Annotated in this window: 171 protein-coding genes, 7 tRNA genes, 1 pseudogene and 2 riboswitches (2 of these 181 only partly in view); of the genes and pseudogenes, 61 read left to right on the top strand and 118 right to left on the bottom strand. The window is 71.7% G+C overall.

What is annotated here, in order from left to right; all coding sequences use genetic code 11:
- From ACFFJB_RS06950 to ACFFJB_RS06940, 3 genes are all read left to right on the top strand, one after another.
- On the top strand, positions 1-1,638 hold the 3' portion of the coding sequence (locus ACFFJB_RS06950) for an extracellular solute-binding protein (protein WP_376830523.1). Its footprint begins 438 nt before the window's first position; only the last 1,638 of its 2,076 coding nucleotides appear in the window; its start codon lies beyond the left edge, outside the window; it ends in the stop codon at positions 1,636-1,638.
- Complete coding sequence (locus ACFFJB_RS06945; RefSeq protein ID WP_376830522.1) at positions 1,596-2,306, top strand: DsbA family oxidoreductase; 711 nt, start codon at positions 1,596-1,598, stop codon at positions 2,304-2,306. Before ACFFJB_RS06950 ends, ACFFJB_RS06945 begins: the two co-directional genes overlap by 43 nt.
- Positions 2,307-2,411: 105 nt before the next feature.
- Positions 2,412-2,837, top strand: a complete 426-nt coding sequence (locus ACFFJB_RS06940) for an organic hydroperoxide resistance protein (protein ID WP_376830521.1) — start codon at positions 2,412-2,414, stop codon at positions 2,835-2,837.
- Between the two features lie 317 nt (positions 2,838-3,154).
- Here ACFFJB_RS06940 and mfd read toward each other — a convergent pair whose 3' ends face one another.
- Positions 3,155-6,679: a transcription-repair coupling factor gene (gene mfd / locus ACFFJB_RS06935; protein WP_376830520.1), complete on the bottom strand. Its 3,525-nt coding sequence runs from the start codon at positions 6,677-6,679 to the stop codon at positions 3,155-3,157.
- A 147-nt stretch (positions 6,680-6,826) separates the two neighbouring features.
- On the bottom strand, positions 6,827-7,123 hold the full coding sequence (locus ACFFJB_RS06930; RefSeq protein ID WP_376830519.1) for an FAD assembly factor SdhE: 297 nt from the start codon (positions 7,121-7,123) through the stop codon (positions 6,827-6,829).
- 189 nt (positions 7,124-7,312) lie between these two features.
- Between ACFFJB_RS06930 and recG the strand changes: the two genes are divergently transcribed.
- Entirely contained in the window at positions 7,313-9,424 is a 2,112-nt protein-coding gene (gene recG, locus ACFFJB_RS06925) for an ATP-dependent DNA helicase RecG (RefSeq protein WP_376830518.1), read from the top strand.
- A 90-nt stretch (positions 9,425-9,514) separates the two neighbouring features.
- On the opposite strand, the gene ACFFJB_RS06920 is transcribed toward recG, so the two are convergent.
- From ACFFJB_RS06920 to glmU, 3 genes are all read right to left on the bottom strand, one after another.
- Positions 9,515-10,384, bottom strand: a complete 870-nt coding sequence (locus ACFFJB_RS06920; protein ID WP_376830517.1) for a DUF502 domain-containing protein — start codon at positions 10,382-10,384, stop codon at positions 9,515-9,517.
- A gap of 52 nt (positions 10,385-10,436) precedes the next feature.
- A complete protein-coding gene (glmS, locus tag ACFFJB_RS06915; RefSeq protein ID WP_376830516.1) occupies positions 10,437-12,263 on the bottom strand; it encodes a glutamine--fructose-6-phosphate transaminase (isomerizing) in 1,827 nt (608 codons plus the stop codon).
- 294 nt (positions 12,264-12,557) lie between these two features.
- On the bottom strand, positions 12,558-13,946 hold the full coding sequence (glmU, locus tag ACFFJB_RS06910) for a bifunctional UDP-N-acetylglucosamine diphosphorylase/glucosamine-1-phosphate N-acetyltransferase GlmU (RefSeq protein ID WP_376830515.1): 1,389 nt from the start codon (positions 13,944-13,946) through the stop codon (positions 12,558-12,560).
- Positions 13,947-14,352: 406 nt separating this feature from the next.
- Here glmU and ACFFJB_RS06905 point away from each other — a divergent pair, with 406 nt between their 5' ends.
- Both ACFFJB_RS06905 and mdoH read left to right on the top strand, forming a co-directional pair.
- Positions 14,353-15,885, top strand: coding sequence for an OpgD/OpgG family glucan biosynthesis protein (locus ACFFJB_RS06905; RefSeq protein ID WP_376830514.1), 1,533 nt, complete (start codon positions 14,353-14,355; stop codon positions 15,883-15,885).
- Positions 15,886-15,932: 47 nt separating this feature from the next.
- Positions 15,933-18,056, top strand: coding sequence for a glucans biosynthesis glucosyltransferase MdoH (gene mdoH, locus ACFFJB_RS06900; RefSeq protein WP_376830513.1), 2,124 nt, complete (start codon positions 15,933-15,935; stop codon positions 18,054-18,056).
- A 553-nt stretch (positions 18,057-18,609) separates the two neighbouring features.
- On the opposite strand, the gene ACFFJB_RS06895 is transcribed toward mdoH, so the two are convergent.
- Together ACFFJB_RS06895 and ACFFJB_RS06890 are read right to left on the bottom strand one after the other, a co-directional pair.
- Positions 18,610-18,685, bottom strand: a tRNA-Lys gene (locus ACFFJB_RS06895).
- Positions 18,686-19,015: 330 nt separating this feature from the next.
- A complete protein-coding gene (locus tag ACFFJB_RS06890; protein ID WP_376830512.1) occupies positions 19,016-20,047 on the bottom strand; it encodes a lytic transglycosylase domain-containing protein in 1,032 nt (343 codons plus the stop codon).
- 291 nt (positions 20,048-20,338) lie between these two features.
- Here ACFFJB_RS06890 and xth point away from each other — a divergent pair, with 291 nt between their 5' ends.
- Positions 20,339-21,124, top strand: coding sequence for an exodeoxyribonuclease III (xth, locus tag ACFFJB_RS06885; RefSeq protein WP_376830511.1), 786 nt, complete (start codon positions 20,339-20,341; stop codon positions 21,122-21,124).
- A gap of 132 nt (positions 21,125-21,256) precedes the next feature.
- Here the strand turns inward: xth and ACFFJB_RS06880 are convergent, their stop codons facing one another.
- From ACFFJB_RS06880 to ACFFJB_RS06850, 7 genes are all read right to left on the bottom strand, one after another.
- Positions 21,257-22,243, bottom strand: a complete 987-nt coding sequence (locus ACFFJB_RS06880; RefSeq protein WP_376830510.1) for a tetratricopeptide repeat protein — start codon at positions 22,241-22,243, stop codon at positions 21,257-21,259.
- Positions 22,244-22,811: 568 nt separating this feature from the next.
- Positions 22,812-25,568, bottom strand: a complete 2,757-nt coding sequence (locus ACFFJB_RS06875) for a valine--tRNA ligase (RefSeq protein WP_376830509.1) — start codon at positions 25,566-25,568, stop codon at positions 22,812-22,814.
- Positions 25,569-25,825: 257 nt separating this feature from the next.
- The gene (locus tag ACFFJB_RS06870; RefSeq protein WP_376830508.1) at positions 25,826-26,677 is read right to left on the bottom strand and encodes a PopZ family protein; all 852 of its coding nucleotides are present in this window, start codon (positions 26,675-26,677) and stop codon (positions 25,826-25,828) included.
- Between the two features lie 202 nt (positions 26,678-26,879).
- Entirely contained in the window at positions 26,880-28,259 is a 1,380-nt protein-coding gene (locus tag ACFFJB_RS06865) for a TolC family outer membrane protein (RefSeq protein ID WP_376830507.1), read from the bottom strand.
- 540 nt (positions 28,260-28,799) lie between these two features.
- Entirely contained in the window at positions 28,800-29,453 is a 654-nt protein-coding gene (locus ACFFJB_RS06860; protein ID WP_376830506.1) for a protein-L-isoaspartate O-methyltransferase family protein, read from the bottom strand.
- Positions 29,454-29,767: 314 nt separating this feature from the next.
- A tRNA-Asn gene (locus ACFFJB_RS06855) sits at positions 29,768-29,842 on the bottom strand.
- A gap of 64 nt (positions 29,843-29,906) precedes the next feature.
- Positions 29,907-29,981 (bottom strand) — tRNA-Asn (locus ACFFJB_RS06850).
- A gap of 218 nt (positions 29,982-30,199) precedes the next feature.
- On the opposite strand from ACFFJB_RS06850, the gene ACFFJB_RS06845 reads away from it, so the two are divergent.
- A tRNA-Cys gene (locus tag ACFFJB_RS06845) sits at positions 30,200-30,273 on the top strand.
- A gap of 183 nt (positions 30,274-30,456) precedes the next feature.
- Here the strand turns inward: ACFFJB_RS06845 and ACFFJB_RS06840 are convergent.
- Entirely contained in the window at positions 30,457-31,164 is a 708-nt protein-coding gene (locus ACFFJB_RS06840; protein WP_376830505.1) for a TetR/AcrR family transcriptional regulator, read from the bottom strand.
- Positions 31,165-31,483: 319 nt separating this feature from the next.
- Between ACFFJB_RS06840 and ACFFJB_RS06835 the strand changes: the two genes are divergently transcribed.
- The 3 genes from ACFFJB_RS06835 (at position 31,484) to sseA (ending at position 34,294) form a co-directional block, all read left to right on the top strand.
- On the top strand, positions 31,484-32,254 hold the full coding sequence (locus ACFFJB_RS06835) for a VOC family protein (protein ID WP_376830504.1): 771 nt from the start codon (positions 31,484-31,486) through the stop codon (positions 32,252-32,254).
- 367 nt (positions 32,255-32,621) lie between these two features.
- Entirely contained in the window at positions 32,622-33,368 is a 747-nt protein-coding gene (locus ACFFJB_RS06830; RefSeq protein WP_376830503.1) for a type IIL restriction-modification enzyme MmeI, read from the top strand.
- 77 nt (positions 33,369-33,445) lie between these two features.
- Positions 33,446-34,294 carry a 3-mercaptopyruvate sulfurtransferase gene (sseA, locus tag ACFFJB_RS06825; RefSeq protein ID WP_376830502.1) on the top strand — a complete coding sequence of 283 codons (849 nt, stop codon included), beginning with the start codon at positions 33,446-33,448 and terminating at the stop codon, positions 34,292-34,294.
- Positions 34,295-34,469: 175 nt separating this feature from the next.
- Here sseA and ACFFJB_RS06820 read toward each other — a convergent pair whose 3' ends face one another.
- The 4 genes from ACFFJB_RS06820 to ACFFJB_RS06805 form a co-directional block, all read right to left on the bottom strand.
- Positions 34,470-35,189, bottom strand: a complete 720-nt coding sequence (locus ACFFJB_RS06820) for an amino acid ABC transporter ATP-binding protein (RefSeq protein ID WP_376832576.1) — start codon at positions 35,187-35,189, stop codon at positions 34,470-34,472.
- An 80-nt stretch (positions 35,190-35,269) separates the two neighbouring features.
- Positions 35,270-36,385 carry an amino acid ABC transporter permease gene (locus tag ACFFJB_RS06815; protein ID WP_376830501.1) on the bottom strand — a complete coding sequence of 372 codons (1,116 nt, stop codon included), beginning with the start codon at positions 36,383-36,385 and terminating at the stop codon, positions 35,270-35,272.
- A gap of 16 nt (positions 36,386-36,401) precedes the next feature.
- Complete coding sequence (locus tag ACFFJB_RS06810; RefSeq protein ID WP_376830500.1) at positions 36,402-37,553, bottom strand: amino acid ABC transporter permease; 1,152 nt, start codon at positions 37,551-37,553, stop codon at positions 36,402-36,404.
- 187 nt (positions 37,554-37,740) lie between these two features.
- Entirely contained in the window at positions 37,741-38,778 is a 1,038-nt protein-coding gene (locus ACFFJB_RS06805; protein WP_376830499.1) for an amino acid ABC transporter substrate-binding protein, read from the bottom strand.
- A gap of 275 nt (positions 38,779-39,053) precedes the next feature.
- Between ACFFJB_RS06805 and metC the strand changes: the two genes are divergently transcribed.
- Together metC and ACFFJB_RS06795 are read left to right on the top strand one after the other, a co-directional pair.
- Positions 39,054-40,247: a cystathionine beta-lyase gene (gene metC / locus ACFFJB_RS06800; protein WP_376830498.1), complete on the top strand. Its 1,194-nt coding sequence runs from the start codon at positions 39,054-39,056 to the stop codon at positions 40,245-40,247.
- A 33-nt stretch (positions 40,248-40,280) separates the two neighbouring features.
- Entirely contained in the window at positions 40,281-41,384 is a 1,104-nt protein-coding gene (locus ACFFJB_RS06795) for a DUF4424 family protein (protein ID WP_376830497.1), read from the top strand.
- 36 nt (positions 41,385-41,420) lie between these two features.
- Here the strand turns inward: ACFFJB_RS06795 and ACFFJB_RS06790 are convergent, their stop codons facing one another.
- The 3 genes from ACFFJB_RS06790 to ACFFJB_RS06780 all read right to left on the bottom strand — a co-directional run bounded on the left by ACFFJB_RS06790 (position 41,421) and on the right by ACFFJB_RS06780 (position 44,522).
- A complete protein-coding gene (locus ACFFJB_RS06790; RefSeq protein WP_376830496.1) occupies positions 41,421-41,753 on the bottom strand; it encodes a lipid-A-disaccharide synthase N-terminal domain-containing protein in 333 nt (110 codons plus the stop codon).
- Between the two features lie 13 nt (positions 41,754-41,766).
- Positions 41,767-42,531, bottom strand: coding sequence for a glycosyltransferase family 2 protein (locus tag ACFFJB_RS06785; RefSeq protein ID WP_376830495.1), 765 nt, complete (start codon positions 42,529-42,531; stop codon positions 41,767-41,769).
- A 215-nt stretch (positions 42,532-42,746) separates the two neighbouring features.
- A complete protein-coding gene (locus tag ACFFJB_RS06780) occupies positions 42,747-44,522 on the bottom strand; it encodes an ArnT family glycosyltransferase (protein WP_376830494.1) in 1,776 nt (591 codons plus the stop codon).
- Between the two features lie 202 nt (positions 44,523-44,724).
- On the opposite strand from ACFFJB_RS06780, the gene ACFFJB_RS06775 reads away from it, so the two are divergent.
- Entirely contained in the window at positions 44,725-45,201 is a 477-nt protein-coding gene (locus ACFFJB_RS06775; RefSeq protein ID WP_376830493.1) for a hypothetical protein, read from the top strand.
- Between the two features lie 429 nt (positions 45,202-45,630).
- Complete coding sequence (locus ACFFJB_RS06770) at positions 45,631-46,032, top strand: hypothetical protein (RefSeq protein WP_376830492.1); 402 nt, start codon at positions 45,631-45,633, stop codon at positions 46,030-46,032.
- 89 nt (positions 46,033-46,121) lie between these two features.
- Here the strand turns inward: ACFFJB_RS06770 and ACFFJB_RS06765 are convergent.
- Together ACFFJB_RS06765 and ACFFJB_RS06760 are read right to left on the bottom strand one after the other, a co-directional pair.
- Positions 46,122-46,198, bottom strand: a tRNA-Arg gene (locus ACFFJB_RS06765).
- A gap of 218 nt (positions 46,199-46,416) precedes the next feature.
- Complete coding sequence (locus ACFFJB_RS06760; protein ID WP_376830491.1) at positions 46,417-46,725, bottom strand: ETC complex I subunit; 309 nt, start codon at positions 46,723-46,725, stop codon at positions 46,417-46,419.
- A gap of 324 nt (positions 46,726-47,049) precedes the next feature.
- Here ACFFJB_RS06760 and ACFFJB_RS06755 point away from each other — a divergent pair, with 324 nt between their 5' ends.
- The 6 genes from ACFFJB_RS06755 to ACFFJB_RS06730 all read left to right on the top strand — a co-directional run bounded on the left by ACFFJB_RS06755 (position 47,050) and on the right by ACFFJB_RS06730 (position 56,545).
- On the top strand, positions 47,050-47,580 hold the full coding sequence (locus ACFFJB_RS06755; protein ID WP_376830490.1) for an invasion associated locus B family protein: 531 nt from the start codon (positions 47,050-47,052) through the stop codon (positions 47,578-47,580).
- A 172-nt stretch (positions 47,581-47,752) separates the two neighbouring features.
- Positions 47,753-47,829 (top strand) — tRNA-Pro (locus tag ACFFJB_RS06750).
- Between the two features lie 390 nt (positions 47,830-48,219).
- Entirely contained in the window at positions 48,220-48,627 is a 408-nt protein-coding gene (rnk, locus tag ACFFJB_RS06745; protein ID WP_376830489.1) for a nucleoside diphosphate kinase regulator, read from the top strand.
- Positions 48,628-49,354: 727 nt separating this feature from the next.
- On the top strand, positions 49,355-53,050 hold the full coding sequence (locus ACFFJB_RS06740; RefSeq protein WP_376830488.1) for a vitamin B12-dependent ribonucleotide reductase: 3,696 nt from the start codon (positions 49,355-49,357) through the stop codon (positions 53,048-53,050).
- Positions 53,051-53,824: 774 nt separating this feature from the next.
- Positions 53,825-55,483: an arylsulfatase gene (locus tag ACFFJB_RS06735; RefSeq protein ID WP_376830487.1), complete on the top strand. Its 1,659-nt coding sequence runs from the start codon at positions 53,825-53,827 to the stop codon at positions 55,481-55,483.
- A 63-nt stretch (positions 55,484-55,546) separates the two neighbouring features.
- Positions 55,547-56,545: a formylglycine-generating enzyme family protein gene (locus ACFFJB_RS06730; RefSeq protein ID WP_376830486.1), complete on the top strand. Its 999-nt coding sequence runs from the start codon at positions 55,547-55,549 to the stop codon at positions 56,543-56,545.
- Positions 56,546-57,356: 811 nt separating this feature from the next.
- On the opposite strand, the gene ACFFJB_RS06725 is transcribed toward ACFFJB_RS06730, so the two are convergent.
- On the bottom strand, positions 57,357-63,827 hold the full coding sequence (locus tag ACFFJB_RS06725) for an autotransporter outer membrane beta-barrel domain-containing protein (RefSeq protein WP_376830485.1): 6,471 nt from the start codon (positions 63,825-63,827) through the stop codon (positions 57,357-57,359).
- A gap of 1,244 nt (positions 63,828-65,071) precedes the next feature.
- Complete coding sequence (locus ACFFJB_RS06720; RefSeq protein ID WP_376830484.1) at positions 65,072-65,554, bottom strand: hypothetical protein; 483 nt, start codon at positions 65,552-65,554, stop codon at positions 65,072-65,074.
- Between the two features lie 146 nt (positions 65,555-65,700).
- Here ACFFJB_RS06720 and ACFFJB_RS06715 point away from each other — a divergent pair, with 146 nt between their 5' ends.
- Positions 65,701-66,897: an IS256 family transposase gene (locus tag ACFFJB_RS06715; RefSeq protein ID WP_376828581.1), complete on the top strand. Its 1,197-nt coding sequence runs from the start codon at positions 65,701-65,703 to the stop codon at positions 66,895-66,897.
- A 1,317-nt stretch (positions 66,898-68,214) separates the two neighbouring features.
- Here ACFFJB_RS06715 and ACFFJB_RS15005 read toward each other — a convergent pair.
- From ACFFJB_RS15005 to ACFFJB_RS06680, 6 genes and pseudogenes are all read right to left on the bottom strand, one after another.
- Positions 68,215-69,656, bottom strand: a pseudogene (locus tag ACFFJB_RS15005) (autotransporter outer membrane beta-barrel domain-containing protein); the annotation flags it as partial.
- Positions 69,571-70,611, bottom strand: coding sequence for a hypothetical protein (locus tag ACFFJB_RS06700; RefSeq protein ID WP_376830483.1), 1,041 nt, complete (start codon positions 70,609-70,611; stop codon positions 69,571-69,573). The pseudogene ACFFJB_RS15005 and the gene ACFFJB_RS06700, both read right to left, overlap by 86 nt.
- A gap of 30 nt (positions 70,612-70,641) precedes the next feature.
- Positions 70,642-71,379, bottom strand: a complete 738-nt coding sequence (locus tag ACFFJB_RS06695) for a hypothetical protein (protein ID WP_376830482.1) — start codon at positions 71,377-71,379, stop codon at positions 70,642-70,644.
- 425 nt (positions 71,380-71,804) lie between these two features.
- Positions 71,805-73,448: a choline dehydrogenase gene (locus ACFFJB_RS06690; protein ID WP_376830481.1), complete on the bottom strand. Its 1,644-nt coding sequence runs from the start codon at positions 73,446-73,448 to the stop codon at positions 71,805-71,807.
- 270 nt (positions 73,449-73,718) lie between these two features.
- Positions 73,719-75,209 carry an HlyD family type I secretion periplasmic adaptor subunit gene (locus ACFFJB_RS06685; RefSeq protein ID WP_376830480.1) on the bottom strand — a complete coding sequence of 497 codons (1,491 nt, stop codon included), beginning with the start codon at positions 75,207-75,209 and terminating at the stop codon, positions 73,719-73,721.
- Positions 75,206-77,368, bottom strand: a complete 2,163-nt coding sequence (locus ACFFJB_RS06680) for a type I secretion system permease/ATPase (protein WP_376830479.1) — start codon at positions 77,366-77,368, stop codon at positions 75,206-75,208. Before ACFFJB_RS06680 ends, ACFFJB_RS06685 begins: the two co-directional genes overlap by 4 nt.
- A gap of 2,097 nt (positions 77,369-79,465) precedes the next feature.
- Here ACFFJB_RS06680 and ACFFJB_RS06675 point away from each other — a divergent pair.
- The gene (locus ACFFJB_RS06675; protein WP_376830478.1) at positions 79,466-79,615 is read left to right on the top strand and encodes a hypothetical protein; all 150 of its coding nucleotides are present in this window, start codon (positions 79,466-79,468) and stop codon (positions 79,613-79,615) included.
- Between the two features lie 68 nt (positions 79,616-79,683).
- Here the strand turns inward: ACFFJB_RS06675 and ACFFJB_RS06670 are convergent, their stop codons facing one another.
- Positions 79,684-80,814, bottom strand: a complete 1,131-nt coding sequence (locus ACFFJB_RS06670) for a hypothetical protein (protein ID WP_376830477.1) — start codon at positions 80,812-80,814, stop codon at positions 79,684-79,686.
- A gap of 130 nt (positions 80,815-80,944) precedes the next feature.
- On the bottom strand, positions 80,945-81,979 hold the full coding sequence (locus tag ACFFJB_RS06665; protein ID WP_376830476.1) for a hypothetical protein: 1,035 nt from the start codon (positions 81,977-81,979) through the stop codon (positions 80,945-80,947).
- Between the two features lie 613 nt (positions 81,980-82,592).
- On the opposite strand from ACFFJB_RS06665, the gene nikR reads away from it, so the two are divergent.
- The 3 genes from nikR (at position 82,593) to ACFFJB_RS06650 (ending at position 85,097) form a co-directional block, all read left to right on the top strand.
- Complete coding sequence (gene nikR / locus ACFFJB_RS06660) at positions 82,593-83,078, top strand: nickel-responsive transcriptional regulator NikR (protein WP_376830475.1); 486 nt, start codon at positions 82,593-82,595, stop codon at positions 83,076-83,078.
- A 205-nt stretch (positions 83,079-83,283) separates the two neighbouring features.
- On the top strand, positions 83,284-84,024 hold the full coding sequence (locus ACFFJB_RS06655) for a hypothetical protein (RefSeq protein ID WP_376830474.1): 741 nt from the start codon (positions 83,284-83,286) through the stop codon (positions 84,022-84,024).
- A 311-nt stretch (positions 84,025-84,335) separates the two neighbouring features.
- Positions 84,336-85,097 carry a class I SAM-dependent methyltransferase gene (locus ACFFJB_RS06650; RefSeq protein WP_376830473.1) on the top strand — a complete coding sequence of 254 codons (762 nt, stop codon included), beginning with the start codon at positions 84,336-84,338 and terminating at the stop codon, positions 85,095-85,097.
- A gap of 12 nt (positions 85,098-85,109) precedes the next feature.
- Here the strand turns inward: ACFFJB_RS06650 and ACFFJB_RS06645 are convergent, their stop codons facing one another.
- Both ACFFJB_RS06645 and ACFFJB_RS06640 read right to left on the bottom strand, forming a co-directional pair.
- A complete protein-coding gene (locus ACFFJB_RS06645; protein ID WP_376830472.1) occupies positions 85,110-85,625 on the bottom strand; it encodes a DUF6790 family protein in 516 nt (171 codons plus the stop codon).
- A 132-nt stretch (positions 85,626-85,757) separates the two neighbouring features.
- The gene (locus tag ACFFJB_RS06640) at positions 85,758-87,569 is read right to left on the bottom strand and encodes an FUSC family protein (protein ID WP_376830471.1); all 1,812 of its coding nucleotides are present in this window, start codon (positions 87,567-87,569) and stop codon (positions 85,758-85,760) included.
- A gap of 463 nt (positions 87,570-88,032) precedes the next feature.
- On the opposite strand from ACFFJB_RS06640, the gene ACFFJB_RS06635 reads away from it, so the two are divergent.
- Positions 88,033-88,236, top strand: coding sequence for a CsbD family protein (locus ACFFJB_RS06635; protein WP_376830470.1), 204 nt, complete (start codon positions 88,033-88,035; stop codon positions 88,234-88,236).
- Positions 88,237-88,392: 156 nt separating this feature from the next.
- Here ACFFJB_RS06635 and ACFFJB_RS06630 read toward each other — a convergent pair whose 3' ends face one another.
- From ACFFJB_RS06630 to ACFFJB_RS06615, 4 genes are all read right to left on the bottom strand, one after another.
- Entirely contained in the window at positions 88,393-89,007 is a 615-nt protein-coding gene (locus ACFFJB_RS06630; protein WP_376830469.1) for a hypothetical protein, read from the bottom strand.
- Between the two features lie 117 nt (positions 89,008-89,124).
- Positions 89,125-89,586, bottom strand: a complete 462-nt coding sequence (locus tag ACFFJB_RS06625; RefSeq protein WP_376830468.1) for a hypothetical protein — start codon at positions 89,584-89,586, stop codon at positions 89,125-89,127.
- 306 nt (positions 89,587-89,892) lie between these two features.
- Positions 89,893-91,539, bottom strand: coding sequence for an AMP-binding protein (locus ACFFJB_RS06620; RefSeq protein WP_376830467.1), 1,647 nt, complete (start codon positions 91,537-91,539; stop codon positions 89,893-89,895).
- Between the two features lie 95 nt (positions 91,540-91,634).
- On the bottom strand, positions 91,635-92,861 hold the full coding sequence (locus ACFFJB_RS06615) for an ABC transporter substrate-binding protein (protein ID WP_376830466.1): 1,227 nt from the start codon (positions 92,859-92,861) through the stop codon (positions 91,635-91,637).
- Positions 92,862-93,099: 238 nt separating this feature from the next.
- On the opposite strand from ACFFJB_RS06615, the gene ACFFJB_RS06610 reads away from it, so the two are divergent.
- Positions 93,100-94,329 (top strand): serine hydrolase domain-containing protein, encoded by a 1,230-nt coding sequence (locus tag ACFFJB_RS06610; RefSeq protein WP_376830465.1) that lies wholly within the window; start codon positions 93,100-93,102, stop codon positions 94,327-94,329.
- Between the two features lie 45 nt (positions 94,330-94,374).
- Here ACFFJB_RS06610 and ACFFJB_RS06605 read toward each other — a convergent pair whose 3' ends face one another.
- The 9 genes from ACFFJB_RS06605 to ACFFJB_RS06565 form a co-directional block, all read right to left on the bottom strand.
- The gene (locus ACFFJB_RS06605) at positions 94,375-94,941 is read right to left on the bottom strand and encodes a biliverdin-producing heme oxygenase (protein ID WP_376830464.1); all 567 of its coding nucleotides are present in this window, start codon (positions 94,939-94,941) and stop codon (positions 94,375-94,377) included.
- Positions 94,934-97,063, bottom strand: a complete 2,130-nt coding sequence (locus ACFFJB_RS06600; RefSeq protein ID WP_376830463.1) for a histidine kinase dimerization/phosphoacceptor domain -containing protein — start codon at positions 97,061-97,063, stop codon at positions 94,934-94,936. Before ACFFJB_RS06600 ends, ACFFJB_RS06605 begins: the two co-directional genes overlap by 8 nt.
- A 443-nt stretch (positions 97,064-97,506) precedes the next feature.
- A complete protein-coding gene (locus ACFFJB_RS06595) occupies positions 97,507-99,747 on the bottom strand; it encodes a TonB-dependent receptor (RefSeq protein WP_376830462.1) in 2,241 nt (746 codons plus the stop codon).
- 102 nt (positions 99,748-99,849) lie between these two features.
- Complete coding sequence (locus ACFFJB_RS06590) at positions 99,850-100,200, bottom strand: hypothetical protein (RefSeq protein ID WP_376830461.1); 351 nt, start codon at positions 100,198-100,200, stop codon at positions 99,850-99,852.
- 116 nt (positions 100,201-100,316) lie between these two features.
- Entirely contained in the window at positions 100,317-101,057 is a 741-nt protein-coding gene (locus ACFFJB_RS06585) for a metallophosphoesterase family protein (RefSeq protein ID WP_376830460.1), read from the bottom strand.
- On the bottom strand, positions 101,054-101,887 hold the full coding sequence (locus ACFFJB_RS06580) for an ABC transporter ATP-binding protein (protein ID WP_376830459.1): 834 nt from the start codon (positions 101,885-101,887) through the stop codon (positions 101,054-101,056). The genes ACFFJB_RS06585 and ACFFJB_RS06580 overlap by 4 nt, the downstream gene beginning before the upstream one ends.
- Entirely contained in the window at positions 101,887-102,822 is a 936-nt protein-coding gene (locus tag ACFFJB_RS06575) for a FecCD family ABC transporter permease (protein ID WP_376832575.1), read from the bottom strand. Before ACFFJB_RS06575 ends, ACFFJB_RS06580 begins: the two co-directional genes overlap by 1 nt.
- 77 nt (positions 102,823-102,899) lie before the next feature.
- The gene (locus ACFFJB_RS06570) at positions 102,900-103,928 is read right to left on the bottom strand and encodes an ABC transporter substrate-binding protein (protein ID WP_376830458.1); all 1,029 of its coding nucleotides are present in this window, start codon (positions 103,926-103,928) and stop codon (positions 102,900-102,902) included.
- A 16-nt stretch (positions 103,929-103,944) separates the two neighbouring features.
- Complete coding sequence (locus ACFFJB_RS06565; RefSeq protein ID WP_376830457.1) at positions 103,945-105,894, bottom strand: TonB-dependent receptor plug domain-containing protein; 1,950 nt, start codon at positions 105,892-105,894, stop codon at positions 103,945-103,947.
- Between the two features lie 127 nt (positions 105,895-106,021).
- Positions 106,022-106,222: riboswitch (cobalamin riboswitch) on the bottom strand.
- Positions 106,223-106,521: 299 nt separating this feature from the next.
- On the opposite strand from ACFFJB_RS06565, the gene gltX reads away from it, so the two are divergent.
- Positions 106,522-107,943 carry a glutamate--tRNA ligase gene (gltX, locus tag ACFFJB_RS06560; protein WP_376830456.1) on the top strand — a complete coding sequence of 474 codons (1,422 nt, stop codon included), beginning with the start codon at positions 106,522-106,524 and terminating at the stop codon, positions 107,941-107,943.
- 236 nt (positions 107,944-108,179) lie between these two features.
- Complete coding sequence (gene gltA, locus ACFFJB_RS06555) at positions 108,180-109,469, top strand: citrate synthase (RefSeq protein ID WP_376830455.1); 1,290 nt, start codon at positions 108,180-108,182, stop codon at positions 109,467-109,469.
- A gap of 281 nt (positions 109,470-109,750) precedes the next feature.
- On the opposite strand, the gene lpxB is transcribed toward gltA, so the two are convergent.
- From lpxB to ACFFJB_RS06485, 14 genes are all read right to left on the bottom strand, one after another.
- Complete coding sequence (lpxB, locus tag ACFFJB_RS06550; RefSeq protein ID WP_376830454.1) at positions 109,751-110,920, bottom strand: lipid-A-disaccharide synthase; 1,170 nt, start codon at positions 110,918-110,920, stop codon at positions 109,751-109,753.
- The gene (locus tag ACFFJB_RS06545) at positions 110,917-111,786 is read right to left on the bottom strand and encodes an LpxI family protein (protein ID WP_376830453.1); all 870 of its coding nucleotides are present in this window, start codon (positions 111,784-111,786) and stop codon (positions 110,917-110,919) included. The genes lpxB and ACFFJB_RS06545 overlap by 4 nt, the downstream gene beginning before the upstream one ends.
- Before the next feature lie 2 nt (positions 111,787-111,788).
- Positions 111,789-112,589 (bottom strand): acyl-ACP--UDP-N-acetylglucosamine O-acyltransferase, encoded by an 801-nt coding sequence (lpxA, locus tag ACFFJB_RS06540; RefSeq protein ID WP_376830452.1) that lies wholly within the window; start codon positions 112,587-112,589, stop codon positions 111,789-111,791.
- A 2-nt stretch (positions 112,590-112,591) separates the two neighbouring features.
- Complete coding sequence (gene fabZ, locus ACFFJB_RS06535) at positions 112,592-113,056, bottom strand: 3-hydroxyacyl-ACP dehydratase FabZ (RefSeq protein ID WP_376830451.1); 465 nt, start codon at positions 113,054-113,056, stop codon at positions 112,592-112,594.
- Positions 113,057-113,117: 61 nt separating this feature from the next.
- The gene (gene lpxD, locus ACFFJB_RS06530; RefSeq protein ID WP_376830450.1) at positions 113,118-114,158 is read right to left on the bottom strand and encodes a UDP-3-O-(3-hydroxymyristoyl)glucosamine N-acyltransferase; all 1,041 of its coding nucleotides are present in this window, start codon (positions 114,156-114,158) and stop codon (positions 113,118-113,120) included.
- A gap of 94 nt (positions 114,159-114,252) precedes the next feature.
- The gene (bamA, locus tag ACFFJB_RS06525; protein ID WP_376830449.1) at positions 114,253-116,610 is read right to left on the bottom strand and encodes an outer membrane protein assembly factor BamA; all 2,358 of its coding nucleotides are present in this window, start codon (positions 116,608-116,610) and stop codon (positions 114,253-114,255) included.
- A 184-nt stretch (positions 116,611-116,794) separates the two neighbouring features.
- Positions 116,795-117,952, bottom strand: a complete 1,158-nt coding sequence (gene rseP, locus ACFFJB_RS06520; protein WP_376830448.1) for an RIP metalloprotease RseP — start codon at positions 117,950-117,952, stop codon at positions 116,795-116,797.
- A 91-nt stretch (positions 117,953-118,043) separates the two neighbouring features.
- Complete coding sequence (dxr, locus tag ACFFJB_RS06515) at positions 118,044-119,270, bottom strand: 1-deoxy-D-xylulose-5-phosphate reductoisomerase (protein WP_376830447.1); 1,227 nt, start codon at positions 119,268-119,270, stop codon at positions 118,044-118,046.
- A 56-nt stretch (positions 119,271-119,326) separates the two neighbouring features.
- Entirely contained in the window at positions 119,327-120,184 is an 858-nt protein-coding gene (locus ACFFJB_RS06510; RefSeq protein ID WP_376830446.1) for a phosphatidate cytidylyltransferase, read from the bottom strand.
- Entirely contained in the window at positions 120,181-120,963 is a 783-nt protein-coding gene (locus ACFFJB_RS06505) for an isoprenyl transferase (protein WP_376830445.1), read from the bottom strand. Before ACFFJB_RS06505 ends, ACFFJB_RS06510 begins: the two co-directional genes overlap by 4 nt.
- A gap of 87 nt (positions 120,964-121,050) precedes the next feature.
- Positions 121,051-121,614, bottom strand: coding sequence for a ribosome recycling factor (frr, locus tag ACFFJB_RS06500; RefSeq protein WP_376830444.1), 564 nt, complete (start codon positions 121,612-121,614; stop codon positions 121,051-121,053).
- 178 nt (positions 121,615-121,792) lie between these two features.
- Positions 121,793-122,503: a UMP kinase gene (gene pyrH, locus ACFFJB_RS06495; protein ID WP_376830443.1), complete on the bottom strand. Its 711-nt coding sequence runs from the start codon at positions 122,501-122,503 to the stop codon at positions 121,793-121,795.
- A gap of 237 nt (positions 122,504-122,740) precedes the next feature.
- A complete protein-coding gene (tsf, locus tag ACFFJB_RS06490) occupies positions 122,741-123,664 on the bottom strand; it encodes a translation elongation factor Ts (protein ID WP_376830442.1) in 924 nt (307 codons plus the stop codon).
- A gap of 138 nt (positions 123,665-123,802) precedes the next feature.
- Positions 123,803-124,813 carry a 30S ribosomal protein S2 gene (locus tag ACFFJB_RS06485; RefSeq protein WP_376830441.1) on the bottom strand — a complete coding sequence of 337 codons (1,011 nt, stop codon included), beginning with the start codon at positions 124,811-124,813 and terminating at the stop codon, positions 123,803-123,805.
- Between the two features lie 411 nt (positions 124,814-125,224).
- Between ACFFJB_RS06485 and ACFFJB_RS06480 the strand changes: the two genes are divergently transcribed.
- Positions 125,225-126,199, top strand: coding sequence for an ATP-binding protein (locus ACFFJB_RS06480; protein ID WP_376830440.1), 975 nt, complete (start codon positions 125,225-125,227; stop codon positions 126,197-126,199).
- A 235-nt stretch (positions 126,200-126,434) separates the two neighbouring features.
- On the opposite strand, the gene ACFFJB_RS06475 is transcribed toward ACFFJB_RS06480, so the two are convergent.
- The 11 genes from ACFFJB_RS06475 to ACFFJB_RS06425 all read right to left on the bottom strand — a co-directional run bounded on the left by ACFFJB_RS06475 (position 126,435) and on the right by ACFFJB_RS06425 (position 139,202).
- Positions 126,435-127,742 (bottom strand): peptidoglycan DD-metalloendopeptidase family protein, encoded by a 1,308-nt coding sequence (locus tag ACFFJB_RS06475; protein ID WP_376830439.1) that lies wholly within the window; start codon positions 127,740-127,742, stop codon positions 126,435-126,437.
- Positions 127,743-127,958: 216 nt separating this feature from the next.
- Positions 127,959-128,633 (bottom strand): protein-L-isoaspartate O-methyltransferase family protein, encoded by a 675-nt coding sequence (locus ACFFJB_RS06470; protein ID WP_376830438.1) that lies wholly within the window; start codon positions 128,631-128,633, stop codon positions 127,959-127,961.
- Between the two features lie 115 nt (positions 128,634-128,748).
- Positions 128,749-129,510, bottom strand: coding sequence for a 5'/3'-nucleotidase SurE (gene surE / locus ACFFJB_RS06465; RefSeq protein ID WP_376830437.1), 762 nt, complete (start codon positions 129,508-129,510; stop codon positions 128,749-128,751).
- Between the two features lie 112 nt (positions 129,511-129,622).
- On the bottom strand, positions 129,623-131,020 hold the full coding sequence (gene serS / locus ACFFJB_RS06460; protein ID WP_376830436.1) for a serine--tRNA ligase: 1,398 nt from the start codon (positions 131,018-131,020) through the stop codon (positions 129,623-129,625).
- Positions 131,021-131,198: 178 nt separating this feature from the next.
- Positions 131,199-132,020: a twin-arginine translocase subunit TatC gene (gene tatC / locus ACFFJB_RS06455; protein WP_376830435.1), complete on the bottom strand. Its 822-nt coding sequence runs from the start codon at positions 132,018-132,020 to the stop codon at positions 131,199-131,201.
- The gene (gene tatB / locus ACFFJB_RS06450; protein WP_376830434.1) at positions 132,017-132,715 is read right to left on the bottom strand and encodes a Sec-independent protein translocase protein TatB; all 699 of its coding nucleotides are present in this window, start codon (positions 132,713-132,715) and stop codon (positions 132,017-132,019) included. The genes tatC and tatB overlap by 4 nt, the downstream gene beginning before the upstream one ends.
- Before the next feature lie 174 nt (positions 132,716-132,889).
- Entirely contained in the window at positions 132,890-133,129 is a 240-nt protein-coding gene (locus ACFFJB_RS06445; RefSeq protein ID WP_376830433.1) for a twin-arginine translocase TatA/TatE family subunit, read from the bottom strand.
- 214 nt (positions 133,130-133,343) lie between these two features.
- Positions 133,344-134,357: a beta-N-acetylhexosaminidase gene (nagZ, locus tag ACFFJB_RS06440; protein WP_376830432.1), complete on the bottom strand. Its 1,014-nt coding sequence runs from the start codon at positions 134,355-134,357 to the stop codon at positions 133,344-133,346.
- Between the two features lie 206 nt (positions 134,358-134,563).
- Positions 134,564-135,970 (bottom strand): SPOR domain-containing protein, encoded by a 1,407-nt coding sequence (locus ACFFJB_RS06435; RefSeq protein WP_376830431.1) that lies wholly within the window; start codon positions 135,968-135,970, stop codon positions 134,564-134,566.
- Positions 135,971-136,042: 72 nt separating this feature from the next.
- A complete protein-coding gene (gene argS, locus ACFFJB_RS06430; RefSeq protein WP_376830430.1) occupies positions 136,043-137,803 on the bottom strand; it encodes an arginine--tRNA ligase in 1,761 nt (586 codons plus the stop codon).
- A 151-nt stretch (positions 137,804-137,954) separates the two neighbouring features.
- Entirely contained in the window at positions 137,955-139,202 is a 1,248-nt protein-coding gene (locus ACFFJB_RS06425; RefSeq protein WP_376830429.1) for a deoxyguanosinetriphosphate triphosphohydrolase, read from the bottom strand.
- Positions 139,203-139,377: 175 nt separating this feature from the next.
- Here ACFFJB_RS06425 and erpA point away from each other — a divergent pair, with 175 nt between their 5' ends.
- The 4 genes from erpA to metA all read left to right on the top strand — a co-directional run bounded on the left by erpA (position 139,378) and on the right by metA (position 144,034).
- Positions 139,378-139,704, top strand: coding sequence for an iron-sulfur cluster insertion protein ErpA (erpA, locus tag ACFFJB_RS06420; RefSeq protein WP_376830428.1), 327 nt, complete (start codon positions 139,378-139,380; stop codon positions 139,702-139,704).
- 271 nt (positions 139,705-139,975) lie between these two features.
- Positions 139,976-142,072 (top strand): aq_1923 C-terminal domain, encoded by a 2,097-nt coding sequence (locus ACFFJB_RS06415; protein ID WP_376830427.1) that lies wholly within the window; start codon positions 139,976-139,978, stop codon positions 142,070-142,072.
- A gap of 147 nt (positions 142,073-142,219) precedes the next feature.
- The gene (locus tag ACFFJB_RS06410; RefSeq protein WP_376830426.1) at positions 142,220-142,837 is read left to right on the top strand and encodes a CatB-related O-acetyltransferase; all 618 of its coding nucleotides are present in this window, start codon (positions 142,220-142,222) and stop codon (positions 142,835-142,837) included.
- A 72-nt stretch (positions 142,838-142,909) separates the two neighbouring features.
- A riboswitch (SAM-I-IV-variant riboswitch) is annotated at positions 142,910-143,021 on the top strand.
- An 86-nt stretch (positions 143,022-143,107) separates the two neighbouring features.
- A complete protein-coding gene (gene metA, locus ACFFJB_RS06405; protein ID WP_376830425.1) occupies positions 143,108-144,034 on the top strand; it encodes a homoserine O-acetyltransferase MetA in 927 nt (308 codons plus the stop codon).
- An 80-nt stretch (positions 144,035-144,114) separates the two neighbouring features.
- On the opposite strand, the gene ACFFJB_RS06400 is transcribed toward metA, so the two are convergent.
- From ACFFJB_RS06400 to aspS, 3 genes are all read right to left on the bottom strand, one after another.
- On the bottom strand, positions 144,115-145,284 hold the full coding sequence (locus ACFFJB_RS06400; protein WP_376830424.1) for an acyltransferase family protein: 1,170 nt from the start codon (positions 145,282-145,284) through the stop codon (positions 144,115-144,117).
- A gap of 75 nt (positions 145,285-145,359) precedes the next feature.
- Complete coding sequence (locus tag ACFFJB_RS06395; protein WP_376832573.1) at positions 145,360-146,274, bottom strand: glycosyltransferase family 2 protein; 915 nt, start codon at positions 146,272-146,274, stop codon at positions 145,360-145,362.
- A gap of 111 nt (positions 146,275-146,385) precedes the next feature.
- A complete protein-coding gene (aspS, locus tag ACFFJB_RS06390) occupies positions 146,386-148,176 on the bottom strand; it encodes an aspartate--tRNA ligase (RefSeq protein WP_376830423.1) in 1,791 nt (596 codons plus the stop codon).
- 222 nt (positions 148,177-148,398) lie between these two features.
- On the opposite strand from aspS, the gene rnd reads away from it, so the two are divergent.
- The gene (rnd, locus tag ACFFJB_RS06385; RefSeq protein WP_376830422.1) at positions 148,399-149,556 is read left to right on the top strand and encodes a ribonuclease D; all 1,158 of its coding nucleotides are present in this window, start codon (positions 148,399-148,401) and stop codon (positions 149,554-149,556) included.
- A 74-nt stretch (positions 149,557-149,630) separates the two neighbouring features.
- On the opposite strand, the gene ACFFJB_RS06380 is transcribed toward rnd, so the two are convergent.
- The 5 genes from ACFFJB_RS06380 to ACFFJB_RS06360 form a co-directional block, all read right to left on the bottom strand.
- Positions 149,631-151,097: a Ppx/GppA family phosphatase gene (locus ACFFJB_RS06380; RefSeq protein ID WP_376830421.1), complete on the bottom strand. Its 1,467-nt coding sequence runs from the start codon at positions 151,095-151,097 to the stop codon at positions 149,631-149,633.
- A 37-nt stretch (positions 151,098-151,134) separates the two neighbouring features.
- Complete coding sequence (locus ACFFJB_RS06375) at positions 151,135-153,312, bottom strand: RNA degradosome polyphosphate kinase (protein WP_376832571.1); 2,178 nt, start codon at positions 153,310-153,312, stop codon at positions 151,135-151,137.
- A 417-nt stretch (positions 153,313-153,729) separates the two neighbouring features.
- Positions 153,730-154,491, bottom strand: a complete 762-nt coding sequence (locus tag ACFFJB_RS06370) for a P-loop NTPase family protein (protein ID WP_376830420.1) — start codon at positions 154,489-154,491, stop codon at positions 153,730-153,732.
- A 204-nt stretch (positions 154,492-154,695) separates the two neighbouring features.
- On the bottom strand, positions 154,696-155,811 hold the full coding sequence (locus tag ACFFJB_RS06365) for an AI-2E family transporter (RefSeq protein WP_376830419.1): 1,116 nt from the start codon (positions 155,809-155,811) through the stop codon (positions 154,696-154,698).
- 109 nt (positions 155,812-155,920) lie between these two features.
- Positions 155,921-156,451: a CDP-alcohol phosphatidyltransferase family protein gene (locus ACFFJB_RS06360; protein ID WP_376830418.1), complete on the bottom strand. Its 531-nt coding sequence runs from the start codon at positions 156,449-156,451 to the stop codon at positions 155,921-155,923.
- Positions 156,452-156,649: 198 nt separating this feature from the next.
- On the opposite strand from ACFFJB_RS06360, the gene purM reads away from it, so the two are divergent.
- Both purM and purN read left to right on the top strand, forming a co-directional pair.
- On the top strand, positions 156,650-157,723 hold the full coding sequence (gene purM / locus ACFFJB_RS06355) for a phosphoribosylformylglycinamidine cyclo-ligase (RefSeq protein WP_376830417.1): 1,074 nt from the start codon (positions 156,650-156,652) through the stop codon (positions 157,721-157,723).
- A gap of 8 nt (positions 157,724-157,731) precedes the next feature.
- Positions 157,732-158,454, top strand: a complete 723-nt coding sequence (purN, locus tag ACFFJB_RS06350) for a phosphoribosylglycinamide formyltransferase (RefSeq protein WP_376830416.1) — start codon at positions 157,732-157,734, stop codon at positions 158,452-158,454.
- 280 nt (positions 158,455-158,734) lie between these two features.
- Here the strand turns inward: purN and ACFFJB_RS06345 are convergent, their stop codons facing one another.
- Positions 158,735-159,085, bottom strand: coding sequence for a hypothetical protein (locus tag ACFFJB_RS06345; protein ID WP_376830415.1), 351 nt, complete (start codon positions 159,083-159,085; stop codon positions 158,735-158,737).
- Between the two features lie 105 nt (positions 159,086-159,190).
- Entirely contained in the window at positions 159,191-159,613 is a 423-nt protein-coding gene (gene ndk / locus ACFFJB_RS06340) for a nucleoside-diphosphate kinase (RefSeq protein WP_376830414.1), read from the bottom strand.
- A gap of 295 nt (positions 159,614-159,908) precedes the next feature.
- On the opposite strand from ndk, the gene ACFFJB_RS06335 reads away from it, so the two are divergent.
- On the top strand, positions 159,909-160,328 hold the full coding sequence (locus ACFFJB_RS06335; RefSeq protein WP_376830413.1) for a DUF2147 domain-containing protein: 420 nt from the start codon (positions 159,909-159,911) through the stop codon (positions 160,326-160,328).
- Positions 160,329-160,596: 268 nt separating this feature from the next.
- On the opposite strand, the gene ACFFJB_RS06330 is transcribed toward ACFFJB_RS06335, so the two are convergent.
- The gene (locus ACFFJB_RS06330; protein WP_376830412.1) at positions 160,597-161,283 is read right to left on the bottom strand and encodes a Crp/Fnr family transcriptional regulator; all 687 of its coding nucleotides are present in this window, start codon (positions 161,281-161,283) and stop codon (positions 160,597-160,599) included.
- A gap of 99 nt (positions 161,284-161,382) precedes the next feature.
- The gene (locus ACFFJB_RS06325; protein ID WP_376830411.1) at positions 161,383-161,628 is read right to left on the bottom strand and encodes a hypothetical protein; all 246 of its coding nucleotides are present in this window, start codon (positions 161,626-161,628) and stop codon (positions 161,383-161,385) included.
- Between the two features lie 283 nt (positions 161,629-161,911).
- Here ACFFJB_RS06325 and ACFFJB_RS06320 point away from each other — a divergent pair, with 283 nt between their 5' ends.
- Complete coding sequence (locus tag ACFFJB_RS06320) at positions 161,912-163,789, top strand: ABC-F family ATP-binding cassette domain-containing protein (RefSeq protein ID WP_376830410.1); 1,878 nt, start codon at positions 161,912-161,914, stop codon at positions 163,787-163,789.
- A 190-nt stretch (positions 163,790-163,979) separates the two neighbouring features.
- Here ACFFJB_RS06320 and ACFFJB_RS06315 read toward each other — a convergent pair whose 3' ends face one another.
- The 4 genes from ACFFJB_RS06315 to ACFFJB_RS06300 form a co-directional block, all read right to left on the bottom strand.
- Positions 163,980-164,468, bottom strand: coding sequence for a hypothetical protein (locus ACFFJB_RS06315; protein ID WP_376830409.1), 489 nt, complete (start codon positions 164,466-164,468; stop codon positions 163,980-163,982).
- A gap of 101 nt (positions 164,469-164,569) precedes the next feature.
- Positions 164,570-166,246: a S10 family peptidase gene (locus tag ACFFJB_RS06310; RefSeq protein ID WP_376830408.1), complete on the bottom strand. Its 1,677-nt coding sequence runs from the start codon at positions 166,244-166,246 to the stop codon at positions 164,570-164,572.
- A gap of 145 nt (positions 166,247-166,391) precedes the next feature.
- Complete coding sequence (locus tag ACFFJB_RS06305) at positions 166,392-166,847, bottom strand: DNA polymerase III subunit chi (protein ID WP_376830407.1); 456 nt, start codon at positions 166,845-166,847, stop codon at positions 166,392-166,394.
- A 108-nt stretch (positions 166,848-166,955) separates the two neighbouring features.
- Complete coding sequence (locus ACFFJB_RS06300) at positions 166,956-168,560, bottom strand: leucyl aminopeptidase (RefSeq protein WP_376830406.1); 1,605 nt, start codon at positions 168,558-168,560, stop codon at positions 166,956-166,958.
- 339 nt (positions 168,561-168,899) lie between these two features.
- Between ACFFJB_RS06300 and lptF the strand changes: the two genes are divergently transcribed.
- The 5 genes from lptF to rsmA all read left to right on the top strand — a co-directional run bounded on the left by lptF (position 168,900) and on the right by rsmA (position 175,704).
- Positions 168,900-170,063: an LPS export ABC transporter permease LptF gene (gene lptF / locus ACFFJB_RS06295; RefSeq protein WP_376830405.1), complete on the top strand. Its 1,164-nt coding sequence runs from the start codon at positions 168,900-168,902 to the stop codon at positions 170,061-170,063.
- 16 nt (positions 170,064-170,079) lie between these two features.
- On the top strand, positions 170,080-171,168 hold the full coding sequence (gene lptG / locus ACFFJB_RS06290) for an LPS export ABC transporter permease LptG (protein ID WP_376830404.1): 1,089 nt from the start codon (positions 170,080-170,082) through the stop codon (positions 171,166-171,168).
- Positions 171,169-171,269: 101 nt separating this feature from the next.
- The gene (locus ACFFJB_RS06285) at positions 171,270-173,792 is read left to right on the top strand and encodes an LPS-assembly protein LptD (protein ID WP_376830403.1); all 2,523 of its coding nucleotides are present in this window, start codon (positions 171,270-171,272) and stop codon (positions 173,790-173,792) included.
- Positions 173,789-174,832, top strand: a complete 1,044-nt coding sequence (gene pdxA, locus ACFFJB_RS06280; protein ID WP_376830402.1) for a 4-hydroxythreonine-4-phosphate dehydrogenase PdxA — start codon at positions 173,789-173,791, stop codon at positions 174,830-174,832. The genes ACFFJB_RS06285 and pdxA overlap by 4 nt, the downstream gene beginning before the upstream one ends.
- Positions 174,829-175,704, top strand: a complete 876-nt coding sequence (gene rsmA / locus ACFFJB_RS06275) for a 16S rRNA (adenine(1518)-N(6)/adenine(1519)-N(6))-dimethyltransferase RsmA (protein WP_376830401.1) — start codon at positions 174,829-174,831, stop codon at positions 175,702-175,704. Before pdxA ends, rsmA begins: the two co-directional genes overlap by 4 nt.
- An 88-nt stretch (positions 175,705-175,792) precedes the next feature.
- On the opposite strand, the gene gmk is transcribed toward rsmA, so the two are convergent.
- The 7 genes from gmk to fabD all read right to left on the bottom strand — a co-directional run bounded on the left by gmk (position 175,793) and on the right by fabD (position 183,104).
- Positions 175,793-176,458: a guanylate kinase gene (gene gmk / locus ACFFJB_RS06270; RefSeq protein WP_376830400.1), complete on the bottom strand. Its 666-nt coding sequence runs from the start codon at positions 176,456-176,458 to the stop codon at positions 175,793-175,795.
- A gap of 4 nt (positions 176,459-176,462) precedes the next feature.
- A complete protein-coding gene (locus ACFFJB_RS06265) occupies positions 176,463-177,329 on the bottom strand; it encodes a YicC/YloC family endoribonuclease (protein ID WP_376830399.1) in 867 nt (288 codons plus the stop codon).
- A gap of 174 nt (positions 177,330-177,503) precedes the next feature.
- Positions 177,504-178,904, bottom strand: coding sequence for an endolytic transglycosylase MltG (gene mltG, locus ACFFJB_RS06260; protein WP_376830398.1), 1,401 nt, complete (start codon positions 178,902-178,904; stop codon positions 177,504-177,506).
- A gap of 373 nt (positions 178,905-179,277) precedes the next feature.
- Positions 179,278-180,540 carry a beta-ketoacyl-ACP synthase II gene (fabF, locus tag ACFFJB_RS06255; protein ID WP_376832569.1) on the bottom strand — a complete coding sequence of 421 codons (1,263 nt, stop codon included), beginning with the start codon at positions 180,538-180,540 and terminating at the stop codon, positions 179,278-179,280.
- Positions 180,541-180,681: 141 nt separating this feature from the next.
- Positions 180,682-180,918: an acyl carrier protein gene (locus ACFFJB_RS06250; RefSeq protein ID WP_376830397.1), complete on the bottom strand. Its 237-nt coding sequence runs from the start codon at positions 180,916-180,918 to the stop codon at positions 180,682-180,684.
- Positions 180,919-181,276: 358 nt separating this feature from the next.
- Positions 181,277-182,014 (bottom strand): 3-oxoacyl-[acyl-carrier-protein] reductase, encoded by a 738-nt coding sequence (fabG, locus tag ACFFJB_RS06245; protein ID WP_376830396.1) that lies wholly within the window; start codon positions 182,012-182,014, stop codon positions 181,277-181,279.
- A 142-nt stretch (positions 182,015-182,156) separates the two neighbouring features.
- Positions 182,157-183,104 carry an ACP S-malonyltransferase gene (fabD, locus tag ACFFJB_RS06240; RefSeq protein WP_376830395.1) on the bottom strand — a complete coding sequence of 316 codons (948 nt, stop codon included), beginning with the start codon at positions 183,102-183,104 and terminating at the stop codon, positions 182,157-182,159.
- Between the two features lie 316 nt (positions 183,105-183,420).
- Between fabD and rpoZ the strand changes: the two genes are divergently transcribed.
- From rpoZ to ACFFJB_RS06220, 4 genes are all read left to right on the top strand, one after another.
- On the top strand, positions 183,421-183,816 hold the full coding sequence (rpoZ, locus tag ACFFJB_RS06235; protein ID WP_376830394.1) for a DNA-directed RNA polymerase subunit omega: 396 nt from the start codon (positions 183,421-183,423) through the stop codon (positions 183,814-183,816).
- Positions 183,817-184,141: 325 nt separating this feature from the next.
- The gene (locus ACFFJB_RS06230) at positions 184,142-186,484 is read left to right on the top strand and encodes a RelA/SpoT family protein (RefSeq protein WP_376830393.1); all 2,343 of its coding nucleotides are present in this window, start codon (positions 184,142-184,144) and stop codon (positions 186,482-186,484) included.
- Between the two features lie 29 nt (positions 186,485-186,513).
- Complete coding sequence (gene pyrE / locus ACFFJB_RS06225; protein WP_376830392.1) at positions 186,514-187,098, top strand: orotate phosphoribosyltransferase; 585 nt, start codon at positions 186,514-186,516, stop codon at positions 187,096-187,098.
- A 261-nt stretch (positions 187,099-187,359) separates the two neighbouring features.
- Positions 187,360-188,013, top strand: a complete 654-nt coding sequence (locus tag ACFFJB_RS06220; RefSeq protein WP_376830391.1) for a LabA-like NYN domain-containing protein — start codon at positions 187,360-187,362, stop codon at positions 188,011-188,013.
- 168 nt (positions 188,014-188,181) lie between these two features.
- On the opposite strand, the gene smpB is transcribed toward ACFFJB_RS06220, so the two are convergent.
- Together smpB and dapA are read right to left on the bottom strand one after the other, a co-directional pair.
- On the bottom strand, positions 188,182-188,652 hold the full coding sequence (gene smpB / locus ACFFJB_RS06215) for an SsrA-binding protein SmpB (RefSeq protein ID WP_376830390.1): 471 nt from the start codon (positions 188,650-188,652) through the stop codon (positions 188,182-188,184).
- Position 188,653: 1 nt separating this feature from the next.
- Entirely contained in the window at positions 188,654-189,553 is a 900-nt protein-coding gene (gene dapA / locus ACFFJB_RS06210; protein ID WP_376830389.1) for a 4-hydroxy-tetrahydrodipicolinate synthase, read from the bottom strand.
- Positions 189,554-189,946: 393 nt separating this feature from the next.
- On the opposite strand from dapA, the gene ACFFJB_RS06205 reads away from it, so the two are divergent.
- Positions 189,947-192,313 (top strand): lytic transglycosylase domain-containing protein, encoded by a 2,367-nt coding sequence (locus tag ACFFJB_RS06205; protein ID WP_376830388.1) that lies wholly within the window; start codon positions 189,947-189,949, stop codon positions 192,311-192,313.
- A gap of 282 nt (positions 192,314-192,595) precedes the next feature.
- On the opposite strand, the gene ACFFJB_RS06200 is transcribed toward ACFFJB_RS06205, so the two are convergent.
- A complete protein-coding gene (locus ACFFJB_RS06200) occupies positions 192,596-194,191 on the bottom strand; it encodes a porin (protein ID WP_376830387.1) in 1,596 nt (531 codons plus the stop codon).
- 1,130 nt (positions 194,192-195,321) lie between these two features.
- On the opposite strand from ACFFJB_RS06200, the gene ACFFJB_RS06195 reads away from it, so the two are divergent.
- The 6 genes from ACFFJB_RS06195 to ACFFJB_RS06170 all read left to right on the top strand — a co-directional run bounded on the left by ACFFJB_RS06195 (position 195,322) and on the right by ACFFJB_RS06170 (position 203,255).
- A tRNA-Ser gene (locus ACFFJB_RS06195) sits at positions 195,322-195,413 on the top strand.
- Positions 195,414-196,891: 1,478 nt separating this feature from the next.
- Positions 196,892-197,482 carry a CDP-diacylglycerol--glycerol-3-phosphate 3-phosphatidyltransferase gene (pgsA, locus tag ACFFJB_RS06190; RefSeq protein ID WP_376830386.1) on the top strand — a complete coding sequence of 197 codons (591 nt, stop codon included), beginning with the start codon at positions 196,892-196,894 and terminating at the stop codon, positions 197,480-197,482.
- A 39-nt stretch (positions 197,483-197,521) separates the two neighbouring features.
- Entirely contained in the window at positions 197,522-199,852 is a 2,331-nt protein-coding gene (locus ACFFJB_RS06185; protein ID WP_512700183.1) for a sulfatase-like hydrolase/transferase, read from the top strand.
- Between the two features lie 22 nt (positions 199,853-199,874).
- A complete protein-coding gene (locus tag ACFFJB_RS06180; protein ID WP_376830384.1) occupies positions 199,875-200,246 on the top strand; it encodes a diacylglycerol kinase in 372 nt (123 codons plus the stop codon).
- 195 nt (positions 200,247-200,441) lie between these two features.
- Positions 200,442-201,143, top strand: coding sequence for a nitroreductase (locus ACFFJB_RS06175; protein ID WP_376830383.1), 702 nt, complete (start codon positions 200,442-200,444; stop codon positions 201,141-201,143).
- A 486-nt stretch (positions 201,144-201,629) separates the two neighbouring features.
- A complete protein-coding gene (locus ACFFJB_RS06170; RefSeq protein ID WP_376830382.1) occupies positions 201,630-203,255 on the top strand; it encodes a fatty acid--CoA ligase in 1,626 nt (541 codons plus the stop codon).
- Between the two features lie 496 nt (positions 203,256-203,751).
- Here the strand turns inward: ACFFJB_RS06170 and ACFFJB_RS06165 are convergent, their stop codons facing one another.
- The 3 genes from ACFFJB_RS06165 to ACFFJB_RS06155 form a co-directional block, all read right to left on the bottom strand.
- On the bottom strand, positions 203,752-204,366 hold the full coding sequence (locus ACFFJB_RS06165) for a hypothetical protein (protein WP_376830381.1): 615 nt from the start codon (positions 204,364-204,366) through the stop codon (positions 203,752-203,754).
- Between the two features lie 317 nt (positions 204,367-204,683).
- Entirely contained in the window at positions 204,684-205,766 is a 1,083-nt protein-coding gene (locus ACFFJB_RS06160) for a zinc-binding dehydrogenase (RefSeq protein ID WP_376830380.1), read from the bottom strand.
- A gap of 89 nt (positions 205,767-205,855) precedes the next feature.
- Positions 205,856-207,343, bottom strand: coding sequence for a flavin-containing monooxygenase (locus ACFFJB_RS06155; protein ID WP_376832567.1), 1,488 nt, complete (start codon positions 207,341-207,343; stop codon positions 205,856-205,858).
- 470 nt (positions 207,344-207,813) lie between these two features.
- Here ACFFJB_RS06155 and ACFFJB_RS06150 point away from each other — a divergent pair, with 470 nt between their 5' ends.
- Positions 207,814-207,987 carry a hypothetical protein gene (locus ACFFJB_RS06150; RefSeq protein ID WP_376830379.1) on the top strand — a complete coding sequence of 58 codons (174 nt, stop codon included), beginning with the start codon at positions 207,814-207,816 and terminating at the stop codon, positions 207,985-207,987.
- Between the two features lie 192 nt (positions 207,988-208,179).
- On the opposite strand, the gene ACFFJB_RS06145 is transcribed toward ACFFJB_RS06150, so the two are convergent.
- The 3 genes from ACFFJB_RS06145 to ACFFJB_RS06135 all read right to left on the bottom strand — a co-directional run bounded on the left by ACFFJB_RS06145 (position 208,180) and on the right by ACFFJB_RS06135 (position 211,548).
- Entirely contained in the window at positions 208,180-208,995 is an 816-nt protein-coding gene (locus ACFFJB_RS06145) for an SDR family NAD(P)-dependent oxidoreductase (protein ID WP_376830378.1), read from the bottom strand.
- 85 nt (positions 208,996-209,080) lie between these two features.
- Complete coding sequence (locus tag ACFFJB_RS06140) at positions 209,081-209,899, bottom strand: ABC transporter substrate-binding protein (protein WP_376830377.1); 819 nt, start codon at positions 209,897-209,899, stop codon at positions 209,081-209,083.
- A gap of 353 nt (positions 209,900-210,252) precedes the next feature.
- Positions 210,253-211,548, bottom strand: a complete 1,296-nt coding sequence (locus tag ACFFJB_RS06135) for an acyl-CoA dehydrogenase family protein (protein WP_376830376.1) — start codon at positions 211,546-211,548, stop codon at positions 210,253-210,255.
- 231 nt (positions 211,549-211,779) lie between these two features.
- On the opposite strand from ACFFJB_RS06135, the gene ACFFJB_RS06130 reads away from it, so the two are divergent.
- Positions 211,780-212,772, top strand: a complete 993-nt coding sequence (locus ACFFJB_RS06130; protein WP_376830375.1) for a LysR family transcriptional regulator — start codon at positions 211,780-211,782, stop codon at positions 212,770-212,772.
- A 125-nt stretch (positions 212,773-212,897) separates the two neighbouring features.
- Here the strand turns inward: ACFFJB_RS06130 and ACFFJB_RS06125 are convergent, their stop codons facing one another.
- From ACFFJB_RS06125 to ACFFJB_RS06105, 5 genes are all read right to left on the bottom strand, one after another.
- Positions 212,898-213,407, bottom strand: a complete 510-nt coding sequence (locus ACFFJB_RS06125; protein ID WP_376830374.1) for an OsmC family protein — start codon at positions 213,405-213,407, stop codon at positions 212,898-212,900.
- Positions 213,408-213,503: 96 nt separating this feature from the next.
- Positions 213,504-214,289, bottom strand: a complete 786-nt coding sequence (locus ACFFJB_RS06120; RefSeq protein ID WP_376830373.1) for an ABC transporter ATP-binding protein — start codon at positions 214,287-214,289, stop codon at positions 213,504-213,506.
- A gap of 1 nt (position 214,290) precedes the next feature.
- The gene (locus tag ACFFJB_RS06115; RefSeq protein ID WP_376830372.1) at positions 214,291-215,151 is read right to left on the bottom strand and encodes an ABC transporter permease; all 861 of its coding nucleotides are present in this window, start codon (positions 215,149-215,151) and stop codon (positions 214,291-214,293) included.
- A gap of 145 nt (positions 215,152-215,296) precedes the next feature.
- On the bottom strand, positions 215,297-216,289 hold the full coding sequence (locus ACFFJB_RS06110) for an aliphatic sulfonate ABC transporter substrate-binding protein (protein ID WP_376830371.1): 993 nt from the start codon (positions 216,287-216,289) through the stop codon (positions 215,297-215,299).
- Between the two features lie 187 nt (positions 216,290-216,476).
- Positions 216,477-217,052, bottom strand: coding sequence for a hypothetical protein (locus tag ACFFJB_RS06105; protein WP_376830370.1), 576 nt, complete (start codon positions 217,050-217,052; stop codon positions 216,477-216,479).
- A gap of 155 nt (positions 217,053-217,207) precedes the next feature.
- Here ACFFJB_RS06105 and ACFFJB_RS06100 point away from each other — a divergent pair, with 155 nt between their 5' ends.
- The 3 genes from ACFFJB_RS06100 (at position 217,208) to ACFFJB_RS06090 (ending at position 221,846) form a co-directional block, all read left to right on the top strand.
- Positions 217,208-218,491 (top strand): extensin-like domain-containing protein, encoded by a 1,284-nt coding sequence (locus ACFFJB_RS06100; protein WP_376830369.1) that lies wholly within the window; start codon positions 217,208-217,210, stop codon positions 218,489-218,491.
- Positions 218,492-218,670: 179 nt separating this feature from the next.
- Positions 218,671-219,834 (top strand): acyl-CoA dehydrogenase family protein, encoded by a 1,164-nt coding sequence (locus tag ACFFJB_RS06095; RefSeq protein WP_376830368.1) that lies wholly within the window; start codon positions 218,671-218,673, stop codon positions 219,832-219,834.
- 374 nt (positions 219,835-220,208) lie between these two features.
- Positions 220,209-221,846, top strand: coding sequence for a long-chain fatty acid--CoA ligase (locus tag ACFFJB_RS06090; RefSeq protein WP_376830367.1), 1,638 nt, complete (start codon positions 220,209-220,211; stop codon positions 221,844-221,846).
- Between the two features lie 340 nt (positions 221,847-222,186).
- On the opposite strand, the gene ACFFJB_RS06085 is transcribed toward ACFFJB_RS06090, so the two are convergent.
- The 7 genes from ACFFJB_RS06085 to ACFFJB_RS06055 form a co-directional block, all read right to left on the bottom strand.
- Positions 222,187-223,422, bottom strand: a complete 1,236-nt coding sequence (locus tag ACFFJB_RS06085; protein ID WP_376830366.1) for an acetyl-CoA C-acetyltransferase — start codon at positions 223,420-223,422, stop codon at positions 222,187-222,189.
- Between the two features lie 167 nt (positions 223,423-223,589).
- The gene (locus ACFFJB_RS06080; RefSeq protein ID WP_376830365.1) at positions 223,590-224,273 is read right to left on the bottom strand and encodes a glutathione S-transferase family protein; all 684 of its coding nucleotides are present in this window, start codon (positions 224,271-224,273) and stop codon (positions 223,590-223,592) included.
- A gap of 88 nt (positions 224,274-224,361) precedes the next feature.
- The gene (locus ACFFJB_RS06075; protein WP_376830364.1) at positions 224,362-226,182 is read right to left on the bottom strand and encodes an acyclic terpene utilization AtuA family protein; all 1,821 of its coding nucleotides are present in this window, start codon (positions 226,180-226,182) and stop codon (positions 224,362-224,364) included.
- Between the two features lie 55 nt (positions 226,183-226,237).
- On the bottom strand, positions 226,238-227,059 hold the full coding sequence (locus ACFFJB_RS06070; protein WP_376830363.1) for an enoyl-CoA hydratase/isomerase family protein: 822 nt from the start codon (positions 227,057-227,059) through the stop codon (positions 226,238-226,240).
- Between the two features lie 106 nt (positions 227,060-227,165).
- Positions 227,166-228,335 carry an acyl-CoA dehydrogenase family protein gene (locus ACFFJB_RS06065; RefSeq protein ID WP_376832565.1) on the bottom strand — a complete coding sequence of 390 codons (1,170 nt, stop codon included), beginning with the start codon at positions 228,333-228,335 and terminating at the stop codon, positions 227,166-227,168.
- An 81-nt stretch (positions 228,336-228,416) separates the two neighbouring features.
- Positions 228,417-230,417 (bottom strand): ATP-binding protein, encoded by a 2,001-nt coding sequence (locus tag ACFFJB_RS06060; RefSeq protein ID WP_376830362.1) that lies wholly within the window; start codon positions 230,415-230,417, stop codon positions 228,417-228,419.
- Between the two features lie 125 nt (positions 230,418-230,542).
- A protein-coding gene (locus tag ACFFJB_RS06055; protein WP_376830361.1) for an acyl-CoA carboxylase subunit beta crosses the window boundary here: on the bottom strand, positions 230,543-230,686 show its end. 1,470 nt of this gene lie beyond the right edge of the window; the window shows 144 of its 1,614 coding nt (coding positions 1,471-1,614); its start codon lies off the right edge, out of view; its stop codon occupies positions 230,543-230,545.

Below are 230,686 nucleotides of genomic sequence, written 5' to 3'. Positions count from 1 at the left end.
GATCCCCGCGCCCGTTTCAGCGACGGCCGGCCAGTGACGGCGCAGGACGTGACGTTCAGCTTCGCCCTGCTCGCCGTCCACGGGCGGCCCAACCACCGCAACGCCCTGCGCCGGATCACCGGCGTCTCCACGCCCGATCCGGGCCGCATCGCCATCGCCCTCGCCGGCAACCAGGACCGCGAGCTGCCGATGATCCTGGCCATGACGCCGGTGCTGCCCAGACACGCCACCCCCGCCGGCGAGGCCTTCGCCCGCACCGGCTTCACGCCGCTCACCGGCTCCGGCCCCTATGAGGTGGCCAGCGTGCGCCCCGGCGAGAGCGTCACCTTCCGCCGCGTGAAGAACTGGTGGGGCGACGCCGCGCCGTCCCTGCGCGACGCCTTCCGTTTCGACGAAATCCGCTACGACTACTATCGCGACGTCACGGCGCTGGCCAGCGCCTTCAGCGCCGGGCTCATCGACGTGCGCATCGAGACCGAGCCGCGGCGCTGGATGGCCGCCCGCCGCCTTCCGGCCGTCCGCGACGGCCGCATCCTGCTGGAGCACGCGCCCGTCGCCGCGCCAAAGGGCATGACCGGCTTCGTGTTCAACGAGCGCCGCCGGCCGTTCGGCGACGCGCGGGTGCGCGAGGCGCTGACCTGCGCCTTTGACTTCGAATGGGTGAACCGCGCCTACTATCACGGCCTCTACCGGAGGGCGGACAGCTATTTCGCCGGTTCCGAACTCTCCGCCGCCGGCCGCCCGGCCACGGAAAAGGAGCGCGCCCTGCTGGCCCCGTTCCCGGGGGCGGTGCGCGAGGACATCATGGAGGGGCGCTGGCGGCCGCCGGCCAGCGACGGCGCCGGCCGCGACCGGGCCGCCCTCGCCCGCGCCGTCGGCCTGCTGGCGGAGGCGGGCTACGCGCTGAAAGACGGCCGCATGCGCGACGGCGCCGGCCGGCCGCTGGCCTTCGAGGTGATGGTCACGGGCCGCGACGACGAGCGCCTCGCCCTGGCCCTGCAGGCGGGGCTGAAGCGCATCGGCGTCGCCGTGCGGGTGCGGGTGGTCGATTCCGTGCAGTATGAGCGCCGCCGCCAGACGTTCGACTACGACATGATCATCGCCGCCTGGCGGGCCTCGCCCTCGCCCGGAAACGAGCAGTATTTCCGCTGGGGCTCGCGGGCGGCGGACCAGCAGGCGTCGTTCAACTTCGCCGGGGTGAAATCGCCGGCGGCCGACGCCATGATCGCCGCCGTCACCGCCGCCGCCACCCGCGAGGATCACGTCGCCGCCGTGCGGGCGCTGGACCGGGTGCTGCTCTCCGGCTTTCACGTCATCCCGCTTTATTACGCGCCGCATGTGTGGCTGGCGCGCTGGAGGCATGTTGGCCGGCCCGACCCCCTGCCGCTCCTCGGGCCGGCGCCGGAAACCTGGTGGCGGACGGATCTTTCCGCCGCCTCGGGCGTTACCGGCGCAGACGCCGGCGGCGCGCCCGGCGAAGCCGGACGGACGCGCGTCCGCCAGAGCCTGCAGTTGCGCCGGCGCGACGGCGGCTGTTCAATGCCGCATGTCCCGGCCGCGGCCGGGCCCGCCATACGCCCCAGGGAGAAAACGTCATGCCAGCCGCCGGCCCGCGCCAGTCTTTCCACGTCGACGTGATTTCCGACGTGGTGTGCCCGTGGTGCTTCATCGGCAAGAGGCGCCTCGAGAAGGCCATCGCCATGGTTCCGGAGCTGCGTGTGACGGTGGCCTGGCGGCCGTACCAGCTTGATCCGCACGTGCCGCCAGGCGGCCTCGACCGGCGCGTCTACATGGAGCGCAAGTTTGGCTCGCGCGAGCGGCTGGAGGCCATTCACCAGCGCCTCGCCGCCGAGGGCGAAAAGGAAGGGCTCGCCTTCCGTTTCGACCTCATCCGCCGCACGCCCAACACGCTGGACGCCCACCGCCTGATCGGCTGGGCTGCGCCGCTGGGCCTGCAGGACGCCGTGGTGGAGGCGCTGTTCCGCGCCTTCTTCATGGAAGGGCGCGACGTGGGCGACCGCGCGGTTCTGGCGGACATCGCCGCCAGCTGCGGCATGGACGGCGCGGCGGCGCGGCTGGCCGGCGCCGACGACGCGACGCTGGTGTCGGCGGCGGTGGAGCAGGCCCGCGACATGGGCGTGTCCGGCGTGCCCTGCTTCATTCTGGCGGAGCGCCTGGCCCTGCCCGGCGCCCAGGACCCGGAGACCATTGCCCGCTACATGCGGCGCATGGCGCAAAAGCTGAAGCTGGAGGCCGTGGGGACCGGCCCTGCCGGCGCCTGCGCCGCGGACGGCGGCGCCTGCTGATCACCGGCGTTCGCGGCGCGCCGCGGCCGCCTCCCGTGGCTTCCGTCCCCGGCCTTCCGGCGGGCGGCGGAAGGCTCCCGAACCTGCGCAGCGGAGGAAACAGCGATGCCAGTTGACGTGAAATACACCGCGACGGCCACCGCCGCCGGCGGGCGCGACGGCGTTGCCCGTTCGGACGACGGGCGGCTGGAGGTGAAGCTCTCGATCCCGAAGGAGCTCGGCGGCGACGGCGGGCCGGGAACCAATCCGGAGCAGCTGTTCGCGGCCGGTTATTCCGCCTGTTTCATTGGCGCGATGAAGGCGGCGGCCCGACAGCTGAAAATCCGCGCGCCGGACGACGTGTGGGTCACGGCGAAGGTCGGCATCGGCCCGCGTTCCGGGGGAGGCTTCGGCATCACGGCGGCGCTGGCTGTTTCACTGCCGGGCCTGGACCGCGCCGAGGCGCAGCGGCTGGTGGAGGCGGCCCACCAGATCTGCCCCTACTCCAACGCCACCCGCGGCAATGTGGACGTGCAGCTGACCATCGTCTGACGCGCGCAATGGCGCTGGCTGGCGGGCGTTCCGCGGCGTGCGCGCGCCATGCGGCGGGACAGCCCCGGCGCGTGGCGTCGCTCCGCGCCAGCCGCCGGGCGCCCTGGCGTCCGGCGTGCGCTGCCTTGCGCCGGGGCGTCGCGCCAATGCCCCTGCCCTGTCCAAAGACGCGCAACGCCCGGCGTTGTCCGGGCCGGCCCCGCGTCACGCGTGGGCCGGCTCCCGACTCCGGTGACGCCAGCGCCGCCGCGGCGGCGCCAGAAGGTTTTCAGCCAAAGAACCGCGCAGCCGCGCGCGGCGACTGCCCCGGCCGCGTCTCAGGCCGCCTTTTTGCCGGCCACCTTCACCAGCTCGCGCATCAGGGCGCGGGCGCTTTTCAGGCGGCTCTCCGGCGTCGGCAGGTCGTCGTGGAAGAAAATGCTCATGTCGGGGCGCACCTTCGCCATGGAGCCCTGCTCCGCCAGCCACGCCGCCAGACCGGCGGGATTGGCGAACCTGCCGTCGCGGAACGCCACCACCAGCCCCTTGGGGCCGGCCTCGATCTTCGCCACATTGGCCCTCAGGCACAGCGCCTTGATCGACATCAGCTTCAGCAGCTGCTGCACCTCCTCGGGCATCGGCCCGAAGCGGTCGGTGAGCTCGGCGCCGAAGGCGTCGATCTGCTGGTCGTTCTCCAGCGTCGACAGGCGCTTGTAGAGCCCCAGCCGCAGCTGGATGTCCTCCACGTAGCTCTCGGGAATCATCACCGCCGCGCCCAGGGTGATGCTGGGCGACCACGCCTCCTCGCCCTCCTCCCCGTCGGTGACGCCGGCCTTGAGCTGGGCCACCGCTTCCTCCAGCATCTGCTGGTAGAGCTCGTAGCCCACCTCGCGGATGTGGCCGGACTGTTCGTCGCCCAGCAGGTTGCCGGCGCCGCGGATGTCGAGGTCGTGGCTGGCGAGCTGGAAACCGGCGCCGAGCGTGTCCAGGCCCTGCAGCACCTTGAGCCGCCGCTCGGCCGTGGCGGTGAGCGTGCGGTTGGCCGGCACCGTGAACAGCGCCCAGGCGCGGGTGCGCGACCGGCCGACGCGGCCGCGCAGCTGGTAGAGCTGGGCGAGGCCGAACATGTCCGCCCGGTGCACCACCAGGGTGTTGGCGTTGGGAATGTCGAGGCCCGACTCGACGATGGTCGTGGAGAGCAGCACGTCGAAGCGGCCCTCATAGAAGGCCGTCATCACGTCCTCGAGCTGGCCGGCGCTCATCTGGCCATGGGCCACCGCCACCTTCACCTCGGGCACGGAGCGGTCGAGGAAGGCCTTGACCTCGTCCAGATCCTCGATGCGCGGAACCACATAGAACGCCTGGCCGCCGCGATAGCGCTCGCGCAGCAGCGCCTCGCGGATGCTGAGCTCGTCGAAGGGCATGACGAAGGTGCGCACGGCCAGCCGGTCCACCGGGGGCGTGGCGATGATCGACAGCTCCCGCACCCCGGTGAGCGCCAGCTGCAGCGTGCGCGGAATCGGCGTGGCCGAGAGCGTCAGCACGTGCACCTGGGCGCGCAGGGTCTTCAGCCGCTCCTTGTGGGCGACGCCGAAATGCTGCTCCTCGTCCACCACCACGAGGCCGAGGTCGCGGAACCTGATGGTCTTGCCCAGCACGGCGTGGGTGCCGACGACGATGTCCACCGTGCCGTCGGCGAGGCCGGCCTTCACCTGCCTGGCCTCCGCCGCCGGGGTGAAGCGCGACAGCTGCGCCACCTTCAGCGGCAGGCCGCGGAAGCGCTCGCTGAAGCTGTGATAATGCTGGCGCGCCAGCAGCGTGGTGGGTGCGACCACCGCCACCTGCTGGCCGCTCATGGCCACGGCGAAGGCGGCGCGCATGGCCACCTCGGTCTTGCCGAAGCCCACGTCGCCGCAGATCAGCCGGTCCATGGGGCGGCCCGAGGCGAGATCCGCCATCACCGCCTCGATGGCGTTGAGCTGGTCCTCGGTCTCCTCATAGGGGAAGCGGGCGACGAATTCGTCATAGAGCCCCTGCGGCGGCGTGATCACCGGCGCCGACTTCAGCGCCCGGGCGGCGGCCACCTTGATCAGCTCGCCGGCCATCACCCGGATGCGCTGCTTCAGCTTCGCCTTGCGCGCCTGCCAGGCGCCGCCGCCCAGCCTGTCAAGGACGACCGAGGCGTCCTCCGAGCCATAGCGGGAGAGCAGCTCGATGTTCTCCACCGGCAGGAACAGCCTGTCGCCGCCGGCGTAATGCAGCTCCAGGCAGTCGTGCGGGGCGCCGCCGGCGGTGATGGTCTTCAGCCCGACGAAACGGCCGACGCCGTGGTCCACATGCACCACGATGTCGCCGGCGGTGAGGCTGCCCACCTCGGCGATGAAATCCTGGGCGCGCCGCGCCTTGCGCGCCTGGCGCACGAGCCGGTCGCCGAGAATGTCCTGCTCGGCCAGCACGCTGAGATGGGGCGCGTCGAAGCCCGCCTCCATGCCCCACACCGCCATGGCGATGTCGCCGCCCTTCACGGCGAGGGCGCGGGCGAGATCGGGAACATTGGCCAGCCCGCGCAGGCCGTGGTCGGCCAGCACATGGGCGAGGCGCTCGCGCGAGCCCTCCGACCAGGCCGCCACCACCACCCGCCGGCCGCCGGCGGCCAGGTCGCGCAGGTGCGCCGCCGCCGCCTCGAACACGTTGACGCCCTCGTCGGCGCGCTCGGGGGCGAAGCTGCGCGCCTGGCGCACGCCAAGGTCAATGACCCTGGCGGACGGCGTCTCCGGCCGGGCGAAGGCGGACACCTCCGCGTAATCCAGCTCGCCGATGCGCCGGCGCCATTCCTCGCGGGTGAGATACAGCGTCTCCGGCCGCACCGGCTTGTAGGGCGCGCCGGTTCCGGCCTTCAGCGCCGCAAGACGGGCCTCGTAATAGTCTTCGATCTGGCTGATGCGCTCGAAGGCTGCGTCCTCCAGCTGTTCGTCCAGCACGAAGGGCGCGCCGGCCAGATAGTCGAACAGCGTGTCCATGCCGCGGTGAAACAGCGGCAGCCAGTGCTCCATGCCCGGGTGGCGGCGCCCCTCGCTCACGGTTTCATAGAGCGCGTCGTCGCGGGTGGCCGCGCCGAAGGCGGCCACATAGGCCTGACGGAAGCGGGCGATGGTCTCGGTGGTGAGCTGCGCCTCGCTCATCGGCACCAGGTCCAGCGAGCGCAGCTGGCCGGTGGTGCGCTGGGTCTCGGGATCAAAGGCGCGGATCGACTCCAGCGTGTCGCCGAAGAAGTCGAGCCGGACCGGCGCCGCCGCGCCCGGCGCATAGAGATCGAGAATGCCGCCGCGCTGGGCGTATTCGCCGGTGTCGCGCACGGTTCCGGTGCGGGTGAAGCCGTTGATCTCCAGCCACTTCACCAGCAGGCTCATGTCGACGGCGTTGCCTGGCGCGGCCGAAAACGTTTCCCCGGCGATGCGCGCCCGCGGCGGCACGCGCTGCGTCAGGGCGTTGACCGTGGTGAGCACGATGCGCGGCCGCTCCCGCGTCGAGCGCGTGCGGGCCAGACGCGCCAGCACGGTCATGCGCCGCGCCGTCACCGCCGATGAGGGCGACACCCGGTCATAGGGCTGGCAGTCCCAGGAGGGGAAGGTCAGGACCTCGATGTCGGGCGCGACGAAGGCCAGTCCGGATTCAGCCAGCTGCAGGCGCCGGCCGTCGCGGGCGACATAAACCAGCGCCGCCGGCGCCTCGCGCTTCTGCGACACGGCGCGGGCGAGATCGGCCAGCAACAGGGGAATGAAGCTGTCCGGCGCGCTGGCCAGCACGGGCTTGCGGCCTTCCAGCAGCCAGGCGGCGGCGTTTTGCAGGGGGAGAGGGCTCATGGGCGGCGTTTCTGGGGCTGCGTTCCGGGACGGCGGGCGGAGAAACGGGCGTGCGGCGCGCGCCTGCGCCCCGGCGGCCGCGCGCGACGGCGCGGCCGGCCCCGGGCGCGTCGCGGCGGCGAAGCCACGCCGCCGGCGCGTGCGGCGCTAGATGAATATGGCGCCGGAATGACGGTGAAACTCGCGAATCTGGCGGAACACCGGCGTGTCATGTTCCGCCGGCAGCGCCGCCTCGCCGGTCAGCCAGCTGAACACGTCGCGGTCCGGGAGTTCCAGCAGGACCTCCAGATCGGCCAGGTCCTGGTCGGAGAGCTGGTCGATGCGGGCGTCGGCGAACTGGCCGAGCAGCAGGTCCATCTCGCGGATGCCGCGATGCCACGACCGGTAGAGGATCCTGCGGCGACGCACGTCAAGATCGGCGCTGCTGCGCGTGGTTCCGCTCATGTAATGCTCCATCCTGTCCGGGCGGCGACGGGCGTCCGCTCCGGCCGCGTCGCGTCCACCGGCCGGCCGGGCCGGCTCTCGCGGGCTGGCCGTCTCCGGGCTATATAGTCCCGGCGCCGCGGCCTGTCAGCCGCCGGCCCGTCCGCACGACGCATTTCATCCGCGGCCTTTCCGCCAACCGGGGCGCCCATGCGACCTTCCGCGCTTGATCCGCTGTTCGCGCCTGTCACCAGCCTGCCCGGCGTCGGGCCGCGCCTCGGGGCCCTGTTCGACCGGCTGCTGGGCGGGGCGGGACGCGGCGCGCGGGTGCTGGACCTGCTGTTTCACATGCCCTCCGGCGTCATCGACCGGCGCCGGCGCCCCCGGGTGGCCGAGGCGACGCCCGGCGAGATCGTCACCCTTGACGTGCGGGTGGCGTCCCATTCCTTCCCGCCGGCGCGCGGCTCCGCCCGCGCCCCGGCGCGGGTGGTGGTTGAGGACGACACCGGCGACGTCACCCTGGTGTTCTTTGGCGGGACGAAGAGCCGTCTGGAGGCGCAGCTGCCGGTGGGCGGGCGCCGCATCGTCTCGGGCCGGCTGGAGCTGTGGGAGGGCCGCCGGCAGATCGTCCATCCCGACCTTATCCTGCGCCCCGAGGAGCTGGAGCAGGTCAGCCTCATCCAGCCGGTGTATCCGCTTACCGAGGGGCTCGCTCCCCGGGCGGTGATGAAGGCCGTGGCGGCGGCGCTGGAGCGCGTGCCGCAGCTGCCGGAATGGCATGAGCGTTGCGGCGGCGCGCCGCTGCCGGGCTTCGCCGCGGCGCTGCGCCTGGTGCACCAGCCGCAGGAGGTTTTCGGCGACGGCGGCGACGGGCTGCTGGAGGATCCGGCGCGCCGGCGGCTTGGCCTCGACGAGGCCCTCGCCACCCAGCTGGCGCTGGCGCTGATGCGCGCCCGCCGGCGCAGGGGCCGCGGCCGCAGCCACGCCGGCGACGGCCGGCTGGTGCAGGCGCTGCTGGCGCAGTTGCCCTTCGCGCTCACCGGCGCGCAGCGGCGGGCGCTGGAGGAGATCTGGCGCGACCTCGCCGCCCCCGAGCGCATGCTGCGGCTGCTCCAGGGCGACGTCGGCTCCGGCAAGACGGTGGTGGCGCTGCTGGCCATGGCGCGGGTGGTCGAAGCCGGTCGCCAGGCCTGCCTGATGGCCCCCACCGAAATCCTCGCCCGCCAGCATTATGACCGCATCGCGCCGCTGGCGCAGGCCGTGGGCGTGCGCGTCGGCGTCTTCACCGGCCGCGACCGCGCCGCCGCCCGGCGCGAGATGCTGGAGCGCATGGCCGCCGGCGGGGTGGACATCGTCGTCGGCACCCACGCCCTGTTCCAGGAGGGGGTGCGGTTTCGCGATCTCGGCCTCGCCGTGGTCGACGAGCAGCACCGTTTCGGCGTGCAGCAACGGCTGGCGCTGGGCGAAAAGAGCCCGGACGCCGACATGCTGCTGATGACGGCGACGCCGATCCCGCGCACGCTGGTGCTGACCTGTTACGGCGACATGGACTCCTCACGGCTCGACGAGAAGCCGCCGGGCCGCACGCCGGTGGTGACCCGGGCCGCGCCCATGGAGCGGCTGGACGAGATCGTCGCCGCCGTGCGGCGGGCGACGGCGCGCGGCGCGCGCGTTTACTGGATCTGTCCGCTGGTGGAGGAATCCGAGGCGCTGGACGTGGCCGCCGCCGAGGAGCGCCACGCCTTCCTGCAGGAGCGGCTGGGGCCGCGCGTCGGCCTGCTGCACGGCAGGATGTCCGGCCGCGACAAGGAGGCCGCCATGGAGCGTTTCGCCAGCGGCGAGGACCAGGTGCTGGTGGCCACCACCGTGGTGGAGGTGGGCGTGGACGTGCCGGAGGCCACCATCATGATCATCGAGCACGCCGAACGCTTCGGCCTGGCCCAGCTGCACCAGCTGCGCGGCCGCGTCGGCCGCGGGGCCGGCGCCTCCAGCTGCGTGCTGCTCTATCGCGGCCCGCTTGGCCCGGTGGCGGGGGCGCGGCTGCGCATCATGCGCGAAACCGAGGACGGCTTCCGCATCGCCGAGGAAGACCTGAAGCTGCGCGGCCAGGGCGAGATCCTCGGCACGCGCCAGTCGGGCATGCCGGAATTCCGCTTCCTGCGTCCGGAGCGCGACGGCGACCTGATCGCCGCCGCCCGCGATGAGGCGAAGCTTGTTCTGGCGCGCGATCCGGACCTGACCGGCGAGCGCGGCCTCGCCCTGCGCTGCCTGCTCTACCTGTTCGGCCGCGACGAGGCCATCCGCCTGCTGCGCGCGGGATAATTCCGCAATTCCAGCGGCGTACGGCCGTGCGCTCAGGCGCCGCCTTGGCCCGCGCCGCCCGGATGGCGGCCCGGCCACGGGCGGCCGTTCTCAGGCGCCTGCGCCCCCCGCGCCGTTGCTCTCGTCGGCCCCGCCGCCGCTCTTTCCGTCGCTCGTGCGGGCGCCCTTGCCGTCGCCGCTGGCGGCGAGCGCGGCCATGCGGCGCCGATGCTCCTCCGGCTGGATCAGGCCGGCCGACATCACCAGCTTGGCCGCTTCATCCACAGTAATGGGAACCTCATATATGTCCTTGCGGGGCAAATAGAAAAAGAAGCCGGTGGTGGGGTTGGGCGAGCATGGCAGGAACACGCCGACATAATCCCCGGCGCCGCCGTCCGGCAGCGGCGCCGTCATCTCCGGAGGCGGCGGCGCCGAGACGAAGACGATCGACCAGGTTCCGGGCGTCGGGAACTGCACCAGCGCCACCTTGCGGAACGAGGTGCCGTCCGGCGAGAACGCCGTTTCGAACACCTGCTTGATGCCGCGGTACAGCCCGCGCACCACCGGCATGCGCTCGAGAATGGTCTCGCCTGAGCTGATCAGCGTGCGCCCCACCAGATTGGCGGTGAGAAAGCCGAGCAGCGTCAGCGACACGATGGCGATGATCACGCCGAATCCGGGCGCCGAGACGTTGAGATAGCTCTCGGGCCAGTAGCGCTGCGGGATCAGCGGCTTCACCCAGCCGTCGATGGCCCCGACGATCCACCAGGTGATGTAGATGGTCAGCGCCAGCGGCCCGGCGACGATCAGGCCGGTGAGGAAATAGTTGCGCAGCCGCGCCCGCAGCGAGAACAGCGGCCCGCGGCGCGGCGCCTGGACCAGGGCCGGACCGGCGGCGCCGGCGTCCGCCGCCCCCGTGTGCGCGCCGGTTTCGCCCGCCGGGGCGTCGCTGCGGGGCGCCTTCCGTTCGCTGTCGCTCATCCTGCGTCCGTTTCACCCGTTCGCGCGCCGCCGCGCCGGGCCGGGCGCGCGCTCACTCCACCGTGACAGATTTGGCCAGATTCCGCGGCTGGTCCACGTCTTTGCCCATGAATACGGCGACATGATAGGCGAGGAGCTGGACCGGGACTGCATAAATGATGGGCGCGACCAGCGGATCGACCTCGGGCATGACGATGGCGGCGATGTCCTCGAGCCCGGTCTGGCGCACCGCCTCGGCGTCGCCGATCAGGATGATGCGCCCGCCGCGCGCCGCCACTTCCTGGATGTTGGAGACGGTCTTGTCCATCAGCGCGTCGCGAGGGACGAGCACCACCACCGGCATGTCCTCGTCCACCAGGGCGATGGGACCGTGCTTCAGCTCGCCGGCGGCGTAGCCTTCGGCGTGGATATATGAGATTTCCTTCAGCTTGAGCGCGCCTTCGAGCGCCAGCGGCCATGCCGGGCCGCGGCCGAGATAGAGCACGTCGCGCGCCCGCGCGAGCCGCGCAGCCAGCTGCTCCACCTCCCGCTCGGCGCCGAGCGCCTCGCCCAGCAGGCCCGGCAGCGTCATCATCAGGTCGGCGACGCGCGCCTCCTCCGCCGCCGAAAGGGCGCCGCGGCGGCGCCCGGCGTAAACCGCCAGCGCCAGCAGCACCGCCAGCTGGCAGGTGAACGCCTTGGTGGAGGCCACGCCAATCTCCGGCCCGGCGAAGGTTTGCGCCACCGCGTGGCTCTCGCGGGCGATGGTCGAGGTGGGCACGTTGACGATGGAAAGGATGCGCTGGCCCTGGCTCCTGGCGTAGCGCAGCGACGCCAGGGTGTCGGCGGTCTCGCCGGACTGGGAGATGAACAGCGCCAGGCCGTTGTCCGGCATCGGCGCCTCGCGGTAGCGGAACTCCGAGGCGACGTCGAGATCCACCGGCAGCCGCGCCAGCCGCTCAAACCAGTAACGCGCCACATGGCCGGCGAGAAAGGCGGTGCCGCAGGCGCAGATGGTGAGCCGCGACAGGGCGGCGAAGTCGACCCCGGCGAGTTGCGGAAACAGGAAGCCGCCGTTCAGCGCGTCGAGATAATGGGAGACGGTGCGGCCCACCACTTCGGGCTGCTCCCAGATCTCCTTGTGCATGAAGTGGCGGTGGTTGCCCTTGTCGGCGAGAAAGGCGCCCGGCGCCAGCTTCTGGCGCGGGCGCTCGACGCGGAAGCCGCCGGCGTCATAGATCTCCGCTCCGGCGCGGGTCACGGCGACATGGTCGCCCTCGTCCAGATACAGCAGGTCGTCGGTGAAGGGGGCGAGCGCCAGCGCGTCCGAGCCGAGGAACATCTCGCCGTCGCCGAAGCCCAGCGCCAGCGGCGCGCCGTGGCGGGCGCCGATCATCAGGTCATCATGGCCGGCGAACAGGAAGCACAGGGCGAAGGCGCCGCGCAGCCGCGGCAGCACCCGCGCCACCGCCTCCAGCGGCGGGCGGCCTTCCGCCAGCTCCTGGTCCACCAGCTTCACCACCACTTCGGTGTCGGTTTCGGACTCGAAGGCGACGCCGCGCCCGGCCAGTCCGGCGCGCAGCTCCCGGAAATTCTCGATGATGCCGTTGTGCACCAGCGCCACCCGGCTGGTGGCGTGGGGATGGGCGTTGTCCTCGGTCGGCTTGCCATGGGTGGCCCAGCGGGTGTGCCCGATGCCGGCCGCGCCGGGCAGCGGATGCTCGCGCAGCGCCGCCTCCAGGTTGCGCAGCTTGCCGGCGGCGCGGCGGCGCTCGAGCACGCCGTCGCGCAGCGTCGCCACGCCGGCGGAATCATAGCCGCGGTATTCAAGCCGCTTGAGCGCGTCCACCAGGTCCGCTGCGACGTCGCCCTTGCCGAGAATGCCGATGATTCCGCACATGCTGTCCCAGTCCGTTGTTATTGCGCCGCCTGGCGCCGGCAGCCACATGCGCCGGCGAAGGCTGGCTGCAGGATGCCGGGCGCGCGTCCGCGGGCGCAGCGCGCGCCCCTGCGCGCCGTGATCCTGTTAGCCGCAGCGTCCGCAAGGAAACAAATCAAATAACCTGACGGATTGTGACGGCCGGGCCCGCGCTGCGGCGCGCCCCTCCGTCGCGGCGGCCGCCCGGCGCAAACCGGCGCCGCGCCTCGGCCTCCTGCGGCGGCGGCCGGTCGCTGGCCGCCGTCGCTGCCCCCGTCACGGGCGGCCGCGCTCCGCCGCCTGTTTCTTCTTGCGATGGGCGTTCTTCTCGCGGAACGCCGCCGCCCAGCCTGGCTTCGCGACCTGGCGGGCGCGGGCCAGCGCCAGCGCGTCGGGGGCGACGTCTTCGGTCACCACCGAGCCGGTGCCGACATAGGCGCCCTCGCCGACCGTCACCGGCGCCACCAGGGATGAGTTGGAGCCGATGAACGCCCCCGCCCCGACCGTGGTCTTCGCCTTGCCGAAACCGTCATAGTTACAGAAGATCGTGCCGGCGCCGATATTGGCCCCCGCGCCCACCTCGCCGTCGCCGAGATAGGCCAGATGGTTGGCCTTGGCGCCGGCGTCGACCCGGGTGTTCTTCACCTCGACGAAATTGCCGATCTTCGCCGCAACGCCAATGTCGGCGCCGGGACGCAGCCGGGCGAAGGGGCCGATCTCCGCGCCGCCGCGCACCACCGCGCCCTCCAGATGCGAGAAGGCGCGGATCACCGCCCCGTCCTCCACCGTGACGCCGGGGCCGAACACCACGTGCGGCTCCACCAGCACGTCGCGGCCAAGGCGGGTGTCGGCGCTGAAATAGACCGAATCCGGATCCTGCAGGGTGACGCCGCCGAGCATGGCGGCGCGGCGAAGCCGGCGCTGGATCTCCGCCTCCGCCGCCGCCAGCTGCGTGCGGTCATTGACGCCCATCACCTCGCCCTCCGCCGCCGTGGCCACGGCGGCGGCGAGGCCGAGTTCGCGGGCGATCGCCACGGCGTCGGTGAGATAGTGCTCGCCGCTGGCGTTGTTGGGCTGGATGCGCTCCAGAATCTGCAGCGCGCGGGCGCCGGAGAGCGCCATCAGCCCGGCGTTGCACAGCCGTACGGCGCGCTCGGCGGCGCTGGCGTCCTTTTCCTCACGGATGGCGACCAGCGCCTCGCCCTCCATCAGCAGGCGGCCGTAGCCGGCGGGATTGGCGGCTTCAAAGCCAAGGACAGCCACGGCGACGTCGCCGGCGATGAGGCCGCGCAGCCTGGCCAGCGTCGCCGGCGTGACCAGCGGCGTGTCGCCGAAGGCGACCAGCAGGTCGCCGTCGCCGGCGGCGATCCATTCACGCGCCGCCAGCACGGCGTGGGCGGTGCCGCGGCGCTCGCGCTGCTCGACGATGACGGCGCCTGGCGCGGTTTTCGCCGCTTCGGCGGCCACGTCGGCGCGGTCCGGCCCCACCACCACCGCGATATCCCGGGCGCCGGCGCCCTGCAGGGCTGCGAGCACGTGGGACACCATCGGCCGGCCGGCGATGCGGTGCAGCACCTTGGGCGTGGCCGACAGCATGCGCGTGCCCTCGCCCGCCGCCAGCACGATGGCGCGGAACGGCGCCGTCTGCGGAATGTCTGCGGTCATGAAACTCGTGCTCCCGCCCGGCCGGATACGGGTCGCCGGTCGTTCGCGCCGCCCGCCGGATCGCTGCTTGAACCGGGCCTGTATTAACCGATGATTCCTTTCAGGAGAATTGCGCGGCCGCCTCAGGCGCTGCTCCGTCCTGCGCGGCGCAAATATCCCTTCGCCTGCGCCGTTGGAGGACTTCCTTCCGGCGCATGGCTGTGACACTGCTGGAGCGCCAGATTTTCCGGAGGATTTCCCGGCTTCCAGTCTTGAAACCGCCGTTTTTGCCGCCAAGGTCCGCCGCAGGCGAACCGCCGGCCGGCGCCGCCGCCGGCCTGCATTGCAAGATGCTGTTGAAAGGCCATAATTCCCCGGAACGCCTGACCTTGGGCGCCGCCGCCCCTTTCGCTGGTTCCTGATGAAGATGATCAATCGCAGACAGCTGATGTGGTCCGGCGCCGTCGCGGCGCTGGCGGCGGGCGCCGGGCTGGCGCGGGCCGGGAGCCAGCCCGCGGCCGGGGGCGGCGAGGCGGCTGAAACGCCCTTTGCGCCCGAGATGGTGGTCGACATGGCCAGGCGGCTGGCGCAGCGCCCGTTCGCGCGGGCCGGCGGCGACCTGCCCGAGGAGCTCGCCGGCCTCACCTATGAGCAATATGTCGGCGTGCGCGCCCGGCCCGAGGCGCTGCTGTGGGACGGCGAGCGCCGCGGCTTCGTCATCGAGCCGCTGCCGCGCGGAGCGCTGTTTCGCGACCGCGTCGAGATTTACGTCGTGGCGGACGGCCGGGCCCGGCGGCTGACGTTCAACCCGGCCAGCCATGACTTCGGCGGACTGCCGCCCCCTCCGCCGGGCGACGCCGGCTTCTCCGGCTTCCGCATTTTCGCGGGGCTGGACCGGCCGGCGCAGATGGCGATTTTCCAGGGCGCGACCTTCTACCGGGCCATCGCCCGCGGCCAGAACATGGGGGCGACGGCCCGCACCCTGACCCTGCGCCCGGGCGAGATGCGCGGCGAAGAGATCCCGGCGTTCCGCGCCTTCTGGATCGAGCAGCCGCCGCCGGGCGCGGACGTGCTCACCCTTCACGCCCTGCTCGATTCCGAGAGCCTGGCCGCCGCGGCCCATTTCACCGTGCGTCCGGGCGACATGACCATCATCGACGTCGAGGTGACGCTGTTCACCCGCGCCGCCATCGATCACATCGGCTGGGGCGGCCACGCGGCCACCTATCTGTTCGGCGCCGCAGGCCGGCGCAACGTCGACGACGTGCGCGCCGCAGTGTTTGAGGTCAACGGCCTGCAGATGCGCAACGGCCGCGGCGAATGGCTGTGGCGGCCGGTGACCAATCCGCAGCAGCTGCAGATCTCCGCCTTCGTCGACTCCAGCCCCCGGGGCTTCGGCCTGCTGCAGCGCGAGCGCGCCTTCGCCGCCTTCCAGGACGACAGCCAGCGCTTCGACCGGCGCCCGAGCGTGTGGGTCGAGCCGCTCGGCGACTGGGGCGAGGGCCAGGTGCAGCTGATCGAGATTCCCACCGAATCCGACATCAACGACAACATCCTCGCCTACTGGCGGCCCAGGGCGCCGCTGGCCGCCGGCGCCGAGGTCAATTTCGCCTACCGCCAGTACTGGTGCTGGCAGATCCCCGATCCGCCGGAGCTGGCGCGGGTGATCCTGACCCGGACCGGGCGCGGCCGCAGCGGCCGCCGCCGCCGTTTCCTCGTGGAGTTCACCGGCGCGGCGCTGGCGGACCCCGGCGTGGTGGCGGCGCTGCAGCCGTCGCTCTCGGCCGCCAACGGCGGCGTCATCTCCGAAATGCGCCTGTGGCCCTATCCGGAACGGCGCGCGGCGCGGGTGGCGTTCGAGCTCGACCCGGGCGACTCGCAGCTGTGCGAGCTGCGCCTGGCGCTTGAGGCGGCCGGCAAGCCTGTCAGCGAAACATGGTTGTACCGATGGACCGCGTGACCGACGCGGACGCCGCGGCCGGGGCCGGCCCCCGGAGGAGCGAGCCGATGGACGCCACACGTCTCCCCCAGGCCATGCCGCCGGAGCATCCGCTGGAGATGCCGGTCCAGTCCCTGCGCCGCTGGAGCCGTCGCGACCGGCGCCGGCCCGCCGGCCCGGACAGCCCGGGGTTCCGGGGCTGGATCGCGCGCGTGGCGGTGTTCGGCGGCGCCTTCGCCCTCACCGCCTATGGCGCGTACGAGATGTATGAGGTGGTGTCGGTCAGCCGCACCACCTGGCTGCAGTGGGCGCTGCTGGCGCTGTTCACCATCAACTTCTCCTGGATCGCCCTCGCCTTCACCAGCGCGGTCGTCGGCTTCATCGCCATGCTGTGGCGGCGCCTGCCGCCGGCGCCCCCGCAGCGGCTGCGCAGCCGCACCGCCGTGGTGATGCCGGTGTACAATGAGGAGACGGCGCGCACTTTCGGCGCGCTGTGCGCCATGCGCGAGAGCATCGAGGCCACCGGCTTCGGCGACGCCTTCGACTATTTCATCCTCTCCGATTCCACCAGTCCGGACGCCTGGGTGGCGGAGGAGCGCGCCTTTCTGGCGCTGCGCGAGCGGCTGGGGCCGGACGCGCGCGTCTACTACCGCCGCCGCCAGAAGAACGCCCACCGCAAGGCCGGCAACATCGCCGACTTCGTCACGCGCTGGGGCGGCGCCTATGACCACATGCTGGTGCTGGACGCCGACAGCGTGATGAGCGGCGAATGCGTGGTGCGCCTCGCCGCCGCCATGGAGGCTGATCCCGACGCCGGCATCATCCAGTCGCTGCCGCTGATCATCAACCGCAACACGCTGTTCGCCCGCCTGCAGCAGTTCGCCGCCCGGGTGTACGGGCCGGTGATCGCCACCGGCCTCGCCGTGTGGATGGGCAGGGACGGCAATTACTGGGGCCACAACGCCATCATCCGCACGAAGGCGTTCGCCGCCCATTGCGGGCTGCCTGACCTCTCGGGCAGGCCGCCGTTCGGCGGCCACATCCTCAGCCACGACTTCGTCGAGGCGGCGCTGATCCGGCGCGCGGGCTGGACGGTGTACATGCTGCCTGACCTGCCGGGCAGCTATGAGGAAAGCCCGCCCTCGCTGATCGACCTGGCCACCCGCGACCGGCGCTGGTGCCAGGGCAACCTGCAGCACCTGCGCGTCATCGGCGCGGCGGGGCTGCGCCTCGCCACCCGCCAGCATTTCGCCACCGGCATTTTCTCGTACCTCGCCTCGCCGCTGTGGCTGATGCAGCTGGTGATCGGCATCGTGCTGGTGCTGCAGAGCCGCTACGTGCGGCCGGAATATTTCACCCAGGAGTTTTCGCTGTTTCCGGCCTGGCCGCGGTTTGATCCGGAGCGGGCGCTGGCGCTGTTCTTCCTGACCATGGCCATCCTGCTGGCGCCGAAGCTGTTTGGCCTGATCCTCGCGCTGCTGGACGGCCCGACGCGGCGGGGGTGCGGCGGAACCGTCCGCATCCTGCTCTCCACCCTGTTCGAGACGGTGATGTCCGCCCTGCTCGCGCCGATCATGATGGTGATCCAGTCCGGCGCGGTGGCGCAGATCCTGCTGGGCCGCGACACCGGCTGGAATCCGCAGCGGCGCGACGACGGCTCCATCGCCTTCCGCGACATCGTCCGCCGCCACTGGAGCCACATGGCGCTGGGCGTGGTGACCGGCGTCGCCGCCTTCCTGATCGCCACCTCGCTGGCGCTGTGGATGTCGCCCACCATCCTCGGCCTGGTGCTGGCCATTCCGATCTCGTGGATGAGCGGCAGGAAGTCCATCGGCCTGGCGCTGAAGCGCCTCGGCCTGCTGCTCACCCCGGAGGAGACCGCGCCGCCGCTGGTGGCCGCCCGCGCCAACGCCCTGCATGAGGAATTCGCCGCGCTTGGCCATGACGGCGAGGACGCGCTGGAGGTGATGCGGCGCGACGCGGCCTTGCGGCGCGCTCACTGCGCCATGCTGCCGCCGGCGACGCCGCGCCGGCGCGGCCAGATCGATCCGGAGCACGTGCTAGCTTCGGCCAAGCTGGCCGACGCCGAAACGCTCGCCGACGCGCGCAGCTGGCTCACGCCGCGCGAGCGTCTCGCCGTACTGAATGATCCGGCCCTGCTCGAACGTCTCGCCAGCCTGAAAGCCGCCTGAGCCCGCGCCGTCCTGGTCCCGCGCAGCCAGCATTTCCGGGCTCGCCCGGCTCATGCGCGAGCGCGACCATGTCCGCTGCGGCCGGCAGAGCCGCGGGCCGGCGCCGGCGCCCTTACCCGCCGCATCAGTCCCGGCCGCAACGGCCTCGATGACCGCGGGGCGCGTAACATGCGGCTGGCGCTCACGGCCCCGGGCCGCGGCCCGGGCGCCGCGCGTGGCGGCGGGAGCGCCGCCTGCCGCCGCAGCCCCCCAGGGCGACAGTCCCGCCGCCTGGCCAGGCCCCTCCGCCGGACGGCGCGGCGCCGGCTTGCGCTCCGCCCCCGCCGTGCGCGCCGCAGGCGGCGCCCTGGCGTGAGCGACAGCCAGCGACGCGCCCTGGCGGCTGTAACGCCGGAGCGGCGGCCGCCTTCCGGCGCCGGCGCGCTGCGGGACCGTGAGCGGCCCGGCGATGCAACGGGCCGGGCGGCCGTACGGCATTGTGTGCGGGAACGGGCTTGCTGGATCCGGGCTGCCGGCGGCCGCGGCGTCGTCAGGCGGGCAGTCGCCCCGGACGTGGTGAGCGCGCAGGGATTCGAACCCTGGACCTACTGATTAAAAGTCAGTTGCTCTACCGGCTGAGCTACGCGCTCTCACAGCACGTGTGATGCGGCGTGTGATAGGCGCTGGCGCCCGCCCGGTCAACCGTCACGCCCGCTGTTTCGGCGCGAAGGGCGCATCTTCCCCAGACAATCGCCGCCGGGCCCGCGCCCGGCTGCAGCTCCCGTCCCCGCTTCCGCGCCGGCGCGCGTTTCGTGACGCGTTCCGGCGCAGCGGAAGCAGAAGGACCTGCCGGCTCCGGCGACGTCATGACGTCCCGCCGCCGGCCGCGGGCCGCGCGAAAAGCGCGCCGGGCCGAAAGCCGGCCGCGGCGCAACGTTTCCCGGCGGGAGACATGGGGACGGCTGCGCGCGCCGCGGCGGTCACCTCCGCGCGCGGCCGTGGACGTGGCCGCCCCTGGCGCGCCGGGCCCGGGCGTGCGCCGCGGTCCTGCTGGCGGCCGCCCGGCGCCGGAGCGCGCGCCGCACGGCTGGCTTCGTCGCCACCGGCGGCGTCTTCGGGCCGGCGTCGGCGCCGGTCGCCGGCGGGCCGGAGACGCCGACGAACTGCATGTCCGGCTTCAGGGCGCCGCCTAACAGCCGCCGCACCTGGCGCGCCACCGCGTCGGTCTCCGCCGCATATGGCAGGGCGAGGCTGTCATACACGGCGCGGATCGTGCGGCTGCGGCTCCTGCGGCCGCTCCGCCGGTAGAAAATCGAACGGTTGGCGCGGGCGGCCGCCGGAAAGGCCGGGGCCGCGGCGGCGGCCGGTTTCGTCGCCACCAGCTGGGCCAGATGGCTGGCCTTGGTGACGCCGAGAAAGTGGGTGGCGTAGATGTCGGCGTCGGTCAGGTTGCGGTCGAGTCTCGCCTGCAGCTTGCGGGCGTCGTCGCGCAGCATGTCGGCGGCGATTGCGGCGGCGATGTCCGGATTGTCGCGAAGCGCGAGGATTTCCCTGCGCGCGGCCGGATCCGCCACCTCGCCGCCGGCGTCGATCATCGCCGCCTCCTTCGCCAGCCCGTGGCTGGCGCCGTAATCGCGCACGGCCCGCAGCCAGGTGCTGTCAATGAACTGGAACAGTCCGGCTGCGCTCGAGGTTTTCGCGCGGGCGTCGGGCCGGAAGCCGGACTCCCGCCTGGCCACGCCGATCAGCAGCCGCAGGTCCACGCCGCTGTTGTCGCTGGCCCGCGCCAGGCTCCGGGCGACGTTGGCCGGCACTTTTACCTGGCCGGCGGAAATCACCGGCGGCGCCTTGCATTCGCGCAGCACGACCAGCGGCGGGGCCGGCGCGGCGGCCGGCGGCTGGAGCGTCGACAGGGGCGTCGCCTCGCGCGCCGCGACCACGACGCCGCCGGTCAGAAACGCCGCAAGCGCGCACGCGCATCCGGATCTGGCGAAAGTCCTGATCTTTATCATGACGAAACTGCCGCGCACATTAATAACATAACAATAATTAAACTATTCATGAAGCGATGGCGTAATGCTATATATTCATGTGTCGATATTATGACGATACATTAAATTATTTTTATGATATCAGACATGACCTGCGAATGTTTGCGCATGGCCCGCCGCGCGGCTGCGGCGGGACGGCGTTCCGCCGGCGGCGGCGCAAGACTTCGCGGCTGCGGCGCCGTATACAGGGGCGCGCGGAAGACGACTCCCGTCCTCCGCGCCGCGCCAAGGACGGATACGGGTCAGCCGCTCATGAAAATCGTCACCTGGAACGTGAACTCGGCGCGCCAGCGCCTCGCGCATCTGGAGACCTTCCTGCGCGAGTCGGCGCCGGACGTCGTCTGCCTGCAGGAAATCAAGTGCACAGACGAGGCCTTTCCCGCCGCCGCCATTGAGGCGCTCGGCTACAATGTCGCCGTGCACGGGCAGAAAACCTTCAACGGCGTGGCCCTGCTGTCGCGCCTGCCGCTGGAGGACGTCCGGCGCGGCCTGCCCGGCGACGACGGCGACCTGCAGGCGCGCTACATCGAGGCGGTGATCTCCGCAGGCGGCGGCGCCGTGCGCGTCGCCTCCATCTACCTGCCCAACGGCAATCCGGTGGCCACGGAGAAGTTCGCCTACAAGCTGGCGTGGATGGAGCGGTTGCGCGCCCACATGGCGGCGCGGCTGGCGGAGGAGGAAATCGCCGTCTTCGCCGGCGACTACAACGTCATTCCCGAACCGCGCGACGCCAGCGATCCGGCCGCGTGGACCGGCGACGCCCTCTACCAGCCGGAAAGCCGCGCGGCGTTCCGGGCCATCCTCAATCTCGGCTACACCGACGCCCTGCGCGCCTGCACCGACGCCGGCGGGCTCTATACTTTCTGGGATTACCAGGCCGGGGCCTTCCAGCGCGATTTCGGCATACGCATCGATCATGCGCTGCTGTCGCCGCGGGCGGCTGACCGGCTGCGCGGCGTCGCCATCCGCCGCGACGTCCGCGCATGGGAGAAGCCCTCGGACCATGCCCCGCTCGAGGTGACGCTGGACGTCGGCTGACCCCGGGGCGCGGCCGGCGCCGTCCGCCCCGCGCTCCCTCGACGCGCCTCCCCTGGCTGGCGCCCTTCGATGCGGCTCCCCCTGGATGCGCCTCCCCTGGACGCGCCCTGGGGGCCCCGCCGCCGTCCGCCGTTATTTGCGGCCGCGGCTTTCCAGATAGGCCTGGGCGGCGCTGCGGTCGCTGTCGGAGGCCAGCGCCAGCGCCTGGTCGTAAAGCTCGTGAATCCAGCCGTCCTTGAGCGGATCTGCCTGGTTGCGCGCCAGCGTCAGCCACATCAGGCCGCGCGGCGTCTGGCGGGCGACATTGCCCTGGCCGGTGACCAGCAGATGGCCGAGCAGCGCCTGCGACGGCGCGTGATTCTTCTCGGCCGCGAGGTTCAGCCAGCGGGCGGCGAGACGCGCGTCGCGCGGGCCGCCCTGGCCCGCGAGGCACAGCCGCGCCAGATTGTACTGGGCGTCCGGATCGCCATAGTAGCTGGCGGCGTGGAGGAACAGTTCGCGGGCGCGCTGCGGGTCCTTGCGCACATAGGTGCCGGGGATGCCCTCAAGGTAATAGGCGCCCAGCGCCACATAGGCGTTGGAGGTGAAGCGCGCGGCGTGGCGCGAGCCGTCGTCGCCTTCCTGCACCACGCGCGAGAAATATTCGAAGGCTTTCAGGTCGTCGTGCGGAACGCCGTCGCCTTCGGCGTACATGCGCCCCAGCTTCCACTGCGCCGGGCCGTGGCCGCGGCTGGCGGCGTATTCCAGCGCCTGCAGGGCGCCGGCGATGTCGCCGGCGTTATAGGCGCGGATGCCGGCGCGGAACGCCTCGCGGCCTGACCGGAACCGGACCGGCGCCGGCGCCAGCGGCTCGACGGCGACGCCGGGCTGGCGCAGGGTCTCGCGGCCGTCGGCGGCGTAGGCGGCGGCCGCCTCGCCGGCGGGCCGCCCGGCGGCGTCGGCCTCTGCCTCCGCCTGCGGCGCGGCTGCGGCGCGGGGCGCGCGCGGCGGCTTGACGATGCCGGCCAGGGTTTCGGCAAGGGCGCGGGAGGAAAGAAAATCGCCGTCGCGCAGGGACGGCGGCGGGCGCAGCGCCGGCTCCGCGCCGGCGTCACGGGGAAGCTCCTGGAGCGGGGGCATGGCCGCCGGCGACGACGACGGCGCTGGTATGTCCGCCCCGGACGCCGCGCCGCCCATGCAGAGGACGACACCCACCACAATGATGCGACCGCCAGATAAGCGCATGTCAGACACCCTGGCGACGGATCCCGCCGCCCGCAAAGTCACGGACGCCCCGCGCGACGCCCCAGCAAGTTTCCGTCGCCCCGCCGCAGCAGAACCGGCGCCGCCCGCGCGGTCCCGTGACCGGCACGTTTCATTGCCACAGGGAACGGCCAGTTGAAAAGGCGTACAGCCGCGTTCAGGAAGCGCCAGACGGCCGGAGACCTGTATTGTCGCCGGCGAAGCTACCGTGAAATGCATTTATGGCGCTGCGGAGGCGTCGCCGCAGCCAGACCGCGTCCGCGCGCGGAAGCCGGAAACCGTTGTAAAAACGCCACATCTGACCGGGTCCGGCGGTCCGGAACCGCCCTGCCCGGCCTTGCGCGCCGCCTGGCCGGAGACGTCCGCCATTTCCCGTAAACAGCGACGCCGCCCTCCCTGCGGAAGGCGGCGTCGCGCACGTGCGGAACTGCGGCGGCCGGAGCGGTCAGCCGAGGCGGGCGAGCGCCTCGGCGAGTCGGGCGCGACGCTCCCCGGCGTCGGCGAGGCGCTCCTTCTGCTCCTCCACCACCTCCTCCGGAGCGCGGCGCAGGAAATCGGCGTTGCCGAGCTTGGACTCGATCTTGCGGATCTCGGCGGCCAGCTTCTCGATCTCCTTGCCGAGCCGGGCGCGCTCGGCGTCGAAGTCGATCACGCCTTCCAGCGGCAGCGCCACGGTTCCGCCGCGCACCAGCAGCTGGATCGACTGCGCCGGAACCGAATCGACGAAGGAGATCTCCGAGATGCGCGCGAGGCGCCGGATGGCGTCGGTCCACGCCGCCACGGTGGCGCGCACGCTTTCCGGCGCGCCGACGATGGCGAGGGGAATCTGCGCGCCCGCCGGCACGTTGGTCTCGGAGCGGGCCGAACGCACGCCGCTGATCAGCTCAACCACCCAGCCGAGCTCGGCCTCGGCTTCGGCGGCGTCCACCGCCGGGGCCGCCGGCCAGGGCGCAAGGGCCAGCACGCCGCTGCGGCCGCCGGCCGCCGCCGCGCTGGCCTGCCACAGCTCCTCGGTGATGAACGGCATGAACGGGTGCAGCAGCTTGCAGATGTCGTCCAGCACGTAGCTGATGACGGCGCGGGTCTCCTCCTTCGCCGGGCCGTCGGCGCCCTGCAGCACCGGCTTGGCCAGCTCCAGATACCAGTCGCAGAACACGTTCCAGACGAAGCGGTAGGCGGCGCCGGCGGCGTCGTTGAAGCGGAAGGCTTCGAGCGCCGCGGTCACCTCGCCGGTGGTCCGGCCCAGCTCGCCCAGCGCCCAGCGGTTCAGCGGCTGGCGGGCCGAGGCCGGATCGAATCCGGCGTCGCGGCGGCAGCCGTTCATGGCGGCGAAGCGGGCCGCGTTCCACAGCTTGCTGGCGAAGTTGCGGTAGCCTTCGACGCGCTGGGTTGAGAGCTTGATGTCGCGGCCCTGGGCGGCCATGGCCGCAAGGGTGAAGCGCAGCGCATCGGCGCCGTAGCGGTCCATCAGCTCCAGCGGGTCGATGACGTTGCCCTTCGACTTCGACATCTTCGCGCCCTTCTCGTCGCGGACCAGGGCGTGCAGATAGACGTTGCGGAACGGAACCTGGTCCGTGACGAACAGGCCCATCATCATCATCCGGGCCACCCAGAAAAAGATGATGTCAAAGCCGGTGACCAGGGTGTTGGTGGGGTAGTAGCGCTTCAGCTCCGGCGTGTCGTCCGGCCAGCCGAGCGTCGAGAACGGCCACAGGCCCGAGGAGAACCAAGTGTCCAGCACGTCCTCGTCGCGCACCAGGAAGCTGGCGGCGCTGGCCGGGTCGGCGGCGTAGGCCTCGGCCTGCGCCGGCTCCAGGGCGCCGCGCTCAACCGCCGCCGCAAGGGCGACGGGCAGCACCTCCTCGAAGCTCTCGCCAACGTAGACCTCGCCGTCCGGCGTGTACCAGGCCGGAATCTGGTGGCCCCACCACAGCTGGCGGGAGATGCACCACGGCTCGATGTTCTCCAGCCACTGGAAGAAGGTCTTCTCCCAGTTGGCGGGAATGAAGCGGGTCTCGCCCTCGCGCACCTTGTCGAGGGCGCGCGCGGCCAGCGGCTTCACGTTCACGTACCACTGGTCGGTGAGGAAGGGCTCGATCACCACGCCGGAGCGGTCGCCGTGCGGCGCCATGTGCACGTGCGGCTCGATCTTCTCCAGCAGGCCGCGCTCCTCCATCATCGCCACGATGGCCTTGCGCGCCTCGAAACGGTCCATGCCGTGCAGCGCCAGCACCGCCTCGAGGTCGTCGCCCTCCGCCTCCTCGAGGAAGGCGGCGTTGTGCTTCAGGTCAAGGCGGGCCTCGGCGTCGAACACGTTGATCAGGCGCAGGCCGTGGCGGCGGCCCACCTCAAAGTCGTTGAAGTCGTGCGCCGGGGTGATCTTCACCGCGCCGGTGCCCTTCTCCGGATCGGAGTACGGATCGGCGATGATGGGAATGAGGCGGCCCACCAGCGGCAGCTGCACCATGCGGCCGACGAGACCGGCGTAGCGTTCGTCCTCCGGATTCACCGCCACGGCCACGTCGCCGAGCATGGTCTCGGGGCGGGTGGTGGCGACGACGATGAAGCGGTCCGGCTCGGCGGCGAGCGGATAGCGGAAGTGCCAGAGACTGCCCTTCGTCTCGACCTGAACCACCTCAAGGTCGGAGATGGCGGTCTGGAACCTGGGGTCCCAGTTCACCAGGCGCTTGTCGCGGTAGATGTAGCCCTGGCGGTAGAGCTCGACGAACACCCTGGTGACGGCGCGCGACAGGCCCTCGTCCATGGTGAAGCGCTCGCGCGACCAGTCGCAGGAGGCGCCGAGGCGCTTGAGCTGGTTGATGATGGTGGAGCCGGACTGCGCCTTCCACGCCCACACCTTCTCCAGGAATTTCTCGCGCCCCAGTTCGCGCCGGCCCGGTTCGCCGCGCTCGGCCAGCTGGCGCTCCACCACCATCTGGGTGGCGATGCCGGCGTGGTCCATGCCCGGCTGCCACAGCACGTCCTTGCCGCGCATGCGCTCGAACCGGCACAGAATGTCCTGGAGCGTGTTGTTCAGGGCATGACCCATATGCAGCGAGCCCGTCACGTTCGGCGGCGGGATGACGATGCAGTAGGGTTCGGCATCCTTGCGGTCCGCACGTCCGGCGCGGAAGGCCCCCGCCTCGTCCCAGAGGCTGGCGACGCGCGCCTCGACGGCTGCTGGCTCAAAGGTCTTGTCCATGTCGCGACTTTACCATCAGTGCTGGGGCCGTCCGGACGGGGCGCGGCGCGGCCGGGGCGTCGCGCCCTGGCGCCGGCGGCGTGCCGGCGCAGGCGCGAACGGTGGAGATCAGGCGGCGAAGCCGGCCCGCGCGGGCCGGACCGTCGGCGAAAAGACTGCCCAACGCAATCGGGGAAAAGCGCGCAAAATGCAACCGGGCGCCGCGCGGTCGCGCCGTCCTGACGCGCCGGCCGCCGGTTTCGCCCGGCCGCGCCGGCTCAGGACCAGCCGTCCGGACGCCCGGAGCCGCGCGCCAGCAGCTCGAGCTGCTCCGCCACCAGCCGCTCGACGATCGCCGGCAGATTCGCCTCCAGCCATTGCGCCAGCATTGGCCGCAGCATGTCGGTCACGGTTTCCTCCATGGTGCGGGCGCGCTCGGCGGCGACCCGCCGGGTGAGCGCGTCGAAAGCGCCGGAGATGCGGGCGGCGGCGGCCGGCGACACCAGCGGGCCGGAGGCGGCGCCGTTCGCCGGCAGGCCTGGATGGGCGGAATGGTGGGCCACGGCCACGCCGAACACGGCGCCGCCGCGCGGCAGGTGGTCAGCCAGCGTCGCGGCGCCATGGACGGCCGCCTGCTGGACGGCCTCCTGCGCCGGCGCGGGCGGCTGCGGCTCCGGCTGCTGCGGGGGCTCAGGCTGCGGCGCGGGTCCGGCGGCGGGCGCCTGCGGCTCCGGCTGGAGAGCGGCGGCGGCCCAGGCGCTCTCGCCCTCCGCCAGCGCCGCGTCCAGCGCCGAACGGGCGATGCGCTCGATCTGTTCGGAGACGGTGCGGCTGACAATGTCAGGAAGAGCCGCCGCGTGCTGCTCCGGCGCGGGCGGCCCGGCGCGCGCGTCCCGCGGCCGATAGTCCACCGGCGGGGCCGGGGCCAGACGCACCGGCGGACGACGCGTCGCCTGGGCGGCGGGCGCGGCTTCCGGAGCTGGCGGCCGGGCCGGCTCCGTGGCCCGGCGCGGCGCGCGCGGGCGGGCTTCCTCCAGCGGCATGCCGAGCGCCGCCTGGTCAGCGGCGATGATGCGCCGGATGGAGCCGAGAATCTGCTCCATGTCGGGATCAACAGGCTTCGCCGTCACGCTGCCCCCGTATGATGCTGTTCCGCCAGCGGCCATTGTATCGCCCCGCCCGGCGCCAGGCCGCGCCATGCGTCAGCGGTCCCTGCGCCCGGCGCCGGCCGGAATTTTCTGCAATGCCCCGTTGCGCCGCAAGCGTCGCCCGCGCGCCGCCCGCGACCTGTTCATTCATAACGCCGGACCGGCGTCCGCGCCGCCGCCCGCGTCAGCGCCCGCCGGGCGTGCCCAGGCCGATCCACTTGTCCTTCACCTGGTCGAAGTGGACCTTCGGGTCATAGCTGGCGACGCGCAGGCCGAGGTCGCGGGCCGTCAGCCGGCCGATGGCCGCCATGACGTTGTACGAGGCCACCACGCGGTCGCGCTGGGCGATGACCAGCAGCACGCGCGAGTTCAGCAGGTCCTGCTGGGCGCGCAGCACGTCATAGGTGGTGCGCTGGCCGACCTTGGCCTCCTCGCGCACGCCGGCGAGGGCGATCTCGTTGGCCTTCACCTGGGCGGAGGCGGATTCGATCTGCGCCCGCGCCGCCTCCAGCATGCTCCAGCTGGAGACGATGGCCGCCCGCACCTGGTCGCGGTAGATGTCCACGCTGATCTGCGCCTGGGTGGCGCGCTCCTTGGCCTGGCGGGTCTGGGCGTAATACTGGCCGCCCTCATAGAGCGGCACGGTGAGCTGCGCCACCACGCTGGCCTGGGAGATGGCGTCGCCGCGCACATTGTTGTCGAAGGAGCGCGAGACGCTGGCGTTGAGCCCCACCTGCGGCTTGAGCGCGCCCTCGGCGACCTTCACCTGCAGCTCGGCGGCGTCGGCGCCGTGCAGGGCGGAGATGATGGCCGGATGCTGGCGCAGGCCAAGGTCAATGGCCGCCTGCAGGGTCTTCGGCAGCCGGGGCTCCAGCGACTTTCCGGGGGCCAGCCTGCCCGGCTGCTCGCCAATCACCCGGCGGTACTCGGCGATGCTGGCCTTCAGGTTGGCTTCGGCGGCGGAAAGCTGCGAGTGGCCGCCGGCCAGGGCGGCCTCGGCCTGGGCGACGTCAGTGCGGGTCACCTCGCCCACGGCGAAGCGGTCGCGCGTCTGGCGCAGCTGCTCCTGCAGCACCTCGATGTTGTTGCGCTGCAGGTTCACCGTGGCGGTGTCGCGCAGCACGTTCATATAGGCGGTGGCGGCCTGCAGCAGCGTGTTCTGCTCGTCATTGCGCAGCGACTCGCGCTGGCCGAACACCTGCGACTCGGCGGCCCGCACCGAATTGCGGGTGCGCAGGCCGTCGTACAGCGGCTGGCTGACGCCGATGCCGACGGCGCCCGGATAAAGGTCCGTGTTGCCGCCGCCGGTGGGCAGGCCATGGCTGTTGCGCGCCGTGTAGCCCACGCTGGCGGTGGCGTTGATGCGCGGGCGCATGCCCGATTTGGCGATGGCCACGTTCTCGTCGGCGGCGCGCAGCGAGGCGCGCTGCGAATTCAGGTTGGGGTTCGCCAGATAGGCCTTGGCGAGCGCGCCATCCATGGTCTCCGCCATCACCGCCGGGGCGACGGCCATGGCGACGCCCGCAACCGCGCCGAAGAGGATGGATCGCTGAAAACCACGCATCGTCGTCACTTGCCTACCTCACCCTGGGGCGCACGCGCCCGCCGTGGCGTCCTCACCTCAGCGGCGGCGTCATGCGCAGGACCGTCCTGACGCACGCCGCGACGCTGCCCGTCGCGCCCTCCGTCCCCTTCGCCGCGGAGCGCGCGGCCGCGCCGCCTGTCCGAATCCGGAAAGGCGCCGCATGCGGACAGTCGCCGAAAGGAGGGCGGCCTGTCCAGTGCGCCGGATGGTCCCAAACCATAAATTAACCAGCCGGATTTACGGACGCGATTCGGAAACCAGGGCGCGGCGCCCGCCCCGCAGGCGCCGCCGCCGCCGACCTCGCCGCCCCGGCCCCGGCCTGCCGTACATTTAAGCCAGAGTTTTCAATAATGCATGCGCCCGGGGACGCGCCATTTCCTTCCGCGCGCCGGAAAACGCCCGCATCCGCGTGCAAAAAAGTCACAGAACGCGCAAAAAAAAACGGCCCCGCCAGCAAAGACGGAGCCGTCCGGCGACCGGACGTCGCCTGTTCCCGCCCCGCCGCCTGGCGGCGGGCGTTCAGAACACGAAGCCGGCCGGTTTCCCGAAGCCGGGCAGCACCGGAGCCCAGGCGTTCACCACCACGGCGCTGCTGTTCACGCCGGCGCTGCGGCGGGTGATGACGATGCGGTTGGCGCTGTCGGCAGCCTCAACGCCGACGATGGCGCCATCCTCGGCCAGCTGGGCTAACAGCGCTTCCGGCAGCAGCTGGTAGCCGCCGTTGATGAGAATGGCGTCATAGGGGCCTTCCGCGGCGCAGCCGGCGGCGAGCGGGCCGGCCGTGACGCTGACGCCGGAAACGCCGTCGGACGCGAGGCTGGCCCTGGCGGCGGCGGCGAGGGCTTCGTCCTCCTCCACCGCGACCACGGCCGCGCCCATGCGCGCCAGCAGGGCGCACTCATAGCCGGAGCCCGCCCCGACCACCAGCACGCGCAGGCCGTCCACCGGACCGAACGCCTGCAGCATGCGGGCGACCACCAGCGGCGGCAGCATCACGCGGCCGCCGCCGAGCGGAATGGCCACGTCGCCATAGGCCACGGCCCGCGAGGCCTCGGGCGCGTAAATCTCGCGCGGGGTCTCGTCGAAGGCCGCGATGACAGGAAGGCTGGTGACATCAAAAGTGCGCACCTGGCGGTCAACCATGGTGCGACGTGCAGCGGCGAAATTCTGCATGACTCCCTCAGACGGGGTCCTGAACGGGCGTCCCGCAGCGGGATCCCGGAACCGCCGGTCGGGCGCTGGCGTACTGGCGACCGCTCCGGCGCGCCGCCGGAGCGCTGCGCGTCCGGCCGCCGGGGGCCTCCGGCTTGTGTTTCGCCCAATAGCCCCGGCATGCCCGGAATGCAAGCGCCGCGCACGCGCTCTCCCCGGCCGGCCGCGGGCAATGTGACGCGTCCGGGCGGTTCCGGGCGCGCCTTCCCCGCATGTGGACCCGGCGCCAGTTACAATACAGGTGGAGAAAAACGGCGTCGCCATGGAGGCGGGAGTGGCTCCCCGGGCCGGATTCGAACCAGCGACCAACCGGTTAACAGCCGGTTGCTCTACCGCTGAGCTACCGGGGAACGCCTTCTCACGCGCATGCGGGGCATGCGGAGCGTCAAGCGCGCCAGCTTCTGCAGGAGAAGGTGGCTCCCCGGGCCGGATTCGAACCAGCGACCAACCGGTTAACAGCCGGTTGCTCTACCGCTGAGCTACCGGGGATCACTTGATGGCCGCGGTGTATCCGATGAGGGGCGCCCGTGCAAGTCCCGCAACGGCGAATTGGGGCCGCCGCGCCCGCCGCCTGTGCACGGCGCCCGCCGCAGGTGTGGACAAGTGCGCCGCCAGCGCCGCCCTTGGGAAAACCTGGCCGGCGGACCGGGAAAACGCGTCCGGGGGAGTTGCCCTCGGCCGGCGCCCCGGCTATTACCGCGCCCAGAGGCCTCGTGGCGGAGTGGTTACGCAGAGGACTGCAAATCCTTGTACCCCGGTTCGATTCCGGGCGAGGCCTCCATCTCCCCGACCGTTCATTCGCCAGAATGATGTCCCGGCGACGCGCGCCAGTCGCGGCGCGTTTCTGGCGTGCAGGCTCCACTGGGCAGCATTCCGCCGTGGGCGGCGCTGCGGCGGCCGGCGCGCCGTCGCCGGTCGTGACCCCGGTCTTTCCGGCCGGCCGGGCCTTCGGTCCCCCTTCCCCTTATTCCCCCGTCGTGGCGTTCATTGAGGCGTCCCCTGCACGGCCCGGCGGCGCGCAGGCAGCATGCGTCTCCGTCTCGCCAGCGGCCTGATCCGCGGCGGGGCCTGTCGCCCGGCCCCGTTCCGCATCCGCCTGGGGCGCGACGCTGAGGCGGGCGAACAGCGCGCCCATCTCTTCCGGCGTGCGGCCGGCCGGATCGCGCAGCCACTCCAGCAGGAACGAGCTCACCGCGCCGGCGTAATAGGCGCTGACGAACCGCTGCGTGGCGGGGTCGGCGCCGGGACTGACCCCCGGGGCGAACATCATCATGCGGGCGATCTGAGTGGTGAAGGCCCGCAGGGCGCCGCCGCCGGCGTCGCCGCCCAGAATCAGGCGGTACAGCCGCGGCTGGCGGCCTGCGCGGGTGAAGGCGTCGGCGGCGACGCGCTCCACCCAGTCCTGAAAGACGGGGCCGCCTTCGGCGGCGAGCTGGCGGGCGAAGGCGAAATGGTCCGCCATGTCTTCCTTCAGCCGCTGTTCGAGCATGGCGTCGATGCTCTCGAAATGGCGGTAGAAGGTCTGCCGGCCCACCGAGGCGCGCTCGACGAGATCGGTGACGGTGATGTCGGCGTAAGGGCGTTCGGCCAGCAGCTGGTCGAGCGCCTCATACAGCGCCCGGCGGCTGCGGCGCTGGCGCGCGTCGAGCCGGACGCCTGCGGTGACGGTCATCTCTCCTCCTGGCGGACGTCGCCGTCCGTTCCTGTCCTGCGCGCGGGCGCCGCCGCGACGCCCCGCCGCCGGCGCCCCGGAGGAATGGCCGGCGAGGCGCAGGGCCCTGCATCCGTCCGCCGGACCTGGCGCCGCAACGCGCCTGTTTCCCGCTTTCTGCATAAAGGCATTTGCCGGCGCCCGCCACCACAGGCGCCGCCATGCGTCATGAAAAACCCCGGGCGTCGGCGGGCGTGATGGCGCGCGCGGACGCGCGCCGGCATACTGGCGCCCGCAACGACAGCAGCCCCGACGCGGGGGACACTCCGGGAGAAACGCCGTGAGCGACTATTTCCGTCTGCGCCAGATCGCGCTCGCCACCGACGACCTCGGGCGGGCCATCGACGACATCCGGCACGTGTTCGGCGTGCGCCTCGCATACCAGGATCCGCACGTGGCGAAATACGGCCTGCACAACGCGCTGTTCCCGTTCGGCCTCGCCTTCATCGAGGTGGTGGCGCCGTTCAGGGAGAACACCGCGGCAGGCCGGTTCATGGAGCGCACCGGCGGCGTCGGCGGCTACATGGCGATATTCAACTGCAGCGACCCGGAGCGGCGCGGAGCCCACGCAGCGGCCATGGGCGTGCCCACCGCCCACGCCATCTCCGACGGCGGCTTCACCGCCGTTCAGCTGCACCCGCGCCAGTGCCGGGCGACCATGATCGAATTTGACCACACCCCCGGAGAGGCCGATCCGATGGGGCCCTACTATCCGGCCGGCGGCGACGGCTGGCGGGAGGCCATCTGCACCGACGTGACGCGGGGAATCCGCGAGATCATCGTCGAAAGCCCGGACCCGCACGGTCTCGGCCGCCACTGGGCCCGGCTGGTGGAGAAGGATTACCGGCCGGAGGGCGACGGCGGCCGCATCGACGTGGACATGATCAACATCCGCTTCGCGCCCGCGCCGGCGGGAACGCGCGAGAGCCTGCGCGCCGTCGTGGTGGAGACCGCCGACCCGCAGGGCGTGGCGCGGCGCGCGGCCGAACGCGGCTACCCGGCCGACGGCGACGGCTTCCGCATGTGCGGCGTGCGCTTCGTTACGGTGTGAGCGCCGGCGCGGGCCAAGCCGGCGGCCCTTCCGGCGCCGCCGCCTGCCGCGCCCTTTCCCGCCTCCCGTCCTGCCCGCCTCGCGCCCTCCCCGCCGCCTGCATCGCGCCTGCTCCGCCTGCCGGCGCCCGCGGCCGTCGCGCCCGCCGGCCTTGCGGACGCGGACCCTGCGAACGCCGGATCGTCGCGCGGCGTCGGCGCGCCCGGTCCACTGACGCCCGCGCCCCGACGGCAAATAACGCTAGGGCAGCGGCAAGTCTGGCGTTATAGATAAATATATCTACTTTCATATTTTCCGTTGATTCATGGACTCTTGCTGGATTCTGCGCAAAATTCTTCAGGAATATCTGCAGATGGAGTGAAGCGCAATGCGGCGGACAACGATCGACCAGCTCGTTGAAGAAGCGAAAGGCGTCATTTCCGGTGAACTGGCCAACGGCCAGCTGTTCATCATCCGGCTCTGCGAGGCGCTTGCGCTGCCGGCGCCTGACTTCGCGCGCGAAGACGACAGCGACAACCATTACGTCTTCGAAAAACTCGTCAGCTTCGGCGCCCTCAACGGGCGCCAGCGACTCGGCCGCATCGACCTGTTCAAGCGCGGCTGCTTCGTGCTGGAGACCAAGCAGTCGACCCTCGCCCGCTGGCGCGACCAGGCCGGCAGGCGCGATCCGACGCTGCGCGGCGCCCTCGCCTGGCGCCGGGCCATGACCGCGGCCCGCATGCAGGCCGAGCACTACGCCCGCGCCCTCCCCGAGCCGCCGCCTTTCCTGATCATTCTCGACATCGGCCGGGTCATCGAGCTTTACGCCGATTTCTCCGGCGCCGGGACCGGTTACGCGCCCTTTCCCGACGGCGGCCGCCACCGCATTTTCATGGAGGACCTGCGCCTGCCGGAAATCCAGCGGCGGCTGCGGCTGGTGTGGAGCAATCCCCGGCTGCTGGCGGCGGAAATGCGGGTCGCCCCGGAGCCCGGCGACGACGCGCTGACGCGCTACCTGCTGGACCGTTCCGCCGCCGGAGCGCGCCGGCGCCCGGCGCCGCCCCGGGCGGGCGAGCGCTTCGCGCCCTGCCTCGACCTGCGCGCCCGCGACCGGGGCGGCCGCATCCTGGTGTGAGGCGGCCGGCGCTTTGACATCGGCGCCGCGGAGCCCTCTATTGCGCAGGCTCACCGCCCGCAACAGGGAGAAGACGCATGTCAGGCGCCGTTTTTGTCAGCACCGGATGGCTCGCGGAACAGCTCGCCGGCGCGGCTCCGCCGGCGGTGGTGGACGGCAGCTGGCACATGCCCGGCTCCGGCCGCGACGCCGCCGCCGAATTTCTCGCCGGCCACATTCCCGGCGCCGTGCGGCTCGACATCGACGAGGTCCGCGATCCCGCCTCACCCCTGCCGCACATGCTGCCCCCGCCGGAGCTTTTCGCCTCCGCCGCGGGCGCGCTCGGACTGTCGGAGGACCGGACCATCGTGGTCTATGATTCGGCCGGGCTGTTTTCGGCGCCGCGGGTGTGGTGGATGCTCAGGGTGATGGGCGCGCAGCGGGTCCACATTCTCGCCGGCGGCCTGCCGAAGTGGCGGGCGGAGGGCCGGCCGCTGGAATCCGGGCCGGCGCGTCCGGCGCCGGCGACGTTCCGCGCCCGCCCCCTGCCCGACGCCGTCGCCACCGCCGGCGACATGCGCGGCTGGATCGCCGGCGGCGGCCGCCAGATCATCGACGCGCGTCCGGCGGAGCGGTTCACCGGCGCGGCCCCGGAGCCGCGCCCCGGCCTCGCCAGCGGCCACATGCCGGGCGCGCGCAACGTGCCGGCGGGCTCGCTGGTGGCGGACGGCGCGCTGAAGCCGGCCGACGCGCTGCGGCGGGCGTTCGCCGAGGCCGGAGTGGACCTGTCGGCGCCGGCGGTGACGACCTGCGGCTCGGGCGTCACCGCGGCGACGGTGGCGCTGGCGCTTTACGAGCTGGGCGCGCCGCTGCCGCGCCTTTACGACGGCTCCTGGAGCGAATGGGGCGCCCTGCCCGACGCGCCCGTGGTCACCGGGCCGGCGTAAGCGGCCGCCGGCCGGCGCAGCCGGGGCGCGCCGTGCCCCCCGGGGTCAGGCCCGGCGTGACGGCCGGGGAACTGCGGGCGCGCCATGGCCCGTTCGCGGGCCGGGGCCGCGGTTCGGCGGGCGCGCGCGCAAGGCCTCCCGCGCGCACGGCGCCGCGGCTCCGGCCGCGCCCGCGTCAGTGCCCCAGGACCTTGCCGAGAAAAGCCCGCGTGCGCTCGTGCCGGGGGCTGGAGAAAAACGTCTCCGGATCGGCCTGTTCGACAATCCGCCCGCCGTCCATGAAAATCACCCGGTCGGCGATGCGGCGGGCGAAGCCCATCTCGTGGGTCACGCACACCATGGTCATGCCGTCGCCCGCCAGCTCCACCATGACGTCCAGCACTTCCTTCACCATCTCCGGATCCAGCGCCGACGTCGGCTCGTCGAACAGCATGATGCGCGGGTTCATGCACAGGGCGCGGGCGATGGCCACGCGCTGCTGCTGCCCGCCGGACAGCTGCCCCGGATACTTGTCCGCCTGATCGGGAATCCGCACGCGCTCCAGCAGCGCCATCGCCTGGGCCTCGGCCTCGCGGCGGCTGAGACCGCGCGCCCGCATCGGCGCCAGCACGCAGTTCTCCATCACCGTCAGATGCGGAAACAGGTTGAACTGCTGGAACACCATGCCCACGTCGCGCCGCACCCGCTCGACAGCCCGCAGGTCGCTGGTGAGCGTCACGCCGTCGACGATGATCTCGCCGCACTGGTGCTCCTCCAGACGGTTGATGCAGCGGATCAGCGTCGACTTGCCCGACCCGGACGGGCCGCAGATCACCACCCGCTCGCCCCGCGCCACCGTGAGGTTGACGTCGCGCAGCACGTGGAAGTCGCCGTACCACTTGCCCACGCCGCGCATCAGGATGGCGACGTCGTTCTCCAGGCGCGCGGGCGTCCCGGGAGGCGGCGGCAGGGGGTGACCGTTGCGCGCGGCGGCGTTCATGAGCGTCTCCCGGCGGCGAGGCGTCGTTCCATGGCCGCGGCGTAGCGCGACATGGCGTAACAGCACGCGAAATAGAACAGGGCGGCGAAGGCGTAGCCGGTGACCGCTGTCACCGGCGTCGCCCAGGCGACGTCGCGGGCGCTGACGTCGATGGCGGTCAGCAGGTCGAATATGCCCACCACGGTCACCAGGGTGGTGTCCTTGAGCAGGCTGATGAAGGTGTTGACGACACCCGGCAGCACCAGCCGCAGCGCCTGGGGCAGGATGACGTAGACATGGGCGCGCCAGTAGCCGAGGCCCAGCGCGGCCGCCGCCTCATACTGTCCCCGCGGCAGCGCCTGGAGGCCGCCGCGGATCACCTCCGCCATGCCCGCCGCGGCGAACAGGCAAACGCCCGCCATCACCCGCAGCAGCGGATCCGGCAGCACGCCCGGCGGCAGGAACAGCGGCAGCATGCGGTTGGCCATGAACAGCACCGCAATCAGCGGCACGCCGCGCATCACCTCGATGAACACGATCGCCGCCGCCCGCACCGCCGGCATGGACGAGCGCCGCCCGAGCGCCAGCAATATCCCGGCCGGCAGCGAAAAAATGATCCCCACAAAGGAGATGACCAGCGTCACCAGCACCCCGCCCCACAGGTGCGTCGGCACGGTCTCCAGTCCCGAAAAGCCCGGACCGTAAAGCAGGATCCAGGCCACGACCGGAAACGGCAGCACGAACGTGGCCAGCGCCGCCCCGCGCCACGGCGCCCGCGGATGCAGCGCCCACGCCAGGTTGAGCGCGCACAGCGCCATCGCCAGGTCCGGACGCCAGCGCTCCGCCGCCGGATACTGGCCGTAAACGAAATAGCCGATGCGGCGGAAGATGAACGGCCAGCAGGCGCCGACGGTTTCGCCCGGGCGGGTCGCCAGGCAGGCGTCGCGGTCCGCGCCGCTCCACACCGCGTCGACGAGGAGGAAGTTCACCGCCGGCAGCGCCAGCGTCCACGCCAGCGCCAGCGCCAGCAGCGTCAGCGCCAGGTTCAGCGGCGAGGAGACGAGGCCCCGCAGCGTCTGCGCGAGGCGCGCGCCCCGCGCCGGCCCGGCGGCCATGCCCTGGATCGCGCTCATGGGTGATGGCCCTCCTTCACCGCTCCACCAGCGCCATGCGGGCGTTCCACCAGTTCATCAGCGCGGCTGTGAGCAGGGACAGGGAGAGGTAGACCAGCATGATCAGCGAAATCACTTCCAGCGCCTGGCCGGTGTTCTGCAGCACCGGCCCTGCGCCCACCAGCACCAGATCGGGGTAACCGATGGCCACGGCGAGGGAGGAGTTCTTGGTGAGGTTGAGATACTGTCCGGTGAGCGGCGGGATGATGATGCGCAGCGCCTGCGGAAGCACGACCAGCCGCAGGATCTGCCATTCCGTGAGGCCCAGCGCCCGGCCCGCCTCGCGCTGGCCGCGGCTGACGCCCTGCACGCCGGCGCGAACGATCTCGGCGATGAAGGCCGAGGTGTAGACCGCAAGGCCCATGGTGAGCGCCACGAATTCGGGCAGCAGCGTCACCCCGCCGGACACGTTGAAGCCGCGCAGCTGCGGCCAGCTCACCGGCAGGCCGCCGGAGACGGCGCCTGTGACGACGGCGACCGCGCCCACCGCCGCCGGCAGCGCCGCCGCGGCCAGCCAGGCCGCGCCCGAAAGACCGCCCGCCAGACGCCGGCGCCGGCGGCGCCACAGCGCCACCAGCCCCGCCGCGACGCTGGCCGCCACGGCGACGGCGAGGGCGCGCCAGGCCGGCGAATCCGCCGGCCACGGCAGGTACAGCCCGCGGTTGTTGAGCAGCAGCCCGCCGGGCAGCGCGATGGACTGGCGCGGCCCGGGCAGCGGCTTGAGCGCCAGGTTGTACCAGACCAGCAGCTGCAGCAGCAGAGGCGTGTTGCGCAGCAGCTCCACATAGGCCCCTGCGCAGCCGGCCAGCAGCGCGTTGGAGGAAAGGCGCGCCACACCCACCACGAAGCCCAGCGCCGTGGCCAGCACGATGGCCAGCGCAGCCGCGGCCAAGGTGTTGCCGAAGCCGGCGAGCAGCGCCATGGCGTAGGTGTCGCCGGCGCGGAACGGCAGCAGCGAGCCGGTGATGTCGAAATTGGCCGGCGCGCCGAGGAAGTCGAAGCCGTAGGTGATGCTGGAGGCGCGCAGGTTGGCGGCGACGTTGCGTCCCGCCCAGACCACGAGGCCGGCGACGGCCAGCACCAGCAACGCCTGCCAGAAAAACGACCGCAGCGCCGGATCGCCGGCCAAGCCGCCGGCGCGTGGCCGCGCGCGCGGACCGGAAACTGCTGCGCGCCGCTGTGGTGGCGTCATCGCTCTCCTCCCGGAAAAGGCTCCCTGTCGCCCGCCGCGCCGCCGGCCGGGCCCGCGCCGGCCAGGATCAGGGGGCGGCGCGCGCCGCCCGGTCACGGCCGGCGCTGCGCAACGGTCGCGCCGGTCAGCGGATCGGCGGCGCGTACATGAGGCCGCCGTCCCTCCACAGCCGGTTGAGGCCGCGGGGAATCTGCAGGCGCGAAGCCTTGCCGAAATGGCGGTCATAGATCTCGCCATAGTTGCCGACAGCCTTCACCGCCTGCAACAGCCAGTCCGGCCGCAGCCCCATGGCCTCGCCCATGCGGCCCTCGGTTCCGAGCATGCGGCGCAGCTCGGGATCGGACGATTGCGCCTTCTCCACGGCGTTGGCCTGGGTGACGCCGGCGTCCTCCGCCGCCACGAGGCCAAAGCCCACCCAGCGCACCACGTCAAACCACTGCGGGTCGCCCTTGCGCACGGCGAGGCCGAAGGGTTCGCGCGAGATGATCTCCGGCAACACCACATGGTCGTCCGGGCTGGTCAGGCGCAGGCGCTCGGCGTAGAGGGCGGAGCTGTCGCTGGTGAAGGCGTCGCAGCGGCCAGCGTCATAGGCGCGGATCGTCTCGGCGGCGCTGCCGAAGGAGACGATCTCGTACTTCATGTCGTGGCTGCGGAAATAGTCGGCGAGGTTGAGCTCGTGGGTGGTGCCCTGCTGCACGCAGATCGAGGCGCCGTTGAGCTCCAGCGCCGACTTGAGGCCGAGGCTCCGGCGCGTCATGAAGCCCTGGCCGTCGTAGAAATTGATGGCGGCGAAGGTGGCGCCGAGGGCGGTGTCGCGCGCCATGGTCCAGGTGGTGTTGCGCACCAGCACGTCGATCTCGCCCGTCTGCAGGGCGGTGAAGCGGTCCTTGGCCACCAGCGGAACGAACTTCACCTTCTCCGGATCGCCGAAAATCGCCGCGGCGATGGCGCGGCAGTAGTCGACGTCGAACCCGGTCCAGCGGCCGCTGTCATCGGGCACGCCGAAGCCGGCGAGGCCGGGGTTGGCGCCGCACAGCAGCTGTCCGCGCTGCCGCACCTGGTCAAGCAGGCCCGCCGCCGCCGGCGTCGCCAGGGCCATCAGGCTTCCAAAGGCCAGGGTGAGCGCGCAGGCAATCGCCAGCCGTCCAGTCGCCCGTTTCATCCGCGATGTCCTCCATTGCTGCTGTGGGGCGCGCCCCCGCCGGCCGCCGGCCGGCGCGGGGGGTGCGGTCGCGCCGGGCGTGGCCCGCCCGGCAGGTCAGGACCGTCAGGAATGACAAGGCGGGGCGGACCGGAAGGTCAACCCCAAATTGGCGTCGCCATGCCCGCTTCCTGTACCGGATTGGGGGTTGACGGCCCGGCGGCCGCGGCTCCACACCGGTCTGGCAGCCCCGCGGGCGCGGCATGTCCGCGCGGGGCGTGTAGGGAAAGGACCCCATGCGCAAACTGGACGAAGACGCGTACCGCCGGCTGTCCAGCCGCACCCGCCTGGTTCTGGGCGGACGCAATCCTGAGGAACAGTTCGGCTTCGTCAACACCCCCGTTTACCGCGGCTCCACGGTGCTGGCCCCGGATGCGGCGACGCTGCGCCGCGGCGACGCGCGCTTCACTTACGGCACCCACGGCACGCCCACCACCGAGGCGCTGGAGCGGGCGTGGAGCGAGCTGTGCGGCGCGGCGGGAACCTGCCTCACGCCGTCCGGGCTCGCCGCCATCACCCTGGCGCTGATGTCCTGCGTGAAGGCCGGCGACCACATTCTCGTGACCGACTCCGCCTACCGCCCCACCCGCCGCTTCTGCGACACGGTGCTGGCGCGCATGGGCGTGGAGACCACCTATTATGACCCGCGCCTCGGCGGCGACATCGCCGGGCTGGTCCGCCCCAACACCACGGCGGTGCTGGTGGAGGCGCCCGGCTCGCAGAGCTTCGAGGTGCAGGACGTGCCCGCCATCGCCGCCGCCGCCCACGCCGCCGGCGCGCTGGTGCTGATGGACAACACCTGGGCGACGCCGCTGTTTTTCCCGCCGCACGCGCGCGGCGTCGATCTCGCCATCGAGGCGGGCACCAAATATCTCGGCGGGCATTCGGACCTGCTGCTCGGCCTCGTCTCGGCCAATGAGCGGGCGCTGCCGGCGCTGCGGCGCACGGCCGAGGCCTTCGCCATGTGCGCCGGGCCGGAGGACTGCTTCCTCGCCCTGCGCGGCCTGCGCACCATGGAGCTGCGCCTGCGCGAGGCGGAGCGCCAGGGCCTCGCCCTCGCCCGCTGGCTGGAGAAACGGCCCGAGGTGAAGGCGGTGCTGCATCCGGCGCTGGAGAGCCACCCGGACCACGCCATCTGGAAGCGCGACTTCCTCGGCTCCAGCGGCCTGTTCAGCGTCGTGCTGCAGCCGGCCCCTGACGCGGCCGTCGACGCCATGCTGGACGAGCTGGCGCTGTTCGGCCTCGGCTATTCCTGGGGCGGTTTCGAGAGCCTGGTGATTCCGTTCAACTGCGCCTCCTACCGCACCGCCACCACGTGGAATCCGGGCGGACCGACCCTGCGCTTCCAGGTGGGGCTGGAGGACATTGACGACCTCACCGCCGACCTTGAGCGCGGCTTCGCCCGCTTCCGCGAAGTCGCCGGGCTGTAGGCCCCGCCGCAGCCGCCAGCCGGGAGGCCCGCCATGATGTCCGTCGCCGTCCTCCGCCCGCGCAGCCGCCGCGCCCGCCGGCGCGTCCGCGCCAGAACCTCGCTGGCGGCGCTGGCCGCGACGGCGCCGCTGGCGCTGGCCGCGCCCGCCGCCGCAGACGACCCCGCAGGCGAGGCGCGCATCGGCCTGCCGATGCGCACGCTGTTCGTCACCCGCCCGCCGCAGGTGCGGCTGGCGGAGGCGGACATTGTCGTCACCCCGACCGAGGTGCGCGGCCGTTACGTGTTCCGCAACGAGGCCGGGCGCGACCTGGGGGCCATCGCCGCCTTCGCCGCGCCCGATCTCGACGCCAGCGCGCCCCGCTTCGGCTACACGGCGGTTCCGGCGTCGGAATCGCTGAATTTCATGGATTTCAGCGCCACGGTGGACGGCCGTCCGGTGACGCCGCTCGGCGCGCACCAGGCCTACGGCGCCGGCCCGGAGCGCACCCACCTGCTGGAGGACTTCCAGATTCCCGCCCAGCCGGCGGCCAGCGCCACATGGAAGGCGCTCCAGGAGCTGAAGCCCTCCGCCGTGAACGATCTCTACGTCGCCGGTCTCGTCGACATGGAGCAGGCCGGCGACCGGCTGGAGGTGCGCCCGCGCTGGCTGCTCAGGAGCGTCTGGTACTGGCCCCAGGCCTTTCCGGCCGGCCGGGAGACGGTGATCGCGTGGCGGCACCGCGTCTCGGCCGCCGCCGCGGCGCGGCCGCTGCCGCCGGCCGGGGAAACCGCCCCGCGCCACGCGCGCCACTGCGCCGGCGCCGCGGCGAAGACCGTTGCCGACGCCGCCCGGCGCAACGGCCCCGGCCGCGACTGGATGCGCGAGCAGACCCTGCGCCTGCAGCTGCTGGCGGGACCGGCCTGGGCCGGGCCGGCCGACGTGTTCACCGTGACCATCGACGGCGGCGACAGCGGCTTTGTCGCCGCCAGCTGCCTGCCGGGACTGGAGCCCGCCGGCCCGGCGCAGTGGCGGGCGCGGCGGGAGAACGCCCCCGTGGACGGCCTGCTGGAGGTGATGTTTCTGGCGCCCGGCCACGTGGCCAGCGACGGCGCGCCCCCGGACGAGGCGGACGCCGACGCCGCCGGCGCGGAGTGACGGCCGGAGAGCGGCGGGCCGGCGGCGCGCGCCGGCTCAGGCGCTCTCGCTCTCGCGCTGGCCGCTGCGGCGGATCAGCATCAGGTTGCGGACGTAGATGAGCACGCTGAGCGCCTGGCCGAGGATGATCACCGGCTCGCGCCTGTAGAGCCCGTACACCAGGGTGATGACGCCGCCGCCGATGGAAAAGAACCAGAACGCCACCGGCACCACGCTGCGTCCGGCGCGCTCGCTGGCCAGCCACTGCACCACGAAGCGCATGGCGAACAGCGCCTGGCCGAACAGGCCCAGCGCCAGCCACAGGTCGGCGCGGGCCACGAACACGTCGTAAAGATAGCCGCCAATGTCATGGGAGAGCTGGATCAGCATCGGCGCGCCTCCTTCAGCGCAGTTCCTCGACCTGCGGCGGCGACTTGCGGCGGCGCACCAGCCACCACACGCCGGCGAGATCCATGAGGCCCACCCACAGGCGGTCAAAAAAGCCGTATTTGGAGACGCCCGCCATGCGCGGCCGGTCGACCACGTCGACATGGGCCACTTCATAGCCTTCCCGCCGCACCAGCGCCGGCATGAAGCGGTGCAGGGCGTCGAAATAGGGCAGGCTCAGGTAAACCTCGCGCGGCAGGGCCTTGAGGCCGCAGCCGGTGTCGCGCGTGCCGTCGCGCAGGATGGCGCCGCGCACGCGGTTGGCGATGCGCGACTGCAGGCGCTTGAAGCCGGTGTCCTTGCGCCCGATGCGCTGGCCGGCCACCAGGCCGACGCGCGGCGCGCCGGCGCGCAGCTTCTCCACCAGCACCGGAATGAACGCCGGATCGTTCTGGCCGTCGCCGTCGATGGTGACCACCACCGGCGCGCGGGCGGCGAGCACGCCGCTGCGCACCGCGGCGCTCTGGCCGCGCGACTCGGCGTGACGCAGCCGGCGCAGCCACGGGCGCCCCTGCGCCATCTGCGCCAGCCTCTCGGGCGTGGCGTCGGTGGAGCCGTCGTCGACGTAGATCACCTCGAACGGTCCGAGCGGCCGGCAGGCGGCCTCAATCTCGGCCAGCAGCGGCGCGATGTTCCCGGCCTCGTTCTTCACCGGAACGATGACGGCGATCGCCGGCGCGGCGGCGTCCCGGGCAGTTTCCTGGGCGTGTGCTTCGGTCAAGGGCAAGGCTTTCCGGTTCTTGCGCCCCTCGCGGGGCCTTGCGCGTCATGCGCGGGCCTCCCCGGCGGCGTCGCCCTCCCCCGCCCCGACGCTCCGGAAGGCCCGCGACGCCCTGGCCGGCTCCTGCGTCCGCCAGGCCGCGCGTCAGGGTCATGTCCTGACCGGGCACATATCAGGCGCCGGCGCGCGCGGCAATCGCGCATCGCCGTCGCGGCTCATCCGCCGGCGCCGGCCGCGCCGCGGCCACGCGCCCACACGCCGATGTCCAGCCGCTTGCCGCCGTTGAGATTGAAGCCGCGCACCCGGGCGATCTCCTGCGGCCGCGCCGCCCCCTCCTGCGCCAGCCTGTCCAGGAAGACCTTCTCCTCCGGGGCGGTGAGAAACGCCACCCGGCAGTCGCCCTGGCGGATCCAGTCGGCGGCGGCGCGCCCGTCCGCCATCACCAGATCGGTGCGGGTGAGGAACACAAGGCTCGGCTCGCGATAGCCGGCGGTGAGCGCCTTCATGTCGCGGCAGCCCGTGCGCTCCGCCGCCTCATGCATCGCCGCCGCCAGACGCGGCGAGATCCGCAGCCCCTGCATCTGCGGCAGCATCGCCCCCAGCGTCGACGCCATGAACGCCACGGCCGTGACCAGCGCCAGCAGCGCCGTGCGCCAGGCGAGACCGGCGGCGTAGGCGCGCCACGCCAGCACGGACAGCGCCGCGGCCACGGCGAGCCCGGCGACCGCCAGCCACGGCGTCGCGCCGTCCAGCGCGTGACCGGCGGCGGGCAGCAACGCCAGCCCGGCCACGGGAATGAGCGGCAGCAGCAGCATGGCCGGGCGCGCGCCCCAGCGCGCCGCCGGGGCCAGCTCGCCGCGGACCAGCGCCCGCGCGGCCAGCAGCGCGATGGCCGGATAGAGCGGCAGCACGTAATGCGGCAGCTTGGTGGGCACGGCCTCAAACACCAGCCAGGCCGGAATCACCCACGCCATGACGAAGGCGACCACGTCGTCGCGCCGCTCGCGCCACAGCGTCTGGGCGGCGATGGCGGCGAAAGGCGCCAGCGGCCAGGCCGTGCCGAAAAAGGCGAGGAAATAGGCGCCTGGCGGGCCCCAGTGCTTCTCCTGGCCCGAGCTGACCTTGCCGAGCATGTCCTTGCCGACCGCCTCGACGAAAAAGGCGCCCTTCGTCTCGATGGCGATGGCGATGAACCAGGGCGCCACGACGATGAGGGCGAGGACCAGACCCGGCAGCGGCCGCAGCGCCCCCAGCCAGCGCAGCGAGCGCGCCCGCAGGCTGAGCGCCGCCGCCGGCAGGGCGACCAGCATCAGCCCCACCGGCCCCTTCACCAGGAAGGAAAGCGCCAGCGCCCCCCAGAACGCCAGCCACACGCCGCGCCCGACCGCCTCCGGCCCGCGCCCGCGGGCCAGCCAGGCCCGCGCCAGAGCGCCCATCATGACGACGCAGCATGCGGTGAGCACGGCGTCGGTCTTGGCGAGGCGCGCCTCCACCGACAGCAGCGCCGTGGCCGCGAACAGCGCCGCCCCGGCGACGGCGACCAGCCGTCCGCCCATGGCCAGCAGCGCCCAGTAGGCCAGCAGCACCGCGGCGACGGCGCCGAGCAGCGACGGCAGGCGGTAAACGGCGATCGCGGCGCGCGCGTCGGGAACGCCCGCGGCCTCCGCCAGCTTCACCGCGCCGGCCTGCAGCCAGTAGACGCCCACCGGCTTCTTGTTGCGCGCCTCGTCCTGGAAGCGGATGGCGACGTAATCGCCGCTCTCCAGCATCTGTTTCGTGGCCTGGGCGAAGCGCGGCTCGTCGCGGTCCATGGGCTGGAGGCTGCAGAAGCCCGGCAGGAACAGCGCAAGCGCCAGCGCGACGAGTCCGGCCAGCGCCCGCGCATGGGAGGCCGCGAACCAGGCGAAGACGGCGCGCGCGCCGCAGTCGCCCTCCGGGAGCGTCGCGTCGGCGGCCGGCGCGGCGATGGTCTGGCGGTCAGCGTGCGGCATGGGTCCTGCTTCCGGTCGTGCGTGAGCTGGCGCGGCGGCCTGGCGGCGACGCCGCGCCGCCAGGCTTTACCCCCTCCGCCGGCGCGTTTCCAGCGCCAGAAAGCGACGGGCCGGCCCGGCGCATTTGACGCTTCCCCGCCATGTGGCGCAGGATCGCGCCTGGCGCGCGCCGTTGCGGCGAGCGTCGGGCAGGAGTGTTTTCGTGACCCAGCAGCCCGGCGATGTGAACGACGACCACGCGCAGCGCAAGGCCGGCCGCCGCAAACGCGCCGAAGCGGCCCGGCGGCCTGCGCGCGCGGACGCGCAGCCCACCATGACGCTGCGCGAACTGGCGGCGGCGATGTCGCGGCGTGACCTGGCGCCGGAGGACGACGCCCCGCCGCCCGCCGGCGCGGGGCCGGCGCCGGAGGAGACGGAGCGCGCGGACGCCGAGGTGCTGGTGATGCGCGCCGGGCTGGAGGACTGCCTGTGCCATCTGGTGGAGCTGTACGGGCCCGGCATGCTCGACGCGTTCCTGACCCGGCGGGTCAACCTGAGCGTGCGGCCGCTGCTGGCCAGCGCGGGGCAGACGGCGGATCCGGCCGAGCGGGAGCGCATCCTGCGCCAGGCGGAGGCGGCGCGGCGCCTGTTGAAGGAGGCGGTGGAGGCTGTGCGCCGTGACCCGACGCCGCCCACCTGACGGGCCAGGGGCGCAGGCCGCCGGCGGCAATTGTGGAGGAAACGTTCCGTCCTGCCTGCGTGTTTCCGCCGGGAACGCAGGGGAACGGCGCGCATTGACGGCCATGAAACAGGCGGCCGGTCGTGCGTCCTGGGCCACGGTTTGCGTGGACATGCCCGGCCTGTCGCGCCAGACGGACGGAGATGCGTTGCCTGGCGGCCGCCCGCGCGACGTGAAACCCTTTGGGCAGGAAAGTCTTTTGACAGGAAACCCTCTGGAGAGAGAACTCTTCGGAGGGGAAACTCTTGGGCAAGGTTTTTGGGCAAGGATTTGCCGTTACGGTCATCCTCCCGGCCGGGGCGGCCCGCCGCGCGTTGGCGCGGGGCGCGGCGGCCTCCGGTCGCGGCCGCCGGTTTCATCGCGCGTTATTCCCGAACTGCGAGGTTCCCCATGTACAGACCAGTCGCCACGCTGACAGCGATCGTCCTGCTGGCCGCCTGCCAGTCGACGGGCGGACGCAACGTCGCCGCGCTGCCTCCGGAGCAGAGAAAGGCGGCGCAGGCCAGGGACGCGGAGATCGCCCGCGTCGAGCTGGCGCGCTGCGAGCAGACGTCGGCCAGTCTCGTTGAGTCGACGAAGTGCAAGGCCGCGGTGCGCGAGCGCTACATCATTCCTTACGCGCCGCCGGAGGAGCAGCGCATCTCCCGCTACCTGCTGGAGCAGAACATCGCGCTCGCCGGGAAAATCCAGCGCGGCGAGCTGACCGAGGCGCAGGCGCGCGCGCAGTACGCCGCCATCGTGCGCTCGGTGATGGACCAGGAGCGCGCCGCCCACCAGGGCAGGAGGCGCTGAGCGCCCCCGCCTGCGGCGGCGCCCGCGCGGGCAGGAACGGCCGGGACGCGCTCCCGGCCGGCGTCATGACGGCGTTGCGGGCGCAGATGTGGCGACCCCGGCAGGATTCGAACCTGCGACATTCGACTTAGAAGGTCGACGCTCTATCCAGCTGAGCTACGGGGCCCCAATGCCGGCGCGGAGACGGCCGCCGCGAGGCGTCCGCGCGGCGGCCGTCTCCGCGCTCCCCGGCGGGGCGCCCGCATGGGGAACGCCCGCGGGCCGGGGACGACGGGCGCCGGCCGCGCGGAGCCGTGACGGTCTAGCCGGCGACGCGCGCCGGCGCAACCGCCGGACCGGCGCGGAGGCATGGCCAGGCCCGGCGCCGCGCCATTTCTCCCCGGCTCAGTGCGTCCAAGGCGCGAGGCGGTCCGGGCGGAAATTGTCGGAGTAGGACACGTGGCGACGGGGACGCGACGGCCGCGGCTCCTCCACCCGGTAAGGAATGCCGTTTCGCTCGGCGAAAGCGACCGCCTCCTCCCTGGTGTCGAACCACAGGCGCAGCTGCTGGCGGGTGTCGGCGGAGCTGGTCCAGCCCATCAGCGGCTCCACCTCGCGGGGCGACGCCGGATCAAACGCCAGAAGCCACCGCCGCGACTTCGCCTTGCCGGACTGCATGACGTTGCGGGCGGGTTGCAGGATACGCGCGGTCATTCCAACCTGTCCTGAAACTGGTCCACGCGGGACGCCTTCGTCCCGCACCGGCATGGGGTTAACATTCCGGCCGTGGAAAGACAATCGCGCGCGGCGCGGCGGGCCCCGCCGCCGCCGCGCCGCGGACGGCGGCCCGGAAACGGCGCCCCCGCAGCGGAGGGCCAGGAACGGCGGGTGAGCGCGAAGTCTCCAATAAAGGAATTCCGGCCCAGGCGCGCCATTTTACATTGAGCGCGCCCCGGGCCCATATTAATACGGAGGCACATCCCAGCGCTTTTCCTGCCGCCATTGCGTCAATTCGCATCATTCACCAGGAACAATAACATGATTCGAAAAGGCATCCTGTCCGTCGCGCTGCTCGCCGCCGCGCCCGCCCTGGCCCAGGACGGACCGGCGTTTCCGGGCGGCGCCTCGTCCCTGCGGGAAACCCACGGCGACTGGGTGGTGAACTGCGCCGTCGCCGAACAGCGCAAGGTCTGCGCCATCTCCCAGCAGGTAGGCCAGAAGGTGAAGGACAGCGCCGCCGTGCAGCGGGTGATGAGCATCAGCTTCAGCCCGGCGGCGAAGGGCGCGGAGGGCGTGCTCGCCCTGCCCTTCGGCCTGCTGCTGGCGAAGGGCGCCTCCCTGCAGATCGACGACGGCAAGCCGCAGGCGACGGTTCCGATCCGCACCTGCCTGCCGGCCGGCTGCGTCGCGCCGCTCACGCTCGACCAGAACCAGATCGCCGCCATGCGCAAGGGCAAGCAGCTGAAGGTCAATGTGATCGCCGCCGACAGCGAAAAGCCGGTGACCATCACCGCCTCGCTGCAGGGCTTCGGCGACGCGCTCGAACGGGCGGCCGCGCTGGTGAAATAAGCCCTTGGGCGCCGTGCGGGCCGGCGCGGCGCGTGACGGCGCGCCGCGTGAAGCCCTGGCGGCCGGCGGAGCGCGGCCGCGGGCGGCGCGGCCTGCAATTCTTCCGGATACGCCGGGAGGGGGACTTGCGCCGGACGGCGCAAGCCCGTATCCAGCAAGAGCTTTGACGCGTCGGGGCATGGCGCAGCCTGGTAGCGCATCTGCTTTGGGAGCAGAGGGTCGCAGGTTCAAATCCTGCTGCCCCGACCATTATCCCGCATCTGCGGGCCGTCCTGCGGCTGGCGGCGGGCCGCCCCGCCCGGCATGACGCCGCGGGGCGCAAAGACATCCCGGGTCATGCCGTCCGGTCCCGCCAGTATCCGGCCGCGCGCGCGGGCGCTGCTGCCCGTCCTTGACTTCGCCCCCCGCCATAAACATCTTTCAGGCATGCGTCACGTTTCTGAAATGGCGGGACATCCGCGATCCAGCTGCCCCATAGCGGGATACTAGCCCGACGTCCGTCTGCGCGCGCCCCGGACGTCGGGGCCGCGCCTTGAGCCTTCAGGCAATCCATCCTTTTTCCTTCCGGGCGCGCCAGCGACACTCCCTTTCATTGCAATCTCCGGACTGCGACCGCGCGCCGGACCGAAGGCCCGACCCATGATCAGACTCAGCAGCACCCGCTCCCGTTTGCCGGCGCTCGTCATCAGCGCCGATGACCACAAGCGGCTCACCCTGCTCGCCGAAGCCGCGGCCGACCGCATGCCCGACGTCTCCGAGGCGCTCCTGCAGGAGCTTGACCGCGCGAAAGTGGTGAAGGACGACGCCATTCCCGCCAACCGCGTGCGCATGGGCTCCACCGTGGTCTACGAGGCGCACGGCGCCGAGCGCACGGTGAAGCTGGTCTATCCCGGCGACGCGGACATCGAGGCGGGACGCATCTCCATTCTCACCCCCATCGGCGCGGCGCTGATCGGCCTCAGCCCCGGCCAGTCGATCCGCTGGACCGGCCGCGACGGCGTCACCCACGAGCTGACGGTGAAGGCGGTGACGCCGCCGGAAGCCTGACGCGTGCCGGCAGGCGCATGCCCCGGGGCGGAGGCCCTTGGCGCCGGCGCGCCCGCCCCGCCGGCGCCGGCGGACCCCTGCCGTTGTTCCCGCCTTTCGCCGGACCGGCGCGCGGCCAGCCGCCGCCGGCGTCGCGGCGCGCCGGCGCGAATCAGCGCCGCGCTTCCCGTCCGGCGGATCTTTCCCGCTGCATGACCCCGGCGGCGCGCCCCCGCCGCGGCCGGGTTCGCGCACTTGTGATGGCGCCGGCGTCCGGCGCGTTTTCCCGCCCGCGCGGCCTCCCGCCCGTTCGCCCGCCCCCGGCTTTTCCGCGGCGGTGGAAAGAAGGCCGGACCGTCCCCGCTTTCCACACCGCGCGGGCGGCGGGAGAAGCGCCGCGCCCTGTGCGCAACCAGCCCGGCGCGGCGGATTTCCGGCGCGCGCCATGGGGTTGGGCCGTCAAGGGCCCGCGCCCCGCGAAAAGGCGGCGCAGCTACTATTTATGGGGTTAATCCGCCATTCAGCCCCTACATATAGCATCCCCGATTGCGGGACGGCGGGAAGTGGTCTAGCGTCCTGAACGCCGGAACGAGGTCGCCGCGCCGCATGGCGGACGGGCGGCGCCCGCGCCGGCGCTCCACCCGAGTTTCGCCACGGCGCGCGCATGACCTCATGTGTCCATGCGGCTGCGCCCTGGCATGCATCCAACGGCAGAACCGTCCCCGCGGGGACGGCGACGGAGACTTCCATGCGGATCGAACGGCGCTACACCTCTGAAGGCAAGTCGGTCTGGGATGCGATCGCGTTCCGCAGGACGACCAGCGAAATCCGCAATCCGGACGGCTCCGTCGTGTTCCGTCTCGAGGACATGGAGGTCCCCGAGGAGTGGAGCCAGGTGGCCGCCGACGTGCTGGCCCAGAAATATTTCCGCAAGGCCGGCGTGTCCGTGGCGCTGAAGCGCGTCGAGGAAGAAGGCGTGCCCTCGTGGCTGTGGCGCTCCGTGCCCGACGAGGAGGCCCTCGCCGCCCTGCCCGCGGACCAGCGCACCCGTTCGGAAACCTCCGCCCGCGAGGTGTTTGACCGGCTCGCCGGCTGCTGGACCTACTGGGGCTGGAAAGGCGGCTATTTCACCACCGAGGCCGACGCCCGCGCCTTCTACGACGAGCTGCGCTACATGCTCGCCAGGCAGATGGCCGCGCCCAACTCGCCGCAGTGGTTCAACACCGGCCTGCACTGGGCCTATGGCATCGACGGCCCCGGCCAGGGCCACTATTACGTCGACTACCGCACCGGCGAGCTGAAGGCCTCTGAGTCGGCCTATGAGCACCCGCAGCCGCACGCCTGCTTCATCCAGTCCGTCGCCGACGACCTGGTGAACGAGGGCGGCATCATGGACCTGTGGGTGCGCGAGGCGCGCCTGTTCAAATATGGCTCCGGCACCGGCTCCAATTTCTCCAACCTGCGCGGAGACGGCGAGCGCCTGTCCGGCGGCGGCCGCTCCTCCGGCCTGATGTCGTTCCTGAAGATCGGCGACCGCGCCGCGGGGGCCATCAAGTCGGGCGGGACCACCCGGCGCGCCGCCAAGATGGTGGTGGTGGACGTCGACCACCCCGACATCGAGGCCTACATCGACTGGAAGGTGAAGGAGGAGCAGAAGGTGGCCGCGCTGGTCACCGGCTCGAAGATCGTCCGCAAGCACCTGAAGGCCGTGATGAAGGCCTGCGTCAACTGCGAGGGCGAAGGCGACGCCTGCTTCGATCCCGAGCGCAACCCGGTGCTGAAGCGGGAGCTGCGCCTCGCCCGCCGCGCCATGGTGCCGGACAGTTACCTCAGGCGCGTCATCCAGTACGCCCGCCAGGGCTACCGGGACATCAACTTCGACGTCTATGACACCGACTGGGACAGCGAGGCCTATCTCACCGTCTCCGGGCAGAACTCCAACAATTCGGTGTCGGTGACCGACGAATTCCTGCGCGCGGTGGAGAACGGCGGCCAGTGGTCGCTGGTCTATCGCGACGGCCGGGTGAAGAAGACGCTGCCCGCCCGCGAGCTGTGGGAAAAGATCAGCTACGCCGCATGGGCGTGCGCCGATCCGGGCCTGCACTTCAACACCACCATGAACGACTGGCACACGTGCCCGGCGGACGGCCGCATCCGCGCCTCCAACCCGTGCTCGGAGTACATGTTCCTGGACGACACGGCCTGCAACCTGGCGTCGCTGAACCTGCTGCAGTTCTACGACCGCCAGACGCAGCGCATGGACGTGGACAGCTTCATCCACGCCTGCCGCCTGTGGACCATCGTGCTCGAGATCTCGGTGATGATGGCCCAGTTCCCGTCGCGGGAGATCGCGCGGCTGTCCTACGAGTTCCGCACGCTGGGCCTTGGCTACGCCAATGTCGGCGGCCTGCTGATGACCATGGCCCTCGGCTATGACAGCCGCGAGGGGCGCGCGCTGATCGCCGCCCTCACCGCCATCATGACCGGCACGGCCTACGCCACCTCGGCGGAGATGGCGAAGGAGCTCGGCCCGTTCCCCGGCTACGCCCGCAACGCGCAGCACATGCTGCGTGTGATCCGCAACCACCGCCGCGCCGCCTGGGGCGAGAGCTCCGGCTATGAGGGGCTTTCGGTGACGCCGGTGGCGCTCGACGCCGGAAGCTGCCCGGACGCGCGCCTCGTGGAGGCGGCCCGCCGCGCCTGGGACGAGACGCTGCGCCTTGGCGAAGCCCATGGCTACCGCAACGCCCAGGCCACGGTGATCGCCCCCACCGGCACCATCGGCCTGGTGATGGACTGCGACACCACCGGCATCGAGCCGGACTTCGCCCTGGTTAAGTTCAAGAAGCTGGCGGGCGGCGGCTATTTCAAGATCATCAACCGGGCGGTGCCGCACGCGCTGCGCCGTCTGGGCTACAGCGAGGCGCAGATCGCCGAGATCGAGGCCTATGCCCTCGGCCATGGCTCGCTGGCCCAGGCGCCGGCCATCAATCACGCCACGCTGAAGGCGAAGGGCTTCACCGACGAGGCCATCGCCGCGGTGGAGAAGGCCCTGCCCGGCGCCTTCGACATCAAGTTCGTGTTCAACCGCTGGACGCTGGGCGACGCGCTGCTCACCGGGCCGCTGAAGGCGCCGGCGGAGAAGCTGGACGATCCGTCCTTCGAGCTGCTGCCGTTCCTGGGCTTCAGCCGCAAGGAGATCGAGGCGGCCAACATCCACGTGTGCGGCGCCATGACCCTCGAGGGCGCGCCGCACCTGAAGCCGGAGCACTACCACGTCTTTGACTGCGCCAGTCCGTGCGGGCGCATCGGCAGGCGCTACCTGTCGGTGGAGAGCCACATCCGCATGATGGCGGCGGCGCAGCCGTTCATCTCCGGCGCCATCTCCAAGACCATCAACATGCCGAACGAGGCGACGGTCGAGGACTGCTCCAGCGCCTACATGCTCTCCTGGCGCCTGGGACTGAAGGCGAACGCGCTGTATCGCGACGGATCGAAGCTGTCGCAGCCGCTGAACGCGGCGCTGATCGCCGACGACGAAGAGGACGTCGACGAGGCGGTGGAGGCGCTGGCGGCGCAGCCGGCGGCGGCGCGCGCGGCGCAGGTGACCGAGCGCATCGTCGAGAAGGTGGTGGAGCGCGTGCAGCGGGTGCGCGAGCGCGAGAAGCTGCCGGAGCGGCGCAAGGGTTACACGCAGAAGGCCATCGTCGGCGGGCACAAGGTGTATGTGCGCACCGGCGAGTATGAGGACGGGCGCCTCGGCGAGATCTTCATCGACATGCACAAGGAAGGCGCCGCCTTCCGGGCGATGATGAACAACTTCGCCATCGCCATTTCGCTGGGCCTCCAGTATGGCGTGCCGCTCGAGGAGTATGTGGACGCGTTCACCTTCACGCGGTTTGAGCCGGCGGGCATCGTCCAGGGCAACCAGTCGATCAAGAACGCCACCTCGATTCTGGACTACGTGTTCCGCGAGCTGGCGATTTCCTATCTCGGTCGCTACGACCTCGCCCATGTGGATCCGTCGGAAATCGGCTTCGACGTGATCGGCAAGGGTTCGGCCCAGGGCCGCCAGCCGGACGGCGACGCGCCCGCGAGCGCGCCGGCGCCGCGTCCCCTGGTGTCGAAAGGCTTCGTGCGCGGGCGCCAGCCGACCAATCTCCTGGCCTTCCCGGGCGCGGACGGCGGGCCGGTCGCGATGGCGGGCGGCGCCCAGGCGGCGACGGCGCTGAAGGCGGAGCCGCTTCCGGAACTGAACGACAATGAGGGGGACGCTCCGGCGTCGCGTCCGGCGGCCGCGCCGGCGTCGCTTGACCGGCGCAAGGAAGCGCTGATGAAGGGCTACCAGGGCGACGCCTGCGGCGAGTGCGGCAACTTCACCCTGGTGCGCAACGGCACCTGCCTGAAGTGCGACACCTGCGGAAGCACCACCGGCTGTTCATGACCGCATGCCGGAAGGCCGGCGTGCCTATATGGCGAAAGGAGCGCGGCGGGCCGGCTGCGCTCCCTGTCTTTTTGGGGAAACGGGGCGGGCTGGATGGGGCGGACGCGGCGGGCGCCGGCGGACGGCCCGTTGCGCCAGGCCCCGGCAGTCGCCACGCCCCGGGGGCTCCGGAGCGGAGCCGGCGCCGGTTCCCTCGCGGGCGGCCGAAATACGCCATGACCGGCCGTCGCCAGGAAGGATCTGACGGCGGCGTCCGCCTTTAGCGGCCGGCCGGGACGCCGGTTGGCCCGGCCGCGCGCCAGCGTCAGCCGTGCGGGGCTCCGGGGCCGGTTTTCCTGCGTGGGAAAGCGCGTCACAAGACGCCGCCGCCGCGTCAATAACGGAAATTTGATCGCCCTCACGCGCCTTTGGCGGCGACGCGCGCCTGTCTGGCGGCGGCGCGGACGGGGCTGCAAGCCGCCGCAACCGCTGTATTTTTTCGCCCGCGCGACCGGCGCGCCGCCATGACGCGGGCCGGCGCGGCCGGCGTTTTGCGACCAGTTTTTCATTGCGGCGGATTTTGGGTCTGGAACCGGGCGCAACGAAAGTTCATCCTGTCGGGAATCTGGCGACCGTTGCGCAATTCCCCTGGAAATCTGTCCAGCGTTCGTCCCACACGTCCGCCGCTGCGCGCGCCGCGCAAGGAAATTGCGCCGCAATGCCTGAAGGACGCGCCACAGACAGGCGCGTCCCCGCGGGCCCGGCCTGCGGCGAACACAGGATTGGGGGAAACACATGCGCAAGTCCGGCCTGCTGGCGGCTGCGGCGGCGGCTCTCTGCATCGGCCTCGCCGCGCCGGTCATTTCCGCGGCGTTTCCTGGGGAGGCGCTGGCGCAGCCCGCCGCGGCGACGCCGGCCCCTGCCCGCCAGCAGCGCCTCCCCAACATTCTGGTGATCTTCGGCGACGACATTGGCCAGACCAATCTCAGCGCCTATTCCCACGGACTGATGGGCTACCGCACGCCGAATATCGACCGCATTGCGGCCGAGGGCGTGATGTTCACCGACTATTACGCGGAGAACAGCTGCACGGCCGGGCGCTCCACCTTCATCACCGGCCAGGCGTGCCTGCGCACCGGCCTGTGCAGGATCGGCGTGCCGGGTTCGCCCGCGGGGCTGCAGGCGCGCGACATCACCATCGCCCAGGCGCTCAGGAGCCGCGGCTACGCCACGGGCCAGTTCGGCAAGAACCACCTCGGCGACCGCGACGAACACCTGCCAACGGCGCACGGCTTCGACGAGTTCTTCGGCAATCTTTATCACCTCAACGCGGAGGAGGAGCCGGAGCGTCCGTACTGGCCGAAGGACAATCCGGAATTCGTGAAAAAGATGACGCCGCGCGGCGTGATCCGCGCCACGGCGGGCGGGCCGGTCGGGGACACTGGCCCCCTGACCCGCAAGCGCATGGAGACGATTGACGACGAGACGACGGGAGCGGCGATCGGCTTCATCCGCCGCCAGGTGGAGGCCGGGAAGCCGTTCTTCACCTGGATGAACTTCACCCGCATGCACCTGTTCACGCACATCAGGCCGGAGCATCGGGGCAGGAGCGGCATGCCAGGCGACGCCTACGCCGACGGCATGTGGGAGATGGACCAGAACGTCGGCAAGCTGCTGCAGGCGCTGGACGAGCTCGGGGTGGCGCAGGACACCATCGTCATCTTCACCACGGACAACGGCCCCAACGCCTTCACCTGGCCCGACGCCGCCACCACGCCCTTCCGTTCGGAAAAGAACACCAACTGGGAAGGCGCCTTCCGGTCTCCGGCGATGATCCGCTGGCCCGGCCGCATTCCGGCCGGCGAGGTGCGCAACGGCATTTTCTCGGGCCTCGACTGGTTCCCGACGCTGCTGGCCGCGGCCGGCGTGCCCGACGTCCGGCAGCGCCTGCTGGAGGGCTGGAAGCCGGAGGGAAGCGACAGGACCTACCGCGTGCACCTCGACGGCTACGACCAGCTCGACTACCTCACGGGAAAGAGCGACAGGAGCGCGCGCGACCGCTTCTTTTACTTCAATGACGAGGGCGATCTCGTCGCGGTGCGCGTCGGCGACTGGAAAATGGTCTATGAACGGCAGGACAGGCCTGGCCAGTTCGACGTCTGGTCCTACCCGTTCACGCGCCTGCGCGTGCCCAAGATGTTCAACCTGCGCATGGACCCGTTCGAGCACGCCGAGATTTCCGGCAGCGGCTACGACCAGTGGCTGGTGGAGAACGCCTATCTGCTGGCGCTCGCCCAGGAAGCCGGCGGGGAGTTCCTGAAAACCTTCGTCCAGTGGCCGCCCAGCCAGCGCATGGAGGATTTCAGCCTGCAGGGCGTGCGCCGGCAGGTGGACGCGCACATTGAGAAAACCGGGGGCGGCGCCGCGCCGCCATCCGCTCCCCGGGGAAAATGACCGGCCGCGCGCCGCCGTGACGGCGGAACAGACAGGCAGGGGAAACAGGCGAGAGAGGCGGACATGAACCAGGACGCGCCGCAGACCGCCGGCATGCGCCGTCTGGACGGCGGCCTGTTCATCATGGGCTCAGACCATCACTATCCCGAGGAAGCGCCGGCGCATCCGGTTCGGGTCGACCCGTTCTGGATTGACGAGACGCCGGTGACCAACCGGCAGTTCAGGGCGTTCGTCGCCGCCACCGGCCATGTCACGGTGGCGGAGAAGGCGCCCGACCCGAAGGATTATCCGGGCGCCCTGCCGCACATGCTGCGGCCAGGCTCCCTGATGTTCAGCCCGCCGTCCGGCCCTGTCGACCTGCGCGACTGGACCCGGTGGTGGACGTTCCGCTTCGGCGCCACATGGCGCAAGCCTTATGGCGACGGCTCCTCCATCCGCGGCAAGGATGACCACCCGGTGGTGCATGTCGCCTATGCGGACGCCCTCGCCTACGCCCGCTGGGCCGGCAAGGACCTGCCGACCGAGGCCGAATGGGAATACGCCGCCTGGGCGGGCCGCAGCGGCTGCGAGTTCGCCTGGGGCGACGAACTGACCCCGGGCGGGCGCCACATGGCCAACACCTGGCAGGGCATGTTTCCGTACGAGAACACGAAGGAAGACGGCCATGCCCGCACCTCTCCGGTGCGCGCCTTCCCGCCCAACGACTTCGGCCTCTACGACATGATCGGCAATGTGTGGGAGTGGACCAGCGACTTCTGGTCCGCCCGCCACCCGGAAAGCGCGGCCAGCCCGTGCTGCGCGCCGCGCAATCCGCGCGGCGGCACGGAGGCGGAAAGCCTGGACCCCGCCCAGCCCGCCATCCGCATTCCGCGCCGTGTGGTCAAGGGCGGCTCGCACCTGTGCGCGCCCAACTACTGCCGCCGCTACCGCCCGGCGGCCCGGCGGCCTGAGCCTGTCGACACCTCGGCCTCCCATCTTGGATTTCGCTGCGTCATCCGCAGTCCGGCGGCCCCCGCCGCCATGGCTGCGCCCGGGGCTGACCGCCATGACGCAGGTTCGTGAACACCTGCGCGCATGACGGGGCGGGCCCTGGGGGCGGCCTCTGGCGACCGGGGACAGGAGGCGGCGACCGCGCGGCGCGCCCGGCGGCCTCGCAGGCCGGAGCCATGCGCCCCTCGGCGCTGACCGGGTCCGGACCCGGCCTGCGCCGCCGTTGCGCCACGGCGAGCCCCACGCTGTCGGCGTCCGCGGGCGCGAAAGCCGGGCCGCCGGCCGCCCGGACGCGGGCCCGGACCCGGACAGCGAAAGACGGACCCGCGATGGAGGAGCGCCATGGATAACGGGCGGCTGGCGCGTCTTCGCCGGAAATATCAGGACAGGCGCGCGGCGGACATTCACGGTCCGGAATTCCGCCGCGTCATTGAACGGCCGGGAACAGGAGACGCAGGCAGGCCGCCCTCTCCGGTCCTGTCGCCGCCCGGCCGCGATCCCGGTCGCGACATGGCCGGCGGCGCCGGGCCCGACGTCGCCGCGGCGGGCGTTCCCGCCGGCGCCGGCGCACCAGCCGCTCCGGGGCGCGTTTCGGGTCACGGGCCGTGCGGATGACCGGGCGCATCGGGCCCTGCAGACCTTGGGCTGGTTCCGGGGGCTGGTTCCGGCGGCGAAGCTGCGGGCGGCGGATGTGGGCGACGCGCCGGTCCGCAGCCGCCATGACCTGGCGGCGATCCGCGAGGACGCCGGGCGTCACGTGAGCGCGCTCGCGGCGTGCGCCCGCTGTCCGTGGGCGGCGGTCCCGCGGCGGCGGCTGGCGCCGGCGCCCGCCCCGCAGACGCGGAGACACAGGGCCTGCCGCGCCCGGACCGCCGCGCGCCGTTCAGAACTTTATCACGAACTTGGCGCCGCCCCGGTGCGCGATGAAGTCATGGGCCATGCTCGCCTGATATTCCGCCGTCAGCTCCATGCCGTTGTCCGCCGCGACCTGCAGGCCAAAACCCATGTCGAGCAGGCGATACGGCAGGCGCGAGGCCGTCCGGAACGCCCCGACGCCGGCCGGCGCCCCCTGCAGCCGCGCGATCGATGACGATTCGTCGGACGACAGCAGCGTGAACCCAACCACCCCGTACGGCCGCATCCAGTAACCGCCGTCAAGGTCAATGCGGCCGCCGACCTCGACGTTCGGGCTGACGGCGAACACCCCCTGGCTGGAGCGCCGCACGTCGAGGTTGAAGCCCGGCGCGCCCCACTCCGAATAGGCGGGGCTGCGCACGTAAAGCGCGTCGAAATCGACGTAAGGCTTCACATACCAGGAGCCTAACGCGAACTCATAGGCGCCCCGCAGACGGAGGCCCGCGAAGACGTTCTGCTGCTTCGAGCGCGCCACCGCCTGGGCGCCGCCAAGCGACACGAGGCGGGCGCTGCGATGCCAGCCGGAGCCCGCCGTCGCCGAGGCCGCGAAGGTCCAGGGGCCGATCTGCCGCTTGAGCGCGACGGAGCCCTCATAGGTCTCCGACTGGCCGCCGGCGATGTCGTCGCGATGGGTCGCGCTGCCCTGGCTGTAGGCGGCGGAAAAACCGAGGAACCAGTCGGGCCGCACCTCCTTCTGGCCGCCGAAGCGGTAAGACAGCGTGCTGACGCGGTAGCCATACTCGGCGTGGCTGGTGGCCATGTGGGCGACGCCGCCCTGGATCTGCCCCCACAGGCACTCGTTTTCGCTGAGCATCACGCCGGTTCCGGAAAAGGCCGGGCAGCTCAGCGGCGCGCGCAGGCCGACGCGGGCGCCGATGGCCGTCATCGAGCTGGCCGCCTCCTTCTCCTGGGCGCTCATTTCGTCAAGCGAGCGCGCATAGTCCACCGGCGAGACAATGCCGAGCAGGCGCGGGAACACCGCGCCCTGGGCCGTCGAGGCGGCCTCCCAGGCGGCCTGCACGGTATTGGCCACGCCCTGCTGGTCGGGGGTCAGGAGCACGCCCCGCGGGCGGGTGAAGTCCGCATGCGGGCTCAGCGACAGCTGCGTCGGCAGCGTCAGGCGGCCGATCGTCCGCAGGTTGCGCGGCTCCACCGTCCAGGTCACCGGCACGGCGACTTCGGGCGCGCCGGTCACCTGGGGCGCGCCCGAGATTCCGCCGTCGGCCTCCACGAACACGTAAGACCCCGGCAGCAGGAAGGTGAGCGCATTGGGCTGCACATGGGTCTGGCCATGGAAGCCGGCGCTGCGCAGCACGCGCAGCAGGTCGCTGCGGAGCCCGGACGTTCCGGGCGCCGGCGAGATGTCGATGGCCAGCACGCCGCCAGGATCCTGCCGGTAATCGCCTGCCACCGTCGTGGTGGCGATGACGCCGCTGCCGCCGACGTTGAAGACGCCGGCGTTGATGAACAGGGGAAACACGCCGTCGTGCGTCGCGCCCAGTTTGAGCTGGCCGCCCGGAACGCTCTGGTAGAGCGCGCCGGGCATGTTTCGGAACTCGGCGGCGTTGGCGAGAACGTCGCCGATGACGGCGCCGTGATTGATGATGAGGGCGCTGCCCAGCGGGGTGAGGATGGCCTTGCCGGACGCGGCCTCAATGCGCGAGCCGCTCCTGATCTCGATGTGGGTGCGCGCGGGCGTGTCGGCGCGGATGGCGGCTCCTTCGCCGGCGCCGCCCGTGATGACGCCCGCATAGGTGATCGAAACCAGCCCGCCGCCGGCGCCGCTGGCGATGGAGCCGTCTGTCTTCTGCACGCCGCCCTGTACGTAAATGCCGTAAGAGTGCAGCCCCGTCGCGGAAATGACGCCGGCGGTGTCAATGGTCACCATACCGGCGCTGCCCCGCGCCTGCGGCCGCTCCATGGCGGTGGAGTTCATGATCTCCGGGCCCAGCAGGTTGGCCACCATGCCGCCGCCGCCGCCGATCGACTGGGCGAAAACGCCGTGCGCCTTGACGCCGGTGGTGATGATGGTCGTCCGTTCCGTCGGCCCGCCGGTGCGGATGACGATGTTCCCGCCATTGCCGCTGGAACCGCCGGCATTGACGAAATCGGGCATGACCAGGCTGCGGGCGGCGCCGCCATAGCCGCCGCCGCCGCCGATCGACTGGGCGAAGATGGCGTGGGCGCCGTCGCCGCCGGTGACGACCGACGATCCGCCGCCGAGCCTGATGTCGACGGCGCCTGCGTCGCCGGCGGCGCCGCCCCTGCCGCCGACTGTCCAGCTGGCGCTGAGCAGGCCGCCGTGGCTGGCGTTGGCCCCAAGGCCGCCGCCGCCGCCGACCGACTGGGCGAAAATGCCGAACGCCCCTTCGCCGCCGGTGGCGATCGCGCCCGTATGCGTGACCTTCACGCCGCCGCCCTTGCCGCCGGCCCGGCCATTGCCGCCGAACGACACGTTGACGGACGGCGTGGGCAGAACGGTGGCCCAGCGGTCAATGCCCGCGTCGCCCGCCGCCTGCGGATCGCCCGCGATCCAGTTGACGAAGCTCTGTATCAGCCCGACGGCCTCGTCCGTCGCCGCCACCAGCTCCTGCTCCTCCCTGGTGAGCGCGCCGGCGCCCCGGCTGGCCCGGGCCGCGTCCTCCTTCTGGCGCTCCAGCTCCAGCTCGCGCGGGCTCTTGAGATTGTTGAAAAACACGCCGCCGCCGCCGACTGACTGGGCGACGACGGCATGGGCGTCGACGCCCGCGGTGGTGACCTCGCCGCTGTTGACCACCACGACCTCGCCGCCGGCGCCGCTGGCGCCGCCATCGCCGCCCACGGTGACGTTGAGCGACGCCGAGATGGCGTTTTCGGCGCTGGAGGCGCCGCCCAAGCCGCCGCCGCCGCCCACCGACTGGGCCAGCAGGCCGAACGCCATGTCGCCCGTGGTGGCGACGGACCGGCTGTTGCGGACCTCGACACGGCCGCCGGCGCCGCCGCCGGCGCCGTTGCGGCCTATGGCGACGTTGACGTTCACCTGGTTCTCGCCGGTGGCGAAGCCCGCGCCGCCGGCGCCGCCGCCGCCGCCCACCGACTGGGCGAACACACCGTAGGCCACCTCGCCCTTCGTGCTGATGCGGCCGTTGTTGACCACCGTCACCGCCCCGCCGGCGCCGCCCTCCCCGCCGGCCCCGCCGATGGACAGGTTCAGCGAGGCGGACGGATAGTCATCCTCCCACGCCTGCAGCGAACCGCCTCTCTTCGCGTTCCTGGCCGCGAGGCCGACGCCCATCTCCTTCACCACGCCCTTCAGCTTCTCCTTGTAGACGTTGAGGGCGAGGGTCAGGCCGCCGTCGAGGCCGTCGGCCACCTGCAACGCGCGCAGGCGGGCGATCTCGTCGTCAATGGCGGCGAGGGCCGCGCCGGTCTTGCCGGCGCGATCCTTCTGCAGCTTCTCGATCTGCTCCTGCCGGCTGATGATGGACTGGACGGCCTTCACCAGGATGGTGAGGCGCTTGGCGCCGGTCATGAGCCCCTGCAGGGAGAAGCCCTTGCCGGCGTTTTCGTTGCGCAGGCGGCGCGCCTCCTCATATTCGCCCCGCCGCTGCTGGAACGCCTCGTCCGTCTCGCCCGGCCGCTGTTCGGGCGCCCTGTCCGGGAAGGCGAGCTTGCGAACGTCGCTGACCTTCCCCAGTTCTCCGAACAGCTTCATGCCAACGGCCAGCCAGTTCTGCTTCCCGGCGCCGATGGCGCTGATCGCGGCGCTCTTGCGCTTGCCGGTGAAGGTTCCGCCATTGCCGCCGCCGCCGCCGACCGACTGGGCGAACACGCCGTGCGAGCCCGCCTCCTCCGTGACGATGGTCGCGCCGTCCGCATTGGTCACCTTGACCGCGCCGCCGGCGCCGCCCTTGCCGCCCGAGCCGCCGATGCGCAGGTTGCCGGCGAGATGGCCCTTGCCGCCGCCCTGGAAGCCCCCGCCCGAACCACCGCCGCCGCCGATGCTGTAGGCGGCCACGCCGGCGGAATTGCTGCCGCGGGTGACGAGCGCGCCGCTGTTGGTGATGGTGACCGCGCCGCCGGCGCCGCCGCCGCCGCCCGAACCGCCGATGGTGATGTTGGCGGTGACGGCCTTGGCGATGGGCAGCAGGCCCACAAGCGCGTTCAGCGTGTCCGAGGCCACGCCGGTATAGCCGGCGCCGGTGTCCGCAGCGGTGTCCGCGATATTGCCGGCGCCGCCGCCGCCGCCGATGCTGCTGGCGTCGATGGCGTTCGAGAACTGGTTGAGGGTCTCGATGCGCCCGGCGTTCTCCACGGTCACGGCCCCGCCCGCGCCGCCGTCGCCGCCAGAGCCGCCGATGGTGACCGGCAGGGCGGCGTTGAAATAGAAGCTCATCAGCCCGGCCACGGACGCCGCGTCGCCGGCCTTGCCGCCGCCGCCGCCGACGCTCATGGCGCTGACGCCGGCGGCGGCCACGCCCCCGGTCTGTATGCGGTCGCTGTTCATGACCGTGACCGCGCCGCCGGCGCCGCCCTTGCCGCCCACAGTCACGCTGACGTCGATGGACGGCATGGCGGTGGTCTGCAGCGCCAGCGCATAGCTGAAGGCGTTGCCGCCCGAGCCGCCTCCGCCGCCGACGCTCAGCGCGTCAATGCCCGTGGCGCTGGCGCCGGTCGTCACGATGGCGTTGACGTTGCGCGCCGTCACGGCGCCGCCGGAGCCGCCGTCGCCGCCCTTGCCGCCCGCGCCGCCGATGGCCACCGACACCGCGCCGAGGTAGCCCGCCGAGGCGGCGATGGAGGAGCCGCCGGAACCGCCGCCGCCGCCGATGCTCTGGGCGATGATGGCGGCGGCGTTGTCGCCACTGGTGGCGATGGAGGAATAATGTGCGCCGAAATCGGCGGCGGCCTGGGCCAGCGCCGCCGCGCGCGCCTCCTCCGTCAGGCCTGCGGGCAGCTGTGCGGCTGCTTCCGCCACGGCCTTCGCCCTTTCTTCCCCGAATTTTCTGGCCGCCGCGTCGGAGCCGATGCTGACGGCGCCGCCATGGCCGCCGCCGCCGCCCTTGCCGCCGATGGCGACGGCGAGAAAGCCGCCGATGGCCAGCGAATCGCCGGCGGCGCCGCCGCTGCCGCCGACGCTCTGCGCCAGAATGCCGTAGGCGGCTTCGCCGCCGGTGGCGATGTGGCCGCGATTGACCAGGCTGACCGCGCCGCCGTCGCCGCCGGTGCCGCCCGGGCCGCCGCGGGAGAAGAACAGGCCGACGGAGTTGCCGCCGGAGCCGCCGCCTGGCGCCGCGGTCACGTCGAGCCCGCCGCCCTCCCGGGGTTTGACGCCGCCCGGCAGGATGGCCTGGGCCTGGAAGGCGTCCAGCGCCGCGCCGCCGCCGACGCTCTGGGCGACAAGGGCGGTGGCGCCTTCGCCGCTGGTGGTGACGGCGCCCGTGTTCTCGATGAACACCGCGCCGCCCTTGCCGGCGGCCCCTCCGGGCGCGCCGGTGAAGAAGCCGCGGCCGCCGTCGCCGCCGCTGCCGCCGACGCTCTGCGCCACGAGGCCGAAGGAGTAGGCGCCCTCGGTGCTGATGGTTCCGTGCTGCTGCGCGGCGATGGCGCCGGCGGCCCCGCCCGCGCCGCCATCGCCGCCGCCCATGCCGGTCGCGCCGGCGCCGCCGATGTTCTGCAGCAGCACGGCGGTTGACAGCGCGCCGAAGGTCGAGATCGCGCCGTAACTGACTAGGCTGACGCCGGCCCGCTCCGCCCCGGCCGTCACGCCGGTCCCGGCGTTCTGGCCGGCGCCTGCGCCGCCGGCCCCGCCGTCGACCAGCACGAGGTGACCGTGCTCCGACCCGCCGCCGGCGCCGCCCAGCGCCTCGGCGATGATCGCCGGCGCGGCCAGGCCCCGGGTTGAAATCACGGCTGCCTTCCGGATGTCGACAAGCACATGGCCGCTGGCGCCGCCATGGCGGCCGCCGCGCCCGTCGCCGCCCTGGGACGTGGCGCGCAGCACGGCGAACCTGTCGCCGGAGACGCCGATGGTCGCGCCGGTGGTGAAGGTGACGTCGCCGCCAGCCCCGCCAGAGCCGCCATATTCATAACCGCCAAGACCGTAGACGGCCGAAGCGCCCCCCTTGCCGCCCCGGGACAGAAGCCGGAACAGCGACGCGCCCGCCGGTTGCGGCGACAGGCCGACGCTGACGCCGGCGTCATGAACGAGCACGAGGTCGCCGCCCGCGCCGCCGGTCCCCGCCAGGCCGTTGGGGTGCAGCCAGTGACCGAAGGCGTCGCCGCCGGTGCCGCCCTCCACGGTCACCTCGACCAGCGGACCGGAGAGAACGCCGCCGCCGCCCATGGCACCGACAGTGTTGAACCACAGGGCGGCGGGACGCTGGCCGTTCGTCGCGTTCCGGCCCTCCCCCGCGCTGCCGCCCGGCGCGCCAGCGTCACGGCGCTGATAGGGAGTCATGGCGCCGTCAAGGAAGACCTAGGCGCGCAGGTCCGCGAACGCGCCGCCAAGGGCCAGCGCCGCCATGCTGACGCCGCCGAGCGCGACGGGACGCAGGCGCGCGCGCAGCGTGGCGCGCGCTGGCGGAAGGGGGAAAGAAAGCGGGTCGTTGGTCATGAGGTCAGAAGCCCGTTGCAGGCGACGCCAGACAGGGCGACGCCAACAGAGCCTGAAGCCCCGCTCCTGTACCCCCAGACCTGATGCAGCCAGTAGCGACTGGCGCGATTTTAGCGGCCTTTCTAAAAGGAGATATGGTTTTAACGCTGGATATTATTGCATTTTGCGCATAACGGGCGCATTTCCGCCCGTTTTCCAGCCGGGTCGCGACTGGCGGAGCGGACAAATGGACGGAAATTCAGGATGACGCGCATATTTTTTGCGCATCACTCATGGAAACCAGCCGCAATGCGGCGCACTGCGGGAGCGCGTAACGTGATCGCCGGCGCCGTCCGCCGCCAGCCGCGACCAGGCGGATCAGGCGACGCCTCGCCGGCCGCAGGCGGCCCCAGCCGCAGGACGCTGGCGCGCCCGCGGTCCGCAACCAGCCCGGTTCAGCCGGCGCGCGACAGGACGGAGCCGCGGGAACCGCGGCATCCGCCCGGCGCAACCGCGTCGCGCAGCCATGCCCCTGGCCGGAAGCCGGAGCAGCCCGGGCTCAAGACGCGGCGTCGCGCCGGACCGGCCGCCATCGCGGCCGCCGTCTTCCACGCTTTCCCGGTGTGTGGACAGAAGCGAGGCTGCGCCGCCGCCGCGCGCCCGGGACGGAGTTATCCCGCCGCCGCGCGCGCCAGGCGCTTTCAGCGGCGACGACGTCAACCGCCTGGAGACAGGTCTGGTCCGGACGGCGACCAATCCGGCGAGGGAACGTCAGCGGACGCCTTGCGGCGCCCGCGAATCCGGGGCCGACGGCCCCATGCTCTGGCGGCCACGCGCGCCAGCCCGGAAGGCGTCGCCGCCGGCCCCCCCTCGGAAGCATTCCGGAGAGCGCCGGAGCCACGGCTCGCGCTTTCGCCAGCGACACCGTTCCCGCCTCGCGGCGGCGCGTCTGGCCGCCGCCGGCCTGGCGCCGGCGCAGGCGGGGCGATCCCGCGTCGCGCCTGCGCCGGAAGGACGGGAAACCGGCCTGCCCGCCCGGCCCAGGCACGGCGCCCCCCGCCCCAACGCCGGAGCGCGGAGCGGCGCCATGACCGGACCGGGGCGCAGATCTAACTGGAAGACGCCTGCACCAACATGTGCTCGAACGGATACGCCGGTGCGGGAATCCAGGCCATCCTGTTGCTGAACTCGGCGTATTGCACGCCATAGTAGAAATTTGTGGAGCCTGGGCGTTGAGCACCGATATAACCGACGACGCTTGTCTGTAATTGCGTGCCGTCTGGCTCAAATTTGACCTCTTGCCCCTCGGTTGCCATCGCCGCGAAATATGATGTTCCGAACGCAACCTGCGTCGGAACTTTTTGACCAATTACCAGATACCTGAGATCATAAACATTTTGCAAAAGAAAATAAATTCCTTTACTCAACTGCGACAAAGAGCTGACGTTCTGGACATACCAGAGCGTGCGCGCCCTGTCATTCCCGGAGCCGCGCTCCGGAACAAACGTAACGGAGCCCGGACTGTTTTCCAGATAATACGGGCGGCCGGCGTCTGGGCCCAGCGATTGTATTGTGACCGTAATCGAACTCATGCCATCACCTTTTTAAAATAAACTTTGCCAAAACAGACAATATTCTTACCGATCGTGTCCCGTGCCGTGGTGTAGTTGGATTTCATAGCCATCGGTGATTTCCGATAGGGTCGGGTTGCTTAGAACCAACCTGAAGGACACCACCGATGACCGACGATATGATGAACCTGCGCTCGCTCGTTGAGAAGAGTGCTGACGCCGATTTGCTGCGCGAGATGATCGGCTTTGCCGCCGAGAAGCTGATGGAATTGGAGGTCGGCGCGAAAACAGGCGCGGCCTATGGCGAGAAGAATGCCTTTCGGCTGGCCCAGCGCAACGGCTACCGCGACAGAGACTGGGAGACGCGGGCCGGAACAGTAGAACTTCGCATTCCGAAACTCCGCACCGGCAGCTACTTTCCGAGCTTCCTGGAGCCGCGTCGCATGGCCGAGAAAGCCCTGACCGCGGTGATCCAGGAAGCCTACATCCAGGGCGTTTCGACCCGCTCGGTTGACGACCTCGTTAAGGCCATGGGCATGTCGGGCATTTCCAAGAGCCAGGTCTCCCGGCTGTGCGAGGAGATCGACGAGAAGGTGAAGGCTTTTCTCGACCGGCCCATCGAAGGCGAATGGCCCTACCTCTGGATTGACGCGACCTATTTGAAGGTCCGGCGTGGCGGGCGCATCGTCTCTGTTGCAGTCATCATTGCCGTCGGCGTCAACACCGACGGCCGACGCGAAGTGCTCGGCATGGAGATCGGCACGTCCGAGGCCGAGGCGATCTGGACCGAGTTTCTTCGAAAGCTGACCAGGCGGGGTCTGCGTGGCGTCAAGCTCGCCGTCTCAGATGCGCATGAGGGCATCAAAGCCGCAGTATCGAAGGTGCTCTGCGCTACCTGGCAGAGGTGCCGGGTGCACTTCATGCGCAATGCTTTGGCCCATGCTGGAAAGAGCGGACGGCGTGTCGTCTCCGCCTTCATTGCCACGGCCTTCGCTCAGGACACGTCGGAGGCGGCAAGCACCCAGTGGCGCAACGTCGCCGACCAGATCAGGCCAAAGGTGCCGAAGCTCGCCAGTCTCATGGACAGCGCCGAGCAAGACGTGCTCGCCTACATGACCTTTCCCAAGCAGCATTGGGCCAAACTTCACTCGACCAACCCGATTGAGCGATTGAACGGCGAGATCAAGCGGCGGACAGAGGTCGTCGGCATCTTCCCCAACGACGACGCTATCGTGCGCCTGGTCGGTGCACTGCTGCTCGAACAGAACGATGAATGGGCCGTCCAGCGATCCCGCTATATGACCCTTGAGACAATCGCTACGATGAGCGATGATCCACTCATCAGCCTGCCAGCAACAAGCTGACACTCATCCGACCCTCTGGGATGAGCCGTGGCCGTCTAAGCTACACCACGTCCTGGGACATCATCTTCTTACCTTATTGGCGCCAGACTGACCGCCGCCAGGCGGACATGCGGTATCCCGGAAGCGCGCCGGGAACAAACCGGCCATGACAAACCTTCCAGGTCATGCGAAACCATGGAGAAACCGCGCGTAAGCGGCCGGGCTCCGGTCGGGCGGCCGTTAAACGCGCCCGTTACAGGTGTCGCCGGCGGCATAACGGCGCCACGCCCCCAGGCTGTGGCGGCGCATCAGCGGTCCGGACGGCCGGCAGCCGCCCGGTTACCGGGGGGCGACATATCCGCCGGCAATCCGGCCGTTCCTGGCGCTGGATCGCCGCCGGTATTCCCCGGACAATCTGACAAAATGTGAGCATCCCCCCTTTCCGGTCATTGCGCAGTCCCCCATAGCGCTCACGGCAGGCGGAGCGCCGGCCACGTCAGGGCGCCGGCGTTGCGTGCGCGGGCCAGCGCGCCTGATCAACTTCCGTTCAAGTCATTAACAGAATTCATGCAGAAAACACACTCCCGCATGCCGGCATTATCAGGTAAAACGCTCTTTCTACAATACATCAGCTTGCCGTCAGACGCTGACAAGCTTGCGGCCCGACGGAAACCGGCCTGGACGGGCGCCCTGAACGGCGGCATGTGACGCTTCCACAAAGAAAATGGTGAATATTAAGCAGCGGCGGACGCTGGCCGCACGGATCCGGCGCGCCGGAAAACGCCTGTCCAGCCCGGCCCCTCACGGGATGCGGGGATCCCCGGGACATGACCGCGGCCAAACGGGGCCTGCGCAGCCGCCCGGCTTTCGCCCGCAACGCGCAGGACGGAGCGCCCTGCCCCGCCGCCCTGCCCGACGCGTGAGCCGGGCGCGCCGGCAGCTTGCGATCCAGGGCCCAGCCTCAGAACCTCGGCCGCCCGGTATGGGTCGCGATGCGCTTCGCGGCGACAAGGCGGATCTCCGGACGCGTGTCGCAGCGCGCGACGGCGCCAATGGCCTGTTTGATGCGGTTGAACAAGCGTTTCCCAGGTTGCGCTGCCGGTAAACCCGTCGCGATAACGCGGGTTCCCTCGCGCCTGGAGCCGGGCGGCCCGTGATGCGGTCAGACGCGCGCGAAAAACGCGCAGACGCCGGGAGCGCGGAGGAGAAGGGGCAGGCGCGGCGGGGCGGCCCTGCCCCGCCGCACGCCTGAACAGGGCGGCCGCGCGGGCAACGCATAGGGCCGCGGTCAGCCGGCGCGGTCCGGGCCGCGCCCCGGCCGCCTCAGAACCGCCAGGAGAAGGCGGCGCGCACGGCGTTTTCACGCGCGTCGCGCGACAGCTGGCCGTCATAGGCCAGCGACAGCGTCAGCGCCTCCGTCGCCGCGTAATCAAGCCGCGCGCCCACAACCGCCGCATCGCGGGCCACGGGCGCGCCCGTCACGACAAACGGCGCGCCGGCGCCGGCGAAAGCCAGCCGCGCCGCCGGATCAACCGCGCCGAAGGCATGGCGCCACGCCAGCGTCGCCCGCGCCGTCAGCCGCCCCGGCCCCAGCGCCATGCCGCCGGAGAGGCGCACGCCCAGCGTGGCGTAGGTGCTGGCGTGGCTGTCGCCCCCGCCCTGAAGCGCCGCCGGCGAGAACGTCTCGCGGAACGCCCGGGTCGACACGTTCACGTGCGCCAGCCCGACATGCGGCTCCACCTCCACCCCGCCCAGGGCGACGCGGTAGCCCGCCTCGCCGAACGCCTGGGCCGTGGCCGCGTCCACGCTGGCGCCGGCGACCGAAGACAGGCCCGGGAACGTCACCACGCGGCCGACCGAAAGGTCATGCCACTATAGGCCGCCCCGAACCGCAGCGACGCCTGGCCAAAATCGCCGCCGCCATAAACGGCCGCCGTGTAGTTGTCGATGTCTCCGGAGGCGGCTCCATGCCTCTCCTTCAGCGTCGAGCGGCCATAACCGCCGGCGAAGCCGATGCGCCAGCCGCCATAGGCCGCGCCCCACAGCGCCGCCGCCATCGCGGACGGCGGCGGCGCGCCCTCCGTCGCGGCGCCGCCCGCGGACGCGGAGCGCAGCCGGCCGTTCACAATCTCCCGCACATAGCCGGACTGCGCCTGCATCACGCCGATGGCCGAGGCGTAGACCGAACCGGACAGGGCCTGGAAGGCCGGCGGCGCCGTCTGGAAACTGAGGCGCGACGCCGCCTGCTGCGCCGCCGCCTGGTTCGGCGTCAGCGCCGCCGCGGCGTAAGGAACGCCGGAGCGGACGATGTCCAGCGACACCACATTCGCGCCATACGACAGGGTGGTGGCGAGGAACGGAAATTCCGCCAGCGGAAACAGTTCGCCCTCCAGCGCCGCATAGGCGCCGCTCACGCCGCCGGCGGCGATGAGGATGGGATAGGACGCGCCCAGCGCCGGGGTGAAGCCGGACAACGCCTCGGTCTGGATGATGATGCCGCCGATGCTGGCGCGGCCGCCGACCTCAAGCAGGTCGGCGACGCCGTCCGGGCCGACCTCCACCACATGCACCGAGCCCGGCTCCAGCGCCGCGTCGCCCGAGACGCGGATGACGCCGACCGAATTGCCTGGCGACACGCGCGAGCCGCTGCGCGCCACCAGCGCGCCCACCGCGCCCTCGCCGCTGAGCTCGCCCTCATTGATCACCTGGCCGGTGATGGTTCCGTTGTTCTTCAGGCTGCCGCTGTTGTGCACGGAGCCGTCGATGACGCCGCCGGCCATGTTGACGGCGCTGCCCGGCGTTGGTGAGATCACCGGTCACGGTTCCGGCGTTGACGAACGTCCCGGCGTTGGTGAAGGCGGCGCCGTGGGTGACATAGGCGCCGTTGTTCACGAAGGCGGCGCCGCGGGCCACGTTCACCGCCCCGGGCAGCGCGCCGTTCAGCACCAGCAGGCCGGAGGCCACGTTCACGCCGCCGGCGTGGGTGCTGACGCCGTTGAGGGTCACCGCGCCGCCGCCGGCGACGGTGAGCCCGCCAGGGCCGGTGAGCCCGCCGTCGAACACGGCCGTGGAGCTGGTGCGGATCGTCGCCTGGTCGATCAGGAAAGTGGGCGCGAACACGGTCAGCGGCGCGTCCAGCGCCAGCTCGCCGCTCGCCGCCAGCACCTGGGCGAAGCCGGCGTAGCGGCTGTCGAACAGCGGGCCCGGGCTGTAGCCGACAAAGCCGCCCTCGGCGTCATACAGATAGCTGAACGCCCCGTAGAAATGCAGGCCGGAGTTCAGGAAAGCGCGGTCGGTCCGGCCCTTCGGCGGCAGGCCGACGCCGAGGCTGGTGGGCGCATAGGGCGAGTCCCCGCCGATGGTGAATGTGTAATAGGTGTCCGGCGCGCCGCCCAGCAGGCGCAGGGTGACGGTGACCCCGCTGGCGTACACGGTGTGCCCGGCCTCGTCCTTGCTGTGGGGCAGCGTGACGCCCGGCATGTAGAGGTAGCCGTTGTTGAGGCCGGTGTCCGGCAGGAAGTCGCCGGGCGCCGAGCCGCTGGCGCCGCCCGCGGAGGCCGTCACGGACATGGTGGCCGACAGCCAGTTGCCGGCGCCGCCCGTGACGCCGGCGTAGCTGCCCGGCGGCGCCGGCGCGAGGTTCTGGAAGGCGAAACCGGCGGTGTTGCTGCTGGTGAGCCCCACCTCGACGCCAGACGGCCCGATGATGTAGCCCCGCCGCATGGTCTCGCCCATGCCGTTGATGTTGACCAGCGGGTAATAGGCCTAGGAGATCGGCGGCGCGGTCCTGAGCGCGGCGATGACCGGCGCCGCCTGGGCGCTGTCGAGATAACCGCCCGTCTCGGGCAGATATTGGGCGAGCGGGCCGGTCTCGCTGACGACGCCCATGGAGGTGCGGTTGACGCCGACGCCCATCATGGCGATGCCGGCGTCGCCCCCGCCTCCTCCGCCGTCTCCGGACACCATGTGCTGGCATTTGGCGTCGGCGAGGCAGTATTTCCGGGTCACGCCCAGCACCGGCACGGTGGCCGTGGCCACCACATTGCCGTCGCCGTCGAGATAATGGACCTCGGTGGTGGTGAAATGGCCGACGGCCAGCAGGCTGGAGCTGTCGTAATACACCCAGCCCATGACGCCGCCCGCGTCGAAATCCGGCAGCAGCCCGGCGCTGACGGCGATGCCGGTCGAGCCGGTGTCCACGGTGAATTTCGTGGCCGCGGTGCTGGAGCCGAGATGGGCGGCCACCTCCAGCGCATGCCTGCCGGAAACCAGTTCATGGTATGGCAGCGTGTTTGCGTAAGGAATGACGCGGCTTTCAGTATAGCCCTGGTACATGTCCCAGGCCTGGGACCACGCCGGGGCTGCGGCGAAAGGCGCGCCCAGCGCCGCCGCTGCGGCGGCGAGCAGCATGGCCGGCCGCGAAACCCTGGCGCGCGGCCGCGGCGCCTGTCGCGCCCGGGGCGCCGCCGCCAGACGAAAGCACGAGAACCGCGCGCGCGTCATCGACGATTTCCCCCCTGCAGACCGGCGCGTACGCCGGCGGCATTTCCGGCGCGGGCGACCGCCGCCGTCCCCCGTGAGCGGCAGGCGCGATCCGCCGCCGGCGACGGCGTCGCGCTCGCGGAGCCGGCGACCCGCGTCGGCGCCCGCGTCACACAACATGGCGACACTGCGGCGGCGCAACCTGACCGTAGCAGTCCCGCGACCGGAAGTTTATGGGCGAATGGAAACGTCTCAAATCTGCCTGGCGACGCAGCGCCAGCAATTTTCTGCACTTATTATATGCAATATGCCCATGATTTGCATAACTGCTGGAAGAATTGATTACGGAGAATGCAGTCCGCCGCCTGCCCGCGCGGCCCCGCGGCGACGGCGCGCGCAGGCGGCGGCGTCCCGGCCCGGCGGCGGGCCGGACCGGGGCGGGCGCCTCACGCGGCGTCGCGGCTGAGGTCTTCGGCGATGGTCACATGCTCCGCCGGCAGCGGGGCGCGGCCGCGGATGTCGTCGGAGATCTTCTCCGCGATCATGATCGTCGGCGCGTTGGTGTTGCCGCCCACCAGGGTCGGCATCACCGAAGCGTCCACCACCCGCAGGCCGCTGACGCCGTGCACGCGGCAGCGGCTGTCCACCACCGCCATGGGGTCATTGCCCATGCGGGCGGTTCCCACCGGGTGATACAGCGTCTCGGCGGCGTCGCGGATCCAGGCGTCGATGGCCGCGTCGTCCTGCGCCGCCGCGCCGGGGGCGTATTCTGGGCCGCGGTAGCGGTCCATGGCGGGCCGGCCCACGATGTCGCGGATCATGCGCACGCCGGCGCGCATCACCTCAATGTCCCGCTCCGCCGACAGGTATTCCGGCTGGATCAGCGGCGCCCGCGCCGGATCCGGCGAATGCAGGCCGATGTAGCCGCGGCTCTCCGGGCGCAGCGGACACACGTGGATGGTGAAGCCATGGCGGTCTGACGGCGTGCGGGCGTGGTCGATGGTGATCGCGGCCACGAAATGGATCTGCACGTCCGGAATCTCCAGATCCGGACGGGTCTTGAGGAACGCGCCGGACTCAAGCCCCGGCGAGCGGCCAAGCCCCTTGCGGAACAGCAGGTACGCGAGGCCGGTTTTCAGGCGGGCCAGCGGACGGTTCTGGCCGTGCAGCGTGATCGGCAGCGGGCATTCATACTGCACGCCCACGTCGAGGTGATCCTGCAGGTTGCGCCCCACGCCCGGCAGGTCCGCCACCGCCTCAATGCCGAAGCCGCGCAGATATTCCCCGTCGCCTATGCCGGAGAGCATCAGCACCTGCGGCGTGTTCACCGCGCCGCCGCACAGGATGACCTCGCGCCCCGCCCTGGCGCGCACGGTCTTGCCGCCCTGCGCATACTCCACGCCCGTGGCCCGCCTGCCCTCGAACAGCACGCGCGACGTCAGGGCGTTGACCTCGACCCGCAGGTTGGGCCGGCCCAGCGCCGGCTTCAGATAGGCCACGGCGGCGCTGCAGCGGCGGTTGTCGCGGATGGTGAGCTGGTAATAGCCCATGCCCTCCTGCCGGGGCCCGTTGAAATCGTCGGTGCGCGGGTGGCCCGCCTGCAGGCCGGCCTGCACGAATGCGTCGAACAGCACGTTGGTGCCGGGCGGATTGCTCACCCCCAGCGGGCCGTCGCCGCCGTGGAAGGCGGAGGCGCCGTTCTGGTTGCTTTCGGCGCGGCGGAAATAGGGCAGCACCTCGGCGAAGCTCCAGCCCTCGTTGCCCATCTGCCGCCACTGGTCGTAATCGCGGGCGTGGCCGCGGATGTAGACCATGCCGTTGATGGAGGACGAGCCGCCCAGCACCTTGCCGCGCGGCCAGAACAGCTTGCGGCCGTTCAGATGCTGCTGCGGCTCGGTGTAATAGTGCCAGTTGGCGAATTCGCCGCCGATCAGCTTGCCCACGCCGGCGGGCATGTGGAACAGGATGCTCCTGTCCTCGCCGCCGGCCTCCAGCAGCAGCACCTTCACGGCCGGATCCTCGCTCAGCCGGGCGGCGAGCACGCAGCCGGCGCTGCCGGCGCCGACGATGATGTAATCGTACGCGTCCATGGGCGGTCCTTCCCCGTCAGTCCCGTGTTTTTTTCCGGCCGCCGTTCGCCGGCGGTCCTGCCCGCCGGAACCGCCGCCCGCCGCGCGGCGGGCGGCCCTGTTCCGGCGAGACGAATGTCTCGCAGACTGCGAAAACTGACAAGCATCCGTAACTTGCAGGCGCATGTTCCACAGACGCAGGGCTGGATCTGGCGACGGCCGTTCCGCGGACGTCGTCCGGAAGAAGTCCCGGGGGAACGGCCCTGCGGCGCGCCGCTCCGCCGCGCCGGCTCAGCGTTCGCGCATCGCCTCCGACAGCGCCTGCGCCGCCGGGGCGAACAGATATTCCAGGATGCGCCGGCGCCCGGTGGTGATCTCCACCGTCACCGCCATTCCCGGCGACAGCGGAACGCGGCGGCCCTCCACGACGATATGGCCGGCGCACGGCCGCACCCTGACCGGGAACACCAAGTTCTGCACCCGCTGCGCGCCGGCCGGCGCGAGCGCCTGCAGCTCCTTCGCCGCCGCCTCCTCCAGCTGGCGGGCGTCCGGCTCGGGCACGGCGTCGCGGGCCACATGGACCACCTCGCCCACGATCACGCCGTAGCGCGTGAAGGGAAAGGCCTCCACCTTGATCACCGCCCGCTGGCCGGCGGCGACGAAGCCGACGTCACGGTTGGGCAGATAGGCCTCGATCTCCAGCGGCCCGCCGTCCGGCACGACGCGCATCAGCTCGGCCCCCGGCTGCACCACCTGGCCGGGGGTGGTGATCGCCGAGGCCTGGACCTCGCCGGTCACGGGGCTGCGAATGGCGAGCAGGCCGAGCCGGCTGGCGGTCCGCGCCAGCTCCTCCTGCGCGGCGGCGGCCTGGCGGGCGGCCTCCGACAGCCGCTGGCGCTGTTCGGCGATGAAGGCGTGGAGCGTCTGGCGCGCCTCGCGGTCGATCACCACGGCCGCGGCCATGGCCTGGGCCCTGCGGGCCTCCAGCTCCACCCGGGCGCTTTCTTCGCGGTGGCGCATCTCCAGGGCGTCGAGCAGGCTGGCGCGGCTGCCCGCCTGGCGCGCCAGCAGCGCCGCGCGCATGTCCACGCGCTCGCCTGCCACGCCGGCCAGCCTGGCGCGCGCCTCGATGGCGCGGGCCAGGCCCGCGGCCTCGACGCAACGCTCCTGTCGCCGGGCGGCGAGCGCCTCCAGCGCCGAGGCCAGACGTTCGAGCTCGGCGGCGAACAGCGCCTCCTCGCGCCGGCGCACGGCCGGATGGATGTCCTCCGGCAGCGCCAGGCGCGCGGCGCGCAGCCCGGCGAGCCGCGCGCCGTCTGGCGCGCCGCCGCAGGCGCCGAGCCCCGCCACGGCGGCGAGGCTGTGCTCGCGCCGCTGCGCCTCCGCGCGCCAGGCGTCCCAGGCCATGGCGCGCGCGCGGCGCTCGGCCTGCAGCTCGGCGTCGTCGAGCTGCACCAGCACCTCGCCGGCGCGCACCCGCGCGCCGTTGGGAACCGGGGCGGACGCCACCTTCCCCGGCAGCGCCGACTGGACGACCTTCACCCGGCCGGCCGGCTGCACCTTGCCCTGGGCCGTGGCGACCACGTCGAACCGGCCGAACCATGTCCACGCCAGGGTGAAGCTGGCGAGGCAGACGATGAACAGCAGCAGCCCCATGCGCACCGGCGACGGCGGCGTTTCGAGGATCTCCAGCGCGGCGGGCAGGAACTCCCGGTCGGCGGCGGCCTGCGCCGCGGCCCGCCGGCGGCGCAGGAAGGCGATGAGGCGGGCGGCCGCGGTCATGGCGCTTCTCCGTGCTGCAGCCGCCACAGCCGCGCGTAGGGACCGTCGCCGCGCGCCAGCAGCGCGGCGTGGGTTCCCTCCTCGACGACGCGGCCGTCCTCCATGCCGATGATGCGGTGACAGAAGCGCACGGCGGCGAGCCGGTGGGCGATGATGATCACCGTGCGTCCGCGGGCTATCTCGCGCATGTTGGCGAGAACGACGCGCTCGCTCTCATAGTCGAGGGCGCTGGTGGCCTCGTCGAAAATGAGGATGCGCGGGCGGGCGGCCAGGGCGCGGGCGATGGCGATGCGCTGGCGCTGGCCGCCGGAGAGATTGGCGCCGCGCTCCTCGATGAGCGTGTCGTAGCCCTGCTGCAGGCGGGCGATGAAGCCGTCCGCGGCGGCGAGGCGGGCCGCCTGCGTCACCGCCTCCCGCGACATGGCCGGATCGCACAGGGCGATGTTCTCGTGAATGGTGCGGTTGAACAGCAGGCTGTCCTGCAGCACCACGCCGATGCCCGCGCGCAGCCACGCCGGATCGACACGGGAGATGTCGACGCCGTCCACCAGCACCTGGCCGCTGTCAGGAATGTAGAAGCGCTGGACCAGCCGGGTCAGCGTCGACTTGCCCGAGCCGGAGGGGCCGACCACGCCGATCATCTCGCCGGGGCGGATGTCGAGGGTGACGTCCTTCAGCGCCGGCGCCGCCCCCGGAGCGTAGCCGAACGTCACGTTACGGAAACTGACGGCGCCGCGCGGCGGCGGCAGCGACAGCGGCGTCGCCGGCGCCGGCTCCGGCGGCGCGTTGAGAATGTCGGCGAGGCGGGCGACGGACACCTGCACCTGCTGGAAATCCTGCCACAGCTGCGACAGGCGCAGCACCGGCTGCGCCACCTGGCCGGCGATCATGTTGAACGCCACCAGCGCGCCGACGCTCATCTCGCCGCTGATCACCGCGCGGGCGCCGAACAGCAGCAGCGCCGCGCTGGTGAGGCGGCTGACGTACTGGATCGCCCCCTGCCCCTTCGCCGACAGCATGGCGGCGGAAAAGGAGGCGCGCACATAGGCGGCGAGCCGCTCCTCCCACTGCGCCGCCACCAGCGGCTCGGCCGCCGCCTTCAGCGTCTGCATGCCGACGACGCTCTCCACCAGCAGCTGCTGGCTGAGCGCCCCGCAGCGGAACTTCTCGTCGACGCGTTCCTTCAGCAGCGGGCGCACCACCGCGCCGATGGCGACATACAGCGGGATGGAGGCGACCACGATCCACGCCAGGGTCGCCGACCATGCGAACAGCACCGCCAGGAACAGCAGGGTGAAGACGAGATCCAGCCCGGCGAACAGCCCCTGGCCGGTGAGAAACGCCCGGATGGTCTCCAGCTCGCGGATGCGCGCCACGGTCTGGCCGGCCGGACGGGCGTCGAAATAGGACAGCGGCAGGCTGAGCAGGCGCCGCACCAGACGCTGGCCCAGCTCCACGTCGATGCGGCTGGCGGTGTGGGTGAGCGCATAGGCGCGCAGATACTGCAGCACGGCGTCGAACAGGCCGACCGCCGCCAGCCCGGCCACCAGCACCGCCAGCGTGGCGTGGGAGCGGTGGGCCAGCACCTTGTCCACCACCACCTGGAAAAACAGCGGCGTCACCAGTGCGAAAATCTGGATGAACAGCGAGGCCAGCAGCACGTGGGCCAGCGGCCGCCGGTAACGCCACAGCGACGGCGCGAACCAGCGGAAACCGAAGGAGGCCGCGTCCTGCCCCGGCCCGCCGAGACGCCGCTGCACCAGGATGACGCGGCCGCCGCCGGCGCGCAGCGCCTCCTCGCCGGACGCCTCGGCGACGGCGAAGCTCACCGGATCGATGAGCCGGTAGGCGCCGCCCCCGCACGGCCCGCCAAAGATGACGAAACGGCCGGCGTCCGTCGCGATGATGGCCGGAAACGGCAGGGTTCTCAGCCGTTCGGGGTCGCGGATGGCGACGGCGCGCGCCTTCAGCCCGGCGGCGCGGGCTGCCCGCACGACGTCCTCCGCCGTCGCGGGGCCGCTGAGTGCGTGCCGGCGGGCCACCTGCTCCGGCAGCAGGCTGATACGGTAATAGCCGGCCACGGCGCACAGCGCCGCAAGGCCAGTGTCGACGGCGTCAGGGCGCGCGCGAGGCGCGCCGGCGCCCAGGTGTTTGGTCATGCGGGCTCGCCTCCAGGAGCGGTGTGCAGGAGCGCTCCGCCGGGCGGCGGTCCTGCGGACGGTGGTCTTGCGGGCGCGCCTTCCGCAGCAGCCGGCCGCGCGCTCCTGTCGCGGACCGGCGATGGCGGCCAGGCCGGAACCGCGACGCAGGCGCCGCCGCGGCCGGGACAGGACGGTGACCGCCGCTTGCCGGACCGGCGCGGCCAGCGCGCCCGGCGGCCGCATTCGCCAGCCAGGCGGACGCCGGCGACCGGACCTCCGCCAGCCGGCGATGGTCCGCCGGCGCCGCCGCAGCGGCCGGCGCCGGCGTGCAGGATTCGCGCCCGCCGGGCCCGGCGCGCCCCGTGCAGCCGCACGGCGGCGCCCGTGGCGCGCGGAGGGTCCCGGGATCCGGCGCGGCTCAGCAGCCGTCTGCGGCCAGCGGCGGCGGGGTGGGCGGCGCCGACAGCGGCGGCGCCGCGCCGGCGAAGGGGACCACGCGCTGGTCCGTGAGCATGGCCGCCGCGGCCGAAGCCGCGCCGGCGTCGGCGCCTGCGGCTGGCGCATGGAGCGCCGCGGCCAGGGGCGACCACGGGGCGGCCGCCTCTCCCCGGGAGCACGCCGCGCCGGCGTCCCGCGCGGGCAGGCGGCTGGCGAGGGCGGCGCCGGCCCGCCCGGCGTCCGGCGGATCCGGCTCCGCGGCGGCGGCCGCCGCCGGTTCCGCCGCGAACCCGTCGTCCCACAGGGTGAATGTCGGCCGCGGGCGCGGCGAGTCCGGCCCGGGGGCCGGCGGCGGCGCGGGCGCGTCATCCGCAACCGCGGACGCGGGATCCGCGCCGCACAGCACGCCGAGATCGCCCGCCCGCCAGCGGCGCAGTATGGCGGCGAACCCGCCCTCGGCCGCGCCGGACGCGGACGCCGGACGCTCCGCCTCCTCCCCGCCGCCCGGGCGGCCGACATGCGCCTCGGAGCGGGAGGGCGCGACCGCTGCGCGCAGGCCGCTCCAGCCGTCGCCGGGGTCGCCGGCGTCATCCGGCCAGCTCCCCGTTCTCTCCCGCCGGGCGCGGAGGCGCAGGACGCCGGCGACGGGCCGGAGTCGCGCCGCAATGGCCAGGAGTCCGGCCGGAATGCGCCGGGACTGGCGCAGGACGCGCCGGCTGGCGTCGCGGCGTCGTCGGGCGCGTCCCACGCCGCCAGCGCGCTTGCGGTCCCAGGTGGCGGAACGAAGGCGAAGGACCTGTCGCGCGCGTCCTCCGGCTCGGACATCGTGTCGAGGCTGACGTGCGGGCTGGACCATGACGTGTCGGCGTCGCGCGGCCACCGCGGGCCGCCGTCCGCAGGCAGTTCCGGGAGCAGGCCGGAGCCGGGCGCGCCGGGCCCGGGAACTTCGCCCCTGGCGCACAGCTCCAGATAATCCTGCAGCCAGCCGGAATGGAGCTCCGGCAGCAGACGCTCCGCCGTCGCGCTGGCGCGGCGCTGGTCGAACAGCCGCGCCAGCGCGTCCACATCGTCGCGCCAGCAGCCGGCGACGCCGGTCTCCTCCGCCGCCCCGGGCGGTCCGTGACCGTCATGACTGGCCATGACGCGGGCGATGCGGCTTTCCAGGTCGCGGCGGACCGGCTCCGGGACGGTTATGCCGGAAACCGCGAGCGCATGGGGTAGCGGCAGCGCCAGCGCCGCCCCCGCCTGCACCGCCGCGCGGGCGGTGATCTCCAGAAACCGCTCATACTCCGCCGCGTCGGCGCCGATGCACGCGCCGACGGTCTGACCCCCGCGCCCCGGCAGCGGAACGTTCCAGAAAAACGCCGCGCCGGCCCAGGCGGCGGGGGTGAGGCCGGCGCGCTCGCGCGCCACCGCCAGTTCAGTCGCGATGACGTCGCCGATGTCAGGCATGGCGCGCTCGCGGATGGCGGCGCCGATCACCTCCCGCGCCACGGCGCCGGACATTTCCAGCTGCAGCTGCTGGCAGCGGGCCGCGCTGGTCTCGCCGGTCGCGACCTGCAGGGCGCGCTGGCAGAACACGTTGACGGCGCTCCCGGGATCGTTGCGGCTCACCGCCGCCGCGATCCGCAGCCAGACGACGGCGCTGCGGCAGGCGTCGAGCTGCGGATCGTCGCCATGGGCGGGATCGTCGACGAACGCCTCGAGGGCGTCGCGCATGCAGTCACAGGCGTCGGCCCAGGCGTCGCCGCCGGCGGCCGCAAGGGCCTCCAGCAGGCCGAGCCGCGCCTCGTCAAATTCAGGACCGGGCATTCGCTTGTTCCCTGAAACCAGATCCGTACGGCGGCGGCGCGCCCGCGCGGACGGCGCCGCCGGCGCAGGACCCGCCCCCCCGGTCACCACGAGCGGGGCGCGAACAGCTCCGCCTGGCCCGGCGGCCGGCGCGGATCCGCCGCGACGCCGTTCTCCAGACCCTCATCGGGAGCCGGAGGGCGGAGCGCGCCCTCGTAAGGTCCGGCGACGGCCATCGCCTGCGCCAGGGCCGCGCCGGGAACCGGCATGGGCTCCGCCCCGCCGGCGCGCGCCCCGTTCACCTCGGCCAGCACCCGCCGGCCCTGCCGACACGGCGCCTCCCCGGCGGGGGACGCGGCCCATTCCGCGCCGCCTGCGGCGTCCCCCGCCGGGCCGTCCGCCGCGACGCCGGCGTCCGGAGCGTCCGGCGGGCCGCTGTCGCCCCGGGGGCCCGTCCAGCGCCGCCAGGAGGCGTCGTCAACGCTGTCGCTGTCGGACCAGCTGGCGCTGGTGGGGACATAGAGGTCAGGACTCCTGGCCGGATCGACGGCTCCCCCGGGCAGCAGCAACAGGGAGAGGATGCGGTCGGCCAGCGCGCCGCGCACCGCCTCCGGCGTCTGCACCTCCGGCGCCATGAGCACGTCGAAGCGCAGCCGGCCCAGCGCCCCGGCCGCATCGGTGATGGCGCGGGCGTTCAGGGCGAGAAAGGTGGCGTACTGGTGCGGGTCAGCGGATATGCGCGCGCCGACGGTGTCGCCCTCCAGCGGCGTGAGCTGCGCGTTCCAGAAATAGAGCGCTCCGCCCCAGCCGCCCGCTGAGGCGCCGGACAGCTGCCCGGTCACCGCAAGCTCGAGGCGCAGCACGTCGGCGAGGGAGGGAACGAAATGGCCGGAAAGCAGGACCTCGAAGACGCCGCTGGCGACCTCCTCCGATATTTCATTCGCCAGGTCCGGCGTATCCGGCGCCCGCGGCGCGCGGCTGACGACGCTGCGGAACACGTGGTTTTCGACGCTGCCGGCGTCATCGCGGCTGACCGCCGCCGCGATGCGCAGCCATTTCGTCAGGTCGCTGTAGCCGCAGGCGGCGACGCTGGCGGCGTTGGCGGGGTCGGCCACGTAAAGCTCCAGCAGGCCGCGCACATATTCGTAACCGGCGGCGAAATGGCGGCTGCCGCCTGCGGTGAGCTCGTCGAGCATCAGAAGCTGGCGGGATTCCAGCTTCATTTCATTGAACATTATCGCCTCTTGGATATTGATGTCGTCAACTGCGAACTATTCAAATTTGAGGCGACGATCTATTAAACAGTTTGTGATATATATTTACAATAATTGTACAATACACGCAATTTCCGAAACAGGCGCAACGTCATGGCCACTGCCCCGCCTGCCGGAACAGCGGGTCCGGCTCCGGCGCCAGCGGCCCGGCGGCGGCCCCGCCCGCGGGCTGGCTTCCCCCGTCCGGCTGCGCGCCGGCGGGCGGGCCGGCGTCAAAGGCGCCCGCCTCCGGCCCGCCGGCGATGATCTGCGCCAGCGGAGCGGCGGCGGGCGCAAGATCCGCCCAGCCGTCGCGGACCGCGGCGGGATCCCACCCTTCGGGCCGCAACATCACCCACTCCGCCGCGGACCAGCCCGCGCTTTCGGCGCGGTCCCGCGACTCCAGCACGTCGCCGGCGGCCGCCTCGGGCGTCGCGAACGGCGTGACGGGAGCGGCGCAGGGGGCGGGGCCAGCCTCCCCGGCCAGCAGCTCCTTGATCCGGATTGGCGGCCGGACCTCCAGGGACCCCAGGACATCCTCAGGCGTGCAGCCAAGGGCGGCGGCGGCCGCGCGCGCCGCCCGCGCGTTCAGGGCGAGGAAATTTTCATATTCGCGGGCGTTCCGCTCGATGCGGTGGCCGACCGTATCGTACGGGTCGGCGGACAGGGGCACGTCCCAGAACCACATCGCGCCCGCCCAGCCGCCGATGGTGGCGCCGGCCAGCCACTCGGTCGCGGCGAGGTCGCGCTGGAGGAACCGGGCGGCGCCGGGAATGACGCCCCGGCGCAGCACGGTTCGGATCAGGCCCCGCGTCACATGTTCGGCAACCTCGACCGCCACGCGCTCCGCCGCGCCCTCGTCCATGGCGAGGCTGCCGGCCAGCGACTGCCCGAGCACGCTGCGCATGGTCAGGTTCATCGCGCTCTGGCGGTTGTCGCGCAGCACGTCGGCCGCGGCCATGAGCCAGCGGATGATGTCGCCATAAGGGCCGATGTAGGCGACCCCGGCCGCCGCGGCCCTGAAGCTGCCTTTCTGCAGCACCTCGCACAGATAGTCGCAGGCGCCGGCGAAATTCGTCGCGCCGTTGTCGGTGATCTGTCTGAGATGGGCGTGCTGTTTCGGGACAAGCCGCAGATCCGGCAACATGGATCACTTCCATAAATACGGACGTCATGAATGATGTTTTCTGAATTAAATTCAGTTTGCGCCGATGACGACAAAATTATCCGTGATATATATTGTCAATAATTGTTAACGACACCTGCTGATGCGGCTGGCGGCCGGACTGGCGCCGGCGGCCGCCGCGCGCGCCGTCCGGCGCAAGAGGCCGTTTCGCGCGGCCGCGCGCCCCGGACCGCGCGGCAGGCCGAAGGCAGGAGCCGGACGCCTGCCGGCGAGCCTGGCCGCAGGGGCGCGACAGTGCGGGCGCACAACCGCGCCTGCGCCCTCCGGCGGCCGCGACGGGACCGCGACGCCATTCGCCCTGCCGGCGCCGCCCCAGCGCCCGTCGTCTGGCTCCCTTCGCCCGTCCCTCCCTCCGGCCGGGCGCGAGGGCGAGGCCCGGCGTCACGCGGGGCGCGGCGTGCGCGCCCGCCTTCGCCGGCCCCGCCGCCGGCGGACCCCGCCGCCCCGCCGCCGGCTGGCCCCGGAAAAGCCGGCGCGCGGATGGCGCTGGATCGCCTGCCTCGCCACGACTAGAATTGCGCGCCCCGCGCGGCGCGCGGAACCGCCGCAGGCGGCGGCTGGAGAGACGGCGGACATGCAGCGCATCACCATCACCATTGACGACGGTCTCCTTGCCGAGCTCGACCGCATGATTGCGCTGCGCAACTATCCGAACCGCTCGGAGGCGCTGCGCGACCTGGCCCGCGCCGGCCTGCGGGAGGCGGCGCTGCAGGCGGGCGCCGCCGGCCGCTGCTTCGGCGTGCTGAGCTATGTTTACGACCACGAGGCGCGCAATCTCTCCACGCGTCTGACGGCGATGCACCACCAGGCGCACGACCTCACCGTCTCCTCGCTGCACGTGCACATCGATTCCGGCCGCTGCCTCGAAGTCAGCATCCTGCGCGGCGACGCCGCAGCGCTGCGGACCTTCGCCGACGGGGTGATTTCGCAGAAATTTCTGGAACACGGCGCGCTGACCATCATCCCCGCGCGCCCGCACGCCGGCCGCCCTCATGGCCATGACCACAGCCACGATCATGCGCCGGCGCCGCGGGGGACCTCCGCCGCCCGCGACCGCTGACGCGGGGCCCGCGCTCCCGTCCCGCAGCCGCGCCTGCGCCCCCCTCCTCCGCAGCCCGAAGCGCCGCAGCGCGCCTCTCAGCGCGCCCCGGATTCCCGCGCCGGCCGGCGCCGCTTTCCGCTTGTCACGCAAGACAAGGCGAACAATAAATTTCTGGTGAAAACACGAAACAACTTCGGCGCGACGGGCAAGCCGGAGCAAATCAATGTCAGGTTGCGCGCGGGATCCTGTTCCGCTCACCGAATATGACAGGCAACTGTTCAGCCATGGCCTGCGCAAGTGGGTGCATGAAGGGCGTTTTCACTGGCTCCGGCGGGAGACGCGGGGACTTTCGGGCGCGGTGATCGAGCTTGGCTGCTTCAACGCCCGCTCGCTGCAATATCTGTCCTTCACGCCCACCCGGTATCTGGGGCTGGACGCCGGAACGGGCGGCGGGCTGGACGAGGCCATCGCCCGCTACCCGCAGCATGAGTTCCGCCGGTCGAGCGATCCGGCCGACGTCAGCGGACGCTGGGACGTGGCCCTGGCGCTCGAGACGCTGGAGCACCTGCCGCGCCCTGGCGCGCTGGAGGCCTATGTGGCGCGGCTGGCGGCCTGCGCGCCGCTGCTGCTGGCCACGGTTCCGGTTGAAACCGGGCCGCTGTTCGCGGCCAAGTTCCTCTACAAGAAGCATGTGTACGGGTTCCGGGCCGACCACAGCTTCCGGGACTTCGTCAACCAGACGCTGGGGCGCTGCGAGCGGGTTCCGCAGGACGGCCACCGCGGCTTTGATTACCGTGCGCTGGTCCGCCTGCTGTCGCAGTACTACCGCATCGTCCGCGTGGAGGGCGTCCGTCCCTGGCTGCCCCGGTTCCTGAACACCCAGATCGCCATCCGCGCCGAGTCACGACTGTTCGGCCGGACCAGCCGGAGCGAACCGCCTCCCGCCGGCGGACGGGGCGCATGAGCGGGCGGACGCGCCGCGGCCAGCCCGCGCGGCGCCGGAGGCGGAACTGGTCGCCGCCGCCGCGGCGCCGCGCCGCAGGCGGCGTCGGGAAGGCGAATCAGAAAACTGCGGCGCAGCCGGCGATCGTGGGCTAGTATCCCCGCCGGAAACGGCGGGCGTGGAGCCTTTTCCCGGCCCCCCGGCCGCCGCGACCGGTCTTCAGGCGGATGCATCCGTCACGCGGCCCCCGCCGCGCCTGTCAGGAGATCCCGAAAGGCGCGCCGCCGGACCGCGTGGCGAGGGTCCGCCGCGACTGCGACGGAGAACGGCCCATGGCCGACGCGCCCCGAAACTGGTTCGCCGAGGGCGGCGACGCCTACGCGCGCTTTCGCCCGGCCTGGCCCGACGGTATCGCCAGCTTTCTCGCGGACCTCGCGCCGGGCCGTCGCCTCGCCCTCGACGCGGGATGCGGCGGCGGCCAGCTCACATTGCTGCTGGGCGGACATTTTGAGCGGGTCATCGGCTGTGACCCCGCCGGCGAACAGATCGCCCACGCCCCCGCCCACCCCAACGTGCGCTACGTGGCCGCCCCGGCCGAGGCGCTGCCCGCGCCCGACGCCAGCGTCAGCCTGATCACCGCCGCCCAGGCGGCGCACTGGTTCGACCTGCCGCGGTTTTATGACGAGGTCCGGCGCGTCGCGGCGCCGGGCGCGCCGGTCGCCCTGCTCAGCTATGGCGTCGCCAGGCTCGGCGATCCGGACCTCGACGCGCGCTTCCGGCGTTTCTGTTACGGGGAGATGGGACCGTTCTGGCCGCCCGGGCGGCGGCTGGTCGAATCCGGTTACGCCGGCCTGCCCTTTCCCTTCCGCGAGCTGCAGCCGCCGCCATTCGAAATCACCGCCGAATGGCCGGCCGAGGCCTTTGTCGGCTACCTCTCCACCTGGTCGGCGGTGAAGCGCGCCGGCGCGCAGGGCGAAACGGCGCTCGCCCGCTTCGCCGCGGAGCTTGGCGCGCTGTGGGGAGATCCCGACCGGCCGCGCCGCATCGTCTGGCCGGTGCGCATGCGGCTCGGCGTGGTGGAGAAGGACGCCTGAAGCGGGTCCGCGTCAGGCGGAGCGCGCCCGCTCACCGCGATACCGCAGCCACAGCAGCAGAAACCCCAGCAGCGGCGTGATGATGTCGGTCCAGAAAATGGAGCCGGCGTTGCCGGGCGCGAAATTGTGGTCCGCCACCATCGACCGCACATGGCCGGCGGCGGCGCCCCACAGGAACAGCGCCGGCCCGAGGATGGCGGCGAGGCGCATGTCGAACCCGCGCCAGCAGGCCAGAAAGCCCACCGCGGCGAAGCCGAAGCTGGCGTAGCCCACCTCCAGCTGGAACGGGCTGTTGGCCCAGCCGATGAATTTCGCCGTCATCTCGCTGAAGGCGGCGTGCATCACCCCGTTGTAGAGAAACGTCAGGCCGACGCCGAAAAACAGGTACCAGAACAGCAGTTTTTCCGTCACGAGGCGGCGCGTGAGCGGTTTCGGCGCCCGCGCCATTCCGGCCAGGGCGACGGCGAGCGCGACCAGCAGAAAGGTGACGGTGAAATTCGACAGCGCCAGCACGACAAGCGTCTGCATGTTTTCCCCCCTGGCGCCCCCTGTGCGGCGCCGCAATGGCATGGCGGCGCGCCCGTCGCGCCCTGCCGGCGGCGCGCCTGTCGCGGCCTGCCGTCCACGCAGTCTGGCGCCGGCGCGCGCCGCCGTCACTGGTCATGGCGTCGCCGCGGCGCCGCGGGCGCGGCCGGTGAGCCGGTCAATGTGGGCGCAGGCTGCGACGACGCGGGCGAACAGCGCCGCCACGGCCGGCGTCGCCCCCGGCGGCGGCGACGGCCGCTCCGTCAGCCCGTCCTGCGCCTGTCGCGCCAGCGCCGCGAGCGCCGGCGCGTCTTCGGGGCGGACGGCACCCGGCGGGCAGGCGGCGATGGCGTCAAAGATCCGTTCGGCGGAATCAACGGCGGCCAGCCACGTCGCCGCCTCGGCGCTGGCCGGCGGCGGCTCCGCCAGGGCGGCGCCGAGACGGGCGCGGCAGTCGCAGATGGCGGCCCACGCCGCCGCCCGCGCCAGGGCCGGGTCCGGCCCCGTTCCGGCGAGGGCGCGCAGGCAGGCGGCCAGGGCGGCGCGCACCCGGTCAAACGCCGCCGCGTCCTGGCGCGAATGGCTGCGCGGCCACGGGAAATAGCCGACGAGCAGCACGATCGCGCCGCCGGCCAGCGTGTCGACGAAACGCTGGCCGGCGTAATCCGCCGACTGCGGGCCGGGAACGATGAGATCCACCAGCATCAGCACCAGCGGCGTCAGGAACACCGCCTGCAGGGCGTAGGAGCGCGCCATGGCCCAGGGCAGCGCCGCGGCCAGCAGGCCGATGACCGCGCCGAAGCCGGCGCCCCTGGGCGTAAGCCAGAGAAGGACGGCGCCGATGACCACGCCCGCCGACGTGCCGATGCAGCGCTGGATGGCCCGGGCGAACACCGAGCCGAGATCCGGCTTCATCACCAGGCCGACGGTGAGCGGAATCCAGAACCAGTGGCTGGCGTCGACGACCAGCCGGCAGGCGTAGGCGATGCCGAGGCAGAGACCCAGCGCCGCCGCCGACTGCAGGACGGCGGCGTCCGGCGCCGGCCAGGGTATGGGCCGCTGCGGCGCGTCCTGCGGCGCCGGCCAGCGGGCGTCGCCGGCGAGCTCCTCCAGCAGGCGGGCGAGATCGCGGCGGCCGCAGCGTCCGGCCATGACGGCGTCGGCGGCTTCCTCCAGCCGCTGCGCCTGCGGCGCCAGCGTGGCTGGCGCCGTTTCGGCGGTGATGCGGGCGAACAGGGCGTCGGCGTCGCGCAGCGCCCCGGCGCGGAGCATCCGGCCGTCCGGCGGGGCGCGCCAGGCGGCGCTGAGCTGCATCGCCACCGCGCGGCGCGCAGCGGCCGCGTCGCGCACGCCGCTGGCCCGCACGCGCGCCAGCGTCGCCAGCGCCTGCAGCAGCTGCGCCGCCGCGGCGCGCTGCTGCGCCCTGTCCCGCAGCAGCGCCTCCGCCGCCAGCAGCGCCAGGTGCCAGAACGCGCCGGCGAGATAGAGCGCGGCCGGCTGGAAATAGGGCGCGGGAACGGGCGCGCCGATGGCGATGGCCGCCACCAGCAGCGCCTGCAACATGCCGATGGAGAGCGCCGGCCCCATGGCGCTGACGACGCCGGCCAGCACGCCGGCCCCGGCCATGGCCAGCGCCACCCCCGCCGGCGGCAGCGCGTCGAGATATCCTGCGAAAAAGCCGAGCGCGCCGAGCGGCGCGGCGACGGCCAGCCGGCGCGCGCGGCTGCGATAGTCGCCGTCGCCTTCGCCGGTGACGCACATCAGCGCCCCCATGCCCAGCCACATGAAGGCGACGATGTCGCCGGACAGCGCGCCGGCGACGAACGGCGCGCCGACAGAGATGGCCGCCCGCACTGACGGCCCGGTGGGCCACACCGCCGGCCGCATGCCAAGCAGCGCCTTCGTCCATGCGTATCGCGCGCCTTGCGGCGCAACGGCGTCGGCCATGAGCCCCTCCCCCTGCTCCGCCGCGCCCCGCGCGCGGCCCAGACCCGTGTTCGCCAGGTTGCGACATCCGCCGGCCGTCTGCAATCGGGCGACGTCTGGCGGCGCCGGCCCCCGCCCGCTTCCGGCGGCCGCGGCGCCTGCGGCGGCCGCGGGGCCTTGCGCCGGCCGCGCCAGCGACATTCGCCGGAACCTTACGGCGTCTGCTGACGTTCCTGTAACGGACGACGGACATGACGGACGCCTGGACGGAAATACCGCCATCTCACGTCATTTCCGGCGACAGTTTTCATGAAAAAACCGGGAGTTTCGCGAATGGGGCGAAGTCTGTTGCTTTGGCTGATCGGCGTTCCCATTCCGGTCATCATCCTGATCTGGTTTTTAACCTGACGTGACGGCGGCGTGACCGCGTCATGTCTCCGGCTGGCGATGACGTCGCCGGCGACACCGACAGAAAGGACAGCACATGGACTGGAGCCGCGTGGAAGGAAACTGGAAACAGCTCAAGGGCAAGGTGAAGGAGCAGTGGGGCAGGCTCACTGACGACGACCTGGACGTCATTGAGGGCCGGCGCGACCAGCTCGAGGGCAAGATCCAGGAGCGCTATGGCCTGGAGAAGGACCGCGTGCGCGCGGACGTCGACAGCTGGTACGGATCGCAGCGCTGGTGAGGCGGCTGGCGGCGCGGCCCCGGGGCGTCTCCCGCCAGGCCCGCCGCACGCCGCAAACGCTGAAAGGAGCCCCAGGCCCGCGCCTGGGGTTTCTCCATGGCCGGCGCGCGGCGCCGGCCAGGCGGCGGCCGCAGCCGGAGCTGCGGCCGCGGGCGGTCACCCCTTGCCCAGCAGCGGGTCCGGGTTGAAGGTGGAAAGCGGCGAATCCTTCCGGCCCCAGGTCCGCTGCGCCACATGCACGTGGACGTCGCGGGCGCCGTTGGCCTTCAGGGCCCCGATGATGGCGGCGTCGCGGGCCGGATCGGGGTTGTGCACCCACAGCACCAGACCGCCGGAAGCCAGCTGCATCTCGACGTCGCGGGCGTGCCTGCGCCCCACCAGACGAGCCAGCAGCAGGCCGACGGCGCCGCCGGCGGCTACGCCGCCCGCCGCCACGGCGATCACCGGCGCCAGCGCCGCGCCCGCGGTGGCCGCCGCCGCGACGGCGCCGGCGCCGAGGGCGTAAACCGGCGCGGCCACGAGCGCGGAGACTCCCTCGCTGCGCTCCTCCGGCGCCTTGTAGGCCTCACGCGGGGTGTCGGGGCTGTCGGCCTGGGCCCCGGCGGACTGGGGCCCGCTTGCCGGGGGCGCGGTGAGCGCGCTCAGATCCTCGCGCGATACGCCGATCTTCAGCAGCGCGTCCACGGCCGCGTTCAGCTCACCCTCTCCGCCGAACAGCGCCACGACTTCGCGCTCTTCATAGCGCACCGCCACATCATCACTCTCAGACATGTTTACCTAGCTCCTGCGCCCCCCTCGCTCCGGCCTGGACGCCGGAGCTCCAGTCCAGGCGCCTCCGATCAGACGCGATGTCCTGCGCCGGCGGGCCGGCGCAGGATTCGGCTGGTTTTACCACCACCACCAGCCGGGGCCGCCCCAGCCGCCCCAGGTCGCATAGTCCCAGGCGTTGAGGCTGGCGATGTCGGCCGCCTGCTGCTCGAGCTGCGCCGCCATCAGCCGGTCCTGGGCGATGGATTTCTGCACGGCGAGGGCCTTGTATTGCTGGTAATTCTGCTCGCCGCCCACATAAATGCAGTTGCAGCCCTGCGGGTCCGCGTAGATGAACACCGGCTTGCCTTTGACGTGGCGCACGGTGAAGGCGTTGGGCGGCAGCGCGGCCAGCGCCTTCTGCTGTTTGGGCGTGTCGGCGGTCTTCATGGTGAAGCCGGCCGCCGACAGCATGTCGGTGGTGGAAGGCGGCGGAGTTGTCTGGCACGCAGCGAGCATGACCGCCGCGGCCGCCGCCGCCCCTGCGGCCAGCGTCATGCGGACGCCGCCGGCAAAACTTTTCGCCCCGTATGACCACGCCATGGTGTGCTCCTCCGCTGGATTGACCGCCGGGCCTGACCGCCCGGACCGCCCTGCGCCGCCGGCAGACGCCGGCGCGCCGACAGCAGACCACACCTGCCGCCGTCCGCCAATCATCTTGCCGCGGTTTATGCACCGCCTCCCGACCGGGAGGCGCGGCGAACGCAGGGCGCGGAACCGCGCCGCCGGTCGCCGGGCCGGCGCAGGTCGCCTGCGCGGGCTGTTTCCCGCGGCGCGGCCGCCGCGGCCTGCGCCCGCGGCAGTGAGCGCCCCGCCGCGCGTGTCCGGCGGCGCCCCGCCCGGCGCGGCTCAGCCGCGCTTCTTGCGGGCGCGCAGGTCGATGACGCCCGGCGCCTGGCGCGGATCGGCGCCGGGCGGAAACAGGCTGGTTTTCTGCACCTTTTGCGTGCTGGTTTTCGGCAGCTCGTCAAGGAACAGGATCCAGCCCGGCGGCTTGTAATAGGCCAGCCGCCCGTTGGTCCAGTCAAAGAGCTCCGTCGCCAGCGCCTCGCCCGCCCGTTCCGGATGACGCGGGCGGATGCAGGCGAACACCTCCTGCTCGCGCACCTCGCCCGGGGCGGCGATCACCGCCGCCTCCGCCACCTCCGGATGGGCGAGCAGCGTCGCCTCCACTTCGGCGGCGGCGATGTTTTCGCCGGAACGGCGGATGATGTTCCTGTTGCGGTCGACGAAATAGAGCATGCCGGTTTCGTCCTGGCGCACCACGTCGCCGGTGTGGAACCAGCCGCCGCGCCAGGCCTCGGCCGTGGCTTCAGGATTTTTCAGATATTCGCGGAACATGCCGAGGCGCGGGTTGTCGCCGCAGCGGCGCACCAGCAGCTGGCCCTCGCGCCCCGCCGGCACGTCATTGTCGTTTTCGTCAACAACGCGCGCCTCGAGGTCGATGCCCGGCCGGCCGAGCGGGCGGCCGATGGCGCGGGTGTGGATCATGCGCGGCTCGGTGTCGGCGATGAAGCCGCCGCCGGTCTCGGTCATGCCCCACAGCTCGACCAGCGGCGCGTTGAAGCGCCGTTCGCATTCCTCGTGGATCTCCGGCTCGACGCCCGCCCCCAGCATGAAGCGCAGGCCGTGCGCCCGCTCCTCCGGCGTCGGCGGCAGCTTGATCAGCATGCCCGGGATGACGCCGAGATAGTGGGCGATGGTGGCGTGGCTGTCGATGAGCTCGCGCCACCAGCTCTGCGGATGGAACCGGTCCGGCAGGATCACCGCCCCGCCAGTGGCCAGGGCCGCCATGAAGCTGAACACGCCGGCGTTGATGTGGAACAGCGGCAGCGGATTGTAGATGCGCTCGGCGCATTCCCGGTACCGGGCCATCCCGGTGGTGCTGCGGCACATGAGGCCGACGCCGAGGTAATATTCGTTGTCGGTGACGCAGCCCTTGGGCCGGCCGGTGGTGCCGGAGGTGTAATAGAGGCAGGTTTCCGTGTCGCGCCCCGGCGTCGTGGCGGCGGCGGGGGCGCGCGGCGGCGGAAACGGCTCCGGCGAGGTCACGTCGTGCAGCGCCGGCGGGCGTTCGCACAGGGCCAGCGCCCGCCGCGCCTGGTCCATGCGCTCCGGCAGCGCCACCAGCAGCGTCGCCTCCGAATGCTCCAGCAGGTAGCGCATTTCGTCCGGCCGGTAATCCGGATTGACCGGGGCGAGAGAGACGCCCAGCCGGTTGAGCGCCAGGAAATGCAGGAAATGCTCCGGCCTGTTCTCCAGCAGCACGGCGACGCGATGGCCGGGGCCGTAGCCTGCGGCGCGGTAACGGGCGGCGAGCCCGTCGACGGCGGCGCGCGCGCCGGCGTAGGTCCAGGTCCGCCCCTCCGGCAGATAGGCGCGGCCGGCCAGCGGGCCCACCACCAGAAAGTCATTGTCCGGGCAGATGGCGGCGACCTTCAGGAACATGTCGCTGACCGTGGCGGCGTCGCAGATGTCGTTCGGTATCCGGGTCATTCAGGCTCTCCGTCGAAGGCGGCGCGCCGGCGCGGCCGGCGGCGCGGCGGCTGGCCCGGACGCGGCGCCCCGCCGGCGCCCGGGCCCGGCCCGGCTCACTTGCGCAGCGCGGAATCGATAACGGGGCCAAAGCGTTCGTAAGATTCCCCGTTAAAGCGGATGAGCTGCAGCTGCTCGATCGGGTAATGGTCGTCCGGCGCGGTGTTGATGACGATGCCCGGCAGCAGCAGGCCCGGCCGGAAGTCGCGGAGGCTGGCCGCCTGGCGCATGATGTTCTCGCGCGAGAAGTCGTCGCCGCACTGGCGCAGCACCTGCTCCAGCGTCTGGGCGGAGACATAGGCGTAGACGGTGAGCGGGTCCTTCAGGTCCGCCTCCGGCAGGTATTTTCCGTAGAACGCCCGCCACTCGGCGAAGGCCGGATCGCTGGCCCATTCCGGGTCGTTGGGATCCTTGATGTAGGCGCTGGAGATGATGCCGACGGCGTTCTCCTTGCCGGCCGGCCCGATGACGGCGGCGATGGAGTTGGCGTTGGAGCCGAGATAGTGGGTTGGCTTCCAGCCCAGCTCCGCCACCTTGCGTATGGCCTGGGCGGCGAACTTGGGCGTGGTCATGTTCATGAAGGTGTCGGCGCCGGAGGCGCGCAGCTTCACGATCTGCGAGTCCACGGTTGGGTCGGTGGACTCATAGGGCGCCTCGGCCACGATCATGTCGACCCGCTCGCCGAGACCGTCGCGGAAGCCCTGACGCACGTCGCGCCCGAAATCGTCGTTCTGGTAGAGGATGCCGATCTTCGCGTCCGGTTTCGTCGCCTTGAGATGGGCGGCGAAGGCGCGCCCTTCGGTCTGGTAGCTGGGCTGCAGGCCCATGGCCCAGGGCCAGGTCCTGTGATCGCCGAACTTGGTGGCGCCGGAGGCGATGAACAGGTGCGGCGTCTTCCGCCCGTCCAGATAGCGCAGCGTGGCGGTGCTGGTGGGCGCGCCGAGCGAGCCGTACATCAGCAGCACGCCGTCCTGCTCCACCAGCTTGCGGGTCTGCTCCACCGTCTTTGGCGGGCTGTAGGCGTCGTCGTAGCTGAGAACGCGCACCTTGCGGCCGTTAACGCCGCCGCGGTCGTTGACCATGCGGAAATAGGCCTCGGCCGCCTTGCCCAGCACCGCGTAGACCGCCGCCGGGCCGCTGTAGGCGTTGACGTTGCCGATGAGAATTTCATCTGGCGCGTCGCGGCCCTGCCGGGCGCGGGCGAATTGCGGCAAGGCAGGCGCCATCGCGCCCGCGGCGAGGCCGAGCACGGCCGCCCTGCGGGTTACGCCGTCGTCGGACATGGCGTTTCCTCCTTCTGTCGTCTGTGGCGCAAGTTTCTGCGCCGCGCCGGTTTTCCGGTCATGACGGCGATTGTTGACCCTGTGCCCGGAAGCGGTCAATGGCCGCCGGCCGCAGCCCCGCCCTGCGCGCCCGCCCGCCTTTTGCCGCTTGCGCGGCGGCCGGTACTGGTGCGTACTTGGCCGCTGGCGGGCGCGCGGCCCGCGCCCGCGCGCAGCGGGCAGGACAAGGGGGGAGACCATGGAGACAAGCAGGACGACCGCCCGCGGCGTCGTCGCCGGCTATTGCGACGCGCGCTTCACGCCGGTGCTTGAGGCGTTCATCGACAATTTCGAGCGGCGCGACGAGGTGGGCGCCAGCGTCGCGATCCAGATCGGCGGCAGGACGGTGGTGGACCTGTGGGGCGGACGGATCGCGCCCGACGGCGCGCCGTGGACGCGCGACACGGTGACGGTGGTGTTCTCCTGCACCAAGGGCGCCTCGGCGCTGTGCGCCCACATGGCGGCGGACCGCGGCCTGCTCGATCTCGACGCGCCGGTGACGCGCTACTGGCCGGAATACGGCCAGGCCGGCAAGGAGGAGACGCTGGTCGCGATGATGCTCGACCATTCCGCCGGCGTGCCGCACTTCCGCGAGGAGCTGAAGCCCGGCGCCTATTATGACTACTGGGGCATGGTGGCGCTGCTGGAGAAGGAGGCGGCGTTCTGGCGCCCCGGCGAGCGCAACGGCTATCATGCGGTGAGCAGCGCCTGGACGGTGGGCGAGATGGTGCGCCGCTCCACCGGCCGGCGGCTGGGCGAATTCTTCCACGAGGAGGTGGCGGGGCCGCTGGGGCTGGACTTCTGGATCGGCCTGCCGGAGAGCGAGGAGCGCCGGGTGGCGCCGGTGCTGCCCTTCATCCCCGACGAAAACTCCCGCAACAGCCGCATCGTGAAGGCGGCCATGGCCGATCCGGGGGGCCCGTCAGCGCTGTTCCTGTTCAACAATGGCCACTTCAATCCCAACGCCCGCGAGGCGCGGGCGGCGGAGATCGGCTCGGCGACGGGGGTTGGCAACGCCCGCAGCCTGGCGGGGCTTTACGCGCCGCTGGCCAGTGGCGGCGCCGTCAACGGCGTGCGGCTGGTGGGGGCCGACACGCTGGCGCGCATGAGCCGCGTCTCGGTGGCGACGCATCTGGACGCAACCCTGGCCATTCCCACGCGCTTTTCGCTGGGTTTCATGAAATCCATGGACAACCGGCGGCTGGACAACGCCGCCGACTGCTCGGTAGTGCTGCCGGAGGAGGCGTTCGGCCATGTCGGGGCCGGCGGATCCATCGGCTTCGCCGATCCGCGCTCGCAGATGAGCTTCGGCTATGTGATGAACCGCATGGGCGCGGGCATCCTGCTCAACGAGCGCGGCCAGAGCCTGGTGGACGCCGCCTGCCGCGCGGTCGGCTATGCCTCCGACGCCAGCGGCTGCTGGCGCTGAGGCCGCCGGCCCGGCGCGCCCCGCCGGGCCGGAGCGCGGCCGGCCTCAGCCGTCGAGTGCGGCGAGAAAGGCGGCGAAAGCGGCGCGGGCGCCGCGGGTCATGGCCTGCTGCTCCGCCGGCGACAGGGCGTGGGCGTCCAGCCAGGCGGTGAAGCGCGGCCACAGGCGCGCCGTCGCGCCGTGCTCCAGAAAGGACAGCGGCGCGTCCGGCCAGGCGGACCGCACCGTCCGCGCCAGCATCAGCCCGCCGAGGCGCGAGCCCTCCAGCACATACAGCGCGCCGAGCCGGGCCGCCGGCCCCTCCAGCGCCGGGACGGGCGCCGGCGCAGGCATGGCCGCGCCCAGCGCCGCCAGATCCGCCCGCAGCGCGGGCGCCCGCCGGCGCTCCGGCCAGTCCGGCGGCGCGCCGGCGGCGGCGTCGAACAGCGCCTCGAACCCCGGCAGGACCCGCGCCTGCCACAGCAGGAAAGCGCGGTAGCCGTCGCGGGTGGAGAGGTCGTGGCGCGCCGCGCCCGCGTCCACGCGGGCGTGGTCGGCCGCGGTGGCCGCGCGCAGCAGGTGACGCAGGCTTTGCGGCCGCCCGGCCAGCAGGGTCATGGTTCCGTCAGTCATTGATCGCCGCCGTCAGCGTCGCCCGCACGCCGGGCCCGTTGTCCGTCCGTTCCAGCACGCCGCGCAGCCGCTGCGCCGTGCCGGCGATGAGCCGCCCGCCGAAGCCGCCGCCCTGCGGGGCGCCGCCGCCGGCGCCGCCCTCGCCGTGATCCGCCACGGTGAGGCGGAAGCGGTCGCCCACCCGCTCCAGCGTCACCTCCACCGGCCCCGGCGCGCCGCCATAGGCGTATTTGGAGGCGTTGATGACCAGCTCGGTCATCACCACTCCCACCTGCACGGCGCGCCCTGCGTCCACCAGCATGTCGGCGATCCGCGCCCGCAGCATGCCGGCCCACTCCGGCCCCAGCGCCGCGCGCAGGTCATCGAGCAGCTCGGTGAGATAGGCGCCCAGCTCGATGGCCTGCGACCGGTCGGCGCGATACAGCCGCCGGTGCAGCAGCCCCACGGCGGCGATGCGCGCCTGCGCCTCGGCCAGAATGTCGGCGACGGCGCCCTGCCCGGCCTCGCGCGCCTGAAAGCGCAGATAGGCGTTCACCATCTGCAGCGAATTCTGCACGCGGTGGTCCACCTCGCGCATCATCAGCTCCTGCTGGGCCAGCAGGGCGTTGCGCTCCTCCACCGTCTCGTGCAGCTCGCGGTTGAGCAGGCGCAGGCGGCGGTGAAAGCGGGCGTCGTCGATGCCCCTGGCCAGCCGGCGGGCGGCGTCCGCCGCCTCCGCCGTCCACGGGCGCGACAGGCCGCCCACCGATTCAGCCCAGGTGGCGAAGGAGCGGCGGGGGGTGAGCGGCAGGTCCGGGCTGGCGGCGTGGAAACTGGCGGGATCGCCGGCCCAGCGCACCTCCTCCACCTGCTCCACCCGCAACCAGATGAGCGCCCGCCCCTCGCGCGCCAGCGGCGCGGCCATGAGGCCGCTGGCCAGCTGCGGCCAGGCGCGGGCCGGCGGATAATGATCGCCGAGGCTGCGCATGGCCAGCGGCTCGCGCCGGGTCTGGCGCAGCGTCCACGCGGCCAGCGCCTGCAGCGCCGCGCCGCGCGGGCCGACGCCCCACAGCCGGACCCGCCCGCCGTCGACGAACACGAAGCCGTCGGCGTCAAAGGCGGCGCGCAGGCTCTCGCCCAGACCTTCCATCACCGCCGCCAGCGGCCGGTCGTCGTGAAAATGGCCGAGCAGGTCGTCCACCACGCCGCGCAGGCGCAGGCGCCGGGCGTAGGCCGCCTCGCTCTCCCGCGCGGCGAGCTGGCGGCCAAGGGCGTTGGCCACGGCCGTGGCCGCCGCCATGATCTCCCGCGGCGGATGGCGGGGCCCGGCGTGGTGGCAGGCGACCAGCCCCCACAGGGCGCCGTCGCGCACCACCGAAAAGGAGGCGGAGGCGCCCACGCCCATGTTGCGCAGATACTGCAGGTGCGCCGGCGACACCGAGCGCAGGCCGACGTCGCTGAGGTCGAGGCCGCTCCACCGGTCCGGACGCAGCGGCGCCGGAACATAGCCGACGTCGGCGATGAGGCGGGCGCGGTTGCGCACATAGAGCGCCCGCGCCTGGCGGGGAATGTCGCCGGCCGGGAAACGGTGGCCGAGAAAACCGCCCCAGCCCGGCGCATGCGCCTCGGCGATCACCTCGCCGGCGCCGTCGTCGAGAAAGCGGTAGGCCATCACCCGGTCGAAGCCGGTGATGTCGCGCGTCGCGGCGACGGCGCGCTGGCACAGGTCAGCAATGGAGGCCGCCGACTCAAAGCCGCGGGCGATCTGGTCCAGCTCCCACAGCAGCGCCATGGCCGTCTGGCGCGTGGCCGGGGCCGGCTCCAGCTCCACCAGGATCAGGGGGCCGTCGCGATGGGCGAGCGCGTCGAAGGCGCCTTGCGCGCCCCTGACCTGCCCGGCCAGCGCCACGCTTTTCACCCCCGCGGGCATGGCCGCCAGCTGCGCCGCCACGTCCTGGCCCAGCAGGCGCGACAGCGGCTGGCCAAACCAGTCCCGCGCCAGGCGGGCTTCAATGTCGCCGGCGCCGCCGGTGACGGTGAGATCGTCGGCGGAGGCCACCAGCAGCAGCCCGTGCGGCTGGATGGCCCCTGGCGTGTGGATGGGCTCCCGGTCGCAGCTGGTCAGATCCGGCGCAACGTGCATCTGTTTCCTTTCGCTGTCGCGCATGTTCGCGCGCGGCCGCGGAATCCGGCGCGCCACGCCCGGCCGCCGGCGACCGCCGCCCTGTATTACGCCAATATTCCGTAGAATTACGACGCGGATCGCCCCACAATTTCTGCAGAACTATTTTTTATCTTCCGGGACTGTGACCGGATTTATCCGGAAGTCAACCGATCATGTCGCGTTTCCGGCCTGGAAAGCGCAGGCGCGACCATAACCCTGACCGCGCCATGCCGGTGACCGGCGACGCCTCCCGCCATGCAGGACAGCCGGCATGACGCAGGCCGGCGCCCGGGCCTGTGGCGCCGCTTTTCCGGGCGTGGGCCGCCTGCGCGCCATGCGCGCCAGACGACATGCGCATGAAAACGCCGCCGGCGGAGAGTCGCCGGCGGCGCGGTCATCGCCCGGTTCCGTCAGTCGCCTTCTCAGAACTCCACCGACAGGCGGGCGCTGAACGTGCGGCCCATGCCGGCGACGGGGAGGCCCCACATCGCCGCGCCGGTGGGGCTGTAGGCGCGGGAGTTCACCAGATCGGCGCCGCCGAGCGGCTTGTAATACCGGGCGTCGAACAGGTTCTCCACCGCCGCCTCGAAGCGCAGCATCTCCCATTTGTAACCGGCGCGCAGGTTCACCAGCGCATGGGCGGAGGTCTTCACCTCATTGCGGACCTGGCTGACCAGATGCTTGGCGCCGACCAGCTGCAACTCGGCGCTGGCCGTCCAGCCGCCAATGGCGTGATCGAGGGCGATGACGGCGTTCACCGGCATGATCTGGTAAAGGTTGACGCCGTCCGTGCGGCGGCCGCGGGTGAGGCTGAGCTGGCCGCGCAGCACGCCCCTGCCCCAGACGGCGTCGTCCCACAGCGTCGCTTGGCCGTCCACGTTCACGCCATACAGGCGCGCGTCATGGTTGGCGAAGCGCAGGTAGACGAAGCCGTTGCGTGCGGTGAGATTGTCCCGCCTGGCGGCGAGGCAGCCGGCGGCGGCGCAGCGGTCGGCGTCGATGTAGTCGACCACATGGCTGAACCACGGCGTCGCCCGCAGCCGCCAGCGGCCGGCGGCGTCGCGCCACACCGCGGTGAAGCTGGCCGTGTGCGCCGTCTCCGGCTTCAGGTCGGGGTCGCCGACATAGCCGTTGCCGTCGCCGAACCAGCCGGTCATGCGCATGGCCATGGTGCCGGTGGACCAGGCGTAGCGCTCGTACAGGTTGGGCGAGCGGGTCTTGCGGGCGAAGGCCAGCTCATAGGTGGAGACGGCGTCCGGCTGGAAGCGCAGCGCCGCCTGGCCGTCCAGGTTCACGTCGGCGCGGGCGCGGCTGCGGCTGTTGAAGGCGGCGGCGTCCGCGCCGTACATCATGGCGTTGTAGCCGCGCACCGGGCCGGCGCCGGTCCATACCGTGTCGTTGCGCAGGCCCGCCAGCAGCGTCCAGCGGGAATCGAGCCTCCGCTCCCACTCGAGGAAGGTTCCGAGACGCGCGCGCCGGCCGTTGTTGATGGCGATGAACACGTCCGGCCCCATCATCGTGCCGGGAACCGGGTTCCACCAGTCGTCGAGGCGGTAGCGGTACAGTTCGGCGCCGGCGCGCAGCGTGTCGGCGGCGGCGGCGCGCCATGTCGCCTTCACCGCGAAGCCCATGTCCGAGGCCCGGGTGTCCATGGGCATGGCGCCGTTCTTGTCCGGCGCGATGAAGCCCATGGAATGGCGCACGCGGCTGGCGAAGGCCCGCGCCTCCAGCGCGCCCCAGTCGAAGTCGCCGGCGTAGCGCGCGTTGCCGAACAGGCTGCGGTTGGACACCATGTCCATGTACTGGTTCGGATAGGCCTGGTCCGGGATGTACTGGCCGCCGAGCTGGAAGGCGAAGAGGTGGCTGTCGAACTTCCTGGCCACGGTGATGGCGTGGTTCTGGGCCTCGAACAGGGTGGACTTCACCTTGCGGCCGGCGCCGTCGCGATAGTCGCGGGCGCGGCTCCAGCCGCCGACATAGCGCACGCTGGCGTCGGCCGTGGCGGCGGAGAGGTCGGCGTCGACGCCGCGGCCGTCGCCATTGCTGCGGAACCCGCCGGAGACCCGGCCGGACACCTTCACGCCCGGGCCGCTGCCGAACACGGGCGCGCCAGCCTCCACCTCGACCCTGGCGCCGGTGTAGTCGCCGCCGAGACTGACGGGCGCGGTTCCGTAATGGACCGTCGCCGCGGCCACCATGGCCGGATTCACGAAGGAAAGCGGCGGGTTCATCTCGTTCGGACAGAAGATGCCGAACAGCATGCCGTTCAGCGAGATCTGCACGCGGTCGGCGGCGAAGCCGTTGATGGCCGGCAGGCCGGAGACGCCGCCGCCGCCCCACCTGGCCGCGCCTGGGGCGTTGTTCAGCACGTCGGCGGCGTTGGCGGAGACCAGCGCCGCGGCGAAGGCCTCCTCGCCGGAGATGGCGGCGACGCCGGGCGGCGGCGCGCCGCGCACCTCGATGCGCGGCAGCTCCAGCGCCGCCGCCTCCGCCGCGGCGGCGGGCGGCTGCTGGCGGCTGGCGTGATCATGGTCGCCCTGTGCCGCCGCCACGGCGGTGAGCGCGGCGAGCATGACGCCGGAGCCGGGAATGGCGGAGAGCCGGCGCAGACGGGCGCCGGGCGCGCGCCGGCGGCGCGCGGTGACATGAGATTCAGTTCGCATGACGGAACGTCCCGTGGACCGCCGGCCCTGGGCGCGGCGGACGCGAAGGATGGGAAAGGTTCGGGAAGGCAGGCCGCCGGCGCGGGGGCCGGCGGCCGGGCGTCATGCGGAGGCGGGCGGCGCGCGGGCCTTCCACGACCAGCGCGGCGCGTCGACATGGGCGGAGGCCGGCGGCGGCGGGGCATGGACCACCGGACGCGGCGCGAGCCGCGCCGCAGGCCGCGGCGCGGGCGGCGCCGGGGCGATATGGTCGCGCAGGACGCAGTCCGGACAGTGGACGCGCGCGCCGCCGCCGTCACCGGGCTGGGCCGGCGCGGCGAAGACGTCGCCAAAGCAGATCTCGCCGTCCCCTCGCGGCATGGACGCCATGAGGGCCGACGTGAACACCAGATGCAGGACAAGCGCGTAAGCCGCGACGAGAAACGTCGCGACGCGCGTCGCTTTCGCTTTCAAACCGGACGTCGCCAGAGCTGGTTGTGGCTGTTCCGCGACGTTTATATGGCGTTGGCGCCCCTGTCACCCTGCGGCGCGGCGGTTAACCACCGCGGCGGCGTCCGGTCACGCCGCTGTTACGGCTGCGGCCAGCCGGCCCGCAGCGTATGGGCCCAGTCCGGCCGGCCGTTGCGGAGGGCGATGGCGGCGGCGCGGTCCCAGTCATAGGCGACGGCGTGGAAGGACACGTCCCAGCCGCCGGCGCGCCGTTCGGCCGTGGCGTAGCGCGCGTGCGGCGAACCGGCGCCGGTGACGTGCGGCCACGGGCTGGAGCCGCGCAGGGCTGGCAGGCCGACGCTGCCCGGGTTCAGCGCCAGGCGCCCGTCCGGCAGGCGGGTCAGGCGCGGCGTGTGGGTGTGGCCGCACAGGATGAGCGACGCGCGCGCGGCGCCGGCGCGCGCCGCCGCCTCCTCAGGCGTGGCCGGGCGGCAGCCGGCGGGCTCCACCGTCTCCAGAAAATAGGCGCTGTCGCTGTCCGGCGTGCCGTGAGCCAGCAGCACGTCGTCGCCCAGCAGCAGGGTCTGCGGCAGGCTGGCCAGCCAGGCGCGGGCGGCGTCGTCCAGCGCCGCGTGGGCGAAGCGGTCGGAGGCGGACATCTCCTGCGGGCGCAGGGTGAGCAGCTGGCGCTCGTGATTGCCGCGGATGGCGACGATGTCCAGCGGCATCAGCCGCCGCGCCGTCTCGAGCGGCTGCAGCGGGCCGCTGACGATGTCGCCGAGATTGACAGTCACGTCCGCGCCGCGCCGGGCGACGTCGGCGAGCACCGCCTCAAGCGCCGGCAGATTGCCGTGAATGTCGGACAGAATCGCGAGCTTCATGACGCATTGTCGCACGGCGCGGCGCGCGGCCATACGCCAGCCGCGCAGCCGGCCGGGGCCGCCGGCGACCACGGAATGACGAAGGTCTCCCCCCGCCACTGGCCGTGGGCGACGCGCACCCCATAGGCGGCGGCCATGGCGGCGTCGTCCAGCACCGCGGCCGGCGGGCCGTGGCGCAGCAGCCGGCCCTGCGCCATCAGCGCCAGACGGTCGCAGAAGCGCGACGCGAGCGTGAGGTCGTGCAGGGTGACCAGCACCCCCGCCCCTTCCGCCGCGCGGGCGCGCAGCAGCGCCATCGCCTGCAGCTGGTGCAGCGGATCGAGCGCCGCCACCGGCTCGTCGGCCAGCAGGAACGGCGCCTCCACCGCCAGCGCCCGCGCCAGCAGCGCCCGCATGCGCTCCCCGCCCGAGAGCGCGCCCACCGGCCGGCCGCGCAGCTCCTCGCAGCCGGTTCCGGCCAGCGCCCGCGCCACCGCCGCGGCGTCGGCGGCGGTGAAGCCGCCGAACGGGCGCCGGTGCGGCAGCCGGCCGAGCGCGACCACGTCCTCCACCCGCATGGCGGCGCTCACCTCCGCGCTCTGGGCCAGAAAGGCCACGGCGCGGGCGCGCGAGCGCGGCTCCAGCCGCGCCAGCGGCGCGCCGTCCAGCGTCGCCGCGCCCCGCGCCGGGGGGAGAATGCCGGCCAGCGCCCGCAGCAGCGTCGACTTGCCGGCGCCGTTGGGGCCGATCAGCCCCACCACCTCGCCGCGGCCAAGACGCAGGGAGACGTCGCGCACGGCGGCGCGGCCGTCGAGGATCACGGTGAGGTCACGGGCTTCAAGGGCCTGCATCACGGCCTCCGCATGCGCATGACCATGGAGACGAGGAAGGGCGCGCCGGTGAGCGCGGTCATCACCCCCAGCTTCAGCTCCTGCTCGGTGGGGATGAGGCGCACCACGATGTCCGCCGCCAGCACCATGACGGCGCCGGCGAAGCCGCTGGCCAGCAGCAGCCGGCCCGGGCGATGGCGCGCCAGCGGCCGCATCAGGTGCGGCGCCACCAGCCCGACGAAGCCGATGGCGCCGCTCACCGCCACCGAGGCCCCCACCGCAAGGGCCGCGCCCAGCACCATCTGCAGGCGCAGCCGCGCCAGGCTCACGCCGAGGCTGGCGGCGGTGTCCTCGCCCAGCGCCAGCGCGTCCAGCCGCCAGCCGCCGGCCAGCAGGATGGCCCAGCCGGCTGCCATGAACGGCGCCGCCAGCAGCACCTGGGCGAGGCTGCGGTCCGCCAGCGAGCCCATGAGCCAGTAAATGATCTCCAGGGCGGCGTAGGGATTGGGGGCGAGGTTCAGCGCCAGCGCCGTCAGCGCCCCTGCCAGGGCGTTGATGGCGACGCCGGCGAGGATCAGCGCCGTGGCGCCCTGGGCGCGCTGGGCGAGGCGCACCAGCAGCAGCGTGGCGAGGAACGCCCCGGCCATGCCCCCCAGCGGCAGCGCCAGGGCGAAGGCGCCGGCGGCGCCGAAATAGAACACGCACACCGCCCCCAGCGCCGCCGCCCCCGACACGCCGATGACCCCCGGCTCCGCCAGCGGATTCTGCAACAGCCCCTGCATGGCCGCCCCTGAAACGCCAAGGCTGAAGCCGACGAAGGCGCCCAGCAGCGCCCGCGGCAGGCGCAGCTCGACGAGCACCAGCGCGCCGACGCTGTCCTGCCCGGCCAGCGCCTCGCGCAGGGCGGCCATCAGGTTGAGCGGCGCATAGCCGATGGCCAGGGAGGCGCAGGTCATGGCCAGGGCGGCCACCGCCAGCAGCGTCACCAGCGCCCGCCAGCCTGGCGCGGGAAAAAGGGAGGAGCTGTCCGCGGTCACGGCCCGCCCCCCGTCCGCTCCGCCGCGGCGGGCGCCGTCAGGGCCGGTGCCGCGGCGGCCACCGCCGCCCGCCCCCGCCAGCGCGCCACGGCCTCCTGCAGCAGCGCCATGGCGTCCAGCACCCCCGGCCCCGGGCAGGTCCACAGGCGCGAGGGCAGCGTCACCACCCCGGCGCGCTCCGCCAGGCGGCGCAGCGCCGGGTGGCTGAGGATCTCGCTGGCCATGGAGGGCGGCTGGTCCGGATCGCCGGCGATGACGAGAATGTCCGGCTGCGCCGCCAGCACGAACTCCAGCGGCAGCTGCTCGTAACCCGCCAGCGGCCCGCCGGCCAGATTGGTCATGCCGGCGCGGGTGAGCATGTCGTCGAGCAGCGAGCCTTCGCTGGAGGTGAAACCGGCCGGGCGCAGCACGATGGCCGTGGGCCGCGGCCCGGAGGGCGCCGGCGCCGCCAGCAGCCGGTCAAAACGGGCGGCGATCGCCTCCGCCGCCGCGTGATTGTGGAACAGCGCGCCCGCCTCGCGGATCTGGTCGCGCGCCTCGCGGATGGAGCCGGGCACGTCGAACTCCGCCACGGTGAAGCCGAGCCGCCGCAGCAGCGCCTTGACCAGACGGGTGGTGTAGCGGCCGGCGATGACGAGGTCCGGCTCCAGCGCCGCGATCTCCTCGGCGGCGCCGCGGTTGGCCGGGACGCGCCGCGCCAGCTCCGCCACGTTGGAGCCCATGTAGTCGCGCGACAGCGGCGTCACCGAAACCAGCGCGCCCGGCCGCGCCAGGCGCAGCGCCAGCTCGTCGGCGCACATGTTGATGGAGACAATGCGCCGCGGCGCCTGCGCCGGCGCGCGCCCGTCCGCCAGGTGAATCTGGGTGAAGCGCGGCGCGGCCGGCGCCGGGGCCGGCTCCGCCCGCGCCGCGCCGGCCGCCACCGCCAGGGCCAGCGCCGCGGCGAGGCGGCGCGCCGGCGCGCCGGCCGCACGCCGCCGTCCCGCCGCTCCCGGCCCGCCGCGCTTGCTTCCGGCGCCGCACATGCCCCGCGACCTCGCCTCAGAACGTCAGCCGCGCGCCCAGAACGGCGGTGCGCCCGGCGGAGCCATAGCTGTAGACCTCCTGGTAACGCCTGTCGAACAGGTTGTCGATCCTGGCGTAGAGCTCGGCGCCGTCGCTGACGCGCCACGAGGCGCTGACGTTGAACACGGCGTAGGCCGGCAGCGTCACCAGCCGGCTGTTGTAGAACGCGTCGTAGGCGTAGTCCTTCTGCGAACCGTTGCAGACGACGCCGAAATTCACGTTCGCCCGGCCTTCGGCGAAGCTGTAGTTGACATTGAGGCTGGCCATGTTGCGCGGCCGGCGCGGCAGCGGCCTGCCTTCGGCGTCCTCGCCGTCGGTGTAGGTATAGGCGCCGGTGAGCGTGAGCCCGGCGAGCGGCCTCACGGTGAGGCCCACCTCGGCGCCCTGGATGGCCGATGTTCCCGGCAGGTTGACCGACGTCTGGCCGGCACCGGCGATCAGGTCGGCAATGCGCTGGTTGAAGTAGGTGAGATGCAGCAGCGCCCGGTCGCCCCACAGCTCCTGGTCGACGCCCATGTCCCAGCCGCGCGCCGTCTCCGGCTTCAGGTCCGGATTGCCGCGATAGGTGTTCGAATAGCCGAACAGCTCCGCCATGGTGGGATTTTTCACGCCCGTGCCGTAAGAGGCGCGCAGCTTCGTGCCGGTGGCGTCAATGCGGTAGGCGCCGGTGAAGCGGTAGGTGGTGGTGTCGCTGAAGCGGTCGTTGAGGTCGCGCCGCACGCTGGCGGTGACGGTCAGGTTGCGGAACGCGCCCTGGTATTCGCCGATGAGGCCGGTGGAGGCCATGCTGCGGTCAACGTTCGACCAGGGATTGTCGGCCCGGTAGCGCTCGTCGCGATGCTGGGCGGCGAAGGTGACGATGTGGCTGGCGTCGGCGAAGGCCGGCGTGTCGAAGCGCAGGCTGGTGCGGTACTCATGGCCGTTGACCACGCCGCGGGTGTCGCCGTTGGGCAGGCGGGCCAGCCGGTAATGCGTCTCCTGGTCGTTGTAGGTGGTGATGAACGCGTGGGTCCAGCGGCCGCCGAACAGCTTCACCTTCGCCTCGGCGCGGCCGAAGATCTGGCGGCCGCGGCTGTCTTCGTCGGTGTCATAGGCGCCGACGCCGCCGGCGTAGCCGTCCAGCTTGCTGAAGAAGCGGGTGTGGCGGCCCATCAGGCTGAACTCGAGCCAGTCGGTGGGCGAGAAACCGAGCTTGCTGTAGCTGGTGAGGTTGCGGTAGCCGTCCGGCTCGAAATTGCCGTTGCGGCGGTCGGCCACCGAGAAGCCGTCAGTGGTCAGGCCGGCCGCGCCGAACACGAAGCTGAAGCGTTCGTCGCCGGCGCTGAAGGTGGCGCCGCCGTTCAGGGTCCTGTGGGCGCCGCCCTCAAGGCGGCCGCCCAGCTTCGGCTTGCCGGAGCCCTTTTTCGTGACGATGTTGATGACGCCGCCCACCGCGTCCGAGCCGTAGAGGGCGCTCTGCGGTCCCCGCAGCACCTCGATGCGCTCGATGTCCTCGGTGAGCAGGTTGGCGAGGTCATATTCCGAGCCGGCGGCCGGATCATTGGCGACGACGCCGTCGATGATGACGAGGGTCTGGTTGGCCTCGGAATTGCGCAGCCGCACCTGGGTCTGCTTGCCGGGAGGACCGCTGCGGCTGACGGCGACGCCCGGAACCTGGCGCAGGGCGTCGGCGACGAAGCGGATGTGCTGCTCCTCGAGCTGTTTCGCGGTGATGACGGTGACGGCGCTGCCGACGCGCGACAGCTCGGTCGGCGTCAGGTTGGCGGTGACGGAAATCTCGTCCAGCTGGACCTCCGCGGCGGCCGGACCGGCGCCCTGGGCGACGGCCGGGCCGGCGGCCAGCGCGGCGAGCGGGCAGCCGGCGGCGATGATCGCGACGGCGCGCGCGCGACGGACGGATGGACGGAACGGATTTCTGGAAGACATGTTGAACCCCGGCGGGACGATTCGCAGCACGTCACCGCGACAGGGGCTCACGCCGGAGCATGCAGGAACCCTGCTCCCGCGCGCCGGCTTCGCCACCCCCGGAGCCCCCCGGCTCCCTGGGGTTCGCGTGTGACCACGAACGACGGCAGGTCTCCTGGCTCGCGGGTCTTCATCATCCGCCGCCTTCCCGGACCGGGTCTGTCCAGTGGCGTTCAGGCGGAGATTCGCCGCTCACAGTTGCGGGGGCAGCTGCAGATCAGGCGGTCCGTCCGCCCTGCTGCATTCCCTTTTGATCCACGACAGTGGAACCGTCGCCTCAGGGGATAGGCCGGCGGCGCAGGCGTTGTCAATCGCGCCCGTCCGGCGGCGCCGTCCGCCGGAACGGCGCCGGCGCCATGCTTTCGCCGGCAGGGATTGCGACACGACATGCCTCGACAGGCGGCGCAGGCGTGCTAAACGGACCGCAGGCGCTTCCGCAGGCTCCGGCCGCCCGCGCCGGAGACCCAGAAATCCGCCCCCGCGCCGCGACGCCGCTGCAGGCTGGCGCGGGGACACGCAACCGTCCGCGCCGCTCCCGCCCCTGTCGCGGGCGCGGCCGAGGCCCGCCACGATACAGCCGCTGATCCCATGACCGACCAGATCATCACGCGATTCGCCCCGTCCCCGACCGGCTACCTGCACATTGGCGGCGCGCGCACCGCTCTGTTCAACTGGCTGTTCGCCCGGCGCCACGGCGGCAAGATGCTGCTGCGCATCGAGGACACCGACCGGGAGCGCTCCACCGACGCCGCCATCGCCGCCATCATCGACGGCCTGCAGTGGCTCGGCCTCAACTGGGACGGCGACATCGTCTACCAGCACGCCCGCGCCGCCCGTCACCGCGAGGTGGTGGACGAGCTGCTGGCCCGGGGCGCGGCCTATTACTGCTACGCCACCCCCGAAGAACTGGCGGAGATGCGCGAGCAGGCCCGACGGGAAGGCCGCCCCATGCGCTATGACGGCCGCTGGCGCGACCGCGACCCCTCCGCGGCCCCGCCCGGCGTCAGGCCGGTGGTGCGCCTCAGGGCCCCGCAGGACGGCGAGACGGTGATCGACGACCAGGTGCAGGGCCGCGTCACCTGGAAGAACCGCGACCTCGACGACCTGGTGCTGCTGCGCTCGGACGGCACCCCCACCTACATGCTGGCTGTGGTGGTGGACGACCATGACATGGGCGTCACCCACATCATCCGCGGCGACGACCACCTCACCAACGCCGCCCGCCAGAAGCAGATCTACGACGCGCTGGGCTGGAAGACGCCGGTGATGGCGCACATCCCGCTGATTCACGGGCCGGACGGCGCCAAGCTCTCCAAGCGTCACGGCGCCCTTGGCGTCGAGGCCTACCGCAGCATGGGCTATCTGCCGGAGGCGCTGCGCAACTATCTGGTGCGTCTGGGCTGGAGCCACGGCGACCAGGAGGTGTTCACCACCCGGGAGATGATCGACGCCTTCGGCCTGGAGGCCATCGGCCGCTCGGCCGCGCGCTTTGACTTCGCCAAGCTGGAGAACCTCAACGGCCTTTACATGCGCAACGCCAGCGACGGGCGCCTGGTGGAGGCGGTGGAGGCGCTGCTGCCGGAGCTTGGCCCGCCCCGCGGCCTTGGCGAGCGCTTCACCGACTCCCAGCGCGCCCTGCTGCTGGCGGCCATGCCCGGCCTGAAGGAGCGCGCCAGGACCCTGGTGGAGCTGCTGGACAGCGCCGGCTACCTGTTCGCGCAGCGCCCGCTGGCGCCGGATCCGAAGGCCGCCGCCCTGCTGGACGAAGCCGGCCGCAGCCGCCTCGCCGCCGCCCTCGCAGCCCTGGAGGCGCTGCCGGAGTGGACGGCGGAGGCGCTGGAGTCCACCGTGCGCGGCGTGGCGGAGCGGCTCGGCGTCAAACTCGGGCAGATCGCCCAGCCATTGCGCGCCGCGCTCACCGGAAAAACCACCTCGCCCGGCCTGTTTGACGTTATGCTGGTGCTCGGCCGTGAGGAGAGCCTGGGGCGCATCCGCGACCAGGCCGGCTGACGGGCCCTGCAGGCCATGCGCGCAGCGCCTTGCGCCGCGTTTTCCCATGCGGGCCGCGGCGAGGCAAAAAGCATGGTCACGCTTGAAGGCCCCTGCCAAATCGGCTACCGAGACACGTGCCTGCAGGCCATTTCATCAATGGCCTGCAACATAAAACCCAGCACCGCGTGACGCTGCGGCAGGCAGCCCTCCCCGCTTCGCCGCATGCGCGGTCAGACCAGGCCAAGGGTGATTCAATGACAGCAAAAACGGCTGCACTCAGCGTCGACGGCAAGTCGGTGGACCTCAAAGTCAGGGAGGGAACCATCGGACCAGGCGTCATTGACATCGCGCCCCTGTACAAGGAAACGGGGATGTTCACCTTTGACCCTGGCTTCACCGCCACGGCGTCATGCGAGTCAAAGATCACCTACATCGACGGCGACCAGGGCATCCTGCTGTATCGCGGCTATCCGATCGAGCAGCTGGCCGAGCACGGCGACTTCCTCGAGACCTGCTACCTGCTGCTGGAGGGCGAGCTGCCGACCAAGGCGCAGAAGGCGGATTTCGATTACCGCGTGACGCGCCATACCATGGTGCACGAGCAGATGCTGCGTTTCTTCCACGGCTTCCGCCGCGACGCGCATCCCATGGCGATCATGGTGGCCTCGGTCGGCGCGCTGTCGGCCTTCTATCACGACTCGACCGACATCAATGACCCGACCCAGCGCATGATCGCCTCCATGCGCATGATCGCCAAGGTTCCAACCCTGGCGGCGATGGCCTACAAGTATCACGTCGGCCAGCCGTTCGTTTATCCGAAGAACGAGCTCGACTACACCGCGAACTTCCTTCACATGTGCTTCTCGGTGCCGTGCGAGGAGTACAAGGTGAACCCGGTGCTGGCCCGGGCGCTGGACCGCATCTTCATCCTGCACGCCGACCACGAGCAGAACGCCTCCACCTCGACGGTGCGTCTGGCCGGCTCGTCGGGCGCCAATCCGTTCGCCTGCATCGCCGCCGGCATCGCCTGTCTGTGGGGCCCCTCGCATGGCGGCGCCAATGAGGCGGCGCTGAAGATGCTCGAGGAGATCGGCACCGTCGACCGCATCCCCGAGTACATCGCCCGCGCCAAGGACAAGAACGACCCCTTCCGCCTGATGGGCTTCGGCCACCGGGTCTACAAGAATTACGACCCGCGCGCGCGCATCATGCAGAAGACCACCCACGAGGTGCTCAACGAGCTCGGCATCAAGGACGATCCGCTGCTCGAGGTGGCGATGGAGCTGGAGCGCATCGCCCTTTCGGACGAGTACTTCATCGAGAAAAAGCTGTATCCGAACATCGATTTCTACTCGGGCATCACCCTGAAGGCGATGGGCTTCCCCACCAGCATGTTCACGGTGCTGTTCGCGGTGGCGCGCACCGTTGGCTGGATCGCCCAGTGGAAGGAGATGATCGAGGATCCGGGCCAGCGCATCGGCCGTCCGCGCCAGCTCTACACCGGCGCCACCCGTCGCGACTACGTCGACATCAACATGCGCTGATCCGCCCCGCGCGGCGCCCGTGCGGGCGCCGGCGACGCCAGACGCCAGACCCCGGTCCGCAAGGGCCGGGGTTTTTTGTGCGGCGGCGCGGCCGGACGGTAGTAGATACTGGCGGGAGCCCCCCTCCACGCGGGGCCCCCTCCCGGCCGTTCCGCTGTCGCGGACGCGCGGGCGCGGCCGGACGCGCGGCGCGCCCGCGGAAACTCCGGCATGTCAGGCGAAGGGCGGCCAGCGGCCATGCGCCGGCCAGGGCGGGCGCGTGGCGCGGCTCAGGTTCAGGTTCAGGCTCCGGCGCCGCGCGCCGCCGCCAGCACGATGCGCGCCGCGCGCTGCGACGGCGTCTCGCCGCCCGTGTCCATGCGGGTGTCGATGGTGGCGAACGCCGCCAGCTGCGCCCGCCGCTGCGGCGTGTCCGCCAGCAGCGGCCCCAGCGCCGCCGCCAGCTTCTCCGCCGTGCAGTCCTCCTGCAGGAATTCTGGAATGGCGTTCTCGCCGAGGATCAGGTTGGGCAGCACCGCCGACGGCGCCGTCACCAGCCGGCGCAGGATCGCCGCCTCCAGCGCCGAAACCCGGTAGGCGACCACCATCGGCACGCCGGCCAGCGCAAGCTCCAGGCTCACCGTGCCGGAGGCGGCCAGCGCCGCGTCCGCCGAGCGGAAGGCGGCGAGCTTGGCCTCCTCCCCGGACACCAGCTCCGGCTGCACCGGCCAGCCGGCGACGCCGGCGCGGATGCGCGCCTCCTGGTGCGGCGCCGCCGGCAGCTTCAGCGTGAACTGCAGTCCGGCGCGCTGCAGCCGCCCCACCGTCTCGCCGAAGATGTCCAGCAGCCGCGTCACCTCGCTGGTGCGGCTGCCCGGCAGCGCCAGCAGCACGGGCGGCCGCGCCAGCGCATGGTCCAGGGGCCGGTCGCCGCGCAGCAGCGCGCGCTTCTCCACGAGCGGGTGCCCCACATAGGCGCATGGCGGGCCGCCGAGCCGGCGGTGCGCCTCCGGCTCGAACGGCAGCAGCGCCAGCACGTGGTCCACATAGGCCGCCATTCGCCGCGCCCGCCCCGGCCGCCACGCCCACACGCTGGGGCTGACGTAGTTGACCACCGGCAGCCGCGGCAGTCGCCGGCGCACGCGCCGGGCCACCGCATGGGTGAAGTCGGGACTGTCGATGATCACCAGCACGTCCGGCCTGGCGGCGACGATGGCGTCCACCGTCTGGCGCACGCGGCGGATGAGGGTGGGCAGGCGCAGCAGCGGCTCGACGAAGCCCATCACCGCAATGTCGGCGAGCGGAAACAGGCTGCGCAGCCCCTCCCGCTCCAGCCGCGCGCCGCCGACGCCGCCAAAGCGCACGCCGCCGTCGCCGAGCCGCCCGCGCAGCGCCGCGGCGAGACCGGCGCCCAGCTGGTCGCCGGATTCCTCGCCGCACACGATCCAGACGCTGAGCGGGGCGCGGCTCATGGCTTTTCCTCCGTGACGCCGCCGGCCAGGGCGGCGAGCTCCGGGCCGTATCCGAACAGGAACAGGCCGCGCCGGTCGGCCTCGGCGATGGTGCGCGCGCGGTCGAGGATCAGCGTCTGGCCGGCGCGCAGGGCCACGCCGGCGAAGCCGGCCGCGGCGGCGTTGCGAATGGTGCGCGGGCCGATCACCGGAATGTCGATGCGCAGGTCCTGGCCGCGCTTGGCCGCCTTCACCAGCACCGGCCGGCGCTCCGAGCGCGGCAGCCGGCCGCCGCCCCACAGGCGGCGCACGCGGCGGATCATGGCGTCGGTGCCCTCGGGTCCCTCCACGGCGCACACCCGCGCGCCGGAAACAGCCACCGCCTGGCCCACGTCAAATGGCGAGAGCGCCTCCAGCAGCGCCGCGCCGCGGGCCGCCGCCTCCATCTCCACGGGCAGCACGCGGCCGAGACGCCCTTCGCCGGCCAGCAGCTCCGGCGCCAGCTCGTGCACCCCGGCGACGCGGAAGCCGTGCTCCTCCAGCAGGCCGACCACGCCGCGCAGCAGCCCGTCGTCGCCGGAGGCGGCGAGCCGGGCGATGAGATCGCGGCTGCGGAACGCCGAATAGGCGCCCAGCAGGGCCAGCGGACCGGGCCGGTGCACGTGGCCGACCAGCGCCACGGCCGCGGGCCGCCAGGCGGTGAGCGTCGCCAGCACGCCGCGCGCGTCGAGAATGGCGTGGGCCGCGTCGGCGGCGCGGCGCGCCGGACCGCTGGCGAATCCACGCAGGGCCAGGATGCGCGCCCGCCTGCCCCGGCGGTGCAGCGCCGCCGCCAGCTCCAGGGGCAGCGCGCCGCCGCCCGCCACTATGGCGACGGGCCCGTCCATGTTCAGCTTTCGGGGTTTTTCGGCGTGCAGATGGCGCGGTCGCCCCCTTCCCGGATGAAGTTCAGCACTTCATTGACCAGCGGGTGCGAACCAAGCTCGCTCTGGGTGTCGGCCACGCGCTCCATCAGCGTGCCTTCGGCCGCGAACAGCATGCGGTAGGCGCGGCGCAGGGCGTGAATGTCCTCGCGATCGAAGCCGCGGCGCTTCAGCCCCACCAGGTTGAGCCCGGCCAGATGGGCGCGGTTGCCGATCACCAGCCCGTAGGGAATCAGGTCGTTCTCCAGCCCCGACATGCCGCCGACGAAGGCGTGGGCGCCGACGCGGGTGAACTGGATCACCGCCGAGCCGCCGCCGAAAATCACATGGTCGCCCACGGTGACGTGGCCGGCCAGCATGACGTTGTTGGAGAGGATGACGTGGTTGCCGACGCGGCAGTCGTGGCCGACGTGGGAGTTGGCCAGCATGGCGCAGTTGTCGCCGATCACCGTCTCCATGCCGCCGCCGGCGGTGCCGGGATTGATGGTGACGCCCTCGCGCAGGATGCAGTCGGAGCCGATGCGCAGGGTCGAGGGCTCGCCGGCGTATTTCAGGTCCTGGGGCGCGTGCCCGATGGAGGCGAAGGGATAGATGCGGGTGCGGGCGCCGATGGTGGTGCGCCCGGCCACGGCCACATGGCTGACCAGCTCGACGCCGTCGCCGAGGACGACGTCCGGGCCGACCGTGCAGAACGGCCCGACGACCACGCCCTCGCCGAGCTGCGCCGCCGGATCGACCACGGCGAGCGGATGAATCCTGGCGCTCATGTTTACTCCAGAACCAGCATGGCGGAGACCTCCGCCTCGGCGGCGAGGGCGCCGTTGACCCGCGCCTCGCCGCGATACCACCACATGTTGCGGCGGTGATTGAGCTTGCGCATGTGGAACTCGATGACGTCGCCCGGCTGCACCGGCTTGCGGAACTTGCACTTGTCGATCGTCATGAAGAACACCTGCTTCGGCGCCTGGGCGCCGGCCAGTTTCGCGGCCACGCAGATGGCGCCGGCGGTCTGGGCCATGCCCTCGATGAGCAGCACGCCCGGATACAGCGGCCGCGTGGGGAAGTGCCCCTGGAAATGCGGCTCGTTGATCGTCACGTTCTTGATGCCCACGCAGGAATTGTCGCCGTCAATATCGACGATGCGGTCGACAAGCAAAAACGGATAACGGTGGGGCAGATAGCTCATGATCTGCAGGATATCGGCCGACTCCAGCTTCTTCGGCGCCCCTTCCATCAACATGCTCCCTGGCTGCCGGTCGCCGCGGCGGACCGCCGCCCGCGGCTGACCGTCTGAATCATGCCTTGTGCTCGCGGGACGCCAGACGCCGGAGCGTGGCGATCTCCCGGAACCAGTCCTTCACCGGGCGCGCCGGCGTTCCGCCCCAGACGGCGCCCGCCGGCACGTCGGAATTCACATTCGACGAGGCGGCGATCTGCGCCCCCGCGCCAATGCGGATGTGGCCGACGACGCCCACCTGGCCGCCGATCACGACGTAGTCCTCAAGCGTGGCGCTGCCTGCAATCCCCACCTGGGCGACGATCACGCAGTGCCGGCCGATCACGACGTTGTGCGCGATCTGCACCAGATTGTCGATCTTGGTGCCCTCGCCGATCATGGTGTCGCGCGTGGCGCCGCGGTCAACGGTGGTGTTGGCCCCGATCTCCACGTCGTCCTGGATGATCACCCGGCCCACCTGCGCCACCTTGGCGTGTTTCGCGCCCATGGCGAAGCCGAAGCCGTCCTGGCCGATGCGCGCTCCCGGATGGATGATCACCCGGTCGCCAAGCAGGGCATGCTGCAGCACGACCCCGGCGGCGATGGAGCAGTTGCGGCCGATGCGCACCCCCGGCCCCACCACGGTGTTGGCGCCGATGACCGTGCCGGCGCCGATCTCCGCCCCCGCCCCGATCACCGCGCCCGGATCAACGACCGCGCCCGCCTCGATCCGCGCCTCGGGATGCACCATGGCCCCCGGCGCGACGCCCGTGGCGCCGAAGAAGGAGCCCGGCCGCATGGCGTCCGGAAACAGCCGCCCCAATACCTGCGCGAAGGCGCGGTGCGGATCGCGGCAGACCAGCACTGCCGCCGACCCGGGCGCGCGCGCGGCGAAGCGCTCCGAGACCAGCACCGCCCCGGCCCGCGTGCCGGCCAGCGCCTGCACGTAACGGGCGTTGTCCATGTATGCGATGTCATGCGGCCCCGCGCTCTCCAGCGGCGCCGCGCCCCGGATCTCGCGGGAGCCGTCGGCTCCCTCCGGCAGCGCGGCCCCGGCCAGCGCGGCCGCCTCCGCCAGCGTGAGGCCGCCGGCAGGCCTGAAAAATATGGGGTCAGTCATCGTGGAGGGCCATACAGCGAAAACGGCGGGACGTCCAGAAGACGCCCCGCCGGGACCATGGTCGCAGGCAGCGCCGTGACGGCGCGAAACCCGGTCAGAAGCTGCCGCCGCCCGAGAAGCGGAAGGCCTGGGTGCGATCGCCGCGCGCCTTGGAGGTGGCGTAGGCGTAGTCGAAGCGGATCGGACCCAGCGGCGACTGCCAGAGGATCGAGGCGCCGACCGAGGAGCGGATCGCCTTCGAGTCGTAGACGTTGACGCACTCCGGCTGGACCGGCAGGCCGCCGAGCGTGCAGCCGGCGGGCGTCCAGCCTTCGATGACGCCGTTGTTGTTCAGGTCGAACACGCGGCGGCCCTTGTAACCGAACAGCGTGCCGGCGTCGGCGAACACGGCGCCCTTCAGGCCGATCTCGCGCGGGATGAGCGGGATCGGGAACTGCACCTCGACGCTGGCGCCGAAGTAGGTGGTGCCGCCGATGGCGTTGGTCGACGGGTCGCCGTTCAGGTCGCGCGGACCAATGCCGGAGGGCGCGAAGCCGCGCACCAGCGTCGGACCGAGGAAGAAGTGGTCGGTCAGGCGCAGGTCCTTGCCGCCGATGGCCTGGATGTGGCCGCCCTGCAGCTTGATGATGCCGACGAATTCGTCGAACAGCTCGTGATAGTAACGGGCCTCGCCGGTGGCGCGGATGAACTTCGAGTCGCCGCCGAGGCCGGCGACCTCCGGCCGGATCTCGGCGAAGATGCCGCTGCGCGGATCCTTGATGTTGTCCAGCGTGCTGTAGGTGAAGGTGGCGCCGACCAGCGAGGTCAGCGTCTTGCCGCGCGCCTCCTTGACCGCGATCGACGCTTCGCCGTCGAAGGCGCAGTTCGGGTAGAGCGCGAGCGCGCCGGGCTGTCCCGCATAGGTGAACAGGTTGCCCGGATTGTCCGGCATGAACACCGTGGTGTAGCCCGGCAGCGGCGCGCTACAGTCGTTGTACGGCTTCTTGTAGGTGTTCGGCACCTTCAGGTCGGTCTGGTACAGCGCGTAGCGCAGCTGCATCGAGAACTCTTCCGTGATCGGAAGGCCGATGCGCAGCGTGCCGCCCGTGGTGCGGGTCTCGTAGTTGCCGTACTCGGTGTTGTCGTAATAGCGCGTGTAGATGTCGAAGCCGGCGGCCAGACGCTGGCCGAGGAAATACGGCTCGGTGAAGGAGAACTGCACGCCGTTGGCGCGCTGGCCGAGCTGGCCCGACAGCTTCACGTACTGGCCGCGGCCCATGAAGTTGGACTCCGCGACCGCCGCCTCGCCGATGATGCCGTCCTGGGTGGAGTAACCGCCCGAAATCGAGAACTGGCCGGTGGCCTGGTCCTCAACCTCGATGTTGAGGATGACGCGGTCCGGCTGGCTGCCCGGCTCGTTGGTGATGCGCACCTTCTTGAAGTAGCCGAGATTGTTCAGGCGGCGCTCGGCGCGGTCCACCAGCACCTTGTTGTAGGCGTCGCCCTCCTCCAGATCCAGCTCGCGGCGGATGACGTAGTCGCGCGTGCGGGCGTTGCCGCGGATGTTGATGCGCTCCACGTAAACCCGCGGACCTTCCTCGACGATATAGGTGAGGCCGATGGTGTTGTTCTGCGGATCGCGCACGCCGGCCGGGCGCACCTGGGCGAAGGGATGCCCCTGGCTCATGACGTCGGTGGTCATGGCCTCGAGACTCTTCTCGACGGCGTCGGCGTTGTAGGTCTGGCCGGCCGAGGTCTTCATGCGGCGGCGCACCTCGTCGGCGGAGACGCCGGGAATGCGCGACTCGACGTTGACGTCGGAAATCTTGTACTGCGGCCCTTCCTCGACGCCGATGGTGATGATCCAGCCGCCCTTCGCCTCGTCGAACACCGCGTCGCTCTGCGTGATGCGGAAGTCGGCGTAGCCGTTCTTCAGGTAGAAGCGGCGGATGGCGTCCTCGTCCTGCGCGATCTTGTCCGGATCATAGATGTCCGAGTTCTTCAGCCAGGACAGCAGGTTCATTTCCGTCGACTGCATCAGGTTGCGCAGCCGGTTGGCGGAATAGGCGTGGTTGCCGACGAAGCGGATTTCCTTGATGCCGGTCTTGTCGCCTTCCTTGATGGTGAAGACGACGTCGACGCGGCCGTTGTCGAGCGGAACGATGCGGCTGGAAACCTGGGCGAAGCCGCGGCCGCCGCGGCGGTAGATCTCGCGCAGCAGCTCCTCGTCGGCCTTGACCCTGGCGGGGCTGTAGGGATCACGGGCCTTGGTGGAAAGTTCGTTCAGCAGAACGTCTTTCTGGATCTTCTTGTTGCCCTCGAAGACCACCCGGTTGACAGTCAGATTCTCGCTCGAACGGGTGGCGCTGCGATGCTGCGCATAACCCTCCGCGGAGGTCTGGGCCTGAACGCTGGCGACGCCCGTCGCCAGCGCCAGACCTGTGGCCAGGGCAAGACGGCTGACGCCGGTCATACCCATCCTGCGGATCGTTGCAGTCACATTCATAAACTGGCCGCCCTGATTCCTGTGCCCCCGCACGAGGGGCAGTATCCACTGCGTTCCACGCTGCCTCTCGAATTGCTTCTAACGTGTTTACGCTGGCGCGCAATCCGCGAGACGGTTAACGAAACATTTTTTGGGGATCGTGGTTACGAAGTCACGAGCCCCCCAAGCCGAGCAGTCCGCCAAGGTGCACAAGATCGTTGCGCGTCGCAAGTATCATGAGCATGAGCACCAGGGCGAGCCCGATCCGGAAACCATATTCCTGCAGCCGTTCGCTCAGCGGCCGGCCGCGCACTGCTTCTATGGCGTAAAACAGCAGGTGACCGCCGTCCAGTACCGGAATGGGGAACAGGTTAAGCAGCCCGATGGACACTGACAGGAAAGCCACATAGCCGATCACCGCCGGCGGCCCCTGCTCCGCCACCAGCCCTGACGCCTGGGCGATGCGGATCGGCCCGGAGAGCTGGTCGACGGACTCGCGCCCCACGAACAGCTTGCGCAGGAAGCTGAAGGTGCGGTCGACCACATACCAGGTCTCCATTGTCCCCAGCCTGAGGGAGTCGATCACGCCGTAACGGCGCGCCCGCACGTCGGCGGGGTCGCGCGAGCCCTGGACGCCCAGCATGCCGACCCGCTGCCGGCCGAGCGGCGTGACGATCTCGCGCGTGGCCGGCGTGGCCTGCAGCGTCACTGTCGCGCCGCCCCGGTCCACCGTGAAGGACAGCGGCTCGCCGGCCCGCGCCGAGATGACCCGCTGCATGTCGGCGAAGCTCTCCACGGGGGAGCCGTCGATGGTCTTCACCACGTCGCCGGGCATGAATCCGGCGGCGGCCGCCGGGCTGCCCGGCTGCACCGCGTCGACGCGCGGCAGCAGCTCCACCCGCCCCCAGAGAAAGAACAGCAGGCTGAACAGCAGGATGGCGAGCAGGAAATTGGCCGCCGGGCCGGCGGCGACGATGGCGGCGCGGCGCGGCAGCGAGGCGAGCTGGAAGCTCTCCGCCCGCTCCTGCGGGCTCATGCGCGCCAGCGCCGCCGGATCCGGCGCGCTGGAGACGCCGCCGTCGCCGGCGAACTTCACGTAACCGCCCAGCGGAATGGCCGAGATCTTCCAGCGCACGCCGCGCCGGTCCGTCCAGCCGAACAGCTCGCGGCCGAAGCCGATGGAGAAGACCTTCACCCCCACGCCGCACCAGCGGCCGACGATGTAGTGCCCGAACTCGTGCACGAACACCACGACCGTCAGGACGATGACGAACGGGATGACCGATCCCAGCACCGCCGCCAACGCTCCGGTCACCACGCCCATATCCATCGTCGCATGCTCCCGTGGCGCCGGCGAATCCGCCGGCGCCCGATGTCTCCGGAATTTGAATTTATTGTATCGGATGCAATCCGGGCTTCAATCAGGCGGGCGCGGCGCTGCGCCGCGGCGCGCGCGCCAGCATCTCCGCCGCGCAGGCCCGCGCCTCGGCGTCGATGGCCAGCGCCTCGTCGACGCTGGCCGGCGCCGCGCCGCCGGCCAGCCGCTCGCACACCGCGCCGATCAGCCGCGGAATGTCGCAGAAGCCGATGCGCTCCGCCAGAAAGGCCGCCACCGCCACCTCATTGGCGGCGTTGAGCACCGCCGCGGCGCGCCCGCCCGCCTCCATGGCCTCGCGCGCCAGGGCGAGACAGGGGAAACGCTCGAGGTCCGGCTCGGCGAACGTCAGCTGGCCGATGCGGGCGAGGTCGAGACGCGGCGTTGACAGCGCCAGCCGCTCCGGCAGGCCGAGACAGTGGCCGATGGGAATGCGCATGTCCGGCGAGGCCATGCCCGCCGTCACCGAGCCGTCGGCGAAGGACACCAGCCCGTGCACCACGGACTGGGGATGCACCAGCACCTCCAGCCGCTGCGGGGCGACGCCGAAAAGGTGCATGGCCTCAATGAGCTCGAGGCCCTTGTTCATCAGCGTCGCCGAGTCGATGGTGATCTTCGGCCCCATGGCCCAGGTGGGATGGGCCAGCGCCTGGCGCGGGGTGATGGCCGCCATCTGCGCCGCAGGGGTCTCGCGGAACGGCCCGCCCGAGGCGGTCAGCGTCATGCGCTCCACCCGCGCCACCGGCTCGCCGCCCAGCGCCTGGTAGAGGGCGTTGTGTTCGGAATCAACCGGCAGCACCGGCACGCCGCGGGCCGCGGCGTCACGCATGAAGGCCTCGCCGGCGCAGACCAGGCACTCCTTGTTGGCCAGCGCCATCACCCGCCCCGCCTGCAGCGCCTGGTGGGTGGGCCGCAGGCCGGCGGCGCCGGAGATCGCCCCCACCACCACGTCGCAGGGCATGGCGATGGCCTCGGCCACCGCCGCGGCGCCGGCGCCGCTGGCGATGCCGCTGCCCTCCAGCGCCGCGCGCAGGGCCGGACCGGCCGCGGCGTCGGAAAGCGCCACGAAGCGCGCGCCCAGCCGCCGCGCCATGGCGGCGGCGCCCTCAACGTCCCGGCCGGCGACCAGCGCGGTGACGCTGAACGCGCCGGCGTGCTCGGCGAGCACCGCCGCGGTCGACCGCCCCACCGATCCGGTGGCCCCCAGCACCGTCACCCGGCGCCGGCCCTCCGGAGCCGCTGCGGCAGGATGGGAGCCCGTTCCGATCGTCATTGCCTTGCTGTCCCTGTCGCACATGCCTGTCGCCACGGCCCGCGCCGGCGCGCCCGTCAGCCGGCGCGCTGCAGATGCAGCGCCGCCCTGGCCAGCGCCGCCAGCAGGCACACCGCCCAGAAGGCGTCAAGCCGGTCGAGCACGCCGCCGTGGCCCGGAATGATCCGCGCCGAATCCTTGACGCCGGCGCGGCGCTTCAGCGCCGATTCCGCCAGGTCTCCGCCCTGCCCGGCCACCGAGGCCACGAGCGACGCCAGCGCGATCCATCCGGCGCCGGACCAGCCGGCCCACACCGCCAGCACCAGCACCCCGGCGAGACAGCCGCACAGGGCGCCGCCGAAAAAGCCGGACCAGGTCTTGCCGGGGCTCACCGCCGGCCACAGTTTCGGGCCGCCGAAGGTCTTGCCGGCGAAATAGGCGCCGATGTCGGTGGCCCACACCACGGCGAACATCCACAACAGCGCCGGCAGGCCGAGCGCCGGGTCGGCGCGCACCGCCGGCGGCGTCACGGCGAGCAGCGCGCCGGCCGCGAACGCCGCCGCGGCGCCCAGCGCCGCGCCGGCCGAGCGGCCGAAGGCGAGGCCGGCGACGGTCGCCGCCGCAAGGCCGGCCCAGATGGCCACGCCGGCGTAACCGGCGGCTGCCAGCAGCGCCGCGACGAAGGTGACGGCGCCGCAGGCCAGCGGGGCCGCCGCCCCCTGGTCCGCGCTTCCCGCGCCGGCCGCGGCCTGGATCAGGCGCAGGCACTCCCAGGCGGCGACGGCGCCGCCCAGCGCCCACAGCAGCGCCATGGGCAGGCCGCCGGCCCACGCGGCGAACAGCGCCAGCGCGCCGAGCGCCGCCGCAGACACGGTGCGCAGCCACAGCTCGGAGCGCCCCTTCAACGGGCCGCCAGAGAGAAAACCGCCGCTCAAGCCCCTTCGCCTCCACCGTCGCCGGCCCCTTCGCAGCCGAGACCGCCATACCGCCGCTCGCGCCGCAGGAACTCGTCGAGGGCCTGGCGGAGCCAGCGCTCGTCGAAATCCGGCCACAGCACCGGCAGGAACACATATTCGGCGTAGGCGGTCTGCCAGGGCAGGAAATTGGACGTGCGCACCTCGCCGGAAGTGCGGATCACCAGGTCGGGATCCGGCGCGCCGGCGGTGTCCAGCACGCCGCTCACCATCTCCTCGGTGATCTCGTCCGGCGCCAGCTCGCCCGCCGCCACGCGGCGGGCCAGCCGGCGGATGCCGGACACGATCTCCTGACGGCCGCCATAGTTGAAGGCCACCATCAGGTTGAGGCCGGCGTTGGCGGCGGTGCGCCGCTCGGCCTCCTCAAGAATCTGCCGCAGGTCACCGGCGAGGTCGCGGCGCTCGCCGATGAACCGCACGCGCACGTTGGCGCCCTCCAGCTCGGCGAGGTCCCTGCGGAAAAACAGGCGCAGCAGCCCCATCAGCTGGCTGACCTCGCCAGGCGGGCGGCGCCAGTTCTCGGTGGAGAAGGAGTAGACGGTCAGATACTCCAGCCCCAGGTCGATGGCGGCGCGCACCGTGCGGCGCAGCGCCTCCACGCCGCGGCGGTGGCCCTCGGCCCGCGGCAGGCCGCGACGGGTGGCCCAGCGGCCGTTGCCGTCCATGATGATGGCGACATGCCGCGGCGGACGCGCGCCGGCGTGAACTGGCGTCGTCAGTGTGTCAGTCGCAACGCCCATGCGCCTCCGGCCTCTTCGCGCCCGCCTGTGCGGCTGCAGTGGAGCGACTACGGCGCAGGCAGGCGTGAAGCATGCCGCGCCGCCCCGTCACACCTGCATGATTTCCTTTTCCTTGGCGGCGACCAGCTGGTCCACCTCGGCCACGGCGGCGTCGGTGGCCTTCTGCACCTGCTCCCCCAGCCGCTTGCCGTCGTCTTCGCTGATCTCGCCGTTCTTCTCGAGCTTTTTCAGCAGCTCCATGCCGTCGCGACGCACGTGGCGGATGGCCACCTTGGCCTCCTCGCCGTACTTGTGCGCCACCTTGACCATCTCCTTGCGGCGCTGCTCGTTCATTTCCGGAATGCGCAGGCGGATCACCTGGCCTTCGGTGTTGGGATTGAGGCCGAGCTCGGACTCGCGGATGGCCTTCTCCACCGCGCCCACCAGGTTGCGGTCCCACACCTGCACGCTGAGCAGGCGCGGCTCGGGCACGGAGATGGTGGCCAGCTGGTTCACCGGCGTGGGCGAGCCGTAGGCGTCCACCGTCACCGGATCCAGCAGGCTGGCGGAGGCGCGGCCTGTGCGCAGGCTGCCCAGGTCATGGCGCAGCACGCTGATCGCGCCGGCCATGCGGCGCCTGAGGTCTTCGAGATCAAAATTTGCGCTTGTCATATGTCTGGCCCTGCAATCAATCAGCCTGGCGCGACCGCCCGGGCGCGCCCGATTTGCGGTCGCTGTAGCACGTTCCGCCGGTCAGATGTCACCCCACTTGTGAAAATGGGGACGGGAATCCGCCGGCGAGCATACACCAGCGGGCGACGCGGCGCCGGAACGCCGCGCCCCGCCCGGCTTACGCCGGGGTGACCAGGGTCTGCGGCCCCTCGCCGCGCAGCGCCCGGCAGATGGCTCCCGGCGCGTGCAGCGAGAACACCACGATGGACAGCCCGCTGTCGCGCGCCAGGGCGAAGGCGGCCGTGTCCATGACCTTGAGGTCGCGGCTGATGGCCTCGTCATGGGTGAGCCTGTCGAAGCGGCGCGCGCCGGGATTCTTCCGCGGATCGGAATCATAGACGCCGTCCACATTGGTGCCCTTGAGCAGCACGTCGCATTCCAGCTCGGCGGCGCGCAGCGCCGCGCCGGTGTCGGTGGTGAACCAGGGGTTGCCGGTGCCGCCGCCCAGCACCACCACCTTGCCGTTGCGCAGGTGATCGATGGCGCGCCGGCGGGCGTAGCTCTCGCACAGCGCCGGCATGGCGATGGCCGACATGGCGCGGGCCTGCACGCCGGCCGACTCAATGGCGTGCTCGAGGGCGAGCGCGTTCATCACCGTGCCGAGCATGCCGATCGAATCGCCGGTGTTGCGCGAGAGGCCCCGCGTCAGCCCCTGCACGCCGCGGAAGAAATTGCCGCCGCCGACGACGATGGCGATCTGGAAGCCCTGCCGGCTGGCCTCGGCGACGTCGCTGGCGATCCTCGTCAGCGTCTCCCCGTCCAGCCCTGATCCCGCCGGCCCCGCCAGCGCCTCGCCGGAAAGCTTGAGCAACGCGCGTTTCACCTGCATGCGAGATCCCCTGTGGCTGCTTGCGCGGCCCGCGCCGGCGACGCCGCAGGCCGCGCCCGGAACTGACGCAACGCCCCTCCGCGCGGCCGTCGCCGCCCCTTCCCGCGAAAGGACCTCCGCGGCGCCCCGCGCCGCATACGCAGACCCCGGCCGCAGGGCCGGGGTCCCGGTTCTTGCCCCGGAGCGCGCAGGCCGCGCCTGCGCACCGGGCCATGCTCTGGCCTTGCGGCCGGGCCGTCAGCCGCGCGCGGCGGCGGCGACCTCGGCGGCGAAGTCCGGAGCTTCCTCCTTTTCGATGCCGTCGCCAAGGCCGAAGCGCACGAAGGCGACGAGCTTCACCGGCGCGCCGACGCGGCCCTCGGCCTCCTTCAGCACCTGGGAGACCGACCGGGACGGATCATGGATGAAGGGCTGCTCGAGGAGGGTGTTCTCCTTGAAGTAGCTCTTCAGGCCGCTCTCGACGATCTTCTCCAGCACGTGCTCGGGCTTGCCGGCGTTCCTGTCGCGCAGGATGGCCTTCTCGCGCTCGATGACGTCGGCCGGGATCGAGGCGGCGTCGAGGCCGGCCGGGCTGGTGGCGGCCACGTGCATGGCGATCTGGCGTCCGAGCGTCTCCAGCTGGCTCACGTCGCCGGTCGACTCAAGGGCGACGAGCACGCCAATCTTGCCGAGGCCCTCGCCGGCGGCGTTGTGCACGTAGGTCGCGATGTAGCCGCTGTCCACGTGCAGGCGCTCGACGCGGCGCAGGGTCATGTTCTCGCCGATGGTGGCGATCAGCTCCTGCAGCTTCTCCTTCACGGTGAGGGAGGCGCCGGGGAAGTGGGCGGCCTCAAGGCCGGCCAGGGTGCCGTCGCCGTTGAGGGCGATCTTGGCGACCTCGCGGGCGAAGGCCTGGAAGCTGTCGTTGCGGGCGACGAAGTCGGTCTCGGAGTTGACCTCGACGATGGCCGCGGTCCTGCCCGACGACTGCACCGAGACGAGACCCTCGGCGGCGACGCGGCCGGCTTTCTTGGCGGCCTTGGAGAGACCCTTCTTGCGCAGCCAGTCGACGGCGGCCTCGATGTCGCCGCCGGTCTCGGCCAGCGCCGTCTTGCAGTCCATCATGCCCGCGCCGGTCTTCTCGCGAAGCTCCTTCACCATTGCGGCGGTAATGTTCGACATGGTCGTCCCCTGGGTTTGGGCCGGGACAGACGTCCCGTTACAGACAGGAAGGGCCCGGCGCAGCCAGCGCGCCGGGCCGATGCGTGTTCAGGGCCGTCTCCCGGCGGGCTCCGCCGGGATAACGCGCGGGAGCGGTAATCAGGCCGCGACGAGGGCGCGGGCCTGGGCGACCCAGTTGTCGCGCTGGATGCGGCCGTTCAGCTTCAGCTGGGCGTCCAGCCGGGCGATGTCCTCGTCCTTGAGGGCCGCCAGCTGCCAGTAGTGGAAGATGCCGCCCTCGTTCAGCTTGGCCTCCAGCTCGGGACCGACGCCGTTCAGCTTGGTGAGGTCGTCGGGCGCGCCGCGCGGAGCGGCGAGAATCTCGAACACCTCGTCCTGGAAGGCGGCCGGCTCGTCGGCCGGCGCGTCCTCGGCGACCGGAGCCGCCTCCTCGCCCGGATCGAAGCCCATGTCGGCCGCGGCGCGGGAGATGCCGTCAAGCGCGGCGCGGGCGACCAGGTCGCAGTACAGCTGGATGGCGCGGCCGGCGTCGTCGTTGCCCGGAACCGGATAGGTGATGCCGTCCGGATCGCAGTTGGTGTCGACGATGGCCACGACCGGGATGCCCAGGCGGCGGGCCTCCTTGATGGCCAGCTGCTCCTTGTTGGTGTCGATGACGAACAGCAGGTCGGGCGTGCCGCCCATGTCCTTGATGCCGCCGAGCGCGCGCTCGAGCTTCTCCTGCTCGCGCTGCAGCATCAGGCGCTCTTTCTTGGTGAGCGCGTTGGCGACGCCGCTGGACAGCATCTCGTCGAGCTTGCGCAGGCGCTGGATCGAGCCGGCGATGGTCTTCCAGTTGGTCAGCATGCCGCCGAGCCAGCGGGAGTTGACGTAGTACTGGGCCGAGCGGCGGGCGGCCTCGGCGATCGGCTCCGCGGCCTGGCGCTTGGTGCCGACGAACAGCACGCGGCCGCCGGCGGCGACGGTGTCGGACACCGCCTGCAGGGCGCGGTGCAGCATCGGCACCGTCTGCGACAGGTCGATGATGTGGATGTTGTTGCGCACGCCGAAGATGTACTCGCTCATCTTCGGGTTCCAGCGGTGGGCCTGGTGGCCGAAGTGCGCGCCGGCCTCGAGCAGCTGCCGCAGGGTGAATTCAGGAAGCGCCATAATCTGTTTTCTCCGGTTAAACACCTCCGCGAGCCGTAAGACCGTGATCCGGTCACCGGACGCCCATTTGCGCATGGGCCATGATCTCGCGTGTGGGATGGGCGGCCTTATAGGCGCCGGCGCCGCCGCTGGCAAGTGCGCGCGCACGCCCCGCGCGCAGGAAAACGCCGGCCCGGACGGTTTTTCGGGCTTTCGCCGGCGCGGGCGGGGCGCCTTCCGCCCCTCGGCCATGGACAGACCGGGCGCGGCGCGCCACAAATAGCCGCGCCGCGCCCCCGCCGGCCCCTGCGGCGCCGACGGCGGCCGTCGCCGCGCCTTGTCTCCCGCGGCCGCGCCCGGGAGTCCTGCCGACGCCAGACGACGCGCGCCGGCGGCGGCGCGCTCCGCCATTTCTCGCCCACTGGTCCGCCCATGTCACACAGCGATTCACGGAGCCAGCCGTCCCGGCCGGCCGCCTCTTCTCTCCCGGAAACCGGAGACGTCCACACCCGCGACGTCGGCGCCGGCGACATCGCCCTGACGCTCGCCCGAATCGCCGCCGCCCTGGAGCGCGCCTTCCCGCCGCCTCCGCCGCCGCCGGACTATGACGCCGCCGAGGCCTTCGTGTGGAACGCCGCCAGCGGCCGCCTGCAGCCGGCGCCGCGGGTCAACCGGGTGGACCTGGCGCTTCTGCGCGGCGTCGACCGCGCCCGCGACATGCTCCACGCCAACACGCTGCGCTTCGCCGACGGCCTGCCCGCCAACAACGTCCTGCTGTGGGGCGCGCGCGGCATGGGCAAGTCGTCGCTGGTCAAGGCGGTGCACGCCGCCATCAACCGCGACGGCGGCGACGGCGCGCCGCGCACGGGCGCGCGCCAGCTCAAGCTGGTGGAGATCCACCGCGAGGACATCGCCAGCCTGCCGGCGCTGCTGAACCAGCTGCGCGCGGCGCCGCAGCGCTTCATCGTGTTCTGCGACGACCTGTCATTCGACGCCGAGGACACCTCCTACAAGTCGCTGAAGGCGGCGCTGGACGGCGGCGTCGAGGGCCGGCCGCCGAACGTGCTGTTTTACGCCACCTCCAACCGCCGCCACCTGCTGCCGCGCGACATGATGGAGAACGAGCGCTCCACCGCCATCAATCCCGGCGAGGCGGTGGAGGAGAAGGTGTCGCTCTCCGACCGCTTCGGCCTGTGGATCGGCTTCCACAAGTGCAGCCAGGACGAATATCTGGAGATGGTGCAGGGCTACGTCGCCCATTTCGGCCTGGAGATCGATCCGCAGGAGCTGCGCCGCGACGCCCTCGAATGGGCCACGACCCGCGGCTACCGCTCCGGCCGCACCGCCTGGCAGTACATCCAGGACCTCGCCGGACGCCTCGGCCGGCCCCTCGACGCCCGCGACTGAACGGGCGGACCGGCCCGGGCGCCGGACCCGGCCCGCGCCCCCCGCCCCGTCTGCGCCCATCCTGCCCTGCGTCCGCGCCGCGCGCGGCGGCGGGCGCGGCGACAGCCCTCGCGCGCCGGGCCGCCCGGGCGCTCCCCGCAGGCGCTGCGCCCCCCGCCCCCAAAAGGCGCGGCGCGCCTCAAAACGGAAAACGCCCCGGGGGGAACCGGGGCGTTTTCATCCATCGCCGGGGGTCTCAGCCGCCGGAGAGATGGGGCAGCGGATCAACGGGCGTCGAGCCCTTGCGCAATTCGAAATGCAGCTGCGGGGTGGCGACGTTGCCGGTCTGGCCGGAGGTGGCCACAACCTGGCCCCGGCTGACGCGGTCGCCGCGCTTCACCTTGAGCTCGCCGTTGTTGGCGTAGGCCGAGACCCAGCCGTTGTCGTGGCGGATGAGCACCAGATTGCCATAGCCCTTCAGCTCGTTGCCGGCGTAGGCCACCACGCCGCTCTCGGCGGCCTTCACCGGCGTGCCTTCCGGAAGGGCGATGTTGATGCCCTCATTGCCGGCGCCGGCGTTGAAGCCCTGGATGATGCGGCCGCGCGCCGGCCAGCGGAAGGTGGGGCCGGAGGCGGCCTGTTTCGCCGGCGCCTCCTGCGTCTCACGCCGCGCCTCCTCGCGGGGCGCCGGGGCGACCTCCTCCGTCAGCTTCGCGGTCTGCTGCTTCGGCGTCGCCGCGGGCTGCTGCGCCTGGCCCACGGTGGTCCGGGCGCTGGCGGCCTGCTGCGCCTGCCGGGCCTGCTGCTGGGCGGCGGTTTCGCGCGCCTGCTGCGCCTGGCGCGCGGCCTGCTGGCGGGCGGCGGCCTGCTCCTGCAGGGTGCGCGGCGGCGCGCCGCGCGCCGCGGCCTGCTGCCGGGGCTGCTGCTCCGCGGCGCGCGAGGCGGCGATGGCCTGGGCGGCGCGCTCGGCCACGGAGCGGGCGGCGGGATCCTGCTTCGCGGCGGGGCGGGCCGGCGGCGGCGGGACGGCCGGCGCGGCCGCGGCCGCGGCCGTCTGCGCGGCGGCGGCGGGATTGTAAACCGGAATGATGATGGCGGAGCCGGGCGTGAGCGACTGGCCGGCAAGGTTGTTGGCGGCGCGGATGGCGGCCGGCGGCACGCCGTAGCGGTCTGCGATGGCCTGCACGGTGTCGCCCGGCCCCACGGAGACGCGGGCGCCGCCGGCGGCGGTCCAGCCCGCGGCGCTGCCGGAGACCTGCTCGGGACGGACCCCGGTGAAGCCCTGTTGCGCAGGCCCTGCGGTCGCGGCGGCGGGGCGCGGCGCGCCGGCCGGGTTGGCGCCGAAGCCGCCGGCGCCATACGAACCGCCGCCATAGGCGGGCGCAGGCGCGGCGCCGGGCACGTCCGCCGGCGGCAGGCTGCCGGTGGTCATGCCGTCGTTTCCGGAGAAACCGGCGAAGCGCTGGGAATCCGCGGCGCAGGCGGCCGCCAGCAGGGACAGCAGGCTGACGCCGGCAATCCGGGCCAGCATGCCGGAACGGTTCGTCGGGTTGGTTTGAGGCATCTCACATCCACCGGCTACGCAACGCCCGTAGTTAAACAGGATTCAGGTTAAGCAACGGTTTCCGGAAAGCCGCGCAGGCCTTTCCGGCGGCAGTTTAACGCAACCTTCAACAGCAGACGCCGGCGACGGAGAATCTGCATGACAGACGCCGCGTTCGCCGCGATCTGCATGACCGTCGCCGCGGCTGTAACGACATGTGGGGCAGGATGGCGCGTCTTACAGGGCCTGCGCGAGGCCGGGCTGCAGGGGCGGCAGGCGCAGCGGGCCGCCGAGCCGTTCGGGAAAGGCGTCGCCGCGGCGCTCCACGCACACCAGCCGCGGGCCGGGCGGGGTGAGTATGGCCCCGACCATGCGGCCGCCGTCGTTCAGCGCCGCCACCAGGGCCGGGGGCGCATGCTCCAGGGCGCCGTTCAGGATGATGCGGTCGAACCGGCCCCAGCGGCCGGCGTCGCCGGCGAGGCCGTCGGCGATCTCGACGCGGGCGTTGTCCAGCCCCAGCCGGGCGATGCGGCTGGCGGCGGCGATGCCGAGGGTGCGCAGGCGCTCAAGGCTCACCACCTCCCCGGCCAGATGCGCCAGAACGGCGGTGAGATAGCCCGAGCCAGAGCCCACCTCCAGCACGCGGTGGGCGCGCGTCACCGCCAGCTCGCCGAGCATCACCGCCAGCTGCACCGGCGAGGTCATGGTCTGGCCGCAGGGCAACGGCAGGGAGACGTCGGCGCGGGCCAGATCGGCGAAGCCGCGCGGGGCGAACATCTCCCGCGGGGCCAGCTCCATGGCGCGCAGGATGGCGGTGTCGCGCACGCCCCGCGACCGCAGGGCGAGCAGAAACGCCGCCGTCTCCTCGCGGGCGGCGAGCCCCCGTTCCTCCACCCCGGCCAGAGCTGCCACGTCGCCTCCTCCGTCCCCCATGGCGCCGCGGCGGTCCCCGGTGCGCCGGGCCGGCGGCGGCGGAAATTAGCGCATGGAGGCCGTTAACAAATCCTGTCCCCGCGCCGGAGGCCCGTCAGGAGAACGCCCGCGCGTAGCGGGTCATCAGCGGTTCGTCGGTCATGTTGATGCGCAGCGGCGTCACCGAGATCCTGCGCTCCTGCAGCGCCTTGAGGTCGGTGCCGTTGCCTGGCGTCGCGCGACTGGGGCGGAAGGTGAGCCAGTAATACGGGATCAGCCGTCCGTCGGCGCGCTCGAGAATGTCCAGCAGGCCGGGATCGCGCCGGCCCTGGGCGGTCACCGCCACGCCCGTCACCTCCTCCGCGCCGCACGGCGGGAAATTGACGTTGACGAGGGTGTCGGCGTCCATGCCCAGCTCCAGCACCTTGCGGATCACCCGTTCGCCATGGGCTGCGGCGCAGTCCCACGGCGCCGCCTCGCGCTGGCCGGGCGGGAACGACTGCGACAGCGCGATGGAGGGAATGCCGAGCATGCACCCTTCCATGGCGGCGGCGATGGTGCCGGAATAGATCACGTCCTCGGCCACGTTGTGGCCCTTGTTGACGCCGGAGAGCACCAGGTCCGGGCGCCGGTCGCGCATGATCAGGCGCACGCCCATCAGCACGCAGTCAGTGGGCGTGCCGCGCACGGCGAAGCGCTTTTCCGACACCTGGCGCAGGCGCAGCGGATCGCTCAGCGACAGCGAATGGCCGACGCCGCTCTGGTCGGATTCGGGCGCGACCACCCAGACGTCATCGGAGATGGCCCGGGCGATCCGCTCCAGCACCACAAGGCCCTCGGCGTTCACGCCGTCATCATTGGTGATCAGAATCCGCACGAAATACTCTCCCGCCGCATTGCCCGCCGCGCCGGGGCTTCCGGCGCGGCCGCTCCGTTTTCTCCCGGCGCGGCCGGCCGGCGCGGCGCGCGCCAGCCCCGCCCGGCCCGGCTCAGCCGATGCGCTTCAGCCCGCCCATGTAGGGAACCAGCGCCTCCGGCACGGTGACCGAGCCGTCGGCGTTCTGGTAGGTCTCCATCACCGCGATCAGGGCGCGGCCCACGGCCACGCCCGAGCCGTTGAGGGTGTGGACGAAGCGGTTCTGCCTGCTCTCCTTCGCGCGGCAGCGGGCGTTCATGCGCCGCGCCTGGAAGTCGTTGCACACCGAGACCGAGGAAATTTCGCGATAGGCCTTCTGGCCCGGCAGCCACACCTCGATGTCATAGGTGCGGGCGGCGGCGAAGCCCATGTCGCCGGCGCACAGGGTCACCACGCGGTAGTGCAGGTCGAGCCGGCGCAGCACCGCCTCGGCGCAGGCGAGCATGCGCTCGTGCTCCTCCAGCGACTGCTCGGGCGTGGTGACGGACACCAGCTCCACCTTCGAGAACTGGTGCTGGCGCACCATGCCGCGGGTGTCGCGCCCGGCGGCGCCGGCCTCGGCGCGGAAGCAGTGGGTGAGCGCCGTATAGCGCTTCGGCAGCTCCTCCTCGGCGATGATGCTCTCGCGCACAAGGTTGGTCAGCGGCACCTCGGCGGTGGGGATGAGCCAGCGGCCGCCCTCCTGCCACTCGGCGAAGGCCTGGCCCGCCGGATCGGCCGCGCCGGCCCCGGCGTGGCGGCGGACGTTGGCCTCGAACTGCTCGCGGGTGAGGCCGCCGGCGATGACGCGGAACTGGTCCTCGCGGAACTTGGGCAGCTGGGCGGTGCCGTACATGGCGTCGTCGCGCACCAGCAGCGGCGGGTTCACCTCCTCATAGCCGTGTTCGCTCACGTGCAGGTCGAGCATGAACTGGCCGAGCGCCCGCTCCAGGCGGGCCAGCTGGCCCTTCAGCACCACGAAGCGGGCGCCGGAGAGCTTCGCCGCGCTCTCGAAATCCATGAGGCCGAGGGCCTCGCCAAGCTCGAAGTGCTGCTTCGGCGCGTCCACCCCCTGCAGGCGGTCGGGGCGCTGCTCCGGCGGCGCGCCGTAAACCGAGCGCACCACATTGTCGTTCTCGTCGGCGCCGTCCGGCACGTCGGCCAGCGGCAGGTTGGGAATGGCCGCCAGCTCCCGCTCCAGCGCCGCCAGCGCCTCGCGCTCGCGCGCCTCCAGCTCCGGGGCGGCTTCCTTCAGCGCCGCCACCTCCGCCCTGAGGGCGCCGGCGCGGGCGGTGTCCTTCGCCTTCATCGCCTCGCCGATCTCTTTCGAGAGGGCGTTGCGCCGCTCCTGCGCAGTCTGGGCCGCCTGGATGGCGGCGCGGCGGGCGTCGTCCAGCTCCAGCAGGCGGGACGACATGGGCGCAAGTCCGCGGCGCGCCAGGGCGACGTCAAAGGCTTGCGGGTCGTCACGGATCAGGCGGATGTCGTGCATGGCTCCAACACGCTGGTTCTGTTCGCGCGCGCGGCGCGGACGTTGCGGAATGGCGCGGCCGCCGGGCGCCGCGCCAGCGCCGTGTTTGCGACCGCAGCCGCGCCTGGTCAACCCCGGAGACGGCGACGGGGCCGCCCATGGCGGCCCCGTCCCGGACTGACGGCCCGTGCGCCCGCGCTCACTCGTGGGTGGCGGGCGTGACCTGCGCGGCCTCCGCCGCCTCGCGCGCCGCCTCGGCCGCGGCGCGCTTCTTCTCCGCCAGACGCACGGCGAAGATCGAGGCCTCATAGAGCAGCAGCGTCGGCACGGCGAGCGCCAGCTGGCTGATGACGTCCGGCGGCGTCAGCACCGCCGCCACGACGAACACCGCGACGATGGCGTAACGGCGCTTGTCCTTGAGGAAGTCCGAGGTGATGAGCCCGGCGCGGCCGAGCAGCGTCAGGATCACCGGCAGCTGGAAGCAGATGCCGAAGGCGAAGATCAGCGTCATGATCAGCGACAGGTATTCGCTGACCTTGGGCAGCAGCTGGATGGCCGCCGCGCCCTCGCCGCCCGCCTGCTGCTGGCCGAGCGAAAAATTCATCACGATCGGCATGGCGATGAAATAGACCACCGCCGCGCCCAGCACGAAGAACGCCGGCGTGGCGATGAGATAGGGCCTGAAGGCGTCGCGCTCGTGCCGGTACAGGCCCGGGGCCACGAACTTGTAGACCTGCGTCGCCACCACGGGAAAGGACAGGAAGGCGGCCCCGAACACGGCGATGCGGATCTGGGTGAACAGATATTCCAGCGGCGCGGTGTAGATCAGGCGCACGTCGGCGCCGGGCCCGGCGGCGAACACATAGGGCCACACCAGGATGTTGTAGATCTGCTTCGCGAAGGCGAAGCAGATGAAGAACATGACCACGAACGCGATGAGCGAACGGATCAGGCGCGCGCGCAGCTCGATCAGATGGTCGATCAGCGGGGCGCGGGAGGCTTCAATGTCGTCGTCGCTCATGTCGTCGCGTCACCGGCTGTCTTTGCGGGGGCGGCGCCGTCGTCCGGCGCTGCGGCTGCGTCCGCCGCCTGCGGCGGGGCCGGCGCGGCGGGCGAGGACTCCGCGACCCCGGCCGCGGGGGCGCTCTCCGCGGCGGGAACGCTTTCCGTGACGGCCGCAGGCAGCGGCGCGGACTGCTCCCGCGCCTGCGTCGCGGGCTCCGGCGCAGCGGCGCGCAGCTCCGCCGGGAGCTCCGGCGGCTCCGGCTCAGGCATGGTGGCGCTGGCCAGATAGTCGGCCTCGCTCACCTCCGCCGGGGCGGCGGCGCCCTCTCCGTCCCGCTCCGCGGCCGCGGCGGCGGACGCGCCGTCCGCGGCCCCTTCCGTCGCGACGCCGGCCGTTCCAGCGGCCGCGGCGCCCTTGCCGGCGCCGTCGATGGCCTCGCGCAGCTCGCTGCGCAGGCGGTCCGCCGGGTTGACGCTGTTCTTCAGGTCGCGCGCCGTGTCGACCACGTCGGAGACGCCCTTGCGCAGGTCGGCCATTTCGGCCTCCTGCAGCGCCTCATTGAACTGGCGCTGGAACTCGCCGGCCATGCGGCGCAGCTTCGCCGTGGTCTGGCCCAGCGTGCGCAACGCCCGCGGCAGGTCTTTCGGGCCGATGACCACGAGGGCGACGGCGCCGATCAGCAGCAGCTCGCTCCATCCGATATCAAACATGTCGCGCTCTCTGGCTCGCCCGGCGGCGCCGCGGCGCGCGCCCCTCGCGGGGCGGTCACGGCGGGCGCGCCGCCGGCGACGGCCAGCGACACGACCGCATGGCCGCGCCGGCTCCTGGCGGGCGCCGCGCCCGCGGCCCCCGCCGTGTCAGCACGCCGGCGGCGTCCGGCCGCCTCAGGACTTGTGGCCAGTCTCCTCACGCACGCCGGCGCGCGCGTCAGCCTGCTGCTGGTTCTCCAGCGGACGCGGCGCCGGGGCCGCGGGGGTCTCCGGCTCGTCGTCCTGCATGCCCTTCTTGAACGACTTGATGCCCTTGGCCACGTCGCCCATCAGGTCGGAAATCTTGCCGCGCCCGAACAGCAGAAGCACGATCACGCCGACGACGACCCAGTGCCAGATGCTTGCGCCACCCATCAACATTCTCCCGTTGCCAGGGCGGCCGCGCCGGCTCCTGGCGAAACTCTCCGGACCGGAGTGCTACCCCGCGCGGCGGCGGCGCGCAAAGCGCCGCGCCCGCCGGACGTCCGGAACATGGCGTCAAACTAAGCCGGCCTGGAGGCCAAAACAAGAAAATGCACGGCGTCTCCGCACAGGAGGCGCCTGATAATCAGGCAGATCGCGCCGGCGGTCACGCCGCGGGCGCGGCCAGAAGCTCCGCGAGGCGCGCCCGCGCCGCCGCCACGTCCAGCGGCTCCGGCTGCCTCAGGACGCGGCCGAGGGCGGATTCGGCCCGCGCCAGCGCCCGGCCGGCCAGCAGCGGCGCCTCGGCGGCGATGGCCTGCATCTCGGCCATGTCGCCGTTGCAGTGCAGCGCAACGTCGCAGCCGGCGGCGAAGGCCCGCCGCGCCCGCGATCCCAGATCCCCCTGCAGCGCCTGCATGGAGAGGTCGTCGCTCATCAGCAGGCCGTCGAAACCGATGCTTCCGCGGACAATCTCCCCGATCACCCTGGCCGAGGTGGTCGCCGGCTGCTCCGGATCGACGGCCGTGTAGACCACATGCGCGGTCATGGCCATCGGCATGTCCGCCAGCGCCCGGAACGGCGCGAAGTCACACGCCTCCAGCTCGGCCAGCGAGGCCCCGACCACCGGCAGCGCAAGGTGGCTGTCCACCCCCGCCCGGCCGTGGCCGGGAATGTGCTTGATCACCGGCGCCACGCCGCCGGCCAGCAGCCCCTCCGCCGCGGCCCGCCCAAGGCGCGAGACGGTCTCCGGCGTCTCGCCGTAGGCGCGGTCGCCGATCACGTCATGGGCGCCGGGAGCCGGCACGTCGAGCACCGGCAGGCAATTCACGTCAATTCCGGCCTCGCGCAGGTCGTGGGCGATGAGCCGCGCCCCGAGCCACGCCGCCTCGCGCTGGCCGGACCGGGACGGAACCTGGCCATAGGCGCGCCCGGGCGGATAGGCCGGCCACAGCGGCGGCGCAAGCCGCTGCACCCGCCCGCCCTCCTGGTCCACCAGCACCGGCGCCTGGCGCCCCACCGTCTCGCGCAGGGAGCCGGTGAGCCGTCGCAGCTGCTCCCGGTCGCGGACGTTGCGGCGGAACAGGATGAAGCCCCACGGGTCGGCTTCACGGAAAAAGCGGCGTTCGCCGTCCGTGAGTTCAGGTCCGGACAGGCCGGCGATCAGCGCGCGCGCTGGCATGATGGCGCTCCCCGGCGCGCCCGGAGCGGACGCGCCATGCGATGCAGGATGACGGAGACAGCGTGACAGGAAGAAGCTGGACGGACGGACGCGGCGCCGCGGCGGACGGCGGCGTCCGCCCGGCGCAGGAAACCGGGGCGCCGCCCGGCCTCAGCCCTGGGCCACGAAGCAGGAGCCGCCGAGCGACTTCAGCTGCTGGCAGAGGTTCACCGCGTCCTCCGGCTCAGGCCCGGCACGCGCAGGCGATAGACGGTGCGGCCGTTGGACTCGGCCCGCACCACGGCGGTGGCGTAGCCGGACAGCACCGTGAACCGGCGCTTGAGGCTGGCGGCGAGTTTGCGCGCCTCCTCCTCCGAGCCGGGCGCGCCGAGCTGGACGGCGAAGCCGCCCCTGCCGGCCTGCGCCTTCGGCGCCGGCCTGGCCGCAACGGCGTCGGCGCGGCCCACCGAGCCGGTGGTGGTGGAATCAAAGCCGCCCTGCGGCGCGCGCTCGGCGATTTTTGCCGCAGCCTGCGGGGCGTGGCCCTGCGGCTGGGCCTGCGCCGCGCGCACGGGCGCGGACTGCGACTTCGCCGCCGGCGTGGCCGGCGCCGCGGCGGCGCCGGACGGCTGGCTCTCGCGCACCTTGCCGTCCGGACCGATGGAGACGGTGCGCACGCGGCGCGGCTCGCCGAGCCCCTCGCGCGGATCGCGATTGCCGCCGGCCACCGGCAGCGGCGCCACGCCGCCTCCGAACGTCGCCACCTCGCCCGCCTCCGACGGCAGGCGGCCGGCGGCGATGGCGGCGGCGCGCTGCTGGCGCAGCGTCTGCTCCACGTCCACCGGCTGCTCGTTGTTGGCCACGACGCGGGTGTTGGCCGGCGGGCCCGCCAGCTGCTCGTAAATTTCCTTGGTGGACAGGGGCTCGGCGGCGTTTTCCGCCGGCGGGCGCACCTTCACCGGCTGGGCGTCGGCGTGAATGGTGGGCGCGTCCCCCTCAGCGACGCCGCCAGGGCCGCTCATGGCGTACCAGCCGGCGGAGCCGGCGACGCACAGGGCGACCACCGCCGCGGCGGCGTAAAGCGGCCGGCGCGACGGACGGCGACGGCGCAGCCGCGCCCCCTCCAGCGCCACCAGCGGATCGGGATCCAGCTCCGGACCGGCGCCGGCCGGAGCCTCCCACGCAGCGCCATGACCAGCGCCCCACGCCGCGCCATGAGCGGAGACATGACCAGCGACATGGCCGCCGTCGTGACCGCCATCATGACCGCCGCCCCGGGCGGCGTGACCCGTGGCCGCCAGCGGCGCTTCCGGCCGGGCGGCGAAGCCGTGGCCGGCCGCCTGCGCCGGGCCGGCCTGCGGAGCGGGTCCGGAGCCCGCCGCGCCGGCGACGCCGCCGTCCCACTGAGGGACAGGCTCCGGCGGAGGCGCCGCCAGCGCCGGCGAGCGCAGCAGTTCACGGAAACGGTCGTTCTGTCCGACGATACGCGCCAGCTCGGCGAGACGGGCGTCCTCGGCCGGCTGCTGGCGGGGCTCCGGCGCAGGACCGGCGAGCCCCAGTTCAGCCTCGAGGGCCCCGAGCACCTGCGCGTCGCGCGCCGCGGCGTCGTCGCGGTAGCTGGATTGGTGAGTCATCGGCGCGTTCCGTATCCTTGAGAGTTGTGGCTTCACGAAACGCGCCGCCTGCTGCGACGGGACGTCCGCCGCTCAGCGCATTTCGTCCGGCGCTCCGACTCCGAGAAGACCCAGACCCGAAGCAAGCACCGCGCGGACAGCCCCGACGAGCGCCAGCCGCGCCATGGTCAACTCTGGATACTCCGGGTTAACAAAGCGTAAGCCATAATCGTCACGTCCGCGGTTCCAGAAACTGTGGAACGCGCTGGCCAGATCGTAGAGGTAAAAGGCCACGCGATGCGGCTCATGCGCGGCCGCCGCGGCCGTGATCACCCGCGGATACTGGGCCAGCCAGCGCATCAGCTCCGCCTCGGCGCCGGAGGCGAGCAGGCGGAGATCAGCGCCGGCGAGCGCCGCGCCGCTGAAGTCGCGGCCGGGGAACGCCTCCGCCGCCTGGCGAAACACCGAGGCGCAGCGCGCATGCGCGTACTGCACGTAAAATACCGGGTTATCCTTGGACTGTTCAACCACTTTCGCAAGATCGAAGTCCAGCTGGGCGTCGTTCTTGCGGAACAGCATCATGAAGCGGACCGGATCCGGGCCAACCTCATCAATCACGTCACGAAGCGTCACGAAGTCACCGGAACGCTTGGACATTTTCACCTGCTCGCCGTCGCGCAGCAGGCGCACCATCTGGCACAGCTTCACGTCCAGGGTCGCGGCCCCGCCGGTGACGGCCTTCACCGCGGCGTGCATGCGCTTCACGTAACCGCCGTGGTCTGCGCCCCAGACGTCGATCATCACCGGGAAGCCGCGCAGGAACTTGGAGCGGTGATAGGCGATGTCGGCGGCGAAATAGGTGTAGGAGCCGTCGGACTTCAGCAGCGGCCGGTCGATGTCGTCGCCGAAGGCGGTGGCGCGGAACAGGGTCTGCTCGCGGTCCTCCCAGTCCTCCACCGGCTGGCCCTTGGGCGGCGGCAGGCGGCCCTCATAGACCAGGTCGCGGCCGCGCAGTTCGGCGATGGTGGCGGCGATCTGGTCGCCCTCCGGGCCGCGGCCCAGCGAACGCTCCGAGAAGAACACGTCGTGATGGATGCCGATGGCGGCGAGATCGTCGCGGATCATCGCCATCATGGCGTCGATGGCGGCGTCACGGACGATGGGCAGCCATTCACTCTCCGGCATGGCGAGCAGCTTCCCGCCATGGGCCCGGGCCAGCGCCTCGCCCACCGGCTTCAGATAGTCGCCCGGATAGAGGCCGGGCGGGATCTCGCCGATGTCCTCGCCCAGCGCCTCGCGGTAGCGCAGGTAGGCCGAGCGGCCGAGCACGTCCACCTGGGCGCCGGCGTCATTGATGTAGTACTCGCGGGTCACCTCATGACCGGCGGCGGCGAGCAGGTTGGCGAGGGCGTCGCCGAACACCGCGCCGCGGCCATGGCCCACATGCATCGGCCCGGTGGGATTGGCCGAGACGTACTCCACATTGACCTTGCCCTTGCCCGGCGCACCGCGCCCGTACGCCTCGGGCGCGCTCACGACGCTTTTCAGGACGTCGGCGTAAACCTCTGGTTTCAGGCGGATATTGATGAAACCCGGCCCGGCGACCTCTATGGCCGCCACGCCGTCCTCCTCCGCCAGGGCGGGGCTGATGCGCTCGGCCAGCGCCCGCGGGCTGGTCTTGGCCTCCTTCGCCAGCACCATGGCGGCGTTGGTGGCGAGGTCGCCGTGGCTCATGTCGCGCGGGGGCTCCACCACGACGCGCGAGAGATCAAGGCCAGCCGGCAGCCCGCCGCTGGCCGAAAGCCGCCCGAGAACCGCTTTCAGGCGCTGCTCGTAAAGGTCAAAAATGTTCATGATGCGCTTGTTTCTCACGACGCCCGACGGCCGCTGCCGCGACTGGCCTGGCGGAACTGCGTTGCTGGCGCAGCCAATAGCAGGAGTTTGGCCGCGAGTCATGGCGCGCGGCGATCGCGCCGCCGCCAGACCGTGAGCGCGGCGGCGCCGCTTACGGGCCGGCGGCGGTGAGGTCCGGCGTGGAGCCGAACAGTTCGCGATGGCGGGCCAGGGCGTAGCTGTCGGTCATGCCGGCGATGTAGTCGGCCACGCGCCGGCGCAGACGCAGGCCGGCCTTCGCCGCCCCGCCGTCCGCCGGCTGCCCGAGATCGGCGCGCCACTCCGGCGGCAGCAGCTGCGGCTCGGCGACGAACCTGCCGTACAGGTCGCGGATGATGGCGTCAGCCCCCTCCCGCAGACGCATCATGCGCCGGTGGCGGTACATGTTGGGGAACAGGAAGCGCTTCATGTCCCGGTCCGCGGCCTCGAGGCGCGGCGAGAAGGCGATCACCGGCTCGCCGGCGCGACGGATGTCATCGGCGCTGCGCGGGGCCAGCCTGTCGAGGCGCCGGCTGCTCTCGGCGATGGCGTCCTCGACGAAGCGGGTGATGACGCGGCGCACCACCTCATGGATCAGCCGGGCCTTGTCCAGCCCGGGCCAGGCGCGCTCCACCTCGTCCAGCACCCCGGCGAGAAACGGCGCCCGGCGCAGGTCGGCGATGTCGAACAGCCCGGCGCGCCAGCCGTCGTCGAGATCATGGGCGTTGTAGGCGATGTCGTCGGCCAGGGCGGCGCACTGGGCCTCGGCGCTGGCGTGGGTGGTGAGCCACAGGTCGTTGACGGCGTTGTATTCGAGAATGGCCACCGGCACGCCGCGCTCGCGGTACCGGCCGCAGGGCTCGCCCCTGGCGTCCACCAGCGGGCCGTTATGCTTCACCAGCCCCTCCAGCGTCTCCCAGGTGAGGTTGAGGCCGTCCCAGGCGGCGTAGCGGCGCTCGAGGCGGGTGACGATGCGCAGCGCCTGGGCGTTGTGGTCAAAGCCGCCGATGTCGCGGGTGCAGTCGTTGAGGGCGTCTTCGCCGGCATGGCCGAAGGGAGTGTGGCCGAGGTCGTGGGCCAGGGCCACCGCCTCGGCCAGGTCTTCGTCCAGCCCGAGGCAGCGCGCCAGCGCCCGGGCGATCTGGCTCACCTCGATGGTGTGGGTGAGGCGCGTGCGGTAATGGTCGCCCTCATGCTGGACGAACACCTGGGTCTTGTGCTTCAGGCGGCGGAACGCGGTGGAATGGATGATGCGGTCGCGGTCGCGCTGGAACGGGCTGCGGGTGGGCGACGGAGCGTCGGGATGCATGCGGCCGCGGCTTTCCCCGGGATGACAGGCGTAATCCGCCGTCCAGTGTTCGCCGTGGAGTCTCGCCTGCATTCCGCCCTCCCTGGTGGTTGAAGCAAGGACGCCCGGGACATACCTTTCAGTTCTCCGGCGGGAAAGCCCCGCGAGTCCGCGTGGCGGGCGCGCAGGCGCCGGCGGAGCGGCCCGCGGCGGCGCTCCGGCGCGACGGCTGCGCCGGCGCCCCGGGCGAAACACGAGAGACATGCGCATGCAGGACGTGACTGTCACCGAACGCGCCGCCAGGCGCATCAGGCAGGTGCTCGCCGGCGAGCCGGAGGGCGCCATGCTGCGCGTCAGCGTCAACGGCGGCGGCTGCTCCGGATTCCGCTATGACTTCGACGTCGCCCGCACGCGCGCCGACGACGACATCGTGATCGAGCGCGACGGCGCCGGCGTGCTGATCGACCCGGTGTCGATCGAATACATGCGCGGCGCGGTGATCGATTTTGTGGACGACCTGATGGGGCAGTCGTTCCGGATCGACAATCCCAACGCCACCGCTTCGTGCGGCTGCGGCGTGTCGTTCACGCTGTAAGGCCCGCCGCGCCGTGACGGCCCGGAACGGCGCGTCGCGGCCGGCGGCGGCGCAGGCGCGTGACGCGCCGGCGCCGTTTTTCTTTTCACCCGCCGTGCGCTCCGCCCGTCCGGCCCCGCCGGGGCGCGGGGCGGCGGACCGATGTCAGGCGCGGCCGGCGGCGAAAGGCGGCGATCGCTCCCATGGCCTGCGGCCGGCGCCTGAAACCACGTGAGAGGAGCCGGCGCGCGCCGGCTGACGCCGGCAGCCCGGCGCCACAGGGGGATCGTTCATGTCGCCACATCCGTCCAGCTCCCGCAGCAGCGAAACCGGCGCGGCCGGGAGCGCCCGCCCGCGCCGGGGGCGCGGAATTATCGCCTCCGGCGCCGCCGCCGTCGTCGTCTCCGGCGTGGCGCTGGCGGCCGTGGCGCAGTGGACGGCGCACCGGGTGCGCGCCAGCCTCGAGGACGCCGGCCTGCGCGTGGCGGAGATTACGGTCAATCCGCTCTCGGGCGCGGTGACCGTCGACGGGCTGGACGCCCGCCACGACGGCGTGCGGGTGCAGGTGGGTTCGGTGGAGACGGCGGCGGCGCCCTTCGCCCTCGCCTCGCCGGCCGAAGCGGCGACCACGGTGACGCTCACCGACCTCGTCATCACCACGCCCACGGCCACGGTGCGCATTCCGCGGCTGGAGGCCAGCGGCGACAATGTGGACGAGGCGCGGCTGCGGGCGCTGTTCGACAGGGACAGCGCCACGCCGCTGGCGGAGCGCTTCGCCGCCCTTTCGGCGGCGCGGGTGACCATGCCGGAAGTGACGGTGGAGCAGAAGAACGGCGACGTCTCCTCCACGTTCCGCCTGCAGCAGGTCAGCGTCACCGGCCTGAAGGACGGCGTCGCCAGCCAGGCGGCCAGCGCCGCGGCCACCTTCGAGACCCGCGCCGGCGGCCAGACGGTTTCCGGCTCCACCGGCGAATCCGTGACCACGGACGTGCATGTGGCGCATCTGGCGCGCGTGTACACGGAAGCCGCCGCCAGCGACGCCGACCGGACGCCGCGCCCGGTGTACGGCTCCTTCGTCGCCCGCGACATCCGCGTCTCGGCCCGTGACGGCCAGTTCGCCATCGCCAGCGTGTCGGGGCGGGATTTCCGCATGGGCCTGACCAGCCAGCCGCTGCTGGCGCTGGGCGCAGCGATCGAGAAGGTGAAGGATCCCGAGGCGCTGCCGCCGAAAGAGCGCGCCGCCTATTTCCGCCACATGGCCGAGCTGGTGGGGGCGCTCTCCCTTGGCGAAGGCGCGCTGGAGGGGCTCAGCTTCGACCTTGCGGTCCCCGCGGACGCGGATGAGGACGGCGGGGAAAAGGCGGAGGGCGCGGCGGGCAGGCGCGTGCGCGGCGCCGTCGCCCGCATCGCCGTCACCGGCGGAGACTCCGGCGCCCTGACGGCGACGGGCGTGAAGACCTCCACGCCGGACGGCGGCGAGGTGGCGCTGGCCTCGGCCAGCCTTTCCGGCCTCGGCGCCCCGGCGCTGGCCCGCCATCTCCGCGCCGTGGCCGAGGCGGCGGAGCGCGGCGCCGGCGCCGACGACGCCTTCTCCGCCCTCGCCTTCTCCGGCCGCTTCAGCCTCGGCGGCCTCGCCGTGGACATTCCCGGCGACAGGCCGTCCGGCCGGGTGAAGTTCACGCTGAAAGCCTATGACGGCTCCTATCAGGATCCGGTCAACGGCGTGCCCACCCGCATCGACGCCCGCCTCGACAGCCTCGTCGTCGACCTGCCGCCGGAGGCCCCGGACGGCGGCGACGACGCGGACGCCCTGAACGACGCCGTGCGCAGGCTGCGGGCCATGGGCTACGACCGCGTCGACTTCTCTGCGCGGGTTGAAGGCTCCTGGGAGGCGGCGACGAAAACCCTGCGCATCGGCGACGTGTCGTTCAGCGTCGCCGACATGGGCGGCGCGCGTCTCGGCGGCCTGCTCGGCGACGTCAGCAGCGAGCTGTTCAGCGCCGACGCCGACCGCGCCCAGGCGGCGCTGATGGCGGCGCGGCTGAAGAAACTCACCCTGAACGTCACCGACGGCGGCCTTGGCGGCCGGTTCGCGGCGCTGCAGGCGAAGGAGCAGAACGGCGAGCCGGGCGCGGTGCGCGCCGGCTGGGCGACGCTGGCGCAGCTGCTTCTGCCCTCGGTGCTGGGCGCCAGCGAAGGCGCGCTCGAGCTCTCCCGCGCCCTCGGCGACTTCATCCGCCGCAGCGGCTCGCTCAGCGTCACCCTGACCTCGAAGAACCCCGCCGGCGACCCGGTCGGCGAGATCGTCGGGCCGGCGCTGGCCGGCGATCCGCAGGCGCTGTTCCGCCAGCTCCAGGTTCAGGCGGAGGCGCAGGCGGGGCCGCGGTGACGGCGGCCGGGGTTTTCGCCCGGCCTGCTTTGGCATAATCATGCCGGGCGTCGCGACCTGCGACGCCCGGTCTGTTTCGGGACGGCGCCCGCGGCCGCGCGGCGGCCGGCGCGGTCCGCGGGGGGGGGGGGGGGGGGATGGAGCGCAATGGGGCTGATCGGACGGCTGCTGAATCCGCACAACGAGACACGCGTCCACCTGAAGAAGCTGGCGAAGAAGCGCGGCTTCGAGATCGGCGCCTACAGCTACGGCCGGCCCAAGGTGCGCTTCGCCGAATCCGGCGCGCCGCTCAGCATCGGCCGCTACTGCTCCATCGCCGACAAGGTGGAGATCCTGCTCGGCGGCAACCACCGCACCGACTGGGTGTCCACCTTTCCCTTCCCGGCCTTTCCTGACGTGTGGCCCGGCGCGGAGAGCGACTATCACGCCACCGCCGGCGGGGTGAGCATCGGCCATGACGTGTGGCTGGGCTCCGGCTGCATCATTCTCTCGGGCGTCGCCATCGGCCATGGCGCGGTGGTGGCGGCGCGGGCGGTGGTGACGAAGGACGTGCCGCCCTACGCCATCGTCGGTGGCAATCCGGCGCGGATCATCCGCTACCGCTTCAGCGACCGCGACATTGAGGCGCTGCTGGAAAGCGCCTGGTGGGACCTGCCGAAGGAACAGGTGCAGCGCCTGCTGCCGCTGCTGCAGGGGCCGGACGTGCGCGCCTTCTGCGCCGCGGTGAAACGCATCCGCGCCGGCGAAGAGCCCGTCACCGGCTGAACGCGCCCGCCGGTCCGGCGCCGGCCGCGCGGTCTCTCCCCTTGTGCGCGGGCCATTTCCGGAATACACAGGGCGCAACATCAGGAGTTGGGATCAGTCCCAACGCCAACCTGCCTCTTCCGGGCAAGGTGGCGCTCCCCGCCCACGGGGAGGATGTGGCCAGCCGGCAACTATACGGAAACCAGCCACCGCAACCTGTTCCCCTGACGAAGAGGCGACCTGCCCGCACTCCGGTCACCCGACCGGCGAGGAACATGATGGTTGCGTCCCATGCCGATCAAACTGCCTGACGACCTGCCCGCGTTCAGCACCCTCGAGGCCGAAGGCGTGATGGTGATGCGCGAGACCGACGCGATCCGGCAGGACATCCGTCCGCTGCGCATCGGCTTCCTGAACCTGATGCCCAACAAGATCCGCACGGAGACGCAGATCGCCCGGCTGATCGGCGCCACGCCGCTGCAGGTGGAGATGACGCTGGTGCGCATCTCAAGCCACACGCCGCGCAACACCCCGCCCGAGCACATGATCGCCTTCTACCGCACGTGGGAGGAGATCCGCGGGGAGAAGTTCGACGGCTTCATCATCACCGGCGCGCCGGTGGAGCGCCTGCCCTTCCACGAGGTGAACTACTGGGACGAGCTGCGCCGCATCTTCGACTGGACGCAGACCAACGTGCACCGCTGCTTCAACATCTGCTGGGGCGCGCAGGCGGCCGTGCACCACTTCCACGGCATGCCGAAATACGAGCTGAAGCAGAAGGCGTTCGGCGTCTACCGGCACAACAACCTGTGTCCGGGCTCGCCGTTCCTGCGCGGCTTCTCGGACGATTTCTCGGTGCCGGTGTCGCGCTGGACCGAGGTGCGGCGCGCCGACATTCCGGCCGCCTCGGGCATCAGCGTGCTGGCGGAGAATCCCGACGCCGGCCTGTGCCTGCTGCACGACCCGAAGCACCGGTCGCTGCACATGTTCAATCACATCGAATACGACTCGACCTCGCTGGCCGAGGAGTACTTCCGCGATCTGGAAGCCGGCCTCCCGATCCAGATCCCGCACGACTACTTCCCGGACGACGACCCCAGCCAGACGCCGCGCAACCGCTGGCGCAGCCACGCCCACCTGCTGTTCGGCAACTGGATCAACGAGATGTACCAGACCACGCCGTTCGACGTGAACGAGATCGGCAAACCCGGCGCCTGACCGGCGCCGCCGCCGGACCGGCGAAAGGCCAGGCGTTCGCCTGGCCTTTTTTGCGCCCGGCCTGCTGGCGCCCGCAGCAGTCAGCGCGCGTCCGCGCCGCCCATGAGCCGGCGCTTCAGCGCCAGCGCCGGCCGCTCCACCACCCGCCAGGAGATCCAGCCGGCCAGCACGGACGCCGCGACGGAAGGAACCAGCAGCGCCACTGGCCCCAGGTCCGGCAGCAGCGCCCGCAGCGTCTGCTGCAGCGGCCAGCCGTAGAGATAGACGCCGTAGGATATGTCGTCGCGCGGCTCCGGCAGCCAGGAACGGACCGGAACCAGCGCCAGCCACATCACGCCATAGGCGGTGGTCAGGTAGAGCAGCGCGTTGTAGGCGAAGGAGCCGTGCGCCAGGACGGTGAGCGCGGCCAGCAGCACCGCCAGCGGCAGCGACAGGCGGATGGCCCCGCCCAGCCGGTGGAACGCCGCCCCGGCCACGAACAGCAGCGGCAGGCGCAGCATGGTCTGGTCACGCAGGCTGGCGTCAGGAACGAAAGCGTCCAGCGCCAGCAGGCTGCCGACGAGGAACGCCAGCAGCCCCACCGTCACCCGCCGGCGGCGCAGCAGGCCGGCGACGCCGAGCAGGAACACGCCGGCGTAGCACAGCACCTCATAACGCAGCGTCCACACTGTCCCCATGGGAAAGCGGAACGGATTGTGCTCGAACACCCCCGGCAGCGCCGTGTTGCTGCGGTAGGTGAAGGCCGTCTCCCACAGGAAACGCCAGAGGCCGGGCGCAGTGAAATAGGCGACAGGATCGAGGCTGGTCATGCAGGCGCCGAGCACGAGGCCGACGAAGGCGGTGGCCGCCAGCAGCCCCGGCGCGATGCGCAGCGCCCGCGCCAGCAGATAGTCCAGCCAGCCGCGCCGGTCGAAACTCATGGTGACCAGGTAGCCGGAGATGACGAAAAAGCCGTTCACCGCATGGGAGCCGAGCGTGTGCCCGGTGAGGCGGTGGAGCGGCTCGTCGGCCACGTCGCCGGAAACGACGCTGAACCCGTGCGAAATCACCACCAGAAGCGCCAGCGCCAGCCGCAGCAGCGTGAAATTGTTGGCGCGGCCCAGAGACGCCTCGGCCACGGTCGGCGCGCCCAGCAGGCCGCCGCGCCACGGCTCGGCCGCCACCGCCGTCTCCACCGGAACCGGCTGGCCGGCGCCGGGCAGGCGCCCGCCCGGTCGCCGGCCCGCCTCAGCAGTACGGGCATGTGTCATTGATGGCTGTCGCCCCCCTGTACGAACGTCACCGCAATATGCACGCCGGCGACGCTGGGGCAACAATGGTCGCCGTCACCTGAATTGCGGCTGGCGGCTGGCGGGATCGCCCGGCGTGAGCCCTTCGCGGGCGAGCGCGCTGCGCCCGGCGAGGAACGCCAGGGCGCCGGCGGCGCTGCCGGCGTAACGCTCGATCAGGCTGCGGCGGAAACTGAACAGCGCCAGCAGGGTCTTGCCGGCGTTGACGAGGAAGGTGGCCGGGGCCGGCGACGGCAGGCCCCATTTGCGCGCCACATGGGCGCCCGACCACGCCATGTGCCAGCGGGCCCGGTAGATGCGCCCCGGCGCCGGCGGCGCCGACCTGCCGCGCCCGTGCCGCGCCGCCGCGGCGTGCACGTGCACCAGGGCGAATCCCGCCTCCGCCACGCGCCTGCACAGGTCGTCGTCCTCATAGAACAGGAAGATGTCCGGGTCGTAGCCGCCGAGACGCAGGAACAGCTCGCGCCGCGCCAGCAGACAGGCGCCGGAGAGGAACGGCGCGCAGCAGTCGCCCTCCGGCGCGCACGGGCGCCCGCGCGGATTGGCGAGATAGGGCGACAGCAGCGACCTGCGCTGGAAGAACAGGCGCCCGTCCGGCTCGATGATGCGCGGCGCCAGCAGGCCGGCGTCCGGCCAGCGCTCCGCCGCCGCCAGCAGCGCCGCCACGGCGCCGGGATCGGGGGCGCAGTCCGGATTGATGATGAGGATGAAGGGGGTGTCCGCCGCCGCCGCGCCGATGTTGTTGGCGCGGCCATAGCCCTCGTTGCGGGCGTTGCGGATGACGCGGGCGCCGTGCGCCTCGGCCACGGCGACGGTGTCGTCGGCGCTGGCGTTGTCAACGACGATCGCCGGCACCTGCTCGCGGGCCAGCGCGGCCAGGCAGGCCGGCAGCACGGCGGCGCTGTTCCAGGCGACGACGATGGCGGTGACCGCTGGCCCGTCCGCCGGCATGGCCATGACCTCACAGGGCGCGCGGGGCCCGCGACGGCGGGATCCGCGCAGGGGGCGGCGAGAACAGGCGCCCGCCGTGGCCGGCGGGCGCGGCGCGTCGCTTCCGCCGGCTTACTTTTCCGGCAGGTTCAGGCGCAGGTGCAGCTCGCGCAGCTGCTTCGCCGTCGCCGGCGACGGGGCGCCCATCATCAGGTCTTCGGCGCGCTGGTTCATGGGGAACAGCGCCACCTCGCGCAGGTTGCCGGCGTTGCACAGCAGCATGACGATGCGGTCGATGCCGGCCGCCATGCCGCCGTGCGGGGGCGCGCCGTAGTGGAAGGCGCGGTAGAGGCCGCCGAAGCGCTCGATCACCGTCTGCTCGTCATAGCCGGCGATCTCGAAGGCCCGGACCATGGCCTCCGGGCGGTGGTTGCGGATGCCGCCGGAGGCGATTTCGTAGCCGTTGCAGGCGATGTCGTACTGGTAGGCCTTGATGGTGAGCGGGTCCTGGGTGTTCAGCGCCTCAAGCCCGCCCTGCGGCATGGAGAACGGGTTGTGGGAGAAGTCGATCTTCTTCTCGTCCTCGTTCCACTCGTAGAACGGGAAATCGACGATCCACGCCAGCTCGAAGCGGTCGTGATCGACCAGCTTCAGCTCCTCGCCCACCCTGGTGCGGGCCATGCCGGCGAATTTCCAGAACTTCTTCGGGTCGCCGGCGACGAAGAAGGCGGCGTCGCCCTCCTTCATGCCCAGCGCCTGGCGCACGGCCTCGGTGCGCTCCGGGCCGATGTTGTTGGCCAGCGGACCACGGCCGGCGGGGCCGGCGGCGCCGTCCTCGGGCGCGCCCCACATGATGTAGCCGAGGCCGGGCTGGCCCTCGCCCTGGGCCCATGAGTTCATCCGGTCGCAGAACGAACGGCTGCCGCCGCCGGGCGCGGGAATGGCCCACACCTCGTTGCCCTCAACCTCCAGCAGGCGGGCGAACACCTTGAATCCGGAGCCGCGGAAGTGCGCGGACACGTCCTGCATCACCAGCGGGTTGCGCAGGTCCGGCTTGTCGGTGCCGTATTTGCGGATCGCCTCGGCGTAGGGAATGCGCGGCCAGTCGCGCGTGACCGGCCTGCCGTCGCCGAACTCCTCGAAAATGCCGGTGATCACCGGCTCCATGGCGGCGAACACGTCCTCCTGCTCGACGAAGCTCATTTCGACGTCGAGCTGGTAGAACTCGCCCGGCAGGCGGTCGGCGCGCGGATCCTCGTCGCGGAAGCACGGGGCGATCTGGAAATAGCGGTCGAAGCCGCTCATCATCAGCAGCTGCTTGTACTGCTGCGGCGCCTGGGGCAGCGCGTAGAACTTGCCGGGGTGGATGCGGCTTGGCACGAGGAAGTCGCGCGCGCCCTCCGGCGAGGAGGCGGTGAGGATGGGCGTCTGGAATTCGAAGAAGCCCTGCTCCTGCATGCGGCGGCGCATGCTGGCGATGATGCGGCCGCGCTTCATGATGTTGTTGTGCAGCTTCTCGCGACGCAGGTCGAGGAAGCGGTACTTCAGGCGGATTTCTTCAGGATATTCCTGGTCGCCGAACACCGGCAGCGGCAGCTCGGCGGCCGCGCCCAGCACCTCGGTTCCGGTGACGTAGACCTCGATCTCGCCGGTGGCGAGGTCGGGGTTCTCGGTGCCCTCCGGCCGGCGGCGCACCTTGCCGTCGACGCGGATCACCCATTCGGCCCGGGCCTGCTCCAGCTGGCTGAACGCCGGCGAATCCGGGTCCACCACGCACTGCACCATGCCGTAGTGGTCGCGCAGGTCGATGAACAGAACGCCGCCATGGTCGCGGATTCGATGACACCATCCGGAAAGACGCACCTGGCTGCCGATTTCCGACGCGCTCAGGGCGCCGCACGTATGGGAGCGGTAACGATGCATGTTGGCGCCTGATCCTGAATTTGCTGGTCACCGTATGGGTGGGCCTTGATAAGGCGCGAGAAAGCCCACACGGCGCCCGCGATGTCAAGGCGCGCGGCCCTGCCCGGCCGCGAACCCGCGTCTTGCGGAGAAATTATGGCAGGGGCGGAACAAACGCGTTAAACAGGCGGCCAGTCCGCAAACAGACGGCGCGGTCCGTCTCCCCGGTTTACAGTCAGGCACATGCAACCAGTTTCCACCACCGCCGAGCTCGAAGCGGCGTGCTCCCGCCTTTCCGCCCACGCTTACGTCACGGTCGACACCGAGTTTCTGCGGGAGAGCACCTATTACGCCAGGCTGTGCCTGATCCAGCTCGCCTCGCCGGATGAAGCGGTGCTGGTGGATCCGCTGGCCCCGGGCATCGACCTCGCCCCGTTTTTCCGCCTGATGGCCGATCCGGCGGTGGTCAAGGTGTTTCACTCGGCCCGCCAGGACGTGGAGATCATCTGGCACATGGGCCATGTCATTCCCACGCCGCTGTTCGACACCCAGGTGGCGGCCATGGTGTGCGGCTATGGCGATTCGGTGTCCTACGAGCAGCTGGCGGCGGACCTCGCCAAGGCGCGCATCGACAAGACCTCGCGGTTCACCGACTGGTCGCGCCGGCCGCTCACCGAGCAGCAGCTGCATTACGCGCTCGGTGACGTCACCCATCTGCGCAAGATTTATGAGGCGCTGAAGGCGCAGCTCGACGCCTCCGGCCGCGCCGCCTGGCTGGCGGACGAGATGGCGGTGCTGACCTCTCCCGCCACCTATGAGCCGGATCCGGAGGAGGCGTGGCTGAAGCTCGGCGGACGCCTGCGCAGGCCCCGCGACGCCCTGGTGCTGCGCGATCTCGCCGCCTGGCGCGAACGCGAGGCCCGCGCCCGCGACGTGCCGCGCGCGCGCATTCTCAAGGACGACGCGCTGGTCGACATCGCCGTCAACGCGCCGCGCACGCCGGAGGCGCTGGCGCAGCTGCGCTCGACGCCGAACGGCTTCGAGCGCTCGCGCGCCGGCGCGGACATACTGGCGGTGGTCAGGGCGGCGCTGGAGAAGGATCCGAAAACGGCGCCGCTGCCGGCGCGCGAGCGCTCCCGCCCGGCCAACGGGGCGCTGATGGACCTGCTCAAGGTGCTGCTGAAGGCGGTGTCGGAGAAGGAGAAGGTGGCGCCGCGGCTGATCGCCACCACCGACGACCTGGAGGCCATCGCCAGTGACGACGAGGCCGACACCCCGGCGCTGCGCGGCTGGCGCCGGGAGATATTCGGCGAACGCGCGCTGGCGCTGAAGCACGGACGCATCGGCGTGGTGGTGAAGAACGGCAGGGTGTCGTTCGTGGACGTGCCTGAAGGAGCGTAAGCGGGCGGCGCGGGGGCGGGATGGCGGCCATGGCGCGCCTCCTCCGGCGCCGGACGTCACCCCTCCGCGGGACGTCACTCCTCCGTCACCTGCACCGGCAGGCCGAGGGTGCGCCCGAGGGTCTTGAGGCGGTTGTGGATGCGGTCGCAGCGCAGGCTGGCCAGTTCCCGCGGAATGGTCAGCGTCAGCACCCCGCCCGTGTCGCGCAGCGGGCAGCGGGGCAGAACCCCCGCCATCGCCCCGGAAAGCACATAGGCCACCCGCATCGCCGCCCCGAGGATGCGCGCGCGCTCCACCATGTGCACCGGCATCAGCTCGCGGATGCGCGCCGCGCCCCCGTCAGTCGACAGCCCCTCGTGACGAATGTAGTTGGCGAACGCGATAAACGCCCGTTCCGGATGGGTGATGCCCGTATAGGTCGCCTGGGAAAGCAGCTTCAGCGCCTGCTCGCCGCGATAGTCGGGATGGGCCCGCCAGCAGATGTCCGAGACAAGGCAGGCGGCCGCGCGGATGCGCGCCTCTTCCTCGGTCTCCTCGAAATGCAGCGAGTCGAACAGGCCGCCCACCCAGTCCTGCAGCTCCTCGCCATGGCGGGGCGAGCGCGAGCGCAGCCAGTTCAGCTCGGCGGCGGTGGTGAGCAGCGGATCCTGCTCCTGGATCTCCGGCGGCAGCCCCTCGTACAGCAGCCCCTCGCGCACGCCGGAGGGGGAAATCATGATCGACGACGGCTTGCCGCGGCGGATGATCTGCTCCATGAGCAGCGCGCCATAGGCCAGAAGCGGCCGGCGCGCCGGCGAGATCACCCCGATCGCCTCCAGCGCGGTCACGTCCAGGCGCTGCACCATGCGGCAGAAATCCAGCATCTCCCGCGGCGAAATGGCGTAGGCGTGCATCACGTGCAGCGGATAGCCCGTCTGCTCCATGTGCAGGCGCGCCAGCGCCCGCCACGTGCCGCCCACCGCATAGAACGTCCGGCCATGCAGGGCGCCGATCTGCGGCGCGTTGGCCAGGGCCACCCGCGCCAGGTCCGCCGCCTTTTTCAGCGAGCCGCCGGAGGCGTCCTGCAGGGCGAAGCCGCCGAGCCGCAGGCTGAGACCGGGGCGCAGCGCCCCCCGCGTCACCTCGACCAGCTCGAGACTGCCGCCGCCCATGTCGCCGACCACCCCGTCCGGCCGCCAGAAGCCGGAGGCGACGCCCAGCGCCGAGAGCTCGGCCTCGCGCGCCCCGGTGAGCACCGACACCGGACAGCCAAGGATCCGCCCGGCCTCGCGCACGAAATCCTCGCCGTTGGCGGCGTCGCGCACCGCGGCGGTGGCGAGGGCGCGGATGTCGGTGATCTGCATGACGTCGCACAGGCCGCGGAAACGGCGCAGCGCCGCCAGGGCGCTGTCCACGGCCTTGCCGTCCATCATGCCGGTGCTGGCGACGCCCCGCCCGAGGCCGCACAGGGCCTTCTCGTTGAACAGCGACGCCGGCGAACGCGTGCAGCCCTCATAGGCCACCAGACGCACCGAATTGGAGCCGATGTCGATGATGGCCACCGGCCTGAGGGCCGGCAGCCGCCCGCCTCCGGGAAAATCAGCGTCTGGAGGCGCGCTTGCGGAGGGTCTTTGGGCTGGAATCCTTGAGGGATTTTCCACGTCCGGACAAGCTCGGATTGGTCATGAAGTAGCGGTGAGCGTTGAACGGCTCCTCGCCCTGCATGCGTTGGATACGCGTGGCGGACCCATCGGGAAGGATGCGCCAGCTCTGCTCGTTGTCCAGCAGGTTGGCCAGCATGATCTGGTCCAGCACCTGCTGGTGCACCGTCGGCGTCGTGATCGGACACAGCACTTCGACGCGGCGGTCCAGATTGCGCTGCATCAGGTCGGCCGAGGAAATATAGACGTGGGCGTTCCGGTTCGGAAGCCCCTCGCCGTTGCCGAAGGCGTAGATGCGGCTGTGCTCGAGGAACCGCCCGACGATTGACTTCACGCGGATATTTTCCGACAGCCCCGGGATGCCCGGCCGCAGCGCGCAAATGCCGCGGATGACGCAGTCGATCTCCACGCCCGCCTGGCTGGCGTCATAAAGGGCGTCGATGATCTCCGGATCGACCAGCGAATTGCACTTGAGCCAGATCGCGGCCGGCCGCCCGGCCCTGGCGTGGGCGATCTCCTCGGCGATATGGCCGAGGATGCGCGCCTTCAGCGTCACCGGCGACACCGCCATGCGCTCCAGCTCGGCCGGCTCGGCGTAGCCGGTGATGAAATTGAAGATGCAGGCCACGTCGTGGGCGATCAGCGGATCGGCGGTGAAATAGGACAGGTCGGTGTAAATGCGCGCCGTCACCGGGTGATAGTTGCCGGTGCCGACGTGGCAGTAGGACACCAGCTGGCCGCCCTCGCGCCGCACCACCAGCGACAGCTTGGCGTGGGTCTTCAGCTCGATGAAGCCGAACACCACCTGGGCGCCGGCGCGCTCGAGGTCGCGGGCCCAGCGGATGTTGGCCTCCTCGTCGAAGCGCGCCTTCAGCTCCACCAGCGCCGTCACCGACTTGCCCGCCTCCGCCGCCTCGGCCAGCGCCCTGACGATCGGCGAGTCGGACGAGGTGCGGTACAGCGTCTGCTTGATCGCCATCACGTTGGGATCGCGCGCCGCCTGCTGCAGGAACTGCACCACCACGTCGAAGCTTTCGTAAGGGTGGTGGATCACGAGGTCTTTCTCGCGGATGGCGGCGAAGCAGTCGCCGCCATGCTCGCGCACCCGCTCCGGGAAACGGGCGTTGAACGGCTTGAACTTCAGGTCCGGCCGGTCGATCGACAGCAGCTGCGAGAGGTCGTTCAGCGCCGGCATGCCGTCGACCATGAAGGTTTCGTCGGCCGAGACGTCCAGCTCCTTCATCACGAAGTTGCGCAGGTTCTCCGGCATGTTGCCGTCGAACTCCACGCGGATCACGGTGCCGCGCCGCCGGCGCTTCAGCGCCGTCTCGAACAGCCGCACCAGATCCTCCGCCTCCTCCTCGATCTCGAGGTCGCTGTCGCGGATAACGCGGAAGCCGCCGCGGCCAGTGACCTCATAGCCGGGGAACAGCCGGTCCGTGAACCGGCCAATGGCGTGCTCCAGGGTGATGAAGCGCGCCGCCCCCGTCTCGGCGAAATCCGGCAGGCGGATGAAACGGTCGATCTTGCCGGGCATGCGGATCAGCGCCGTCAGCTTGCGGTTGTCGCTGGCCCGGAACAGCGAAAGGGCGATGGTGAAGCCCAGATTGGGAATGAACGGGAAGGGATGGGCCGGATCCACCGCCAGCGGCGTCAGCACCGGGAAAATGTTGTTAAGAAAATATTCCTCAAGCCACATCTCCTCGGCCCGGGTGAGGCCGTTTTCGTCGACGATGACGATGCCGTTTTCCAGCAGCTGGTCCTTGAGCTCGGTCCAGCGGCGCTGCTGGTCGGCGGCGAGCTCGGAGACGGCCTTGCCGATGGCGACGAGCTGCTCGGCGGGGGTGAGCCCGTCCTGGGAGAGGGTCATCACGCCGGTGCGCACCTGGCCGCGCAGGCCGGCGACGCGCACCATGAAGAACTCGTCGAGATTGTTGGCCGAGATGGACAGGAAGCGCACCTGCTCCAGCAGCGGATGGGCGCTGTTGGAGGCCTCCTCGAACACGCGCCGGTTGAACTGCAGCCAGGAGATCTCGCGGTTGATGAAGCGCTGGGGGCTGTGGCGCAGGGCGGCGCCGTCCACCGGCGTCTCGACGTCGGCGGCGGCCGCCGAGATGTCGCCGCTCTTGCGGGCCACGCCCAGCTTCTGCGGATCGGGCGCGACGGCGCGCCGGGAATCATCGCCCTGGAACAGTTCGGCGTAGGCGCTGGCGAGGCGCGCGCCGATCTCGCCGGGGTCGGCCTCGGCGAACTCCGGCGGCGCCGGCGGGGCGGCGGTCTGGCGCGCGGCGGCGGACCGGCGCTTCTGGCCGCCCGCGGCGCGGCCGGCGGCGCGGCGCGCCGGCCGTTTCGCCGCGCCCTCCTCCGGCGCGGAACCGGCGGCCCCGGCCGCGGCGGGCGGGAGCTGGCCGCCGCCCTGCGGCGCGTCCTGCGGATCATTCAGGCCAGCGCGATCACGTATTTCTCCGGTGCCCACAGTCGCCCTCACACTCCCCTGCGCCGGCGCGGCGCACTGCGCATCGTCACGCGAAGCTCAGGGCGCGTCCAGCCCCCCGTCGTCGTCGTCATCGCGTCCGGAGCCGTCGCCGGCGGCGCCCGCCTCGCGCAACACCTCCGCCGCCAGCGCCCGGGTCACCGGGCGGCCGAGGCTGAGGGCGCGGTCGTCGATGCGGGCCACCAGCGCGCGCGCGCGCGCCGCGGAGCGGTCCAGCCGGCGGGCGAGATAGTCGGCCACCGGCGCGTCGATGGCCAGCTGCCGGTCATGGAACAGCTTCACCAGGATGGCGCGGAACAGGGCGTCGTCCGGCGGGGCGATCTCCACGGCCGGGCTGAGGCGCAGGCGCGACACCAGGTCGGGGGTGCGCAGCCCCCAGTGCTGCGGCGCCGCGCGCGACACCAGCAGCGCCGAGCCGCCCTGCTCCCGCACCCGGTTGAGCAGGTGGAACAGGCCGTGCTCGTTCACCGGGCCGCTGTCGCAGGCGTCGATCACCACCGGGCGGCGGCCGTCACAGGCGGCGAGGTCGAAGGGTTCGCCCGCACCGCCGGCTCCGTCTGGCAGGCGCAGCGAGGCGTCCGGAAACCACAGGGCGCCGGAGCGGCGGGCGAAAATCGTGGCCAGATGCGTCTTGCCCACGCCGGCCGGCCCGGACAGGCGCAGCGCCGGCTCGGGCCAGTCAGGCCAGCGCGCCAGCAGGTCCCAGGCCTGCTGGTTGGCGTCGCCCACCATGAAATCGTCTTCGGCGAAACTGTCCGGCATCGGCCAGGACAGCGTCAGCTGAACTCCTGCTCCAGACACGTGGTCCCTGCTCCTGACGGCGGCCCGCCGCGGGCCGCCTCCCGCCGCCGCGCCGCCGGCTCCGGGGCGCGCCGCCGGGACAATGGCCAATCGCCGCCGCCTGCGCCAGAGCAGGCAGGGCCGCCAGGGCGCATTTTCCGCCCGGCGCGGCCCGGCGTCGCCGCTGTTCACAGCCGCCCACAGGGGCGGCGGACCGGCCGCCCCTCAGGCGCCGTCGCGCCCCTCCTCCGGAGGCCCGGCCGCGCCCTCACCCGGCGGCGGCTCCACGTCGTGGTAAAACCTGCTCTCCAGATAGCGCTGCAGGGCGAAGCGCGCCAGGACGCCGATGGCCGCGCCCGCCGGCACCGCCACAAGCACCCCGGCGAAGCCGAACAGCGAGCCGAAGGCCATCAGCGCGAACATCAGCCACACCGGATGCAGGCCGACGGCGTCGCCCACCAGCAGGGGCGAGACGATGTTGCCCTCGATGAACTGGCCGGCGACGAATATGGCCAGAACCACAAGGATCCACGTCCAGTCAGGCCAGAACTGCACGATGGCCACGCTCATGGAGACCAGCAGGCCCAAGGTGGAGCCCACATAGGGGATGAAGGTGAGCAGGCCGGTGCCCAGCCCGATCAGCGCGCCGAAATTGAGGCCGACAAGGCTGAGGCCGACGGCGTAAAACACGCCGAGGAACAGGCACACCAGGCTCTGGCCGCGCACGAAGCCGGCGATGGCGCGGTCGATGTCCCGCGCCAGCTTGCGGACGGTGGCGCGCTGGCTCACCGGCGTCCACGAATCCACGGCGGCGACCATCCGGTCCCAGTCGATGAGCATGTAAAACGCCACCACCGGCGCGATGACCACAAGGCCGATGACGCTGATGACCGACTGGCTGCTGCTCCACAGCGACTGCAGCACGCCGCCGGCCCAGGCCGCGGTCTGGGTGAAGATCTGGCCGAGGGAGTTCTGCGCCTCGGAGACGGCGTCGGCCCCGCCGATGCGCTGCAGCAGCGGCCGCACGTAATGGCTGGCCAGCTCCTGCAGGCGGGCGAGATTGCGCGGCATGTTCTCGACGAAGGCGGTCACCTGCCGCCCCAGCACCGGCGCCAGGATCCACGCCGCCACCAGCGCCAGCAGCAGGAAGGCCAGAAGGATGACGCAGGCGGCGAGCGTGCGGCCCATGCCGAGCCGCTCCAGCCGGTCGGCCACCGGATCAAGCAGATAGGCGATGCCCATGCCCACGAGAAACGGGAACATGGCGCCGCTGAACAGCCACGCCAGCGCGCAGGCCGCCGCCAGCATGCCGAGCCAGAATGCGCCCCGGGAAACCCTCATCGCTTCTCCGCGGTGTTGGGCCGCCGCGCCGCCGCAGCGGAAAGACGGCCGGCCAGCCGGCCACGGGCCAGGCGGCGGGTGAGGCCGCCTGACGTCTGGCGGCGCGAGGTCAGGCAGCCATGTGCCGCAACCATAACACGAGATAGGCGGCGGCGGAGCAGAGCGTCAATCCGACGGTGGCCACGAGCGCCAGCTGCAGCAGCCCCTCCGGCACGCCGCCAAAGGCGTTGGCGGCCAGCAGCAGCGCGGCGAAGCCGATCTGGGCGCCGGTGTTGAGCTTGCTGACGATGAGCGGGCGCACCTCCATGGGCCGGTCCAGCAACATGGACAGCACCATGGCCGAGACGATCATGATGTCGCGCGACACCACCACGATCGCCACCCAGGCCGGCAGCACGCCGTGGATGGCCAGCGCCACATAGATGGAAACCAGCAGGGCCTTGTCCGCCAGCGGGTCGAGATAGGCGCCGAGCTGCGACTGCATGCCGAACCGGCGGGCGATGAACCCGTCCACCGCATCGGACACGCCGGCGAACAGGAAGACGGCGAAGGCGCCCGCCCAGTAACCGGCGCCGATCATCACGACGGCCAGCGGCGCCATCAGCAGGCGGACGATGGTGATCAGGTTCGGAATCGTCATGTGTCCCTCGCCCGCGAAACTACCCTGACGGCGCGGAATTTGCGAGAACGCCCGCCCCGGGACGCGTCGCCGCCCTGCGGCGCGGAATCCGGGGCGTCGGGCGGGCAGGCGCGCCGCCGGGCCCGGATGTGACCGCAAGGGCCTTGCGCCCGGCGCCCGCCCGTCGTACCTGCCTGCCATCAGCGGAGCGCACGAGAGATGACTGAACAGAAACAGGAAGGTCTCACCTACGCCCAGGCCGGCGTGAACATCGACGCGGGCAACGCCATGGTCGACGCCATCAGGCCGCTCGTGCGCTCGACCCGCCGCCCCGGCGCCGACGCCGAAATCGGCGGCTTCGGCGGCCTGTTCGACCTGAAGGCGGCCGGCTTCACCGACCCCATCCTGGTGGCGGCCAATGACGGCGTCGGCACCAAGGTCAGGATCGCCATCGACACCGGCGTGCATGACACCGTCGGCATCGACCTGGTGGCCATGTGCGTCAACGACCTCGTGGTGCAGGGGGCGGAGCCGCTGCTGTTCCTCGACTATTACGCCACCGGCCGGCTGGATCCGGACACGGCGGTGGCCATCGTGCGCGGCGTCGCCGAGGGCTGCCGCATGGCCGGCTGCGCCCTCATCGGCGGCGAAACCGCCGAAATGCCGGGCCTCTACGCCGGCGAGGACTATGACCTCGCCGGCTTCGCCGTCGGCGCCGCCGAGCGCGGCCAGCTGCTGCCGCGGCCGGACGTGCGCCCGGGCGACGTGCTGCTCGGCCTGCCCTCCTCGGGCGTTCACTCCAACGGTTTTTCGCTGGTGCGGCGGGTGGCGGCCAATCTTGGCCTGTCATGGTCGGACCCTGCGCCGTTCGCGCCGGGCCAGAGCCTCGGCCGGGCGCTGCTGACGCCCACCCGCATCTATGTGAAGCCGCTGCTCGCCGCCATCCGCAAGACCGGCGCGATCAAGGCGCTGGCCCACATTACCGGCGGCGGCTTCCCGGACAACATTCCGCGCGTGCTGCCGGAGGGCTGCGGCGTGTCGCTCAACCTCGACGCCATCACGCCGCACGCCGTGTTCCGCTGGCTGGCGGAGGCCGGCGATATCGCCGAAAGCGAGATGCTGCGCACCTTCAACTGCGGCGTCGGCATGGTGGTGGTGGCCGCGCCGGAGCAGGTTGACGCGGTGCGCCTCGCCCTCGCCGCCGAGGGCGAGAACAGCGTCGTGCTGGGCGAGGTCACGCCGTGGCGCGGCGACGGCCCGCGGGTGGCCGTCTCCGGCCGGCTGTTCCGGTGAGCGCCGCCATGACGGCGTCCAGCGCGGGCTCCGCGCCAGCCTCCGCGACCACGTCCGCGACTGGCTCCTCCCGCCGGCCGCGCGTGCGCGTCGGCGTGCTGATCTCCGGGCGCGGCTCCAACATGGAGGCGCTGCTGAAGGCCGCGGCCGATCCGGCCTTTCCGGCCGAGATCGTGCTGGTGGTCTCCAACAACGCCGGCGCCGCCGGCCTCGCCACCGCGGCGGGTTTCGGCGTGGCCACGGCGGTGGTGGACCACCGTCCCTACGGCAGGGACCGCGAGAGCTTCGAGCGGGCGCTGGACGCGCGCATGCGGGAGGCCCGTGTGGAGCTGGTGTGCCTCGCCGGCTTCATGCGGGTTCTGACGCCGGTGTTCGTGGGCGCCTGGGAGGGGCGGCTGCTCAACATCCATCCGTCCCTGCTGCCCTCCTACACCGGCCTGCACACGCATGAGCGCGCCCTCGCCGACGGCGTGCGGCTGCACGGCTGCACGGTGCACTTCGTGACGCCGGTGCTGGACGTGGGGCCGATCATCGCCCAGGCGGCGGTTCCCACCTGCCCCGGCGACACGCCGGACACGCTGGCGGCGCGGGTGCTGCGCCAGGAGCACCGGCTGTATCCGCGGGCGCTGGCGCTGGTGGCCGGCGGCGACGCCTGGCTGGAGAACGGCCGCGTCGCCTATCGCGACCAGGCGACGGCCCTGCAGGCGACCATTTTCGCTCCCGAGCCGTGACGCGCGGCGGCAGCCGCGCCTCCTCCGGCGGCCGCGGGTTCGCCGCCCCGCCCGGCCAGCCTCCCCGCGGCGACGCCCGGGCCTGACCCGGCCGGCCAGAACCGTCCCGGACGGGCGCCGGTCTCCGGCCGTCGCGCGCGCATGCGCAGGACGCCAGGGGCGGGCCAGGGGCGCGGGCGGCGCGGAGGCGACGGGAGGCGCTCCGCCCCCCTGCGGCGCAAAACAAAACCCGGAGCCGGGGGCTCCGGGTTCAGACCGGCGACCGTGCCGTCGCGCCGCGTCAGATCGGGCGCTTCAGCTTGCAGTAGTCAATCGCCTCCAGACCCTTGGCCTGGGCGCTGTCGTTGAAGTAGCCGGTGCGCCGGAAGGCGTCCAGCTCCTCCTTCGTCATGGCGCTGACCGTGCGGCGGGCGTAGCAGCTGCACGGGCTGTGAACCGCCTCACGGGTGACGCCCTGCAGCCGTGACTGGGTGATCAGGCAGGCGTCAAAGGCGCGTAACGTGATCTCATACGGCGTGAGTCTGGCCGCCGTCGGATCCGGGGGCGGCAGCTGCGCCGTACCCGGATTCGCGGCCGCGAAGGCAGAAGTCGCGGCGAACAGGCCCGCCGCCGCCAGAACAAACTTGCGCACTCGTGCTCTCCTGCTCCGCGCGGGACGCGCTCCGCGTGACAGACGGACGTCAGAACGGTCCGATGGTACCAGAAGCGCTCCCCGTAACGTCAAGCGTCCGGCGCCTTACCCAACGATCTCGTTGCCAGCGAAGAACTGGGCGATCTCGATCCTTGCGGTTTCCGGACCGTCAGAGCCATGCACCGAATTCTCGCCCACCGACCGGGCGAACAGCTTGCGGATGGTGCCCTCGGCCGCCTGCTCCGGATTGGTGGCGCCCATGATCTCGCGGTAACGGGCGATGGCGTTCTCGCCCTCCAGAACCTGCACCACCACCGGGCCGGAGGTCATGAACTCGACCAGCTCGCCGAAGAACGGGCGCTCACGGTGCACCGCATAGAACTCCTCGGCCTGGGCGCGGGTCATGCGGATGCGCTTCTGGGCGACGATGCGCAGGCCGGCCTGCTCGATCACGGCGTTGATGGCGCCGGTGAGATTGCGGGCGGTGGCGTCGGGCTTGATGATCGAAAAAGTGCGCTCAATGGCCATGGGGAAGCTCTTCCGGTAAGCGCCGCGACGGCGGCGACGGTCGCCTGCGACGGCGCCGGGTGGCGCCGTTCCGCATGCGGCTTGTGAAAAGGTAGCGGCCTTATAGCGGCGCCTCCCCACACCGGCAAGCAGAGCGCCCCGGCTTCATGCCCAGGCAGAGCTTGCCATCGCCACGGCGCTGGTGAACCCTTCGGTTCGCCATCATCGCGGGCCGGCCGCGCAGGGCCCTCCGCCCCCTGCCGTCCGCTGCTCCCGCGCAGGACGACGACAGGACTGAAACTGGAGAACATCCGTCATGTGGAAACAGCTGACCTGCGCCGCAGTCCTCGGACTCGCCGCCGCCGGCGCGCCCGCCCGGGCGCAGGATCCGGCGGCAGTCGCCGGCGTCTGGCTTACCGAGTCCGGCGACACCCGCGTGCGCATGCAGAAATGCGGCGACACCTGGTGCGGCGTCATTGTCTGGACACGTATCGGCGACAGGGACGTCAACAACCAGGATCCGACCCTGCGCAACCGCCCGCTGGTGGGCCTGCAGATGATCACCGGCACGCCGGACCCCGCTTCAGGCGGCTTCTCCGGAAAGCTGTACAACCTTCTGGACGGAAAGACATATTCCGGAAAGCTCCAGCTCACCGGCCCCAACACGCTCAAGCTCACCGGCTGCGTGCTCGGCGGCCTGATCTGCCGCAGCCAGACCTGGACGCGCGTGCGCTAGGGCCAGCCGTCACCCAGCTCCGGCCGGCCAGCGGCGGTCCCTGGACGCGCGTGCGCCAGGGCCAGCCGTCACCCAGCTCCGGCCGGCCAGCGGCGGAGTCCCTGGACGCGCGTGCGCCAGGGCCAGCCGTCACCCAGCTCCGGCCGGCCAGCGGCGGAGTCCCTGGACGCGCGTGCGCCAGGGCCAGCCCTTCGCCGGGCGGGCGGCCCGCGCCGCCCCCTGGGCCAGCCCGTCCCGCAGGCGGCGGGACCGTTCCTTGCAGGAAACGTCAGTCCGCCTCGCGCAGGGCCTGGGCGACGCGCGCCTCCAGCTCCTGCGGGCGCCGCAGCACCAGGGCGCCGCGGGTGCGCTCCACCAGCCCCTCCTGGGACATGTGGGTGAACTCGCGCGTCACCTGCTCGCGGCGGCAGCCGATGCGCGCCGCCAGCACGTGGTGATAGGGCGGCGGAGTCACCACCCGCTCGCCGGGGTGGCCCGGGCGCGGCGTCGACAGGCGCAGCAGCTCGGCGTAGAGCCGGTGGCGCAGGTCGAGCATGGAATGCTCCATCAGCCGGGCGTTCAGCTCGCGCACGCGGGCCGCCAGCAGCCTCATCACCCGCTCGGCCAGCGCCGGGGAGGAGTAGATCATTTCCCGGAACACCGGCGCCGGCACGATGCAGACCTCGCCGCGGGTGAGCGCGGTGACGTTGGCCGAACGGCCGACGCCGTCGATGGCCGACAGCTCGCCGAAGAACTGCCCGCCGCGCATCTCGCCGAGAATGATCTCCTTGCCCGCCTGGGTGCGGTTGAGAATGCGCACCTCCCCGGACACGATGAAATAGACGTCCGTGGAGGCGTCCTCGAAGTCGACAAGGATCTCGTCCACGTCAAAGCGCCGCCAGCGGCAGCGCGACTCGAACGCCGTCAGGTCGAGACCTGAGTCACGAAAAAAGGGAATACGCGAAAAGGAGATCAACCATGCGCCCTCCGGTCCGGCGCGCATGGTCTTCCGCCAGCGGCGCGAGCGTCAAGCCCGCGCCCGGCCTTCGCGGGCGTCATCCCCGGCCAGATGACCTCAGATGGCGATGGCCGCGGCGACCGCCGGCTTTCCGGGGCCGGTGACCGCCGGCGCCGCGGGCGCCGCGCTGCGCCGCCCCGGCGTCAGGCACGGCCGGGGATCGCCGCACGCCGCCGGCTCGCGCAACGCCGCCCCCGCCTCCGACCAGGCGCGCATGGTGGTGCGCGCAAGCACCAGCGTGCCGAGCGTGAGGCAGGCCAGCACCAGCACCAGCGCGTCACGGGAAAGGCGGCGAACAGTCATTGCATCCAGAACGAATCAACAGGTTATTAACAGGGTGTAGGGAACGCGACCGCCACGGCACAACCATGTCGCAATCACGGCGACAATTTGACCGCGGCCGCCGTTGCACCGCGGCAACGCCGCGCGCCGCCTCCTGGCGCGAACGCCGGCCGCGCCGCCGTCATGCGCCGCCTGTCCCCAGCCGGCGCACGGACCCGTCCACAGGGGGCCGCGCGCGCGGCGGGGGGGCCGCGGCCCCAACTGCCGCTTGCGCCGGAAGCGGCGCGGGGCCAAACACCCGCCCATGCTCACCATCAGCGACCTCACCTACCGGCTCGGTCCCCGCATCCTGTTCGACAGCGCCAGCGTCGCGATTCCGGACGGCGCGCGCGTCGGCTTCGTCGGCCGTAACGGCGCCGGCAAGTCGACGCTGTTCCGCATTCTCACCGGCGAGATCGCCCCGGAGAGCGGCTCGGCGACGCTGCCCCGCCACCGGCGCATCGGCGCGGTGGCCCAGGAGGCGCCGTCCGGACCGGAGTCGCTGGTCGAGGTGGTGCTCGCCGCCGACACCGAGCGCGCCGCCCTGCTGCGCGAGGCGGAGACCACCCAGGATCCCATGCGGCGGGCGGAGATCGAAACCCGCCTCGTCGACATCGGCGCCCATTCCGCCCCGGCCCGCGCCGCCGCCATCCTGCACGGCCTCGGCTTTGACGCGCAGGCGCAGCAGCGCCCGTGCTCCTCCTTTTCCGGCGGCTGGCGCATGCGCGTGGCGCTGGCGGCGGTGCTGTTCGCCGAGCCGGACCTGCTGCTGCTCGACGAGCCCACCAACTATCTCGACATCGAGGGCACGCTCTGGCTGTACGACTTCCTCGGCCGCTACCCGCACACGGCGCTGGTGATCAGCCACGACCGCGAACTGCTGGAGGAGGCGGTGGACCACATCCTGCACCTGGAGCGCGGCAAGCTCACCCTGTACCGCGGCGGTTACTCCTCCTTCGAGCGGCAGCGGCGCGAGCGCATGGCCCAGAACAACGCCCTGCGCGCCAGGCAGGAGGCCGAGCGCCGGCACATGCAGGCCTTCGTGGACCGTTTCCGCGCCAAGGCCTCCAAGGCGCGCCAGGCGCAGTCGCGCCTCAGGCGGCTGGAGAAGATGGAGCCGGTGGCGGCCATGACCGACGAGGCGACGCTGCCCTTCAGCCTGCCGGGACCGGAACGGCCGCTGTCGCCGCCGGTCATCGCCATGGAGGGCGTCTCGGCCGGCTATGGCGACCGGGTGGTGCTGAAGAACCTCAACCTGTCGCTGGCGCCCGACGACCGCATCGGCCTGCTCGGCCAGAACGGCAACGGCAAGTCCACCTTCGCGAAGCTGCTGGCCGGGGCGCTGGAGCCGCTGGCCGGTACGCTCACCCGCGCGCCGAAGCTGCAGACCGCCTTCTTCGCCCAGCACCAGCTGGAGGTGCTGCGCGCCGGCGAGACCCCCTTCCAGCACGTGGCGCGGCTGATGCCCGGCGCGCCGGAGGCGAAGATCCGCGCCCGGGCGGCGCAGATGGGCTTCCCCGGCCAGAAGGCGGACACGCCGGTGACGTCGCTTTCCGGCGGCGAGCGGGCGCGCCTTGCGCTGGGTCTGGCCGCGTTCCACGGACCGCACCTGCTGATCCTCGACGAGCCCACCAACCACCTCGACATCGACAGCCGCCAGGAGCTGGTGAAGGCCATCAACGACTATCCCGGGGCGGTGGTGCTGGTCAGCCACGACCGCTTCCTCGTCGAGGCCTGCGTGGACCGGCTGTGGCTGGTGGGGGACGGCGGCGTGAAGCCGTTTGACGGCGATCTCGACGACTACCGCGCCCTGGTGCTGGAGGCGCGCGACGGCGGCCGCAGCCGCAGCCGCGGCGGCGACAGCGGCGGCCCGGGAGCCGGCCAGGCGGAGCGCCGGCGCGAGGCGGCGGAGAAGCGCCAGGCCCAGGCGCCGCTGCGCAGGCGCCTCGCCGCGCTGGAGGCGCGCATCGACAGGCTGACGGCGGCCGTGGCGAAGATCGACGCCGCCCTCGCCGACGGCGAAGCGTTCACGAAGAATCCGGCCAAGGCGGCGGAGCTGGCGAAGATGCGGGCCGAAGCCGCCGCCGCGATCAGCGCCGCCGAGGAGGAATGGCTGGAGGTTTCCGCCCGGCTGGAGGAGTGACGGCGCGCCCGCGCGGCGGGTGGCCCGGTCCGTCATGCCCGCGCCGGAGCCTGGCGTCGCCAGGTCTGGTCCCCGCCGTCACGCCGGCCCGCAAGAAACAGCCCGCGCCCGCCGGCGGGCGCGCGAAGCGGCCCTGCCGGCGCGCTGGCGCGGGCCATGGCGCCGCGCCGCCGCCCCGGGGAAGCCGGCGTCAGTCCACCACGCGCAGCAGCCGGTTGTCCGAGAACAGGTACAGCCGCTTGCCGCCCGGCTCCTGGTACAGCACCTGCACCTCGCGCTGCCCCTTGCCGCTTTCGCCGATCAGCACGTCCAGCGGCGGGCCCTTCGCCGCCACCAGCGCGCATTCGCCGATGCCCGGCGCGATCTCCGCCGGAACCGGCCCGGCGAACGGCTCCGAACAGGCGCCGTCGGCGCGCAGCACCGGCCCGAGATTGCGCGCCGGCGCGGCCCCGGGCGGCGGCGCCGAATAGACCTGCGTTCCCGAGGGGCCGCTCTGGATGGCGGTGACGCCGCCCGACCCCGCGGACACCGCCGCGCTCCGGTCGCCCGCCAGGCCAATGGCGCCGATGTTGTACGAGCACCCCGCCAGCAGCAGCCCGGCGACGGACGCGGCCAGCGCGACGCGGGGCCATCCTGCGGCGACGGGCGGCCGGGAGACGGAGCGGACGGTGCGGTGCATGGGCGGGCGGACTCCCCTGTTGCGGACAAAAAGCGCCGGCGCGGCGCTTCGCGGACGGCGGCGGGGCCGCGCCCGCCGCGCGCGGGGCCGGCGGCCGCCCGTCACCGCGGCTTCTGCGACGGCGACTGCGGCGACTGCGTTTCCGGCGACTGCGCTCCAGGCGCCGCGGCCGGCGGCTGCGGCGCGCGATTCTGCGCGTCGCGCCGATCATAGAGGGCGCGCGCGTCGTCGCGGAACGCCCTGCGGGAGCTTTCCCGCGTATAAAACATGTGCCCGCCCGGATAGGTCCGGAACAGCAGCGGCTCCGCCCCCGCCAGCGGCGGCAGCCGGGCCAGGTCCAGACGCGACTGGAAATAAGGCGTCACCAGATCGCCGTAGCCATGGGCCACCAGGATCTTCATGCGCGGATCGAGCGCCCGCGCCGCCTGCAGCGCCGACAGCGCCTCCGGCGGCCGCAGCCCCCGCCCCCAGTTCCAGTTGCGGTTCACCTGGTCTGACAGCAGCCGGTACGGCCCCTCGGCCTTCCAGCCGATGCCGCGGGTGATCTCGTCCACCGCCGCGCTGGACAGCGCCGCCTGCGCCCCTTCCAGCACCGGATCGTCGACGCGCCGGTCCGGATCGAACGGCCAGGGATCGGGGCCCGTGACGCCGGCGTCGTAGAGGCTGGCGGTTTCGCCGGCCGCGCGACGGAATTCGCGGGCGAAGGCGCGGGCGTCGACGCGCCCGCCGTAACGGCGCGCCAGCTCCGGATCCAGCCCTGTGAAGCGCGCCACGCCGGCTGCGAGCCGCTCCCGGGCGGCGGCGTCCGCCGGGCCGCGCAGCAGATCGAGCACCATGTCGCCGGCCGCATAGGCCTCCGCCCCGGCCAGCGCCTCCGGCGTCAGCCGCCCCTCCCGCTCCAGCTTCGCCGCCGCCATGGAGGGCAGCAGCGCCGCATAGCCGATGACGGCGTCCGCGTCCGGGCCAAGGCGGGCGAAGTCCAGCACCGGCGACAGCATCACCACGCCGTTCACGCCGACGCCAGCGGAGGTCTGCAGCGCGTGCGCCAGTTTCGGAACGCGAAAACCGCCGTAGCTCTCGCCAACGAGATATTTGGGCGAGGTCATGCGGCCGTGTTCCGTGAGATAGCGGCTGATGAACCGGGCCAGCGCGGCGATGTCGCCATCCACGGACCACAGACGGCGGCGGGTCTGCTCCTGCTGGTCCATGCGGCTGAAGCCGGTTCCCGGCGGGTCGATGAACACCAGGTCCGTAAAGGCGAGCCAGGTGTCGGGATTGTCCTCCAGCAGCGGCGCCGTGGACGGCGTGTCGCCCGGATTGCCGAAGGCGACGACGCGCGGCCCCAGCCCGCCGAAATTGAGCCAGGCCGACGAAGCCCCCGGCCCGCCGTTGACCACGAAGGTCACCGGCCGCCGGTGCGGCGGCTGCGCGCCGTCCGGGGCCAGGGTATAGGCCACGTAGCCGACCTCCGCCTGCAACCTGCCGTTGTTGTCATACAGCGGGAGGGCGCCGGCGGCGGCGACATACCGCAGCCTGCCTTCGGGCAGCGCCAGCTCGCGGGTGACGCTGGCCGGCGCGGGCAGCCGGGCGGCGAAGGCGTTGTCCGCGGCGCCCTCGCGCCGGACCTGTTCCGCGCCCTGCGCCGGAGCGGAGGCCGGCGGGCCGGCGAGCGCCGCCAGGGCGACGGCGAGCGCGGCGCCGCAGCGCAGCGCCGCGGCCACCCCGGGCCGGCGGCGGCCAGGGGCGACGGGCGCGGAAAATCCGTTGAGACTCGGCATGGCGACATCCGTTGCGGTTGCGGGGCGCGCAGCCCTGCGGCGGCGCGCTCCGGCTGGCCATGGACGCCCGGGCGAGGCCCGGACATGAGGGGCGAAAGGCGGCGCGCCGCCGCCGCCCGGGGAGCGCCTGGCGGCGGGCGGGCCGTCAGGCCTTTTTCTCCCAGCGCCCTTCGTCGTTCTGGCACCAGTAGGTGGCGACGAGCCCGTCCATGCGTTTCACCTTCACCCAGTCCTCGCGGGCCCTGGCGAGAGCGACGTCGTCGGCGCCGTCGAACATCAGCACCACCCGTTCGAGCCCGGCGAAATCATCGGGCACGCGCGCGCCGTAGACGAGGAAGCGCACGCTGGCGCCGTTGGGATTCTCCGGCCCGTCCACCAGCGCCACCGGCTGCAGCTCGACGCCGGGCTCGCGCGCCGCCCCGTGAGGCAGGAAGCTGTCGTCTGCGAAGGTCCACAGGTGGTCGTCGAGGGCGGCGAGCCGTTCGCTGTCGCCCACCTCCACCGTCACCTTCCAGCCGCGCTCCAGCGAGCGCAGCAGCAGCGTGGGCAGCGCCTCCTCCAGCGTCTGGCGCTGCAGGTGGTAGAACAGGACCTCCGTCATGGCGCTTCCGTCATCTCGATCCCGGCGCCGCCCGCCGCGCCGCGCGGGCGCGACGGGGGCTGGCCGGACGGAGGCGGCGCGGACCGGCCGGGCCGCCCCCGGGCGGGGTCAGTTTTCGTAGTTGTCGGCGACCAGGCGGTCGAGCAGCCGCACGCCCCAGCCCGGCCCCCACGACTGGTTGATGTCGCTGGCCGGCGGACCCATGGCGACGCCGGCGATGTCCAGATGCGCCCACGGCACGTCGCCGACGAAACGCTTCAGGAACTGCGCCGCCGTGACCGAGCCGCCGTTGCGGCCGCCGGTGTTCTTCATGTCGGCGAACTTCGAGTCGATCATGCGGTCGAAGGCCTCGCCCATGGGCATGCGCCACACTGTCTCGCCGGTCTTTTCGCCGGCGGCGGCGAGCTGCGCCGCCAGGGCGTCGTCGTTGGAGAACAGGCCGGCGTGCTCCTGGGCCAGCGCCACCAGGATGGCGCCGGTGAGCGTGGCCAGATCGATCATGAAGCGCGGCCGGAACCGCTCCTTCGCGTACCAGAGGATGTCCGCCAGCACGAGGCGGCCCTCGGCGTCGGTGTTGATGATCTCGATGGTCTGGCCGGACATGGAGGTGACGATGTCGCCGGGGCGCTGGGCGCCGCCGTCCGGCATGTTCTCCACCAGGCCGATGACGCCCACGGCGTTGACCTTCGCCTTGCGGGCGGCCAGGGCGTGCATGAGGCCGGTGACGCAGGCGGCGCCGCCCATGTCGCCCTTCATGTCCTCCATGCTGGCGGCGGGCTTGATGGAGATGCCGCCGGAGTCAAAGCACACGCCCTTGCCGATGAAGGCGAGCGGCGCCTCGTCGCCGCGGCCGCCGTTCCAGCGCATCACCACCACGCGCGGCTCGTGGGCCGAGCCCTGGGCGACGCCAAGCAGCGCCCGCATGCCAAGCTTCGCCAGCTGCTTGCGGTCCAGCACTTCGACCTCAACGCCGAGCTTCGCCAGGCGGGCGGCGCGGTCGGCGAATTCGGCCGGATAGAGCACGTTCGGCGGCTCGTTCACCAGGTCGCGGGCGAGGATCACGCCGCCGGCCACCGCCTCGCGGCTGCGCCAGGCCTTCTTCGCGCCGGCATGGCCGGCCAGCATGATGGTGAAGCTGGAGGGCGCGGAGTCGTCCTCGTCGTCCTTCTTCTTCTTCGTCTTGTAGCGGTCGAAGCGGTAGGCGCGCAGCGCAAGGCCGAGGGCGAAGTCGGCCGCGGCGTCGGCGCCGGGCGCGGGAAGGCCGGCCTCGTCCGTCGCCGCGGCGGCGGCCATTTTCGCAGCCTTGTCCTTGCCCTTTTTCTTGCCGGCCTTCGCCCCGTCGTCCTGCGCGGGCGCGGCGTCGCCGGGCAGGTCAAACACCACGCGCACGCTGCGCCCGGCCCCGGTCCGGCCCATGACGACGCCGCCGAGACGGGTGAAGTCGGTTTTCGCCCGGGCGGCCGCGTCGCCGACGCCCACCACCAGCAGGCGGTCCGCGGCGACGCCGGCCGGCGCGGTGAGCGTGAGCACGGAACGGGCCTTGCCCCTGAAGCGCTCCACGGCGGCCACGCGCGTCACCAGCGCCTGGGCGGCCGCGCCCAGCAGGTCCTGGGCCAGCGGCGTCAGGCGCAGGTCCTCGCCGACAAACACCACCACGTCGCCGCCGACGATCGGCTCAACGCCCCTGAAGTCAATCTTGATCTGGTCGCTCATGAACACCTCGATCCGGGATCCGCGTCGCGCGCCGGGCCGCGCCCGTCCGCCGGAAGCCGCTCGCGGCCCGCCGGCCGGCTGACGGTGGCACGCCGGACGGGCGACCGGCAAGCGCGTCTCCTTGCGCGTCTCCTGCGCGCATGTCTGGGCGCGCGTCATGTTAGCGTCATGTCCAGGCCATGGCGACGGCCGCCGCGGCGCGCCATCAATTCGCCGCCGCGACAGGCGATCCCGGCGGCGGAGGGCGCCGGCGCACTTACTTCCTGGCCGCGGCCAGGGTATCGAACGGAACGGGCGCCATTGCGGAACGCGCGGCGCGCGCCCCCGGGGACACGCGGCATGACGCTGATCGAACGTTACATTTTCCGGAACGTCTTCACCGGATTCGTCAGTTGCCTGCTGGCGCTGACCCTCGTGATCTGGATCACCGAGTCGCTGAAGCAGATGGACCTGCTCACCGGCAAGGGCCAGACGCTGTGGGTGTTTTTCTCCGTCACGCTGCTGTCGCTGCCGGCGCTGGTGGCGGTCATCGCCCCGGTGGCGCTGTTCATCGGCGCCGTTTACGCGCTCAACAAGCTGAACGGCGATTCGGAGCTGATCGTGATGTGCGCCGCCGGCGTTTCGCCCGGCCGGCTGCTGCGGCCCTTCGCCCTGGCCGCCCTGGTGGTGGCGCTGGTGACCGGCTGGATGACCCTGTGGCTGATGCCCAACAGCTTCCAGGGACTGCGCGACCTCGTCACCAACATCCGCGCCGATTTCGTCGCCAACATCGTCAAGCCGGGCCAGTTCACCTCGCTGGACAGCGGCGTCACCTTCCACTACCGCGAGCGGGCCGGCGACACGCTGCTCGGCATTTTCTTCCAGGACCGGCGCGAGGCGGGCAAGACCTCGGTCTATCTGGCCCAGCGCGGCCAGGTGGTCGATCTCGACGGCCAGAGCTATCTGGTGCTGGAGAACGGCTCCATCCAGCGCCAGGACGGCGGCGCCGGCGACAGCTCCATCGTGCGCTTCGATCGTTACGCCATCGACCTCGGGGCTTTTGGCGGCGAAGGCGGCGAGGTGGTGTACAAGCCGCGCGAGCGCTCCACGCGCGACCTGCTGCACCCGGACGTCAACGAAACCTATTACAAGATCCACGCCGGCCGTTTCCGGGCCGAGCTGCATGACCGTTTCGCCGCGCCGCTCTATCCGGTTGCCTTCGTGCTGATCGCCTTCGCCGCGCTTGGCCAGGCGCGCACCACCCGCCAGGGCCGCGGCTACGCCATCGGCATGGCGCTGGCCGCGGTGGTGGCGGTGCGGGTGCTGGGCTTCATGGCCTCCTCCGCGGCGGTGCGCTCTCCGGCCGGCGTGATCGGCATTTACGGCGCGCCGCTGCTGGGTTGCGCCGGCGCGCTCGCCGCGATTTTCTTCAGCGAACAGGTGAACGCCATCGCCGAACGCCTCGACGCCCTCCGGGCGCGCATCGCCGCCCGCCTCCCCGCGCCGCCGCTGCGGCGCGCATGACCTTCCGCGGGAACGCATGATCATCGGACCCACGCTCGGCCGCTATTTCGCACGGCACTTTCTCCGCGCCATCCTCATCGTGTTCGGCACGGTGTTCGCGCTGATTTACACGCTCGACCTGGTGGAGCTCATGCGCCGCGCCGGCGACGCCGAGAGCGCCTCGACCGCCACCATGGCCCTGCTGGCGCTGTTCCGCACCCCGGCGGTGGCCGAGCAGGCGCTGCCCTTCGCCATCCTGTTCGGGGCCATGGCGACGCTGCTCAATCTCAGCCGCCGGCTGGAGCTGGTGATCGCCCGCGCGGCCGGCGTCTCGGCCTGGGAGTTCCTGCAGCCGTTCGTGCTGGTGGCCTTCCTCACCGGCGTGGTCGCGGTCACGGCGTACAACCCGCTCGCCGCCTATCTGAAGCAGCGGGCGTCGCAGATCGAGGCGGGCGTTTTCGCCCGCAGCCAGAAGTTCATGCCCGGCAGGGAGCAGTGGCTGCGCGAGCGCCGGCCCGAGGGCGAGGTGATCATCCGCGCCGACCAGGCGGTGGAAAACTCCACCACGCTGAACCGGGTGACCTTCTTCAACTTCAATCCGGACGGAACCTTCCGCGACCGCATCGAGGCGCGCACGGCGACGCTGGAGGACGGCCGCTGGCGTCTGGAGGACGGCCGCATCGTCGCCCCCGGAAAGCAGCCGGAACGCTTCACGACGCTCAGCGCGCCGAGCGCCCTGGACGCCGCCCTCGTGCGCCAGCAGTTCACCCCGCCGGAGAGCGTGCCGCTGTGGGACCTGCCCGGCTTCATCGCCCGCACCAGGAAGGCCGGTCTGGACGCCACCCGTTACCAGCTGCAGCTTGACGTCCTCATCGCAAGGCCCATCCTGCTGGTGGCGATGGTGCTGGTCGCCGCAAGCTTTTCATTAAGGTTCTTCCGGTTTGGAGGCGTCGCCAAAATGGTTCTGGGTGGCGTCGTCGCCGGCTTCATGCTTTATGTGGCGACGGAGCTCACGCAGGATCTGGGGGGCTCCGGTTTGTTGGGGACAGCCGTCGCCGCCTGGCTCCCTGCGGTGACCGGCGCCCTTCTCGGCGTGCTCGCCCTCCTCTATCAGGAAGACGGCTAGCGACAGCGCCGCGGCGACATGGACGGCGGACCCGAACGGGCGCGCGCGCCCGTGGACGGTCGCAAGGAGGCGTCCCGGGCGGGACGAGACGGAACGGCGGCATGAAGTCACGGATCGGCATGGCGGCCCTCAAGGCGATCGCGGCGGTGCTGCTGGCGGGCGTCGCTCCCTGCGCGCTTTCGGCCCAGACGCTCAACGACGCGCTGCAGGCTAGGAGCGCCGGCGAAAGCGGAAAAGACCGCCTGCTGGTCGAGGCGGGCGAGCTGCAGTACGACAACGACCGCAACACCGTCTCGGCCGTCGGCGACGTGCATCTCTACTACCAGGGCCGCACCCTGCAGGCCGACCGCGTCACCTATGACCGCGCCAGCCGGCGCGTGTTCGCCACCGGCAACGCGCGCATCACCGAGGCCGACGGCACGGTGATCACCGGCGACCGCTTCGAGCTCACCGACGATTTCCGCGACGGCTTCATTGACTCCCTGCGCGTGCAGCGCACCGGCGTGATCGAAGGCAAGACCGTCACCACCCGCTTCGCCGCGCCGCGCGCCGAGCGCGCCGGCGGCGAGGCCATGGTGTTCGAGAAAGGCACCTACACCGCCTGCGAGCCCTGCGCCGACCATCCCGAGCGTCCGCCACTGTGGCAGGTGCGCGCCGCGAAGATCATCCACAAGAACCAGGAGCGGATGATCTATTACGAGGACGCCACGCTCGAGTTCATCGGCGTGCCGATGGCCTACGCGCCGTTCATGTCCGCGCCTGATCCGACGGTGCGCCGCAAGAGCGGTTTCCTCGCGCCGCGCTTCGTCGCCTCCACGGCGACCGGCTATGGCGTGGCCATCCCCTATTTCATCAACATCGCGCCGAACATGGACGTGACGCTGACGCCCACGTTCATGACCCGGCAGGGCGTGCTCGGCCAGGCCGAGTTCCGCCACCGGCTGGAGACCGGCTCCTACAACGTGCGCGCCGCCGGCATCTTCCAGCGGGACAGGGACGCCTTCCTGCCCTCGCCGCTTGGCCCGCGCGACAAGGAGTTCCGCGGCTCCATCGAAAGCGCCGGCCGCTTTTACCTGAACGAAAAGTGGCAGTATGGCTGGGACGTGGCGCTGGTCACCGACAAGTGGTTCCTCGACAATTACAAGATCAAGTCGGAGAGCCTGTCGACCACCTATTTCCGCGAGTCCACCTCGACGGTGTTCCTCACCGGCAAGGGCGATCGCGGCTACTTTGACCTCAGGGGCTACTACTTCAAGGGCCTCTCCAGCCTCGACTGGCAGAAGCAGCAGCCGGTGGTCCACCCGGCGCTCGAGTACAACAGGGCGTTCGACGGCCCCGACTGGCTCGGCGGCCAGATCACCCTGGACGCCAACGTCACCAGCCTCAGCCGCGACCAGGCGTACTTCCAGCAGACGCCGAACATGCTCAACAACTGGCTGGGCTATTACTCGAACTGCGCCATTTACGAAAAAGGCCGCTGCATCATGCGCGGCATGCCGGGAACCTATACCCGCGCCACCGCCGGGGCGCTGTGGAAGCGCCGCTTCATCGACCCGTTCGGCCAGGTGTGGACGCCGTTCGCCTCGCTGCGCGCCGACGTCACCTGGACGCGGGCCGACGTCACCGGCGCGCTCAACCAGCATGTGCCGAACTTCATCGATCCGGCCTCCGGCCCCCTCGGGCGGGTCATGCCGGCGGTTGGCCTCGAGTACCGCTACCCGTTCGTGGCGACCACCGCCTCCGGCGTCACCCACACCATCGAGCCGGTCGCCCAGATCGTGGCGAGGCCCAACGAGACCCGCCTCGGCAAGCTGCCGAACGAGGACGCCCAGAGCCTCGTGTTCGACGACACCACGCTGTTCGAATACGACAAGTTCTCCGGTTACGACCGCGTCGAGGGCGGCGTGCGCCTCAACTACGGCCTGAAATACGCCCTGACCACGGCGGGCGGCGGCTATGTGGACGCGCTCTTCGGCCAGTCGGTGCAGCTCGCCGGCCGCAACTCGTTCAGCGAGGGCTATCGCGACCCCACCAATACGGGTCTTGAATCCGGTCTCGACCGCAAGGCTTCGGACTATGTCGGCCGCCTGCACCTGCAGCCCAGCCGGCGGTTCGCCTTCACCGCCCGCGGCCGCTTCGACCAGGAGAGCTTCGCGCTCAAGCGCATGGAGCTGACCAGCAGCGTCAGTCTCGGGGCGATGCAGGCCAGCCTCACCTACGGCCATTACGCCGCGCAGCCGTCGCTGGGCTACGCCGTGCGCCGCCAGGGCCTGGCGCCGACGCTGTCGTACCAGGTCACCCCGAACTGGCGCGTGCACGGCAGCATGCTGTTCGACCTGAGCGCGCAGAAGAACGCGCAGCAGTATTTCGTCAGCAATCCGCTGACCGGCCGCAATTACCTCAAGGCGCCCTATGGCTCGCTGGCGTCGGCCTCGATCGGCGTCCAGTATCAGGATGAGTGCGCCACCTTCGGCGTGGTCTACACCAGCTCCTACAACGACCCGACCACGGGCGTGCGCTCCAACAACCAGAGCGTGATGGTGCGCCTTGAGCTCACCACCCTCGGCGCGGTTCAGCTGAGCCAGACGCTCGGCGACGCGACGAGCGGCGGCGTGGCGCAATGACCGCGGGCGGCGGAGCCGCTGGCGACGGCGCCGCGCCGCGGCCGCTGGCGCTCACCATGGGCGATCCGGCGGGCATCGGCCCGGAGATCGCCGTCGCCGCCTGGCGCGCCGGCGACGTTCCGCCTTTCTTCGTCATTGGCGACCTGGAGGTGATGCGCCGCGCCGCGGCGGCGCAGGGCGTCGCGGTGCGCGCGATACGCTCGGCGGCCGGGGCGGCGCGGCGCGCGCCCGGCGCGCCGTTGCCGGTGCTGCCGGCGAACGCCCCGCCGGCGCCGGGCGTTCCCGGCCAGCCGGATCCGGCCAACGGCCCGGCGGCGATCGCCGCCATTCGCGCGGCGGTGGCGCTGGCGCTGGCGGGCGACGTGTCCGGCGTCGTCACCTGCCCCATCGCCAAGTCTTTGCTGTACGCCTGCGGCTTCGCCCATCCCGGCCACACCGAGTTTCTCGCCGCCCTGTGCGCGGACGGCGGCGCGGCGCCCACGCCGGTGATGATGCTGTGGTGCCCGGAGCTGGCGGTGGTTCCGGCGACCATTCACATGCCGCTGGCCGAGGTTCCGCGCCGGCTGACCACGGAGCTGCTCGTGGAGACGGCGCGCATCACGGCGCGTGACCTGCAGCGGCGTTTCGGCGTGGCGCGGCCGCGGCTGGCGGTCGCGGGGCTCAATCCGCACGCCGGCGAGGGCGGCACCCTGGGGCATGAGGACGCGGCGGTGGTGGCGCCGGCGGTGGCGGCGCTGCAGGCCATGGGCGTGGACGCGCGCGGGCCGCTGCCGGCCGACTCCATGTTCCACGCCCGCGCCCGCGCGGGCTATGACGCGGCGATCTGCATGTATCACGACCAGGCGCTGATCCCGATCAAGACCCTGGCCTTTGACGAGGGCGTCAACGTGACCCTCGGGCTGCCCATCATCCGCACCTCGCCCGATCACGGCGTGGCCTTCGACATCGCCGGCCGCGGCGTGGCCCGGCCGGACAGCCTGGTCGCGGCGCTGCGTCTCGCCGCCAGGCTGGCGCGGGCGGATGCGGAGGCGCGGCCATGATCGACGACCTTCCGCCCCTGCGCGAGGTGGTGGCGCGCTTCGGCCTCGAGCCGCGCAGGTCGCTGGGCCAGAACTTCCTGTTCGACCTTAACCTGACGGCGAAGATCGCCCGCGCCTCCGGGGCGCTGGAGGGGGTGACCGTGGTGGAGGTGGGTCCCGGCCCCGGCGGCCTCACCCGCGCCCTGCTCGCCTGCGGCGCCCGCAAGGTGATCGCCATCGAGCGCGACCAGCGCTGCCTGCCGGCCCTGGAGCAGGTCGCCGCGCGTTACCCGGGCCGTCTGGAGGTGGTGAACGCCGACGCGCTCAAGGTGGATTTCGCGGCCCTCGCGCCGGCCGGGGGCGGGCCGCTGCGCATCGTCGCCAACCTGCCCTACAACGTCGGAACGGCGCTGCTGCTGGGCTGGATCACCACGCCGGCATGGCCGCCGGCCTGGGAGTCGCTGACGCTGATGTTCCAGCGCGAGGTGGCGGAGCGCATTGTCGCCGGACCTTCGGCGCCGAATGATTATGGCCGGCTTGGCGTCCTGTGCGGCTGGCGCGCCGAGGCGCGCATCCTGTTCGACGTGCCGCCAGCCGCCTTTACCCCTCCGCCCAGGGTCATGTCGTCGGTGGTGCGGATCACGCCGCGGCCGGCGCCGGAGCCGTGCCGTCTGGCGTCGCTGGAGGCGGTGACGCAGGCGGCGTTCGGCCAGCGCCGCAAGATGCTGCGCCAGAGCCTGAAGGGCGCCGTTGACGATCCGCTGCAGCTGCTGGAACGGGCGGGCGTGGCGCCCACTGCGCGGCCGGAGACGCTGTCGGTGTCCGATTTCGTGCGCCTGGCCAACGCCCGCGACGCCATGCTGGCGCAGGCGAAAACCGGCTCCCCGGAATGAGCGGCCGCGCGCCCCGCGCCGCCGGCCGTTCCGGCGCTTTTCGCCGTCCCCGCCGGGGCGGCGCGCCGCGACGGGCCGGCGCGCCGGGTCAGGCGGTGGGGAGCGGGCCCTGCATCAGCGCTTCCACCAGCTGCGCCAGCGCCGGCTGGCGGCGGCGCTTCAGCCGCTCCGCGGCGATGATGGCCAGCAGCGCGTTGTAGCTCTGGTCCAGATCCTCGTTGACCAGCACGTAGTCATAGTTCTCCCAGCGGGCGATCTCGTCGCGGGCGGCGGCGAGACGGGCGTCGATGACCTGGGGACTGTCCTCGGCGCGACGCACCAGACGGTTGCGCAGCTCGGTCATCGACGGCGGCAGGATGAAGACGGTGACGACGTCGTCCTTCATCTTCTCCACCACCTGCAGGGTGCCCTGCCAGTCGATGTCGAACACCATGTCATGGCCGGAGGCGAGCGTCTTCTCCACCGGCGCGCGCGGCGTGCCGTAGAGATTGCCGTGCACCTCGGCCCATTCCAGAAAGCCGTCGCGGTCGCGCAGCGCCTCGAACTCCTGCCGGTCCATGAAGCTGTAATGCACCTGGTCGATCTCGGACGGGCGCTTTGGCCGGGTTGTGGCCGAAACCGACAGGCGCAGGTCAAGCTCCTGATTCTGCGACAGCAGCCGCGTCAGCGTCGACTTGCCCGCCCCCGAAGGCGACGACAGGATCAGGATGAAGCCGCGGCGGGCCACGGGCGCGTCGGGAATGTTGGCTTTCATGGCGTCACTCGACGTTCTGGACCTGTTCGCGGAACTGCTCGACCACGGTTTTCAGCTCGAGGCCGGTGGCGGTGAGCCCCGGATCGCCGGCCTTGGCGCACAGCGTGTTGGCCTCGCGCGACAGCTCCTGGGCGAGGAAGTCGAGACGCCGGCCCACCGGACCGCCCTCGTCCAGCAGCGCCCGCGCCGCCGCCACATGGGTTTTCAGCCGGTCCAGCTCCTCGCGGATGTCGGCGCGGCTGGCCATCAGCATCGCCTCCTGGTGCAGCCGCTGCGGATCCAGCGCCACCGGCGCGCCGGCCAGCATGGCCAGCTGCTGCCCGAGGCGGGCGCGTATGGCCTCCGGCCGCCGGCCGGGGGCGTTCTCCGCCGCCTCAACCAGGGTCGCCATCTGGTCCAGCTGGCCGCGCAGCACCTGCTCCAGCGCCGCGCCCTCGGCGGCGCGCATGGCCACCATGGCCGCCACCATCTCGCCGGCGCTGGACTCGATGGCGGCGTAGGCGGCGTCGTCCGGCGCGGCGTCGGCGTCCACCGCCTCCACCACGCCGCGCACCGCCAGCACCGCGTCCATGGTCAGCGGTCCGACGCCGGGGGGACGCTCCAGCGTGGCGAACGCCTCCAGCACCTTGCGCGCCACGTCGAGGTTGACGCGCACGCCCGGCGTCTGGCTGGCGCGGTTCACCACCAGCGACACGTGGCAGGCGCCGCGCCGCACGCTGGCGGCGATGGCCCGGCGGGCCGCCTCGCCGCAGCGGTCGAATCCCGCGGGCGTGCGCATGCGGATGTCGAGGCTGCGTCCGTTGACGCTGCGGATCTCCCACACCCACGACAGACCGCCGGCGGCGCCCTCGGTGCGGGCGAACCCTGTCATGCTTGCTATCGCCATAAGCCTCGCCGTCCTCCGGCAGGGCCGCGCCGGACGCGGCCGGTTCGTGGAAACGGGAGCGGCGCCGGACGCGGCGCGGCTCCCCGCGCACGGCTTATGGAGCAGCCGCCGGAGCGGCGCAAGGCCGCCGCCGGCGGCGCGGGACAAGTCAGCGGGAGATCAGCGCACCCTGGGCACCTGCTGCGGCGAGTTCAGGTCCCAGGTCTTGTTGAGCAGCGGATCAAGCGGCGTGCCTTCCGAGGCGTCGAACGCCCGCGGCCGCCGGCCCGTCGCCGGCGCCTCGCCGCCTGTCCCGGGCGCGGCGGCCCCGGGCGCGGCGGGGTCGGGCCTGCCGGAGCCGGAAGCGCCCGCAGCCTCCGGCGCGGTCGCCGCGCCGTCGCCGGCGGCAGGCGCGGCGGCGCCGGCGCCCGCCGCCTCGCCCTGCCGCGCCTCCTGGGCGCGGCGCTGGGCCTCCAGCTGGCGCAGGCGGGCCACGCCGCGGTTGTGCTGGTCAAGCGTCTCGGAGAAGGTGTGGCCGCCGGCGCCGTCGGCGACGAAATACAGGTCCTTCGTGCGCGAGGGATTGGCCACCGCCTCCAGCGCGGCGCGGCCGGGATTGGCGATCGGCCCCGGCGGCAGGCCGTTGATGACGTAAGTGTTGTAGGGCGTCGGCGTGTTGATGTCGGCGCGGCTGAGCGGCCGGCCGAGCGAGCCCCTGCCGCCGACGATGCCGTAAACGATCGTCGGGTCGGACTGCAGCCGCATGCCCTTCTGCAGGCGGTTGATGAACACGCCGGCGACGCGGGTGCGCTCGTCGGCGCGCCCGGTCTCCTTTTCGACGATGGACGCCAGGGTCACCAGCTCTTCCGGCGATTTCAGCGGCAGGTCCGGCGCGCGGCGGGCCCACACCTCCTGCTGCACCCGTTTCGCCTCCTGGCGCATGCGGTCCAGCAGCTGCTGGCGCGAGGCGCCGCGCGACACCTTGTAGGTCTCCGGCAGCAGCGAGCCTTCCGGCGGCACCTCGGCGACGTCGCCGGTGAGCAGGTCGGATTCGCGCAGGCGCGCCACGATCTGCTCGCTGGTCAGCCCCTCGGGCACGGTGAAATTGTGCAGCACGGTCTTGCCGGAGACGAGGGTGTCCATCACCTGGCGCAGGCTGGCGCCGGTGCGGAACAGGTATTCGCCCGCCTTCACGTCGTCATTGCGGCCGGTGAGATAGACGCCGGCCACCAGCAGCATGGGGTGCGCGATCACCCCTTCCCTGCGCAGGGTCTCCGCCACGGCGCGCACGCCGCCGCGCACCATCACCGCCTTGTCCGCATCCAGCGGGCCTGGAGCGTTGAACTCGCTCTTCACCAGCCAGGCGGCCCCGGCCACGGCCACCGCGCCGACGGCCAGCACGGTGAACATGTTGCTCATGGCGTCCACGAATCCGCCGCGGGCGCGCGGCTTGCGCGGCGGCGGCCCCGGAGGCGTCTCGGGCTTTATCGCTTCACTCGGGCTCTTCAGCGGCCGGGCGCGGCCTCCCGTTTCCGGAGAAGCCGGAGTCTTGCCGATGGAAGTCCTGTTGCTATCGTTCATGCCCTGTCCACTCAAACCCCGCCCGGCCCCGCGTCGCGGCGTCGTCCTCCGGACCGCGCGGGCGGCGGGAGCGCCGGCGCGACGCGCTCCGCGCCCGGCGTCCGTCCCGCGTCCATCGCCGGAACGGCCGAACGCCGCCCGGACCGTCGCGACCTGACGCCAGAAACGCCCTTTCCGCCAGCCCCGGAACGGGACGCCGCGGAACGCCCCGTCCCGCCCGGGGCCGCTGGCACCCTTCCGGCGCGCCCCCCGGGCGCCCGGCTGGCCTGGAGAAACGCCCGGCCGGACGCGGATCGTGACGGCGAAATACGACGAAAAAACGCGCCGTCGCGCAAGCCTTGCGCGAAAACGGCGCGTGGACAGGGAGAGCCGTTCAGGCGTGGCGGCGGAACACCAGCGAGGCGTTGGTGCCGCCGAAACCGAACGAATTGGACAGCGCCACGTTCACCTCCCGCCTGCGGGCGGCGTGGGGCGTCAGGTCGACAGGCGTCTCCACCGACGGATTGTCGAGGTTGAGCGTCGGCGGAACGATCTGGTCGCGAATGGCGAGGACCGAGAAAATCGCCTCCACCGCGCCGGCGGCGCCCAGCAGGTGGCCGATGGACGACTTGGTGGACGACATGGAGACGCGGCCGGCGGCGTCGCCGAGCAGGCGCTCCACGGCGCGCAGCTCGATCTCGTCGCCCAGCGGCGTGGAGGTGCCATGGGCGTTGATGTAGTCCACCGTCCCGGCCGGCAGGCCGGCGCGCTTCAGCGCCGCCGTCATGCAGCGGAAAGCGCCGTCGCCGTCTTCCGCCGGCGAGGTGATGTGATAGGCGTCGCCTGAGAGGCCGTAGCCGATGACCTCTGCGTAAATGCGCGCGCCGCGCGCCTTCGCGTGCTCGAGCTCCTCAAGCACGACCACGCCGGCGCCCTCGCCCATGACGAAGCCGTCGCGGTCGCGGTCCCACGGACGCGAGGCGCGTTCGGGAGCGTCGTTGAAACTGGTGGCCAGGGCGCGGCAGGCGGCGAAGCCGGCCAGCGACAGCCGGTTGACCGGCGATTCCGTGCCGCCGGCCACCATGACGTCGGCGTCGCCGAGCGCCACCAGACGGGCGGCGTCGCCGATGGCGTGGGCGCCGGTGGAGCAGGCGGTGACCACCGAATGGTTGGGGCCCTTCAGGCCATGGGCGATGGAGACGTAGCCGGAGGCGAGATTGATGAGGCGGCCGGGAATGAAGAACGGCGAGATGCGGCGCGGCCCCTTTTCGGCGAGCGTGACCGAGGCCTCATAAATGCCGCCGACGCCGCCTATGCCGGAGCCGATCAGCACGCCGGTGGCGTTCTGGTCTCCGGCGGTCCGGGGTTTCCAGCCGGCGTCCTCGAGCGCCTGGCCGGCGGCGGCCATGGCGTAGACGATGAACGGGTCGACCTTGCGCTGGTCCTTGGGGTCCATCCAGCGGTCGGGGCTGAACGTGCCGCGGGAGCCGTCTCCGACCGGGATCTGGCAGGCGATGCGGCAGGGAAGGTCGGACACGTCGAACGCGGTGATGGCGCGGGCCCCGCTCTTACCGGCGAGCACGTTGCTCCAGGTGGTCTCAACGTCGCCGCCCAGCGGCGTCACCATGCCAAGACCCGTGACGACGACCCGTCTCATAGTCATGCGCGTCCAATCCCATGCATCCAGTCATGCGACGAGGGCCGCGCGGCCCCCGATACGCATGGCGCGCCCCGCGACCCGCGCGCATGCGCGCCGGTCCCGGGGCCGCCGGCAATTCATCTTCCGGAGAGAGCCGCCTCAGCCAGCGTGCTTCTCGAGAAAGCGCACGGCGTCGCCGACCGTCACGATGGTCTCGGCGGCGTCGTCCGGAATCTCGACGTTGAACTCTTCTTCGAACGCCATGACCAGTTCGACCGTGTCGAGGCTGTCGGCGCCGAGATCGTCAATGAAGTTGGCGTTGTCTACGACCTTGTCGGCTTCCACGCCGAGATGCTCAACAACGATCTTCTTAACGCGTTCAGCGATGTCACTCATCGTTCGGTCCTCGTTTTACAGTCATATGGCGTACGGCCGCCCGATGTGGCGTCCTTACTGAAGCCAAGGCCGCTGACGCCGTCAATCATCGGAGTGGTCGGTCCGTCAAGGCCGCAGGTCTGGCGCTACTGCAAGCCTGCTTTTCAGCGCGCCGTCAAGTGGCGCCCGCCTGGCGGGCTCTGGTAACATATTGATAACCAGGAGGCGAGCGCCAAAACTTCCGGTGAAAAAGCCTTGGAAAATCCCGCCGCCCGGCCGGTGAGCCCGTCACATCTTCACGTCGCCGCCGCCGCCGGCGGAGAAAATTCCGCCGGAGCCGGAGCGGTCGCGCCAGTGACGGTACGTCAGGCCGTCACCGTCAGAACATGGCCATGCCGCCGTTCACGTGCAGCGTCTGGCCGGTGACGTAGCCGGCCTCGGCGGAGGCCAGATACACCGCCGCGGCGGCCACGTCGTCGCCCTCGCCCAGCCGGCCCGAAGGAATGTTGGCGAGGATCGCCTCCTTCTGCTTTTCGTTCAGGGCGTCGGTCATCGGCGAGACGATGAAGCCGGGCGCGATGACGTTGACGGTGATGTTGCGGCTGGCCACTTCCGCGGCCAGCGCCCTGGACATGCCGGCCAGGCCCGCCTTGGCGGCGGCGTAATTGCCCTGGCCGGGATTGCCGGTGGCGCCGACCACCGAGCCGATGTTGATGATGCGGCCGTAGCGGCGGCGCATCATGCCCTTGACCGCGGCGCGCATGAGACGGAAGGAGGCGGTGAGGTTCACGGCGATCACCGCGTCCCACTCCTCGTCCTTCATGCGGATGAACAGGTTGTCGCGGGTGATTCCCGCGTTGTTCACCAGAATGTCGAGGCCGCCCATGGCGGCCTCGGCCGCCGGGACCAGCGCCTCCACCGATTCGGCGCTGGAGAGGTCGGCGGGCGTGACGTGAACCCGCCCGCCCAGTTCGGCGGCGAGCTGCTCCAGCGCCTCGCGACGGGTGCCCGACAGCGCCACCTCGGCGCCCCGGGCGTGCAGGGCCCGGGCGATGGCGCCGCCGATGCCGCCGCTCGCGCCGGTTACCAGGGCCTTGCGGCCGGTCAGATCAAACATGCGTTTTTCCCTGATGCTGCCCCGCCTCCCGCCCGGAAGGCGGCGCCACCATGACGACAGGGCGACGCCTGTTGCAATCGCCGCCCGGTGACATCCGGCGGGCGCGGCGCCCGCCGGCTCCGTTCGCCGGCGCCTTCCGCGCTTACCGGCGCGCCGCCACGAAGGCGGCGACGTCCTCGGCCGTGCCGATGGCCACGCCCTTCGCGCTGGCGGCGATGCGCTTCACCAGCCCGGTCAGCACCTTGCCGGCGCCGATCTCATAGAAGGTCCCGACGCCCTCGCCGGCCATGAAGGCGACGCTCTCGCGCCAGCGCACCGCGCCGGTGACCTGGGCGACGAGATTGCGGCGGATCGTCTCCGGATCCGTCTCCGGCCGGGCGGTGACGTTGGCCACCAGCGGCGCCAGCGGGGCGTTGATGGTCACGCCGGCGAGCGCCCCGGCCATGGCGTCGGCGGCCGGCTGCATCAGCGCGCAGTGGAAGGGAGCGGACACCTGCAGCATCACCGCCCGCCGGGCGCCGCGCTCCTGGGCCAGCGGCAGCGCCCGCTCCACCGCGGCGCGCGTGCCGGAAATCACCACCTGGCCGCCGCCATTGTCATTGGCGGCGGAGCAGACCTCGCCCGCGCCGGCGGCCTCGCGGGCCACGGCGTCGGCGTCCTCGAACTCCAGGCCCATCAGCGCCGCCATGGCGCCCTCGCCCACCGGCACGGCCTTCTGCATGGCGTCGCCGCGAATGCGCAGCAGGCGGGCGGCGTCGGCGAGGCTGAGGCTGCGCGCCGCCGCCAGCGCCGAATATTCGCCCAGCGAATGGCCCGCGACGAACGCCGCCTCGGCGCCGATGTCGAGGCCGGCCTCCGCCTCAAGGACGCGAATCGCGGCCACGCTCACCGCCATGAGCGCCGGCTGGGCGTTGGCGGTCATGGTCAGCTCGTCGGCCGGCCCCTCCCACATCAGCTTCGACAGGCGCTGGCCCAGCGCGTCGTCCACCTCGGCGAAAACATCGCGCGCCACGCGGAAGTTGTCGGCGAGCGACCTGCCCATGCCGACCGCCTGGCTTCCCTGCCCCGGAAAGGTGAAAGCTGCTTTCATCGTCTGTCCATCCATGCTGCGACCGCGGGCGCCCTTGCGGCGCGCTCCGCCCGGCCTTAATGGCGCGCATACTGGCGCAAGCCGCGCCGCCGGCTATAATGGCGTGAACGCGGTTCCCTGCGGCGCGGCAGTGGCGCCGCGCGTCCCGCGTGTCAAGTAAATCCGCCCCGCCGGGCGCGCTGCGGCGCGGCGTGGCGCGTCCCGCTCCCGTCCGGCGGCGGCGCGCGCCCGCGCGCCGCCGCCTTGCCTTGTGGCGCGCCAGCGTGTATCTGGACGTGTTTCCGCACCATTCAGATCCTTTTGAAGGGAGCCCTTAATGGCTCGCGTCACTGTCGAAGACTGCATCGACAAGGTAAACAACCGTTTCGAACTGGTCCTGCTGGCCGGCTACCGGGCGCGGATGATCTCGTCCGGCGCGCCGCTCACCGTGGACCGCGACCGCGACAAGAACCCGGTCGTGGCCCTGCGCGAGATCGCGGAAGAGACCATTTCGGTCGATGACCTCAGGGAGGACCTGATTCACTCCCTGCAGAAGCACGTGGAAGTGGACGAGCCGGAAGAAGACGCGGTGCCGAGCCGCGCCGCCCTCGGCGCGGCCATTGGCGCGGCCGACGACGACCTGCAGGAGTTCGACCGCATGAGCGAGGAGGACCTGCTGCGCGGCCTCGACGGCCTGGTGCCTCCGGCCCAGACCGACGACGACGAGGGCTGATCCGCCCGGGCGTCCGCCGGCGGCGGGCGCCAGCTTTCGCCGGCGCCCCCGGCGGACGACGACAAGCCTGGCCGTCGCGCCGGGCTTTTTTGTCGCCGCCCGGACGCCGGCGCGCGCAGGCGCGCCGCCCCGCCTGCCTGTTTTTGTGGCGGCGGAGCCGGCGAAGGGTTAAGTTTTCCGGCTATCCCGTTCATGCCGGCGACCACCACGCCCCGGGGCGCGGCTCCGGCGGCGGATGGCGCGGCCCGCCCCATCCGGGAGACGGCCAGGCGCTGGCGTCCCGGCGGACGCCGCCAGCGCGGGGATCAGGCGTACAGTGGCGACAATGAAAACGACAGCGGACAGCAACACGCCCACCATGACCACCGCGGCGGCGGCGCAGCCCCCGGCGCCGGCGCCGGCGCAGCCGCAGGACGCCCCGGCCCCGCAGCCGCAGGACAGGCCGGCCCGCAGGCGGCCGCGCCGGCCGTTCATGCGCCAGTACGAGCTGGTGGAGCGGGTGAAAAGCTACCATCCCGACGCCGACGAGGCGCTGCTGAACCGCGCCTATGTCTACGCCATGCGCGCCCACGGCAGCCAGGTGCGCGCCTCCGGCGACCCCTTCTTCGACCATCCGCTCGCCGTCGCCGCGATTCTCTGCGACATGAAGCTGGATGACGCCACCATCGCCGCCGCCATCCTGCACGACGTCATCGAGGACACCGACGCCACCCGCGAGGAGATCGACCGCCTGTTCGGCCCGGAGATCGGCGGACTCGTCGACGGCCTCACCAAGATCAAGAAACTGGACTTCGTCTCGCAGAAGGCCAAGCAGGGCGAGAATTTCCGCAAACTGCTGCTGGCCATCGCCGCCGACGTGCGGGTGCTGCTGGTGAAGCTGGCCGACCGCCTGCACAACATGCGCACGCTCGGGCACATGCCGGACCACAAGCGCCGGCGCATCGCCCAGGAGACCCTCGACATCTACGCCCCGCTCGCCGGCCGCATGGGCATGCACGAAATGCGCCAGGAGCTGGAGGAGCTGGCCTTCCACTACCTGAACAGCGACGCGCAGGACACCATCCGCCGCCGCCTCGAGGAGATGATGGGCCGCAACGGCGCCCTGATCCGCCAGATCGAGAGCGACCTGCGCGAGCGCCTCGCCGCCGCCGGCATCAGCGCCACGGTCAGGGGCCGCGCCAAGACCCCCTACTCCATCTTCCGCAAGATGGAGCGCAAGTCGGTGGGCTTCGAGCAGCTTTCCGACATTTTCGGCTTCCGCGTCATCGTCGACACGGTGGAGGACTGCTACCGCACCCTCGGGGTGGTGCACACCACCTGGCCGATGGTGCCCGGCCGCTACAAGGATTACATCTCCACCCCGAAGCAGAACGATTACCGCTCCATCCACACCACCGTGGTCGGCCCCGGCCACCAGCGCGTCGAGCTGCAGATCCGCACGCGTGAGATGGACGACGTCGCCGAATACGGCATCGCCGCCCACGCCCTCTACAAGGAGGGCGTCAGCAGCGGCGACGCCCTGGCGGCGGAAAGCAGCGCCTACCGCTGGCTGCGGCGCACCGTCGAGCTGCTGGCCGAAGGCGACAGCCCGGAGGAGTTCCTGGAGCACACCAGGCTGGAGCTGTTCCACGACCAGGTGTTCTGCTTCACGCCCAAGGGCCGGCTCATCGCCCTGCCGCGCGGCGCCACCGCCATCGACTTCGCCTATGCGGTGCACACCGACGTGGGCGACTCGGCGGTGGGCGTGAAGATCAACGGCCGCCTCGCGCCGCTGGTCTCCGAACTGCAGAACGGCGACGAGGTGGAGGTGATCCGCGCCCCCGGCCAGACCCCGCCGGCGGCGTGGGAGAATTTCGCCGTCACCGGCAAGGCGCGCGCCGCCATCCGCCGCGCCTCGCGCGCCGCCGTGCGCAAGCAGTACGCCGGCCTTGGCCGCCAGATCCTCACCCGCGCCTTCGAGCGCGCCGGCAAGGCCTTTGACGACGACAAGCTGCGCGCCGCCCTGCCGCGCCTCGCCCGCCAGTCGGCGGAGGACGTGCTGGCCGCCGTTGGCCGGGGCGAAATCTGGTCCGGCGACGTGGTCCGGGCCATCTATCCGGATTACGAGGAAGAAATCCGCGCCGCGCCCGACGCGCCCTCCATGGCCGGCTGGTTCGACCTGAAGTCGGACAGCACGGTGAAGCTGCAGATTCCCGGCGGGCAGCAGGATTCGCCCCACGCCCTGCCGATTCGCGGCGCCGGCAAGGACCTGCCGGTGCGCTTCGCCCCCGGCGGCGGCGCCGTGCCCGGCGACCGCATCGTCGGCATCTTCACCCCCGGCGAGGGCGTGACCATCTATCCCATCCAGTCGCCGGCGCTGGCCGCCTTCGAGAACGAGCCGGAGCGCTGGATCGACGTGCGCTGGGACACCGAAGGCCGCGGCCGCCAGCGCTATCCGGCCCGCATCCGCATGAAATCGATCAACGAGCCGGGCAGCCTCGCCCAGATCGCCCAGGTGATCGCCGACCACGACGGCAACATCGACAACGTCTCCATGGTGCGCCCGACCCCGGACTTCACCAACGTCACGGTTGACCTCTCGGTGTGGGACCTTAAACACCTCAACAGCATCATCGCCGAGCTGCGCGCCAAGCGCGTCGTCACCAACGTCGAGCGCGTCACGGAGTAAGCCGCGGCCGAACAAGGTCCCCCTCGCCCATGACCCAGGAAGAAACCCTCGCCGAATTCCGCGACGCCGGCGCCCTGCTCGAAGGCCACTTCATCCTCTCCTCCGGCCTGCGCAGCCCGGTGTTCATCCAGAAGATGTTCGTCTTCCAGGATCCGGTCCGCACCGAAAGGCTGTGCCGCGCCCTGGCGAAAAAGGTTGAAGACGCGTTCGGCAGGATCGACGTGGTGGTGTCGCCGGCGGTGGGCGGCATCGTGCCCGGCTATGAGACCGCCCGCCATCTGGGAGCGAAGGCGATCTTCGTGGAGCGCGTGGACGGCCAGTTCGAGCTGCGCCGCGGCTTCGTGATCCCGCAGGACGCCCGGGTGGTGATGGTGGAGGACATCATCACCACCGGCCTCTCCTCCCGCGAATGTCTGGCGGCCATCGGCCGTTATTCGGCCAATGTGGTCGGCGCCGCCTGCCTCATCGACCGCTCCGGCGGCAAGGCCGACATCGGCGCGCCGCTGGTGTCGCTGGCGCAGATCGAGATTCCCGCCTATCCGGCCGACCAGCTGCCGCCGGAGCTGGCGGCGATTCCGCCGGTCAAGCCCGGCAGCCGCGGCCTGAAGGCCTGAGGCTCCCGGCGTCCCCGCGCCGGATCACGGCGGACGCCGGCGCGACGCCCGCCACCCTGCCCGGCGCGCCGGCGCCATCCCCCGGCTCACCAACAGTAATCGTGGCCCGCCGCCTGCGGGGGCGCCGGCGCGCGGCCGCGCCGGCAATAAAACGATTGTGGACGGCGCGGGTTTCAGTTAATGCTTGTTGCAACTTTGCCTGTATTTTAGCTGCGCAATTTTCGACCGCGCACGCCGGTCGCAACTTATTGTTGAGGCGCCATGACCCAACGTGATCGCATCGCGCTCTTCATAGACGGCGCAAATCTCCACGCCACGGCCCGCAATCTCGGTTTCGAGATCGACTACAAGCGCCTCCTGAAGGAATTCCAGGCCCAGGGCGTGCTTATCCGGGCATATTATTACACCACCATGGTGGACGACCAGGAATACTCCTCGCTGCGGCCGCTGGTGGACTGGCTCGATTACAACGGTTTCCGGGTGGTCACCAAGCCGGCCAAGGAATTCATCGACTCCAGCGGCCGCCGCAAGGTCAAGGGCAACATGGACATCGAGCTGGCCATCGACGCCCTCGACATGGCGCCCTATCTCGACCGGGTGGTGCTGTTCTCCGGCGACGGCGACTTCCGCTCGCTGGTCAACGCCCTGCAGCGCCGGGGGCTGCGCGTCACCGTGGTGTCCTCCATCGTCACCCAGCCGCCGATGGTGGCCGACGAGCTGCGCCGCCAGGCCGACGAGTTCATCGATCTCGCCAGTCTCGCCCCGCGCATCGGCCGCGAGGCCAGCGAGCGCCCGCCGCGCGCCGAGCGCCAAGAGCGTCAGGAACGGTTCGAGCGCCAGGGCGAAGACCGCCCGCGCAACCTGCAGGCGCGCTATGGCATCCGCCAGAGCGACGACGAAGAACTGGATCTCTGACAGCCGGCGTTCCGCCCGTTCCGGCGGCGTGTGGCGCTGGCTGCGCGACGGACGCCGGCAGCGGGCGCGCGGCCGGCGCCGGCGGCCATGTTCCTGACGGCCATGTCCCTGGCGGCGCGCCCCTGCTGGCGTGCTTTTGGCCGGGAACGGTTCCTGCGGGCCGGCGCTTCAGCCCTTCGCGCGCAGCAGGCGGGCCTTCTCGCGGTCCCACTCGCGCTTCTTCACGGTCTCGCGCTTGTCGGCCAGCTTCTTGCCGCGCGCCAGCGCCAGCTCCACCTTCGCCAGCCCCTTCGCGTTGAAATAGATCCGCAGCGGCACGATGGTGCAGCCTTCCTTCTGCACCGCGCCGATCAGCCGGCTGATCTGGCGCGCGTGCAGCAGCAGCCGGCGCGGCCGGCGCGGCTCGTGATTGAAGCGGTTGGCCTGCAGGTATTCCGGAATGTGGGCGTTGAACAGGAACAGCTCGTTGCCGGAGGGACCGGCGTAGGAATCGGTGATGTTGGCCTTGCCGGTCCGCAGCGACTTCACCTCGGTGCCGGTGAGGGCGATGCCCGCCTCCAGCGTCTCGAGGATCTCGTAGTTGAATCGGGCCTTGCGGTTGTCGGCGACGACCTTCGGCCCCCCCTGCTTCGCCGCCATCTCAGGCGCTCTCGACCAGACCGGCGTGGACCATGGCGGCGCGGATGCGCTGGCGCCCCGCCTCGCTCATGGGCACGATCGGCAGCCGCACGTGCTCCTTCATGCGGCCAAGCACCGACAGGGCGTATTTGGCCGGCGCCGGGCTCGGCTCGCAGAACAGGTCGACGTTCAGCGGCGTCAGCCGGTCGTTGAGCTGCAGCGCCGTGGCGTAATCCCCGGCGAGGCACGCCTCCTGGAACTTCGCGTACATGGCGGGGGCGACGTTGGAGGTCACCGAGATGCAGCCGTGGCCGCCATGGGCCATGTAGCCGAGGCAGGAGCCGTCCTCGCCCGAGAGCTGGATGAACTCCTCGCCCAGCGCCAGCCGCTGCAGGCTGGTGCGGGTGATGCTTGAGGTGGCGTCCTTGACGCCGACGATGTTCTTCAGCTCGAACAGCCGCTTCATGGTGTCGATCGACATGTCGACCACCGAACGGCCCGGAATGTTGTAAATGAAGACCGGAATGCCGACCGCGTCGTTGATGGCGCGGAAGTGCTGGTACATGCCCTCCTGCGAGGGCTTGTTGTAATAGGGCGTGACGACCAGCAGGGCGTCGGCGCCGGCCTTCTCGGCGTGGCGGCACAGCTCGATGGCCTCACGGGTGTTGTTGGAGCCGGCGCCGGCGATCACCGGCACGCGCCCGCGCGCCTCGTCAATGCACCACTCCACCACCTGCATGTGCTCGGCGTGGGACAGGGTCGGGCTCTCGCCCGTGGTGCCCACCGGCACCAGACCATGGATGCCGTTGGCGATCTGCCAGTCCACATGCGCGCGAAAAGCGCCCTCGTCGAGCTCGCCGTCGTCGCCGAACGGCGTCACGAGGGCGGTGAAAGCTCCCCTGAACCTTGTCTGCCTTGTCATGAAAATTCCTGGACCGTATCGCCGCGGGGACGGCATGCGCCGCACGCCCGTTATACCCTGAACGCTGGCTCCCCGATAACCGGTTTCCCCGGCTTGCGACAGCCCCTGCCGCGCCGGCCTGCGCGGGAAACCGGCCCGTGCGGGCAGGGAAAACCGCCGGACGCCCTGCAGATGCGCCCGAAACGCCACGACAGCCGGCGTCCGCGCGCGTTCACCTTACATTAACCATCATTGTCGCTGAATCCGGAATGGCGACCCGCCGAATGCCCGGGATACGCCCAATTCCTGCTCCAGAACACAGAAACGTCACGCAGGAACGCACCATTTCGCAGGAAACTGCACCCGCCTTGATGGAAGACATATCCTGTCTTTTCATCACTTGAAAGGGCGCGCATGAACGAGCCGCTGAATTTCCCCGCCGCCGGAACTCCGGCCGCCAGCGCCAGCGGCGCGCCCGCGTCCCGCCGCCGCGCCCTGGCCGCCGGCGTCGCCCTGGCGGCGCTCGGCGTCCTCGTTCCGGGCGTCGCCGTCCTCGTCATGACGGGGCGCGAGGGCTGCGACGGCGCCTGCCCCGGCCGGCTCGTCGCCAGCCGCCCGGCCCCGCCCGCGCCCGTCCCCGGCGGGGCCGTCCCGCCCGGGCAGGATGCTGCGGCGGCGCAGCGCGAGGCCGCCCTGCGCGCGCTTCGCGACATCCGTCCCGGGCCGCCGCCGGCGCTGGACGATCCGGCCCTCACCGTCAACGACGCGCCGGTCGTGGCCCCGCCCACCGGCGTGCCTGCCGAACCGCTCCGCCAGGCGCTGGCCGCCTATCGCGACGGCCGCGCCGGGGCGGGCGACGCCCTCGCCGCCAGTCTCGGCGACCCCGTCGCCCGAATGCTGCTGGAGTGGACCGCGATCCGCTACAACGGCGCGACGATGCCGTTCGCCCGCATCAACGCCTTCCTGCAGCGCCATCCGGACTGGCCGGCGCCTGAGCCCGTGCAGCGTCAGGCGGAATATGCGCTGATGCGGGAGAAGGCTCCCGCCGCAATCGTGCTCGCCTTCTTTGACCGGCGCGAGCCGCTGACGCCGCACGGCGCCTTCATGCTGGCCTCGGCGCTGAAGGCGGACGGCCGCATCGCCGCGGCGCGGCAGGTCGCAGTGGACGCCTGGCGCAACCAGCCCATGCCGGCGGCGCTGGAGAAACGCTTCGCCGAGGCCTTCCCGGAGGCGCTCACCCGCGCCGAGCACCGCAACCGCATGGAGCATTTCCTGCTCCGGACGGACTGGCCGACGGCGCTGCGCGCCGCCGCCATGGCCGGACCGGATTACGTGCTGCTGGCGCGGGCGCGCATGGCGGTGATGCAGCCGAAACAGCCCGGCAAGGCGGCGGAAAAGGCGCTGATGGCGGTGCCGGAGGCGCTGCGCCGCGACGTCTCCTGGCGCTATTCCCGCGCCGTCTACCTGCGCAAGACTGACGACAATGAAGGCGCCCGCGCCATCCACATGGCGACGCCGGTGAGCGAGCTTGCGGTCGACGGCGGCGACGAATGGTGGATCGAGCGGCGCATCCTCGCCCGCCGGTTTCTGGACGCCGGCAGGGCCGACGTCGCCTACGCCCTGGTGCGGGAGCACGGCGCCGAGCGCGACCGGCTGAAAATCGAGGCCGAGTTCCACGCCGGCTGGATCGCCCTGCGTTATCTGGCCCGGCCGCAGCAGGCGCTGGCGCATTTCGACGCCGCGGCGAACATCGCCCGCACGCCGGTGTCCACGGCGCGGGCGCTCTACTGGCGCGGCCGCGCCCGCGAGGCGCTGGGCGACATCCCGGCGGCGCAGAAGGACTACGCCGCCGCCGCCCGCCACGGCGTGACCTTCTACGGCCAGGCGGCCCGGGCGCGCCTTGGCGACGACTCCGGCCCGGTCGACGCCGCGCCCGCGCCGGACCTGCGCCTGCTGGACGCGCCGCCGCTGCGCGCCATCCGCCTGCTGCACGAGGCCGGCGCCGACGACATGGCCGGCCCGCTCTACGCCGGCCTCGCCCGCAACGCCGGCGACGCGGCGGTGATCGACCTCGCCGCCCGGCTCGCCGCCGGACGCAATGACGCGCGCGCCATGGTGACGATCGGCAAGGCGGCGATGCAGCGCGGCCTGCCCCTGGCCCATGTGGCCTGGCCGGTGCAGGGCGCGCCGCGCCCGCAACTGGCGCGCCAGGACGTGGAGCCGGCCATGGTGCTCGCCATCGCCCGGCAGGAGAGCGTGTTTGATCCGGCGGCCGTCTCACCCGCCGGCGCCCGCGGCCTGATGCAGCTGATGCCGGCGACGGCGCGCCGCACCGCCGAACGCGCCAGCCTTCCCTTCGACCAGGGGCGGCTGACCAGCGACCCCGCCTATAACGTCACCCTCGGCGCGCACCATTTCGGCGAGCTGCTCGACGACTGGAACGGCTCATACATCCTGGCCATCGCCGCCTATAACGCCGGCGGCGGCAATGTGAAGAAATGGCTGGCCGCCCACGGCGACCCGCGCGATCCGGCGGTGGACCCGCTGGACTGGATCGAGCTGATCCCCTTCGCCGAAACCCGCAACTATGTGCAGCGCGTGCTGGAGAACCTGCAGGTGTATCGCAGCCGCCTGCAGCCGGGCGCGCCGCTGCGACTGGCGGCGGACCTGCGCCGCGGCGTCGCCCTCGCCGGGCAGGAGCGCCAGGCCGGACCGGCCGCGCCCGCCGCCGCAGACGGCGAAACCACCTCCAGCATCCGCCCGCAGCCGCCGCAGCTGTAGCCGCGCGCCGCAGAGCCGCCGCGCGGCCCCCTTTCGCGCCCGCCCCAAAAGCGCGCCGGCTCCGGCGCGGTCGCGGCGCTCCCGGCTTCCCGGCACCGCGGGCCGTCCGCGCCCGCAGCCCTCCTCCTGCGCCCCCCGGCCAGCGCCGCCCGGATACACAACCCGTGGATGCGCCGGCCCGGCTCCCCCGCCCGCCGACAGGAAACGGCCCGGGAAACCCGCGCCGGCGCACAAAAAAGGCCCCGGCTTGCGCCGGGGCCCGTTGTGGTCAGCTGACCAGCATCAGAAGGTGCGGTCGATGCGGATGCGGGTCAGGAAGTTGTCGTCGTAGGAGGTGGTGCGACCGGTGGCGCGACCGCCACGGTTGGCGTCCCACACGCGACCCTTCGGGTCGATGCGCGAGTACAGCACCTCGACGCCGAAGTCGAGATCCTTGACCGGCGACCACACGAGGTTCGCCAGACCGACGAACTCGTTGTAGTTCTTGAACGCGACGTTGAACGGATCGGTGGCGTTCAGGTTGCCGAGCGGACCGGTGACGCGGGCGCCGGCCGGGAACTTGACCTGACCGTAGGTGGCCACGAAGCCCGAACGCAGCTTCGGAGTCCAGTAGTGCAGGAAGGCCGCGGCGACCGACCAGCTCTCGGTCTGCTTGATGGCGCCGGTGGCCGGGTCGATGTAAGCGTCGACCTTGTAGACGCCGAAGCGGGAGCCGCCGCCAATGCCGCCGGACACGGCCGAGTCGTGGCCGACCGGAGCCGACATGCCGGTGTAGGACATGGCGCCCTTGGCGTAAGCGGCCTGCAGCCACAGGGCGTCGCCCGGAGCGATGAACGGCAGGTTGAACTTCACGCCGCCCTGCACGGCGTAGCCCCACTTGGCGTCAGGACGCTGGGCGGTGCCGCCGTTCTCGTAGCCGCTGCTGACGAAGTTGCCGGGCGCGATCTGGTGCACGGCGGCCGACAGCTGGGCGGAGCCCCAGCCCTGGTCAACGCGCAGGTTGGCGACGAAGTCCGGAACGTTCAGGCGCTGCTCGATGGCGAGGTAGCTGAAGCCGACCGGACGGCCAGCCGCGTCATAGGTGGTGACCGGAGCGGCGAAGGTGCAGCCCACGACGCCGCCGTTGACGCAGAACGGGCTGCCGGCGCCGCCGGCGAGACCGGTGACCGCGCCGACGACCTGCGCGCGACCGGTGACCTGGTTGAACGCGCCCGTGCCGAAGAACACCGGGTTACGACGGAAGGTCGGGTCTTCCATCGAGACCGTGGCGCTGAAGCCGTTGCCGAACTTGGCGGTGTAGGCCAGCAGGTTGGTGGACGAAGCGTTCGAGGTGAGCGAGAAGTTCGTCAGCTCGATGTCCGTCATGTAGAAGTCGTAGAAGGACGACGAACGACCGGCGGTCAGGCCAGCGAACTGGATGAACGCCTTGTCAACTTCGACGTACTTGTACGCGCGGTTGTAGGTGTCCACGCCGGTGGCGTTGAAGGCCATCGGGCCGTGGTTGCGCAGGGTGCCGGAGGCGCCGTGCTGCTGGCCGGTGCGGCTGGCGATGTCGAAGCGGACGAAGGTGCGCAGCGTGCCCCACTCGGTGGCCGTGCGGCCATCGATCTGGATACGGCCGGCGGCGATGAAGTTCGACTTGTCATGACCGCCGAGGCCACGCCACTGGCCGACCTGATAGGCGAACGACACGCGGCCGCCGATGCGGATGCAGGTGTCGGTGCCCGGGATGTAGAAGAAGCCGACGCCGTGGGTCGAGCAGACCTTCACATACTCGACAGGCGCAGCTTTGGAAGCGGGCAGATCAGCAGCCTGGGCGCCGGCGACGGCCAGGAAACCGGCCGCCGAGCCAAGCAGGAGGCTCTTTGCGAGCTTCATGTTAAACCTCCAGATTTGAGACCCCATGGGAAGTGGAACTTCCGGCCCCGCGGACGGCGCCGGATCCCCTTGTTCCCTTCCGCCCTTCCGTTCCCCCCCAACTCCGGCCCCCAAACGGCGACCTGGAACTACTGGAAACGAATGTTTGGTAGAAACTTCCCACTCCCCCAAACAATATCGTTGCAAACGCGTCGATCAACCGCCACGTCGACCACCGTTCGGGAAAACCGCCTTTTTGGGAGCGGGATGTGGCGCAAATGACACGCCAGCACCATCCGGACAGCTGTTTTTGCCCGGAATGGACATCATCGACTATATTTTTATCCGGTTTGACGGGGTTTTGCCGCCTGAGGCTCCGGCTGCCCGTGAATCATTTGTGAATCAACTGACTGTCCTGCGATCTCGACCAGAAACATCCCGCCGGCACGCCACCGGCGTTCAGGCCAGACAGCCCCCGTCCCTGCGCCATATATATAAAGGGGGGCGCCCCGCCCCGCTCCTGCCCCTGACGGCGCTGGCATCAGGGCAGCCCGACGGCGTCTGGCGGCGCGCACGGAATTGTGGCCGCACCGCAGGCCTGCGCCGTGGTTTGGGCGACATTCGCGGCGCTGGCGGCGTCCTTTCGCCAGCAGCGGCCTGACGGCGGCTCCACCCGGACGTGACGGCCTTCTCCGCGCCGGCGCGATTCCGCTGTTCACCGCCTTACCGCCGCGGCCGGCGACCCGCGGCGGCCGCTGGCGGCGGCTCCGGAACCAGCCCGGATGTTTCCGGCGCTTGCGGGGGCCGCCGCCGGCCTGTCGGGCTGCGTTGCGTCCGGACGCCGTCTCCTTGGCCAGCGTCGCTGCGACGCTGACGGACCGGCCGGGCGCGGCGCCGCCTGGCCGCTCGCGGCGGATTTTCCCGGCGGACGGCTGACGGCGACAACGGCTCCGGCGTGCGCCGGTCGCCGGTCACCGCAGCGTGGTCCTGACCACGCTGAAATGAGACGCGCAGCGGCCAGGCGGCGGGCTGCGGCCCGCGCCGCCGCCCCGGAACGCGGCTCGCGACCGGCGACATCTCCACAGATTTGCGCCCCCGCCCCGCGCAGGCGTTGACGAGTCATGCCGCAATGAGTATCCCCATCGCAGCACGGAGACGTGGCCGAGAGGCTGAAGGCACTCGTTTGCTAAATGAGCAAGCCCGGAAACGGGCTTCGAGGGTTCGAATCCCTCCGTCTCCGCCATTTTCCTTTCCTGACGGATCCGGAGCAAGCGACAGCGCCGGCTGGTCTAGCCCGGAGGCATGTTGCTGCGTGGCGTGCGCCCCTGCCGGTCGCCGTTCCGCCGGCGTCGTTTCCTCATTCCGGGTCGCCAGAGCGACGCGTCATCCCGCCTGCACGACGCCGGCGCAGCCGGCGGTGATCGCCCCGGCTCGTGATTTTGCACGCAAACTGACGCTGCGAGGGAAGCGGGCACGCCGCGACGCTGCGCAGGAAACGGCCTGCGCCAGCCGGCGGTGACGCCCGCTGCCCATTCGGCGAGTGCGGACACTGCGCTTCGGCGCAGCCGGCGGAGATGCGGAAAATAAACGTCGCGGCGCTCGCTCCCCCCTGTGCGCAAACCGGCTGCGCCCGGGCGACAGGCAATCTCGCACGGCGCAAGGCGGACCGTCCGGACGCATTTTCAACGCGCGATGTCGTCATCGCCAACCTCACGCCATCGACCTGCGACGATCCCCGGCAGGGACGCCGGTGACCAAAGCGACAGCCACCAGTCGCGCCAGCCCCCGGTCCGCCGCTGCTGGCCACATCATGGCGGCGGACGACGCACGCATGCGGCGCGGGGCATGCGGTCGAGGGCTGGACGCGGGAGGCAGTGCCGGGCGCAGATCTCCCCCCACCCAGCCGGGTCGGCGTCAGGAAGTCCGGCCAGGCCATCGGCCGCCTGTCACGTTCAGCGCGCTGATGTTCACGCCGCGCTTCGCCCTCCATGAACGCATGGACGTGACGGCAGGGGCGCGCGAAAGACAGATGGACCGGGGGAAGGAGCCGCCGTCGCCGGCTACGGATGATCGCGCAGACAACGCTCGTCCACAAACGCGGCGCAGTCAGCTCTCTGGCGCATGTTTCCCTGCCCTGTCTCACCCCGGCCGCCCCCCGGAAGTAACGGGCTGGCCGCCCACTCCGGCCTGAAGAGCCCGCGGGACGCGCGCCGCCACCTCCGCCGCACATCCGCGCCAGCGAATCTGTCACGAGCCTCGCCTCGCGCCTCCCCGGAAAATGAGCGGCGCGCCGGTTCGCGCTGCCAGCCGCGCCACGGAGTTCGCCGACTGAATGACCATCGCCGTTTTCAGCAAACCATGGCACATCCCCACTAAAAACACATATAATATTAATATAAAATCAAAAAAATATTTAATAAATTATATAGAAAATCGGATAATTCATCATAAATGGCGCTAAATACATATTATTGTATACCAAAATATCCAAAATTCAAATAATTATTTACATAACACGACTGCGCGAGACCTGTCAGACGTATGTTGCCTGACGCTCTGATATAACGTGACCAATACGCTACAGCATCAGAGAATTTTTCCCGCAAATCGCCGAATTTTCCACCCGCGCGCGATCCGGCGTTGCCGCGCAAGCCGACCGGACGTATCGGAACTGTTAACGCCAGCAATCGCCTTTGCGACAGTTTCATTCGGGTTTCAGGTGTGACCATCCGCTCGACCGCCTTCAGCCTGCCCAACCTGCTCACTTACGCCCGCCTGGTCGCCGTGCCGGCGGTGGCCGGCTGCCTGTTCTGGCCGCAGGAGCACGCCATGCGCTGGGCGGCGCTGGCCATCTACGTGCTGGCGGCCGTCACCGACTATCTCGACGGCTATTTCGCCCGCGCATGGTCGCAGCAGTCGGCCATCGGCCGCATGCTCGATCCCATCGCCGACAAGGTGCTGGTGGCGGCCTCGCTGCTGATGCTGTGCGCCAGCGGCGACATCGCCGGCTGGTCCCTGTGGGCGGCGATCATCATTCTTGCGCGCGAGATCCTGGTGTCCGGCCTGCGCGAATTTCTCGCCGGGCTGCACGTCAGCGTGCCGGTGTCCACCGTGGCCAAATGGAAGACAACGCTGCAGCTCGTCGCCGTCGGGTTTCTGATCGTCGGGCCGGCCGGCGACGCCGTGCTGCCGGCCAGCAGCAGCATCGGCGTGATCCTGCTGTGGGCGGCGGCGCTGCTGACCCTCTACACCGGCTGGGACTACATGCGCGCCGGCGTGCGACGCCTGCTTGCCGCCGAAGTCCCGACATGACGCGCCCCGGGCGCCGCTCATTCCTCCGGAACCACTTGCATTGCGCTCGGGGTTCATAAAGCAGATCACACGGACATGCTTGTCGTCACTCTCCTGCTGATCATCGTAAACATCAGCTTCTATATTTTTTATTCCATCGCGGCTTACTTTACCGGAGAGGGCGTCAACGCGTCCGTCATCTATCATCTTGTGACCGGCGCCAGCGGCCTGAGCCTGCGCGTGCTTGCGCCTGTCATCGCCGGCGTGACGCTATACCTGTTGCTCCTGGCCGGGCTGGTTCTGCTGGTGCGCCGGTCCGCATGGCTCCGGCGCTGGCTTTCCGGCGGCCGCAGCCTGCTGGTGTCAGCCCTGCTGGCGGCGGCGCTCGCCTTCAATCCCGCCGTGCGTGAAACCTGGGCGGCGATTGCGCCGCTACTGTCGACAAGTCACGATGGCGTCGCCGTAACCCGTGACGGCCGCGTCCTGCGCGTCAGCGACGCGTATGTTCCAGGCAGCCACAGCGGCGGCGCGCCAGGCAAAAACCTCGTTTACATTTACGTGGAGAGCCTCGACCGCACCTTTCTTGAAAATCCGGACTTCGCGACGTATTTGCCGCGCCTGAAAGCGCGCGAAAAACAAGCGGTCAGCTTCACCGGCGTGCTGGCCCCTTGGGGAACGACCTGGACCATGGGCGGCATCGTCGCCGCCCAGTGCGGCGTTCCGCTTGTCGCGCCGGTTGGAGCCGGAAACAGGTTTGGCGCATTCGACCGTTTCCTGCCGCGCGCTTCCTGTCTTGGAGACGAACTGAAAGCGCGCGGCTACACGCTGCAGTTTGTCCAGGGGGCATCACTCTCATTCGCTGGCAAGGGATCCTTCTTCCGCACGCACGGGTTCGCCAGGGCCGCCGGACTGGAGGAACTGGCCCTTCCTGGCGAAGGGACCTCCGCGTGGGGACGTTATGACAACGCCACTTTCACAACCGCCCTTGAGCAGTATCGCGCCCTGCGCAAGGCAGGGAAACCGTTCGGCCTGTTCCTGCTGACTGTCGACACCCATCCCCCGGACGGCGCGACGGGCCCTGGCTGTCCGCAGCATGCGGCGCCGTCACCCATGCTTGCGGCCATCGCCTGCACCGATACGCTTCTCGCCGCCTTCATCGACGCCATCGAAGCCGATGGCGGGGCGGAGGATACGGTCATCGTCATCGCCTCTGACCACCCGATGATGCGCGTCAACCTTGACGGCTATGAGTACAGCCAGGATCGCAGGAACGCGCTGATGATCTGGAACGCCGTTCCGGCGTTCGGCGCGCCGCGGCAAATCGCCCGTGAGGGCTCGGCGCTCGACATCGCGCCAACCGTCGCCGCCGCCATGGGCATCGATCTGCCCCGCCTGGGTTTGGGCGTCAGTCTCATCGGCGATACGCCGACGCTGGCCGAACGCGCCGGCGGCGTTGACGGGCTGAATGAAGCCCTGCCGCAGTGGTCCGCATTCCTGCAGTCGCTGTGGCACGACGCCTCGCCGTGGCGAAGCTTTTCCTATGATCCGGAAACAAGGAAAGTCAGCTTCGGGCAACAGAGCGTGGCGCTGCCGCTGACGTTCGTCGCCACGAGGGATGGCAGGCCGGCGGAAACCGCGCTGGGTCCGCACGCCTCGCTGCGGGCGGCGGCCGCCGCCTCCGTCGCGCGCATGCCGTTTATCATGCTGGACGACTGCGCCGCGCTTTATCAGGCGGTGTGGGGCGTCGACACGGACCTGCGGGGTGACTGCCATGTCTATTTCGACGGCGCGACATTCTTCAGCGGCGTCATCCGCTCTGGCGTGGCGCTGACGCCGGCCGATCTTGCGGCGGCCGGCCGGCTGGGGAAGAAGGCCCAAAAAGCCGCCCGCAAGCGATTGCAGTTTGTGGCGCGGATTCATACGACGCCCGAGCAGCACAGGTTTTTTCCGGCGTCTGCCGGAAAATCAGTACGGCTGTTGTCCGCCGGCTTCGACACCGGCATGCATTCGACGATCGAGACGGGCGACGGCGAAATCGTCGGCCTGTACAGCCGGGGGCTGAACGGAGTCCTGGTGTCGCCGGACGGCGAAGTCTCGGTCGTGGGCGCCGTCGATACATGCCGCCATGCGGACCCGCGGCCACTGGTGGAGGAGCTGTCACGGCGGCGAGACGCGCGCGGAGGAACCGCCCTGCTGGTCGCCTTCGACAGCGTGACCTGCGGTCGGCCCGCGCCATCCGTATCGGCCGGCGGCCGGCCGCTGGCTGCGCTGGCGGGCCTGAAGTTCCGGCAACCCTATGTGGCGGCGTGGAATGACGGGGGCGTGGCGGAATTTGTCGGCGCGTCGCAATATCCGCTGGTCGTCGATCTCGGCCAGGCAGCATCAAACTGAGGCCGTCATGCCTTCCAGACTCGTGGCTTCTCTCGGCCGGCAGGCGGCCGCACTGTTCGCGGCGGGCCGCAACTCGCTGGACGGGCTGCGCTTTCTCCTGCAGGAGCGGGCGTTCCGCCTGGAAGCGCTGGCGCTGGCGGCGGGCGTCCTGGCGGCGCCGTTCATCGCCCGGGACGTGAAAGAATGTGTCGTCCTTGTCGGCGCGATCGTCGCCGTGCTGGCGGTTGAGGCTCTGAACACGGCGATCGAACAGGTCTGCAATCTGGTGACGCGTGAGTTCCGGCCCGAGATCAAGGCGGCGAAAGACTGTGCGTCATGCGCGGTCACGCTTTCGCTGGTGGTCTGCGGCGCTCTCTGGCTGGCGGCGGCGGGTGACCGGCTCGGGATGTGGTGATCGCGGGAAACGCGAGGGTATGTCACCACCGTGAGCAGACCGGCAGTGACCTCCTGACGGAGAAAACCGTCACCGGCCTCTCGCATCGCCGTCCGGGATCGCATGTTGTCCTTTCCAGCGACTGCATTTCTCCCGCCTTCCCCCGACGGCGGGCGTCCGGCATCATCCCGCCCCGGAAACCCAAGGGGAGACACGATGACAGTCACTACGCGCCCGGCGCCGACCTATGACGAGGTGGCGCTCACCCGCCGCAGCATCCGCGGATACAGGCCGGATCCCGTGCCAAAGGCCCTCATTCGCGAAATTCTCGAAATCGCCATGCGGGCCCCCTCCTCGCACAACACGCAGTGCTGGAACTTCCACGTCATCACCGGCGAGCCGCTTGAACGAATCCGCGCCGGCAACACCGGGCGCAATCTCGCCGGCGTGCCCCACTCGCGCGAGTTCCGCATCCTCGACGCCGTCACCGGCGTACACCGCGAACGCCAGATCGAGATCGCCAAACAGCTGTTCGCCGCCATGGGCATCGAACGTCACGACAAGGAGAAACGCCTCGACTGGATGATGCGCGGATTTCGCCAGTTCGACGCCCCCGTCTCCATCGTCATCACCTATGACCGCGAGATGTACGGCAGCGACATCGCCCCGTTCGACTGCGGCGCCGTCGCCAACGCCATTGTCAACGCCGCCTGGTCGCGCGGACTCGGCTGCGTCATCAACAGCCAAGGCATCATGCAGTCGCCCGTTGTGCGCGAGCACGCCGGCATCCCGGACGACCAGGTGATCATGATGTGCATCGCCATGGGCTATCCGGACGACAGTTTCCCGGCCAACGCCGTGGTGTCGCGGCGCAAGTCCGTGGACGAGGCCACGCGCTTCGTCGGCTTCGACGACTGAACCGCCGCCACGCCGCCCCCCGGAGCTCCCTCGCCGCGCCAGGCCGGACGGCGCTACCGCGCCGGCGCAGCTCCGCCACCTGGCGGCGGCGCCGCGGCGGGTGAGCGGACCGGCGGGACTGGCCAGCGCCTGCGGCGGGCCCGGCGCCGGCGCAGGGCGGCGTGGAGCGGGCCCCCGCGTGGCCGGATCGCCCATGCAGCGCCGGATGCGGCCTTCCCGCGCCGGCGGCAGCCCGTCTGCGAACGGGTCCGCGCCCCCGGCCGCCTCCCCGCCAGCGCCATTCACGCGCATGTCGTTACGTCCGGCGGCGTATCGTGCGCTGCCGGAATCCGGGCCGTGCGTGGAACGGGTGGCGGCCCCTGTCACGGCCGGCGCAATCTGGTGTAACCTCCAGCCAGACAACGACGGGCGGACACGCGAACGCCCGCAAGACCGCTGACGCAACGCGCCCGGCGCGGCCGGAGCGCGAGGGGGAGGATGCATCGCATGAGCCTGCAACAGTCCGCGCCGGCCGCAGACGGCGCCGCCGCGCCGGCGCAACTGCCGAAACTGACCACGCTGGACGAGGCCGTGCGCCGCCAGGCGCGGCTGCGCCCGCAGGCCGTGGCCTATGAGTTCGAGGGGCGCTCCGTCACCTACGGCCAGCTGGCGCAGGACACCAGCCGCATCGCCAACGGGCTTGCGGCGCTCGGCCTCGGCAAGGGCGACCGCATCGCCTATCTCGGCAAGAACAGCGACGTCTATTTCGAGCTGCTGATCGGCGCCGCCCGCGCCGGCGTGGTGATGACGCCGGTGAACTGGCGCCTCGCGCCGCCGGAGGCGGCCTATGTGATCAACGACTGCGCCGCGCCGGTGCTGTTCGTGGGGCCGGAGTTCGTCGGGCTGGCGCGACGGCTGCTGCCGGAGCTCGCGCACGTGCGCACCGTCATCACCACCGAGGGCGGCGCGCCGGAATGGCCCGACTTCGCCGCATGGCGCGACGCCCAGAGCGACGCTGCGCCCGGGAGCCGGCCGAAGCCGGACGACGTGGCCATCCAGCTTTACACCTCCGGCACCACCGGCCGCCCCAAGGGGGCGATGCTCACCAACGCCAACCTGCTGTTCATGACCCAGGAGGGCCTGGGGCCGGACGCCCCTTCCTGGTACGCCTGGACGCCGGACGACGTCGCCCTGCTCGCCATGCCCTGCTTCCACATCGGCGGCACCCAGTGGGGCGTGAACACCCTCGCCTTCGGCGCCAAAGGCGTGGTGGCGCGCGAATTCGATCCGGACAGGGTGATGGACTACTTCGAACAGTGCGGCGTCACCCGCATCTTCATGGTCCCGGCGGCCATGCAGATCGTGGTGCGCCAGCCGCGGGCCCGGCGCGCCGATTTCTCCCGGCTGAAGACCATTTTTTACGGCGCCTCGCCGATTCCGGCGGCGCTGCTGCGCGAATGCATCGACACCTTCGGCTGCGAGTTCGTGCAGGTGTACGGCATGACCGAGACCACCGGCGCCATCGTGGCGCTGCCGCCGGAGGACCATGTGGAAGGCAACCCGCGCATGCGCGGCGCCGGCAAGGCCATGCCGGGGGTTGAGCTGGCGGTGTTCGATGACAGGGGGGAGATGCTGCCGCCGGGCCGGACCGGTGAAATCGCCACCCGCTCGGCCGCCAACATGGCCGGCTACTGGAACCTCCCGGAAGCCACCGCCGCCGCCATCCGCCCGGACGGCTGGCTGCGCACCGGCGACGCCGGCTACATGGACGAAGACGGCTACATCTATATCCAGGACCGCATCAAGGACATGATCATCTCCGGCGGCGAAAACGTCTATCCGGCGGAGGTGGAGAGCGCCATCTGCGACCACCCGGCGGTGGCCGAAGCGGCGGTGATAGGCGTTCCGGACGGGAAATGGGGCGAGGCCGTGAAGGCGGTGGTGGCGCTCAGGCCGGGCCATGAGGCGACGGCGGAGGAGCTGGTCGCCTTCGTGCGCCAGCGCATCGCCGGTTACAAGACGCCGAAGTCCATCGATTTCGTCGACGCCCTGCCCCGCAACCCGTCCGGCAAGATCCTACGCCGCGAACTGCGCGCCCCGTACTGGGCCGGTTACGACCGCCAGGTTAACTGAACGTCAGGCGAACTGGAACATCGGGTGAAGCGCGCCGCCAGGCGGAGCGGAACGTCAGTCGGAGCCGCGCCCGGCGGAAACGGCGCGGCGCCCCGTCCCGGGGGCGGCGCGCGGCGGCGTCACGGGCGGCGCGATTGTGGGGGGAGACCCGGCGGCGCCGGCGCCCGCTCCTGGCTCCGGAACGTCTGGCTCCGGAACGTCTGGCCCGGGAACGAAAAAACGCCCGGCCATGCGCCGGGCGTGGCGCTGCGGCCCAGGGGAAGAGCCGCAGGCAAGTGGGGGCCGGCGGACGGAGGACCCGCCGCGCCACAACGGCTGGCGACTGTCCGGCCCGCGCGCTCCGGCGCCGTCGCCCGCCTGTCGCCGCTTCCTGCCCGCAGCCGCCCATCCGGGCGGCTGCGCCGGCGGCCGGCCCGCGCCGCCCCCGTGGGGGAAGGACGGCGACGCGCGATCCTGGCCGCGCCAGCGTGACGCCGCCCGTCCGGCGGCCGGCGCCTCAGATGCGGCGCGGCTGCACCACATATTCGGTGGCCTGTGTGAAGGTGAAGGTCACCAGCTCGCCCTTTTTCAGCTTCGCCAGCGCCGTCATCACCGCCGGATCGATGACCCGGATGGTGCGCTTGCCCTCCGGACCGTCATAGGTCACCTCGCCCTTCGCCTGGTCCAGCTTCTGGAAGCGCACGGTGGCGATCACCTTGCGCAGCAGCCAGCGCGCCGGCAGGCCGTTGAACAGCCCGTCGTCGCGGGCGGTCTCGTAGACAACGTCCGGCTTGCCGGACTTTGGCGGCGCCACCGACACCAGCGCGCCTTCCACGCGGTTGACGTACAGTTTGTCACGCGGGCGCAGGCCGTTGATGGAGCCCACGTCCTCCGGCACGACGACCCGCCACTGGCGCCCCGCCTTCTCCACCACAAGGGTGCGCGTCGCGAGATCGACCTTGACGATGCGCAGCTCGAGGCTCTCCACGTCGACGGCGCCGAGACCACGCACGTCCACCTGCTTCGGCGCGCCGGCGCCGGCGGCCTGGACGGCGGGAACGGAAACGGCCATGCCGGCGCACAGCGCGCCGGCCATGGTCATGGCGATGAGGGAACGGCGTGACATGTTCATTGGACGGGTCTCCCTGGGTGGCCTGGGGGCGGCGTCCGGCCTTCCCCCAACGCGCGCGGACATCGCGCTTTCCGGCGGCGGCCCCGCGGCCGGCGCCGGCTGCGCCGTCCGGGACCGGACGCCCTGCGCCGGCGTTCGTGACGCCGTCCGCGCAGCTCTTGCGACCACCGCGACCGTCCCGCGGACGGTCCCGGCGCTCCCTGTCCTGTGTAACGTCTTGCGCGCCGGGCGCACGCCCATGGATATGGCGCCCATGTTCATGGGAGGCGCCGGTTGCGGCGCCCCGCGCCGCCGGCCCCGCCCCGGCCGGCGGCCGCTCAGGCGGCCTGCGGATTGACCACGATCTTCACATGCTCTCCGGCCTGGCGGGCCAGGCGGAACGCCCTGGCCGTCTCGTCCAGCGACGCCTCCCAGGTGATCACCGCGCCGGCGTCGATCTGGCCGCTGGCGATGCGCCCGAGGGTGAGCGCGAACTCCTGCGGCTCATAGGCGAGGACGAACTCCATGGACAGCTGCCGGTTGATGGCCATGAGGGGCTCGATGCGGTCTTCCTCCATGCAGGCGCCGACGACGATCACCCGCGCCAGCGGCGGCGCGCCCTCGATCACCGCCTGCAGCATGCCCGGCGCGCCCACGCATTCGAAGATCACCGCCGGTCTCGGCGTTTCGCCGCAGGCCACGGCGCGGCTGCGCGCCGCGGCGGTGGGGGCGACGCCATGGGCCTCCCACAGCCCGAACGGATTCTGCTCCGCCGGATTGACGGTCACGTCCGCGCCCAGCTTCCGCGCCGCCTGGCGGCGCGCCGGCGAATAGTCGCTGGCGATCACCGGCCCGAGCCCGCGCGCCTTCGCCGCCGCAATCACGGCGAGGCCGATGGGGCCGCAGCCCAGCACCATCACCACCGCGTCCGCCGGGGCGGCGGCCCGGGCCACGGCGTGCTCGCCCACGGCGAAGGGCTCGGTCAGCGCCGCATGGGCGGCCGGCAGGTGATCCGGCACCGGCAGCAGCATCGACTCCGTCAGCACCATGCGTTCGGCGAAGCCGCCGTTGAACCGGCTGGAGTAACCGACCAGCTCCATGCCGTCCGGCCCCATGGCCATGGGCATGGCCACCACCCGGGTTCCCGGCGGCAGCCTGCCGGTGGTCTGCGGACCATGGGCGATGATCTCGGCGCAGAACTCGTGGCCGAAAACCACCCCGCGCGCCGGATCGATGCTGGTGGCCGAGCCCATGCGGCGGCTGAAGGCGGCCATGCGCTCCAGATGATCGAGCGCGTGCAGGTCCGAGCCGCAGATCCCGCAGGCCAGGGTCTTCACCAGGGTCTGTCCGGGCCCTGGCTGCGGCTCCGGCCAGTCCTCCTCCAGCTCCAGCCGCCCCTCACGCCGCACCACCGCCCGCATGCGTCTCCTCCGTGTGATTCCCTGTTATCGCGGCCCTCATTGTTTCACCCCCGCAGCGACGGGGCCAGCGGCGCGGCGGGCTGGCCGTCTCAGGCGTAGCGCAGGCCGGAGCACTCCGGGTCCACCTGCGGCAGCTCCTCGCTGTCGCGCCAGTAATCCTGGGTATGGAGCCAGGGCATGCGGTCGCCCTGTTTCGGCAGCAGGTGCAGGCCGCGCAGCAGGTAGCCGGGGTTGAAGTCGTCGGTGTCGACGAAAGGCCGCAGGGGCATGCCGGCGTCCTGCGGCCGCAGCGCCGGCGTCACCATCGTGGCGCCGCGCTCCTGCATGCGCCGCAGCAGCCGGCAGACGAAGCCGGCGATCAGGTCCACGCGCAGCGTCCAGCTGGCGCGGAAATAGCCGAACACCCACACCAGATTGGGCACGCCGGTGAACATCATGCCCCGCCACGTCACCGTGGAGGCGAAGTCGAGCGGCGCGCCGTCGATGACGAAATCAATGTCGCCCAGAACATTGAGGTTGAAGCCGGTGGCGGTGATGACCACGTCCGCGGCCAGCGTCTCGCCCGAGGCGAGGCGCACGCCCTCCGCGCAGAAACTGTCGATCTCGCCGGTGACGATGCTGGCGTCGCCGCGGCGCAGGGCGGCGAACAGGTCGCCGTCCGGCACGAAGGCGACGCGCTGGCGCCACGGCCGGTACGAAGGCGTGAAATGGGGCTCCACCGGCGCCGCCCCCTGCAGGTGCGCCGCCACATTGGCCAGCAGCTCGGCGCGCACCGCCTCCGGCTCCTCGCGGGCGCGGCGGGCGAACATCTTCTGGTCATACAGCGCCTTGCGGCGGACGATCTCGTGGATCCAGGTCTCGTCCACCTCCAGCGTGCGCAGCAGGTCGGCCAGCTCGTTGGCGTTGCGCCCGGTGACGTAATAGCTGGGGGAGCGCTGCAGCATGGTGAGGGCGGCGCACTTGCCGGCCAGCGCCGGCACCAGCGTGGCCGCCGTGGCCCCGGAGCCGATCACCAGCACGCGCCTGCCGGCGAGATCGAGATCCTCCGGCCAGGTCTGCGGATGCACGATGCGGCCGGCGAAACGCTCCATGCCAGGCCACTGCGGCGTGTAGCCCTGCTCGTGCCGGTAATAGCCCTGGCACATCCACATGAAGCGCGCTCGCACGACCCGCTGCGCGCCGCTGGCGAGATCGGTCAGCGTCACCGTCCAGCGCCGGTCGTCGCTGCTCCATGCCGCCGAGTCGACGCGGGTGCGGTAATGGATGTGACGGTCGAGGCCGTTCCCGGCGATCACCTCGCCCATGTAGCGGCGGATTTCCTCCGCCGTGGCGATGGGCGCGCCGGTCCAGGGCTTGAAGCTGTAGCCGAAGGTGTAGAGGTCGCTGTCCGATCGCACGCCGGGATAGCGGTGTGTGAGCCAGGTGCCGCCGAAGCTCTCCGCCTTCTCCACCACCATGAAGCCGAGCTCCGGCAGCTCGCGCTGCAGCCACCACGCCGCGCCGATCCCGGAAATGCCAGCGCCCACCACCAGCACGTCCGTCTCCGCCGTCGCGGCCGGGCGCTCCTGCGCGGCCATGGCCGCATGCGGAACGGTTGCGTCGGGCGTGGCGGCGGACGCCCGCGGCGTCGCATGGATTGTCATGGGCCGTCCTCCCGGCTCCGCAGAGCCTTTTTTGATATCTGTTATACCGTGAGAGTGCAGCGACCAGGCGGTCCTGTCCAGTTGCAGGCGCGTGAGGCGCCGGCGACAGGCTCTCGCTCCACGCCGGTTGCGCGCGCACGGGTCGCAGGACGGCTTGAGAACGTCGCCCGGATGAATGTAAAGGTCATGACGCAATCGCAGGGATGCGCGTTGCGCCGCCTGTTCCGGAAACGACTGGCGGGCTATTTCAGGCGTTTCAGGAATACTTTACGTCATTTGTGACACAACACGCGGAAGCGTGAGGAAACAGCCATGGACGGACGGACATGCCGGCCGCCGGACTGCCGCGCGGCCGCGGCCACGAACGCCTTGAAATGTAACCCTTATCGTATTACACGCAGGCTATGGACGAACTCGAAGATCTCCTCAACCGGCTGAAAGCTGAGCAGCGCGACATAATTGTCAAGGCTGCCCAGTCCAAAGGCCTTCCCGCACGCTCAGCAATTCAGCGCATCGGCGAGCTGGAGCTGGCCATCGGCGCAGTCGAACAGCTCATCAGCGAGACTGAAGGGCAGTAATCGCACCGCCCTTCAGGCGCAGGCCGCAGACGGCCGCGCGTTCAGGCGGCGCGGGCGTGGCGCGCGACCTGCGGCATGACCACGACCGGAGCGGCGCGACCTGGCGGAATCGCCTGCGATTCGGGCCAGCGCCGCGCCCCCGGAGCGTTTTTCCTGCCCGGCCCGGGCGGACGGTCCAGGCCGCGGCGCCGCTTACAGCGCGTGGGCCAGCGCCGCCTGCAGGCGCGCCGCGCGCCGCTCAAGATAAACGCCCGTCTCCCGGTGGGTGAGGATGTAGAGGTCGCCGCGCTTCAGCGCCGCCACCACAAGTTCGCCCACATCCTGCGCCGCCAGGGTGCGGCCCTCCAGCTTGCCCGAATCGCGGTCGGTATAGGGTTTCGCCGCCTCCGGCCCGCCGAACTCGGCCGGGCGGTTGCGGTGGCTGTCGTCGATGGCGGTGGCCACGCGCATCGGACACAGCACCGAAGCGCCGATGTTGAACGGCTTGCCGTCCCTGGCGACGCATTCGGCCAGCGACACCACCGCCGCCTTGGTCACCGAATAGGGCGCGAGATTGCGGTTGCTGACGAGGCCGGCGAAAGAGGCGGTGAACAGCATGTGCCCGCCCTGCCCCTGACGGATCAGGCGCGGCATGAACACCTCGACGCCGTGAATGGGCCCCCAGAGGTTGACGTTGACGGTCCACCGCCAGTCGGCGTGGCTCATCTCGTGCACGGGGCCGAACACGCCGACGCCGGCGTTGCTGAACACGATGTGCGCCGCGCCGAAGCGCTCCCAGGCGGCGTCGGCCAGGGCCTCCACGTCCTCCAGCTTCGAGACGTCGGCCACAACGCCGGCCGCCTCCGCCCCGGCCGCGGCCAGCTCCGCCGTGGCGCGGTCGAGGGCGGCCTGCTCGATGTCGGCCAGCACCAGCTTCACGCCCTCGCGCGCCAGCGCCCGCGCCGTGGCCAGGCCGATGCCGCTGGCGCCGCCAGTGATCACGGCCACCTTGCCGGCAAGATCCTTCATGGCGTCTCCTCCTGCATGTCGTTGTCGTGGCGGCGCGCGGCCGCCGCTCCCCGGCCGGCGCCCCGGCGCCGGCGCGGCCGCGCCCTCAGTCGTCGCCCACGTTGATCACGTCGCCGGACAGCGCCCGGCGGCCGTCCTCGAAGCGGGCGAGCTGCATGGCCTGCAGCGGGGCCTGGCGGCGCCCGCCGGTGCGCGCCCCGACACCCCGCAGCGGCATGGCCGGCTTGAAACGCATGTTGCGGGCCTGTTTCATGATGTTTTCCCGGCCCAGGTCGTCGCCCGCCTGGCGCAGCACGTGCACGTGCCCCTGGATCATGGTGTAGCCGTACGCCGCCCAGGCGTCACGGGCGCTCCGGGCGCATGCTGCTGCATGAAGGCGGGATATTCCTTCACCTCGGGGTCGTCCTTCCACTTCGGATTCGTAGTCCACCTGCCAGCCGATGGTCCACGGATATTTCTCCGTCTGGTTCCAGATGGTCGCGCCGCTGGACACGGACAGCTGCGGCGTCCTCCTGCCGTTGAGATATTCGTGCGCCGCCATGTTGGGCGGCGCGCCGGCGCTGCCGAACACGGCGCGCACGTCGTCCTGCGCCACCAGCCGGCGGGCCTGCTCCACGGTCCTGGGCGGGGAACAGGCGTCGTCGAGGCTGATGAGGATGACCTTGCGGCCGCTGATCCCGCCATCGGCCTTGATCTTGCGGACATAGGCGTGGCCGGTGTGGCCGGTGACGCCGCAGGCGGAGGCGACGCCGCTGTATGGCATGGTCTGGCCGATGCGGATCTCGCCCGCGTCCCCTGCCCGCGCCGGCGCCGGCGCGAACGCGGCGGCCAGCAGGGCGGCGGCCGAAACAAGTACGCGACGGCGCGTTTGCGCGGCGCCGGCCGCGCAGTGCGGAGGAGCCATGTTTTCCTCCCGGTTGTTGCGGCCGCCAGCTCCCGGGCGGCGGTCCGGTCGCCCGCGGCCGGACCATGTTCCGCGGCGGGCGGCGCGAAGCCCGCGGTGGCGCGGGCGACGCGTCATGCCGGCGACGCCGGGCGGCTTCGGCCCCTGGCGCGGCGACAGCAGGCATGGGGGGGGACAGCCTGTCCGCCAGGGCGCCCCGCCCGGCGCCGCCGGCATGACGCGCACCTTCCCGGGCGCCCCGTGCGGCGGGGCGCCGGACGGTCCGGAACGGACGCCGGCGGCGCGGCGCGCGGGCCGCCGGCCCCTTCAGGTCGCCGCCGCGGAGAACGCCCGCGGCGGCCGCAGGCCGGGGCTTACGCCGCCTGGGCCTCGATCTCGTCCAGCAGCCGGCCGTACTTGGCGACGGCCGCCTCGCGCAGGTGCGGGATGTAACGGCTCGGGAACTTGCCCGTCGCCGCGTGATACTCGCGCAGCACCTGGCGGGCCACGGTGACCTTGTGCACCTCGGTGGGGCCGTCGGCGAGGCCCATGTGGAAGCTCTCGATCACCTGCTCGGCGAACGGCATGTCCGGGGTGACGCCCAGCGAGCCGTGGATGTGCAGGGCCCGCGCCGCCACGTCGTGGAACACCCTGGGCATCAGCGCCTTGATGGCGGCGATGTCCTTGCGGACGGCGAGATAGTCCTTGTACTTGTCAATCTTCCATGCGGTGCGCAGCACCAGCAGGCGGAACTGCTCGATCTCGATCCAGCTGTCCGCGATCTTCTCCTGCACCATCTGCTTGTCGGCCAGCAGCGTGCCCTGGGTGTGGCGGCTCAGCACGCGCTCGCACATCATGTCGAAAGCGCGCTTCACCTGGCCGATGGTGCGCATGGCGTGGTGGATGCGGCCGCCGCCCAGACGGGTCTGGGCCACCACGAAGCCGCCGCCGCGCTCGCCCAGCAGGTGGTCCTTCGGCACGCGCACATTGTTGAAGCGCAGGTAGGCGTGGGCCGGATGGCCATGGTGCCCCACCGGCATGTTGCGCACCATCTCGATGCCGGGCGTCTCCGCCGGCACGATGAAGGCCGACAGGCGGCGGTATTCGCTGGCGTCCGGATCGCTCACCGCCATGACGATGAAGAAGCTGGCCACATGGGCGTGTGAGGAGAACCACTTCTCGCCGTTGAGCACCCATTCGCCGCCGTCCTCGACGGCGCTGAAGGTGAACACCTTCGGGTCGGCGCCGCCCTGCACCTCGGTCATGGAGAAGCAGGAGACGATGTCGTTGTTGAGCAGCGGCCTGAGGTAACGCTCCTTCTGCTCCGGCGTGCCGTAATGGGCGAGGATCTCCGAATTGCCGGAGTCCGGCGCCTGGCAGCCGAACACGATCGGGCCGAATTTCGAGCGGCCGAGAATCTCGTTGAGCAGGCCGAGCTTGACCTGGCCGTAGCCCTGGCCGCCCAGCTCCGGGCCAAGGTGGCAGGCCCACAGGCCGCGCTCCTTGACGATCTTCTGCAGCGGCTTCACCAGGGCGTTGCGCCTGGCGCAGCGCACGTCATAGGGATCGGGGAGCAGGTAATCGAGCGGCTCGACCTCCTCGGCCACGAACCTGTCGACCCAGTCGAGCTCTTTCTGGAATTCGGGTTCGGTTTCGAAATCCCAGGCCACAGGTGCCTCCCTCCATTCGTGATATCAATGGCTGGAGCCTATGATTGGCGTCAGGCGCACGGGACGTCCAATCGCGATTTCTCGCAGCTGCGATACATGATGGTTATGGATCGCCGCCGGCGAACCATTGCCAGCGGCGCGCCGGCGGCGTATGCGGAGCGGCCGGGACGCCCCGCGGGGCGCGACAGGAGCGCGGCCGGGGCCGGCGCGCGACAGGCGCACAGGACGACCATGGACCTCGACGCAACCCCGTTCCGCTATTTCCTCACCGTGGCGGAGGAGCGCTCCTTCACCCGGGCGGCGCAGAAACTGCACGTGTCGCAGCCGGCGCTGTCGGCGCAGATCCGCGAGTTCGAGCGCCGGCTGGGCTTCGCCCTGTTCCAGCGCACCAGCCGCCGGGTGGAGCTGACCGCCGAGGGGCGGCTGTTTCTCGGCAACGCCCGGCGCATGGTGGCGGAGGCCGCCTGGGCCAACCAGGCGGCGCGCGAGATCCGCGAGAACGAGCTGCGCATCGGCGCGCCCTTCTACACCCTGCACATCCCGGAGCGGCGGCGGATGATGGACACGCTCGTCACCCGCCACGGCGACATCCGCCTGCGCATTTTCGACAAGACCCACGAGCGCCACTACCTCGACCTCACCCGCCGCGAGCTCGACCTCGCCCTTCTGGTGGAGCCGGCCGACGCGCAGGCGGCGGCCGACAACGCCGTGACCGAGGCGGACTGGCCGGGCGGCCTCGAGCGGCAGCCGCTGGCGCAGCGGCGCCTGTGCCTGCAGCTGCCGCGCGAGCATCCGCTGGCGGAGCTGGACATCCTGCCGCTCGAGGCGCTGAAGGGACTGCCGGTGGCCATGCCCAACCGCTCCCTGGGCGCGCCGCTGTCGGTGGTGATCGTGCGCGCCCTGCGCGACGCCGGGGCGGAGACGGTGCGGCCGCCTGAAGGCCACCCCCTGGCGGTGGAGCGCTACGGGCGCCTCACCCGCATTCCGGCGGTGTCGCTGGGCTGGTTCGACCGCCCCCATGTGGAGGGCGCCGGCGAGGTGGTGATCCGCCACATCGACGGGCTGGACGTGCGCACCAGCCTCACCCTGGTGCGCGCCCGGGGCGAACAGCGCCCGGCGGCCCAGATGGTGTGGGAATCCGCGCGCCAGCTCATGGAGGGCCGGGCCGCCACCCACAGCGTGCCGCGCCGGCGCGGCCGCGGCGGCCGGCTGGCTCCGGCGTAGGCGGCTCCGCCCGCGCGACGGCAGGAAAGACGACAGGAAAAACCCGCCAGGCGCGGGGCGCCGGGCGGGCTTTCCTGTCGGGCCTGCGCGCGCCTGCGCCCGCGTCAGGCGCGGGCGCGACGGGCTCAGACGCGGCTGGTCGCCACCGACAGCTCGGGGCGGTTGTTGAGCGTCTGGAACACCACGCAATAACGCTCGGTGAGGCGGATGAGCTGGTCGATCTTCTCCTGCGGCGCGTCGGTGTCGAGGTCGAAGCTCAGGCGGATGGCGCGGAAACCCACCGGCGCCTCCCTGTCCACGCCGAGGGTGCCGCGGAAGTCGAGGTCGCCCTCCGCCCGCACCACGCCGCTGCGCAGCGGGATCTCCAGGGCGGTGGCCACCGCCTTCAGCGTCACGCCGGCGCAGGCCACCAGCGACTCCAGCAGCATGTCGCCCGAGCACAGCTCCATGCCCGAGCCGCCGGACAGCGGGTGCAGGCCGGCGGAGACGATGGCGCGGCCGGTCTCCACCTTGCAGGCGATGTTCTGGTCGTCGATGCTGCCTTGGGCCTTCAGCGTGATGGTCGCGGCCTCGGGGGTTTCCTTGTAGCGCGCCTTGAGCGGCGCCTGCAGGGCCCGCAGTTCCTGGGCGTCCATGTTTTTTCCTTCCTTCTCACTCCGGAGGCGCGGGCCGGCGGAGCACGACCCGCGCCGTGACGGCGATTTCTGAAACAGGATCTTGCGACGGCCGCCTCACCACCACAGGGCGCCGCCGGCGGGCGGCGGCCGGGAGGCGACGCGGCCAGGATTGAGCGAATCGTCGAGCGCCTGGAGCGTGCGGCGCTTCACCGCCTCGAAATTCGGCGACAGGCGGTCGCGCGGGCGCGGCAGGTCCACGGCGATCTCGTCGAATATGCGCCCCGGCTTCGGCTGCATGACGATGATGCGGTCTCCGAGGGTCACCGCCTCCTCCACGTCGTGGGTGACGATGACCACGGTGGGGCGTCCCTCCTCCCACAGCGCCAGCAGGTGCTCGTGCAGGCTGGCGCGGGTGAAGGCGTCGAGGGCGGAGAACGGCTCGTCCAGCAGCAGCGCCTTGGGCCGCGGCGCAAGGGCGCGGGCGATGGCCACCCGCTGCTGCTGGCCGCCGGAGAGCTCGCGCGGCCAGCGCCCGCCGTAACCGGCGAGCCCGACGCGCTCCAGCGCCTCCCCGGCGCGGGCGCGGCGCTCGCCCCGCGGCAGGCCGGCGAGGCCAAAGGCGACGTTGTCGCGCACGCTCAGCCAGGGCAGCAGCCGCGGCTCCTGGAAGACGATGCCGATGGCCGAGTGCGGCCGGCCGCTGATGCGGTCGCCGTCGATCTCGATGGCGCCGGCGCTGGCCTCGTCCAGACCGGCGATCAGGCGCAGCAGCGTGGTCTTGCCGCAGCCGGAGCCGCCGACGATGGCGGCGATCTCGCCGCCCGCCACGGTGAGGCTGACGTTGGCGAGCGCGGCGGCGCCGCCGGCGTAGACCTTGGACAGGCCGGACAGGGTGAGCATGTCAGAGCCTCCTGCGCGCGGTGTCCTGCCACGCCAGCAGCGGCCGGGCGAGCACGACCAGGATCTGGTCGCAGATCTTGCCCAGCACGGCGAAGGCGATGATGGCGGCCAGGATCTGGGCCGGCTTGCCCAGCTGCTGGCCGTCCACCAGCAGGTAGCCCAGACCTTCCGAAGCGCCCATGAACTCGGCCGCCACCACGAACATGAAGCCAAGGCCAAGGCCGGAGCGCAGCGCGATCACCCACTCCGGCAGCACCGCCGGCAGCAGCACGCGGGTCGCCATCTGCACGCGGCTGAGGCGGAAGACCCGCCCCACCTCCACCAGCTTGCGGTCGATGGAGCCGATGGCGCCCATGACGCCGAGATAGACCGGAAAGAACACGCCCACCGCGATCAGCGCCACCTTCGACGCCTCGAAAATGCCGAGCCAGAGAATGAACAGCGGCACCCAGGCGATGGAGGGAATGGCGCGCAGCGCCTGGATGGTGGGATCGATGGCGCTGCGGATCGCGCCCGAGGCGCCGGTGAGCACGCCCGCCAGCGTGCCGGCCACGGCGCCGATGGCGAAGCCGGCCAGCACCCGCCACAGGGTGGCACCGAGGTGGGTCCACAGGTCGCCGCTGCCGGCCAGGCCCGCCAGCTCGCTCCAGATCTGGCTTGGCGGCGGCATCAGCCGCCCGTCGGCGAACCCGGCGGACACCGCCAGCTCCCAGCCCGCGGCGAGCGCCGCCGGCAGGGCCACCCCCGCCAGCCACACGCGCCCGGCGGCGCGCCAGCCCTCCCGGCGCGCCGCCGCCGGCGACGGGGCCGCGTCCTCTGCGATTGCGGTCTGCGGCGAACCTGCGCCGTCAATGGCCGTCATGCGCCTTGTCCGTTTCCTCAAATGTCCCGGCGCCAGAAAGAGCGCCGCCCGCGAAGCCAGCCGCCGGGATCCTGCCGCGCGCCGGGCCCGCCGCGAACGGAGCGGCGCCGCCGGCGGGCGTCCCGCGGCGGAGCGCCGTCCATGATCATTTCGACGCCGGGAGATACTGGGGATCGATGAGGGCGTCGAGGGTTTCCTTCACCTTCGTGTCCGCCGGCAGCACGCCGGCCGCCACCAGGGCGTCGCCCGCGGCCTGCATGGAGGCGCGCTGCGGCTCGCCGATGACGCTGTGGGTGAGCTCGGTGCGCTCGTCGATCTGCCGGTCCACGACCGCTTTCGGCAGCCTGGTGACGGCGATGAACTCCTCCTTGAGGCCCTCCGGATTGGCCAGCGCCCACTTGCGCGCCTCCTCATAGGCGGCCAGCACCTTCTTCACGATCTCCGGATGCTTCCGGGCGAAGTCCTCGCGCACGTTGAGGACGCCCCAGGTGTTGGCCTCCGGCTTGCGGTAGAACAGGCGGGCGCCCTCCTCCACCTCGGCGGAGGCCATCATCGGGTCGAGGCCGGCCCATGCGTCGACGTCGCCGCGCGACAGCGCCATGCGGCCGTCGGCGTGCTGCAGCAGCACGAACTTCACGTCCCTGTCGGAGAGCCCGGCCTCGGCCAGGGCGCGCACCAGGAAGATGTGCGGGTCGGTGCCGCGGGTGACCGCGACGCGCTTGCCCCTGAGGTCGGCGACGGTCTGGATCGGGCTGTCCTTGCGCGTCACCAGCGCCGTCCACTCGGGGCGCGAATAGACGTAGACGGACTTGATCGGATTGCCGTTGATCTTCGCCACCAGGGCGGCGGAGCCGGCCGTGGAGCCGAAGTGCGCCGAGCCGGCGTTGAGGAACTCCAGCGCCTTGTTCGAGCCGGCCGACTGCACCCAGCGCACCCTGATCCCGTCCTTTTCCAGCGCCTTCTCCAGCAGGCCCTGCTTTTTCAGCACCAGCGAGACCGGATTGTAAGTGGCGAAGTCGACGACGACCTCCTTCAGCTCCTCGGCCGCAGCGGAGCCGGCGGCGAGGGCGGCGAAAGCGGCGGCGGCGGCCAGCCGGCCGAGCGTGCGGCGGGTGATGAACGCGCGAGAAACAGACATGTAGCCCCCCCTGGAGCCGCAACTGGTTTGCGGCGCAACGATCACGCCAGAAACTACATGCCGGACAGCGCGGGTCAATACATTTTACGCGTCAAAATGATTATTTCATAATTTAACATCTGGAAATGTGTTAATATCGCGCATGCCGGCGCCCCGCCCCGGCGCGGCCCGCCGGCGGCGCGCAGGTTCAGGCCAGCAGGCCGGCGAGATAGGTCTCGCTGACGAAGGCCACCGGCGTCGCCGGACCGGCGCCGCCGGCGCCGAAACGGGCGGCCATGACGGCGGTGATGCGGAACAGCTCCGCGGCGGCCTCCTCCGGCTGGCCCGGCCGCCACAGCCGCTCCAGCCGCAGCAGGCGCCGCGCCGGCCGGTACGGCAGCAGCAGCAGGCCAAAGGGGGCGTCGCCGGCGTCGAGGCCGCGGTTCACCGCCTCCGGCAGGCGCTCCGGGACATACCAGTTCTCCGCCCGCGACAGCTCCCGCCGGCCGCAAACCAGCACCACGGCCCGGGCGGCCAGACGCTCGCGCGGTCCGGGGCGCAGGGCCTCCAGCGCCGCGTCCGGCGGCGGGCCGGCGGGCGCGTCCAGCCGGCGGGCCCGCACCGGCGCCCCCCAGCCGCGCTCCGCCGCCAGCTCCATCAGCACGCGCGTGGCGGCGTCGGCCGTCGCCAGGCGCTGCGCCAGCGCCTCCGGACGCCCGCCGCGCGCGGTCCCGCCGTCCTGGCCTGGCCTGTCCGTCTCCGCCCCGCAGCCTGCTTCCGTCACGCCGCCGCTCCCTGAAACTCCCTGCAGCCGCCGCCCCGGCCCCGCGCGCCCGTCCGCGCGCCGGACCGCCGGAGCGCGGCCGCGCCGCAGCACGCCTGCGCCGACAGGGTTAATAGTAGATGACCCGGCGCCGTGCATGCGCTAAGTGGCGGGCGATGACGGTTTCCGCCTTACAACGCCCGCAGCGGCGGCACGCCGCCGCCGCGGCCGTCGCCGCCATGGCCGCCATCTGGCTGACGGCCGGAACGGACGCCCGCGCCCGGGCGGCCCTGCGCCCGACCACCGGCGCGCCCTGGCCGGACGCGCCCCCGGCCCCGGCGACGCCCGCACCGGGCGACGCCGCGCCGGCGGCGGAGGCCGGCCCGGCGACGCAGCTTCCGGCCGCTCCCCTGCCGCCGCCCCGTCCGGCTGGCCCTGGCGGCGCGCCGGACGCCGCCGCGACGACGTCGCCGGCGCCGGATTCCGGCCCTGCCGCGGACGCCGCTCGGCCCGCCGCCTGGCGCTTCCCCGCCGCCGCGCCGCTGCCGCCGCCGCGCCCGGCGGAGCTGCGCGCGCCCGACCTGCCGGCGGCCGGCGCCGGGGGCGGCGCGCCGGACGAAGCAACGGCGCCGCCATCCGTGCCGGCGCTGGCGCAGGAGCCGCCGGCCAGCCCCGGAAACGGCTTCGCCCCGGTGGCGCCGCTGCCGCCGGCGCGGCCGCGATTCCCCGTGGCCCCTGCGCCCGCGGAGCCGGCGCCGCCCCCGGCGCAGGAGGCCCGGCCGGCGCCGCCGGAACCGGAGGCCGGAGCGGAGAAGCCGGGCGTTCCCTCATGGTGGCCGTTCGGCCGCAGGAAACAGGCGGAGGAGCCGCCGCCGGCGCCGGGCGACGCCGGCCCGCCGCGGCGGGCGGTCACCGACGCCGGCGTCGACGCCTGCGTCGCCCGCCTGCGCAGGGCCGGGGCGGTGGTGGAGCGCATTCCCGCCATCAGCAACGGCGCCTGCGGCGTCAGCAACGGCGTGCGGCTCAGCGCCCTGCCTGGCGGCCTGCCGCTCTCAAGGCCGGGCACGCTCTCCTGCGCCATGGCCGAGGCCACGGCGGAGTGGCTGGAGGGCGTGGTCCAGCCCGCGGCGCAGCAGTATCTGAAGGCGCGCGTCACCGGCGTGACCATTGGCCCCACCTACGCCTGCCGCACCATGAATCACCAGCGCGGCGCCAAACTCAGCGAGCACGCCTACGCCAACGCCATCGACATCGCCGGCTTCCAGTTCGACCGGCGCCGGCCGTTCACGGTCAGCCCGACCCACGCGACGCCGGACGAGAGCCTGTTCCAGAGATTCATCCGCAAAAACGCCTGCCGCATCTTCGACACGGTGATCGGCCCCGGCGGCGACCGGTTCCATAACGACCACCTGCATCTGGACCTGCGCAACCGCAAGCCCGGCCGGCAGATCTGCCGCTAGCGGCGCCGGCGGCGCTCCCATCCCCTGCCGGCGCCCAACGCGGGGCTTTGCAGCGCGGCAAAGCGCGTTACAATGCGCCCAAGTACCAACTGGTACCACTGCAAGCCGCTACAGTACCGGACTCGGGGCGGGCATGGCGGGCCGGCAGGCGGGAGCGTGCGGGCCGCCGGGGAGGAAACATGATCTACACAGAGCAGCACCGGGAGCTGATGCGCTCCGTCACCAAGTTCTGCGAGACCGAAATCAATCCGTACATTGAGGAATGGGAGAAGGAGGGGATCTTCCCGGCGCACGAGCTGTTCCGGAAGATGGGCCGGCAGGGCTTCCTCGGCATCAACAAGCCGGAGAAGTTCGGCGGTCTGGGCCTCGACTACACCTATGAGCTGGCGTTCTGCGAGGCCACTGGCTGCATCCGCGGCGGCTCCATCGGCATGGCCATCGGCGTGCAGACCGACATGGCCACCCCCGCCCTGGCCAGGCACGGCTCCGACGAGCTGCGCGCCGAGTTCCTCGCCCCGTCGATCTCCGGCGAATATGTGGCCTGCCTCGGCGTCTCCGAGGTCGGCGCCGGTTCGGACGTGGCCTCGCTGAAGACCAGCGCCCGCAAGGACGGCGACGACTACGTCATCACCGGCGGCAAGATGTGGACCACCAACGGCGTCCAGGCGGACTGGATGTGCCTGCTGGCCAACACCTCCGACGGCCCGCCCCACCGCAACAAGTCGCTGATCTGCGTGCCGATGAAAACGAAGGGCGTGCAGGTGGCCCGCCGCCTCGACAAGATGGGCATGCGCGCTTCGGACACGGCGCAGATCTTCTTTGACGAGGTGCGCGTGCCGCAGCGTTACCGCATCGGCGAGGAAGGCATGGGCTTCATCTACCAGATGGAGCAGTTCCAGATCGAGCGGCTGTGGGGCGCGGCCGGCGCGCTGGTGGGCATGGAGAAGGCCATCCAGGACACCATTGAGTATACCCGCAACCGCATCGCCTTCGGCAAGCCGCTGCTGGACAACCAGGTGATCCACTTCAAGCTGGCCGAGCTGCAGGCCAAGGTGGAGGCGCTGCGCTCGCTCGTGTACCGCGCCGCGGAAAGCTACGTGAACGGCGAGGACGTCACCATGCTGGCCTCCATGGCCAAGCTGATCGGCGGGCGTCTCAGCCGCGAGGTGGCCGACAGCTGCCTGCAGTACTGGGGCGGCATGGGCTTCATGAACGAGAGCGACATCAGCCGCATGTATCGCGACAGCCGCCTCGGCTCGATCGGCGGCGGCGCCGACGAGGTGATGCTGCAGATCATCTCGAAACATATGGGCATACTGCCCGGAGCGAGCAAGAAAAAGTAAAGACCATGACAGGCCCGACGCCGCTGCGGCGCCGGGCCTTTTCATGTGATATACTACCAAGGAAGCGGTTGCATAACAAAAATACTGCGGCCTAGCCTGAAACGCCGCCGCGCGGCGGAGGCGAGCCTGGAGCCAGCGCCCGCGCCGTCATCCGGGACTGGCCCGGGAGACCTGCCAGGGCCAGCGCCATTCGAGGGCCAGCGCCATTCGAGAGGCCTGGCCCGGGTCCGGCCGCCGCCCGCGGCGCCGGAACGCCAGCGCCGCCCGCGGCGTCGCCGCCCTGCCCCGGCCGGAGCCGCAAGCCGGCCGGAGCCATGACCGTCACAATTCAGACCAGAGCCGCGCGCCGACGCGGACGACAAGGGGGAGACTGCATGCGTGGGCTTATGATGGACATGCCGTTGCTGCTGTCCAACTTCATCGAATACGCCGGCGTCCAGCACGGCGAGGCGGAGGTGGTGGCCCGGGAAATCGAGGGCGACATCTTCCGCTACAACTACCGTGAAGCCCTGAGCCGTATCCGGCGCATGGCGAAGGCGCTGCGGCGGCTCGGCGCCACGGACGGCACGGTGGTCGGCTCCCTGGCCTGGAACACCCACCGCCATTTCGAGATGTTCTACGCCGCGCCGGGCGTCGGCGCGGTGCTGCACACGGTCAATCCCCGGCTGTTCCCGGAACAGATCGTCTACATCATCAATCACGCCGAGGACCAGTTCCTGTTCATCGACGCGCTGACGCTGCCGATCGTCGAGCAGATCGCGCCGCAGCTCACCACGGTGAAGGGCTATGTCATCATGGCCGCCGACGGACGCATGCCGCGGACGACGCTCGAGAACGTCTACTCCTACGAGGAGCTGCTGGCCGCCGAGACCGACGACGGCTTCGCCTGGCCCGAGTTTCCCGAGACCAACGCGGCCACCATCTGCTACACCTCCGGCACCACCGGCAATCCCAAGGGCGTGGTCTATTCGCACCGCGCGCTGGTGCTGCAGACGCTGCTCGGCTCGAACTTCCTCTACATGACCGGCTTCGAGCCCGGCAAACGCCAGGTGATGATGCCCATGGCGCCCATGTTCCACGGCAACGCATGGAACATGCCGTTCATGGCGCCCTACACCGGCTCAAAGCTGGTGTTCCCGGGCCGCAACTACGAGCCGGACAAGCTTTACGAGCTGATCGAGAACGAGGGCGTCACCCTCACCGCCGGCGTGCCGAGCTTCTGGCTGATCCTGCTCGACTGGCTGGGCCGCACCGGCAAGAAATTCTCGACGCTCAGGCGCACGCTCTCCAGCGGCACTGCGCCGGCGCGCTCCATGGTGGAGCAGCTGGAGCGCGAGTACGGCGTGGCCTATGTCCAGGCCTGGGGCATGACCGAGGCCCTGATGGCCACCATGCCGCTGCAGAAGTTCCGCGACTACGAGCCGGGCTTCGACGAGATCATCGACGACCGCATGAAGTCCGGCCGCCTGGTGTGCGGCGTCAAGGCGCGCATCGTCGATGACGACGGCAACGTGCTGCCCAACGACGGCAAGGCGGTGGGCCATTTCGGCGTCCGGGCACCGTGGATCGCCAGCGGCTACCACAAGGGCGTGGAGGCGCTGGACGCCGACGGCTATCTCATCACCGGCGACATGGCGACCATCGATCCGGACGGCTACGTCACCCTCACCGACCGCTCCAAGGACGTGATCAAGTCCGGCGGCGAATGGATCAGCTCGATCCAGATCGAGGACGCGGCGCTCAGCCACCCGGCGGTGCTGCAGGCGGCGGTGATCGCCATTCCGCATCCCAAATGGCAGGAGCGGCCGCTGCTGCTGGTGGTGCCCCGCCCGGGCATGGAGGTGACCAGGGAGGAGATCCTCGCCCATCTGGCGCCGAAGATCGCCAGGTGGTGGATGCCGGACGCGGTGGAGTTCCTGGAGAGCTTCCCGATGACCGGCACCGGCAAGGTGCACAAGCTGACCCTGCGCCAGCAGTTCAAGGATTACCGCGTGCCCGAGCCGGCGGCGTAAGGCGCGCCCGCCCGGACGGGCCCGGCCCCGCGGCGCGGCCGCCGGGCCCCGCGCCATGCGGGACCGGGGCGGCGCCGGAGCGGAACGTCGCCCCTGGCCGCTGCCCCGGAGCGCCCCTGCCCCGGAGTCATGTCTGGCCGCGCCTGGCGCGCCGTGCGCGCCCGGCCTGGGCGCGGCGGCCGCCGTCGGGATCCCGCGCCGCGGCGGCGGCCCGGCGCGCCGGCCGCGCCTTGCCTGACGGAGCGGCGGGCCAGACAGAAACGCCCGGGCCAGGCGGCCCGGGCGTTTTTCAGTCGCCGGCGACCGGCGGCCCGCCGCAGCAGGCCGCCGCAGGCGCGGCTCAGATGCGCTCGATGATGATGGCCGGGGCCATGCCGCCGGCGGCGCACAGCGTGGCCAGACCGGTGTTCAGGTCGCGGCGCTCGAGCTCGTCGAGCAGCGTGCCGATGATGATCGCGCCCGTGGCGCCGATCGGGTGACCGAGGGCGATGGCGCCGCCGTTCACGTTCACCTTCGAGTCGTCGATGCCCATCTCGCGCATGAACTTCAGCGGCACGACGGCGAACGCCTCGTTGATCTCGATGAGGTCGATGTCGTTGATGGTCATGCCGGCCTTGGCGAGGGCCTTGCGGGCGGCAGGAGCCGGAGCGTTCAGCATCAGCTCCGGCGAGTCGCCGGCGGTGGCCACGGCGCGCACGCGGGCGCGCGGCTTCAGGCCGTGGGCCCGGGCGTACTCCGGCGAAGCCAGCAGCACGGCGCCGGCGCCGTCGACGACGCCCGACGAGTTGCCGGCGTGGTGGACGTGGTTCACCTTGACGCCCGGATAGGTCTTCTCCACCAGCTGGCGGAAGGTCAGGCCCTCCTCGTTCAGCGGCGCGTCATACATCACCTCGAAGGCCGGCTTCAGCTGGGCGAGGCCTTCCAGGGTGGTGTTCGGACGCGGGAACTCCTCGTGGTCAAGGGCGAGCGTGCCGTCGTCCTTGTAGACCGGGACCAGCGACTTGCTGAAGTAGCCGTTCCTGATGGCGTTGTCGGCGCGGCGCTGGCTCTCCAGGGCGAGGCGGTCCACGTCCTCACGGGTGAAGCCCTCGAGGGTGGCGATCAGGTCGCCGCAGATGCCCTGGTGCGGCTGCGGGTGCAGCTCGCGCAGGTGCAGGTTGTCCGAGTCAAGCACGCCTGTGGTGGCGCGCTTCAGGGTCGAGCCGTAGGACATCGACTCGACGCCGCCGGCGATCACCAGGTCCTGGGCACCGGACATGATGCCCATCGCCGCCAGGTTCACGGCGGTCATGCCCGAACCGCAGAAACGGTCGAGCGAGAAGCCGACGGCGGCGTTGTCGAAGCCGGCGTCAAGGGCGGCCATGCGGGCGATGCACGAACCCTGCTTGCCGAACTGGGTGCCGCAGCCGGCGATCACGTCGTCCAGGTCAGCGGTGTTGAGGTTGTTACGCTCGGCGAGCGCCTTCAGCACCGTCGAGAGGATGCGCTGGGGGTGCACGTCAGACAGCGCGCCCTTGCCGAATTTGCCGACGCCACGCGGCGTGCGGGCGGCGTCAATGATCCATGCCTCAGACATATCGATCCCTTCCGCAATTCTAACGGTCGATTGATTGGTGGCCGTTGCCCGCATCTATTGCAAGAACGCGGCCCCGGATCAACTGCCGATGTTTACAACCGGACCCGGCGGAGCGCCCCCGCGCCGGGCCGCCGCCCCGCGGGCGCCGCCCCGCGGGCGGGCGGGCGTCAGGCGGTGGCCGGCTTCGGCGGGATCTTCATGTCCGGCGGATTGACCACGCCCTGCTCCTGCGCCGCCTTCTCCTGCGACGCCAGGGCGCGGCGGAAGCCCTCGCGCTGCTGCAGCCGCGCCCAGTAGGCGCGCACCGGAGCGGAGAACAGGTGGTCCAGCTTCAGCCGCTCGGCCAGCATCAGCGCGTAGCCCACGCAGATGTCTGCGGCGGTGAAGCGGCCGGCGCACCAGTATTCGTTTTTCTCCGCCACCGCGGTGACGCCGCGCAGGCGCCCGCCGAACCATCTGGCGTAGTCCTCCGCCGCCCTGCCAAGGCCGGCGTCCGGCTCCTGCAGCGTGTAGCGCAGGTAGATGGTCTGCGGGAAGGTCAGCGTCGCCTCCGAGAAGTGCAGCGCGTTGAGGAAGGCGCCGTAGTCCGGCTCCTCCGGCCCGACGTTCAGCGGCGTCGGGCCGTATTTCGTCACCAGGTAATGGCAGATGGCCGAGGACTCGGTCATCTTTGTCGCGCCGTCCTCGAAGAACGGGATGGTGCCGAGCGGATTGACGCCGAGATACTCCTTGCGGAACACGCGCGGCGGAAACGGCAGCATCGCCAGCTCATAGTCCAGCCCCATCTCCTCCATGGTCCACAGCGGGCGGAACGAGCGCGCGCTCATGCAGTGCCACAGCTTCAGGGTCATCAGCGTACCTCCATCATTGTCGCCCGGCCGCTCCCCGCCCCGGCGCCGCCGGCGGGGGGCGCGCCCGCCCGGCCGCGCCGGCGTCCGCTCAGGCGGCGACCGTCGCCGGCGGGAAACGGCGGGTCACGTCGGCCACGGCGGCGGCGATCTCCGGCGTCACCCGCACCGGGTAGTCCAGGATCATCTGGGCGTAGGCCTTGGCCTGCGGATCATTGCGCAGCGAGGCGACGCCTCCGCCGCCCAGCGCCTCGTGCAGCAGGAAGTTGAGCGCGTGCACGCCCGGCAGCTCGAAGCGCTCCACCCGCCCCTTCACGAGGTGGCCGAAGAAGCGCGCCACCGCCTCCCCGGTGAGCGCGGCGCGGATATAGGGCAGATACTCGGGCCGGCGGGCGATGACGCCGATGTTGGCCTTGTCGCCCTTGTCGCCGCTGCGCGCAAAGGCGAGGGCGATGAGCGGAACCACCGGCGCGTCCGGCGCCGTCTCCGCCGCAGGGCCGGGCTGGTCCGGCCCCAGCTTCGCCGGGTCGAAGCCGCCGCGCACCGCCTCCGGCGCCGGCAGCTCGCGCCCGTCCACGTGCACGGCGGTCTTCACCCTGGCCTTGTCGACAAGGCAGGAGAACAGCCGCACCACCGGCATCACCTTCGGGCGGTTGCCGCCCATGCCGGTGATGCCCGGCGACATGGAGGTGCCGGATGAGGTGAGCTCGCGCACCAGGATCTCGAGCGCCCTCGGATTTTCGTGCTTGGCCGCCAGCTTGAGGATGACCTCGCGGGCGTTGCGGGCGCGCGAGTGCGGGCCATAGGCCGCCTCGGCCCCGATCACCTCCACGCTGGTCTCGGCGTAGGGCGGCAGGTTCATGGCCCGGAGCATGGCCCCGGTGCGGCGCAGCACCGAATCCGCCACCTTCTCCGCCTTGCGGGCGGCGTCGAGGCCGCCGACCGTCAGGTACATGCCGACGCGGTGACCGTCCTGGTAGGTGGCGCAGACCTTGTAATAACTGGTCGGCGGCAGGCCCCTAGCGTTGCTGACGCGCACCCGGTCCGGACCCAGCTGCTCGATCTTCACCTGGGTGAAGTCGCAGGTGACGTCGGGCAGCAGATAGGCGCGCGGATCGCCGATCTCGTAAAGCATCTGCTCGGCCACGGTGGCCACCGAGACGAGGCCGCCGGTGCCCTCCGGCTTGGTGACGACGAAGGAGCCGTCCTCCGACACCTCGATCACCGGATAGCCGATGTTGGCCCAGTCGCCGGTCTCCTCCCAGTCGGTGTGCAGGCCGCCGGTGGCCTGGGCGCCGCATTCGACGATATGGCCGGCGAGCGAGCCGCCGGCGAGCCGGTCGAGATCCTGCTGGCTCCACCCGAAGGCGTGAATGCAGGCGCCGAGGGTGACGGCGCTGTCGACGCCGCGGCCGGTGATGACGATGTCCGCCCCCGCGTCCAGCGCCGCCGCCACCGGGAAGGCGCCGAGATAGGCGTTCATGCTCAACAGGTTACCGGGCATGGGCTCGCCGGTGAACATCTCGCGCGTTCCGGCGAATTCGGCGGCGCGCGGCAGCAGGTCGTCGCCGGTGACCACGCCGACCTTCAGGGCCAGGCCCGCGGCGGCGATCTTCTCCTCCAGCGCCTTCGCGCAGGCCATGGGATTCACGCCGCCGGCGTTGGCGATCACCTTCACCTTCTTCCGGGCGATGGTCGGCAGCTCGCGGGCGACAAGGCCGACGAAATCATGGGCGTAGCCCATCTGCGGGTCCTTCGCCCGCGCGCGGGCGAGGATCGACATGGTGATTTCGGCCAGATAGTCGAACACCAGGTAATCGAGGTCGGCGCCGTGCAGCAGCTGCGGCGTGGAGATGCTGGTGTCGCCCCAGAACCCGGAGGCGCCGCCAATCCTGATCGTCTTGCCCGACATTGTTCCTGCTCCCTGAACCGTTGGCGCCCGCGGGGGCGCCCGCCGCCTTCCGCGGTCAGACTGTCTCCACCCACGCCGCCGGCCGCTTCTCGGCGAAGGCGCGCACGCCCTCCACGCCCTCCGGCCCGCGGGCGCAGGCGGCGAACGACTTCGCCGCCACCGTCCGGTATTCCTCCAGCGGCATGGTGTGGCAGATGCGGAGCAGCCGCTTGGTTTCGGCGTTGGCGCCCGGGGCGCAGCGGCCGATGTCGTTAAGCAGGCTGGCGAGCGTCTGCCGCAGCGACGCCTCGTCCGGGCAGTAGAAGTCGGCGAGGCCGATCGCGGCCGCCTGCTCGCCGTTGAGCCGCGCGCCGGTGAGGCCGAGACGGCGGGCGTGGCGCGGGCCGATGCGGTTGATGACGAAGGGCGCGATCTGCGCCGGCACGATGCCGAGCCCCGTTTCCGACAGGGCGAAACGCGCCCGCGGCGTGGCGATGACGATGTCGGCGCAGCAGGCCATGCCGAAGCCGCCGCCGAAGGCCGGCCCGTCCACCACGGCGATCACCGTCAGCGGGCATTCGTTCAGCTCGGCGTACAGCAGGCCGCCCTCGCGGTTGGAGGCCTCCAGCGGGTCCTCCGCCCCGGCGTCCACCGCCTCGCCCTGCTGCCTGCTGGCTCCCTTGAGGTCGGCGCCGGCGCAGAAGGCGCCGTTGGCCCCCTGCAGCACCAGCGCGCGCAGGCTGCGGTCGTTCTCCACCGCCCTGAGGATGGCGCGCAGGTCGTCGGTGAGCGCCCGCGTCATGGCGTTGCGGGTCGCGGGGTCATTGATCGTCGCGTAAAGGCGCGAGCCCTGGCGCTCGAGCTGGACGACGGTGGTGGCTGGCAGCGATCCGCTCATGGCGTTCTCCGTCTTGCAGGTTGCGGCCTTGCCGGCTGCGGCCGCGGCGGGAGCGGCCCTGCGGCCCCCCGCCCGGCGCGGCGGCGCGCCGGCGCGGCCGCGCCGCTCAGTAACCGAGCTGGCGCACCGCCAGCTCGCGCATGATTTCCTCGGCGCCGCCGCCGATGGCGTTGACGCGCACCTCGCGATAGATGCGCTCCACCTTGCAGCCGCGCATGAAACCGGCGCCGCCGAAGGTCTGCACCGCCTCGCGGGCGCAGTATTCCATGGTCTGCGTGGCCTGGTTCTTCAGCAGGCAGATGTCGGCCACGGGGTTCTCGCCGTTCATCACCCGCCAGGTGAGGTGGTCGAGATAGGCCTGGGAGGCGTTGATGCGCATGGTCATTTCCGCCAGCTTGTGGCGGATCACCTGGTGCTCGGCCAGCGGCCGGCCGAAGGTGCGGCGCTCGCGGGCGTAGTTCACCGTCTCCTCAAGGCAGGTGCGCGCCTGGCCGATGCAGCCGGCGGCCATGCCGAGCCGCTCGCTGTTGAAATTCCGCATGATCAGCGGGAAGCCCCCGTTCTCCTCGCCGAGGAGGTTCTCCACGGGCACCCGGCAGTCGTCGAAATAGAGCGTGGCCGTGTCCGAGGCCCACCAGCCCATCTTGCGCAGCGGCGTGCGGGAGAAACCGGGCGTGTCGGCTTCCACCACGACCAGCGAGATGCCCTGGCGGCCCTCGCCGCCGGTGCGCACCGCCACGGTGATGTAGTCGGCGCGCATGCCGGAGGTGATGAAGGTCTTCTGGCCGTTGATGACGTAGTGATCGCCCTCGCGCCGCGCCGTGGTGCGCAGGCTGGCCACGTCCGAGCCGCCCGAGGGCTCGGTGATGGCGAGGGCGAAGATCTTCTCGCCGGCCAGCGTGGGCGGCGCCAGCTTCGCCTTCAGCTCCGGCGAGCCGGCGGCCAGAACCGGCGGCAGGCCGATGGTGTGGCTCATCAGCGAGGCGCCGACGCCGCCGGCGCCGGCCCGGGCCATCTCGGCGCTGGCGATGTTGTTGTAGAACAGGTCGGCCGGAATGCCGCCGTACTCCTCCGGAAAGCCCAGCCGCAGCAGGCCGATGTCAGCGGCCTTCCTGTACAGCTCGCGCGGGAAGGTTCCCGCCTCGTCCCACTCGCTGGCGTAGGGCTCGATCTCGGTCTGCACGAAGCGCCGCATCGTGTCGCGGAAGGCGTAGTGCTCCGGCGTCAGGTGCGGGTTGGGAATGGGCTCGATGATGATGCGGCCGCCGGCCTGCATGTTGTCCGCCATGGCTTCCTCCCCGCCGGCGCCCGTGAGGGGCCGCCGGCGCAATGCCTTTTCCTGTGGTTCGCCCGCCCGTCACTCGCCGATTTCGGCCAGGACCTGCCCCGGTGACACCTGGTCGCCGGCGGCGGCGGAGACCGAAACCAGCACGCCGTCGCGCGGGGCGAGAATGGCGTGCTCCATTTTCATCGCCTCCAGCGCCATGACCTGCTGGCCGCGCGTCACCTTGTCGCCGGCCGCGGCCGACACCGAAACCACCCGGCCGTTCATGGGCGCGCGCAGCAGGCCGTCGCCGGCGTTGTCGGCCGCCGCCTTGCGGGCGCTGACGCGGCTGAGCGGCGTGAAGGCGAAATCGGCCGCGCCCAGCTTCAGCCACAGGGTCTCCCCCGCCCAGGCGAAACGGTAGGACACCGGCTGGCCGTCCACCACGGCGACGCCCTCGGCGCCCTCCCCGGCCGGACGGCCGGCGATGGTCGTGGTCTGGCCGTCGAAGCGCACCTCGGCGCCGTCGCGGCCCGCCGCCACATGGCCGCGCCGCTCGCCGGGGCAGGCGTCGTCCTGCAGGCCGGCGGGGCCATTCCACGCCAGCCGCCAGGGCTGATCAAGCGGCGCGACGTTGCTCCAGCCGCGCCACGGGCTGCGCCAGGCGGCGGCGCGGCGCGTGGCGACGCCGGACAGCCAGGCGGCCAGAGCCCAGGCCACGCGGTCCGGCCGCGCCGCGCGCGAGGCGTTGTCCGGGAAATGGGCGTCGATGAAGGCGGTGGACACCTGCCCGCCGGCGACGAACGCAGGATGCCGCAGGGCGCGGATGAGGAAGTCGCGGTTCGTGCCCACGCCCAGCAGCGCCGTGGCCTCCAGGGCGTGGGCGAGCTTGCCGATGGCCTCCTCGCGGGTGGCTCCATGGGCGACGAGCTTGCCCAGCATGGAGTCGTAATAGGGGCTGATCTCCATGCCCTGCGCGAGGGCGGCGTCGACGCGCACGGTGCGCGGCGGGTCCCACAGCGCCGCCACGCCGGTGCGCGGCAGGAAGTCCTCGGCCGGATCCTCGGCGCACAGGCGCACCTCGACGGCGTGCCCCTTCAGCGCGATCTCGTCCTGGCGGACGGGCAGCTTCTCGCCGGCGGCGACGCGCAGCTGCCACTCCACTAGGTCGAAGCCGGTGACTAGCTCCGTCACCGGATGCTCCACCTGCAGGCGGGTGTTCATCTCCATGAAGTAGAATTCGCCCGAGCGGTCGAGCAGGAACTCCACGGTGCCGGCGCCGACGTAGCCGATCTCCTTCGCCACCGCCACGGCCGCCTCGCCCATGCGGGCGCGCAGGTGCGGGTTGAGCGCCGGCGACGGCGCCTCCTCGATCACCTTCTGGTGGCGGCGCTGCACCGAGCAGTCGCGCTCGCCCAGATGCACCACGCGGCCATGGCTGTCGGCGAACACCTGGATCTCCACGTGACGCGGCTCGATCACCGCCCGCTCCAGGATCAGGCGGCTGTCGCCGAAGGCCTTCTGCGCCTCGGAAGCGGCGGCCTGCAGCGCCGCGGGCAGCGCCTCCGGACTGTCCACGCGGCGCATGCCGCGGCCGCCGCCGCCGGCGGAGGCCTTGATCATGACGGGAAAGCCGATGCGCTGCGCTTCCTTCAGCAGCCTCTCCGGCGACTGGTCCTCGCCGTCATAGCCCGGCACGACCGGGATGCCGGCGGCGTCCATGCGCCGGCGGGCGCGGGCCTTGTCGCCCATGGCCTCTATGGCCGCGGCCGGCGGCCCCACGAACACCAGCCCCTCCTCCGCCACGCGGGCGGCGAAGGCGGCGTTCTCGGAGAGGAAGCCGTAGCCGGGGTGAATGGCCTGGGCGCCGGCGCGTCGGGCCGCCTCGATGATCCTGTCCGCGACCAGATAGCTGTCCGCCGGGGTGAGTCCGCCGATGCCGATGGCCATGTCGCAGGCGGCGACATGGGGGCTGCCGGCGTCGGCGTCGGAATAGACGGCGACTGTGGCCACGCCCATGCGGCGCGCCGTGCGCGCCACGCGGATGGCGATTTCGCCGCGATTGGCGATGAGCAGGGTGGTGATTGACGTCATCGAAGACCTCTGGGGGCGCGGATCCTGGCGTGGCCGGGGACCGCCCGGAATTCCTGCGATTGCGGGAGCGGCCGCCCGGCGCGCTCCCCGTGACCGCGGCCGCGCTGCGGGCGGCCGCGCCGTCGTCACATGCGTCCGACGCCGAAGGTCAGCGGCCGCACCGTGCGCCTGCGGCCGGAGAGACAGACGGAGAGCGCCATGCCCAGCACGTTGCGGGTGTCGCGCGGGTCGATGACGCCGTCGTCCAGCACCGCGCCGGAGGTGTAGAA

The sequence above is a fragment of the Camelimonas abortus genome, from assembly GCF_042432745.1.
GTDB classification, from domain to species: domain Bacteria; phylum Pseudomonadota; class Alphaproteobacteria; order Rhizobiales; family Beijerinckiaceae; genus Camelimonas; species Camelimonas abortus.
Note: the sequence above shows the minus strand (reverse complement) of the source record. Positions and strands in the feature narration are given on the sequence as shown.

Bases quoted from the DNA above. Each gene is read 5' to 3' on its own strand.
- nikR (WP_376830475.1), top strand. From the start codon at position 82,593: ATGCAGCGCATCACCATCACCATTGACGACGGTCTCCTTGCCGAGCTC.
- fabD (WP_376830395.1), bottom strand. From the start codon at position 183,104: ATGAAAGCAGCTTTCACCTTTCCGGGGCAGGGAAGCCAGGCGGTCGGC.
- ACFFJB_RS06395 (WP_376832573.1), bottom strand. From the start codon at position 146,274: ATGCCGGCGGACGGGCCAGCGGTCACCGCCATCGTCGTCGCCTGGAAC.
- ACFFJB_RS06445 (WP_376830433.1), bottom strand. From the start codon at position 133,129: ATGGGTGGCGCAAGCATCTGGCACTGGGTCGTCGTCGGCGTGATCGTG.
- ACFFJB_RS06060 (WP_376830362.1), bottom strand. From the start codon at position 230,417: ATGACGTCAATCACCACCCTGCTCATCGCCAATCGCGGCGAAATCGCC.
- ACFFJB_RS06930 (WP_376830519.1), bottom strand. From the start codon at position 7,123: ATGAGCGGAACCACGCGCAGCAGCGCCGATCTTGACGTGCGTCGCCGC.
- ACFFJB_RS06610 (WP_376830465.1), top strand. From the start codon at position 93,100: ATGGAGACAAGCAGGACGACCGCCCGCGGCGTCGTCGCCGGCTATTGC.
- ACFFJB_RS06400 (WP_376830424.1), bottom strand. From the start codon at position 145,284: ATGACACATGCCCGTACTGCTGAGGCGGGCCGGCGACCGGGCGGGCGC.
- ACFFJB_RS06740 (WP_376830488.1), top strand. From the start codon at position 49,355: ATGCGGATCGAACGGCGCTACACCTCTGAAGGCAAGTCGGTCTGGGAT.
- ndk (WP_376830414.1), bottom strand. From the start codon at position 159,613: ATGGCCATTGAGCGCACTTTTTCGATCATCAAGCCCGACGCCACCGCC.
- ACFFJB_RS06120 (WP_376830373.1), bottom strand. From the start codon at position 214,289: ATGCTCACCCTGTCCGGCCTGTCCAAGGTCTACGCCGGCGGCGCCGCC.
- ACFFJB_RS06250 (WP_376830397.1), bottom strand. From the start codon at position 180,918: ATGAGTGACATCGCTGAACGCGTTAAGAAGATCGTTGTTGAGCATCTC.
- ACFFJB_RS06715 (WP_376828581.1), top strand. From the start codon at position 65,701: ATGACCGACGATATGATGAACCTGCGCTCGCTCGTTGAGAAGAGTGCT.
- ACFFJB_RS06565 (WP_376830457.1), bottom strand. From the start codon at position 105,894: ATGTCTTCCAGAAATCCGTTCCGTCCATCCGTCCGTCGCGCGCGCGCC.
- gmk (WP_376830400.1), bottom strand. From the start codon at position 176,458: ATGAAAGCCAACATTCCCGACGCGCCCGTGGCCCGCCGCGGCTTCATC.
- pyrH (WP_376830443.1), bottom strand. From the start codon at position 122,503: ATGCAGGTGAAACGCGCGTTGCTCAAGCTTTCCGGCGAGGCGCTGGCG.
- ACFFJB_RS06680 (WP_376830479.1), bottom strand. From the start codon at position 77,368: ATGACCAAACACCTGGGCGCCGGCGCGCCTCGCGCGCGCCCTGACGCC.
- sseA (WP_376830502.1), top strand. From the start codon at position 33,446: ATGTCAGGCGCCGTTTTTGTCAGCACCGGATGGCTCGCGGAACAGCTC.
- ACFFJB_RS06605 (WP_376830464.1), bottom strand. From the start codon at position 94,941: ATGACTGACGGAACCATGACCCTGCTGGCCGGGCGGCCGCAAAGCCTG.
- ACFFJB_RS06065 (WP_376832565.1), bottom strand. From the start codon at position 228,335: ATGCAGGCCGGCGGCCGCATCATCATCGAGCCCATTCCCAACCCGCAC.
- bamA (WP_376830449.1), bottom strand. From the start codon at position 116,610: ATGACCGGCGTCAGCCGTCTTGCCCTGGCCACAGGTCTGGCGCTGGCG.
- dxr (WP_376830447.1), bottom strand. From the start codon at position 119,270: ATGACGATCGGAACGGGCTCCCATCCTGCCGCAGCGGCTCCGGAGGGC.
- ACFFJB_RS06665 (WP_376830476.1), bottom strand. From the start codon at position 81,979: ATGTTGCCGGATCTGCGGCTTGTCCCGAAACAGCACGCCCATCTCAGA.
- ACFFJB_RS06720 (WP_376830484.1), bottom strand. From the start codon at position 65,554: ATGAGTTCGATTACGGTCACAATACAATCGCTGGGCCCAGACGCCGGC.
- rnd (WP_376830422.1), top strand. From the start codon at position 148,399: ATGCAACCAGTTTCCACCACCGCCGAGCTCGAAGCGGCGTGCTCCCGC.
- ACFFJB_RS06730 (WP_376830486.1), top strand. From the start codon at position 55,547: ATGAACCAGGACGCGCCGCAGACCGCCGGCATGCGCCGTCTGGACGGC.
- gltX (WP_376830456.1), top strand. From the start codon at position 106,522: ATGACCGACCAGATCATCACGCGATTCGCCCCGTCCCCGACCGGCTAC.
- ACFFJB_RS06070 (WP_376830363.1), bottom strand. From the start codon at position 227,059: ATGAGCGGATCGCTGCCAGCCACCACCGTCGTCCAGCTCGAGCGCCAG.
- ACFFJB_RS06880 (WP_376830510.1), bottom strand. From the start codon at position 22,243: ATGCCCCCGCTCCAGGAGCTTCCCCGTGACGCCGGCGCGGAGCCGGCG.
- ACFFJB_RS06335 (WP_376830413.1), top strand. From the start codon at position 159,909: ATGTGGAAACAGCTGACCTGCGCCGCAGTCCTCGGACTCGCCGCCGCC.
- ACFFJB_RS06085 (WP_376830366.1), bottom strand. From the start codon at position 223,422: ATGTCTGAGGCATGGATCATTGACGCCGCCCGCACGCCGCGTGGCGTC.
- pdxA (WP_376830402.1), top strand. From the start codon at position 173,789: ATGACCGCGGGCGGCGGAGCCGCTGGCGACGGCGCCGCGCCGCGGCCG.
- ACFFJB_RS06435 (WP_376830431.1), bottom strand. From the start codon at position 135,970: ATGACTCACCAATCCAGCTACCGCGACGACGCCGCGGCGCGCGACGCG.
- mdoH (WP_376830513.1), top strand. From the start codon at position 15,933: ATGGACGCCACACGTCTCCCCCAGGCCATGCCGCCGGAGCATCCGCTG.
- rpoZ (WP_376830394.1), top strand. From the start codon at position 183,421: ATGGCTCGCGTCACTGTCGAAGACTGCATCGACAAGGTAAACAACCGT.
- ACFFJB_RS06285 (WP_376830403.1), top strand. From the start codon at position 171,270: ATGAAGTCACGGATCGGCATGGCGGCCCTCAAGGCGATCGCGGCGGTG.
- ACFFJB_RS06595 (WP_376830462.1), bottom strand. From the start codon at position 99,747: ATGCGAACTGAATCTCATGTCACCGCGCGCCGCCGGCGCGCGCCCGGC.
- rsmA (WP_376830401.1), top strand. From the start codon at position 174,829: ATGATCGACGACCTTCCGCCCCTGCGCGAGGTGGTGGCGCGCTTCGGC.
- ACFFJB_RS06780 (WP_376830494.1), bottom strand. From the start codon at position 44,522: ATGCCGCACGCTGACCGCCAGACCATCGCCGCGCCGGCCGCCGACGCG.
- ACFFJB_RS06365 (WP_376830419.1), bottom strand. From the start codon at position 155,811: ATGAGGGTTTCCCGGGGCGCATTCTGGCTCGGCATGCTGGCGGCGGCC.
- ACFFJB_RS06905 (WP_376830514.1), top strand. From the start codon at position 14,353: ATGATCAATCGCAGACAGCTGATGTGGTCCGGCGCCGTCGCGGCGCTG.
- ACFFJB_RS06630 (WP_376830469.1), bottom strand. From the start codon at position 89,007: ATGTCTGAGAGTGATGATGTGGCGGTGCGCTATGAAGAGCGCGAAGTC.
- ACFFJB_RS06095 (WP_376830368.1), top strand. From the start codon at position 218,671: ATGATCTACACAGAGCAGCACCGGGAGCTGATGCGCTCCGTCACCAAG.
- ACFFJB_RS06670 (WP_376830477.1), bottom strand. From the start codon at position 80,814: ATGTTCAATGAAATGAAGCTGGAATCCCGCCAGCTTCTGATGCTCGAC.
- purM (WP_376830417.1), top strand. From the start codon at position 156,650: ATGACTGAACAGAAACAGGAAGGTCTCACCTACGCCCAGGCCGGCGTG.
- metA (WP_376830425.1), top strand. From the start codon at position 143,108: ATGCCGATCAAACTGCCTGACGACCTGCCCGCGTTCAGCACCCTCGAG.
- ACFFJB_RS06725 (WP_376830485.1), bottom strand. From the start codon at position 63,827: ATGACTCCCTATCAGCGCCGTGACGCTGGCGCGCCGGGCGGCAGCGCG.
- aspS (WP_376830423.1), bottom strand. From the start codon at position 148,176: ATGCATCGTTACCGCTCCCATACGTGCGGCGCCCTGAGCGCGTCGGAA.
- ACFFJB_RS06840 (WP_376830505.1), bottom strand. From the start codon at position 31,164: ATGACCGTCACCGCAGGCGTCCGGCTCGACGCGCGCCAGCGCCGCAGC.
- ACFFJB_RS06940 (WP_376830521.1), top strand. From the start codon at position 2,412: ATGCCAGTTGACGTGAAATACACCGCGACGGCCACCGCCGCCGGCGGG.
- ACFFJB_RS06920 (WP_376830517.1), bottom strand. From the start codon at position 10,384: ATGAGCGACAGCGAACGGAAGGCGCCCCGCAGCGACGCCCCGGCGGGC.
- ACFFJB_RS06140 (WP_376830377.1), bottom strand. From the start codon at position 209,899: ATGGCTCCTCCGCACTGCGCGGCCGGCGCCGCGCAAACGCGCCGTCGC.
- rnk (WP_376830489.1), top strand. From the start codon at position 48,220: ATGATCAGACTCAGCAGCACCCGCTCCCGTTTGCCGGCGCTCGTCATC.
- ACFFJB_RS06115 (WP_376830372.1), bottom strand. From the start codon at position 215,151: ATGACGGCCATTGACGGCGCAGGTTCGCCGCAGACCGCAATCGCAGAG.
- ACFFJB_RS06145 (WP_376830378.1), bottom strand. From the start codon at position 208,995: ATGAAGGATCTTGCCGGCAAGGTGGCCGTGATCACTGGCGGCGCCAGC.
- mfd (WP_376830520.1), bottom strand. From the start codon at position 6,679: ATGAGCCCTCTCCCCCTGCAAAACGCCGCCGCCTGGCTGCTGGAAGGC.
- smpB (WP_376830390.1), bottom strand. From the start codon at position 188,652: ATGGCGGCGAAGCAGGGGGGGCCGAAGGTCGTCGCCGACAACCGCAAG.
- ACFFJB_RS06125 (WP_376830374.1), bottom strand. From the start codon at position 213,407: ATGGACGCCCAGGAACTGCGGGCCCTGCAGGCGCCGCTCAAGGCGCGC.
- ACFFJB_RS06890 (WP_376830512.1), bottom strand. From the start codon at position 20,047: ATGATAAAGATCAGGACTTTCGCCAGATCCGGATGCGCGTGCGCGCTT.
- fabZ (WP_376830451.1), bottom strand. From the start codon at position 113,056: ATGGAAGGGGCGCCGAAGAAGCTGGAGTCGGCCGATATCCTGCAGATC.
- ACFFJB_RS06150 (WP_376830379.1), top strand. From the start codon at position 207,814: ATGGACGAACTCGAAGATCTCCTCAACCGGCTGAAAGCTGAGCAGCGC.
- dapA (WP_376830389.1), bottom strand. From the start codon at position 189,553: ATGACAAGGCAGACAAGGTTCAGGGGAGCTTTCACCGCCCTCGTGACG.
- ACFFJB_RS06945 (WP_376830522.1), top strand. From the start codon at position 1,596: ATGCCAGCCGCCGGCCCGCGCCAGTCTTTCCACGTCGACGTGATTTCC.
- ACFFJB_RS06155 (WP_376832567.1), bottom strand. From the start codon at position 207,343: ATGGCCGCGCAGGAGCGCCCGGCCGCGACGGCGGAGACGGACGTGCTG.
- pyrE (WP_376830392.1), top strand. From the start codon at position 186,514: ATGACCCAGGAAGAAACCCTCGCCGAATTCCGCGACGCCGGCGCCCTG.
- ACFFJB_RS06690 (WP_376830481.1), bottom strand. From the start codon at position 73,448: ATGGACGCGTACGATTACATCATCGTCGGCGCCGGCAGCGCCGGCTGC.
- ACFFJB_RS06820 (WP_376832576.1), bottom strand. From the start codon at position 35,189: ATGCGCGGCGTGGGCAAGTGGTACGGCGACTTCCACGTGCTGCGCGAC.
- ACFFJB_RS06790 (WP_376830496.1), bottom strand. From the start codon at position 41,753: ATGCTGATCCAGCTCTCCCATGACATTGGCGGCTATCTTTACGACGTG.
- ACFFJB_RS06305 (WP_376830407.1), bottom strand. From the start codon at position 166,847: ATGACGGAGGTCCTGTTCTACCACCTGCAGCGCCAGACGCTGGAGGAG.
- ACFFJB_RS06205 (WP_376830388.1), top strand. From the start codon at position 189,947: ATGAACGAGCCGCTGAATTTCCCCGCCGCCGGAACTCCGGCCGCCAGC.
- metC (WP_376830498.1), top strand. From the start codon at position 39,054: ATGCGCAAACTGGACGAAGACGCGTACCGCCGGCTGTCCAGCCGCACC.
- lptF (WP_376830405.1), top strand. From the start codon at position 168,900: ATGACGCTGATCGAACGTTACATTTTCCGGAACGTCTTCACCGGATTC.
- glmS (WP_376830516.1), bottom strand. From the start codon at position 12,263: ATGTGCGGAATCATCGGCATTCTCGGCAAGGGCGACGTCGCAGCGGAC.
- ACFFJB_RS06220 (WP_376830391.1), top strand. From the start codon at position 187,360: ATGACCCAACGTGATCGCATCGCGCTCTTCATAGACGGCGCAAATCTC.
- ACFFJB_RS06090 (WP_376830367.1), top strand. From the start codon at position 220,209: ATGCGTGGGCTTATGATGGACATGCCGTTGCTGCTGTCCAACTTCATC.
- lpxB (WP_376830454.1), bottom strand. From the start codon at position 110,920: ATGAGCCGCGCCCCGCTCAGCGTCTGGATCGTGTGCGGCGAGGAATCC.
- ACFFJB_RS06615 (WP_376830466.1), bottom strand. From the start codon at position 92,861: ATGTCCGACGACGGCGTAACCCGCAGGGCGGCCGTGCTCGGCCTCGCC.
- ACFFJB_RS06640 (WP_376830471.1), bottom strand. From the start codon at position 87,569: ATGGCCGACGCCGTTGCGCCGCAAGGCGCGCGATACGCATGGACGAAG.
- ACFFJB_RS06230 (WP_376830393.1), top strand. From the start codon at position 184,142: ATGAAAACGACAGCGGACAGCAACACGCCCACCATGACCACCGCGGCG.
- ACFFJB_RS06075 (WP_376830364.1), bottom strand. From the start codon at position 226,182: ATGTCGGGCAAGACGATCAGGATTGGCGGCGCCTCCGGGTTCTGGGGC.
- ACFFJB_RS06360 (WP_376830418.1), bottom strand. From the start codon at position 156,451: ATGACGATTCCGAACCTGATCACCATCGTCCGCCTGCTGATGGCGCCG.
- nagZ (WP_376830432.1), bottom strand. From the start codon at position 134,357: ATGCCAGCGCGCGCGCTGATCGCCGGCCTGTCCGGACCTGAACTCACG.
- lpxA (WP_376830452.1), bottom strand. From the start codon at position 112,589: ATGAGCGCCAGGATTCATCCGCTCGCCGTGGTCGATCCGGCGGCGCAG.
- ACFFJB_RS06570 (WP_376830458.1), bottom strand. From the start codon at position 103,928: ATGTGCGGCGCCGGAAGCAAGCGCGGCGGGCCGGGAGCGGCGGGACGG.
- ACFFJB_RS06300 (WP_376830406.1), bottom strand. From the start codon at position 168,560: ATGAGCGACCAGATCAAGATTGACTTCAGGGGCGTTGAGCCGATCGTC.
- ACFFJB_RS06625 (WP_376830468.1), bottom strand. From the start codon at position 89,586: ATGGCGTGGTCATACGGGGCGAAAAGTTTTGCCGGCGGCGTCCGCATG.
- rseP (WP_376830448.1), bottom strand. From the start codon at position 117,952: ATGGATATGGGCGTGGTGACCGGAGCGTTGGCGGCGGTGCTGGGATCG.
- ACFFJB_RS06815 (WP_376830501.1), bottom strand. From the start codon at position 36,385: ATGAGCGCGATCCAGGGCATGGCCGCCGGGCCGGCGCGGGGCGCGCGC.
- ACFFJB_RS06505 (WP_376830445.1), bottom strand. From the start codon at position 120,963: ATGGGCGTTGCGACTGACACACTGACGACGCCAGTTCACGCCGGCGCG.
- ACFFJB_RS06100 (WP_376830369.1), top strand. From the start codon at position 217,208: ATGACGGTTTCCGCCTTACAACGCCCGCAGCGGCGGCACGCCGCCGCC.
- ACFFJB_RS06415 (WP_376830427.1), top strand. From the start codon at position 139,976: ATGTCGCCACATCCGTCCAGCTCCCGCAGCAGCGAAACCGGCGCGGCC.
- ACFFJB_RS06860 (WP_376830506.1), bottom strand. From the start codon at position 29,453: ATGCAGAATTTCGCCGCTGCACGTCGCACCATGGTTGACCGCCAGGTG.
- ACFFJB_RS06175 (WP_376830383.1), top strand. From the start codon at position 200,442: ATGACAGTCACTACGCGCCCGGCGCCGACCTATGACGAGGTGGCGCTC.
- recG (WP_376830518.1), top strand. From the start codon at position 7,313: ATGCGACCTTCCGCGCTTGATCCGCTGTTCGCGCCTGTCACCAGCCTG.
- ACFFJB_RS06675 (WP_376830478.1), top strand. From the start codon at position 79,466: ATGGGCGGGATCGTCGACGAACGCCTCGAGGGCGTCGCGCATGCAGTC.
- ACFFJB_RS06265 (WP_376830399.1), bottom strand. From the start codon at position 177,329: ATGACAGGGTTCGCCCGCACCGAGGGCGCCGCCGGCGGTCTGTCGTGG.
- ACFFJB_RS06110 (WP_376830371.1), bottom strand. From the start codon at position 216,289: ATGTCTGTTTCTCGCGCGTTCATCACCCGCCGCACGCTCGGCCGGCTG.
- ACFFJB_RS06635 (WP_376830470.1), top strand. From the start codon at position 88,033: ATGGACTGGAGCCGCGTGGAAGGAAACTGGAAACAGCTCAAGGGCAAG.
- ACFFJB_RS06805 (WP_376830499.1), bottom strand. From the start codon at position 38,778: ATGAAACGGGCGACTGGACGGCTGGCGATTGCCTGCGCGCTCACCCTG.
- ACFFJB_RS06875 (WP_376830509.1), bottom strand. From the start codon at position 25,568: ATGGACAAGACCTTTGAGCCAGCAGCCGTCGAGGCGCGCGTCGCCAGC.
- ACFFJB_RS06480 (WP_376830440.1), top strand. From the start codon at position 125,225: ATGTCACACAGCGATTCACGGAGCCAGCCGTCCCGGCCGGCCGCCTCT.
- ACFFJB_RS06655 (WP_376830474.1), top strand. From the start codon at position 83,284: ATGTCAGGTTGCGCGCGGGATCCTGTTCCGCTCACCGAATATGACAGG.
- ACFFJB_RS06755 (WP_376830490.1), top strand. From the start codon at position 47,050: ATGATTCGAAAAGGCATCCTGTCCGTCGCGCTGCTCGCCGCCGCGCCC.
- lpxD (WP_376830450.1), bottom strand. From the start codon at position 114,158: ATGACTGACCCCATATTTTTCAGGCCTGCCGGCGGCCTCACGCTGGCG.
- ACFFJB_RS06700 (WP_376830483.1), bottom strand. From the start codon at position 70,611: ATGGGCGAGACCATGCGGCGGGGCTACATCATCGGGCCGTCTGGCGTC.
- ACFFJB_RS06130 (WP_376830375.1), top strand. From the start codon at position 211,780: ATGGACCTCGACGCAACCCCGTTCCGCTATTTCCTCACCGTGGCGGAG.
- ACFFJB_RS06575 (WP_376832575.1), bottom strand. From the start codon at position 102,822: ATGACCTGCGCCTCCCTGGCCATCGGCTATGCGCCGCTCAACCTGATG.
- fabF (WP_376832569.1), bottom strand. From the start codon at position 180,540: ATGAGACGGGTCGTCGTCACGGGTCTTGGCATGGTGACGCCGCTGGGC.
- ACFFJB_RS06545 (WP_376830453.1), bottom strand. From the start codon at position 111,786: ATGGACGGGCCCGTCGCCATAGTGGCGGGCGGCGGCGCGCTGCCCCTG.
- ACFFJB_RS06645 (WP_376830472.1), bottom strand. From the start codon at position 85,625: ATGCAGACGCTTGTCGTGCTGGCGCTGTCGAATTTCACCGTCACCTTT.
- serS (WP_376830436.1), bottom strand. From the start codon at position 131,020: ATGCACGACATCCGCCTGATCCGTGACGACCCGCAAGCCTTTGACGTC.
- ACFFJB_RS06425 (WP_376830429.1), bottom strand. From the start codon at position 139,202: ATGCAGGCGAGACTCCACGGCGAACACTGGACGGCGGATTACGCCTGT.
- frr (WP_376830444.1), bottom strand. From the start codon at position 121,614: ATGACAAGCGCAAATTTTGATCTCGAAGACCTCAGGCGCCGCATGGCC.
- ACFFJB_RS06600 (WP_376830463.1), bottom strand. From the start codon at position 97,063: ATGCACGTTGCGCCGGATCTGACCAGCTGCGACCGGGAGCCCATCCAC.
- erpA (WP_376830428.1), top strand. From the start codon at position 139,378: ATGCAGGACGTGACTGTCACCGAACGCGCCGCCAGGCGCATCAGGCAG.
- ACFFJB_RS06310 (WP_376830408.1), bottom strand. From the start codon at position 166,246: ATGCCGAGTCTCAACGGATTTTCCGCGCCCGTCGCCCCTGGCCGCCGC.
- mltG (WP_376830398.1), bottom strand. From the start codon at position 178,904: ATGAACGATAGCAACAGGACTTCCATCGGCAAGACTCCGGCTTCTCCG.
- purN (WP_376830416.1), top strand. From the start codon at position 157,732: ATGACGGCGTCCAGCGCGGGCTCCGCGCCAGCCTCCGCGACCACGTCC.
- ACFFJB_RS06080 (WP_376830365.1), bottom strand. From the start codon at position 224,273: ATGACCCTGAAGCTGTGGCACTGCATGAGCGCGCGCTCGTTCCGCCCG.
- argS (WP_376830430.1), bottom strand. From the start codon at position 137,803: ATGAACATTTTTGACCTTTACGAGCAGCGCCTGAAAGCGGTTCTCGGG.
- fabG (WP_376830396.1), bottom strand. From the start codon at position 182,014: ATGTTTGATCTGACCGGCCGCAAGGCCCTGGTAACCGGCGCGAGCGGC.
- ACFFJB_RS06165 (WP_376830381.1), bottom strand. From the start codon at position 204,366: ATGAACATGTCACGCCGTTCCCTCATCGCCATGACCATGGCCGGCGCG.
- ACFFJB_RS06585 (WP_376830460.1), bottom strand. From the start codon at position 101,057: ATGAAGCTCGCGATTCTGTCCGACATTCACGGCAATCTGCCGGCGCTT.
- ACFFJB_RS06160 (WP_376830380.1), bottom strand. From the start codon at position 205,766: ATGCGGGCGGTGGTGCGGCGTGAGGGGCGGCTGGAGCTGGAGGAGGAC.
- ACFFJB_RS06770 (WP_376830492.1), top strand. From the start codon at position 45,631: ATGTACAGACCAGTCGCCACGCTGACAGCGATCGTCCTGCTGGCCGCC.
- lptG (WP_376830404.1), top strand. From the start codon at position 170,080: ATGATCATCGGACCCACGCTCGGCCGCTATTTCGCACGGCACTTTCTC.
- ACFFJB_RS06865 (WP_376830507.1), bottom strand. From the start codon at position 28,259: ATGCGTGGTTTTCAGCGATCCATCCTCTTCGGCGCGGTTGCGGGCGTC.
- ACFFJB_RS06315 (WP_376830409.1), bottom strand. From the start codon at position 164,468: ATGCACCGCACCGTCCGCTCCGTCTCCCGGCCGCCCGTCGCCGCAGGA.
- glmU (WP_376830515.1), bottom strand. From the start codon at position 13,946: ATGACCGCAGACATTCCGCAGACGGCGCCGTTCCGCGCCATCGTGCTG.
- ACFFJB_RS06620 (WP_376830467.1), bottom strand. From the start codon at position 91,539: ATGACCCGGATACCGAACGACATCTGCGACGCCGCCACGGTCAGCGAC.
- ACFFJB_RS06830 (WP_376830503.1), top strand. From the start codon at position 32,622: ATGCGGCGGACAACGATCGACCAGCTCGTTGAAGAAGCGAAAGGCGTC.
- tsf (WP_376830442.1), bottom strand. From the start codon at position 123,664: ATGTCGAACATTACCGCCGCAATGGTGAAGGAGCTTCGCGAGAAGACC.
- ACFFJB_RS06325 (WP_376830411.1), bottom strand. From the start codon at position 161,628: ATGACTGTTCGCCGCCTTTCCCGTGACGCGCTGGTGCTGGTGCTGGCC.
- ACFFJB_RS06760 (WP_376830491.1), bottom strand. From the start codon at position 46,725: ATGACCGCGCGTATCCTGCAACCCGCCCGCAACGTCATGCAGTCCGGC.
- ACFFJB_RS06410 (WP_376830426.1), top strand. From the start codon at position 142,220: ATGGGGCTGATCGGACGGCTGCTGAATCCGCACAACGAGACACGCGTC.
- ACFFJB_RS06475 (WP_376830439.1), bottom strand. From the start codon at position 127,742: ATGCCTCAAACCAACCCGACGAACCGTTCCGGCATGCTGGCCCGGATT.
- ACFFJB_RS06200 (WP_376830387.1), bottom strand. From the start codon at position 194,191: ATGAAGCTCGCAAAGAGCCTCCTGCTTGGCTCGGCGGCCGGTTTCCTG.
- ACFFJB_RS06650 (WP_376830473.1), top strand. From the start codon at position 84,336: ATGGCCGACGCGCCCCGAAACTGGTTCGCCGAGGGCGGCGACGCCTAC.
- ACFFJB_RS06795 (WP_376830497.1), top strand. From the start codon at position 40,281: ATGATGTCCGTCGCCGTCCTCCGCCCGCGCAGCCGCCGCGCCCGCCGG.
- ACFFJB_RS06685 (WP_376830480.1), bottom strand. From the start codon at position 75,209: ATGACCGCGGCCGCCCGCCTCATCGCCTTCCTGCGCCGCCGGCGGGCC.
- ACFFJB_RS06580 (WP_376830459.1), bottom strand. From the start codon at position 101,887: ATGCAGGCCCTTGAAGCCCGTGACCTCACCGTGATCCTCGACGGCCGC.
- ACFFJB_RS06485 (WP_376830441.1), bottom strand. From the start codon at position 124,813: ATGGCGCTTCCTGAATTCACCCTGCGGCAGCTGCTCGAGGCCGGCGCG.
- ACFFJB_RS06695 (WP_376830482.1), bottom strand. From the start codon at position 71,379: ATGACGCGCGCGCGGTTCTCGTGCTTTCGTCTGGCGGCGGCGCCCCGG.
- ACFFJB_RS06170 (WP_376830382.1), top strand. From the start codon at position 201,630: ATGAGCCTGCAACAGTCCGCGCCGGCCGCAGACGGCGCCGCCGCGCCG.
- gltA (WP_376830455.1), top strand. From the start codon at position 108,180: ATGACAGCAAAAACGGCTGCACTCAGCGTCGACGGCAAGTCGGTGGAC.
- tatB (WP_376830434.1), bottom strand. From the start codon at position 132,715: ATGTTTGATATCGGATGGAGCGAGCTGCTGCTGATCGGCGCCGTCGCC.
- ACFFJB_RS06320 (WP_376830410.1), top strand. From the start codon at position 161,912: ATGCTCACCATCAGCGACCTCACCTACCGGCTCGGTCCCCGCATCCTG.
- xth (WP_376830511.1), top strand. From the start codon at position 20,339: ATGAAAATCGTCACCTGGAACGTGAACTCGGCGCGCCAGCGCCTCGCG.
- tatC (WP_376830435.1), bottom strand. From the start codon at position 132,020: ATGAGCGACGACGACATTGAAGCCTCCCGCGCCCCGCTGATCGACCAT.
- ACFFJB_RS06735 (WP_376830487.1), top strand. From the start codon at position 53,825: ATGCGCAAGTCCGGCCTGCTGGCGGCTGCGGCGGCGGCTCTCTGCATC.